Origin of the sequence: Streptomyces sp. S4.7, from assembly GCF_010384365.1 — a bacterium.
Taxonomy (GTDB): Bacteria; Actinomycetota; Actinomycetes; order Streptomycetales; family Streptomycetaceae; genus Streptomyces.
Window position 1 is genome coordinate 6229632 of sequence record NZ_CP048397.1, and the last position, 226516, is coordinate 6456147.

A 226516-nucleotide genomic window follows, 5' to 3' on the forward strand; every position below is an offset into this window, starting at 1 on the left:
TGCGACGGGTCCTGCGGGTGCCGATGGCGCTGACGGTGTCGACGGTGCGACCGGTGCGACCGGTGCGACGGGTCCTGCGGGTGCCGATGGCGCTGACGGTGTCGACGGTGCGACCGGTGCGACCGGTGCGACGGGTCCTGCGGGTGCCGATGGCGCTGACGGTGTCGACGGTGCGACCGGTGCGACCGGTGCGACCGGTGCGACCGGTCCGACGGGTCCTGCGGGTGCCGACGGCGCTGACGGTGTCGACGGTGCGACCGGTGCGACCGGTGCGACGGGTCCTGCGGGTGCCGACGGCGCTGACGGTGTCGACGGTGCGACCGGTGCGACCGGTGCGACCGGTCCGACGGGTCCTGCGGGTGCCGACGGCGCTGACGGTGTCGACGGTGCGACCGGTGCGACGGGTCCGACGGGTCCTGCGGGTGCCGACGGCGCTGACGGTGTCGACGGTGCGACCGGTGCGACGGGTCCTGCGGGTGCCGATGGCGCTGACGGTGCGACCGGTCCGACGGGTCCTGCGGGTGCCGATGGCGCTGACGGTGCGACCGGTGCGACCGGTCCGACGGGTCCGGCCGGTCCCGTCAGCACCACCGAAGCGGTCGGCAATACGGTGGCGATTCCGCTCGTAGGAAGCGTTACTTCAGTCGCCACATGCCCCGCTGGTTCGGTTCTCACCGGAGGCGGTTTCCGCCTTACCGGTCCTGCGGTCGTCAGTTTCACTGAGAACGCGCGGGCCGCCGCCCCGGCGGAATCATGGAGCGTAACAGTCGAGGGCGCGAGTATCCTCGGTGTCAGTGTCACGGCGGTTGCTGAGTGCGCGTGACGGTGATTCCGATCTAGCCGTTCGGCAATCCCTTGGATATCGAGGAGGCGCATGTCGCGCCTCCTCGACATCTCAAATGCTTCGATGATGTCAGCCCCCGAATGCGGTTGGCCGCGTGTACCTGCCGTGCGGTGAATCCGACCCCGGCCATTCTCGTTGTAGTCGAATTGAGTGAGGAATGCAAAGGTGTCCACAATCTGCTTGTGCATGATCGTCAAAAATGAGTCGCGAGTGATCGGGCGTTGCCTCGACTCCGTACGCGGTCTTATCGACTCGTGGATCATCTCGGACACCGGTTCGACCGATGGGACGCAGTCGCTCATCCGATCCGCGCTGGAGGGCATCCCGGGGGAGCTCCACCAGGATGATTGGGTGAACTTTGGGCACAATCGAACGCACAATATTCAGCACGCCTTCGGCAGGGCGGATTATCTGCTGCTGCTGGACGCGGATCACACCGTCCGACTGGAGAGCCCTCTTCCCGCGTTGACCGGCACTTCCTACATGCTGCGACATGAAGGGAATCTGGAGTATCGGGTGAAGCGGCTGGTCCGCGGCGACATCGACTGGAACTATGTGGGCGCAACCCACGAGTACCTGAACACTGAAGAAGAAGACAAGCAGGAACTGCTCGATGAGATTGTGATCTCGGATTTCGCCGACGGTGGCTCGCGGCATGACAAGTTCGAGAGAGATGCCGCATTGCTGGCAGACGAACTGGCTCGCAATCCGAAGAATGATCGTGCTGTCTTCTATCTGGCGCAGACGATGCGCGACATGGGGAACGGCGCAGAAGCCATTGAGCTCTACGAGCGGCGAGCAATGATGGGTGGATGGGGAGAAGAAGTCTATGTTGCACTCCTCGAGGCGGGGATCTTGCGCGCTGAACTTGGGGATTGGCCGGGGGGAATGGAGTGTCTGACCAAGGCATGGGAGTCTCGACCGCAGCGGCTTGAAGCCTGCTATCAACTCTCCTCGCGCTTGCGGAAGATGAGGCGGCATAATGCTGCTTACATCTTCGCCAAGGCCGGCATCGGTCGTCCGGTCCCCGCGGGGGATGTACTGTTCACGAACCCCTGGGTCTATCGATGGGGGCTTCTGTTTGAACTGTCCGTTAGCTCCTACTGGATCGGCGAATATGCCGAGTCGGTCTGGGCCTGCGATCAACTTCTAGGTTTGGCCGACCTGCCGGAGGTGTATCGGAGGCAAACTGTGATCAACCGCGGATTCTCAATCGGTCGCCTCGGTGCTCGACAGTGAGAAGTGGGCGGCCCGGTTCCGTGGCGGACTTTTCGGGCATTCCCTCGCTTGCGTCGCCAGGGCACGTGAGGCTGGGATCGTCGCGCACCGCGGAGGTTTCCAGGAGTGGACGAGATCGATTGCGGTAGGCGGAATTCGCAGGGTTCGCCGTCGCGATGAGCTGCGGTCTCCCTTGATCGTGGGCACCTGGGGAGCCGCCCTGCGGGGGGGGCTTCAAGCCGCCACATGCTGCGGAAGGTGACGCGCAGGGCCTTCCCCCTCCTGTGGAAGGTGTGGAGATTTCCAAGCCGCATGGCAAGGGAGTCCGTCTCCTCGGCGTGCCGACCGTGTCCAAGGGGATCGCCCGAACGGCGGTGGCCGCTCACATGGAGAAGCGGGTGGATCCCGTGTTCCACCCTGGCTCCTACGGCCACCGGCCCGGAAGGTCGGCCCTCGACGCGATGGCCCTTGCGTGAACCCGCGAAAACGCGATTTACCCGGCCTTGGGGAAACTGCACAGGCGCCATTGCGCCTGGACACTGATCACGTCCCGGCCGGAGTTCGCCTCTCATGCGTGTACGCCGTGGGACGAGATGATGAGCCGTGCTCCAATGATGCTTCCACGGACTCGGACCGAACGCCTGAGTTCAGCCTTCTTCGCAGTTCAGTGTGCTCTGCCAGCGACACCGGGTTCGGTGCCGCGTGCGGCGCGCACTCTGCGCGCCGCACCGGTGTCTTCCCGGTCAGCAGATACGCCTCGACGTGGTCGTTGACGCACTCGTTGGTGCCGCCCGCGATGCCGTGCGTGCCCGCGCCGCGCTCGGTCACCAGGACGGATCCGGCCAGGCGCCGCTGGAGCTCCAGTGCCCCCGCGTACGGCGTCGCCGCGTCCCGCTCGGCGGCCAGGATCAGCGTCGGTGGCAGCTCACCGGCGCTCGTGCGGACGTCCACCGGCCGCCGGCGCTGGGCCGGCCAGAACGCGCACGGCAGATTCATCCACGCGTTGTCCCACGTCTCGAACGGCGCGACCTCCGCGAGACCGGTGTTGTCGCGGTCCCACACCTTCCAGTCCGTCGGCCACGGCGCGTCGTTGCACTCCACGGCCGTGTAGACGGCGTTGCTGTTCTCGTTGCCCACGGCCGCCGCCGGCCGCGGCGCGGCCTGGTCGACGAGGGGCTTCGTGTTGCCCTTCAGGAACTCGGACAGGGCCGTGGCCCGAATCGCCCAGTAGTCGTCGTAGTAGCCCGCCCCGAGCATCGCCGCGTGGAGCTGGCCGGGGCCGACCTTGCCGCCCGCCGGCCGGTGCGCGACCTCCGCCCGTACCCGCTCGTAGTTGCGCTGGACCTCGGCGGGCGTGGTGCCCAGGTGGTACGTCGCGTCGTGCTTGGCGACCCAGGCGCGGAAGTCCGCCCAGCGCCGCTCGAAGGCGAAGGACTGGTCCATGTTGTTGCGGTACCAGATCTGCTCCGGGTCCGGATTGACGGCCGAGTCGAAGACCATCCGGCGTACGTGGGAGGGGAAGAGCGACGCGTACAGCGCGCCGAAGTACGTTCCGTAGGAGGCGCCCATGAAGGACAGCTTCTTCTCACCGAGTCCGGCCCGCAGGACGTCGAGGTCGCGGGCGTTGTTCAGCGACGTGTAGTGGCGCAGGGACGCTCCCGCGTTGCGCGCGCAGCCCTGGGCGTACGCCTTGGCGCGGGAGATCCGCTCCCTCTTGTACGACTCCGTGGGATACGTCGGCGAGAGCGTGGGGGCCTTCGCGAAGTCCCCGGCGTTCTGGCAGGAGAGCGGCGCGGAGCGGCCGACCCCGCGCGGGGCGTAGCCGACCAGGTCGTACGCCGCCGCGATCCGCTTCCACTCGGGCATCTTGGCCGCCAACGGGAAGGCCATGCCGGAGGAGCCGGGGCCGCCGGGGTTGTAGACCAGCGCGCCCTGGCGCCGGACGGTCTCCACGGCCTTGCCGTCGCCGCCCGCGGCGCCCGTCCTGCCCGACGCCTTCACCCGGCTGACGGTGAGTTTGATCCGCTCACCGTCCGGCCGGGCGTAGTCGAGCGGCACCTCGACCGTGCCGCAGGTGAGGGGGGCGGGCAGCATCTCGGCCTTGGGGCAGGCCCGGAAGGTGATCCCCGCGGCGGCGGCGCGCTTGGCGGCGACGACGGTGCCGCGCGCCTCGGACGAGGTGCCGGCGAAGTCCGCGCCGCCCGCCGGTGCGGCGGAGAGGGTGGACAGGACCAAGGATCCGAGGGTGGCCAGGGCCCCGTACTTCGCAACTGCTCTCATCGCTTTCCCTTCAGGCGTGCCGCGTTGGGGGGAAGGCGATCATCTCCGGAGCCCCGGAGATGTAAAGGATCTGTGAGCGGTGTCGGGGCCCATGACCCCGATGCGTCATACAGTCACTCAATGGGCCCGTACGGGGTGCGTGATCGGGTGCGCTGTGCTCCGTGCGCGGGGTGCGAGCGCGAGTGCCGACCGCCCCGTACGGCCGTACGGGGCGGGCGCCGGTCAGCCTCCGCCGCCACCACCTCCGCAGCCTCCGCCTCCGCCACAGCCGCCACCACCGCCTCCTCCTCCTCCGTCACCGGAGCCGCCGCCCCCACCGCACCCTCCGCCCGAACCGCCGCAGCCCGAACCGCCGGAGCCGCCGCAGCCGGACCCGCCCGAACCGCCGTCCCCGAAGTCCGCACTGGCGCACCACACCACCGCGGTGGCGGCCAGATGCGGCGCGGGCTGGAAGTCACGGCCGGGCCGCATGCCCCGCGCGGCGGTCAGCTGCTCCCGCAGCAGCGGGTCGTCCAGCGCCATGTGACCGTCCACGGCGATCTGGTGGTCGGGCGTCGTGATGTGCCGGTACGCCGTACGGAACTTCAGCCGAGCCCGCACACCGGCCGCGGTGAGCCGCCGCCTGGCCAGCGCGGCACAGGCGAAGCCCGAGATGATCCCGATCATTGCCAGCGGCAGCGTCGGGATGACCGCGGGCGAGGCGGTGCTGATGAGCCGGACGATGGTCAGCGGCACGGCGAGCAGGCACACGATCGCCTGTGCCAGCCCCCAGACCGCCCACACGCGGGTCTTCCTGGCCGGCACCAGCAGGCCGCGCGCCGCCAGGGAGTCCCCGATGTCCTGGACGGCACGGCCGCGCATCACTGCGAGACGCAGCGCGTGCAGGGCGCCGTGCGGCGCCCGGTTGTGCTCATCGATGACGGCACGTTCCACCGGGTTGCGGGCGACGTCGCTGTACAGGGCGACGATGCCGGGGCCGCCGATGCCCAGCCTGCCGTCCGCGTGCATCGCGACGACGGCGGTCTCGGCGACCCTGCCCGGTCCGCCGCCGAGGAAGGCCACGTCCATGAGGTCGTGGACCTCGGTCGTACCGCCGCTCGACCGCGCGGTGATCACTCCGACGATGAGCGTGACGAAGGACAGGGGTATGGCGATCTGGAGTGTGGTGATCAGTGTGTCCACGGCCGGTCACCGCCCCACGAGTACGGAGCGGGCGGCACGTACCATACGGGTCGCGCGGCGCGGCGGTCGCGCGCCGGAGCGGTCCCGCCACCACCGGGTCAGCTCGCGGCGGGCCGTCGCGTCCTCGGGCCGGTCGGCGATGAGCAGGTGCTCGGCGAAGTCGAGCGCGTCGCGCCGGTAACCGGCGCGCATGGGGCGGGACTTGGCATAGTTGAGGAACGCGGCGTGGTATTCGGCGCCGAGGATGCGGGGGATGTCGGGCGCCACCTTGGCGACGACCTCCGCCCGCTTGCCCGCGAGGGCCCGGCTCTGCACCGCGAGCCGCCGTGAGTCGAAGCCCTCCGGGGCGGGGGTCCCGGCGACCAGGGCGGACAGCAGTGCGGTCTGTGCGAGGGCGAGCCGCTCGCGGGCGGGGTCGGTCGGCGCGTCGGCCGGAGAGGCTTCGGGCGCCCTCGGCACGTTGGATGCCTCGGATGTCTCGGTTGCCTCAACGGCCCTGCCGGACAGCGTGGTTGACGTCCGCTCGGGCCCGGGGCCGGCCAGCGTCGCACGGATCGTGTCGAGTTCGGCGGCGAGTTCGGCGGTCGGCGGGAAGTTGTCGTCCCGCTCCAGCAGGACGCCGGGCGGTGAGACCCGCGAGCGCAGCTCCGCGAGTACGTCGAGCACCGGCGTGCTCACCGGGTGGGCGTGCGTGTCGTGCCAGACGCCGTCGCGTTCGACGCCGCCCGCGACATGGACGTACGCGATGGCCTCGACCGGCAGTTGGTCCAGTGCGGTCGCCGGGTCCTCCCCCCGGTTGACGTGGTTGGTGTGCAGGTTCGCGACGTCGATCAGCAGCCGTACGCCCGTACGCTCGACCAGCTCGGCCAGGAACTGACCCTCCGTCATCTCCTCGCCCGGCCAGTTGATCAGCGCGGCGATGTTCTCCACGGCGAGCGGCACGGGCAGGGAGTCCTGCGCGATGCGCACGTTCTCGCACAGCACCCGCAGGGCGTCCTTGGTGCGGGGGACGGGCAGCAGATGGCCGGCTTCGAGTGTGGGGGACGCGGTGAGCGGGCCACCGGCCCGGACGAAGGCGATGTGCTCGGTGACCAGCGGGGAGCCGAGGGCCTCGGCCCGCTCGGCGAGATCGGCGAGACGCTTGGCGTCGGGCCGCGCGGCGCCTCCCAGGCCGAGGGAGACGCCGTGCGGGATCACGGTGACGCCGCGTGCGCGGAGCCGGACGAGCGAGTCGGGGAGATGGCCCGCGCAGACGTTCTCGGCGACGGCCTCGACCCAGTCGATGCCGGGCAGCGCCTCCACCGCCTCCGCGATCTCGGGCCGCCAGCCGATACCGATACCCAGGGCCCTCAGGCCTCCCGGATACCTCGCGTTCCCGACTTCTCCCACGTTCACCACGTGTGTCGTGCGGCTCATGTCTCCCCCTTTTTCCGTGCCTCGGCGTGCGCCGGTTCAGGGGTAATGGCCCCGCCGGGCGCCGGTGAATCCAGAGGAGGGGACGTTCAGAGCATCATTTGAGGTTCCCGTGACGGCCGGTGATCCGGCCGATGACTCACGGGCTCGCCTCGACGCTCGGCGGCGCCGGACGGTTGGTGTTGACGGCCGTCGGAGCGCCCGGCTGGGTGGAGGGCCGGGAGGTGAAGGAGCTGTCACCGGTCGGTGAGGCGGCGGGCGGTGACGGCGGGAGACTGCCGTTCGGCGGCGGCGGACCGGTGGGGCTGGCGGTCTTGGTGCCCGCCGCCTCGCGCGCGATCTCGTCGAAGTCGATGAGCCCGGTGGCCTCCAGCATCGTGATGTGGTCCAGGACCGTCTGGTTGGCGTCGGTCGCGAGCTGCCGTATGAGGGTGTTGCGTGTCGTATGTCTGACTTCTGCTATCAGTGCGAAGACCTTGCCGTGGGCGTTGCGCAGGAGGTTGGCGAACTTCCTGTCGTACTCGGCGCCGGTGGCCGCCGACAGCTCCCTGAGCCAGCCCTGCTGCTGCTCGTTGGGCTGGTTCGGCAGCGCGACGCCGAGCTTCGCCGCCACGTCGCGCGCCCGGACGTCGAGGTCGGTGTGGCCGACGACGAGATGGTCGCCCGCGTCCTTGATGGCCTGGCTGGGGGCACGCTCGATCGCCTGCTGCCCCGCGGGCAGCTCCCACAGCCCCGCGAGCCGTACCTTCACGAGGAAGTCGCGGTCCGTCGCCGAGAGCGGACCCCACTGGGTGGCCACGCTCGACGCCGCGAGATTCGCCTCCCCCGTGCCGGAACGGTCGGCGTACGACCAGACAGGAAAGGCGAGCGCCCCGACCGTCGCGACGAGAGCCGCGATGATGAGTGCCGTGCCGTTGATACGTCGCAACAAAGTGTCTCCCGGGCCGATGTACAACCGCGTACCACTGCGGAATCAACCGCGCGCTGACCGGTCGTGCAACCTACTTAGCGGTATTGGGAGATACGAATCCTGGCACGGGAATGTTCAACGTCGCAGCGCGGGATGGTCAGCGACCACCGTGGACGACCCCGGCGCGATCTCCGTGAACCCGGCGTCACGGACCAACGGCAGCCCGCTGCGGGTCAGTTGACGCCAGCGCGCGGCGTCCGGAGTGCGTACGGAGAGCGGGAATCCGGCCTCCTGCCACGCCTTGCGGTCCGTCTCCGACAGCTCCCACCAGGCGAGTTGCGCGCCGTGGCCGGCCTGAGCCATCGCCTTGCCCGCCGACATGGCGATGCCGGGGCTGAGCCAGAGCACGGGAGCGGCGGGGTCGGCGGTGGCGGGCGGGTCCTCGGGGTCGTCCAGGTCGGTGCCGGAGACCTGGAGCTTCGCCAGCTCCTTCGGCCAGCCGTCCAGCGGGACGGGCGGGAAGACCCGTACCTCCGCGTACGGGGCGAAGCCGGGACCCTCGGCCGCCACAGGTTCCCGCGCCGCCGCGGCGTCCGGCCCCGGACCGCCCACCGTGATCCCCGGCAGCAGCGACGCCTTCCGCCACTCCGCGCCGCGCGCCCTGCGCACCACCTTGCGGATCCGGGCGTCCTGCCAGTCCCGCATCGCCCGCGCCCACTCGCCGTCACCCGTCGACCGCTCGTCGGCCAGGATGACCAGGACGGCGCGGGCGGCGGCCTCCAGCGCGTCGGTACGGGTCGGTGGCGCGGCCTTCTCGATCCGTACCACCAGCGGCAGCACGAACTGCGGGGCCTCGTCGCGCGCGGTCTGCTCGTGCCGGAACGGGCTGTCGGCCGGGTCCCCGGCGCGGTCGTCCGCCGGGCCGGCCGCCCCGGCGGCGGTGTCGTCGATGCTCACGGGGCCAGTGTGCCAGCACCGACCGGCCGGATTGTTGGCGGAATGGGCGCCTCCGGGTGACCATGCTCGGCATGAAGAGCGATCTCTTTTCCAGCGAGAACATGGCGCAGCAGGCGACGACCCCCGGGATGAGCCTCCAGAACGCCAAATCCGTCAAGTACGCCGTCAACGGCGAAATGCACGCGCGTCAGGGATCGATGATCGCCTTCCGCGGCAATCTGCAGTTCGAACGCAAGGGCCAGGGCATCGGCGGCATGCTCAAGCGCGCCGTCACCGGCGAGGGCCTGCCGCTGATGGCGGTGAAGGGCCAGGGCGAGGCCTGGTTCGCGCACGAGGCGGCCAACTGTTTCATCGTCGACATCGACCAGGGCGACACGCTCACCGTCAACGGCCGCAACGTCCTGTGTTTCGACTCGACACTCTCCTACGAGATCAAGACGGTGAAGGGCGCCGGCATGACCGGTGGCGGTCTCTTCAACAGCCTGTTCAGCGGTTACGGGAAGCTCGCCATCATCTGTGAGGGCAACCCCATCGTCATCCCGGTCAGCCCGCAGGCGCCGGTGTACGTCGACACCGACGCCGTCGTCGGCTGGAGCGCCCAGCTGAGCACCTCGCTGCACCGCTCGCAGTCCGTCGGCTCGATGATCCGCGGCGGTTCCGGCGAGGCCGTCCAACTGATGCTCCAGGGCGAGGGATTCGTCATCGTCCGCCCGAGCGAGGTCACGTCGCAGGCCGCCGGAAGCTGACTCCCGCCATGGAACTGCGAGGAGTGGGCCGCCGGTACGGTGTCGGCGGCCCTGGGTGCTGCGGGGCGTCGACCTCTCGCTGCCGCCGTACAGCCTGATCCGCCTCGAAGGCACCAACGGCAGCGGCAAGTCGACCCTGCTGCGCCTGCTCGCCGGGATCGACTCGCCCACCGAGGGCTGCGTCACCGGCCGCCCCGGCCGTACGGCGTACGTCCCCGAACGCTTCCCGGTCGCCCTGCCGTTCACCGCCGCCGGGTATCTCACGCACATGGGCCGGATCCACGGACTGCGCGGGGCCGCCGCGAAGGCGCGCGCCGCCGAGTGGCTTGAGCGCTTCGGGGCCGGGGGCCACGCCCGTACGGCGCTCTCCGAGCTGTCCAAGGGCACCAGCCAAAAGGTCGCCGTGGCGCAGGCGCTGCTCGCCGGGCCCGAGTTGCTGGTACTCGACGAGGCCTGGACGGGGCTCGACTCCGCGGCCCGTACGCAACTCGATCTGGCGGTCACCGAACGCGTCGCGGACGGCGGCACGGTGGTCTTCGTGGACCACGATCCACGACGCCTGGCGGGGGCGGCCGACGCTGTGTACACGGTGGCGGGCAACGCGCTCGCACGCGGTACGGCGCCGGGCTCCCCGGCCGAACAGGGGCCGCGGGTAAGGGTCATGGTCGTCGGACCGCCGGGTGCGGCGCCGCCGGACGGACTGCCCGGCGCACCCACGCACGAGCGGGGGCCCGAGGACGGGACCGTCCTGCTGAGTGTCGCCGTCGCGCACTCCGACGCCCTGCTGCGCGCGCTGCTCGCGGCGCGCCCGCCCTGGCACATCCGGGAAGTACGTGCGCCGGCCGAGGCCGAGACAGAGGCGATGAGCACCGCACGCACCACGAGCACGACGGGGCATGCCACTTCATGACCGCACTGTTCCGCTACCACACCGCCATGCTGCTGCGCTCGCAGCGCTGGCTCCCGCCGGTCCTGCTCTGTGCGATCTTCCTCGCCGTCGGTGTCCGGAGCGGCGAGCCGGTGCTCGACTCGCTCGGTGTCGCCGCCGCCGCGCTGCTGCCGGTCGCCGCGTGGCTGGTGCGGATCTGCGTCACGCAGGAACCGGACGCGGCCCGCGTCGTCACGGCAGCCGCGTCGGGCTGCTCGCCGCGACGGCCTGTGCGGGCGCGCTCGGTGTCGTCGGCACGGCGGTCGTCACGGCCATCAGCGACCCGAGGAGCGCCGACCACCTGGTGACCGTGGCTCCGCTGCCGGCCGGGACGGCGGGGCTGCTCGCGGCCCAGGTCTGTCTGCTGACCGGTGCCACGGTCGGCGCGCTGTTCTCCCGGCCGCTGCTGCGCGGCCGTGGCTGGTCGCTCGCGGCGATCTCGCTCTTCGCGCTGCTCGCGCTGGTGACCACCGGGTCTCCGGTGAAGGCCGCGGTGACCGGCCTGGTGACCGGTTCGCGTACGGGCGTGATCCACACGCCGGGACGGTCGCTGGCCGCCGCCGCGCTGGTGGCGGCCGTGGCGGCGGCGCTGGTCTGTGTCCTCGGGGTACGGCGCGGCTGAGGGCGCGGCGTTCAGTACGCTCGGCGGTATGGGAGACGACGCCAACCGTGCCGAGATCGTCGTGTACGCGGACTGTGTGCACTGCGGAGAGCCGAGCGAGTACCCGGAATCGGTGAAGGGCATCACGCTGTGCCCCGTCTGCGAATGGCACGAGGCGCAGCGGACGGCCTGTTCCGGCTGAGGATCCGCTCCGGCCGGCGGTCGGCCGGGTCAGCCCTTGATCAGCTCCGACACCTTGACGAAGCGGTAGCCGCGCTCGCGCAGTACGGGCACGATCTTGCGCACCGCCTCGTCCGTCACCGGCGCCGCGCTCATGGTGCAGTGCATGACCACCACCGAGCCGGGCCGTACGTCGGCGAGCACCTGCTCGGCCACCGTGTCGGCGTCCGTGGCGAAGGCGTCGCCGCTGACGACGTCCCACTGGACCGCCGTCAGACCGGCCGGTGCCAGGGTCCGCAGAGTCGACCGGTCGTAACAGCCGCCGGGGAAGCGGAAGTACGGCACCACCTGGCGGACCCCGGCCTTGCGGAAGGCGCCGAAGGCCCGCTCCACATCGGCCGCCATGTCCTTCTCGCCGAGTGCCTTGAGCCCGTGGCAGTCGGCCGTGAAGGAGTGGTGGCTGTACGAGTGGTTCGCGACCTCGAACAGGGGGTCGGAGCCGATCTCCCTCGCCTGGAAGGGGTACTCCTCCACCCACCGTCCCGTCATGAAGATCGTCGAGGGGACTTCGAGGCGGCGCAGCGAGGAGATCAGGGTCGGGTTGTCGAAGCGCTCGCCACGGGCGGCGCGCGGTCCCTGGTCGGCGGTCATGTCGGCGTCGAAGGTGAGCGCGACGGTCTTGGCCGCCGTCACGGCCCCTGTCGTGCCCGTGGGGTCCGCGCCACGGAGGAAGACGGGGGTCACGGCGGGGCGCTCGGGCCCGGCCGGCTGCCGTGACGCGGGTCCGGGCGAGGGGCCGGCGGTCGGGCGCGCGTCGGTGTCGGCGCCGCATCCGGCGAGGGCGGCACCCAGCGTGGCCAGGGCGATGACTCGCAGCAGATATTTAGGCATATGGGAAAAATATAGGACTAAATGTTCATCTGGCGGTTGCGGCGCTCGAAGATTGCCGGAACACGGCACTGCGCAGCCGTGACGGACCGTGAGAAAATCTCCTCCCATTCAAGGGTGCATCAGGGGGACCGGCGGGAGCCGGGGGAGGGACGACCCATGGATGTGTTCCTCGGCCTCGGTATCGCGGGCGTGGTCCTGCTCGCCGTCGCGCTGATCTTCGACGGCATCTTCGAGGGCCTGTTCGGCGGAGTGCTCGACGGCCTGTTCGCGGGCCTGCTGTCGCTGCCCGTCGTGGCGGGATTCGTCGCGATGCTGGGCTTCGGCGGCGCGATCGTGCTCGGCACGACCGACCTCGGAGCCGGCCCGGCCGTCGCCGCGGGCGCCGTCGCCGGTGCCGTCACCGGCTGGCTGGCCTGGAAACTCAGCCGCGTGCTGATGCGCGATCAGACGGACGCCACGCCACGGGGAGCGGATCTCCTCGGTACGCCGGGGTCCGTGATCACCGCCATCCCCGCCGACGGATACGGCGAGGTGATGCTCCGGGTGGCGGGCCAGCCGGTGAAGTTCGCCGCGAAGAGCGCGGTGCCCCTGGCGCGCGGCGCCGAGGTCTGGGTGGAGTCGACGCTGTCGTCCACCTCGGTCGGGGTCCGGCCCGTCGAGCGCTGAGCCGGCCACCGGCCGGCCGGTCCACCGAGTGACCACCCCGCAGGCCCGTCGAACCGGCCATCCGCCGAACCGTCGCGCGGCAGCCGGCGTCCCACAGTCCGGCGTCCACAGCAGCCCGTACGTCAACAGGGGGAGTTCCAAATGAGTCCAGTGATCATCGCGGTGGCGGGAGTCGTCGTACTTCTCGTCCTGCTCGCCCTCGTCGTCATCACCCGCTACAAGGTCGCGGGCCCCAGCGAGGCATTCATCATCACCGGCCGCCGAGGCGAGTCGTCCACCGATCCGGTCACCGGCCGGGTCAGCACCGACAACAGCGGTCAGAAGGTCGTGGTCGGCGGCGGCGTCTTCGTCGTCCCGTTCGTCCAGCAGAAGTTCACGCTCGACCTGTCCAGCCGGCACATCCCGGTCGCGGTCCGGGGCGCCGTGACCCTGCGGGGCGTCAAGGCGCATCTGGAAGGTGTCGCGATCGTCAAGGTCGGCGGCAACGAGGACGCCATCCGAGCCGCCGCACAGCGGTTCCTGCGGCAGCAGAAGGGCATCGTCGGCTTCACCCAGGAGGTGCTCTCCGGCGCGCTGCGCGCCATCGTCGGCCGGATGGCCGTCGAGGACATCATCCGCGACCGCGCCGCCTTCGCCGGACAGGTCGCCGAGGAGGCCGAGGCGAGCCTGTCCGGCCAGGGCCTGATCCTGGACGCCTTCCAGATCCAGGACATCACCACCGAGGGCTCCTACCTGGAGGACCTGGGCCGGCCCGAGGCCGCCCGCGCCAGGCAGGAGGCGGACATCGCCGAGGCGATCGCCAAGCGGGCCTCCGAGCAGGCCAGGCTCAAGGCCGCGGAGGAGATCGCGGTGGCGGAGCGGACGTTCTATCTGAAGCAGGCCGAGATCAAGGTCGAGACCGAGGCGGCCAAGGCCAAGGCCAACGCGGCCGGACCGCTCGCCGAGGCCGCGCGCCAGCAGGAAGTCCTCGGCGAGCAGGAGAAGGTGGCGCAGCGTCAGGCGGCACTGACCGACCGTCAGCTCGACACCCAGGTACGCAAGCCGGCCGACGCCGCCCGCTACCAGGCCGAGCAGGAGGCCGAGGCCCGCAGGATCGCGCAGGTCAAGGAGGCCGAGGCGGACGCGGAGCGGTCGCGGCTGACCGGTGAGGGCGAGAAGCTGCGCCGTGCGGCGCTCGCCGAGGCCGTACGGATCGAGGGTGAGGCGGAGGCCGACGCCATCACGGCGCGCGGCAGTGCCGAGGCCGGGGCGATGCGGAAGAAGGCCGACGCGTTCGCACAGTACGGCGACGCGGCCGTGCTCCAGATGCTCGTCGAGGTGCTCCCCGCCGTCGTCGCCAAGGCGTCGGAGCCGCTGAGCGCCGTCGACAAGCTGACGGTCATCTCCACGGACGGTGCGAGCCAGCTCTCGCGCACGGTGACCGACAATGTCGCGCAGGGCATGGAACTGCTGTCGTCGACCACCGGGGTGGACCTCGCGGAGCTGCTCAAGGGGCTTACGCGGCGGGCGGGTTCGACGGTGCCGGCCAAGGCCGCCGGGGCCGGGACGGCGAAGGCGCCCGAGAGCAACAAGAAGATCGAGATCAGCGGCTGACGAGCCGTTCGCCGACCGGCCGGGAGGAGTCGGGCGGCAGAGGCCGGCCGGACAGCTGTCCGGCCGGCCTCCGTCGTGTCGGCGGCCGGCCCGCTGAACGCAACTCCCGCGTCGCCCGTATCAAGGGGTCACTCCGTAATCCCCACAGGAGGCGACGAGTTGAGTCACAGGCGGATATCCAAGAGCAAGGCCATTCTCGCGGGAGCCGGGGCGGTGGGTGTCGCGGCAGCGGCCATCCTGCTGCCGAACGCCAACGCGTCACAGTCCGGCACGGACGACGGCGCGGGCGACGGCGCCCGGCAGAACGCGAAGACGGTCAGCGCCGCGTCGGCGCCGGAACTCGTCGCGCGGCTGTCCTCACAGCTCGGTGAGGAGTACGCGGGGGCGTACTACGACGCGCAGAAGAAGCAGGTCGTGGTGAACGTCGCCGACGGCGACGACGGTGAGTCGACCGCACGGGTGCGCGACGCCGGCGCCGTGGCGAGAAGCGTCCAGAACAGCATGGGCGAACTCCGGTCCGCCACCGGTACGTTGAGCCGCGACGCCACCATCCCCGGCACCGCGTGGGCCGTCGACCCCCGGACCAACCAGATCCTCGTCACCGCCGACACCACCGTCACCGGTGAACGCTGGGACACCCTGGAGTCGACCGTGCGCTCACTGGGCGACGGTGTGGCCCGCATCCAGAAGTCGGCGGGCGAGTTCAAGCCGTTCCTGGAGGGCGGCGACGCCATCTTCGGCGGCGGCGCCCGCTGTTCGCTCGGCTTCAACGTCACCACACAGGACGGCACACCCGGATTCCTCACCGCCGGACACTGCGGTGTCGCGGCCGAGCAGTGGTCCGAGGACCAGAACGGCGCGCCCGTCGGTACGGTCCAGGCCGCGACGTTCCCCGGCGACGGCGACTTCGCGCTCCTCACGTACGACGACCCGGCCACCCAGGCACCCAGCGAGGTGGACGTCGGCAACGGACAGACCGTGCCGATCAGCCAGGCGGGTGAAGCCGCCGTGGGCCTCGAAGTGATCCGGATGGGCAGTACCACCGGGCTGGCGGACGGTACGGTCACCGGGCTCGGCGCCACGGTGAACTACGCGGAGGGCTCCGTCAGCGGGCTCATCCAGACCAACGTCTGCGCGGAGCCGGGCGACAGCGGAGGCCCGCTGTTCACGGCGGACGGCACCGCGATCGGTCTGACGTCGGGCGGCAGCGGTGACTGCACGTCGGGCGGCGAGACGTTCTTCCAGCCGGTGACGACGACGCTGGCCGCGGTGGGAGCGGAGATCGGCGCGGGCGGCGCGGACGCGGGTGGCGGCGAAGAGGGTGTGGAGGCCGGGTCCGGCCACTGACCGTGGGTCCCCGATCGCCGGACCGGCGATCGAGGACGACCCGGCCACCGGGGCGGACCCGGCAACCGAACCGGTCACCGCGCCGGAACCAGGGCGTGTCCGGAACGTAGCGCCGTCCGCCCACGGGGCGGGGCCTGCGGCGGCGACGCGGCGAGGTGCCGTGCCGCGCGTCGCGGGCCGGGCGGGACTTTCCGGACGAGCCCTAGCGCCAAGGCCCCGTGATCGCGAACGTCTTGCCCGGTGTGTAGGAGTTCAGGTACATCGTGTCGCCGTCCGGTGCGAACGTGACACCCGCGAACTCACCCCACTCCGGCTCCTCGGGTGTCCCGATGTCCTCCGCCGCACGCGCCATCTCGTACAGCTCGCCGTGCCGCGTCAGCCCGTACACGTGCTGCGCGCCACCGCCGTCCTCGCACACCATCAGACCGCCGCTGGGCGCGAGGCAGATGTTGTCGGGGGACTCGCCGGGCATCTGGATGTCGGTGTCCGGGCCGAAGGCGATCACCAGCGTGAGCCGGCGCCGCTGCGGTTCGTACTTCCACACCTGCCCGTAGTGGTCGGCCGCCGAGCCCTCGGCGCTCTTCGCGAAGCTCGACACGAAGTAGACGGCCCGGTCGCCCCAGTAGCAGCCCTCCAGCTTCTGGGCGTGCGTGATGCCCTTCTTGCCGAAGTCCTGGAGCCGGATGGGCGTCTCCTTCGCCTGCGAGTCGGGCACGGGCACCCACTCGACACGGTCGAAGCTGGCGCCCGTCTCCTGGACGACCGACAGATCGGGTACGCCGGGGACGCGCATGGCCTCCAGCGTGCCGCCCGCGCGCAGCGACCCCAGGCCGCCCAGCGGCTTCTCGGGCAGGAAGCGGTAGAAGAGCCCGAAGGGCCTCTCGAACGCGTCCTCCGTCTCGTACACCACACCCGTACGCGGGTCGATCGCGATCGCCTCGTGCTGGAAGCGGCCCATCGCCTTCAGCGGTACAGCGCCGGTGCGGTGCGGATCGGCGCCGTCGACCTCGAAGATGAAGCCGTGGTCCTTGGTGTAGCCGTTGGTGCCGGCCTTGTCCTCGGTCTCCTCGCAGGTGAGCCAGGTGCCCCAAGGGGAGGGCCCGCCCGCGCAGTTGACGGCGGTGCCGGCGATGGCGACGCGCTCGCCGAGTACGTTGCCCTGCCCGTCGAGTTCGAGCGCCGTACAGCCGCCCTTGCCCATCGGGTCGTACGTCAGACCCTCGACGGTCGGGACGCCGATCTTGCCGTCGGCCCTGTTCTCGTGGTTGCGGACCAGATGCACGCGTCCGCGCCGGCCGGCGAAGGCGGCCATGCCGTCGGGATTGCTGGGGACTTCGCCCTCGCCCGAACGCAGCTCGTCGCCCGTTCTGGACAGGACGCGGTAACGGAAACCTTTCGGCAGGTCGAGCAGGCCGTCCGGATCGGGGACGAGCGGGCCGTAGCCGCTGCGCCCCATCTCTTGTGCGACGGCGGTGCCGGCGAAGAGCTCCGACACCGCTCCGGTGAACGCGATTCCGGCGACCGATGCTCCGGTGGCCAGGACCTGACGTCGTGTTGCGGACATGAGGCAACTCCCTGTTGGCGGACAGGAGACGTGACCCGCACGTGTGTATCACGGGTGTCGTGCACACGTGAACTGTGCGGGCCACTGAGCCTGATGTGTCCTGAGAGATCAGCGGTTCAGCGGATTGGCAAATCCCAGGGTCCGCGGACCGTGTTTCAGGCGAGCGAGGCGGTGAGCGTGATGCTCGTGCCCGCGAGCGCCTGGCTCACGGGGCAGTTCGCCTTGGCGTCCTCGGCGGCCTTGACGAACGCCGCCTCGTCCAGGCCCTCGACCTCACCCTGAACGGTGATGTGGACGCCGGTGATCCCGGTGCCGGGCACCAGCGTCACCTCGGCCTGGGTGGTCAGCTTGGTCGGCGGAGTGCCGGCCTTGGCGAGACCGTTGGACAGGGCCATCGAGAAGCAGCTGGAGTGAGCGGCGGCGATCAGCTCCTCCGGGCTGGTCTTGCCGTTCGCCTGCTCGGCGCGGGAGGCCCAGGAAACCGGCTGCTCGGCGATGCCGGAGGAGTCGAAGGTGACGACGCCACTGCCCTTGAGGAGGTCGCCTTCCCAGACGGTGTGTGCCTGGCGCGTGGTAGCCATGGTGATGGGAACCCTTCTGTATCGGGCACGCGGGAGCTGATCGAACGCACCTCGCGCGCCGCACATCGTTACGGGACCGAACTTACTCGGCGAGCAGGCCCTTTGCGTCGCGTGCCAGGGCGGTGAGACGGGAGATCGCACGGAAGTACTTCTTCCGGTAGCCGCCGTTCAGCATCTCTTCGCCGAACAGCCGGTCGAAGGGCAGCCCGGAGGCGAGGACCGGTATCTCCCGGTCGTACAGCCGGTCGGCGAGTACGACCAGCCGCAGCGCCGTCGACTGGTCGGGCACGGGGCCCACATCGGTGAAGCAGGCGGCCCGCAGACCCTCCGTCAGCGCGCCGTACCGGCTGGGGTGGACGGTGGCGAGATGGGCGAGGAGGGACGGGAAGTCGTCCAGGCTCGCGGCCCCGGTCGCGTGCGCGGCGCGCGTCACCTGCTCGGTCGTGAGCGGGGCGGGGGCCTCGGGGAGTCCCCGGTGCCGGTAGTCCTCGCCATCGATGCGCAGCGGGCGGAAGCGCGCGGAGAGCCCCTGGATCTCGCGCATGAAGTCGGCGGCGGCGAAGCGGCCCTCGCCGAGCTTGCCGGGCAGCGTGTTGGAGGTCGCGGCGAGCGCCACGCCCGCCTCCACGAGCCGGCTCAGCAGGCTCGATACGAGGACGGTGTCGCCGGGGTCGTCCAGCTCGAACTCGTCGATGCAGAGCAGCCGGTGGCCGCCGAGGGTCTTTACGGTCTGCTGGAAACCGAGCGCGCCGACGAGGTTCGTCAGCTCGACGAAGGTGCCGAAGGCCTTCTGCTCGGGGGCGGCGGGGGTGGCGTGCCAGAGGGAGGCCAGCAGATGGGTCTTGCCGACGCCGTAGCCGCCGTCGAGGTACACGCCACGGGGGCCGGCGGTGTGGGCGGTGCCGGCGGACTTCCGGCCGAACCAGCGCCGCTTGCCCTGCGTGGTGTCCGCGGTGCCGCCGAGACCGGCGGCGAAGGTGCTCAGTACGGTGACGGCCTCGGTCTGGCTGGGCTGATTCGGGTCGGGGACGTACGTGTCGAAGCGTACGGAGTCGAATCGCGGCGGCGGCACCATCTCGCCGACCAGCCGCTCTGCGGCGACCCGGGGTGTGCGGGCGCAGAGCGATACGGGGCGGGAGGCGGGGAGGGCGGGGGAGGCGGACACGGTGCCCAACTCTAGAGCGTGCGGGTTCGTCTGCCTGCGGGTGCCTTGTCCTCAATCGCCGGACGGGCTGGTGGTGGAGCGGGTCGGATCCGGCCCGACCGCCCGTCGTGGGGTGTCCTCAATCGCCGGACGGGCTTGAAATGCGCGCCTGGGCCGGGCTCGCAAGTTCCGGATGCCGACGGGGAACGGCCCGCCCCGGCCTCTGTCGCCGAGGCCGGGCACAGTCAGCCCGTCCGGCGATCGAGGACACACCCCCGTCCGGGAGAACGTTCCACGTCCGGGCCCGGCCACCCATGAACCGGTCCGGCGCTTGAGGACAGGACCGCCCCGCAGGGCACCCGCTGCGGCCACCCACCAGCCCGTCCGGCGCTTGAGGACGAGGCCGCCCACCCGGCCCGAGGTCACCGCGCGTGTCAGACTGCGCGCATGCGACGCCTGTATCCCGTGCCGTCCGAGCCGACGCCAGACCACGAGTGGGCCCTGGACGGCCTCGCCGAGGCGTACGCGTATCCCGAGCCCCGCGAAGACCGGTCCTGGCTGCGCGCCAACATGGTCTCCACGCTCGACGGCGCCGCCCACCACGACGGCCGTTCGCAGGCCATCTCCTCCGACGCGGACATGCGGATCTTCGGCACCCTGCGCGCGCTCGCGGATGTCGTCCTCGTCGGTGCTGAGACGGTTCGCCTGGAGGGCTACCGGCCCGCCCGCGCCCGCGAAGCCTTCGCCGAGCGGCGCGCCGCCGCCGGGCAGGCGCCCGCGCCCGCGATCGCCGTCGTGAGCGCGAGCCTGAACCTGGACTTCTCGCTTCCGCTTTTCGTCTCGCCCCTCGTCCAGACGCTGATCCTGACCGGCGCCGCCGCGTCCCCCGACCGGATCCGCGCCGCCGAGCAGGCGGGCGCCCGGGTGCTCGTCGCCGGGGACGGGCCGGGCGTCGAGCCGCCCCGCGTGATCGCCGCCCTGGCGGAGATGGGCCTGAAGCGCCAGCTCACCGAGGGCGGCCCCCGGCTGCTCGGCCAGTTCGTGGCGGCCGGCGCACTGGACGAACTCTGTCTGACGGTCTCTCCTCTCCTCGCCGCCGGCGGCGCGCAGCGCATCACGGGCGGCCCGGACCTCGCCGACCCCGAGCGCTTCGCCCTGGCGGCGGTACTGGAAGAGGGCGGGTTCCTTTTCACCCGATACCGCCGGATCTGACATTGGGCGGAATTTCTCGTTCCGGTTAGCTTCCGCTGGGCACACTTACCCAGGCAGACCCCGTGCGGACGCGGGGAAGGATGGTTTCCGCAGCGGGCCTCACCGGCCCCTGAACGTTGAAGGGCGCCTGCCGTGTTCACAAGCGTATTGATGATCGAGAAGCCCCTGTCGTCCGTGGACGTCGACTTCGTGACCACGCTCCACGGCGAGGAGAACGTCACCTTCATCGTGCTCATGCAGCCCCGCGGCGACCAGGCGGACGCGCTGCTGCGCGCCATCGACGACGTCGCGTTCGGCGAGCTGCGGGAGGCCGGCCGCGAGGGCGAGGAGCCCGAGGGCGCCGCCGCCCGCGGCCCCGCCGAGCTGGCCCTCGCCCACTCCCTGGCCGCCCTGAAGGCGGCCGGCCGGGAGGCCACCGGCCTGGTGGTCGAGAACCACCCGCTGGACCACCTCGAGTCCGTCGTCGAGCAGTCGGCCGCCGACGAGGTGATCGTCCTCACCGAACCCCACTACGTGGAGGAGTTCTTCCACCGGGACTGGGCCTCGCGCGCCCGCCACAAGGTCGGCGTCCCGGTGCTCAAGCTGTTCGCGCACGGCGCGGAGGACGGCAACGCCGAAGGGTGGGCCAGGGGGGCGGGCGGAGCCGGCCGGAGCGAATAGGCTGGGGGACCGCCGGCGGCGTGGTTACGGCCGGCAGCACCGCACCCCCGCCGCGCGGACCGCACCGCACCGCACCGACCGCACCACCCTGGGAGAACACGTATGGCACCCGGTATCCCCACCGCCATGGAACGGCCGCACTTCATCGGCATCGGCGGCGCCGGAATGTCTGGTATCGCCAAGATCCTCACCCAGCGGGGCGCCAAGGTCGCGGGCAGCGACGCCAAGGAGTCCGGCACGGCCGAGGCCCTGCGCGCCCTCGGCGCCACGGTCCACATCGGCCACGCGGCGGAGCACCTCGCCGACGACGCCTCCTGCGTGGTCGTCTCCAGCGCGATCCGGGCGGACAACCCGGAGCTGGTACGGGCCGCCGAGCTGTCCGTCCCCGTCGTCCACCGCTCCGACGCGCTCGCCGCGCTGATGGGCGGCGGGCTGCGGTCCATCGCCGTCGCCGGCACGCACGGCAAGACGACGACGACCTCCATGCTGGCCGTCGCCCTCACGGAGCTGGGCCTCGACCCGTCGTACGCCATCGGCGGCGACCTGGACGGACCCGGCACCAACGCCAGCCACGGCGACGGGGAGATCTTCGTCGCCGAGGCGGACGAAAGCGACCGCAGCTTCCAGAAGTACGACCCCGAGGTAGCGATCGTCCTCAACGTCGAACTGGACCACCACGCCAACTACGCCTCCATGGACGAGATCTACGAGTCCTTCGAGACGTTCGTCGGCAAGATCGTCCCCGGCGGCACGCTGGTGATCGCGGCCGACCAGCCCGGCGCTGTCGAGCTGACCGCGAAGGTCGGCGACCTGTCGACGGTCAAGGTCGTGACGTACGGCGAGGCGGCGGACGCCGACGTACGCGTCCACAAGGTCACCGCGCGCGGTCTGACCAGCGAGGTCACGGTCGTCCTCGCCGGCCGCTTCCTCACCTTCACGGTCTCCGTCCCCGGCCGCCACTACGCCCACAACGCGGTGGCCGCCCTCGCGGCGGGTGTCGCGCTCGGCATCCCGGCGCACAACCTCGCCTCCGCGCTCGGCAAGTACACCGGCGTCAAGCGCCGCCTCCAGCTCAAGGGCGAGGCGAACGGTGTGCAGGTCATCGACTCCTACGCGCACCACCCCACCGAGATGACCGCCGACCTGGAGGCGATGCGCGCCGCCGCCGCCCCCGGCTCCCGGCTCCTCGTCGTCTTCCAGCCGCACCTCTTCTCGCGCACGCAGGAGCTGGGTACGGAGATGGGTCAGGCCCTCGCCCTCGCCGACGCGTCGGTGGTGCTGGACATCTATCCGGCCCGCGAGGACCCGATCCCCGGTATCACCAGCGCGCTGATCATCGAGGCGGCCACGGCGGCGGGCGCGGACGTACGCTCCGTACACGACAAGGGCGCGGTGCCCGAGGCCGTGGCGGGAATGGCGAAGCCCGGTGATCTCGTTCTCACCATGGGGGCCGGCGACGTCACGGACCTGGGTCCGGAGATCCTTGCCCGGCTGTCCCACTGAGGCGCACCACCCGAGGCCCGAGAGAGGAAGTCATGGCGTACGACATCGACAAGCCCGACGAGCAGTGGCGCGAGGAGCTGTCACCGGCCGAGTACGCGGTGCTGCGCCAGGCCGGTACCGAGCCCGCCTTCGTCGGTGAGTACACGGACACCAAGACGGCCGGTGTCTACTCCTGTCGCGCGTGCGGCGCGGAGCTGTTCCGCTCCGACACGAAGTTCGAGTCGCACTGCGGCTGGCCGTCGTTCTACGACCCGAAGGACAGCGACGCGGTCGAGCTGATCGAGGACCGCACGATGGGCATGGTCCGCATCGAGGTCCGCTGCTCACGCTGCGGCTCGCACCTGGGCCACGTCTTCGAGGGCGAGGGCTACCCGACCCCGACCGACCAGCGGTACTGCATCAACTCGATCTCACTGCGGCTGACGCCCGACGAGGCCTGACGACCGACCGCCCTGCCCGACTCTTCTAGGGGTCGGGCAGGGCGCACGTCAGGCTTCGGCCGCCGCGTACGTGACGAAGCTCGTCCAGGCGCCGGGGGCGAGGGCGAGTTGGGGGCCCTCGGTGACCTTGGAGTCGCGGACGTGGATGGTGGTGGGGCAGGCGGCGACCTCGACGCAGGAGTCGCCGTCGCCGGTGCTGTAGGTGGACTTGTGCCAGGAGAGGGCGACTTCGACGCAGTCGTCTCCGGAGCCGCTGCTGTAGCTGCTCTTGAACCAGGCCAATTCTGTGGTGCTCATAGCGCTCCTCGCATCTGCCGTAGCAGGCTCAGGGAGTCCTCCAGGGGGAGAGCCTGTGAACGCATCCTGGCATATCGCATCTGGAGCGTGCTGACCACTTTCGGGTCAGTGATGAGCTGGCCGCTTTCCTGACCCTCGCAGTAGGCGAGCCAGCGGTTGTCCGGGGTCTCCAGCAGTCGCATCGGACCGTGCAGCCCCGCATGGTCCTCCTTCACCTGCGGCATGAGCTGGATCTCGATGTTCCTCCGCTCGCCGAGGGTGAGGATGTGGTCGATCAGCTCCCGAGTCACGTCGTCACCACCCGTATTGCGTAGGAACAGGTGCTCTTCGAGGATGAAGCTGTACGACGTGTTCGGGCGCTCCCGGAGCAATCGTTGGCGCTCCGTCCGAGCCGCCATTTGTGTCTCGATCTGGTCGTCCCCGAGCGGCGGAAGCTGGTTGACGAACAACTTCCGCGCATACGCCTCCGTCTGCAACAGCCCCGGAATCAAACGGCATTCGTACGTGTAGAGGCTCAGCGCCTCCGCCTCCAGCTTCGCCCACTGGCGGAACCACCGTGCCAGCCCCGGCTGTCGGGCGAGATGTCTCGCCGCACCCCGCAACGCGCCGAACGCGTCGAGGACTTCCTCCGCGCGCTCCACGAACTCCAGCGTCGGGAACCGGCGGCCCTGTTCGATGGAGGCCACCGTCGGTACCGAATACCGCACCCGGGGCGCGAACTCCTCCTGCGTCAGCCTCGCCCGTTTCCGGAACGCCTTGACCACCGCGCCGAACGCCTTCAGGCTGTCCGACGTCTCCGGTTCCTCGCCACCCGTCACTCCTCCGCCCGTACCGCCCACACCGTCAGTCATACGGCTGCCTCCCGTGCGCACCTGTCCCTGGCCGGTCACCCACAACGCGGCAATGCTCACGGACAGTGACCCACACTGTCTACCCTCCGTACCCGTACGCTGACGTGTTGTACGGGTTCGCGAGCTGGCTCGATCACCCCGCTGACCTCGACGTTGGTGCCATGAACGCACCCGTCACCCCCCAACAATCGGGCACCGTACGTCTGTTCACGCAGCGTTTCAGTTCCACGCCCCTCGGCGCCCGGCTCGCCCGCCACCTTGCTGTCCACCAACTGCACGCCTGGAACATCCCCTACGGCTCCGAGGTCTCGGAGGCCGCCGCGCTCGTCGTCGCCGAGCTGGCGGCCAACGCCGCGACCCACGGCCGAGTACCCGGCCGGGACTTCGAGTTGGGGCTCCGGCTCGCGACCGCGCCGGACGTCCTGCGGATCGAGGTGTCCGACACCCGTGGTGAGCGCCGGCCGCCGGGTCCGGGGCGGCTGCCGCCCACCCCGCCGGTCGACGCGCGCAGCGGGCGTGGGCTGTTGATCGTGGAGGCGCTGGCCAGCCGGTGGGAGGTGGTGGACCGGGTGCCGGTGGGCAAGACCGTACGCGCGGAACTGGACCTTCCGCACTGAACGGGCGTTCGGTCGCGGGGGCCTTGTGCGGTGTTGGCGTGTCCATGACGATGAAGCGCCGGTTCATCGTTTCGGAAGGGATTTTCCATGCCCGAGAAGTCCGCTGGAATGCCGCGCAGAAGAACCGTTCTCGCCTCGGCCGCCGTGACGGCCGCCGGGGTACCCCTGATCGTGTCCGCCGGGCAGGCGGTCGCCTCCGGTCGCGGCCGGGAGCACGGCGGCGCCGCCGCCACCGCGCAGGCGCCCGACCGGGAGTTGCGCAAGCTGCTGGGGGAGATCGACGCGGACCGTATCGAGGCGACCGTACGGCGGCTCGCCGCGTTCGGGACCCGGCACACGCTGTCCGTCCAGGACGACCCCGAGCGGGGAATCGGCGCCGCGCGCGACTGGATCCTGGCCGAGATGAAGAAGTACGCGGCGGTCTCCGGCGGCCGGATGACGGCCGAGTTGCAGTCGTACATCCAGGAGCCCGCGTCCCGTATCCCGGTGGCAACGAAGATCACCAACGTCGTTGCCACGCTGCGTGGTTCCGTCGACCCCGACCGCGTGTACGTCGTCGCCGGGCACTACGACTCGCGGGTCACCGACGTCATGGACGCGACCAGCGACGCGCCGGGCGCGGATGACGACGCGTCCGGTGTCGCGCTCGTGATGGAGCTGGCTCGGGTGCTGGCGAAGCGCCGTCCGGCCGCGACGATCGTGTTGGTCGCGGTCGCCGGCGAGGAGCAGGGCCTGTACGGATCGGGTTACGCCGCCGAGCAGTTCAAGGCCCGGGGCGCCGATGTCCAGGGCATGTTCACCAACGACATCATCGGCAGCTCGCGCGCCGACGACGGCACCCGCGACCCGTACACGGTAAGGCTCTTCGCGGAGGGCGTACCGACGTCCGAGACCCCGGAACAGGCCAACACCCGCCGCTCGGTGGGTGGCGAGAACGACTCGGCGACCCGGCAGCTCGCCCGTTTCGTCAGCGACGTCGGGGACAACGACGCGACGGGGATGAACGTCCGCGTGGTCTACCGGCGCGACCGCTATCTGCGGGGCGGCGACCACATCCCGTTCCTCGAACAGGGCTATCCGGCGGCCCGGTTCACCGAACCGGCCGAGGACTTCGCGCACCAGCACCAGGACGTACGGGTGGAGGACGGCAAGCAGTACGGCGACCTGCCCGAGTTCTGCGACTTCGACTACATCGCCCGTGTGACCCGCGTGAACGGCGCGGTGCTCTGGACCCTGGCGCAGGCGCCCGGCACACCGCGCGACGCGCGGATCGTCACGAGCAACCTCACCAACGACACCGAGCTGAAGTGGACGCGTGGCACGGAGCCGGACCTGGCGGGCTACGAGGTGGTGTGGCGCGAGACGGCCGAGCCGGAGTGGACCCATGTGATCAAGGTCGGCCTCACGACCACTCACACCGTGGACCTCTCCAAGGACAACGTCTTCTTCGGCGTCCGCGCGGTCAACCGCGACGGCAAGCGCAGCCCGGTGGCGTTCCCGATGCCGGGGAACTGACGGTCAGTCGGTTCGGTTACCGGTCGCGGAGGTCCGGCCCGGGGGCCCGCCCGCCGCTCATGAGGCGGCGGGCGTGGTCACCCTGAAGGTGGAGGGGTGCTTCATGGCGAACTCCGAGCCCTCCGGCACCAGGCCCTCGGGTGGCCGCCACGTGAACCCCTGGCCCGTCACGCCGTAGACCAGCGCGTTGTCGTGCCGGATCCGCGCGCTCTGCCGGCCGGGCGGCAACGCGAACAGCAGCTCCTCGGCGATACGCATCTCCGGGCTCCGGGCTCCGGTCCACCGGATCGTCGTGGAGGAAGTGCACGACAGAGTCCCCGGGCGGGTCGATGACCATCCGCATCGTGTTCCAGCCGTGGTCCGTCACCTCCAGCAGGTCCACGAGCAGCGGGTTGATCTGCGGGTCGGGCGTCCCCCGCCACATGGTGCCGTCGTCCGTCACCACCGACAGGACATGTGCGCAGTCCACGCCGACGCGCAGGTCCATGCGCCGCCACCCGTCCGGCGCGTCGGGCGGCACGAAGGCACCGATTCGTCGGATCAACTCGTCCTGCCGGTCCCCGCTCACCGCTGCTCAACCCCCAGGTCCTACGGCCTCGTCGGTCGTGCCGGCCGGTCGGACGACCGTAGCTCAGGCCGCGGTCGCAGGCTGGAGGAGATCCCAGCGGTTGCCGTACAGGTCCTCGAAGACCGCGACCGAGCCGTAGGGCTCGTGCCGGGGTTCCTCCAGGAAACGCACCCCCGCCGCCGTCATCCGGGCATGATCCCCCGCGAAGTCGTCCGTGTGGAGGAAGAAGCCGACCCTGCCGCCCGTCTGCGCGCCGACGCGTGCCCGCTGGGCGTCGTCGGCCGCGCGGGCCAGCAGGAGCGCACCGGCGCCGCCGTGCGGCCGCACGACGACCCAGCGGGAGCCGTCGCCGCGGTCGGTGTCCTCGACCAGCTCGAAGTCGAGGGGGCCGGTGTAGAAGGCGATGGCCTCGTCGTAGTCGCGGACGACGAGGGTGACGAGGGCGATGTGTGGCATGCGTTTACGTTATACGTATGACCGGTTTGCGGGCAAGATGGGCCCGGGCCCGCCCGGTGGCCGGTTCGTCCTCAATCGCCGGACGGGCTGAGTTCGTGGCGCCCGGCCCGTGTCCTCAAGCGCCCGCTGGGCTTGGTGGTGCCGGTTCCGTGTCGTCGAGCGCCGGACGGGCCGAGTTGGTGGTGCCGGGCCCGTGTTCTCAAGCGTCGGGCGGACTTGATTCCTGCCGGGCCGGGGGAAATCAAGCCCGTCCGGCGAATGAGGACAAACCCCGGGCCGGGGGACGGGCCACCTCCAGCGACCCGGATGGAACAATGCGCGCATGGACGCGCGGCAGTTCGACGTACTCACCCGCCGTGCCCGGCAGCTCGCCGCCCCCGGTCAACGCCGGATCCTCGGCATCGCGGGCGCGCCCGGCGCGGGGAAGTCCACGCTCGCCGACGACCTCGTCGCGGCGCTCGGCGGCAGCGCCGTACTCGTCCCCATGGACGGCTTCCACCTCGCCCAGGCCGAGCTGCGCAGGCTCGGCCGCGCCGATCGCAAGGGCGCGCCCGACACCTTCGACGCCGTCGGGTACGCCGCGCTGCTCGCCCGGCTGCGGGCACCCGCGCCGGGGGTCGTCGTCTACGCGCCCGCGTTCGACCGGGCGCTGGAGGAGGCCGTCGCGGGCAGCATCCCGGTCGGCCCGGACGTCCCCCTCGTCGTCACCGAGGGCAACTACCTCCTGCACGACGGCGGCGACTGGGCACCGGTCCGCGCGCTCGTCGACGAGGCGTGGTTCCTGGAGCTCGACCCCGTCGTGCGCGTGCGGCGCCTGGTCGACCGCCATGTGCGCTTCGGTAAGGAGCGGCCCCACGCGGAGCGCTGGGTCAGGGACTCCGACGAGACCAACGCGCGACTGGTGGCACAGGGCCGGCACCGCGCGGACCTGGTGGTACAGGTCACCGCCGGGCCGGGCCCACCGACCCCGTGAGCCCCCTACCGGACATCAGGCTTCCGCCAGGGCCTACCATCGAACGTTCGACGCACATCGACGATCACAGCGGTACGGGCAAACGGGGAACGGGGACCGACGGGGGACCCGGACCAGGGGCCGGGGCACGAAACCGAGCGCGATCATGGGGAGGCGGACGACGTGGGGTTGTTCAGACGTGGGCCGAAACGGCACGGGCGCGAGATGCCGCGCGATCCCGAGTTCTCCTTCTTCTCGACCGGCGAGGCAGCCCTCTTCCGCAGCCAGGTCCGTGAGGCGTTCGCCGAGCGCGGCCTGGAGGTCACCGTCTACTCGGACCTGGTGACCGACAGCGCGGGCCGCCAGTTCGGGCTCGCCAACCTCGCCGCCGTCTGCCACAACGACGAGCGGGGCGCCCGCGTCTGGGGCGAACTCGTGCGCCAGCACGCCGGGATGGTGCTGCGGACCATGGACGGCCCGTCGGCCCTCGACACCCTGTCGCCCGCACAGATCCGCGCCCAGCTCTACCCACGGGTGATCAGCGGCGACACCCTCGACGCGCAGTCGTTCGCGTACGCGCGCTCCGTCGCCCCCGGACTGTACGAGATCCTCGCCCTCGACCTCCCGGAGAGCGTCATGATGCTCACCGACGAGGCGCTGGAACCGCTCGGCCCGCTGCCCGAGCTGCGCGCGCAGGCGCTCGGCAATCTGCGTCAACTGCCCGTCGAGGGACGGGAGACGGTCGAGGACGCCGAGGGGATGCGGTTCGAGGTCGTCATGGGCGACTCGTTCTACACCGCCAGCCGCGTCCTGGCGCTGGACAGCCTCGTGCAGCAGGTCACCGGGCGGCGGCTCGGCACGGACGGCGCGCTGGTGGCGTTCCCGTTCCGCCACCAGGTCGCGTTCCATGTCATACGCGACGCCACCGTCATCCCCTCACTGAACGCGATGGCGTCGTTCGCCGCGTCCGGCTTCGAGGACACGCCGGGCGCGATCAGCCCGTACGTCTACTGGTGGCGCAACGGCACGCTGACCCAGCTCAGCGACAAGGACGAGGGGAACGACGAGGCGGGCGGGCTGCGCATCGTGGTAGGTGAGGACTTCCAGGAGCTGCTGGAACGCCTGGTGGCGCCGTCGCGACCGGCGGACGAGGACTGACCGCCCCCGTTCAAGCACCCTGCGGCGGACCCCAGTTGTCGGCGCGCGGGCGCGCGGGCGTGCGCGGGTTCCGGCGGACGGCATGACGAAGGCGAGGAGAACTCTCTCCTCGCCACTCTCAACGTATAGCGCACTGGGGGGCTTGCGGCAAGACCCGGGTAGTGGCGGAAAATCCTCGGCCGAGACCACAACCTGCGGGAATTTGGGGGCACGACGTGTGTGTGTTGTCGACGTACGGGGGACGCCGTTCGGGGCGCGGGGACACGGCCGGCTCGGAGGTGTCGCGATGACCGAGCGGTACGTACTGGATCTTCAAGAGGTCGACCGGACGCAGGTATCGGTCGTCGGGGGCAAGGGCGCGCACCTGGGCGGGCTGTCGCGCATCGAGGGCATTCGCGTGCCGGAAGGTTTCTGTGTGACGACGGACGCCTTCCGGCGGATCATGGCGGAAGCGCCGTCGATCGACGATCGGCTCGATGAGCTGTCCCGTCTGGACCCGGACGACCGCGAGGCGCTCAGCACGCTCAGCGCGGGGATCCGCCGGACCATCGAGGCCGTCGCCGTCCCGGACGATCTCGTGGCGGCGATCACCCGCTCGCTCGCCCGGCTCGGCGACCGGGCCGCCTGCGCCGTCCGGTCCAGCGCGACGGCCGAGGACCTGCCGACGGCGTCCTTCGCCGGCCAGCAGGACACCTACCTGAACGTCATGGGGCCGGAGGCGGTCCTCCGGCACATCAGCCGGTGCTGGGCCTCGCTGTTCACCGAGCGCGCCGTGACCTATCGCCGCCGCAACGGCATCGACCACCGTACGGTCCACATGGCCGTGGTCGTGCAGCGGATGGTCTTCCCGGGGGCGTCCGGCATCCTGTTCACGGCCGACCCCGTCACGGGCAACCGGAAGGTCGCCACCGTGGACGCCGGCTTCGGCCTCGGCGAGGCGCTGGTCTCCGGCCTGGTGAACCCCGACGTCTTCAAGGTGCGGGACGGCGAGGTCGTCGGCAGGACGATCGCCGTCAAACAGCGGGCCGTACACGCCCTGCCCGACGGCGGTACGCGGGAAGTCGCGATCGACTCCCGGCGGCAGGAGCAGCCCGCGCTGACGGATGCTCAGGTCGTCCGGCTCGTGGGGCTCGGGCGGCGGATCGAGGCGCACTTCGGCTGCCCGCAGGACATCGAATGGTGCCTGGCCGACGACGACTTCCGGATCGTGCAGAGCAGGCCCATCACGACGCTGTTCCCCGTTCCCGAGGCCGGTGACGGGGAGAATCACGTCTATCTCTCCGTCGGTCATCAGCAGATGATGACCGACGCCATGAAGCCCCTGGGGCTCTCACTCTGGCAGCTGACGGCGATGGCGCCGATGTGCGAGGCCGGCGGGAGGCTGTTCGTCGACGCCACCCCGCGCCTGGCCTCGCCCGCGAGCCGTGCCGGCCTGCTGGACGTCGTGGGGAGAGGTGATCCGCTGATCAGGGACGCGCTGGAGACCGTCCTCGACCGCGACGATTTCGTCCGATCGCTCCCGGACGCCGGTCCCGGCGGGCCCCCGGCCGCTGCCTCCGGCGCGCCCGCTCCGGTCGAGACCGATCCGGCCGTCGTCACCGAGCTGATCGAGCACAGCCGGACGTCCGTCGCCGCCCTGAGGAACGACATCCGGACGAAGACCGGACCGGCGCTGTTCGACTTCCTCCTGGAGGCCTTCGAGGAGCACAGACGAGTCCTCGGTGATCCGCGGAGCATTCAGGTGATCATGGCGGGAATGGAGGCCACCTGGTGGCTCGACGACAAGCTGGGGGAGTGGCTGGGCGAGAAGAACGCGGCTGACACGCTCACGCTCTCCGCCCCCGGCAACGTCACGTCGGAGATGGGTCTGGCGCTGCTCGACGTCGCGGACGTGATCCGTCCCCGGCCGGAGGTGGTGGCGTTCCTGCGGGGCGTCGGGGACGAGGCTTTCCTGGACGAGCTGGCGAAGCTCCCGGGCGGGACCGAGGCGCGCGACGCCGTCGGGTCCTACCTCGACCGGTACGGCATGCGCTGCGTCGGCGAGATCGACATCACGAGGCCGCGCTGGAGCGAGCGCCCCGGCACGCTCGTACCCGCGATCCTCGACAACGTCAGGAACTTCGAGCCGGGCGCGGCCGGGCGGCGCTTCGAGGAGGGCCGGCAGAAGGCGCGGGAGAAGGAACAGGACGTGCTGTCGCGCTTGCGGGCCCTGCCGGACGGGGACCGGAAGGCCGGCGAGGCCAAGCGGATGATCGACCGGGTCCGCACCTTCATCGGATACCGGGAGTACCCCAAGTACGCCATCATCAGCCGCTATTTCGTCTACAAGCAGGCTCTGCTGGAGGAGGCCGAGCGCCTCGTGCGGGCCGGTGTGCTTCCTGAGAAGGAGGACGTCTTCCACCTCACGTTCCAGGAATTCCGCGACGTCGTGCGCTCGAAGCAGGTGGACGGCCGGCTGGTCCAACGGCGCAAGGAGGCGTTCCGCTCGTACCAGGCGCTCACACCGCCCAGGGTCCTCACATCGGACGGCGAGGCCGTCACCGGGGCGTACCGGCGTGACGACGCGCCGGCCGGTGCCCTGATCGGTCTCCCGGTCTCCGCCGGGACCGTCGAGGGGAGGGCCCGCGTCATCCTCGACATCGCGCGGGCCGATCTCGATCCGGGCGACATCCTGGTCACGGCCTTCACGGACCCCAGCTGGTCCCCGCTGTTCGTCGGAATCGCGGGCCTGGTGACGGAGGTGGGGGGTCTGATGACGCACGGCGCGGTGATCGCCCGCGAGTACGGTCTGCCGGCGGTCGTGGGCGTGGAGGGGGCCACCCGGCTGATCCGGGACGGCGAGCGGATCCGTGTCCACGGAACCGACGGTTACGTCGAGATCCTGCCCTGACGGTTCCGCACCGGGGAGGTACCTCTTGCGCCACGGCGCGGCGGGGCCCGACGTCCGTATCGGGCCGCCTCGCACGGGCCCCGGCCGCACGGGCGTCCCCGGGGGTGATCGTCGCCGGATCGATCCGCTCGACGGCTTCGACGACGATCACCCCCGCGACGGACAGGAACGTGCTGCCGCGGGAGACGCTGCTGGTCGCCCAGCGGCGGAACGCGAGCGTGACCTCGCCACCGGGCGACGCCCTCGGCGACGGCCGCGTGAGCATCATGACGGCCGTCGTTCCGGTCGGTCGGGGCCGTCGGCGGGGAGGTCGTCGTCGTACTCCCGGGACCGGTGGGCAGGCCGGCCGTCCTGCCCCAGGCATACGGCATCCGCTCCCCGGCCCCTCGGCGGGACCGGTCTCAGACGAAGCGCGACAACACGCTGTACGGATACGGCAGGGGCCGCGCGCTGGCCTCGTCCAGACGCGTCGTCTGAGCCTCCGTCAGCTCCCAGCCCACCGCGCCCAGATTGTCCGTCAGCTGGTCGTGCGTGCGCGCGCCGATGATCGGTGCCGTGACACCCGGCCGGCCCAGCAGCCAGCGCAGCGCCACCTGCGAGGGGGTGCGCCCCGTCTCGTCGGCGATCGCCTGTACGGTCTCGACGACCCGCCAGGTCTCGTCGTTGTCCCGGCCACGCCAGCTCTCGCCGTCACCGTGCGACTCGCGGCTGCCGGGCGGGACCGACGTCATGCCGCGCTGGTACTTGCCGGTCAGCCAGCCGCCCTGGAGAGGGCTGTACGGGATGACGCCGATGCCCGCCGCCTCGCTCTGCGGCAGCAGCTCCCACTCCACCTCGCGCGCCAGCAGGTTGTAGATCGGCTGGAGGCAGACGTACGGCGCCCAGCCCCGCCGGTCGGCCACGTCCAGCGCCCGCTGGAGCTGGCCGGGCGAGACGTTGCTCGCGCCGAGATAGCGGACCTTGCCCGCCTTCACGAGGGTGTCGAGCGTGCCGAGTGTCTCCTCGATCGGGGTCCTGAAGTCCCAGACATGCGTCTGGTAGAGGTCGATGTAGTCGGTGCCGAGCCGACGCAGGCTCGCCTCCACCGACGCGATGATGTGCTTGCGGCTCAGGCCCGCGTCGTTGGGGCCCTCGCCCATCGGGAGGGCCACCTTCGTCGCGACGACGAGCCCGTCGCGGTCGCGCCCTTTCAGCCAGCCGCCGATCACCTCTTCCGAGACGCCCTGCCCGTACGCGTCCGCCGTGTCCAGGAAGGTGCCGCCGGCCTCCGTGAAGGTGTCGAGGATGCGGTGCGCGCCCGCCTCGTCGCCCTTCACGAAGGTCATCGTGCCGAGACAGAGTTCACTGACACGGAGTCCTGTCCTACCGAGAGTTCGCTGCTTCATGGCGTAGACGCTAGATGTTCGAGCGCACACCAGGGCAGTCGATTTCCCTTGCGGCGGAATCCCGCTGCGGCGCCGGCGGATCCTCCACCGGTTCGCCCTTCGCCGGTTCAGTGGCCCGACAGCACCGCGCAGGACTCGGGCGGCAGCCGCAGCACGCCGTCGGGACCGGGCGGCTCAACGGGCTCCCAGGTCACCAGCACCTGGCCGCTCCGGCCGCCCAGGGGGATCTCGGCCGGCTGCGCGGACAGGTTCAGGGCGACGCGCAGATCGCCGCGCCGGTACGCGAGCCAGCGCGCGCCCTCGTCGTACGCCACCTTCACCGTCGCCAGGTCCGGGTCCGACAGATCGGGGTGGCTGTGGCGCAGGGCGATCAGATCGCGGTGCCAGGTCAGCAGCCGCGTGTGCGGCTCGCGTGTCGGCTCCGTCCGGTCCAGGCACGAGCGGTCGCGCGTCGCCGGGTCCTGCGGGTCGGGGATGGACTCGGCCGCCCAGCCGTGCGCCGCGAACTCCCGCCGTCTGCCGTTGCGTACGGCCTCCGCCAGGTCCGCGTCCTGGTGGTCGGTGAAGAACTGCCACGGCGTACGGGCGCCCCACTCCTCGCCCATGAAGAGCATCGGTGTGAACGGGCCGGTCAGCACCAGCGCGGCCGCGCACGCCAGCAGACCGGGCGGGAGCGTCGCCGACAGCCGGTCGCCGAGCGCGCGGTTGCCGATCTGGTCGTGCGTCTGCGCGTAGCCGAGGAAGCGGTGGGAGGAGGTCCTGGCGGGGTCGACGGGGCGACCGTGCGTCCGGCCGCGGAAACTCGAATACGTACCGTCGTGGAAGAAGGCGCGGGTCAGGGTCTTGGCCACCGCGGCGATCGGCTCGGCCGCGAAGTCGGCGTAGTAGCCCTGGGATTCGCCGGTGAGCGCGGCGTGCACGGCGTGGTGGAAGTCGTCGTTCCACTGGGCGTGCAGACCGAGCCCGCCCTGCTGACGCGGCGTGGTCGTCCGGGGATCGCCCAGATCGGACTCGGCGATCAGGAACAGCGGGCGTCCCAGCTCCGCCGAGAGCGCGTCGACGGCCGTGGACAGCTCTTCCAGGAAGGTCAGCGCGCGCGTGTCGGCGAGGGCGTGCACCGCGTCGAGGCGGAGCCCGTCGAACCGGTAGTCACGCAGCCAGGCGAGCGCGCTCTCCAGCAGATACGCGCGGACCTCGTCCGAGCCGGGGGCGTCGAGGTTGACGGCGGAGCCCCAGGGCGTGTGGTGCGTGTCGGTGAAGTACGGGCCGAACAGGGGCAGGTAGTTGCCGGACGGGCCCAGGTGGTTGTGCACGACGTCGAGTACGACGCCCAGACCCAGCCCGTGTGCCGTGTCGACAAAGCGCTTCAGCGCCTCCGGTCCGCCGTAGGGCTCGTGGACCGCCCACAGCGACACTCCCTCGTACCCCCAGCCGTGCGTTCCCGGGAAGGGACACACCGGCATCAGCTCGACGTGCGTGATGCCCAGCGCGGCCAGCGGGGCGAGGTTGGCCGCGGCGGCGTCCAGGGTGCCCTCGTCGGTGAACGTGCCGATGTGCAGCTCGTACAGGACCGCGCCCGGCAGCGGACGTCCGCGCCAGGGATCGGCCCACTCGTACGCCCTCTGGTCGACGACCGCGCTGAGCCCGTCCGGTCCGTCCGGCTGGCGGCGCGACCGGGGATCGGGCAGCACGGCACCGTCGTCCAGCGCGAAGCCGTAACGGGCGCCGTCGGACGCGGGTACGTCGGCGGTCCACCAGCCCTCGCGGAGCGGATCGCGGATCATGGGGTGGTCGGTGGCGTCGCCCAGACGGAGCGTCACCCGGTCCTGCGCTTTCGGTGCCCAGACCTCGAACAGCACGAATGATCCCCCTCGGTCGCCTCTGCCGTCGGCACTCTTGTCGCCATATGGTGACAAGAGTGCAGGCCGGAGGCTCGATGATCGCGTCGATTCGCCGGACACGACCGGAACCGGTCAGACCAGATTGATCCGTTCCTGGACCACGGGGTAGCCCGCGCGCGTGAAATGCGCGGCCATCGGGAAGTTCCCCTGGTCCGTCCCGCCCGCGATGAACTCCGCCCCGTTCTCCGCCAGCACGTTCGTGCACTCGACGAGCAGGTCGTACGCGTACCCGTGGCCACGCTGCTCCGGTACGACCCCGATGAAGCCGACGCACGGCCCCGACGGATTGTGCGCGGGCACGTGGATGCCGACCAGCTCGCCGGCCGGGTCGTACGCCAACTGCCACCACCCGCGCGGGGACGGGCACCAGCGGAAGAAGTCCAGCTCCTCCTGGGCGGCCCGGTCCAGACCCTCCTCGTCGGTCGCGCGCGACGCGTGCGCGTCGAGCGTCGCCGAGTGGACGCGGCGCAGCACGTCGAAGATCACGTCGTCGTCGGGCTCGGGGCGGAACTCCAGCCTGCCCGGCCGCTCCGGCAGGCCCAGATCGGGCGTCCACCGGTACTGGAAGCGCTCCACCAGCGGTTTCATCCCCGCCGCCCGCGCGGCATCCGTCCGGGACCCGACGGCCGCACGCAGCGCGGGGTCGTCGCGCCAGCCGGCGGGCGCGATCAGTTCGTACTCGACGTTCCACGGTGCGCGGCGCAGCAGTTCGGCGCCCGCCTCGTCCTCGCCGTCCGCGACGTCGAACCAGTTCAGGAGCAGCGGCTCCCGGTCGTCGGGCCCGCCCCACCAGGCGGCGCGCGCCACGACGACGCCGTCGCGCAGCGCCACCCAGCTCCACGCGGGGCGGTAGTCGCCGCCCTCGGCGACCGTGCGGTACTCGACCCCGGTGATCGCGCGGCCGACGAGGCCCGCGTCGGGCAACGAACGGAAGAAGGGGGCCTCGGAGTCGGTGAGCTGACGGAAGACCGGTGCGGTGGGGTCTGCCGGGGTGGACGCGACGGGCGGTACGGTCATGAAAGAAGAGCCTCCAGAAAGGGGCGCTCACCGTAAACGACCGGTCCGTGGCCGGGCGAACGTTTTTTCGCCGACGGATCGGGCCCTTCTGGACACGTCACGGACTCGGCCCGACAATCAGTCATGTGACGTCCTCGTTCGAGTTCCACACGTATCCCGCGCGGCTGTCCGACGCCGAGCGCGACCGTGTGCTCGCGGTGCTCAGAGAAGGGGCGGCACAGGGCAAACTGTCGCACGACACCTTCATCCGCCGGATGGATCTGGCGCTGGCCGCGCGCAGGTCCGAAGAGCTGGCGGTGCTCACGGCCGACCTGGACACCGACGGCCGCTGGGCGCGCCGGCTGTTCGGCGCTGTGGGCCGGGCGTCGGCGTTCTCCGCACGGCTGCGCAGGGCCTGGCAGATCGAGCGGCTGCCGAAACTCCTGCTGCCGGATCCGGGGCCCGCTCCGCTGCGGATAGGCCGGGATCCGATGAACGGGCTGCGCCTGAGCGACGACACCGTCTCCCGGCTGCACGCCGAGCTGATGATGCGGGGCGGGCGGTGGATCCTGCGGGATCTCGGATCGACGAACGGGACGGCGGTCAACGGCCGTCGGGTGACGGGGACCGTGGTGGTGCGGGACGGGGACATGGTGAGCTTCGGCCGGCTGAGCTTCCGCCTGGCGGCGCACTGAGTGTGCGGCGGGGCGGGCGGTGTCCTCAAACGCCGGACGGGCTCGACTTGTGCGCGGGCGTGCGGCCGGGTGGAAGGTGTCCTCAAACGCCGGACGGGCTGGAATTGACTGCGGGTCGGCTCGTGCCCGCGGGCCGGTGGTCGGGTGTCCTCGATCGCCGGACGGGCTTGAGGTGCGTGCGGGCGGCTTGGGCCGTGAAGCTCGGGACCCGACAACCAAGCCGTCCGGCGATTGAGGACATCACTGCCCGCGGGCGCAAACCGAGCCGCGCACACCCCAAGCCCGTCCGGCGATTGAGGACAGGGCATGCGGCCCGTCCGGCGATGAGGGCAACCTCCGGGCGGCACGGCTACTCGCGGCGCGACAGGAGGGCCACCGGGCTCGTTGAGAAGAGTTCCGTCAGGGAGACCGGGCCGCCGGGGAACTCGCGGTCCGGGGACAGCGCGTCCGTCCAGCGGCCCGCCGGCAGCTCCAGCACCGTCCCCGACCAGCCGCCCGACGCCGTCAGGCGCAGCGACAGGCGCGTGACCGCCGAGATGACCTCGCCCGAGCGGGAGAACGCCGTGCAGTGGTCCGCCGCCGGCCCCGTCGCCGTCAGCGGGGTGTACGTCGCCGACTCCGCGAAGGCGTGCGGGCGTTCGCGGCGCAGGCCCAGCGCCGCGACCGTGAGCACCGTCTTCTCGTCCGGCGGGCCGGTACGGAAACGTTCACGGTTGTCCGGGTCGACCAGGGCCAGATACTCCCGCTCGGTCCGCTGGTAGATGTCCGGCACACCCGGCATCGTCAGATGCAGCAGCGCCGCGCCGAGCGCGTTCGCCCGTACGTGCGGGGCGAGTTCGCGGACCAGGCGGACCACCGCCTCGCGCGGTCGGCCCGCCGGACCCGCCGCGGCGAAGTCCCGTACCGCCTGCTCGTACACCGGGTCCTGCTCCGTCCAGCTGGTGTGCAGCCCCGCCTCCCGTACCGACTTGAGCAGCGTCGGCTCCATCCGGGCGCCGTCCGGCGGCGCCTCCGCCGGGGTGAAGCCGACGGCCGTCTGCCAGGCCTGCCAGGCCAGTTGGGCGTCCGGCGCGGCGACCCCCGCCAACTGGCGCAGGAGCGCGTCCCACCGGTCGGGGCACTGGGACAGGACCGCGATCCTGGCCCGTACGTCCGCGCTGCGCTTGGTGTCGTGGGTGGTCAGTACGGTGCCGGTGGCCGGCCAGTCGCGGGCCAGCCGCGCGCAGTAGTCGTGGAAGCGCTCGGGGCTCACCGCGGGCCGCCCCGGATCGCCGCCGACCTCGTTCGCCGACAGCAGCGGAACGTGGCGGTAGAACGCCGTGTCCTCCACGGCCTTGGCGCGCAGCGCGGACGACGTCTGGGCGAAGCGCGCGCAGAACGCCGTCCGGTCGGGGCCGCCGCCGAGCCTGCCGAGCGCCAGCTCCCGTACGACGTCGACGGCCGCCGCCTCCTCAGGCACGGCGAACGCCGCCTTCGCCTGCCGCGCTGCCTCCTGCGACACCGCGACCTCGTCGGACTTCCGGCACGGCCCGCCCGCGACCGTGTACGGCCGGTAGACGGGCACCCGGACGAGCAGCTCCCGGATCGCCGTCCGCAGGGCCCACGGCGCGTGGTCGCGCAGCGCGACGTCTGCCGCGCAGATCCGTTCCGCGACGCGGGCCAGCGCGTTGGTCTCGGCGGCCAGTTCGTCGATGACGACCTTGTACATCGCGCGCCGCACGGTCGCTTCCCAGTAGCCGCCCCGGTCGCCCGCCGGTCCGGCGAAGTCCCGGAACCGGTGGGCCAGTTCGACGGCGCCGGCCGGGTCGGTGAACAGCCCGTCGATGTGGTGCAGCGCGTCGTAGCCCGTCGTCCCGGCCACCGGCCAGCTCGCGGGCAGCGGTTCGTCACCGGTGAGGATCTTCTCCACGACCGTCCAGCAGGTGCCGCCCGTCGCCTCGTTGAGCCGCCGCAGATACTCCTCGGGGTCGGCCAGACCGTCCGGGTGGTCGACGCGCAGACCGTCGACGACGCCGTCCCGCACGAGTTCGAGGATCTTGGCATGGGTCGCCATGAAGACCTCGGGATCCTCCACCCGTACCCCGATCAGCTCCGAAATGGTGAAGAAGCGGCGGTAGTTGAGCTCGGTACGGCCCAGCCGCCACCAGGCGGGCCGGTAGTGCTGGGCGTCCAGGAGCGCGGGCAGCGGCAGCGCCTCCGTGCCGGCGGCGAGCGGGAATCGCTGTTCGCCGTGGTGCAGCATGCCGTCCTCGACCCGGAGCGCGGCCAGTTCACCGCCCACCGGCCCCGGCAGCACGGGCAGCAGCAGCTTCCCGCCGCCCGCCTCCCAGTCGATGTCGAACCACCGCGCGTACGGGGACGCCGGGCCCTCCCGCAGCACCTCCCACAGGGCCCCGTTGTGCCGGGGCGCGGTCGCCATGTGGTTGGGGACGATGTCGAGGACGATCCCGAGCCCGTACTCGTGCGCCCGGTGGGCGAGCTGCCGCAGCCCCTCCTCGCCGCCCAGTTCGGCGCGTACGCGCGAATGGTCGACGACGTCGTAGCCGTGGGTCGAGCCCGGCACGGCCTCCAGCACCGGTGACAGGTGCAGATGCGATACCCCGAGCGCGGCCACGTACGGCACGGCCTTGGCGGCGGCGGCGAACGGGAAGTCCGGCTGGAGCTGGAGTCGGTAGGTGGCAGAGGGGGTCATGCGAACGTACGTACCCCGCTGAGCGGCATGTGTGTCATCCGCTCATGCATTCGGCACCCCGTACGCGATCAAGCGCGAACAGACACCACGACATGCCACCACACACCACGACACGCCGTGACAGGCGACGGCGGGGCCGACCGGGGCGGGGGTACGCGCTCCGTCCCCCGCCCCGGTCGCTCTCGCACCGATCCCGGCCTACACCGACCGCATCAGTACGGTCAGGCTGCGGCCGATCATCGTGATCCGCTCGCCCGCGTCCACCTTCGGACCGTCGCCCGGTGGCACGCCCTCCGGGCGGGCCGTGTCCACGACGATCCGCCACTGGCTGCCGTGATCCACGGGCACGGCGAATTCCAGCTCCTCCGCGCTCGCGTTGAACATCAGCAGGAACGAGTCGTCGGAGATCCGCTCGCCACGCGGTCCCGGCTCCGAGATGGCCTGCCCGTTCAGGAAGACCGTCATGGCCTTCGCGTCGGTCGCCTGCCAGTCGCCCTGGATCATCTCTTCACCCTCAGGGGTGAACCAGGAGATGTCCGACAGCTCGTCGTGCGTCCCCTCCACCGGACGGCCGTGGAAGAACCGGCGCCGCCGGAACACCGGATGGTCGCGCCGCAGCCAGACCATGGTCTGGGTGAAGGCCAGCAGGCCCTTGTTCTTCTCGTCGCCCTTCTCGGGCCAGTGCACCCAGGCGATCTCGTTGTCCTGGCAGTAGGCGTTGTTGTTGCCGCCCTGCGTACGGCCGAACTCGTCGCCGTGACTGAGCATCGGCACGCCCTGGGACAGCATGAGCGTCGCGATGAAGTTGCGCACCTGACGGTCGCGCAGCTCCAGCACCTGCGGATCGTCGGTCTCACCCTCCACTCCGCAGTTCCACGAACGGTTGTGGCTCTCGCCGTCCCTGTTGCCCTCCCCGTTCGCCTCGTTGTGCTTGTCGTTGTAGGCGACGAGGTCGTGCAGGGTGAAGCCGTCGTGGCAGGTGGTGAAGTTGATGGACGCCAGCGGGCGCCGTCCGTCGTCCTGGTACAGATCGGACGACCCGGTGAGCCGGGAGGCGAACTCCGCCAGGGTGCGCGGCTCGCCCCGCCACAGATCGCGGACCGTGTCGCGGTACTTGCCGTTCCACTCGGTCCACAGCGGCGGGAAGTTCCCCACCTGGTAGCCGCCCTCGCCCACGTCCCACGGCTCGGCGATCAGTTTCACCTGACTGACCACCGGGTCCTGCTGGACCAGGTCGAAGAACGACGACAGCCGGTCCACCTCGTGGAACTGGCGGGCCAGTGTCGCGGCGAGGTCGAAGCGGAAGCCGTCGACATGCATCTCCTCCACCCAGTACCGCAGCGAGTCCATGATCAGCTGGAGCACGTGCGGACTGCGCATCAGGAGCGAGTTCCCGGTGCCGGTGGTGTCCGTGTAGTAGCGCGGGTTGTCCGCGCCGAGGCGGTAGTAGGAGGCGTTGTCGAGACCCCTGAAGGAGAGCGTCGGGCCCAGATGATTGCCCTCGGCCGTGTGGTTGTAGACGACGTCGAGGATCACCTCGATGCCCGCCTCGTGCAGCGCCTTCACCGCCTGCTTGAACTCCAGCACCTGCTCGCCCCGGTCTCCCCAGGAGGCGTAGGTGTTGTGCGGGGCGAAGAAGCCGATGGTGTTGTAGCCCCAGTAGTTGTTCAGGCCGGCGTCCACCAGCCGGTGGTCGTTGACGAACTGGTGCACCGGCATTATTTCCAGCGCGGTGACGCCCAGCTCGGTCAGGTGCTCGATGACCGCCGGATGGGCGAGCCCCGCGTACGTGCCGCGCAGCTCCTCCGGCAGATCCGGGTGCAGCATCGTCAGGCCCTTCACATGGGCCTCGTAGATGACGGTGCGGTGGTAGTCGGTACGCGGGCGGCGGTCGTCGCCCCAGTCGAAGTACGGGTTGACCACGACGGCCGTCATCGTGTGCGGCGCCGAGTCCATGTCGTTGCGCGAGTCCGGCTTGCCGAAGTGGTAGCCGTACACCGACTCGTTCCAGTCGATGCTGCCGCTGATCGCGCGGGCGTACGGGTCCAGGAGCAGCTTCGCCGAGTTGCAGCGCTGCCCGCTGGAGGGCTCGTACGGCCCGTGGACGCGGAAGCCGTACCGCTGGCCGGGCATGATGCCCGGCAGGTAGGCGTGCCGGACGAAGGCGTCCGCCTCGCGGAGTTCCACCGCCGTTTCTGAACCGTCGTCGTGCAGTAGGCACAACTCGATCCGGTGCGCGGCCTCTGAGTAGACCGCGAAGTTGGTACCGGCGCCGTCGTACGTGGCGCCGAGGGGATACGTCTGTCCCGGCCAGACCTGCATAGATTGACTCTTCCACTTCTGATCCGGGTGCTGGGGCTCTCTTCGATCAGATACTCCCCGAAAGAGGCGCAACCTCCTAGGAGGCCCGTGCGAAAGCCGGGCCGGAAGCGGTCGTTCGGGCCGGGCGGGTCAACTTCGGGTTCTCGACGGGTCACCCCGTTGCCGGACCGTGTCCCACGTCGCATATGGCCGGATTCAGACCATACGACGCCCCTTGGCCGACCATCCGTCACCAGGCCCAATCCCTATGAATCATCCCACTCCGGCCGAGATCGGCACACAGAACGCCCGCCCGCGTCAAAGGAGTTGAGAAACCAGCCTGTGCATCCGGCTGCACCTCCTCCCCGATGCGCAGTACCCTTCCTTGATCGTTGAAAGGGGAGGGAAGGCGGTGCGCGGGTGAGCTCGGGAGGGCTGGAGCTACCCCCAGGTGACCCAGGTCACGAGGGGGTTTCCGGCGACATCCCGCCCGGAGCGGTCTCCCTCGCACGGCCGATGGAGATCGGGGCGGAGCTGGACTGGGGTCCGGAGGCCTGGACCGAGGTGCGTACGCGCGCCCAGCGGGCCGGCCGCGCCTATATCTGGCTGAATCTGGTCGAACAACGGCTCCGTGCCGTCGTCTCGGCGGTCCTCAAACCCATCTACGAACCGGTGCACGGCGACGAATGGGTGGTGGCCGCCGCCGGACCGGCGGGGCAGGAGTGGGTCCAGCGCGCCGTCGCCGTCCGCGAGGTCTCCCGCCGCAAGGGCTATCTGCTCGACCCGGCGGACGACAACGTCCTGAGCTTCCTGACGCTCCCGCAGCTGCGGGAGCTGATGATCCAGCACTGGCCGGGCTTCCAGCCGTACTTCGACGACCGCCGCGACGTCGAGCTGGCCCTGGACGAGCTGGAGGTGGCCCGTAACGTCGTCTCCCGCAACCGGGCCCTGTCCGAGGCCGTCCTGGCGCAGGCCGAGCGGGCCTCGGCGCGGCTGCTGGAGATCCTGGGCAGCGGGACGGCGGTGCCGTCCGCCGACCGGCTCAGGGTGGACGCCGTGGAGGACCTGGTAGGCGACCGGTACGCGGACGTGGTCTCCGTCCACCCCGACCGGGTGCGGCTCCAGCGGCAGATCCCCGCCGAGGACCTCTTCGGCGGCGCCCGCCGCCTCGACGCGGTCGGGATAGGCCTGAACCTCCTCGTGCAGAACTTCTCCGGCCGGCGCCTCGTGAGGCTCGCCGAGTCCGGCTGCCGGATACGGCTGCTCTTCCTGAATCCGGCCAGCAGCTCGGTCAAGCGCCGCGAGCGCGAACTGGGTCTCAAGAAGGGCGAGCTGAGCCGCTCCGTGGAGATGAACATCCTTCACATGCGCCGGGTCCGCTCCCGCCTCCGTGACCCGGGCGCCTTCGAGATCCATGTCTTCGACGAGACCCCCCGCTTCACCGCGTACCTGGTCGACGGGGACGGCGCGGACGGGCTCGCGGTCGTGCAGTCCTATCTGAGACGGGCGCGCGGTATGGAGGCGCCGGTGCTGGTGCTGCGGGGTGCGGGGCGCGACGTGGTGCGGGTCGGCCAGGACACGGAGCACGGCCTGTTCCAGACCTACCGGGAGGAGTTCGAGTCGGTGTGGACCGACTCGCGCCCCGTCTCCTGACGGTGTGGGAGCGCGCTGACGTGCTGAAGGCGCGTCAAGGCTCCACCCGGCGTTGTCAGTGCCGCGTGCGAAGGTGAATGTCGAACGGGGAGAAGCGTGAGGGAGGACCGGGATGGGCTGGCACGGGGAGCCGTTGGTCGGATTCGATCTGGAGACGACCGGTACGGAGCCGCTGGAGGCGCGCATCGTGACGGCCGCGGTGATCGCGGTGCGGGACGGCGCGGTGGAGGAGCGGCGGGACTGGCTGGCCGATCCGGGCATCCGGATCCCGGAGCAGGCGTCGGCGATCCACGGGGTCACCAGCGAGCGGGCGTCGGCCGAGGGGCGGCCCGCGCGTGAGGTGGCCGACGAGATCGCGACCGCCCTGGCCGAGTACTGGACGCGGGGCGTGCCGGTGGTGGCGTACAACGCGTCGTTCGATCTGACGCTGCTCGCGGCGGAGTTGGCGCGGCACCGGCTGCCGTCGCTGAACGACCGGGTGGGCGGCGGGCCGATCGGCCCGGTGATCGATCCGTACACGATCGATCGCGCCGTCGACAAGTACCGGCGTGGCAAGCGGAATCTGGAGGCCGTCTGCACCGAGTACGGGGTGGTGCTGGACAGCGCGCACAACGCGGGCGCGGACGCGCTGGCCGCCGTGCGGGTGGCGACGGCGATAGCGGGCCGCCACCGCCAGGTCGGCGCTCTCACGGCGGCGGCGCTGCACGAGCGGCAGATCGCCTGGTACGCGGAGTGGGCGGCGGACTTCCAGAGCTTCCTGCGCCGCAAGGGCAACACGGACGCGGTGGTCGACGCGGAGTGGCCACTGCGCGAACTGGTCCCGGCGGCGGGCTGAATCCGAGCCCGCCCGGCGATCAGGGGACGAACCCCGACCGCCGGCCGGTCCGTCAGAAGGGGTACCAGCGCACCTCGGGGTCACCGTCGCGCAGCGACGCGACGCGGCGGCGGAATTCCGTGAGCGCCTTCGGGTTCGTCGGGGCGTGCTGCGCCACCCACGCGCAGCTCGCCGTCTCGCGGGCGCCGCGCAGCACGGCGCAGCCGGACCAGTCCCGTACGTCCCAGCCGTAGGTGTCCGTGAAGGTGCCGTACGCCTCCGGGGCCATGCCGTACCGGTCGCGGGAGAGCGCCATCACCACCAGGTCGTGCTCGCGCAGATCGGTGGAGAAGGTCTCCAGATCGACCAGGACCGGTCCGTCCGGGCCGACATGGACGTTACGGGGCAGCGCGTCGCCGTGGATCGGGCCGGGCGCCAGGTGCGGGGTGAGCGCCGCCGCGGCCGTGGCGAAGCCGTCCCTGCGCTCGCGCAGGTAGCCGGCGTCGGCCGGGTCGATCGTGTCGCCCGCGATCCGCAGCCACCGCTCCACGCCGCCGAGCAGCTGCCTGCGGGGCAGCTCGAACGGCGGCGCGGGCAGCGCGTGGACGAGCCGCAGCAGGGCGGCCAGGTCGGCCGGGCCCGCGGGACGTGCGGCGTCGGGCAGCCGCCGCCAGAGCGTCACCGGGTGGCCGCCCACCGTACGGGCCTTGGGCTCGGCCGCCCGGACCGCCGGGACACCGCTCGCCGCGAGCCAGTCGGCGACGGCCAGTTCACGCTCGGCGCGCTCCAGCAGCTCCGGCGAGGCGGCGAGGCTCCGGCCGACCTTGACGACCAGGTCGCCCGTCGCGAACACCGCGTTCTCGCCCAGCGCCAGCAGCTCGGCGCCGTGCGAAGGCCCGTGCGCCACTCCTGCGGCGTCGAGTACGGCGCGCGCCTGTGTCTCGTCCATCGAACTCTCCCGTGAGTCTCCCGCGGACCGCCGGCCATCGCCGGTCGTGCGAACCGGGCTCCGCCACACCCCGAACGGTCGCCGGATCGGGCTGCCCGTGGATCGCGTCCGTCCGGCGACTGAGGACGAACCGACCACCGGGCGGACATGGTGACCGGTCCGGTCACGGTCCCAAGTCTCGCATCCGTGCAGGTTGGCTTGACGAACCCGGCACTCGTCAGCACGATGACGGAGGCCGCCGGGGCGGTCATCCCCACAAGCCGCCCGAAGGAGCCGAATCCGTGACACTGGCGACCGCGAAGACGCGGTCCGGCAAGAAGCCGCGGTCCGGCGAAGGCGCGTCAGGAGGCGGGCCGCGGCGGGAGAGGGTGATCGACCGCGGCGCCTGGTTCCTGGTGCTGCCGGCCCTGATACCTATCCTGGTGCTCAGCGTCGGCCCCCTGCTCTACGGCGTCGTCCTCGCCTTCACCGACGCGCAGTCCGGCCGCACCGAGCCCACCGAGTGGATCGGCACGCTGAACTTCCAGGACCTGTATCACGACACACTCTTCTGGGAGTCCTTCCGGATCGGCCTGCTGTGGGCGGTCGGTGTGACCGTCCCGCAGTTCGTGCTCGCCCTCGGCCTCGCCCTGCTGCTGAACCAGCGGCTGCGTCTGCGCTGGCTCGCGCGGGCCCTGGCGATCGTCCCCTGGGCCATGCCCGAGGTGGTCGTCGGCATCATGTGGCGCCTCGTCTACAACGCCGACGCCGGAATCCTCAACGAGACGATCCGCGACTTCGGCCTCGGTGACGGCCGCGACTGGCTCACCGGCCTGGCCACCGCACTGCCCGCCGTGATCGTCGTGGGGATCTGGGCGGGCATGCCGCAGACCACCGTCGCGCTCCTCGCCGGACTCCAGAACACCCCGGACGAGCTGCACGAGGCGGCGGCCCTGGACGGCGCGGGCGCCTGGCGCCGGTTCCGCACCGTCATCTGGCCCGCGCTCAAGCCGGTCGCGCTCGCCATCACCGCGCTCAATTTCATCTGGAACTTCAACTCCTTCGCCCTGGTCTACGTACTGACCAGCGGCGGCCCCGGCGGCCGGACCCGGCTCCCCATGCTCTTCGCCTACGAAGAGGCGTTCCGCTACGGGCAGTTCGGTTACGCCGCCGCCATGGGCTGCGTCATGGTCGCCGTGATCTCGGTCCTCCTCGCCTTCTACCTGGTGGGACGTCTCAAGTCGGGGGAGGAGAAATGAGTCTCCGCACCAGCAGGCCGGCGCGCGCAGGGCAGTACCTCGCGCTCCTCTGCTATCTGGTCTTCCTCGCCTTCCCGTTCCTGTGGCTGATCTCCACCGCCTTCAAACCGGCGCGTGAGCTGGGCAGTCTGCACCCCACCTGGATACCGGACAGCCCGACCCTGGAGAACTTCCGGCAGGCGTTCGACGAGCAGCCGCTCCTCCGGGCCGCCGGCAACAGCCTCACCGTCGCGCTCTCCGCCGCCCTGATCGCCGTCGTCATCGCGACGCCGATGGCCTATGTGATGGCCCGGCAGCGGAGCCGGCTCGCGACGGCGGCGACCGGATGGGTCGTGGTCAGCCAGGCGTTCCCGTTCGTCCTGGTGATCATCCCGCTCTTCCTGGTACTGAAGAACCTCCATCTGATCAACTCCCTGCTCGGGCTGATCATGGTGTACGTGGTGTGGTCCCTGCCGTTCGCGCTCTGGATGCTGGTCGGTTACGTACGGGCCGTCCCCGCCGAGCTGGAGGAGGCGGCGGCCGTCGACGGCGCGGGCCGGCTCCGTACGCTCGTCTCGGTCACTGCCCCGCTGCTGGCGCCGGGCATCGTCGCCACCGCGATGTTCGCCTTCATCACGGCGTGGAACGAGTTCTTCTTCGCGCTCGTCCTGCTCAAGTCCCCGGAGAAGCAGACGCTGCCGGTGATCCTCACCCACTTCCTCGGCGCCGAGGGCGTCGCCGACCTGGGGCCGCTCGCGGCGGCGGCGTTCCTCGCGACGATTCCCTCACTCGTCATCTTCGCGATCATCCAACGACGGATCACGGGCGGCATGCTCGCCGGGGCGGTGAAGACCTGATGCGTACGAGAAGCCTGACGGGTACGGGTACGGGCGCGCGTGCCCGGCTGGTGGCCGCTGCCGCCGCCCTCGGACTGCTGCTCACCGGCTGCTCGGGCGGCGACGGCGAGTCGTCGGACGGGCGGATCACCCTGCGCTTCCAGTCGCTGGCCTGGCAGGACGAGTCGGTCCAGGCCAACAAGGAGCTGGTGAAGGAGTGGAACGCCGCCCATCCCGACGTCCGGGTGGAGTACGTACAGGGAAGCTGGGACAGCGTCCACGACCAACTGCTCACCTCCTTCGAAGGCGGTGAGGCGCCCGACATCATCCATGACGCCTCGGACGACCTCGCCGACTTCGCGTACGGCGGCTATCTCGCCGACCTGGACGGGCTGCTGCCCGACCGGCTGAAGCGGGACATCCCGGAACGCAGCTGGGAGACCACGGAGTTCGGGGACGGGGTGTACGGCGTGCCGTTCCTCCAGGAGCCGCGCGTGCTGATCGCCAACAAGAAGATCCTGGAAGCCTCCGACGTGCGGATCCCGACGGTCGGGAAGCCGTGGACCTGGGCCGAGTTCAGGGCGGCCACGAAGGAACTCACAGCGGGGGAGGGGCGGAAGCCGGGGGCCGGGCAGGCGGAGTACGGGGTGGCCTGGCCGCTCAAGGACCCGGTCTCCGCGACGCTCAACCTCAGCCGGTCCACCGGCGGGCGGCTTTTCCACCGGGGCGCGGACGACAAGGTGACGATCCACTACACCGAGGCCGACGCCGAGGTCCCCGCCGTCATCCACGACCAGGTCAACAGCGACGGCAGCGCGTCGGGCGCCACGCTCGGCATGGGCGGTTCCGACACGCTGCCGGGGTTCTTCGGGGGGAAGTACGCGATGGTGCCGCTCGGCTTCTCGTACCGGCAGCAGATCATCCAGCAGGCGCCGAAGGGTTTCGAGTGGACGGTGCTGCCGGCCCCCGCCGGGGCCGACGGTGCGACGCAGGGGGTCAGCCCGCAGACCCTGTCGGTCTCCGAGGACACGCCTCACAAGAAGGAGGCGGTGGCTTTCATCGACTTCCTGCTCCAGCCCGAGAACATGGTCCGCCTCGCCCGGGGCGACTGGATGCTGCCCACCGGTACGGCGGCGCTCGCAGACCCGTCCCTGCACACCGCGAAGCACGGCTGGGGGACCGGTGCGGCGCTCGCCCGCGAACTGCTGCCGGCGCCCGCGCAGTCGGTGCGCGGCTACCCGGAGTGGAAGGACAAGGTCGCCACACCGGCGCTCCAGGAGTACTACAGCGGCGCGATCGACCGCGCCGAACTGAAGAAACGCCTGGAGAAGGACGGCAATCTGGTGCTGGCCCGCTACCAGCGCTAGGGCCTGTCCGGCGGATCTTGCCGGGCTCGCGGTCCCTGGCACGCGCCCTCCCGGCGTTGTCGTCGGTCCGTATGGCTCCGCCATGCCTCCCTCCTCCGCCTTGCGATCGCACGCACCAACGTGACATCAGCCGCTACCGCGGCGGGTCCGGGCCAATCCCCGAAGATCCGCCGGACAGGACCTGGGTCCTGTCTTCACACTGGCCTCTGGCTCACGACGCCCGGCACGCACGCCCGCCGCGTTGTCGGACTCGCCCGAGTACGCCCGGTACGGATGCGATCCTCCGTCTCGCGTTCGCACGCACCGGACGCCGTGAGCCCCGCCCTGCGGGCGGACGACCCCAGTTCGAGGACAGGACCTGGAGGACGCTCCTCCGGCTCTCCGGCTCTCCGGCTCTCCGGCTCCCCGGCTCCCCGGCTCCCCGGCTCCCCGGCTCCCCGGCTCCCCGGCTTCCTCCCCGGCGTTTCGGCGGGGGGAAAATCGGTTGCGCGAGACGAACCGGCCCGTCTAGCGTCCATGGGATGGGTAGCAACTTCATGGCGATCGTAGAGACCCGCTGCGTCCGGGGCTCCGTCGCCGCCTTTTCCCGGCTGCGGCGCGCCCCCGGCGCCCTGACCGGTCCGGGGATCTTCGACCGCTGACTCTCAGCGTCCCCCGCGCGCACCGATCCGCGATCCTGCACGGTCCTTCGTGATCCGTGATCCGTGATCCGTGATCCGTGATCCGTGCGCCGCTTCACCCTGCTCCGGTCAGGGCCTTCGTCTGCCCACGAAGCCCTTTCAGGAGACAGGACGCAGGCCATGGCCCGCAGCCCGCGGCACCGCCGATCCCGCACGCTCTCGCAGAACTTCCTCACCGACCGCGCCACCGCGGCCCGATTCGTGCGCTCCGCCCGCCCCGACCCCACCGGGCTGCTGCTCGAAGTCGGTCCCGGGAAAGGCGCGTTGACCACCGCTCTCGCACCGCACTGCCGCGAGCTGCGCGCGTACGAGATCGACTCCGGGCTCGTCCCGGAACTCCGCTCGACCCTCGCCGCCTCACCCCATGTGCGGGTGTACGAGCGGGACTTCGTCACCGTGCGCCCGCCACGCGAACCCTTCGCGGTCGTCGGCAACGTGCCCTTCTCGCGCACCGCCGGCATCGTCGACTGGTGCCTCGGCGCCTCCGCGCTGACCGACGCCACGCTCATCACCCAGCTCGAATACGCCCGCAAGCGCACCGGGGACTTCGGGTGCTGGTCGCTGCGGACGGTGGAGACCTGGCCGTGCGTCGAGTGGCGGCTGCTCGGCCGGATCGGGCGGCGGGAGTTCCGCCCGGTGCCGCGCGTGGACGCGGGCGTCCTGCGCGTCGAGCGGCGCCCGCGCCCGCTGCTGCCCGCGGCCCAGCTCGCCGACTACCGGCGGCTGGTCGCGGTGGGCTTCGCAGGGGTCGGCGGGTCGCTGTACGCGTCGCTGCACCGGTCCGGCCACCCGCGCCGCCGGCTCGACGCGGCGTTCGACGCGGCGCGTGTCGACCGCGCGGAGATCGTCGCGTTCGTGCCGCCGGGGGCATGGCTGACCCTGCACGCGGTGCTGAGCCGCAGCTGAGCCCCGTCCGGCGGCCCTGGTGTCGAACGAGAGCGAACGAGTAGAACGAGACGTCTCGTCTCGTTTGATGCTAGGCTGCGGGTATGACCTCACGACAGCGCGCCCATATCGCCATGTTCTCCATCGCCGCCCACGGGCACGTGAACCCGAGTCTCGAAGTCATCAGGGAGCTCGTCGCCCGGGGGCATCGCGTCAGCTACGCGATCCCGGCCTCCTTCGCCGGGAAGGTGGCCGCCACCGGCGCCGAGCCGGTGATCTACACCTCCACCCTGCCGACGGACGACGACCCCGACGCGTGGGGCACCGAGCTGGTCGACAATCTGGAGCCGTTTTTCGACGACGGGACGCAGGTGCTGCCCCAGCTGGCCGAGGCATTCGAGAACGACCGCCCGGACCTTGTCATCAGCGACATCACGTCGTACCCGGCGCCGGTCCTGGCCCATCGGTGGGGCGTCCCGTACGTCCAGCTCTCACCGAACATGGTCGCCTGGGAGGGGTACGACGAGGAGGTCGCCGCTCCCCAGAACGCCCAGCTCGCCGAGTCCGAGCGCGGCCGGGCCTACCTCGACCGCTTCCAGGCATGGCTCGACGAGAACGGCATGGACCTTCCCCTGGACCGGTTCGTCGTCCATCCCGATCGCGCGATCGTGCTGATTCCGAAAGCACTTCAGCTGTTCGCCGACCGGGTGGACGAGTCCGTCTACACCTTCGTGGGCGCCTGCCAGGGGGAGCGCGCCGACCAGGGGGAGTGGGAGCGGCCGGCCGGGGCGGAGAGGGTGCTGCTGGTCTCGCTCGGCTCGGCGAACACCAAACAGCCCGACTTCTACCGCGCCTGCGTCGAGGCGTTCGGCGCACTGCCCGGCTGGCATGTGGTGCTCCAGATCGGCAAGTTCGTCGACCCGGCCGAACTGGGCGAGCTCCCCGGCAACATCGAGGTGCACTCCTGGGTGCCTCAGCTCGCCATCCTCAAGAAGGCCGACGTGTTCATCACCCACGCGGGCGCCGGGGGCAGCCAGGAAGGACTCGCGACCGGTACGCCGATGGTCGCCGTACCGCTGCTCGCCGACCAGTTCGGCAACGCCGACACGCTCGTCTCGCTCGGTGTCGCCCGGCGGCTGTCCGTGGAGGAGGCGACGGCCGGGGCGCTGCGGGAGGCGGTCACCGGGCTGATGGCGGACCCCGAGGTCGCCCGCAGGGGCGAGGAGATCAAGCGGGACATGGCCAAGGAGGGCGGCGCACGGCAGGCGGCCGACATCATCGAGGCCGCGCTGCCGGTGCGTGGCGCCTGACATCGGTCGCCGGTCGCCGGTCGCCGGTTACGCCGCACGCCCGGCCGGTGGAGTCCGGTCGGGCGCGCGGCGCGTGCGGCGTACGGGGGAAGTCGGCGCCTCAGATCCGTACGGGATCGGGCTGATCGCCCGTCTTCCCGTACGCGTCGACCGTCGGCGCACCGTCGCCGCCGCGGGACTCCGCCTCCGAAGGTGTCCGCGCCGGCGCGACGACCGACTCGTCGTGCGTCAGGTCGGGCAGCCACCGCAGCCAGGAGGGGAAGTACCAGTTGCGCTCGTCGAGCAGCGCCATGACCGCCGGGAGCAGTACGCCCCGGATGATCGTCGCGTCTATCAGCACCGCGGCCGCCAGGCCGACGCCCATCTGCTTCATCGACTGCATCGACAGCGTCCCGAAGATGGCGAACACGGCGACCATGATCACTGCCGCGCTCGTCACCACGCCCGCCGTGGTCACCACTCCGTGGGTGATGGCCTCACGGGTGGTCAGACCCCGCATCCGCGCCTCCCGGATCCGGGACACCACGAAGACGTGGTAGTCCATCGACAGACCGAACAGGATCACGAAGAGGAACAGCGGCAGCCAGGAGATGATCGCCCCGACGCCCTCGGCGCCGACCAGTGACGCGCCCCAGCCGTACTGGAAGACGGCGGTCAGGATGCCGTAGGCGGCGCCGACCGACAGCAGGTTCAGCACGATCGACGTCACCGCGATCGTCAGCGACCTGAAGCAGAGCAGCATCAGTACGAAGGCGAAGATCACCACGAAGGCGAAGACGGGCGCCACGGCCCCGACGAGCTGGTCGTTGAAGTCCTTCGATCCGGCGACCTGGCCGGAGACCGGCGCTTCGACACCGTCGACCGTGCCGAGCGTGGCGGGCCGTACGGTGTCCCGCAGCAGCCCCAGACTCTTCTCCGCCCGGTCCTGGTCCGAGCCGCCGACCAGCGGCACCTCGATGATCGCGACGTTCTGCTCGTCGTGCGTGACGATCTCGACGGGCCCCTCCGAGGCGCCCGAACTGACCGCCTGCGCACGGAAGTCGGCGAGTGCCCGCCGTACGGGCGCCGCGTTGATGTCGTCCGCCCGCACCACGACCTCGGCCGGTTCCGCGCCTCCCGGAAAGGCTGCGTTGATCCGCTCGTACGTCTGGACGATGGGCAGCGAGTCGCCGAACTCCTGGTCCAGCGTGAAGTTCTGCGTCTGCATGCCGACCGCGGGCAGGGCGATCGCGACGAGCGCGCCCGCGGCCACGGCCAGCGCGGTCTTCGGCCCGCGCAGTACGCGACCGAGCACGGCACGCCAGAACCGGCTCTCACCGCTCCCGCCACCACTGCCCGCACGCTGCTTCTTCGACTGCTTGAGGCGGTTCAGGAAGGGCACCCGGCCCCGCTCCACACGATCACCGAGCAGCGACAGCAGGGCGGGCAGCACGGTCACCGAACCGACCATCGCCACCGCGACCACCATCAGCGACGCCAGCCCCATCGCCTTGAACTCGGCCAGCCCGGTGAAGAGCATGCCCGCCATGGCGACACAGACCGTGACACCGGAGACGACGACCGCCCGGCCGCTCGTCGCCGCGGCGATCCGCAGCGCGGTCTCGGCGTCCCGGCCGGCCTCGCGCTCCTCGCGCTCACGCCGCAGGTAGAACAGGCAGTAGTCGACGCCGACCGCCAGACCCACCAGCAGCATCACCGAGTTGGCCGTGTCGCTCATCGGCATGACATGGCTGACCACGGCCATGAGCCCCATCGTCGCCATGATGGCGGTCAGGGCGAGGACGACCGGCAGCAGCGCGGCGACCAGCGCGCCGAAGGCGATCAGCAAAATGCCCAGCGCCACCGGCACGGCGGAGATCTCCGCCTGCTTGAAGTCGTCCCCGAACGCCTCGTCGAAGGTCTTGTTCATGCTGGCGCCGCCGATCTCCGCGATCCGCAGCGTGCCCTCGTGCTCCTCCTGCACGCCCTCGACGGCCTTGAGCACCGTCTCCACGCGCTCACCCGAAGTCTCCGGATCACCGCGCATGTTGAACTGCACCAGCGCGCTGCGGCCGTCCTTGGAGATGGTCTTCGTGTCGTACGGAGAGGTCACGTCGGCGACTTCGCCCGTGCTCTCGACGGCCGTCAGGACCGCTTCGACCCCGGCGCGGAACTCCTTGTCCGTGGCGGACGTCGACGAGTCGACACCCTGGATGAGAACCGACTCGCCCACCGGCTCCTTCAGACCCGCGTCCTCGATGATCCGCTCGGCCTGGCTGATCTCGCCGGACATCTGCTCGCTGTCCTTGACGTCGACCTGGCCGGCCGCCGAGCCGAGTCCCATGGCGAGTACGACGAACAGCACCCAGACGGTGACCGCCGTCCACCGGTGCCGGGCGCTCCAGACCCCGGCACGCGCCGCGATTCCGCGCGGTGCGGGCGACGCCGCCGGGCCCCGTCCCGGCGGCGTCGCGTCTCCCCTTCTCCGTCCCCGTCCCCGTTGCCGTCTCTCTGTCGCCACCATCGCCGGTCCGTCCCCTCGGGCCCGAGAGCGGCCGTGTGCCGCGGTCTCCGACTCGAATTTATGGTCGGATTCAGGCCTTCTCCTCCTGCTCCCCGGTGACCTGGAGAGGGCCCGCTCTCCTTCTCACGGGGTGGTGACATCCCTGACAAGAGGGATGGAAGCCCCTTACAACTAACGTGCCACGGAGGGAGATCGCGGTCGCGGTCCGAGTTGGGCGCACATGGCCGATTTCGCATTAAGCAACTTTGTTTTCTAAGTCACAGCAGCCTGAAGGTCTTGATCTGAGCGCGACAATCAGCCAGGGTTTCGAATCAGCCCGCCGGAAGTTCTTTCGTCCGACGGGCCATCCCCCCACAAATGCTCACGAGGAGAACCCTCTTCATGACAACTCATAAGCGTGTCGTCCGGATGAGACTCACCGCGGCGATAACAGCAGTGGCGGCCGTCGCCGGTATCACCGCCTTCGCCCCCACGGCGGGCGCGGCCACCCCCCTCGGCACGGTGTACGGGGCCGACGCCAAGGGCGCGGTCGCGGGCAGCTACATCGTGATGCTGGACCAGAAGGCCAACAAGAAGGATCTCGCCGCGGAGTACGGCGGGAAGCTGAACCGCACCTACTCCTCCGCCATCAACGGCTTCTCGGCCAACGGCCTTTCGGCCACCGAGGCCAAGCGGCTCGCCGCCGACCCGGCCGTCTCCAAGGTCGTCCAGAACAAGAAGTTCTCGATCGACGCCACCCAGGACAACCCGCCGTCCTGGGGTCTCGACCGGATCGACCAGACCGCGACCGCCGGTGACAACGCCTACACCTACCCGGACGCCGCGGGCGAGGGCGTCACGGCGTACATCATCGACACCGGAGTCCGCGTCACGCACGCCGACTTCGAGGGACGCGCGTCGTCGGGCTTCGACGCGATCGACAACGACGACAACGCCGACGACGGCAACGGCCACGGCACGCACGTCGCCGGCACCGTCGCGGGCGCCTCGCACGGTGTCGCCAAGAAGGCGAAGATCGTCGCGGTCCGGGTCCTCGACGACGCGGGCAGCGGCACCACCGAGCAGGTCGTCGCCGGCATCGACTGGGTCACCGCGAACCACAGCGGCCCGTCCGTCGCCAACATGAGCCTCGGCGGCGGCGCCGACCCCGCCCTCGACGAGGCCGTCCGCAAGGCCATCGCCTCCGGCGTCACCTTCGGCGTCGCGGCGGGCAACGACAGCAGTGACGCGGGCACGACCTCCCCGGCCCGCGTCGAGGAAGCCATCACGGTCGCCTCGTCCACCGTGGACGACCAGCAGTCGTCCTTCTCCAACTACGGCCCGGTCGTGGACATCTACGCCCCGGGCAGCGACATCACGTCGACGTGGAACGACAGCGACACCGGCACCAACACCATCTCCGGTACGTCGATGGCGACACCCCACGTCGTCGGCGCCGCCGCGGTGTACCTCGGCGGGCACCCCGACGCCGCGCCGGCCGACGTCGCCACGGCCCTGACCGGCGGGGCCACGCCCGACGTCATCAGCGACGCCGACCCCGGCACCGCGAACAAGTTGCTGAAGGTCGTCGAGTGACCGGGACACTCTGACGTCCCAGGACAGCCCAGGACCGGCGGCCGTCGCGCTCTCCCCCACGGGGCGCGGCGGCCGCCTTCCGCATGCCGCAGCGGTCCCGGGCGACCGCCCACCTATCGTGGACCCATGACGACGACCAGGTACGCGGCGCTGCTGCGCGGAATCAATGTCGGCGGCAGCCGGAAGGTCCCGATGGCCGCGCTGCGCGACGTGCTCACCGCTCTCGGCCACGGCGACGTCGCCACGTATCTCCAGAGCGGCAACGCCGTCTTCACCGACACCACCGGCGCCGACGAGTCGGCGCTCGCCGCCGCTCTCGGTGACGCCCTCCAGGAGGAGTTCGGCTTCGCCGTCGACTGTCTGGTGCGCGACGCCGCCTATCTGAAGGCCGTCGCAGACGACTGCCCCTTCCCCGCCGCGTCGCTCCAGGGCAAGCAGCTCCATGTCACCTACTTCTCCGAGCCGGTGGGCCCCGAACGCTTCGCCGCCGTCGACCAGCAGTCGTACCTCCCCGAGGAGTTCCGGCTCGGCGACCGGGCGCTGTACCTGTACGCCCCCGACGGCCTCGGCCGCTCCAGACTCGCCGAGGCGCTGTCCAGACCCCGTCTGTACCCCGGCACCGTCGCCACCAGCCGGAACTGGAACACCGTGGTGAAACTGGTGGAGCTGACCCATGGCTGAGTCACCCGCGGTCGTCGCCGCCGTCGAGGCCGAACTGCGCCTCCTCGACCCGGCCGTCCGCTCGTCGGCGGAGCTGATCGGGGAGCTTCTCCACCCGGACTTCACCGAGTTCGGCTCGTCCGGCCGGCGCTGGGACCGCGGGTCGGTCATCGCGGAACTCACCGCGCACGACGCGCCCGCCGCCCACCCCGTCACCACGTCCGGGATGCGGGGCGTCGAACTCGCGCCGCACCTGGTGCTGCTGACGTTCGACACCGAGCACAACGGTCGCCTGGCGCACCGGAGTTCGCTGTGGATGCTGACCGGCGGCCGCTGGCTCCTCTACTTCCACCAGGGCACGGTCTTCACGCCGTAGCGTCCCGGACGCTCTCACGCCGTGGAGCCCCGGGCGCCGACCATTCGGGTGGGATCCGTACCGCCGCACCCGAAACGCGGCTCACGCACCGCTATAAAGGGGCCCGTCACGTTGATCGACTGATGGGTGCTCACCATGCTGAAGGCCGCACTGCGGGTCCTCGCCACCGCCACACTCACCACCGCCGCACTCGCCCCGACCGCCGCTTCCGCGTCCACCACCGCCCCGATCCCGGCCCCGGCGTCCGCCCCGGCCCTCGAGCCCGCCCTCGACACGGGCCCCTGCGGTCCGGTCACCCGGTACCGCTCCTGGGACTGGTGGCGTACGACCACCAACCCGCTCATCGCGGACACCGTCAGGGAGAAGTCGGTGTCGGAGCGGTGGCAGTGGCGGAACGACGACAACACGCTGTGGCGCGGCGACACCCGAGACAACGTGCAAGACCTGTTCGACGAGGGCTTCACCCCGCGCGGCGACACGATGGTTCCGCTGGCCGAGTACATCGTCAAGGGCGGCGGACAGAACAGCGCGCACGTCAGCACCACCTGTGAGGAGTGGGTGGCGCAGAAGTTCGCCACCTACGGCACCGCCAAGACCGGCTGGGTGTACGAGATCGACGCCCCCGGCGGCATCGACGTCAACGCCACGGCCGCCGTCAACCGCTACGAGTCGCCGTACCTGTGGAACAAGGAGATCGACTTCCCGGGCGGGATCGAGGGCCGGTACATCAAGAAGGCCTGCAAGTACCACCTGGTCAAGACCGACCCGAAGACGAAGGTCAACACGTACGACAACCTCGGCTGCAAGACGAACAAGGGCTTCATGCCCCTGACCGCCGAGCCGGCGGCGCTCGCCGCCATGTAGGACCCCGCCCCGACCGCCGGACCGACCTCGTCGGCCCGTCCGGCGGTCGAGGCGGCATTGTCGTGGACGGGGGTACGGAGTTGACGTGACGGCATGTACTCCCGGCGTCATATCGACCTGCTGCGCGTCGTCTCGGCCGACGTCGTCGTCGCCGAGGACGAGGCCACCGCGCGCGAACTGGCCACCGGCTACGGCCTGTGGGTGCGAAGCATCCGCAGCGGCGAGGGCGCGATCCCGTTCCCCACGCCCGACGAGGCCCGCGCGCACCACTGGAGCGCGGCGGACCGGGAACTGGTCGCGGACAGGACACAGACGCAGTTCGTCGGCTCACCCGCGGGCGTCGCGGACCAGTTGGAGGTCCTGCGGGACGCCACGGGGGCCGACGAACTGCTGATCACCACGATCACCCACGACCACGCGGACCGGGTCCGCAGCTACGAACTGCTGGCCGAGGAGTGGGCGCGACGGTGACCGGCCGGCGGCCGTCCTCAGCCGACGGACGGGCCCGGTTCGCTCTCGACGCCCAGCTCCTCCAGCAGCCGCTCGCGCAGCGCCGCGTACCCGGCGCTGGCGTGGCCGCGGGGCGCGGGCAGATCGACGGGGATGCCGGCGCCGATGCGTCCCTCGGCGAGGACGACCACGCGGTCCGCGAGGACGATCGCCTCGTCCACGTCGTGCGTCACGAGCAGGACCGCCGGCCGGTGCCTGGCGCACGACCGGCGCAGCAGTACATGCATCCGGATGCGCGTCAGCGCGTCCGGCGCGCCGAACGGCTCGTCGGCGAGCAGCAGTCCCGGCTCGCGTACGAGCGACCGGACGAGCGACACGCGCTGCTGCTCACCGCCGGACAGTTCGACGGGCCATGCCTTCTCCCGTCCGGCCAGGCCGACTTCGGCGAGCGCGGCCCGGCCGCGCCCGATCGCGTCCGGGCCGTCGAGACCGAGGACGACGTTGTCGAGCACGTGCTTCCAGGGCAGCAGACGCGCGTCCTGGAAGACGACGGGGACCGGCTCGGGGGAGCTGAGTTCGCCCGAGCCCGTCACATCGTGGTCGAGACCGGCGAGCGCGCGCAGGAGTGTGCTCTTGCCGGAGCCGCTGCGCCCGAGCAGGGCCACGAACTCCCCGGCTCCCACGGTGAGATCGAGCCCGTCGAGCACGTTCCGGTCGCCGAAGGAGCGGACCAGGTCCGTGATCCGTACGGTGCCGGGGCCGGTGCCGGCCGGGTGTTCGGCGGTCAGCCCGCCAGTGTGCGTCGCCATGACAGCGTCCTTTGTTCGACGAGACGTACCAGGGCGTCCGAGAGCAGCCCGAGGAGCCCGTACACGACCAGGCCGACGATGATGACGTCGGTCTGTCCGTACGTCCTCGCCAGCTCCATCATGTAGCCGATCCCGCTCGTGGCGTTGACCTGCTCGACCACGACCAGGGCCAGCCAGGCGCCGGTCACGGCGAACCGCATGCCCAGCAGGAATCCGGGCAGCGCGCCGGGCAGGGCAGGACGACATGGCGCAGGAAGGCCGTACGGCTCAGCCGCACCGTCTCGGCCAGCTCCACATAGCGGTTGTCGATGGTGCGCAGCCCGTTGTGCGCGGGAATGTAGACGGGCACGAAGACGCCCAGGGCGATCGTGATGACCTTCATGGACTCGCCGATGCCGAATTACAGGATCAGCAGCGGGATCAGGGCGAGGGACGGGATGGCCCGCTTGATCTGCACGGGTCCGTCGATCACCCCTTCGGCGATCCGGCTGAGCGCGGAGACGAGCGCCAGCAGCAGACCTCCCACGACACCGAACAGCGGCCCGAGCGCGGCGCGTTCGTCAGCGACAACAACAGCGGCGCGGCGAGAGGCGCGACATGACAGCCACGCGGGAATCCTAGGACACCAACCGGCGCCACGTCAGGCGGTGTTCGTCCTGTCGGGCGGATCGGGCGGCACGCGGGCACCGCCGAGCCCGCGATCGGGCGGCGGCGGTGCGGGGCTCACTCGGCCTGCCCGGTGGCGCACCGCCGGAGGGTGACCATGGCGACGTCGTCATCGAGGAGGGCGTGCCGCCGCAGATCGGTCTGGATGGTGTCGAGCAGCGTCTTCGGGGACTGGTCGGCCCAGTGGCCGACGCGTTCGGCGAGCGGGTAGAACTCGCCGGACCCGTCGCGGGCCTCGGCGAGGCCGTCGGTGTAGAGCAACAGGGTGTCGCCCGGTTCCATACGGTGACTCTCGACGTGTACGGGGGTGGTGTCGAGGCCGAGCAGTCCGATCGGCAGCGAGGGCTTCGGAGCCGGCAGTTCCCGCGCCGTCCCGGCGTGCAGAAGGAGCGGCGTCGGGTGACCGCAGTTGACCAGCCGCACCTCGTCGCCCTCCCCGACGACCTCGACCACGACGGCGGTCACGAAGGACTCCTGGATCCGGCGTTTCATCTCGGGTTGCTGCGTGACGTCGCCACCCCGCTGTGCCAAGTCCCAGGCGAGTGTCAGTTCGCGGCGCACCGCGTCGTCGAGGAAGCCCGGCAGATCGTGCAGGGCGACACCCTGCCGGGCAGCCCTGCGGAAGGCGTTCAGCACGAACAGCACCACTTCCAGGGTCGCCAGACCCTTGCCCTGGACGTCCCCCACGATCACCCACGGCCGCCCGTCGACCATCGCGCACGCGTACAGATCGCCCCCTATCGTGGACTCCGCGTCGGACGCCAGATACGACGACGAGATCTCCATCGGGCCCAGCCGGGGTGGCAGCGGCCGCAGCAGCGTCTGCTGCGTCTGGGCGGTCACCCGGCGTGACTGCGCGAGCTGGCGTGCCCGTCTCTCCCGCACCGTGGCCGCGCCCACCGCGGCCGCGCTGATGACCACCGCCGTCGCGATGGCGACCGGCGCGTCGGCCAAGGTCAGACGGTTGTTCTCGGCGAGGGTCACGACGTAGGCGGGCATCATCACCCCGGTGATCACCGCCACCGCGCGGGGGCCGGTGAACACCGCCGCCAGAGCGGGCAGGGCCAGCATGATGCCGCCCAGCCGGATCCTGTACCCGCCGAGCACGTCGACGACCAGGACCAGCACGAGGATGACGACCGCGAGGGCCACGACGGCCCCCGGCCCGCGCCACAACTCCTCGGACTCGCGCCTCTGCGCGTCGACGGGCGGCATGTTTTCACGGTACAGCGACCAGCGGATCCTGCCCTGTGAGCGGCACGGGCCGATCACCCCGGGACGGCCGCCCCGACGCCCTCCCGAGCGGGATCTATGCTCGGCACGAATCGAACCCGCGGTCGAACGGAACGGAGTCGGGATGCGCTACATCATCATCGGGGCGGGCGCCGTCGGCGGCAGTGTCGGCGGCCGGCTCGCGGAGTCGGGGCACGACGTCGTCCTCGTGGCCCGCGGCGCGCACCACCTGGCCCTGCGCGATCACGGTCTGAGACTGACCACGCCCGACGGCACCCGCGTGCACCGCCCGCCCGTCGTCGAACGGCCCGACGAGATCGACCTGCGCCCGGACGACGTCCTGCTGCTGTCGGTGAAGACCCAGGACAGCACGGCGGCCCTGGACACCTGGGCCGCGCGGCCGGTCGCCGGCGGCGGGACCGCCGGGGAGACGCTCCCGCTGGTCTGCGCGCAGAACGGGGTGGAGAGCGAACGCCTCGCCCTGCGCCGCTTCCGGCACGTGTACGCCATGTGTGTCTGGCTGCCCGCCACCCATGTCGAGCCGGGCGTCGTCTCGGCCGGGGGCACCCCGTACACCGGCACCCTGCATCTCGGCCGCTACCCGTCCGGCACCGACGAGACCGCCGCCCGGATCGCCGCCGATCTGGAGAAGTCCCGGATACTGGCCCCGGTCGTACCGGACGCGATGCGGTGGAAGTACGGCAAGCTGATCGCCAACCTCGCCAACGCCGTGGAGGCGGTCACCGGCCGGATCCTCGGCGACGAGGCCCGTGACCTCGCCGCCCGTACGCTCGCCGAGGGCCGCGCCGTCCTCGACGCCGCCGGTGTCGGATACGTGAGCGCCCGGGAGCAGGAAGAGGTCCGGAGCAGGATGAGCTTCGACCCGTACGCCGTACCGGAGGGTGGCGGCGGCTCGTCCTGGCAGAGTCTCAGCCGGGGCACCGGCACGATCGAGTCGGACTACCTCAACGGCGAGATAGTCCTGCTGGGGCGGTCGCACGGCGTCCCGACGCCGATCAACGAGACCCTTCAGCGCGTCGCCAACACCTTCGCCCGCGAGCGCAGGCCGGCGGGCTCACTGCCGGTCGCCGAACTGCTGAGGATCATCGACGCCGGTGCGTGAGATGCCTCGTGCCGTCGCCGTCCTCCGCGATGTCCCGCACACACGTGTATCCGAGCCGGACGAGCAGTGAGAGCGAGGGCGCGTTCCCCGCGTCGACGGTGGCATGGACCTCGGCAGGACCGAGGGTGTCGTGCCCGTACGCGGTGAGCGCCACGGCCGGTTCACGGCCGAGCCCCCGGCCCTGGCCGTCCGGCGCCGGCGCGTAGGCCGGCTCGTGGCCGTCCGGCCAGGGCTCCGGCGACGGCTTGATCTCGGCGTGACCCGCGCAGCGGCCGGCGTGCCGTACGGCCCACACGTCGAAGCGCGGAGGCCATGAGGGGCGTCGCGCGGGCCGCAACCGGGTTGCGACCTGTCGCCTTTCTTCAAGACCGGCGCCCGGAGCCGCTCCTAGCGTGGGCCGCATGAACAGCGACACGAGCAGTGACACGAGCGGCGGTACCGGCGGGGGCACGAGTGACCCGCTCGACACCGTGTATCCCGCGATGCGGGAGTGCGCCGCCGAGGCCGCCCGGATCGCGGGCCGCGTGCCCGCCGGCCGGCTCCCGGACCGTACCCCCAGCGCGGAGTGGGACGTCCGGGCCCTGGCCAACCATCTGGTGCTGTACACCTCGCACGGGCTGGAGCACCGGGCCCGGCGCACCGAGATGCCCGCGGCGCTGACCGGGCGCGACTTCACGGCCGACGCCGACTGGCCCGGCCGGTACCGGGCCGCGCTCGACCGCGCGGTCACCGCGTGGGCGGATCCCGCCGTGTGGGAGGGCGACATCGGCGAGGGAGCAGGAGCGACACCGGCGGTCTCCGTCGGCACCCTGATGACCCTGGAAATGGCGCTGCACGGCTGGGAGCTGGCGCGGGCCACCGGACAGGAGTTCCGCCTCTCCGAGGAGACCGCCGCGTTCGTGCTCGGTGTCGTCGACGAGTACGCCGAGATGTACCGGAAGTACGACGGCTTCGCCGATCCCGTGCCGCTTCCCGCGACGGCCGGGACCTTCGACCGGGCGCTCGCGGCGAGTGGGCGCGACCCGGGGTGGCGGGCCGCACGCGGCCCGTCCCGCGATTGAGGACGAGCGCGCGCCACGCCGAAGTGGCCCACCCGATCGCCGTACGAATGGCCCGAAGAACAGGGCCATCACCCGGCTGGCCTCGGTGACATGAGCGATCAGGAACACCGCACCACCGTCGACTTCTACTCCGATCCCGCCTGCCCCTTCGCGTGGATCACCTCACGCTGGATGCTGGAGGTCGAGCGGGAGCGACCGCTCGACCTGCGCTTCCATGTGATGAGCCTCTACCTGCACAACGCCGGCAACGAACTGCCCGGCTGGTACCGCGATCTGGTGGACCGGTCCATCGGGCCGGTCCGGGTCGCCGTGGCCGCGGCCCAGCAGCGCGGTGACGGGGTTCTGCGCGACCTCTGCACCGCGCTCGGCACCCGGATCCTCGAGCGGGGGGACAAGGACTTCGACGCGGTCGTCGCCGAGGCGCTGGCCGAGCTGGAGCTGCCCGCCGGCCTCGCGGACGCCGCCCACGACCCGTCGTACGACGACGCCGTACGCCGCGGCCACGACGCGGGCAGGGACCCGGCCGCCGACGCGTACGTCGGCACGCCGACGATCCATGTCGACACAACGGTCTGGTTCGGCCCGGTCCTGCGGGCGATCCCGCGCGGCGAGGAGGCGGCGCGGCTCTTCGACAGCTTCCGGGTGCTCGCCAACCACCCCGACTTCTTCGAGCTGAAGCGCACCCGCACCGGCGGCCTCGACTTCGGCTGAACTCGCCGGACGGAACCCGCGCACCCGGGCCGTCAGGCGGACAGCGCCGCGATCTCCCTGGCGGCCCTCGCCGCGTCGTACCGCCGCAGCAGCAGCCGCGCCAACTCCGGTGCGGGGCCCAGCACATCGGCCAGTACGTCCGCCCCCGACGCGTGCGCGCCGCGCGCGATGCGGTCGGGCAGGCGGCCGGGCGCGATCACGTACGGGGCCACGGCCACCCGCCGTACCCCGTCCGCGCGCAGCTCACGCACCGCGTCCTCGGTGCGCGGCAGGGAGGCGGAGGCGAACGCGGGCCGCACGGCACACCAGCCGGTGCGCCGCCACTCCCGCGCGACATGAGCGATCACCGCGATCGCCTCCGGGTCGGACGAGCCCGCCGAGGCCAGTACGACCCCGGTCGAGCCCTTGTCGCCGGGCCGGAGCCCGGCCTCGTACAGCCGGCGCTCCAGCGCCCCGGTCAGCAGCGACGACGGGCCGAGGACATCGGCCTGCCGTACGGAGAGCCGGGGCAGCCGCGCCCGTGCCTCGTGCAGCACGGCCGGGATGTCGGACTTCGCGTGGAAGGCGCGGGTCAGCAGCAGCGGCAGCGCCACCGTGTCCCGTACGCCCTCCGCGTCCAGCCGCTCCAGCACGCGCGGGACCGACGGGGTGTTGAAGTCCAGGAAGCCCGCCTCGACCCGCAGCCCCGGCCGCAGCGCGCGCACCCGGCGCAGCAGCGCGTGCACGGTCGCGGCGTGCCGGGGGTCGCGGCTGCCGTGCGCGACGACCACGAGCACCGGGCGGCCGGGGGCCGGTCCGGCGGGGTTGCGGAACATGGGGATCAGCTCCTGACCAGGAGACCGCGGCTGCGCAGGACGCGGCGCTCCAGGGGCGAGAAGAACAGCAGGTCGATGCCGATGCCGACGATCAGGATGAGGATGATCGTGGCCAGCACACCGGACATGTCGCTGTAGGTGCGGAAGTTCTCCATGAGCTGGCCGAGTCCCGTACCGAGGTCGGGCGAGCTGGCGATCAGCTCGGCGGCCATCAGCGAACGCCAGGAGAACGCCCAGCCCTGCTTCAAGCCTGCCAGATAGCCGGGCAGCGCGGCGGGGAGCAGGACGTGCCTGATGCTGTTGACGCCGGTGGCGCCGATGGTCCGCCCGGCCCGCAGGTACAGCGGCGGGATCTGGTCGACACCCGCCACCAGACCGTTGGCGATGGACGGTACGGCGCCCAGCAGCACCACCGCGTAGATGGTGGCGTCGGTCAGACCGAACCAGATGATCGCCGCGGGCACCCAGGCCACGGACGGCAGGGACTGGAGGCCGGACAGGATCGGTCCGATCGCGGCCCGTACCACCTTGACCCGTGCGACCAGCAGCCCCAGCGGGGTGCCGATGGCGACGGAGACGGCGAAGCCCAGCGCGCCCCGCGAGATACTGGTCCAGATGTAGCCGAGCAGCGTGCCGTCCAGCCACATCTTCTCGATGGAGCGCCAGACGTCGAGCGGCCCCGGCAGTACGTAGTCGGGCTTGAGGTCGGAGGCGGCGGCGAGCTGCCAGACCGTGATCACCAGGACGACCGCCACCAGCGGCGGGACGATCTTGGAAAGCAGGACGCTGCCCAGGGACACCCGCTCGGCGGTCCTGGTCTCCAGCGCGTCCAGGCCGGCCTCCAGGCCCGCCAGGTCTTCCTTGGACGACTTCCGGCTCTTCGACGGCTTCGGGCCGGACGCCTCGCGCCCGGAAGCCGCCGGATTCCCGGAGGTCCCGGCGGCGTCGGAGGCCTCCGGTGCCCCGGAAACCCCGGTCTCAGTGCTGGCCATGTCGGCGGATCTCCCCCCGCAGTTCTTCGGTGATCTCCACGGACAGGTCGGCCACCGCGGCATCCTCGATCCGGCGCGGCTGCGGGATGTCGATACGCCACTGCCGCGCGATCCGCCCCGGCCGTGACGACATCAGCACCACGCGCTGAGCGAGCCGCACCGCCTCGCGGACGTTGTGCGTGACGAACAGGACCGACACGTTCGTCTCGGCCCAGATCCGGGTCAGCTCCTCGTGGAGCACATCCCGGGTGATGGCGTCGAGCGCGGCGAACGGTTCGTCCATCAGCAGCAGTTGGCTGTCCTGCGCCAGCGCACGGGCCAGCGCGACCCGCTGGCGCATACCGCCGGACAGTTCGTGCACCCGCTTGCCGTACGCGCCCTTCAGCCGTACCAGCTCAAGGAGCCGTTCGGCCTCACCGCGCCGCTCGGCCTTGGACATGCCCCGCATCTTCAGGGCGAGTTCGATGTTCTTGCCCGCGGTGAGCCACGGGAACAGCGCGTGCTCCTGGAACATCAGGGCGGGCCGGCCGCCGGGGACGTCGATGGACCCCGCCGACGGCAGGTCGAGCCCGGCGACCAGGTTGAGCAGGGTGGATTTTCCGCAGCCGGACGCCCCCAGCAGGGTCACGAACTCGCCGGGCGCCACGTCGATGCTGACGTCGTCCAGCACCAGCTGGCGGCCGCCGGGCCGGCCGAACGACTTGGACACATGGTCGAGACGGGTGGCGTACGGTTGTGTGTCGACCGTTGCGGCCGGCTTGACGAGTGCGGTGGCCATGAGTCACACCTCCTGGGGGCGATCCGGTTGCGGGTCGGGTCGGGCGACTGGTCGGCTGCTCGGGTCGCCCGGCTACTCGGCGCCGAGACCGGCGTCGTCGATCGCGGGCTTGCCGTCCGCCTTCAGCACCTTGTTGAGCAGCGACAGGTCGTAGATGCCGTCGAGCAGCGGGTCTTCGAGCAGGCCCGCCTTCACCGCGTGCTCGGACGACACGCTCAGCGTGGAGGCCAGCGGGTCGTCGGTGATGTCGACGTTCTTCCACGCCGGGTCGATCACCTCGGGCGGCAGCGCCGCCCCCGAGTCCGCCTTGAGCTTGGCGTTGGCCGCGGCCTTCGCCTCGTCCGGGTTCTCGTTGATCCAGGCGTTCGTCTTCACCGAGCCGCGCAGCACCGCCTCGACGACGTCCGGGTGCTCCTTGAGGAACTTCTGGGAGACGATCACGTTCGTGATGACGAACTCGCCGTCCTTCCACAGCTTCTTCTCGTCCAGCAGCACCGAACCGCCGCCCGCGACCAGCTTCGAAGCGGTCGGCTCGGGCACCCACGCGCCGTCCAGTGAACGGGACTCGAAGGACGCGGGGATCTGCTTGTTGTCCTGTCGGATGACGGTGACGTCGCCCTTGCCGGTGTTGGTGTCGACCTTCAGGCCCTTCTCCGACAGGTAGTTGAGCAGCGCCACATCCTGCGTGTTGCCGAGCTGCGGCGTCGCGATGCGCTTGCCCTTGAGGTCGTCGAGGGACTTGATCTTCTTGGGATTGACGACGAGCGAGACACCGCCGGAGGCCGAGCCCGAGATGATCCGGAGGTTCTGGCCCTTGGACTTCGTGAAGCCGTTGACCGAGGGGGAGGGACCGATCCAGCCGATGTCGATCGCGCCCGCGTTGAGCGCCTCGATCTCCGAGGGGCCCGCGTTGAAGACCTGCGGCTTGATCTTGGTGCCGCCCAACTCCTTCTGGATCAGGCCCTCCTGGAGGCCGACCAGCGCGGTGGCGTGCGTGATGTTGGCGAAGTAGCCGATCTTCACCTCGCCGAGGCCGCCTATCTTCTCGCCCTCGGCGGCGGGAGCGACCTTCTCGTCCTTCTCGCCCTCGGAACCGTAGCCACAGGCACCGAGTACCACGGCGAGGAGGGGCAGGGCCGCGACGGCGGCGATGGCACGTCGGCGGCGCCGGGCGGCGCGGGTGGCTGGCACGGGAGGTCTTCCTCTCGTCGGCCCGTGCTCACGTCCCTCGGTGGCGAGGCGGCGTGGCCGGGATGTCGGCAGGTCTTCGGCGGAACAGACGCGGCGGGCGTGACACGGCGGTCGCGCCGGTGCTCTGGGCGCGCGTGCGGTGCGCGTACGTCAGCACGCACATCGCGCCACCCCGCCGGTCCCCGCGCCGAGGGCGCCGCTGCCGACCCGGCCGCCCTCCTTCGCGAACGTCGCGAAGACATCCACCATCTCGACGGGCATCAGAAGTCCCAGCCCTCGTCGGCAGCTGCGTCCTGGGCGTCCGCCGGGACGGCCGGCGGTTCGGCGGCGAACGAGTCGCCCGCCATACCGGCCGACAGCGTGGTGCCGTCGGCCGGGTCGATCAGGATGAAGGAGCCCGTACGGCGCGAGTCGCGGTAGGCGTCGAGCGCCAGCGGTTCGGCGGTGCGGACCGTGACCCGGCCGATGTCGTTGGCGACGAGCTGCCCCGGCGCGGGATGCTGCGACAGGTCGTCCAGGGTGAGCCGGGACGGGATGTCCTTCACGATGGCCTTCACCGTGCGCGTCGTGTGCTTCAGCAGCACCCGCTGGCCGACGGTGAGCGGCCGGTCCGCGACATGGCAGACGGTCGCCTCGACGTCCTGCGTGCTCGCGGGGACACCGGAGCTGGGCGCGATCAGATCGCCGCGCGAGACGTCCACGTCGTCCCCCAGCCGGATCGTCACCGACTGCGGCGCCCACGCGATGTCGACGCTCTCACCGAGCGCGTCGATGCCCTCGATGGTGCTGGTGCGGCCCGACGGCAGCACGGTCACGGCCTCGCCGACGCGCAGCACGCCGGAGGCGATCTGGCCCGCGTAGCCGCGGTAGTCGGGGTGCTCGGCGCTCTGCGGCCGGATCACGTACTGGACGGGGAAGCGGGCCGGGCAGCCGGACAGATCGTGGCTGACGGCGACGGTCTCCAAGTGCTCCAGGACGGTCGGCCCGCCGTACCAGTCCATGTTTCCCGAGGGCTCCACCACGTTGTCCCCGGCCAGCGCCGAGATCGGGATCGCGGTGACCTCGGGGACGCCGAGCGAGGCGGCGTACGCGATGAACTCCTCGGCGATCGCGGCGAACACGGGCTCCGCGTACTCCACGAGATCCATCTTGTTGACGGCCAGCACCACGTGCGGGACCCGCAGCAGGGCCGCCACCGCCGCGTGCCTGCGGGTCTGTTCGACCACCCCGTTGCGCGCGTCGACCAGCACGACGGCCAGCTCGGCGGTGGAGGCGCCGGTCACCATGTTCCGGGTGTACTGCACGTGCCCGGGGGTGTCGGCGAGGATGAACCGGCGCCGGGGCGTGGCGAAGTAGCGGTAGGCGACATCGATGGTGATGCCCTGCTCGCGCTCGGCTCGCAGTCCGTCGGTCAGCAGCGCCAGGTCGGGGGTGTCCTGGCCGCGGCCGAGCGAGGCGCGCTCGACGGCCTCCAACTGGTCGGTGAGCACGGACTTCGAGTCGTGCAGCAGCCGCCCCACCAGAGTGGACTTGCCGTCGTCCACGGAACCGGCGGTGGCGAAGCGCAGCAGGGTGGTGGCCGACAACTGCTCGGCCAGCTGGTCGGCGGCGGCCGGGTGACCTGTGGTCATCGTTAGAAGTACCCTTCGCGCTTGCGGTCTTCCATGGCGGCCTCGGACATCTTGTCGTCGGCGCGGGAGGCGCCGCGCTCGGTGAGGCGGGAGGCGGTGATCTCCGTGATGACGGCGTCCAGCGTGGTGGCGTCGGAGTCGACGGCGCCCGTGCAGGACATGTCGCCGACGGTGCGGTAGCGCACGAGGCGGGTCTCGGTGGGCTCGCCGTCCTTGGGGCCGCCCCAGTCACCGGCCGTCAGCCACATGCCGTGGCGGTTGAAGACCTCGCGCTCGTGCGCGAAGTAGATCTCCGGCAGCTCGATGCCCTCGCGTGCGATGTACTGCCACACGTCCAGCTCGGTCCAGTTGGACAGCGGGAAGACCCGGACGTGCTCGCCCGGCGCGTGCCGCCCGTTGTAGAGCTGCCACAGCTCGGGGCGCTGGCGGCGGGGGTCCCACTGGGAGAACTCGTCGCGCAGGGAGAACACCCGCTCCTTCGCCCGCGCCTTCTCCTCGTCGCGGCGGCCGCCGCCGAAGACCGCGTCGAACCGCTCGGCCTGGATCTTCTCCGTCAGCGGCAGGGTCTGGAGCGGGTTACGGGTGCCGTCCGGGCGCTCGCGCAACGTCCCCGCGTCGATGTACTCCTGCACGGACGCGACGTGCAGGCGCAGCCCGTGCTCGGCCACCGTACGGTCGCGGTAGGCCAGCACCTCGGGGAAGTTGTGACCGGTGTCGACGTGCAGCAGGGTGAAGGGCACCGGCGCGGGCGCGAACGCCTTCAGCGCCAGATGCAGCATAACGATGGAGTCCTTGCCGCCGGAGAAGAGGATCACCGGCCGCTCGAACTCGCCCGCCACCTCACGGAAGATGTGCACACCCTCCGACTCCAGGGCGTCCAGATGACTCAGGGCGTACGGGGCCTCGCCGCCGCCGGTGGTCCCGGCACCCTCGCCTCGGTCGCTGCCATCGGTGCCGCCGGTGACGGATGCGACGGTGGTGGTCATCGGGCCAGACCCCTCTCGGTGAGCAGCGCGTGGAGCGCCGCCGCGGACTCCTGCACGGACTGCGTGTGCGACTCGATACGCAGATCGGGCTCCTCGGGGGCCTCGTAGGGGTCGTCGACACCGGTGAGACCGCTGATCTCGCCGGCCGCCTGCTTCGCGTACAGGCCCTTCACGTCCCGTACGGAGCACACCTCGACCGGAGTCGCGACATGTACCTCCAGATACGCGGTGCCCTCACTCTGGTGGCGCTTGCGTACGGCCTCGCGGCTGTCGGTGTACGGGGCGATCACCGGTACCAGCGCCTTGACGCCGTTCGACGCCAGCAGTTCGGCGACGAATCCGATGCGCTGCACGTTGGTGTGCCGGTCCTCGCGGCCGAAGCCGAGGCCCGCGGAGAGGAACTCGCGGATCTCGTCGCCGTCCAGGACCTCCACGCGGTGGCCCTCGGCGCGCAGCCGGCCGGCCAGTTCGACGGCGATGGTGGTCTTGCCCGCGCTGGGCAGTCCGGTGAGCCAGATCGTCGCGCCCTGCTCGGTAGGGCTCATCAGTGCAGCCCGCATTCGGTCTTGGAGTTGCCCGCCCAGCGGCCGGCGCGGGCGTCCTCGCCCTCCAGCACCCGGCGGGTGCAGGGCGCGCAGCCCACGGAGGCGTAGCCGTCCTGGAGCAGCGGGTTGGTGAGGACGCCGTGTTCGGCGACGTACGCCTCCACGTCCTCCTGGGTCCAGCGTGCGATCGGCGAGACCTTGACCTTGCGGCGCTTGTCGTCCCAGCCGACGACCGGGGTGGCGGCGCGGGTCGGCGACTCGTCGCGGCGCAGCCCCGTCGCCCAGGCGTCGTACGCGGTCAGGCCCTCTTCGAGGGGCTTGACCTTGCGCAGGGCGCAGCACAGGTCGGGGTCGCGGTCGTGCAGCCGCGGTCCGTGCTCGGCGTCCTGTTCGGCCACCGTCCGCAGGGGGGTGAGCGTGATGACGTTGACGTCCATCACGGCGGCGACGGCGTCACGGGTGCCGATCGTCTCGGGGAAGTGGTAGCCGGTGTCGAGGAAGACCACGTCGACGCCGGGCAGGGCGCGGGAGGCGAGATGGGCGACCACCGCGTCCTCCATGGAGGAGGTGACGCAGAAGCGCGTGCCGAAGGTGGTGGTGGCCCAGGTGAGGATCTCCAGGGCGGGGGCGTCCTCGAGTTCGCGGCCCGCGCGTTCGGCGGTTTCCCTCAGCTCGGCCGCCTTCCGGTCGGCGGCCGTCCGTGCGTCGGTCCCGGTGAGAGTCGTCATATCCGTTCCCCTCCGTCGTCCGTCGTCAGGCCACGGGTCAGCAGCCCGAGGAACTTCAGCTGGAAGGCCCGGTTGCAGGCCTCGCATTCCCAGGCGCCGTGGCCCTGTTCATTCGGGCGCAGGTCCTCGTCGCCGCAGTAGGGGCAGTGGAACGGGGCGGCGCGCTCGTTCACGACAGCGCCTCCTCGGACGCGCGGGCCGCCCAGGTGGCGAAGCGCTCGTCGCTCTCGCGCTCCTTCTGGAAGCGCGTCAGGACACGCTCGACGTAGTCGGGGAGTTCGGTGGCGGTGACCTTCAGACCCCGGACCTTGCGGCCGAACGAGGGCTCCAGACCGAGCGCGCCGCCGAGGTGCACCTGGTATCCCTCGACCTGGTTGCCGTCGTCGTCCAGCATCAACTGTCCCTTGAGACCGATGTCCGCGACCTGGATCCGGGCGCAGGCGTTGGGGCAGCCGTTGACGTTGATGGTGATCGGCTGGTCGAAGTCGGGGATACGGTCCTCCAGTTCGTCGATCAGCGAGGCGCCGCGCGCCTTGGTCTCGACGATCGCCAGCTTGCAGAACTCGATCCCGGTGCAGGCCATCGTGCCGCGCCGGAACGGTGACGGCTTGACCCGCAGGTCGAGCGATTCCAGGCCGGCGACGAGCGACTCGACCCGGTCCTCGGCCACGTCGAGCACGATCATCTTCTGCTCGACGGTGGTCCGCACCCGGCCGGAGCCGTGCTCCTCGGCGAGGTCCGCGATGTTCTTCAGGGTCGGGCCGTCCACCCGGCCGACACGCGGCGCGAAGCCGACGTAGAAGCGGCCGTCCTTCTGGCGGTGCACTCCGACGTGGTCGCGCCACTCCTCCACGGGCGTCGCGGGCGCGGGACCGTCGATGAGCGTCCGCTTCAGATACTCGTCCTGAAGGATCTGCCGGAACTTCTCCGCGCCCCAGTCGGCGAGGAGGAACTTCAGCCGGGCGCGGGTGCGCAGCCTGCGGTAGCCGTAGTCACGGAAGATCGCGATGACGCCGGCCCAGACGTCGGCCACCTCGTTCAGCGGGACCCAGGCGCCGAGCCGCTGACCGATCTTGGGGTTGGTCGACAGGCCGCCGCCGACCCACAGGTCGAAGCCGGGGCCGTGGTCGGGGTGCTCGACACCGACGAAGGCGATGTCGTTGATCTCGTGCGCGACATCGAGCAGCGGCGATCCTGAGACGGCCGTCTTGAATTTGCGCGGGAGGTTCGAGAACTCCTTGGTGCCGATGAAACGGGCGTTGATCTCGTCGATCGCCGGGGTGCCGTCGATGATCTCGTTCTCGGCCACGCCCGCGACCGGTGAGCCGAGGATCACGCGGGGCGTGTCACCGCAGGCCTCGGTGGTCGACAGGCCGACGTCCTCCAGCCGTCGCCAGATCCCGGGAACGTCCTCGATCCGGATCCAGTGCAGCTGGATGTTCTGCCGGTCGGTGATGTCGGCGGTGTCCCGGCCGAACTCGTGCGAGATCTGGCCGATGACCCGCAGCTGCTCGGTGGTCAGCCGGCCGCCGTCGATCCGGACCCGCAGCATGAAGTACTCGTCGTCCAGCTCCTCCGGCTCCAGGATCGCGGTCTTGCCGCCGTCGATGCCGGGCTTGCGCTGGGTGTACAGCCCCCACCAGCGCATCCGTCCCCGCAGGTCGGCGGGGTCGATGGAGTCGAATCCGGCCTTTGAGTAGATCGTCTCAATGCGTGTCCGCACATTGAGACCGTCGTCGTCCTTCTTGGCCTGCTCGTTGGCGTTGAGGGGAGTGAAGTGACCCACGGCCCACTGGCCCTCGCCGCGGTGACGGCTCACCTTGCGGCGGGGCGTGGCGGCAGCGGGCTTCTCAGGGGTGGCGGCCATGGCTGGATACGTCCTTCGGGACTACGGAGGGCGGCTCTGACCTGCACACAGGGCTGACGGCGCAGCGGTGCGCAGAGGGAGGGACGAGCGGGGGCGAGCGAGGGGGGCGACAGGAGCTGTGCTGGTCAGCTCGGTCGACAGATGGCGCTGGACATGCGGCCGAGATCGACGTGCCGCCGACTCACCAAGGCAATTCCAGCTGTAGACATGGGGGAAGCCTGGCACGCGGATCTGAGGGCAGTCCACTACGATCCACGATGTGGACGCGAGTGTCCCACTATCCGGGATGGGGTGTCGGATGGGCGCCGGCCCACGGACCCGGCGCCGTCACGTCCGGCTCCTCGGTCACCTTCGTGTCGAAGAGGGTGAAGCCACGCCGCAGATAGTTGTCCATCGCGTGCTCCCCGTCCTTGGAGCAGGTGTGCAGCCAGACCCGCTTCGTGGGCGTCCGCTCCGGCCTGCGCTCCGCCATGTCCCAGGCGCGCGCCACACCGTACGACAGCAGGTGCCCGCCGATACGGCGGCCCCGGAAGGCCGGGATGAGCCCGAAGTACACGATCTCGACCGTGCCGTCGTCCCTTGCCTCCAGCTCCACGTAACCCGCCGGAGTGCCCCTCTCGTACGCCACCCAGGTCTCGACGCCCGGCCGGGAGACGGCCTCGTGCCACTCCTCGTACGACAGGGAGAGCCGGTCGGTCCAGCGGATGTCACCGCCGACGGCGGTGTAGAGGAACCGGCTGAACTCCGCCGAGGGGACCTCGGACCGGACGATCCGCACGTCGCCGTCGGGCGCGGTGGCCGGCCGCAGATCGGCCGGTGAGGTCTGTTCCAGGGACCAGGTGGTCACAGTGATGCTCATGGGCGTCAGGGAACCACGCGGCCTTCCTCCGGCCAAACCGGCCGCGGCGGCTCATTTGCGGACCGTCCGTCCGTCACCGCCGGGGCCGTCGAGTGGGGGAGCAGGTCCGTCGGGTGGTCCGGCCGTAAGACCGACACCTCGACCTCCTCCTTGAAGCGGTACGGCCGGTGGGCGAGCACCCCCGCCAGATGACGCCGCACCCGCGACATCTCGGCCCGCACCGTCGCCGTGCGCGTCGGGTCCCCGAAGACGTCGGCCGCCAGCTCCGCCGCGCTCCGGCCGTCCCGGCGCACGGCCAGCACGTACAGCAGCTCGGCGTGGCGCGGGGTCAGCTCCTGCGCCCAGCTGCCCGCCGCCCCCGAGACCGTCACGGACCACCGCCGGGGCCGGCTCAGGTCCAGCACGACCTTGCTGGGCGCGTCCGGCGGCGGCTCCTCCTCCACCGTCAGCAGCCAGCCGCCGGGCAGCGGCTCGACGGTGCACATGCCGAGCGTTGGCAGCCAGAGCCGTCCCGGCCGCACCGACTTGGGCAGCGGCAGCCGGTCGACCGGCGCCATACCCGTCACGGCGGCCGTCCAGCCGTGTGTGTCGACGGCCGCGGCCCGCCCGCCCACCCGGCACAGGATCGGCGCCGCCACCGAGCGCAGCCGCTCCACGGCCCGCAGATGCCGCTCCCGCAGCTCGCTCTCGGCGAGTCTGGCGACGGCGGTCACCAGCGCCAGCGTCGCCGGATGGAAACTCGTCGCCGGGCCGCTCACGTCGACGACACCGAGCAGCCGTCCGTCGCGCGGATCGTGCACCGGCGCCGCCGCGCAGGTCCACCGCGTCAGGGTGTGCACGAAGTGCTCGGCCGAGTGGACCTGCACCGGAGCCCCGGCGGTGAGCGCCGTGCCGATCGCGTTGGTCCCCGTGGCCCCCTCGGCCCAGGACACGCCCTCCTCCAGGCTGATGCCGTCGGCCCGCCGCATCACCTTGGCGTTGCCCTCGCGCCACAGGACGCGGCCCTGTTCGTCGGAGACCACCAGGATCTGGAGCGAGGCGTCGACGAAGCCGCCGAGCCCGTCACAGACGCCGCGTATCACCTCACCGAGTGCCGATGTGCGACGCCGGTGTTCGAGTTCCTCCGGCGTCATCACCACCGGGCCGGTCTCCTGGTGGGGGCTCACGCCAAGGCGCCGCATCCGCTGCCACGACGCCTCGATGACGGGGCGGGGCGGCATCGGCGGCCGGTCACCGGCCAGCGACGCCTCCCGGATCTCCTGGAGCAGCCGTGTCGCCCGGCCGCCGTCCATCGCGGCCAGGCGGGACAGGTTGAGCGGTGTGTGCTTCATCGGGCCCCCGGCGGCGTACGGCGATGTATCGATTCCGCATTATGCGGAGCTGATCGCTCCGCTCGCTCCATCGTGCCGTTCCGGCCCGTTCACGGGCGGCGGTTCGGATATTTTCTGCAACCACTTGCAACCCTGGCGAACGGCCGCTGCCATGCGTGAAGGTGACAGCAAGTCGTGGGTGGTGCCGTGTCGGCGCAGCACCACCCACGGCCCTGAACAGGGGAACACCGCACCGGCCACGGCCGGGCGCCGGCGTCTCAGCCGACCGCCCGCGCGCGCGTCACCACCGACTCCAGGTCCAGACTGTGCGGCAGCGTGCCGAAGGCCGTACCCCAGTCCCCGCCGAGCCGTGACGCGCAGAACGCGTCCGCGACCGCCGGCGGCGCCCACCGCACCAGCAGCGACCCCTGGAGCACCAGCGCCATCCGCTCCACCAGCCGTCGCGCGCGGGCCTCGACACCGTCCAGATCGGCGAGTTCGGTCAGCAGGTCCTTGATCGCCCCGTCCAGCCGGTGGTCCGCGCCGCGCGCCCTGCCCACCTCCTGGAGGAACGCGTTCAGCGCCTCGGGCTCGCGCTGGAGCGCGCGCAGCACGTCGAGCGCCTGCACATTGCCCGAACCCTCCCAGATCGAGTTGAGCGGCGACTCGCGCAACAGCCGCGGCATCCCCGACTCCTCGACGTAACCGTTGCCGCCCAGACACTCCAGCGCCTCGGCCGCGACCGGTGTACACCGCTTCGTCACCCAGTACTTGGCCGTCGGCACCGCGAGCCGCAGAAACGCCCGCTCCGTCTCCGAGCCGGTGCTCTGCACCGCGTCCTGCGCCGCCGCCAGCCGCAGAGCCAGCGTCGTCGCGGCCTCCGACTCCAGCGCCAGATCGGCCAGTACGTTGCGCATCAGCGGCTTGTCGATCAACTCACCGCCGAACGCGCTGCGGTACGCGGCGTGATGGACCGCCTGCGCGACCGACTGCCGCATCAGCGCCGCCGATCCGAGCACACAGTCCACCCGCGTCGCCGCCACCATCTCGATGATGGTGCGCACCCCGCGCCCCTCCTCGCCGACCCGGCGGGCCCACGTGCCGTCGAACTCCACCTCGCTCGACGCGTTCGACCTGTTGCCCAGCTTCTCCTTCAGTCGCTGGATCAGGAACACGTTGCGCGTGCCGTCCGGCAGCACCCGGGGCACGAGGAAGCACGTCAGCCCGGCCGGCGCCTGAGCCAGCACCAGGAACCCGTCGCACATCGGCGCCGAACAGAACCACTTGTGTCCGGTGAGCAGATACTCGCCGTCGGCGTCGAGCGGCCTCGCGGCCGTCGTGTTGGCCCGTACGTCGCTGCCGCCCTGCTTCTCGGTCATGCCCATCCCGAACAGCGCCCCGGCCTTCTCGGCGGCGGGCCGCAGACCGGGTTCGTACCGGTGCGAGGTGAGCCGCGGCTCCCACTCGGCGGCCAGGGCCGGCTCCGTACGCAGCGCGGGCACCGCCGCGTGCGTCATGGACAGCGGACAGCCGTTCCCGGCCTCTGCCTGCGTCCACACGTAGAACCCGGCGGCCCGGCGCAGATGCCCGTCAGACCTGCCCCAGGCGTCCGTGAGCCCCGCCGACACCGCCCGGTCCAGGAGTTGGTGCCAGGCCGGATGGAACTCCACCTCGTCGATCCGGTTGCCGTACCGGTCGTGGGTACGCAGCTTCGGCGGATTCTCGTTGGCCAGGGTCCCCCACTCCTGGGTCCGCGCCGAACCGGCCTCCAGGCCGAGCGCGGACAGCTCCGACCGCGCCTCGTCGAGGACTTCGGGGGTGGAGTGCCGCTCCAGCCCTTCCGTGAGGACCCGGTCGCCGGTGAAGACGTCGTACCCCACCAGGGGCGGAACCTGGTTGGTCACTGTGTGAGTGCTGGCAGTCATGCCGCTACGGTAAGGAGGTGCAGGCAGCAAACGAAACACCCGAGCGGCCATCGGGCCGGCTCCGCCGGGTCCGTGCCCTCTACCGCAATGTCTCCAAGCGGAGGATGACCTGGCTGCTGCTGAAGGACACGGTCAACTCGTGCATCGAGTACCGGATTCTCGGTCTCGCCGCGGAGGCCGCGTTCTTCACGCTGCTCTCCCTGCCGCCGTTGATGATGGGTCTCCTCGGCCTGCTCGGGTACATAGACGACTGGACCAACACCACCACGGTGGCCTCGATCGAGGAGAACATCCTCACCGCGGTCGGCACGGTCCTCTCGGACCGCGGCGTCGACCAGATCGCGAGACCGCTGCTGGCGGACGTCACACACGGCGGACGCCCCGACCTCATCTCCATCGGTTTCGCCATCGCCCTCTGGTCGGGCTCCCGCGCGGTGAACGTCTTCATCGACACGATCACCGTGATGTACGGACTCGACGGGCGCCGCGGCATCGTCGCCACCCGGCTGCTCGCCTTCCTCCTCTACATCGTGGCGCTGCTCATCGGGGCCGTGGTGCTGCCCCTCGCGGTGGTCGGGCCCGACAGGGTCGTCGACATCATCCCGTGGGGCACGGAGGTCGCCAGCGTCCTGTACTGGCCGGTGGTGATCCTGCTCTCCGTCGCCTTCCTGACCACGCTCTACCACGTGTCGGTGCCCGCGCGTTCGCCGTGGATAGAGGACGTGCCGGGCGCGCTCGTCGCCCTCGCGATGTGGGTCTTCGGCAGCTTCCTGCTGAGGATCTACCTCACCAGCACGGTCGAGGGCCCCACCATCTACGGATCGCTCGCCGCCCCCATCGCGGTCCTGCTGTGGATCGGGATCTCGGCCTTCGCGGTCCTGGTCGGCGCGGCGGTCAACGCCGCCATCGACCGGGTCTGGCCGTCCGTCGCCACGGCGGCGGCCCGCGCGGCCAACGAGCGCCTGCGCGCCGCGCACGCGGCGGAGCAGGTGGCGAGGACCGAGGCGCTGTCGGGGGAGCCGGACGACGGCGAGTACGGCCCCGACCCGGACATGCCCTCCGAATTCCCCGAGAGATGGTCCCGCTTCCTGCCGCCGGACGATCTGAAGTCACGGTTCCACTCGGGCCGCGACAAGGAGCAGCGGCCGTGATCTCCGCCGGGGGGGCCACGGGGCGGCGCCGGTAACCTGGAGGTGTGTACAGCGAACGGGCGTCGCACGCCGAGGGCGTCGTCGTATGGGCGCGGACGGCGCCCGGGCGGGACGAGGGCCCCGTCTACCCCGTCCTGCCGGACGGCTGCATGGATCTTCTCTGGACCGGCGGCCGGCTGAGCGTCGCGGGACCCGACACGCACGCCTTCGCCCCGAAGCTGTCGGACGGCGGTGGCGGCTTCGCCGATGTCGTCGGGGTCCGCTTCGCGCCCGGCGTGGCGCCCGCGCTGCTGGGCGTACCGGCGCACGAGCTGCGCGATCAGCGCGTGGCACTCGCCGACCTGTGGCCGGGCCCTCAGGCACGCGAGATCGCCGAGCGCGTCGCCGCCGCCACCGACCCGGCCGCCGCCCTGGAAACGGTGGCACTGCGCCGGGTTGCCGTCACCGGACCGCCCGACCCGCTGCTGCGCGCCGTCGTCGACGGGCTGGAGGCCGGGCACACGGTCGCCTCCGTCGCGGACACCGTCGGACTCGGCACCCGCGGGCTGCACCGCCGCTCACTGGACGCCTTCGGCTACGGACCCAAGACCCTGGGCCGCGTCCTGCGGCTCCAGCGCGCGCTCACGCTCGTACGGGCCTCGGTGCCCTACGCGGAGGCGGCCGTCGCCGCCGGCTGCGCCGACCAGGCGCATCTCGCCAGGGAGACGCGCGATCTGACCGGGCTGACGCTCGGTGCCTACGAGGCGTTGGCGAAGAGCGAGACTCCGCAGCCGTCCGGGTCGAGCACGACCGCGTAGCGCTGGCCCCAGTCCGCGTTCCACGGCTTGAGGTGCCCGCGGTACCCGGCGCCGGTCAGCTCCGCGTAGACCGCGTCGACGTCGGCGGGACTGTCGCAGAGGAAGTTGAGGCCCAGCCGGTCGCCGGTCGACGGCGGGGTCCAGTCGGGGTCGAACGAGCGCACGACGTCCTCCGTGTCCCACGCCAGCCGCATTCCGCCGGGCAGGGCGGCCTCCACATGGGGAGCGGTGTCCGCGTCGGCCGGGATGTCCAGGCCGAGCCTGCGGTAGAAGGCGAGTGAGGCCGCCATGTCGGAGGTGACGATGCCGATCAGATCGAGTCGTGGAGTCATGCGCCCAAAGTAGGCGCGGTCCGTCGCGACGGTCTTGAACGAATCGGACAGGACGTCGACGCCCCCTCCACCGGCCCCCTTTCGCGGCGGGGGCGTTCGCGGCGGGGGCGGATCACATAGCCTCGAACGGTGCGGTGGTGGGGTGGGACGAGCAGCGATAGAGCCCGGGACGGCGGTACGGGCGCGCGGAGCGGTACGGGCGGTTGGACGGTGGTCGGCCCCGCCGTGCGCGACACCGCCCTGTGGCTCGCCCTGGCCGGGGTCGCGCTCGTCTGGTTCGTGGGCCACCCCGAGTCCTCCGTCGCGCTGGAACTGGTGCTGCCCCTGGCCGTTCTCGCCGTCGCGATCCCGGGCCGCCGCCGGTGGCCGGTGGCCGCCGTGTTCGCGGTCAACGCGCTGTGCGCGATCGGCCTCGCGCACCCGGTCACGCCGGCCAACGCGTACATCGTGGCGCTGGCCGTCTCGGCCTATCTCCTTGGCACCGGACCGACCACCACCCGCTCCGCGCTGCCGGCCTTCGGCGGCTGCCTGGCGCTCGACCTGGTGCTCTGCGCCGCGCTGGGCGGGGGAGCGGTGTGGTGGTACTACACGCTGACGGCCTTCCCCCTGGCGCTGCTGGTGCCCTGGCTCTTCGGCCGCTACTGGCAGGCACAGCTCGCTTTCGTACGCGGCGGCTGGCAGCGGGCGCAACTCCTGGAACGCCAGCAGCGGCTCGTCGCCGAACAGGCCCGGCTGCGGGAACGGACCCGGATCGCCGCCGACATGCACGACTCGCTCGGGCACGAGCTGAGCCTCATCGCGCTACGGGCCGGCGCCCTGGAACTCTCACCCACGCTGACCGGCCGGGACCGGGCGGATCTCGGCGAGTTGCGGGCCGCCGTGTCGGACGCGGTCGGTCATCTGCGGGACACCGTGGGGGTGTTGCGCGACGACGAGGGAGACCGGGCCGCCGCGCCGACGGACGAGTCCGTCGAGGAACTGGTCGACCGGGCGCGGGACTCCGGCGTCACGGTGGACCTGCGGCGCGACGGCGTACCGGCGCCCCCGGGCCTCTCCCCGCTCGTCGACCGCGCCGTCTACCGGGTGGTGCGTGAGTCGCTGACCAACGCGGCCAAGCACGCGCCCGGAGGCGCGGTACGGGTGCGGATCACGCACGAGGGAGGGCGGACGGACGTACGGGTGACCAACGCGGCCGGGGACGCGGGAAAGTCGCTCCCACCGTCGCGCCCGGTGTCGGGAGGGCACGGTCTGACGGGGCTGCGGGAGCGGGTAGGGGTGGTGGGCGGGACGCTGCGGGCCGCGCCGCGGGGGACCGGGTTCGAGGTCGCCGCGACGATGCCGGACCGGGTGGGCCAGGACCGGCCGCTGCGGCAGTCCGGGGCCGTTACCGATCCCGACACCGAGTCCTGCGCCGAGTCGGGGTCGGCATCGGAGTCGGGGTCGGAGTCGGTACGACAGCTCACCACCGCCCGGCGAAGGGCCAGGCTGCGCTTCGCCGCCGCGTTCGTGGTGCCCGGCGGATTCGGGCTGATCACCCTGGGTTCCGCCGCTTACGCCGCGTTCCAGCTCGCGACCTGTGTGCTGCGGCCCGCCGACTACGCCCAGCTCCAAGTGGGGGGTGACCGCGCCGAGTTCGCGAACGTCCTGCCGGCGCGGCAGTTCCCCTACGTCTCCGACTCCGTCAAGGCCCGTCCCCGCCCCGCCGGAACCACCTGCGCGTACTACCGGTCCAGCGGCAGCCTGCTCGACCAGGTGGACGTCTACCGCCTCTGCTACAGCGGGTCCCGGCTGGTCTCCAAGGACGTCGTGCCCGGGTCGGGCAGTGGGTGACGGCGTCGTGCCGCCGCCGGGCTACGCGTCGCGCCGCCGCAGCACCTCGCGTCCGATCAGATGCCCGGCGGCCGCCCACCCCGCCACGATCAGGAAGCCCACCACCCGCGGATACGGCGCGTCGTCGGCCAGCATGGCGTGCGTGCCCGCGCCGTGCGGCAGACGGTCGTTGACGGCTCGCAGCACATCGCCGCCCAGCCCCACCAGCACGGTCGGCACGCCGTAGAGCAGCAGGAAGAGCACCGTCAGCACCGCGGCCGGCGCCCGCAGGGCGAAGGACACCCCCACCGTCAGCGCCGCCACCAGCGCCAAGTAGCAGCCCAGCAGGAGCACTTGACCGAGCACCCCGGCGGCGTCGAACGTCGCCCGGCCCTCGAACGACGCCCACGCCACGGCCGTTCCCAGCACCCCGAACAGCACACCGGCCACGAACGCCACCGCCGCCGTGACCACCGCCTTGGCCAGCTCGACCCGGTGCCTGACCGGCACCCACAGCAGCGTCGCGCGCACGCCGGTCGTCGCGTACTCGCTCGTCACCGTGGTCATCGCCAGGACCACCACCACGAACTGCACCAGCACCGCCGCGGTCACCGGCGCGTTGCCGACCGGCTGGACGGGATGGTCGTTGACACGGGCGATGGCGCCGTAGTAGAAGGTGAACACCCCCATCAGCAGCGCGCCCGCGACCAGGCACGCATAGGCGGCCCGCACCGTCCACAACTTGGTCCACTCGGCGGCCACCGCCCCCGGGAACCCGCCCCCGCCCGGCGTGCTCCCGCCCGCCGGGCCGCCCCCGTCCCTCATGCCCCGGTCCCCGTCCCGGCCCCGTACTCCACGCTTCCGGCCGTCAGTTCCATGTATGCCTGCTCCAACGAGGCGGATACCGACCGCAGTTCGTGCAGCCGCACCCCCAACCCGTACGCCGCGTCCCCCACTTCCCCGGCGGTGCGGCCCGTCACGATCAGCTCCGTGTCACCGGCCGGCGCAACCTCCGCGCCCTCCCGGGCCAGTCGGCCCATCAGCGCGCGCCGGTCGTCGGCGCCCGGGACCCCGACCCGCACGGAGGCTTGCGAGCTGTCGGCCGGGAAATCCGCCATCGCCGTGTCCGCGAGGAGCTTTCCCCTCCCGATGACGACGAGTTGATCGGCCGTCAGCTGCATCTCGCTCATGAGATGGCTGGAGAGGAAGACGGTGCGCCCCTTCGGCGGCCAGCGAGCGCATCAGCTCGCGTACCCAGCGCACCCCGTCCGGGTCGAGACCGTTGACGGGCTCGTCGAAGACGAGGACGCGCGGGTCGCCGAGCAGGGCTCCCGCGATGCCGAGCCGCTGGTACATGCCGAGCGAGAACGCCCCGGCGCGCTTGCGGGCCACCGACGCGAGTCCCACCAGCTCCAGGACCTCGTCCACCCGGCCCACCGGAACACCGTTGCTGCGGGCCTGCGCCGTCAGATGCCCGCGTGCGGAGCGCGCCGGGTGCAGGGCCTTCGCGTCCAGCAGCGCGCCGACCTCGCGCACGGGACGGCGCAGCGCCGCGTACGGCCTGCCGTCGATGAGAGCCGTGCCGGCGGTCGGGTGGTCGAGTCCGAGGATCATGCGCATGGTGGTCGACTTGCCGGCCCCGTTCGGGCCGAGGAAACCGGTCACCCGGCCTTCCGCGATGTCCAGTGTCAGACCGTCCACGGCGACGGTGCCGCCGTAGCGTTTGGTCAGCCCTCTCAGGGTGATCACGTCTGTGCCCGTCCTTCTTCCGGTGATTCGTACCTGTCCTTCGGACGGTACGAATCACCGGTGCGCGCGCACATCCGGCGTTCGTCAGCGATCACACCCCCGACTTTCGTCGGGGACCCTGCGGTGACCCTGCTCGGTACACTCCGCCCGTGGTGAGAGTGCTGGTGGCGGACGACGAGGCGCTGGTCCGCGCGGGAGTGCGCGCGATCCTCGCGCGGGATCCGGGGATCGAGGTCGTCGCGGAGGCGGCCGACGGCCGGGACGCCGTCGACGCCGTACGCGAACACCGGCCGGACGTCGCCCTGTTGGACATCCAGATGCCGGTCCTCGACGGGATCCGCGCCGCGGAACGGATCCATCGGGAGCTGCCCGGTACGGCGGTGGTCATGCTGACGACCTTCGGCGAGGACGACTTCATCGCCCGCGCGCTGAGCGGCGGGGCCGACGGGTTCCTGCTCAAGGCGGACGACCCCGGGGAGCTGCTGGCGGGCGTGCACGCGGTGGCCGGGGGCGGCGCGTACCTCTCACCGAGGGTCGCGGCCCGGGTCGTCGCGGGGCTGCGGGCCGGCGGGTCGGGTGCCGCGGCGGTGAGACCGCTGGCCGAGCGGCTGACCGGGCGCGAGCACGATGTCCTGGCGCTGGTCGGCGCGGGGCTGTCCAACGCCGAGATCGGCGGACGCCTGCATCTGGTCGAGGGCACGGTGAAGGCCCATGTCAGCGCGATCCTGGCCAAGTTGGGCGTACGGAACCGGGTGGAGGCGGCGATCGCGGCGTACGAGGCGGGGCTGGTCGGCAGGGACCGCGACGACCGGTCCTGAGACCGGGCCGGACGCACGACGGCGGGCCGCGCCTGGGGCGCGGCCCGCCGGGGACAACTGTCCCTGCGTCGTTCAGGGCTTCAGGGGATCGTCATCCCCCGGGGCCCGGACGCCTCGGACGGTCAGATGATCGAGACGCCGTAGACGCTGAGGGCCTCGGTGACCGGCTGGTAGAACGTGGTGCCGCCGGAGGAGCAGTTGCCGCTGCCGCCGGAGGTCAGGCCGTGCGCCGTGCTGCCCGAGAAGAGCGCGCCGCCGCTGTCGCCGGGCTCGGCGCAGACGTTGGTCTGGATGAGGCCCGAGACGATGCCGTCGGCGCCGTAGTTCACGGTCGCGTTGAGGCCCGTGACCGTGCCGCTGTGGAGACCGGTCGTGCTGCCGCTACGGGTGACGCCCTGACCGACGACGGGGTCGGCCGCGCCGTCGATCTCCTGGTAGCTGCCGTTGTACAGGTAGACCCTGCCGTCGGCCGCACCCGGGTCGGCGTGCTGGATGATCCCGTAGTCGTCACCCGGGAAGCTGGAACCGGCGGTCGTGCCGATGGACCAGCTGCTGCCGATGTTGGTGCAGTGACCGGCGGTCAGCGCGTAGTTGGCGCTGCCGTTGGTGACGTTGAAGCCGAGGGAGCAGCGGGCGCCACCGGTGGTGATGGCCTCGCCGCCGGCGATCAGCTTGCTGAAGGTGCCGGGGGTGCGCTTGATCGTCACGCCGGCGTCGGTGCCGGCGACGGCCGACTTGACCTCGGCCAGCTCGGCCGCCGAGACGGTGCTGTCGGCGGTGACGACGATCTTGCCGGTGGCCTTGTCCGTGTACCAGGCGGTGCCGGCCACGTCCGCGCCGCGAACCGCGGAGCTGGCGTCGGCGAGCTGAGCCGCCGTCACCTTGGCCTCGGGGGCCGGTGCGGCCACCGCTGACGGGACGGCGAGCGCGACGGCGGCCACGAGACCGGTGGAAACGGCCAGGGCACGAGCGCGTCTGGACACGCCATTGCGGGGGGAGAAGCGCTTGAAGGTCACGAAATCCTCCATCGGTGGGGGGAAAGCACGGCCCCGTGGGGTGTGGGCCGTTGTTCGTGCGCCGGTCCGTGGCCGGTCTCTGCCGGTCGTGGACCTGTTGAGCCGCACGGATGGAATCGTTGACGGGCTGCGCCTCGTACACAAGGCCGACTTCCGGACCCCGGCCACGCGCGCCACGGTCCGGCCCGGGTAACGCTCCTGACGGAGCGTCATTTTTTCTTTGCACGCGCATGGGCTGCGGTTTGCTGCAAATTGAACCGGCGAGGCGTGCCGGTGGCGCGCTACGGGCGGAAACTCCCGGCGAGGCAGCGGATTTGAGTCTGAGTGCCGGAGGCTGCGACGGGTCACTTCACGAACACGCAGGGTTTGCGGGGTGGTTCGGTGTCCGATATCGGCCGTGTGCGCGACCGCGCGGGAGTCGGGTCAGGTGGGGCTCATCGAACGCCTCTCCTGTGGCCGGTGGAGCCTTATGTGTCGTACGTGCGAATTGCGCGCACTCGATCGATGGCTGAAAACCTTCATCCTGGCCCGAGTTGGAGATAAAGAGCCTGTCCGGAATCGGCCAAGGTCGCGCCCTTGCGGAGTGGCCCTCATCTGTGCATTGGCCATGAAGTGCCGTCGGGAGCCGCCGCATGGACGGGCCCGGCCGGGAAACCCGCAGTGCATGACGGACGACATGACAAGACCCGGCGGGACCGCGCCCAGGGGCCGTGACGAATCGCCAAAGGAGCGGGCCGACCGGCGCTGGGCAGAACTGCTCCAGGAGGTGCGCGTCGCACAGACCGGGGTGCAGATCCTGTTCGGATTCCTGCTCACCGTGGTCTTCCAGCCGCGCTTCGGCGATCTCTCCGACACCGACACCAACATCTACCTCGCGACGGTGGTGCTCGGAGCCGTCACCACCGGCGCGCTCATCGCGCCCGTCTCCTTCCACCGGATGGTCACGGGGCGGCGGCTGAAGCCCCAGATGGTCGAGTGGGCGTCCCGGCTCACCTTCGTCGGGCTGGTCTTCCTGCTGTGCACCATGGCGTCGGCCCTGCTGCTGATCCTGCGCGTGGCGCTCCACAACGCCATCGCGCTGTGGATCGTCGCGGGCCTGGTGCTGTGGTTCGTCCTCTGCTGGTTCGTCCTGCCGGCCTGGGCCCGCCGTGAGAGCGCCAGGGCCGCCACCGATTGACCGGCGCCGGGCCGCCCGTCACGCGCGACCGGCGCCGAACGGTCAGGCCGGGCGGTCCTGCAGTACGGAGAGGGTGTTGCCCGCCGGGTCGGTGAACCACGCGATGTACGGGCCGCCCAGCCGGAAGATCCCCTTCTCGTCCGTCTCCATGCCGGGATAGCGCTCGAAGCGCACACCCCGCCGGACCAGATCGTCCACGGCCGTCTCGACGTCGTCCACGGGGAAGTTGAGGATCGTGTACGTGGCGGGTACATGGTCCGGCTTCGGGTAGACGAGCACCTCCGCCCCGCCCGCGAGGCGCAGCCGCAGCATGCCGTTCGCCTCGGTGACGTCCAGGCCGAGCGTCTCGCCGTAGAAGAGACGGGCCCTCGGGATGTCGTCCACGGCGAAACCGCTGAACGCCTTGCTTCTGCCGAGCACGGCTGCTTCCTCTCGTCCGGCCGGAGCCCCTGGTTCCCGACCGTACAAGCAGGGCCGGGACCCGGCAGCCCGGCCGGTCCGGGCGGGTCCGCCGTGCGGACCGCCGCACCGGATGCGTAATACTCGGAGTATGACTCCGCGTACTACCGGCAAGGGCGGCCGGGCGGTCCGCCCCGCGGCCGACATGTCCGTCCGGCGGGCCACGGCGCGTGACGCCAAGCGGCTGACCGGGCTGGTCCGGTCGTCCAGCGCCTACGAGGGCCCGTACGCGCCCATGATCGCCGGCTACCGCGTGGGGCCCGACTACGTCGAGACCCACCGGGTCTTCCTCGCCGCGGCCCCGGACGGGCGGCTGCTCGGCTTCTACGCCCTGCTGCTCGCCCCGCCCGAACTGGACCTGATGTTCGTCGCCGACGCCGCGCAGGGCCTCGGGGTCGGGCGACGGCTGATCAACCATATGAAGGAGGAGGCGCGCGCGGCCGGCGTCCGCTCCGTACGCGTGGTGTCGCATCCGCCCGCCGAGGGTTTCTACCTCGGCGTCGGCGCGCAACGCCTCGGTACGGTGGCGGCGAACCCGCCCGCGGTGCTGTGGGACCGTCCCGAGCTGGTCATCCATCTCTCTCCCGCCGGTGACGCTCCGGCCCGAACGGTCGAACAGGCCCCCCACACGGGTAGTTGACGCGCACAGACCCCCCGATCCGCGTCGGGATGTGGTCGCATGAGATGCGGTCGGACCCATTGACCGCGCTCCACCAAGACGTAACGCTGTCGCACATGGCTGAACGCCGGACACTCATGTGAACGCGTGTTCGGTGGTCCCGTGCATCGTGCGTCATCGAGCAGTCACTCCTGCATCACTCCCTGATCCCCCACATCTCAGGAAGGCAGGCAACGGCTCATGAAGGACTCACAGGAAACGGCCCAGGAGCCCACGGAAGGCACGATCAACTGGCAGACCCCCGAGTTCGTGGTCGTCGAGACCGCGCTGGAGGTCACCGCCTACGCCCTCACCGACCGGTAGACCCCGCCGCCATGCTGCTGCAGGTGCTCGGCACCGCGGCGGGCGGCGGACTGCCCCAGTGGAACTGCGCGTGTCCCGGCTGCGCCGGGGCGCGCGCCCACCCGCACCGGCGCCGCCGCCACGCCTCACTCGCCCCGCGCGCCGACGAGGACCGCTGGTATCTCGTCAACGCGCCCCCCGACAGCGGCGACCAGATCGAGGACAGCCCCGCACTGCGTCCGGGGCCCGGAGCGCGTGACACACCGGTGGCCGGAGTGATCCTCACCGACGCCGAACTCGACCACACCCTGGGCACCGCGCCGCTGCGCGAGGCGAGTGGATTCGACGTCCTGGCCACCCGTCCCGTCCACGGCGCCCTGACCGGGCTGATGAGACTTCACGCCATCCTCGCCCCGTACACCCGTGTCGAATGGCGGGAGCTGGGCGGCGAGCCCGAGCCGCTCACCAAGGGCGGCGCCGTCGAGATCGACGCCGTACCCGTCTCGCCCGAACGCCCGCGCTACGCCGCCACCGCGGACGCGGCGAACGGAGCCGGCGGAGCGGACGGGACCGACGACGACCCCGCCTGGGTGGTCGCGCTGCGGCTGCGCGAGACCGCCACCGGCCGCAGCCTCCTCTACGCCCACGCCCTGGCCCGCTGGACCGACACCTTCCAGGACGCCGTCGAGGCCGCCGACTGCGTGATCCTCGACGGCACCTTCTGGGACGACGACGAACCCGTACGGACCGGTACCTCGGACCGCACCGCCACCGGCATGGGACATCTGCCGATCGCGGGACCGGGCGGCACCGCCCGCCGGCTCTCCGGACTGCGCGCCCGCTGCCTCTACACGCATCTCAACAACACGAACCCCCTCTGCGACCCGGACGCCCCGCAGCACACGCTCCTGGGGGAGTGGGGCCCGGAGGTCGCCGCCGACCGAACGGTGATCGAGTGTGAGCACAGCGCAACCGCGACGCGCTCCTGCCCGATCGCGCCCCGATCCACCGGGCCAGGCAGTCCGTCCGGCGGTGGCGGGAGCGCCTGTCAGGGCGGCTGGAGCTGGTGTGGGTCGTGCCGGACTACGTGGACGGGACGGCCAAACCCTGTATGGGCGGCTGGGGCGCCCTCTCGCTGACGGTCGCGCCGGACGGCACCGTGTACCCCTGCCCGGCCGCCGCCGCCCTGCCGGAGCTGGACGCGCCCAATGTCAAGGACCACTCCCTGGCGTGGATCTGGCACGAGTCGAGGGCCTTCAACCTCTACCGGGGCGAGGAGTGGATGAGCGCCCCGTGCCGTAGCTGCGAGCTGCGCGCCAGGGACTTCGGCGGCTGCCGCTGCCAGGCCCACGCGCTCACCGGCGACGCCGCGCGGACGGACCCGGCCTGCCACCTGTCGCCGGACCACGCGCTCGTGCGTGACCTGGTGGACACCCCGACGGCCCCCGAGCCGCTGCCGGCCGGGGCGGCACCCACGACGCCCTCGTACGTCCACCGAAACCACCCCGACGACCACCGAGCCGCACGCGGTCACCCCTAGAACTCCCTTTCGCGCGGCCCCCCATGGCCGCACCGCACCGCAGACCGCACCGCTCAGCACCGCGCACAGCACCTCCCATCCCCACCCCCCACTTCATCCGGAGGAATCCATGCACGGCAGCAAGCCGACGAGGACCCTCGTCGGGGCGGCGGCCACCGTCGCCGCCGCGGCACTCGTCGCCGGACTCGTCCAGAGCGCCGGCGCGAACGAGGCCGGCGCCACCGCCGCGGCCGGCGAACCGACCGACATCACCACCATCTCCACCGGCTACTCGATCCCGTGGGGCATCCACTGGCTGCCGGACAACTCCTCGTCGCTGGTCACCGAGCGCAACTCCTTCAAGGTCTTCAAGGTGACCCCGGCCGGGCAGCGGACGGAGATCGGCACCGTCCCCGAGTCCCAGACCACCGGAGGCGAGGGCGGTCTGATGGGCGTCGCCGTCGACCCGGACTGGGAGAGCAATCACTTCGTGTACTTCATGCACACCGCGTCCGAGGGCAACCGGATCGCCCGTATGACCTACGACGGCACCCGACTCACCGGCTACACCGCCCTGTTGAAGGGCATCGCGAAGAACAGGTACCACAACGGCGGCCGGCTCGCCTTCGGCCCGGACGGTCATCTCTACGCCTCGACCGGCGACGCGCGGAACACCGCCCTCGCCCAGGACAAGAACTCCCTCAACGGCAAGATCCTGCGGATGACGACGGACGGCGAGCCGGCGCCCGGCAACCCGTTCGACAACCACGTCTACAGCCTCGGCCACCGCAATCCGCAGGGCATCGCCTTCGACCCGCAGGGCCGGCTCTGGGAAGCGGAACTCGGCGAGAGCGCGCGGGACGAACTCAACCTCGTCAAGGCGGGCAACAACTACGGCTGGCCCGTCTGCGAAGGCAACTGCTCCCAGGCGGGGATGACCAACCCGAAGGCCACCTGGACCACCGCCGAGGCCTCACCCAGCGGTATAGCCGTCGTCGACGGCGCCGTCTACATGGCGTCGCTGCGCGGCGAACGGCTCTGGCGGATCCCGATCGACACCGCCGACGAGAACGTCGGAACGCCGCAGGCGCACTACGTCGGCACACGTACGGGCGGCTGCGCGGCGTGACCAAGGTGCCGGGCGCCGACGTCCTGTGGCTCTCCACGACGAACGTGGACAGCAACGGCGGTGAACCGGCCGGGTCGGACAAGATCTTCCGGGTGACGATCGGCTGAACCGGCGCGCTCACGACCGACCACCGGCCTCGTACGACCGGCCCCGACCGGCTTCGCGCGACCGGCGCGCGGCCCCGACGGCCGCTGTCCGGCGCGGAACTCCCCTTCCGAGCCGGACAGTCGGCCCGCCCGCCCCTCCCCGCCCCCCGGCAACCCCCAGCTCCGCTCAGCCCACCAGCGGCTTCAGCAGCATCGGCAGCGCGTGGTGCAACTCCCGCTCCCAGTAGGCCGGGGAGTGCGTGCCCGCGTAGAAGTGCGTCGTCACCGGCGCCCCGGCCTCCCGCAGCCGGTCCGCCACGGCCCGTGACTCCCGCTCCATCAGCGTCTCGGACGGCGAGATCACGTCGTCGCCGAAGGGATCCGCGGGATCCTCCAGCCCCGGGATCTCCTCGTCGGGCTCGACGTCCGGAGGATCCAGCACGCCGGCCGTCCCGTCGCCGGCGGACAGCCGCACGGGCACGCCCCGCAGCCGCTCGGCCAGGTAATACGGGTCGTGCGCCGCCCAGTTGGCGCGCTGCTCGACCGGGTCGCCCCAGAGCGCCTTCCAGTCGAGCCCCAGATGATCCATGCCCGCCCTGACGGCGTGCGGGTGCATCAGCGGATGCACGTACCCGCTGAAGCTCGCCGCCGCTCGGAACATCCCCGGCCGCCGCGCGGAGTACGAGAGTGCGCCGAACCCGCCCTGCGACTCGCCCGCCACCGTGCGCCGCGTACCGGCGCCGTACTCCCGCTCCAGGAGCGGCCGCACCTCGTCCAGATGGAAGCGCTCGACACCGGGCTGCCCTCCGGCGCCCCCGTTCCACCAGTTCGTGCAGAAGCCGAACAGCGGCATCTCGGGCATCACCACCAGCACGTTCCGCAGCTCGGGCAGATCCTGCACCCCGTAGTCGCGGGTCCAGCTCAGATGGTCGCCGTCCCCGCCCAGGAGCAGGTAGAGCACCGGCCGGCGGTCGCCGGGCCGGCGGTCGTCCCAGCCCTCCGGCGTCGCGAGCCGCACCGCCGCCCGGCGGCCCGGCGCCGGTGAGTCGACGGTCAGATCGACCAGGCCGGAAGGGCCCGCCCGCTCGTTCACGACGCGCGCGCCCGGCAACCGGTCGGCCGACGACGCCGGTCCCGCGGGAGGCAGCAGGGCCGCGACCGCGGCGAGAACGACCACTGCCCGTGCACGTCGAATCCCTACTCCCATACGAGTCCTCCGTGTCCGGCCGGAGGCGTTCCTCCGGTGCCGCCGACGCTACGGAGCGGCCCCCAACCGGTCATCCGGCAGCGGGAGTCGGCGGTACTCCCGCGGGCGTACGCCAACCGCGCACCCCGCCGTTGCGCGCCCACGGGGCGCTCACGGCGTACGACCATGGCGCTCACGGCGTGCGATACCGCGCGCCCACGGCGTGAGTTGTCCCCCTGTGGGGGTCTTCGCCGGAACGCTGCGCACACGAACCGTCGCTGTGTGTACTGTGCGGTTCTGCCTTCCGGGTCCATCCGGCCCGTCAGATTCCCCGATCCTCCCGAGGTCCGTCCGATGATCGAGCAAACGGTTCTGGCCGCAGGCGGCCTGGCCGGGACCCTGCTGGCGCTCGCCCTCGGAGGCGGGCTGCTCCGCTCCCGCCGCGACCGTTCCGGACTCCGCGAGGAGATCGCCGGGCTGCAGGACCAGCTGGACGACGCGCTGTCGAGGGCCGATCGCGTGTCCGGCGAGCTCACCGCCGAGATCGCGCACCTCACCGACAGGCGCGTCCCCGCGGTGGCGACCCGCGCCGCGCACCCGCACGTCCAGGTGCCCGGTCCGCTCAGCCCCGGCTTCGCCCGCAGCGGACCGGGCGCCGGTCTGGACGGGGTGCTCTACGCGCTGTCGAGCGCCATGACACAGGAGCGCAAGCGGGTCGACGCGGCGGCGCGCGCCGGTATGCGCGGCACCACCCGCGAGATCCAGGCAGGTCTCTACCGACTCCAGGACGTACTGAGAGGGCTTCAGCAGCAGTACGACGAACCCGAACTGGCCCAGACCCTGTACGAACTCGACCACGAGAACGAGCAGTCGCTCCGGCGCGCACAGGTCGCCGCCGTGGTGTGCGGTGCCTGGGTGGGCCTGGCCCGCCAGGAGTCGCACCTGGTGGACGCGGTGACCGGCGGCCAGTCACGGATCGTCGGCTACCACCGCGTCCGCGTCAACAACCATCTGGAGCCCGGCACCGCGCTCGTCTCCCACGCCGTCGAACCGGTCGCGATCATCGTCGCCGAGCTCCTCGACAACGCCCTGCGGCACTCCTCGCGCGACACCGACGTCACGGTGAGCCTCGAACGCGCCCACCACGGCGTCGCCGTCACCATCGACGACGCGGGTGTCGGCATGTCCGCCGACGAACGCGCCTACGCGCAGCGGATGGTGGCGAGCAGCGAGCCCATCCTGCTGTCCGACCTCGGCGACCCGCCCCGCATGGGGCTCGCCGCGATCGGCCAGCTCACCCGGCAGTTCGACCTGTCCGTCGATCTGTCGACACCGTCGCCGTACGGGGGAGTGCGCGCGGTGCTCCTCGTCAACGGCCATCTGCTCAGCCATGTCGACCCGGTCGTCCGGCCCCCGGCCGCCGCCGCGCCGCGCTCGACCCGCCCCGCCGGGACTCAGCAGCCCGTCCCGGCGGAGACGATCGGCGGACTGCCCATCAGGGCGAGCGCGTCCTCACGGGCCGTCCGGGCGACCGCCGGGTCTGCGCGCCCCGTCGTCCCCGACATCCCGATGCCCTACCGGGACCCCGCCGTCCCGGCCGTCGACCCACGGGTCCCCGCCGCCCACGACCACGACGACGGACGGGGAACCGACACCGCACCCGCCGACGACGCCCTGCCCCAGCGCAGACGGCGCCGTCCCGACACCGGGGCGGCGGTCCCGGCCGCCCGCCCCGTCCCCGAGCAGGCGCAACCGCCCGCCCGCACCCCCGAAGACTCCGCCGCGGCGCTCGGCGCGCTCCAGTCCGGCACCGCAGCGGCACGATCCACAGCCGACCCCGAAGGGAACGACCCGCGATGAAAAGCCGCGACGCCGGCGAAACGGCGTGGGTGCTCGATCCGATCCTGGAGATCCCGCATGTGCGGGCAGCCGTCCTGCTGACCAGAGACGGCCTCGTCTCCGGTTACACGGACGCGCTGAGCCAGGCGACCGCCGAACGCACGGCGGCGATCACCAGCACCGTGCAGGGCGCTTGCCGTACGGCCGCCGCCGCCTTCGCCGATCACGACGACGCCGAGATCCGCCAGATCGTCATCGAGTCCGATCACGGCTACATCCTGGTGGCGCCCACCTCGCACGGCACCTGTGTCGCCGCGTACGGGGGCCCCGAGGTACGGCTCGACCTGCTCGCCCACCGGGTGCACTCGCAGGTGACCAGACTCGGCGAGAAAACGATGACCGCCGCACCCCGCGGGGGTCAGGGCGGCACTGCGGTATGACCGGCCGCAGAAGCGGCCGTCCACTGGTTCCCGCCTATCTGTCCACCGGCGGTGTGGCTCGGCCGAGCCACACCGATCTGGAGCGGCTCTCGCTGCTCACCGGCCAGGCGGGGCCCGCTCCCGACGGACTCCCTGCCGCCCGGCACGCGCTCTTCGAGGTGCTCGACGGCGGAACGCTCACCCTCGTGGAGGCCGCAGCCCTGCTGGAGCTGCCGGTCTCCGCCGTACGCGTGCTCGCCGCCGAACTGGCGGACCAGGGACTGGTGAGCCTCCGCGCGCCGGTACCCGCAGCCGCCCTGCCCGCACCGGACCTGTTGAAGAGAGTCGCCGATGGCCTCCGCGCCCTCAAGCTGTAGCACCGGTGGCACCGGTGGCACCGGTGGCACCGGCGCCGACGGGCTCCACCTGCCCGACACCACCCGTGAGCTGGTGAAGATCCTGGTGGCGGGCCCGTTCGGGGTCGGCAAGACCACGCTGATCGACTCGGTGTCCGAGATCCGCCCGCTGCACACCGAGGAACACCTCTCCGAGGCGTCCGTCGCCGTGGACGACCTCGCCGGGGTACGGGACAAGACCACCACGACCGTCGCCATCGACTTCGGGCGGATCAGCCTGGAAGCCGGGATCGTGCTCTATCTGTTCGGCACCCCCGGCCAGGAGCGTTTCCGCTCGCTGTGGGCGGACATCTCCCACGGCGCCCTCGGCGCGCTCGTACTGATCGACAGCCGCCGCATCGACGACTCCTTCGACGTGCTCGGTCTGGTCGAGGAGTCGGGGCTGCCGTACGCGGTCGCCCTCAACACCTTTCCCGACGCGCGCACCTACACGGAGGAGCAGTTGCGGCGCTCGCTGGACCTGGAACCCGGCACGTCCATGGTGGTCTGCGACGCCCGTGACACCAACTCGTCCATCGACGCGCTGCTCGCGCTGGTGCAGCAATTGACAGCGGGCCACGCCGCCAAGGCGGCGCCCGCCGGTCCCGCCGACGCCACCGGCCCCATCCCGGAGACGTGGTGATCCCGTGACGTCCTACCCCGCACCCGCGGCGGCCTTCTCCCTCTCGGCGCCGGTCAGGCTCTGGGACGAGGGCTTCGCCGCCGATCCGCACGGCCGCTACGAGGCGCTCAGGGCGCAGGGGCCCGTGGGCTGGGGCGAACTGGCCCCCGGCGAGCCCGCGTACATCGTCACCGACCGCCGGGCCGCGCTCGACATCCTGCACGACCCCGGCACCTGGTCGCACGACTCCAGGGAGTGGGAGGCCACCGCCGCACCCGACTCGCCGATCCTCGGCATGCTGAAGTGGCGCCCGAATCCCCTGTTCACCGACGGCGCCGCGCACATGCGCTACCGCACCGCACTGGTCGACGGCTTCGACCTCGTCGAGCCGCACGACCTGCGCGAGCGCGTGCACCGCGTCGTGGACCTGCTGGTGGGCCGGTTCGGTCCGGCGGGCAGCGCCGACCTCGTCGACGACTTCGCCCGCCCCCTGATGACGCTGATCTTCAACAACCTCTTCGGCCTGCCCGACAGCGAGAGCGCCCGCCTGAACAACTCGCTCGGGCGGCTGATGGAGGGCGGCGACGACGCCGCCGCCGGAGAGGTGGAGTACGGCGAGTACGTCACCGAACTCGTCACCGCCAAGACCCTCGAACGCGGTGACGACCTGACCAGCCGGCTGATCGACCACCCGGCGGACCTCACGTACGAGGAGGTCGTCTGCCAGGTCTTCCTCACCATGGGCGCGGGCCACGAGCCCACCGCGAACCTCGTCGCCAACGCCCTGTCCCGGATGCTCGGAAACCCCGCCTACTACTCCACCCTCACCAGCGGCTCCCGGCCCGTGATGGACGCGGTCCTCGAAGTCCTGCGCCACGAGACGCCGTTGGCGAACTACGGCATCCTCTACGCCCGCGAGCCGCTGAGCTTCCACGGCGTCTGGGTGCGCACGGGAGTGCCCGTCGTCGTCTCGTACGGAGCACTGGGCTATCTCTCCGAGCAGGACGGCGCCGACGAGCCGCACCACCCGCACGACGCCTCCCACCTGTCCTGGGGAGCGGGAGCCCACAAATGCCCCGTCAAGCAGCACGCCCTGCTCATCGCCACCGAAGCCATCGAGCGGATCACGCAGTGGCTACCCGACCTGGAACCCGTCACACCGCGCGACCAACTCACCTGGCGGCCGGGCCCGTTCGTCCGGTCCCTGAAGTCGCTGCCCGTCCGGTTCACACCTCGTACGCCGGACACCACAGTCGTCGCACCGTGATCCCCCGGTAGCGGGTACCCTCCCGCGTGGCGTCCGGCCGGCAGGAGACACCGGAGCCGGCGCACGGGAAGTGACGAAAAGTTCGGGGAGCGGTGTGATCGACGGGCTGAGCCACGGACTCGGCGGCGGAGCGCTCGCGCTCCTCGCCGTCGTGGTCGGTGTCGCCGCGTTCGTCCAGGGCACGAGCGGCCTCGGCTTCGCCCTCGTCGTCGCGCCGGTCGTCGGCATGGTCGCCCCGGACCTGCTGCCGGTGTTCCTGCTGGCCTCGATGATCCCGCTGAATCTGTACGTGGCGTGGCGGGAGCGCGCCGCCCTCGACCTACGGGGCGCCCGCTGGATCTCGGCCGCCCGGCTGGCGGCCACCCCCGCGGGACTGGCGCTGCTGTGGGCGGTCCCCGCACGCCATCTCGGTGTGGTCGTCGGGGCCGCGACGGTGCTGGCCGCCGTGGTGAGTCTGGCGGCGCCCGCGTTCACCCCGGGCCGGGCGGCGTACCTGGGCGCCGGTGCGGTCACCGCTCTCACCGAGACGGCGACGGGCGTCGGGGGCCCACCGCTGGCGCTCGTCTACCAGCACCGGCCCCCGGCCGAACTGCGCTCGACGGTCGCCGTCTGCTTCCTCGTCGGCGAAGTCGCCTCCCTGGGGCTGCTGTTCGCCACCGGACAGGGCCGGCCGGACCAGGTGTGGCCCGCCCTGCTGCTCCTGCCGGTCCTGGTGCTCGGCGTCCGGCTCAGCCGTCTCACGCACCACCGCGTCGACGCGGCGAAGCTGCGGATCACGGTCCTGGTGTTCGCGGCGGTGTCCGGAACGGTGCTGCTCGTCGGGGTCTGAGGCCCGTACCGGGCCCCTCCGCAGGGCTACTTGAGATACGCGAGACCCGGGTGGACGTCCACGTAGCCGTCCACCAGCCGCCGTGCCACCGTGACCGAGTCCACGAGCGGGTGCAGCGCGAACGCCTTGACCGCCGCCGTACGCGAACCGCTCTCCGCCGCCGCCAGCACCTCACGCTCCACGGCCTTGACCGCGCAGACCAGACCGGTCGCGTGGCACGGCAGCGGCGCCACGGACACGGGATGGGCGCCGTTGACGTCGACGAGGCAGGGGACCTCGATGACGGCGTCGGCGTCCAGCACCGAGAGCGTCGTGCGGTTGCGGACGTTGAGGATGAGCGTCGCGCGGCTGTCGTGCGCGATGGCCCGCATCAGGGCGAGGGCGACGTTCTCGTAGCCGCCCGACTCCAGGTCCTCGGCGGCGCGTTCGCCCGCGCCCGCCGCCTCGCGGTTGTGCGCCATGTACGTGGCCTCGCGTTCGGCGCGGGTACGGTCCCAGGTCGCCAGCGCCGGAGTGCCGGGGCGTGCCATCTCTCCGTAGAAGCGGGCCTGTTGGTCCCGCAGGAAGGCGCCGCGGGTCGCCTCGGCCTCGCGGTACGCGCGTACCGTCTCGCGGTTGAAGTAGTAGTAGTGCAGGTACTCGTTGGGGATCGAGCCGAGGGACCGGAGCCACTCCGCGCCGAACAGCCTGCCCTCCTCGATCGAGTCCAGCAGCCCGGGATCGGCGAGCAGTCGTGGGAGCTGGTCGCGGCCGTCCACGCGCAGAGCGCGCAGCCAGCCGAGATGGTTGAGACCCACGTAGTCGATGAACGCCTCGTCGGGGTCACCGCCCAGGACGCGCGCGACGCGGCGGCCGAGTCCCACGGGGGAGTCGCAGATACCGATGACCCGGTCGCCGAGATGGCGCGCCATCGCCTCGGTCACCAGCCCCGCGGGATTGGTGAAGTTGATGACCCAGGCGTCGGGTGCGAGCCGGGCGACCCGGCGCGCGATGTCGACGGCGACGGGCACGGTGCGCAGCCCGTACGCGATACCGCCGGCCCCGACGGTCTCCTGCCCGAGCACCCCTTCGGCGAGTGCCACGCGCTCGTCGGCCGCGCGGCCTTCGAGACCGCCGACCCGGATCGCGGAGAAGACGAAGTCGGTGCCCCGGACCGCCTCGTCCAGGTCGGTGGTGACGGTGACGCGCGGCGCGTCGGCCACCCCTGCCGCCTGGTCGGCGAGCACCCGGGCGATCGCGGCCAGCCGGGCGGTGTCGACGTCGTGCAGCACGATGTCGGTGACCCGCCCGGCCGCGTGATCGCGGAGCAGCGCGCCGTACACCAGGGGGAGCCGGAAGCCCCCGCCGCCGAGGACCGTGAGCCTCATCCGACAACCACCTTCAACTCGCGCCGCGGCTTTCTGGCCGCCACCGACAGGACGGTCCCGTTATACGTCACCGATGCCAAAGATGTTCTCGGCGTTGGTACCGCCGCCTGTGGGGTCGGGCTGCCGGGCGGGCTCCGGCGACACGGCGAGCGTGAACGAGTGACCCGCCGGGTCGGAGTACGTCCGCACGTCGCGCGGCCCGCTGTTGTTCTTCGCTTCGACCGGCCTGGCACCGAGCCCGACCGCCTCGCGCTCGGCCTCGTCCATGTCACCCCGGTTCACGAGGATGCGCAGATGGGCCTGCTGGGAGTCGTCGGGCCGGGGCCAGCTCGGGGGCGCGTAGCCGTGGTCGCGGTGGATCGCCAGATGGACGCCGTTGTTGCCGACGACCTCGACGTAGTCGGGGTCGCCCCACGGGCGGATCTCCGCGTCGAGGAGCGCGGCGTAGAACTCGGCCAGTTCCATCGGTTCGGTGCAGTCCAGGACAAGGACACTCGTCTTCTCAACCATGCCCTCGCGTGTACCCGCCGCCGTCGGCGGCACGCGGTGCACAGGCGTACGCGGCGGCACCGGGCCCTAAAGCGCTGGCGGCCCCGGACACCGTCCCGGCATGCTGGGGCCATGCTGATCAGGGAAGCCACCCCGCGGGACTGGGCCGCCATCTGGCCGTTCTTCCAGGGGATCGTCGCCGCGGGCGACACGTTCACGTATCCGACCGACCTCGAAGCGCACATCGCGCGGGACTGGTGGCTGCTGACCCCGCCGAACCGTACGGTCGTCGCCGTGGACGAGGCGGGTACGGTCATCGGCACCGCGAAGATGAACGCCAACCACATGGGCAACGCCGCGCACATCGCGAGCGCGAGCTACATGGTCGACCCGGCGCACACGGGCCGGGGCGTGGGCCGGGCGCTGTGCGAGTACAGCTTGGAGTGGGCGCGTACGGCCGGCTTCCGCGCGATGCAGTTCAACGCCGTCGTGGAGACCAACACGCACGCGGTGAAGCTGTACGAATCACTCGGCTTCACGGTGCTCGGCACGCTCCCGGAGGGCTTCCGCCATCCGGAGCGGGGCTACGTCGGACTGCACATCATGCACCGCGCGCTCTGACCTCCGGCCCCTGCCGGGGCCACCCGGCCCCGGCTGGGCGGGCAGGGTGTTCAGAGAATCCGGATGACGTGCTTGCCGCGTACGCCGCCGGCCTCCAACGCGCTGTGCGCGGCGGCGAGTTCGGCCAGCGGCCGGACGGTGTCCACCACGGGCCGGACGTCACCGGTCTCCGCCATCCGGGCCAGCTCGGCGAGCAGGCCGTGCCGGGGGTTGCCGCTGAAGAAGCGCACCCGGCCCGAGCCATGGACGGCCGACGCCAGGATGTAGGCGGTACTCGTGGCGATGTGCCCGGGATCGAAGGCTATGGCGACCATGCGGCCCCCGGGCGCCAACAGCTTCCGAAAGACGCGGTGTTGCGTGCCGACGGTGTCCAGGACGACGTCGAAGGAGCCGAGTTCGGAGGGGCGGGTGGTCCGGTGGTCCAGGACCTCGTCGGCGCCGAGGCCGTGCACGAAGTCCCGGTTGCGCGCGCCGGCGAGCGCGGTCACATGGGCCCCGTAGACCTTGCCGAGCTGAACGGCGACACTGCCGACGCCGCCGACGCCGCGCACCAGCAGGCGATCGCCGGGCCCCAGCCGGGCCTTGTCGCGCAGTGCGGTGATGCCGGTCGTCCCGCCGGCCAGGACGGAGACGGCCTCGACCGGTGTGAGGCCGGCGGGCGCGGCGGACAACTGCCGTGGGCGGACGGCCACGTACTCCGCCATGCTGCCCATCCGGCGCGGCAGGATGCCCCATACCGCCGTCCCCTTCCGCGGCTCCGTGACCGACGTCCCGACCTCGGCTGCCCGGAAGAACCGCGAACGCATCCTGCGGGCCGCCCGCGAGGCGTACGCCGGCGAGGGCCTCGACGTGCCGATGACGACGATCGCCCGCCGGGCGGGCGTCGGCCCCGCCACCCTCTACCGGCACTTCCCCAGCCGGGTGGAGCTGATCACCGCGGTCTTCGCCGGGCGGTTCGCCCAGTGCGTGGCGGCGTTCGAGGAGGCCTTCGAGGACCCCGACCCGTGGCACGGGCTCTGTTCCTTCCTCGACAAGGTGTGCGCCGAGCAGGCCGCCGACCGCGGCTTCGGTGCCGCCTTCCTCGGCCGGTTCCCCGGTGTGATCGACATCGAGAGCGAACGCGAGGGCGCCGAGGCGGGGTTGGCCCGACTCGTACGGCGCGCCAAGGACGCCGGGCAACTGCGCCAGGACTTCGACCCGAGCGACATCATCCTGCTGCTCCTGGCCAACGTGGGCCTCGCCGGGCAGCCCCCGCAGGTCTCCCCGGCGGCATCGCGGCGACTGGTCGCCTACCTGTTGCAGTCCTTCCGGGCCGGGCGGACCGACCCCCTGCCCCCACCGGCCCCTCTGACGCTGCGTCAGATCAAGCACGCGGGCATGCGCGGACCCGGCTGACCACGGGCGTGCGCGGACCCGGCTGACCGCGCCGGGCCGGCGGCACCACGTCGCGTACGCGAGGAGTCAGCGGCCGGTCGCGCCGTCGATCAGTTCACGGAGGACGTCCGCGTGGCCGGCGTGCCGGCCGGTCTCCTCGATCAGATGGGTGAGCGCCCAACGGACGCTGGGAGCAGGGCTGTTCGGCCGGGGGCGGGGCAGCGGCGCGCCGAGGTCGGTGCACCCGTCGAGTACGCCGTTCGCCCGCGCGACCGTCGCCCGGTACCGCGCGACGACATCGGCCACGCCGTCCTCGGGTGCGGCACGGAAGGTCCCCTGCCAGTCGGTGACCCGCTCCCCGAGGAACGTTGCCCGCTCGACGAACGTCAGGTGGTTGAGCAGGCCGAGCTTCGTGCCGGACGGCACTCCCGCGGTCCGGACCTCCGGTTCGGGAGCGCCCTCGACCTTCGAGCGGACCGACTCCCGGAGGTAGTCGAGGAAGCCGCGCAGCACCTCGGCCTCGCTGCCTGCCGTCCGTGGTGGCGGGGTGTCGCCGCGGCGTCCGCCGCCGGGGTCGCCGGTGCTCATGGTGCCTCCTCGCGGAAGCCGCCCCGCTTCAGGCGGCACGGCGGATGATCAGGACGTGGTCGGTGACCTCGGCGCTGTGCCCGTCCGGTCCGGTCGCGATCCGGCGGGGCGCGTCGGCCCGCTCGACCGTCCACGCCGCCCCGTCCAGGCCGATGTCATCGGCGACCTCCCGCGCCGTCGGATACCGGACACCGGGGTCCTGGTCCCACGACCACGGAGCGGTCGATCCGTGGTCGACGACCAGCAGCCGACCACCCGGGCGCAGCGCGTGCGCGGCGGCGCGCAGAACGGTCGCCCTGTCCAGGTCCAGTGGCGTGTGCAGATAGTGCGCGCTGACGAGGTCGAACGTGCCCCGCGGGAAGGACGCGCGCAGATCGTGCCGCTCGGCGTCGATCCGGCCGGCCAGGCCGTGCGCGAGAGCCAGGGCGGTCAGCCGCTCGACCGCCACGGCCGAGACGTCCACGGCGGTCACCCGCCACCCCCGGCGGGCGAGCCACAGCGCGTCGCCGCCCTGGCCGCATCCGAGATCGAGCACGTCGCCGGGCGGCAGATCCGTGACCGTCCCGGTGAGTCGTACGTTCGGCCGCGGATCGGTGGCCGCCGGCCGGGCCGCGTACACGCCGTCCCAGAACGTGACCGCGCTGGTGGTGCTCATCGGGGGCTCCTTCTGTCGCTGTCGGGGCACGCGGCTCAGTCTTGCCCGGCCCCGTACGAACTGGCACGGGATCTTGCGGTTCCGGCAAGATGGCCCGATGGACCGTGAATCGGACGACGTGCTCGCCCTCGTGGGGCCTCGGCTGCGCGCGCTGCGCCGCGAACGCGGTATCACCCTCGCCGACCTCGCGGCGGTGACCGGTGTGTCGGAGAGCACCCTGTCCCGGCTGGAGAGCGGTCTGCGCCGGGCGACCCTGGAGCTGCTGCTGCCGCTGGCCCGTACGTACAACGTTCCGTTGGACGACCTCGTGGGGGCCCCGCGCACGGGCGATCCCCGGATCCATCTGAAGCCGGTCAGGCGGTTCGGAATGATCTTCGTGCCGCTGTCCCGGCCCGGTGGTACGCAGGCGTTCAAGATGATCATCCCCGCCCGCCCGGAACCGCTGGAGCCGACCCCGCAGACCCACGAAGGCTTCGAATGGCTCTATGTGCTCAACGGGCGGCTGCGGCTGCTGCTGGGCGAGCGCGATGTGACGATGTCGCCGGGTGAGGCGGCCGAGTTCGACACGCACGTGCCGCACTGGCTCGGCAGCGCCGACGGCGGGGCGGTGGAGCTCCTCATCCTCTTCGGCCCCCAGGGAACACGCGCCCACCTGCGCACGGCGCCCGACGCTCCACCGAAAAACACCTAGGGCCTGTCCTGCGGGCGGCCCTGGAGGCGGGCGGCGCGGGCGCGTATCCGGGGGAGTTCCGCGTACAGGGCGCCGCCCGGACAGCGTGTGGAGTAGCCGTCGCGGTGTCCCGACACCGTCCGGAAGATCTGCCGGGTGCCCTTCTCGTAGCGGCTCGCGTCGTTCGTGGACACCAGGACCGCCGTGCCGCGCGGATCGACCCCGTACAGCCCGAGCTTCCACGCGATCAGCCGGGCGAGCGAGTCGACCATGGGCTCGGGCACCGGCGTGCCGTCGCTGAAGTCGCCTATCGCCGCGATGCCGACCGTGGCGATGTTGAAACCGACGGTGTGTGCGCCCACGACGGGGTTGGCGATGCCCCCGGCGCGTCCCTCGTAGATGATGCCGCCCCGGTCCACGAGGAAGTTGTAGCCGATGTCGTCCCACTGCCTGCTGTCGACGTGGTCGACGGCGAAGCTGCGGATGAGACCGGGGACCTCGGGGCGGGTGTAGTCGTTGGGGCCGCTGGTGTGGTGGATGAAGACGGCCTTGACCTCGTTCGCCGTACGCTCCGGCTTCCGCCGGGGCGGGGGACGCTCCTGCCAGAACGTACGGGGCTCGACGGCGGGCGCCGCGGCGGCCCACCGGAGCGGGCGCTCCGGGCGGGCCTGCGGACGCGGGCGGTCGACGGGCCCGCCGTCCTCGCCGGCCTCCCCGGCGGCGTCGGCCGCCAGGGTGAGGCCCGCACTCGCCGCGGCGGCCCATGCCATGCCGCGAAGCAGCACGCGCCGGTCGATGCTCATGGGGACGAGCGTATGGCGGGGTGCGGCAATCCGCCTCCCCTCGGCGCGGGCGGATCGGCTCTCGATCAAGGCGGTGGGACCGTGGGACACCGGACCCGGACCGAATGCGAACAGTCCGCCCGGACGGAGGTCCTACCCCGCCGGCGGACCGGCACCGGGCCGGTCCACGCGGCCCGGTCAGGACGTACGGCGCCGTACCGCGACGGCTGCACCGCCCGCCGCCAGCAGGGCCAAGGCGGCGCCCCCGGCGAGGAGCGTGTCCCCGCTCCCTGTCTCGGCCAGCTCGCCCAGCTGGGTGCCGGCGCCGCTCGTGGAGCCCGTAGCGCCGGTACCGTTCGTGGAGCCGGACGACCCCGCTCCGCCGTCCGTCCCGCCACTCGCCCCGCCACTCGCTCCGCCCGCGGCGGCCCCGCCGTCCGACGCGTTCACGGTGATCTCGGCCGTGTTGTTGGTGCGGTTCCTGTCGAACGGCAGCGTCCCCCAGTGGTGGTCGCCCTTGACGAACGCCACCGCGCCCGTGGCGTTCGCGACGACCTTGTCGATCCGCAGCCCGAAGACGTACGCGCGCTCGCTGTCCTCGTCGGCGTAGTTGTACGGCGTCGTGCAGCGGTAGGTGGCCGCCCCCGCCGGTTCGCAGAACTCCGGGACCTTGGTGACCGTCGTCCCCCTCGGGATCCCGACGTCGAAGACACCGATCGGCCCGTAGACGTCGTTCCTCGCCCAGGCCGGCCCCTTGTTGGCGAAGGTGACCTTCGCGTCCACCGTCCGGCCCCGCTCGCCCTTCACCTTCGAACCGGTCAGCGCGAAGTCCGCCGTGTTCTCGGCGGTGATGTCGGTGGCGAGTTCGCCGCCGTGGACCGTGCCCGGCGCCTCCGGCGCCGTCCGCGCGACCAGTCGCAGCACCGGGTCCGCGCCGCCGCCGTGCTGTGTCCCCTCGGGGAAAGTTCCCACCCCCGCGAGGATGTTGAGGTTGAGGCGCTCGTACAGGGCCCGGTCCAGGACATCGAGGCCGATGGGCTCGGCCGGTTCGTAGACGACCCCGGGCTCCAGCGTCTGCTCGATGTCGCACTCCGCGTCCACCTGCGCCGGGCCCTCGTCCTGGGCGGGCGCGTCCTCGTACACGCAGTTGGAGTACCTCTTGTCGTAGGCCAGCCCCTGCGAGCCCCTGAGGTAGAGCACCACCCGCGTGGCGGGCGCGTCCCCCTTGTTCTTCACCGCGAACGGCACGGCGACCGAGTCCCCCGGCCGCACCCCGTCGATCGGCCCGCTCTGCTCGAACACCAACTCCGGCCCGGAATCCGCCTGTTCGGCGGCGGCGGTACCGCCGGGGACCGCCGTCAGTGACCAGCCGACCGTGGCCGCGACGACCGCGCCGGCCGCGAGCCGCCGTGGTGTCCGTGCCTTTGACGTAGCTCTCATCTGCCCCTCCGAGGACGCGTGCACCGGCTGGCGAACCGGGTGTTGAACGCAAGACGCACGCGGACACCGGACGGTTGTACGACGAGGGGCCCGACATTGCTCAGTCGTGCGAGGGGCGTCCGTCGAGCTGGTGGTCGGCCAGGTTCAGCGCCTCGTCGATCACGCGCCGCAGATGCCCGTCGCGCAGGCTGTAGACGACCCGGCGGCCCTCCTTGCGGGTGACGACGAGACCGGCGAGCCGGAGCTTGGCGAGATGCTGGCTGACGGCGGGCCGTGCCGCGCCGCACACCTCGGTCAGCGTGGTCACGTCCGCCTCGCCGCGCGACAGCTCGTGCAGCAGGACCAGCCGCGTGCGGTCGGCGAGGACCGCGAAGACCTCGGCGGCGAGCGTGAACTGCTCCTCGCCCGGGATGGGCGGGTGCGCATCATGTGCAGGTGATAGTTGCATGCGTGCGTTCATATGCACATAATGGCGAACGGAGTACCCCGCTGTCCAGCCGCGCCCCGCACGGCCCCACTCTGCCCGAGCGTCGGAAGGTCATCCCCATGAACGACCCGCACGGACGCCCGCACGCACACCGGCACGACGGCCATGACGCACCCGGCCGCGGTCATGGCCACGGCCGCGAGGGGGGCGGACGCCGTCAAGGTGACGGACGCGGTCACGGTGACGGACGCGCCGGGCGCCTCGCCCGGCTGCGGCACAAGGCCGGTCATCTCCTCACGCCCCACTCCCACGAGACGGCCGACAAGATCGACACCGCCCTCGAATCGTCGGCGAAGGGCATGCGCGCGCTGTGGGTCTCGCTGGCCGTGCTCGGTGCGACGGCGCTCGCGCAGGTCGTGGTCGTCGTCCTGTCCGGCTCGGTGGCGCTGCTGGGCGACACCGTCCACAACGCCGCCGACGCGCTCACCGCGCTGCCGCTCGCCGTCGCGTTCGTCCTGGGGCGGCGGGCGGCCACCCGCCGGTTCACCTACGGGTACGGGCGGGCGGAGGACGTCGCCGGCATCGTCATCGTGCTGACCATCGCCGCCTCGGCGGTGTTCGCCGGGTGGACCGCCGTCGACCGGCTGCTCGACCCGCGGCCGATCCACTACCTGCCCGCCGTCGCCGCCGCGGCCGTCGTCGGCTTCCTCGGCAACGAGTGGGTCGCCCGCTACCGCATCCGCGTCGGCCGCGAGATCGGTTCGGCCGCCCTGGTCGCCGACGGACTGCACGCCCGTACCGACGGATTCACCTCGCTCGCCGTCCTGCTCGGCGCGGGCGGCGCCGCGATCGGCTGGCCGCTCGCCGACCCGATCGTCGGCCTCCTCATCACGGCCGCGATCGTGTTCGTCCTGCGTGACGCGGCCCGTGAGGTGTTCCGCCGGGTCATGGACGCCGTCGACCCGGTGCTCGTGGACACCGCCGAGGCGGCGCTGCTGGACGTCGAAGGGGTGCGTGCGGTGGGGGAGTTGCGGCTGCGCTGGATCGGGCACCGGCTGCGGGCCGAGGTCGCGGTCGTGGTGGACGGCGAGCTGACGGTACGTCAGGCGCACCAGGTCGCCGTCGAGGCCGAGCATGCCCTGCTGCACGCCGTACCGAGGCTGACGGCCGCGCTCGTCCATGCCGATCCCGCCGCCACCCCCTTCGGCGCCGACCCGCACGCGGCGCTGACCCACCACATCCACGGCCGGGCCCACGCCCACAGCCACGACCGCCGTCACGGCCGCGGCCGGGTTCCCGCCCACAACCACACCTGACCGGCGGGACGTCCGCGGGCGTCCGACGGTGGATCGGACCCCCTCCGGCTATCGAGATCTCTCCACTCCTGGGCCCTTGTTGGTTACATGACACGCTCACTAGCGTGTGCCGGGTTCCATCCCCCCACAGGAGGAGACCGGCATGACCGACCGAGCGAGATCTCCCTACCGACGGCGGGCCGCGGCGGCCCTGTCCCTGCTCGCCTGCGTGGGTGTGGCTGTCGCCACGCCATCCGCCGGGGCGGCCGACGGCCAAAAATCCACGCGCGTAGAGAACGCCCCCATCTCCTGGTCCGCGGATCCGACGCGCGTCACCCCGGACGACGTCAACGTGCGCTACGCGAAAGGCGCGTTGAGCGTACGGGACACCGCCTTCCGCCCGGCGTCGGCGGAGACCGGCCGCGGCTACGGCGCCCAAGTACTCGCCCCTGAAACGCTCGACGCCCCGGTCAACCGGGTCAGCGCCGAGCTCGTCGCCGACCTGTCCGGGGACGCCGACGTCGAGGTGGTCGTCGACGTGCGCGGCCGTTCGGCACAGGGCGCCTGGACGGAGTGGGTACCGGCGGGCGCCGCGGGGGGCGCGGCGGAGCAGGGCACGGCGGTCCTGCCCCGCGCGGTCACCACCGTGCAGGCCCGGATCACCCTCTGGGACACGGGGGGAGAGGCGCGCGTCCGGAGCCTGCGGCTGACCGCCGAGAAGGGCGCCGTCCCCCGTACCGAGGCGGGCGCGACCGCCTTCACCGCCCGGGTCTTCGCCACCCGTGAGGGACTCGTCGGCGGTACGACCGCCAACGGCCATGTCATCCAGCCCAACGACCACTTCGTCGCGCTGCCCTCGCGACGCGGTCTGTCGCCCAACGGCAGCGGCCAGTACTCCGTCCAGGTCTGCGGTCCCGCTCGCTGCGAGACCGCGCCGGTGTGGGACGTGGGGCCCTGGAACACCAAGGACGACTACTGGAACCCCTCCCCGACGCGCGAGATGTTCCAGGATCTGGCCCAGGGCATGCCCGAGGCCCAGGCCGCCTACGAGACCGGCTACAACGGGGGGAAGGACGGCTCCGGCCGTACCGTTCTCAACCCGGCCGGTATCGATCTCGCCGACGGCACCTTCTACAACGTCGGTCTGAACGACAACGGCTGGGTGACCGTCACCTACCTGTGGACCGGTGACCAGACGGGCAAGTCCTTCCCGACGTGGGGCACGGACGTGCGGATACGTCAGCAGGCGACCACCGCCTCCCCCGAGGTGGCGCGTCTGGCGGGCCCCACCACGGTCAACGTCACCTGCCAGGTCCACGGCCAGCAGATCACCGTGGACGGCATCACCAATGACGGCTGGTCCTACCTGCCGTCCTTCGGCGGCTACATCTCCAACATCTTCATCGACGTGGCGGAGTCCTGGCTGCCGGGCGTACCGAACTGCTGAACCGGTCGGGGCACCGGGACCGTGCGTGGTCCGTTCCCGGTGCCCCGGCACGCGGGCACGGTTCAGCCCGTCGCCGGCGCGGCGGCCGACGTCGCTCCGGGTGCCGCGCCGTCGTGCGTGGCGGGCGCCGCGAGCCGGCCGGTGCGGTGCAGTGCGGCGAGCGCCGCCGCACAGCTCACCCCGAGCGCGAACAGGGTGACGGGGTGGCCGTGGACCATGCCGGCGAGGGCGAGCCCCGGCCCAGGGTGCCGCTGGTCGATTCGATGATCCTGCCGCCGGGCGCCAACTCACCCCGAGTTCGGGCCCGTTCGACCATGTGGAGCGCGGGGACGGTCCTTGATGCCGCCGGGGTTGAACCCTTCCGGCTTGGCCCGGAAGCCGCGCCCCGCCGGCGCGAAGGCCTCGTGGACACGCAGGAGCGGGGTGTTGCCCGCCAGCCCGGACGGGCTGTTGACGGCGGCCGGGACGTCGTTCCGCGAGGTGGTGACGGCGCGGGGCGGGGCGATGGGGATGTTGTGGCGCACGGATTCGCTTTCGTCGAAGTACGGGAACGCGGAGGCCCGTCGCGGCGCACGCGAAATCAACGGGGCGCGTGAATGTGATCGCGGTCTGCCGGCATGTGGAAGGCGGCCGGACCGTCCGAACGACGGGGTGGGCGACGGAAAGCGGATCGATCACGCGTCCCGTGTTCGGAAAACGCGCGTTCGGAATCCGCTATGGACGTTCGGAAATCGCGCGTTCGAAAAGGGGAGGGGTTGATCCGGCAGGATGTTCTACACTCGCGGAATTCCCGGATCTCGCTGTTCCGCGCACGACATCGGGAACGTGCCGACCGTCGTCATTGACGCGGAGACGTGAATTCGCGTCAATTGCGTGACGCACACTGGTGTGCTGCCAGGAGCGGGCAGATCGGCGCGGCGCTGCGGCTGACCGGAAGCGCAACTCTCCGACCCGTGCTCCGCCTCGTCCCCGTCGTGGTGACAGGGAGCGGTGTCGTGATTACCGAACTCGGTCGACGCCGCCGCGGTACCGCGACGACCGGGGGCGCGTGGGTGTCGGCGTTGTGGTCGTTGACGCCGCGCGTATGGAGCGGCGCCAGAAGAAGAACGGCCGGCCGCAATGCCCGCGACGGGCCCGCCAATTCGTGGGCCCGTCGCGGGTATGAAATCCGGAAGGCCGAGAACATACCGTGATCGCGGCGTCACTTCGTGTGTGGTGCGCGAGTGACGCCATTGCGGACTTCGATCGTGAAAACGGCCGGACAATTCAGTCGGCGGCTCCGTCAGCCGACGACGGCCAGCCCCCGGTCGGTGGCGTTGAGCCGCCGGCCACCCGTTTCGGTGACCGTCACGATGTCCTCGATCCGCACACCGAAGCGTCCCGGCAGATAGACGCCCGGTTCCACGGAGAAGCACATGCCCGGGACGAGCGGCAACTCCTCGCCCTCGACCATGTAGGGCGGTTCGTGGGTGGTGACGCCGATTCCGTGGCCGGTGCGGTGGATGAAGTACCCACCGTACCCGCCCTCGTCGATCACCGCGCGGGCCACCCGGTCCACCTCCTGGCAGGCGATGCCGGGCCGCACCGCGTCGCAGGCGGCCTCCTGCGCCGCGCGGACCAGGTCGTGGACGCGCCGCTCCTCCTCGGTGGGCTCGCCGACGTGCACGGTGCGGGAGGTGTCGGAGCCGTAGCCCTGGCACAGCCCGCCGAAGTCGAGCACGACCATGTCCCCCTCGGCGATGACCCGTTCACCGGCCTCGTGGTGGGGATTGGCGCCGTTGGGGCCGGAGCCGACGACGGTGAAGTCGACCTGGGAGTGGCCGAAGCCGCGCAGCAGATCGGCGAGGTCCGCGGCGACGTCGGTCTCCCTGCGGCCCGCGAAGGGCACCTTCCTGATCTCCTCGTAGGTGGCGTCGGCCGCGGCGCCCGCCAGCGCGAGCCGCTCCACCTCGCGGGCGTCCTTGACGGCGCGCAGCATCGGCAGCGCGTTCGTCAACGGGGTGTAGGAGGTGCCGGGCAGGGTCTCCTGGAGGCCGATGAGGTGCAGGGCCCAGGTGTTGTCGCTGATGCCGTAGCGGCCGTCGGCGACGAGCGAGGGCGCGGTCACGCCGTACGGGTCGACGCCGTCGGTCCAGTCGCGCAGGGTCAGCGCGGGCGCGCCGACCGCCTTCTCCGCGTCGGGCGCCTCCAGTTTGGGCACGACGAGGACGGGACCGGCGTCGGGGGTGAGCACCAGCAGGGTCAGCCGCTCGGTGTCGGCGGGCGGCTGGTAGCCGGTGAGCCAGACCATGTCGGGACCGGGCGCCACCAGCACGCCGGCCAGCCCGGCGGCGGTGGCGTCCCGCACGGCGCGGTCCATGCGCGCGCGGTAGTCGTCTGCGGTGAAGGGGGCCGGGGCCGCGGGGGCCCCGGCGGTCGGGTGCGCGGAAGTCGCGTCGCTGCCAGTCATGCGTCCATCCTGCCGCCGTCGCGGGCCGTTTCGGCACCCGGCGGCGGCAGGGCTCCGGCGACGCGGCAGGACGGCCCGTGGGAGGGCAGGACCCCCTTACGGCTTCGGCTGGGTGAAGCGGATGTTGTTGCCGAAGGGGTCGCGCAGTCCGCAGTCGATGCCGTACGGGCGCTCGGTGGGCTCGTCCGTGAACTCGACGCCACGGGCCCGCAGCGTCTCGTAGGTCCCCCGGCAGTCATCCGTGCTGAAGATGAGCGTGCCGCCCGTCGCGCCCTTGGTCAGCAGTTCGCGGACCTCCCGCGCCGTCTCCTCGGACAGCGCCGGAGGGCCGGGCTTCTCCAGCAGGATCTGCCGGTCCGGGTGGCCGGGGACGTTGACGGTCAGCCAGCGCATGAAGCCCAGGTCGGCGTCGGTGTTGACCTCCAGGCCGAGTGTGCCGACGTAGAAGTCGAGCGCCGCGTCCTGGTCCAGGACGTAAATCTGTGAGTGTGTGATCGCGGTGAACATGCGTTTCACGTTACGGGGCACGCCGGGCGAAAACTTGTCCAGAACTGCTCGGTCGGCGTGTGGCCACCGCACCGGGGAGCGGGGACGGGGGCGGGGAGGGGCCGGCGGTCAGGTGCTCGGTCGCGTCCACGCCTTGGTGAAGCACGTCGGTACGGCGCCGGCCGCGCGCGGCGTCTCCTTGCGGTACGTCCTCGGCGGCCGGCCCACGATCTCGTGGAACGTGCGGCTGAAGGTCGCCGGACTGCCGAAGCCGACCTCGTAACAGATGTCCGTCACGCTGCGGTCGGTCTCCCGCAGCAGGAACATCGCCCGCTCGACCCGGCGCCGCTGCAGATACCGGTGCGGCGTCTCGCCGAACGTGGCCCGGAAGGTCCGGGTGAAGTGCGCCTGCGACACGTGCGCGATCCTGGCCAGGGCCGGGACGTCGAGCGGCCGCGCGTAGTCACGGTCCATCGCGTCCCGCACCCGGAGCATGCGGCGGTTGCTCTCTTCCACGTCACGGCCCACGCACCCATCAGACCACGGGACGCCCACCGGCCCCGGAGCGGTGTGCCGGCGTCTTTGGGGGCGGACGCCCGGCTGGCCGCCGCGACGGGGCGGTCCTAGCGTGGAGAGCCGGGGTCGAACGCGGTGCGACAGTGAGAAGGAGTACGGAGGCGGACTGACATCGCATGACTGACATCGCCGCGGCCGACTGGTGGGGCCTGCTGCCGGCCGGAGTCCGCGAACAGGTTGACGGGTACGTCCTCCAGGACGACCGCATGCGGGCGGTACGCGCCGTCTTCGAGGCCGGCCGGGCCCGTGGGATGGGGCTCGTGGAGGCCCAACTCGTCGTGCACGAGCGGTATCTCGTCCACGGCGACCGGATCGCCCGTACTCCCGAGAGCCCACTCGACCTGGAGTCGCCGGCCTCTTCCCCGCCCGCCTCCGCGTGCTCGTCGTGCGCCGCCGGCGGCTTCTCGGCCGCGTCGGGGTCGATGCTCGCGCCGACTCCGTACGCGGTGCCGAACGTCGCGACGATCGCGGCGGCGAAGGCGGTGATCCTGAGTCCCGTGTTCATCGGGGTCTCCTTCGTGAGGGGCCACGGCGGCCGACATCCTCTACATACCCTCCAGGGGTATGTAGTCAAGTCGGGGTCCTGTCTGCGTCGAATACCTGGGGCAGGTATGCGGGCCCGGTCCGCACGCCGGTCCGGCGGCGCCGCGACACGCGTCGTGCCGGCACCGCGACAATTGGCTGGCGCGCCCGGCGGGGGAGCGGCTAGATTCCCTCCTGTTCCCGACGGACCGATCGGGTCCTGTCAGCCGTGTGTGATCCAGGAGGTGTGTACCGATGACTGTCTCTGCGCTGGGCCCTGCCCGCGATCAGCTGATCGTTCATGTCACCTCCGTGGTCTCCGGCTGACCTTCCTTTTCTCCGCGCCCCGTCGGCGCGCGTGCCGGGACCGCCCTTGTGAAGGGTTTCCCGTTGTCTCTCTCCACCGCCTCTCCTGAGGCATCCTCCGCTTCGCATCCGCTCGCCCCGTACGGCTGGGACGAGGGCTGGGAGACGGAGTTCACCCCGTACGCCGCGCAGGGCCTGCTGCCGGGCCGCGTCGTCCGGGTCGACCGGGGGCTGTGCGATGTCGTCACGCCCGGCGGCACGGTACGGGCCGACACCGAGTTCGTCGTGCCGCGCGACCCGCTGAAGGTCGTGTGCACCGGGGACTGGGTCGCCGTCGACCCCGGCGGTGATCCGCGGTACGTGCGGACGCTGCTGCCGCGCCGCACCGCTTTCGTCCGCTCCACCTCGTCCAAGCGCTCCGAGGGGCAGATCCTCGCGGCCAACGTCGACCACGCGATCATCGCCGTCCCGCTCGCGGTCGAACTCGACCTCGGGCGCATCGAGCGGTTCCTCGCCCTGGCCTGGGAGAGCGGCGCGCAGCCGCTCGTGGTGCTCACCAAGTCCGACCTCGTACCGGACCCGACCGGACTGTCGTACCTCGTCGACGACGTCGAGACCACGGCGCCGGGCGTGCAGGTCCTCCCGGTCAGCGCGGCGACGGGGGAGGGCGTCGACGTGCTGACCGCCGTCGTCTGCGGGAGCACGAGCGTGCTGCTCGGCGTCTCGGGCGCCGGCAAGTCGACCCTCGCCAACGCCCTGCTCGGCGAGGACGTCATGGAGGTCCAAGCCACCCGTGACGTGGACGGCAAGGGCCGGCACACCACGACCACCCGCAATCTCCTCGTGCTGCCGGGCGGCGGCGTACTCATCGACACTCCCGGGCTCCGGGGCGTCGGGCTGTGGGACGCCGGGCAGGGCGTGGGGCAGGTCTTCGCCGAGATCGAGGAACTGGCCGAGGAGTGCAGGTTCCACGACTGCGCCCACGGCAGGGAGCCGGGCTGCGCCGTGCTCGCCGCGCTGGAGGACGGCTCGCTGTCCGAGCGGCGGCTGGAGAGCTACCGCAAGCTGCTGCGGGAGAACCAGCGCATCGTCGCCAAGACCGACGCCCGGCTGCGTGCCGAGATCCGCCGGGACTGGCGGCTCAAGGGCGCGGAGGGCCGCGCGGCGATGGAGGCCAAGCGGGGGCGTATCCGGTAGACGCGGCCGGCAGGCGCGTCCGCGAGGGCCGGGCTTCGAGCGGGAGGCCCGGCCCTCCACCTCCATGTCCGAATCCCGCGAGTGCCGTACTCGGGGGGCGGCGCACACTGGAGGCTGTGATGGACGAAGAGACCAGGTACGAGGCGGTGGCCAGCCGCGACGCGCGGTTCGACGGCGCGTTCTTCTTCGCCGTCGAGACCACCGGCATCTACTGCCGGCCGAGTTGTCCGGCGGTCACCCCGAAGCGCGAGAACGTCCGCTTCTACCCCACCGCCGCCGCGGCCCAGGGCAACGGCTTCCGCGCCTGCCGCCGGTGCCGGCCCGACGCCGTGCCCGGATCGGCGGAGTGGAACGTACGGGCCGACGTCGTCGGCCGCGCCATGCGCATGATCGGCGACGGAGTCGTGGACCGCGAGGGCGTCCCCGGCCTCGCCGGGCGGCTCGGCTACAGCGCCAGGCAGGTCCAGCGCCAGCTCACCGCCGAACTCGGCGCCGGCCCCGTCGCCCTCGCCCGCGCGCAGCGCGCGCACACCGCGCGGACACTGCTCCAGACCACCGTCCTGCCGGTCACCGAGATCGCCTTCGCCGCCGGGTTCGCGAGCGTGCGGCAGTTCAACGACACGATCCGGCGGATCTACGCCCGCACCCCGAGCGGCCTGCGCGCCGAGTCCGGCACCGGAGGCGCACCGGCGACCCCCGCCGCGCCCGCACTCGCCGGCATCCCGCTGCGGCTCGCGTACCGGGGCGCCTACGCGGCGCGCGCCATGTTCGACCAGCTCGCCGACGAGGCCCTGACCTCCGTCGAGGAGGTGATCGGCCGACCGGGCGCCCGTACCTACCGGCGTACGCTGCGCCTGCCGCACGGCCCCGGAGTCGTCTCGGTGGACGAAGCGCCGCCGTCCACCGGCGCCCCGCGCCCCGGCTGGCTGGAGGCCCGGATCCACCTCACGGACCTGCGTGACCTCACCACCGCCGTACAACGGCTGCGGCGCCTGCTCGACCTTGACGCCGATCCGTACGCCGTGGACGAACGCCTCGGTGCCGACCCGCTCCTCGCGCCCCTCGTCGCGGCCCGCCCCGGGCTTCGGGCGCCGGGCACCGCCGACCCGGCGGAGTACGCGCTCCGCGTGCACCTGGGAGGGGCCGAGGCGCGGCGGCTCGTCGCGGCGTTCGGGGACCCGGTCGAGCGCCCGTGCGGCACCCTCACCCGCCTCTTCCCCGCACCGGCGGCCCTGGTGGACGACCCGGTGGCCGGTCCGCTCGCCACCGCCCTCGCCGACGGCACCGTACGGCTCGACAGCGGGGCGAGCCGCGAGGAGGCCGAACGGGCGCTGCTCACCGTGCCCGGCGTGAGCGCCCGGACGGCGGCGCTGATCCGGATGCGCGGCCTGGGTGATCCCGACGTGGCACCGGACGGCGGGTCCGGTGACGCGGCGTGGCGGCCGTGGCGTTCGTACGCGGTACGGCACCTGCTCCTGGGGCTGCCCGCCCCCGCGATCAGCCGGTCTCCTCCAGCCCCCAACTGTGAATCTTCCGTGGATGGATCCGGATCAGTTCTTCACTGAAGTGCGGACCCAACTCGTGCGGACCGGTGAGGAGTTCGGCCTCGCCCCGGATGTCCACACCCCGCACCTTCCACGGCTTGAGGCTGACGATGTCGTCCACCACCAGTGCCACCCGCGGGTTCGACCGCAGGTTCCGCCACTTCTTGGTGGTGCCCAGCGCGTACCCGCCGACCAGGATCGTGCCGTCCGCCTGCGGGAAGAAACCCACCGGGTTGGCCTGCGGCTGACCCTTCGGGTCGACGGTGGCCAGCCGGCCCAGCCGCTGGGAGGAGAGGTACGAGCGCTCGGCCTCGCTGAATTCGGTCATGACTCCAGCCTCACACGCCCTGGGTGCTCCCGCCGCTCCCGGTCTTCCGCACGCGCTCGCGTCTCAAGCGGAGGGCCGGGCGACGGAGTCCGGCCGGAGAGCGGAATGGAATCGGCCGGTGGTGCAGCGGTTGCTCCCCACCTGGCCCTATTTCTTCCCCCATGATCATCACGGCCTCCTGATTCGCGCTGTGGGCAGTAGGCCAACTCCCCTAAACTGGCCAAGCTTTGGCATGATCCTTCACCTGGATGCGGCAGCACTTGATGTGCGGAAGTCCACCGGTGTACCCGCCCGTGCCCCCTCGAACCCCTAGGACCCTTTTTCCGTGACCTCTCCCTCAGAACCCGCCCTTGCGCTCGGCGCCGTGACCGTGGTCATGGCTGTCGTCGCACTGCTGCTGGCGCTCTCCCGTCGCAAACAGACGCGACGGTGCAGAGAAATGGACGCGGCGCTGAAGAGCGCCGAATCCCGCACGCGGGAAGCCGAAACCCGCACGCGCTTCGCCGAATCCCATACGCGGGACGCCGAGGCCCGTGAGGAGCGGTTCCGCGCCGAGGTGACCCACCTCGTCTCCGCCCGGCTTCCGGCCGTCCCGCTCCATCTGATCAGCTCTCACCACCCCGTACCCGGGCTGCTCAACGCAGGGGAGGCGGGACCCGAGGACGCGGAACTCCTCGACTCCGTACTCACCCGCGTCTCGGAGATGGTCCTGAAGGAGCGTCGTCGCGTGGACGCCGCCGCCAGGGCCGCCCTGCGCGGCGCGAGCCAGGACTCGCAGGCCCTGTCGTACCGGCTGCAGTCGGAACTCGACGCCCTGCAGAGGGAGTTCACCGGGTCACGGCATCTGACGCACAGGATGCTCGCCGCCGACCACCTCAACGAGCAGAACCTGCGCCTCATCCAGCGCACCGCCATCGTGTGCGGCGCGTGGCCGGGGCACGTCCGCAAGGACACCTACGTCGCCGAGATCGTCACGGGCGCCTCTTCCCGGCTCCGCGGCTTCGACCGGATCAAGATCAACTCGCGGATAGCCTCCAACGTCGGGATCGTCGGCCGTGCCGCCGAGCCCGTCGCCGTGGCCTGCGCCGAGCTGATGGCCAATGCCCTGGAGCACTCCCGTGACGACCTCGCGGTGGACGTCGGCCTGATCCAGAGCGGAAACGGCAACGTCTGCATCACGGTTGACGACGCGGGCAAGGGGATGACCGCGGAGGCGGCCACCCGCGGTGCGCGCCTGGTGTCGGCCGACACGCACGATGTCATGCTGACCGAGCTCGGCGACCCGCCGTCCCAGGGTTTCGCCGCCATCGGCCGTCTCGTCGCCGACTACGGCTTCCATGTCTCCATCGACCATTCGTCTCCCTATGGCGGGGTGCGCGCTGTGGTGACCATTCCCCCGAACCTGCTCGCCTCGATCGACGAGGAAGCCGAGCCCCCTTCTGCCATGGCTCCCCAGGCGGCCGTCGCACCGAAGGCGGAGAGGCGGCCCACTTCCGTCCCCGAGACCCCGGTGGACGACGAGAAGCCGCGAACTCCCGTACCGGACAGTGCGGACGGTCTGCCGCAGCGTCGCCGCCGTGGCCCCGCGGCCCCCGGCGCAGGACTAGCCGCTCCCACGTACCGCGCCCCGGATCCGGAGCGGTCCCTCAGAGCCTGGAGTGAATTCCAGGACGGCCTTGAAAGCGGCCGAACCGGTACTGATTTGGAGGAAACGCAGTGACCATGCCCCACGGCGAAAACGAGACCTGGTACCTGGCCCCCATCACCGAGATCCCAGGTGTCCACCACGCCTTGCTGATGACCCTCGACGGGATGGTCCAGGCCAGGTCCGAGAACCTCTCGGCCGACGACGCGGACGGCGTGGCCGCGATGACCTCCGCACTGCACGCCGCCTCCCGTGCCGCCGTGATCCCGGCGCTGGGGGCCGCGGCGGACACCCCCATCGAGACCGTCACGGTGAAGGTGGCCGAGGGCACCTACATGGTCATGCCGGCCGGTGCCAACACGCTGATCGCCGCCGCGGGCGACGATTCGATGCACATGGGTGTGGTCGTCCACATGATGGCGCGTCAGGCGAAGAAGCTGGGTGAGCAGCACATGTCCGTCTCGGCGCGCACCCATGACGGCGCGTCATGAGCCGCGGTCAGCATCAACGGCGGCTGCTTCCGGCGTATCTGGCGACCGGAGGCGGCGGCGGTGCCCCGTTACCCACCACCCTCGACACGCTGACGGCGCTGCGGGCCAGTGGCCATCCGTTCTCCTCGTACCACACGTCGGTGCACCGCCGTGTGGTCGAGCTGGTGACGGACGGTTCCCTCACCGCCGTCGAGATAGCCGCGTATCTCGCGCTGCCGGCCAGTGTCGGTCTGATGCTCGCCGAACAGCTCGTCAGTGACGGCTTGTTAAACGCCAGCGTGCCGATACCGGAAGCTCTCGCCCCCTCGCGCGCCGGACGGCCGTCGATGCAACTCATGGAAGAGGTGCTGAGTGGACTCCAATCGCTCCGTGTCGCCTAACCCGCGTCCCGTGTACCTCCCCGAGGGGGAGCACCAGAGGGTCAAGATCCTTGTCGCGGGTCCCCTCGGCGTCGGCAAGACGACCGCGATCAAGACGCTTTCACAGATTCCCACGCTGCACACCGACGAAGTCATGACGGACGCGGCGGCCGACGCCGACGACGTCAGCCTCGTCGGTCTGCGGGACAAGAAGACCACCACGGTGGCCATCGACTTCGGTCGAATGACCCTGCCGGGCGACCGGATCGTCCTGTACCTGTACGGAACTCCGGGGCAGCGCAGGTTCCTTCCGCTGTGGGAGGGCATCGCCTTCGGCGCCCTCGGCGCGCTCGTCCTGGTGGACACCCGGCGTCTCGACGAGTCCTTCGAAGTGATGGATCTTATCGAGGAGCGCGGTTTGCCGTACGCCGTGGCAGTCAATACCTTCCCTGACTCACCCGATTACGATCTGGAGATCGTCCGCAAGAAGCTGGACCTCGCCCCGGACACCCCGCTCGTCACCTGTGATGCCCGCGAGATGAACAGCAGTCTCAGCGCACTCATCGCACTGACCGCCCATTCCATATCCTCGGCCGGAGTCGGAGCCTCGTGAGTATCACACCACTGGACGTCACCGCTGTGCCCCTGCACGGGCCGGAACACGCGGCCGATCCCCAGCGCAGCTATGAACTGCTGCGCCGCCAGGGGCCGGTCGGCGTCGCCGAGATCTCCCCCGGTGTCCTCGTCCACCTCGTCACCGACTACCAGGCGGCGCTCGGGCTCCTGCAGGACACGGAGACCTGGTCCAAGGACACCCGTAAGTGGCTGCCGCAGGTTCCGGAGAGCAGCCCGATCCGGCCGATGGTGGAGTGGCGGCCCAGTCTCTTCTTCGCCGACGGTGAGGAGCACGCGCACCTGCGCAAGGTGATCACGGACAGTTTCGCCCTCCTGGACCCCAACGACGTACGGGTTCTGACGTTCCGTTTCGCCGACCGGCTCCTGCAGGACTTCGCGGACGCCGGGACCGTCGACCTCGTCAGCCAGTACGCGCAGCAGTTGCCGTTGATGGTGTTCAACGCCCTGTTCGGCATGGAGGACGAACACGGTCCCCGGCTCGTGGGGGCGCTCGCGGCGATGATGGACACCGACCCCGAACGCAAGGCGTCCGGCGCCCAGTTGTTCGGCGGCTATCTGCAGACCCTCTATCAGGCCAAGGCCGAGAAGCGCGGCCACGACCTGACCTCCTGGTTCATCGACCACCCCAACGGGCTGAACCAGGAAGAGGTGATGAACCAGATCATCATCATCTTCGGTGCGGGGAACGAGCCGACGGCCAACCTCATCGCGAACACCTGCGTCCGGATGCTGAGCGACGACCGGTACTTCGGCACGCTCACCACCGGAAGCCTGCCCGTCCAGCACGCCATCGACGAGGCGCTGTGGCACGACTCGCCGCTCGCCAACTACAGCTTCCACTTCCCCAAGGAGGACGTCACCTTCCACGGCACGCGCATCCCCGCCCACTCCCCGGTCATGGTCTCGTACGCCGCCGCCAACACCTGCCCCCACTCGGGGGTTCCGGCCGACGGCTACCGCTCGGGAACCAAGGCACACCTGGCGTTCGCCGCCGGGCCGCACGCCTGCCCGGCACGTGATCTCGCCCTGCTGATCGCGACGGCCGCGATCGAACGACTCGCCAGCTACCTGCCGGACATCGAACTGGCCGTAGCGCCCGATCAGTTGACATACCGCGACGGGCCCGTCCACCGGACGCTCACGTCGCTCCCCGCCCGGTTCACTCCGCTGACTCCCGACGCCAAGGGCATCACCCCTTGGAGCCGCAGCTCCGCCGGCCCGCGGACAGTCACCGGGGCGTCCTCGACAGCAGGCGACCGTATGTCGGTGACAACTTCCTGACCTGCCCTCCCATGCCGTGTCGCGGTGGTGCCGTCGGCCAAGGACCCGCACCACCGTGACACCCGCGGGAAAGCCGGTGTCCTGGCCGCGTCCTCTGCCCGAACGGAACCACCATGACGGTTCTCGACCGAAAGGGGATCAACCACCGATGGCAACCACATGTCCCGCCGCCAGTCCACCGGACCTGATGTCCGTACGGCACCAGGTGAGCGCGGCCCTGACCACATTCCTCGACGCCAAGGAGGAGGCGGCGCCGGGGACCGAACTGCTCTATCTGACCTCCACCTTGCGCGCGTTCCTCACCGGCGGGAAACGGCTGCGATCCGTGCTGTGCGTCTACGGGTGGCACGCCGCCGGCGGGGACGGAGAGATGACGGCCGCCATCCGCGCGGCCGCGAGCCTCGAACTCTTCCAGGTCTTCGCCCTCGTGCACGACGACGTGATGGATGACAGCGATGTCCGACGCGGCCGGCCCTCCGCGCACCGCGCGCTGGCCGCCGCGTACACCGACAACGGCGGTCCCCACGGGCGTGCCGCCGCGCACGGGCTGGGCGCCGCCGTCCTCCTCGGAGACCTGGCACTCGTGTGGTCCGACGAATTCCTCCATACGGCGGGCCTCGACCCGAGCAGGCTCGCCCAAGTGCTGCCGCTGGTGGCCGAGATGCGCAGCGAAGTGATGTACGGCCAGCTCCTGGACCTGCAGACCACCGGCCGGCTGACCGGCGATGTCGAAACGGCGCTGCACGTCATCCGGTACAAGACCGCCAAGTACACCGTGGAACGCCCTCTTCACATAGGAGCGGCGGTGGCCGGAGCCCCGCCGGCCGTGCTCGACGCCTGCACCGCGTTCGGCGTCCCACTGGGAGAAGCGTTTCAGCTGCGGGACGACCTGCTCGGAGTGTTCGGCGATCCCGCGGAGACCGGCAAGCCGGTACTGGACGACCTGCGCGAGGGGAAGGCCACCGTACTGATGGCCCTCGCCGTCCAGCGAGCCTCCGCCACCGAGCGCGGGACCCTGCGCGGCCTCGTCGGCCGGAGCGACCTCGACGAGGACCAGGCCGCCGAGATACGGACCATCCTCGACTCCACCGGCGCCCGGCAGAGCGTGGAAGAGAAGATCACCGCCCGCCGCGACGAGGCCCTCGCCGCACTGGACGAGGCGCCCTTCCCGGAAGAGACCACCGGCCGGTTGCGCGAGATCGCCCTGGCCGCCACGGAGCGGCGGACATGACCGCCCGCCCGTCCACCGTCACCGCAACCGTGAGGTCGAACGAACCCGTGAACGACACGGTCGCGAACGCGACCTACCCCGAACAGGCCGCCCGACTGGTGGCCGGCATCGACCAGGACCCGTGGGGCAGCGTCCGCCCCTCCCTGTACGAGACCGCGCGGGTCGTCTCGGCGGCCCCCTGGCTGTCCGGCGAACAGCGCCGGATCGCGTATCTGCTCAACGCGCAGGCACCCGATGGGAGTTGGGGTGAAGGGCCGGAGCGCTACCGGCTGCTGCCGACCCTCAGCGCCGTGGAAGCCGCACTGGCGCTCCTGGGACGGGGAGGCATGTCCGAGGAGACGACCCGGCGCCTCACCACCGCGGTCGACAGCGGTCTCGCCGCGCTGCGCGCGCTGCCCTCGGCAGGACCCTGGCCCGACACCGCCGCGGCCGAGATCCTCGTCCCCGGCCTCGTCGCGAAGATCCACGAGCGGCTCACCCACGTCGGAGACGACCGGACACCGGTCGTCGGCGACTGGCGTCCGGGGCCGGCGCCCGCGCTTCCCGGAGGCTACGACCAGTCCGTGCCCGGGTACCTGGCCAGGCGGTACGCCTCGGCGGGCAGCCTCCCCGTCAAGCTGCACCACACCTTCGAAGGCGTGGCCGGGTACATACCAGGGGCGCTCATACCCGACGGGCCGGACCTGCTGGGCAGTTCACCGGCCGCCACCGCCGCCCGGGCCGCGGTCTCGCACGAGCCCTCCGCCGGGACCGTCGCGGCCCTCGAAGCCGTGGCGGAACGCTACTCGGGCCTCTTCCCCGAGGCGGCCCCGATCCTTGTCTTCGAGCGCCTGTGGGTCGCCGCCGCGCTGGCCGGTGTCGATCTGCCCCCCACCAGTGTGCCCACCGTCCGCGCCTGGGCCACCGACCTCTACGACCCCCGGGGAGTGCGCGGCGCACCCGGACTCATGACGGACGCCGACGACACCGCCATGGCCGTGCTGGTGTCCTCACTGGTCGGCCTGGACCACACCCCCGAGCCGCTCGACCTGTTCCACAACGGCAGTCACTACGACTGCTACATAGGCGAGGACACCGGATCGGTCACCGCCAACGCCCACGCGCTCCACGCGCTCGGCAGCTATCTGCGCCACCACCCCGAGGCACAGCACACCTACGGTCCCCGGGCGGACAAGCTGAGCGACTGGCTCGTCGGGCAGCAGCGGCCCGAAGGACCGTGGCCCGACAAATGGCACGCCTCGCCCTACTACGCCACCGCGCGGTGTGTGGCCGCGCTCTCGCGCCACGGCGGAGACCGGGCGGCCACCGCCGTCGGGACAGCCGTGGCCTGGACCCTCGACACCCAGCGCGACGACGGCTCCTGGGGGATCTGGGGCGGCACCACGGAGGAGACCGCGTACGCCGCGCGGATCCTGCTGGCGACAGCCGATCCGCGGCCCCGGCACCTGCGCGCCCTGGACCTCGCCGAGACGTATCTGAACGAAGGGGCCGGCTCCGGCGAGCACCCCGCTCTGTGGCACGACAAGACCCTTTACGCGCCCGGCGCCATGATCGAGGCCGAAGTCCTCGCCGTGCGGGAACTGTTGCGCACACGGCACGGCACTGCCTGGCCGGGCGCCGGACGACCGCATCCAACGACGCGGGAAGGTAGGACAGACACGTGACGACCAGCAGATACGTTCCGCCGATCGCGCCGGGGAAGCTGCCGCTCATCGGACACGCCGTACCCCTGATCAAGGACCGCCTCGCCTTCATCCAGAGTCTGCGCGCGCACGGCCCCATCGTCCGCATCACCGTCGGCCCGAAGACGATGACGGTGGTCAACTCGACCGAGCTGATCCACAAGATGCTCACCAGCCAGTCCGACGAGTTCACCAAGGGACTGCTCTTCGAGAAGCTCAAACTCTTCGGCAAGGACGCCCTGCCCGTCGCCGAGGGCAAGCCCCATCTGCGCCGCCGCCGCATGATGCAGCCGGCCTTCCACCGCGAGCAGATCGCCGGTTACGTCAACACCATGCGGGAGACCGTGCAGCCGTACATCGCGGGCTGGGACGGCGGAACCCCGATCGACATGAAGACCGAGATGCAGCTCATGACACAGGGCGTCGTCATGTCCGCCCTGTTCTCCGCGGCGCCCCGGCGCGAACCCGCCCACACGATCCTCAACAGCGTCGACACGGTCTTCAGGACCGCGCTCCAGCGCGCCCTGTTGCCCATCTCCGCCCTCGAACGGCTGCCCACCCGGCGCAACCGGAAGGCGCGGGACGCCGGCAGCGCGCTGCGTACCGCGGTCGCCGAGATCATCGCGGAACACCGCGCCAACCCCGGGGCGTACGACGACGTCGTCTCGCTGCTTTTGACCGCGAGGGACGAGACCGGCGCGGCGCTGCCCGACGACGAGATCCTCTCGGAGGTCACCGGACTGCTCGCCGCGGGCTCCGAGACCACCGCGGTCGTCCTCGCCTGGCTCTTCCACGAGCTGGGCCGCAACCCGGACCTGGAACGCCGGCTCCACGAGGAGGTCGACCCCGTCCTCGCCGAAGGCCCGATCACCGCCGACCGCGTCCCCCGGCTCGCCTTCACCCGCAGGCTCGTCAGCGAGACCCTGCGGCTGTACAGCCCCGCGTGGCTCGTGACCCGGCAGGCCATCTCGGACGTGCGACTGGGCGAGTTCAGCCTGCCGGCCGGCACGGACGTGATCTGGAGCGCCTACGCGCTGCACCGGGACCCCGACATCTACCCCGACCCGCTGCGCTTCGACCCCGACCGCTGGCTCCCGGAGCGTCCCCAGCCGCCGAAGGGCGCCTTCATTCCCTTCGGTTCCGGCAAACGCATGTGCATGGGGGACGCGTTCGCCTGGACGGAGGCGACCATCATCACGGCGATGGTCGCCTCCCGCTGGCGGCTCCGGCCGACACCGGGCACCGTACGTCCGGTCGGCGCGATCACCACGCACCCGTCGTCGCTTCACATGGTCCCCGAACTCAGGCACCACGCCGTCACGGGGAGGGCCCGGTGAACGACTCGACGCGCACGAAGGCGCCCGCCCTTCCGATGCCCGACCTGCGGGACTCCTTCCCCGGTCCCTTCCCGGCGAGCGCGCACGCCGACGACATCGAGCGCCACGCCACCGAGTGGCTCGGGACGTACCCGCTCGTCGCCTCGGAGCGCAAACTGGGCGCCCTGGCCAACATCACCGGCCAGGGGATGGCCCGCACCTTCCCGGCCGCCGGGCGGACCGACCTCTTTCTCTGCGCCGACCTCTTCCTGTGGCTCACCGCGTTCGACGACGCGCACGGCGAAGCAGCGGGAGCCCGCGATCCGGCGCGTCTGGTCCGCACGACCGGTGAGTACGTCCACCTCCTCGCCGGCCACGACGAACCGCCGGGCAGTCCGGGTCCCTTCGGCGCCGCGCTGGGCGACCTGCTGGCCCGGTTCGCGCAACGGGCCACTCCCACGCAGTACTTGCGGCTCACCGCACATCTGCGGGACAACCTCCTGGGCATCCTCTGGGAGGCGCACCACATCGACAGCCCGGCCCACGTCACCCTGTCCGACTACCTGGCGATGCGTCCGCACACCGTCTTCGTGCGGACCCTCATGGTCACGGCGGAGATCGCACTCGGCCACGAACTGACCGAACGGGACCGGTCCTCGGAGTCGGCCCGGGAACTCCGGACGGCTGTCGCGGACCTCGCCGGCTGGATCAACGACCTCGCCTCGTACGCGAAGGAGACCGCCCACGACGGACCGACCACCCTCAACCTGCCGTCGCTGCTGATGCGAGAGCACGGGTGCGACCTCGAAGAGGCGTTCCGGCTGGCCTCCCGCATGTGCGAACAGCAGGCCGCCGTCGCGTCCGCCCGGATCGCCGAACTGACCGTCGTCGAAGGCCCGTTGTCCGCGCACGCAGGAGCCCTCAAGTCCATCGCGTCCTCCTACGTCTGGCACATCGACCACTCCCGGTACCAGATCTAGGTCCTGTCCGGCCGGACCGGGCCGTGCTCGACAGCGATCAAGGCGCGACCCGGTCCCGCTACACTCCGCCCTGAACGCACAGGCTTTCCGGGGGAGCCCAACATGCTGCGAGTCGATCTCCGTGGACGGGAGCTGGCCCGGCTGCGCGTGGCGGACGGAGCCGACGCTCTGTGGGAGGCCGCGCTCAGCCTCCACCTGCTCCAGAACCAGCACGTCCCGCCGGCCTTCGCTCCCTGGCGGCGCGAGGTCCGCTCGGCCCTGGAACGCGCCGGACTGGCCTCCGCTGTAAGGGAATTGATGCTGCTGTGCCCGTCGGCCGAGTACTTCCCCGACTTCCTGACGCCCGGCCGCGGCGAGCTGGAAATCGATGTCGGTGTGGACCGGCTGCTGTCGACTCCCCGCCGCCGCCTGGTCGCCGATCTCGCACGACTCTACGCGCGCAGACGTGGACCGGTCCCGGCCACCGTACGGCGGCTGTCCGAGGGTGAAACGGAGGCGCTGCGCCGGCTCGGGACTACGCTGCGGCGGTACTACTCGCTCGCCGTGGCGCCGTACCTGCCCGCCATCCGCGCGCAGGCCGCGGCCGACCGGTCCCGCCGCGCGGAGGCGGCGCTGACCGGGGGAGCGGAGGGACTGGTGGCCAGCTACGAGGAGATGCCCGGCTGGCGCTGCGAGGAGGGCATCCTGCGCACGCCGTATCCGGTCAGCCGCGAACTCCGGCTGTACGGGCAGACGTTGACGCTGATTCCGGGTTTCTTCTGCGTCGGTACACCGCTGGCTCTCGTCGACGACGAGCTTCCCCCGGTGCTGGTCCACCCGCTGTCCCCCGCGCCCGGCTGGCTGTTCCGCCATCGGCAAGGTGAGGTGACGCCACCCGTCGCCCAGCTGATCGGCACCTCGCGCGCCCGGCTGCTCGAACTGCTCGACCGGCCGATGACGACGACGGGTCTGGCGGGGGCGCTGCGGATGGCCCCCTCGACGGCGAGCCGGCATGCCTCCGTACTCCGCGAGGCGGGCCTGCTCACCTCGCACCGGCACGGCAACCGGATGATGCACCACCGCACCCAGCTGGGCACCGCCCTGCTGGACGGCCCCGCCCCCTGAGGCGGTGGTGCATCAACTACGGCTGGGAGATCAGCAGTTGGGCACGCCCGGCAGCCACGCGTCCGAGACGTCGATGAAGATGTTCGAGATGTAGCCGCCGTAGTCCGGCAGATACGACCAGGCGTCGTTGCTGTACCCCTGGTAGTTGACCAGCTCGCCACGCTTCTGGCACTGGACCTTGACCGTTGTCGGTCCCGCCAGACTGGCCACCTGCGCCGAGGTGGTCGTCGCCGCCTGACGGATGCTCACGCCGGTGCCCCACGTCGGGAACGAGGTGCCGGGGCCCGGGTCACCGCCGCCGCCGTTGACCAGCGACATGTAGTAGGTCCAGTTCCAGTTGGCGCCGGGGTCGGTGTGGTCGTTGCCCGGTACCTCGCTGTGGCCGACGATGCCCGCGCGGGTGCGCGGAATGCCGTACTTCGCGGTGAGGTGACGGGTCAGCGCGGCCGACGAGCGGTACATCGAGTCGGTGAACCAGGACGGGTCGGCGACGAAGCCCTCGTGCTCGATGCCGATGGAGCTGGCGTTCGCGGAACGCGCGTGCCAGGCCGTGTTGGCGTCCCGGACCATCTGGGTGACCTGGCCGTCCGAGGAGCGGATCACATAGTGCGCGCTGACCTGCGCGGACGGGTTCTGGAACCAGCTGATGGAGCCGGCGTACGACCCCTGGGTGACATGGACGACGACCTGGTTGATCGCCGCCGTACGGCCGGTCTGGTAGTTCGACGTGCTCGCCGGGACCCAGAGCGCGGGCCCGTAGTCGTCGCTCAGCACGCCGAAGTCCGAGGCGATGCTCGCGTACTTGCCGCGGTCGGGCGTCACCTTGCGCGCCTCGACGAGGATCTGCTCGTTGCCGGCGGCCTGGGCGCGCAGGCCCTTGTTCAGCAGGTCGTACGCGGTGTCCGCGTACAGCCGCGCCGTCCGGTCGTTCGCCGCCGCGCCGTACTCGGCGGCGACGGGGTACCACTCGGCGAGCGAGTCGCGGTCGGTGGCGTCCAGACCCTGTTCGTCGGCGACGGCGCGCAGGACGGCGGCGCCACCGCGGATGTTGGCCGCCGTGTCCTTCTTGAGGTCCGCCACGGACTCACCGGTGAGCTTCGCGGCCCGCTCCAGCGTCTTGTGCTTCGGCTGGCTGACCAGGTGCATCACACCGTAGCCGTTCGCCTGACTCGGTCTGCCGCCGTGGCCGTCGAGGTGCGTCTCGCCGTATCCGACGGCGACGAGCAGGTCACGGGGCACGTCGAACTCGGTGGCGGCCTTCTCGAACGCGGTGTTCATCGCGCCGGAGCCGGCTTCGGTGCCGGCGCCACCGGGGTACGGCGCGGCCGTCGCCGGCTGGCCGGCGAGGGCCAGCGACGCGGCGACCACGCTGCCGAGGAGCGCGGCCCGGCCGCGCTTCCAGCCTGTCTTGCCTGTCATCAAGGTCATCGATCTGCTCTCCGCTCAGTGGTGCGCGGGTCCGGGACCTGTGCGCACAAGTGGGGGCAAGGCGGGGTGAGGAGCTGTCAACTCCTGGGGTATACAGGTGACTTGAGGAGTGGTGCCGGGTGGGGGCTGTGGGGGTGGGGCAGGCGGGACGTACTCTGCCGCACCGGCGGCACCGACGCCATGATGGAGCGCCGACTTGTCAGGAGCAAGACATTTCATCTCCGACGAAACGCGCTGTCCAGTCGTTGTGGGACGGTGCGCCCGTCGCTACTTTTGCCGGGTCTCGCAGCGGTCGCCGGCCCGCCCGCCGATCGGCTGCTTCCCCCACACCCGGGAGCATTCGTGACCCGTCTCAGACGCCTATCGACCACATTCGCCGGTGTGCTCCTCGTACTAGTCGGGATGCTGACGGTACCCGCTGCGGCGGCCGAAGCGGCCGAAGCGGGCACCTCCGACACGGCCGCCGAGGCGGCGGGCCCCAACTTCAAGGCGCCCTACCCGTGCGGGCAGCGGTGGACCTACAGCCACCACTCCGCCGAGGTCCGCCGTGCGCTCGACTTCGTACGGGCCGACGGCGGCACCACCAACGGCACTCCGGCCCTCGCGTCGGCCGCCGGTACGGCGACCCGGCACAGCCAGCCGAGCGGCGCGGGCAACTACATCTCCATCGACCACGGCGGCGGCTGGAAGACGTACTACTTCCACCTCGGCTCCTTCTCGGTGGCCAGCGGACAGTTCGTCAACCAGGGCCAGCAGATCGGCACCACGGGCTCCAGCGGCAACTCCTCGGGCCCCCACCTGCACTACGAGCAGCTGCTCAACGGCGTCGGACAGAACATCGTCATCAACGGTGGCGGCCTGCCCTACCCCGGCAGCTACAACCAGCACTTCCTCACCAGCGACAACGGCTGCGGCGGCGGAGGCGGCGGTACCCCCTTCACCACCTGGGGCACCGATGTCAGCGTCCGCGCCGACGCCCGGCTGAACGCGGCCGTCGTGACCCGGCTGGCAGGCCCCACGAACGTCCACGTCGTGTGCCAGAAGCAGGGCGACACCGTGAACGCCGAGGGTTACACCAACAACTGGTGGAGCAAGCTGCGCGACCAGGGCGGCTTCATGTCGAACATCTACATCGACCATCCGGCCGCCCAACTCCCCGGCGTGCCGCTCTGCTGACAGGTACATCCGCGCACGGGCGCGACCGGCGGCTCAGGAGGGCGGCGCCCACCGAGCCGCCGGACCGCTCGCCCCCGACCGCCCGGACCCGCAGGACCGGCCGGTCGCCGGGTACTTCACGGACGCGGCGCCCCGTTCAGCCCCAGACCAGCACGCCCAGCCACGTACCCGCCACGAGCAGGCAGCAGAACAGTTCGACCAGTACCGGAACGCCCGCCGAGCGCATCACCGCGCGCGTCGAGGCCCAGCCGTCGCGGTGGCTGCCCAGCCGTACCCGTTCGACCGCGTAGATCCCCCCGACGAACGCCGGCGCCGTGCCCACCACCGGCACCACGAAGAAGCCCACGATCCCGGCCAGCCCGCCCGCCAGCAGAGTGCGCCGGCGGGTGCCGGTCTCGCGTGTGCGGCGGGACGGCAGCAGGGGTCTGAGCGCCTGGTTGAGCAGCAGCAGCGCCGTGGCGGCGATCAGTAGCGCCCAGGCCGTCACCGAGGTGTCGCTCAGCGCCCACCAGACCACGGCGGCCCAGACGATGGCGGGCCCCGGCACCCCCGGAATCAGCACACCGAGGACGCCCAGCAGCATGACCAGACCCACCAGCACGAGCTGCCACACGTCCATCTGCCAAGAGTGCAGGATCCCGCCCGGAGTGGCACGCGGACGATTCGCCCCCCGTGTCCTCACTCCCGCAGGTCGCGGGCCACCCAGCCCTTCTCGTACGCGTGCCAGCCCAGCTGGAGCCGCGTCGTCACGCCCGCCAGCTCCATCAGGGCCTTCACCCGGCGCTGCACGGTCCGCAGCCCCAGATCGAGCTGCTTGGCGACGCTCGCGTCCGTCATCCCCGCGAGCAGCAGGGACAGCACCTCCAGATCGGTCTCGCCCGGCCCCTCGGCCGCGTCCTCCACGACCGCCGCCCCGTCCCCGCCGGGGACCAGCCGCAGCGGCAGCGCGTCGCGCCACACCGCCTCGAAGAGCCCCGACAGTGACTCCAGCAGCCCGCTCGAGTGGACGACCAGGGCCGCGGGCTCCGCGTCGCCCCCCGTCAACGGCACCATCGCCAGGGCGCGGTCGGCGATCACCAGCTTGGTCGGTACCCGGTCGACCACCCGTACCTGCTCGTCACGGCCGAGCGCCGCCGACAGCTCGGTGATCCCGTCCGGCAGCGACAGCACCTCGCGCTCGATCACCACGCGGTAGCGGACACCGCGCGTCACCACCCGCTCCTCGGACTCGTTGTCGACACCCGTCACCACCACGGGCCTGCCGGTGACCAGCGCCCGTATCTCCTCCGTCGCCCCCAGCTGGAGCTGGTGGAAACGGTGCGCCACCGCGCTGGCGCCCGTCACCACCTCGACCAGATCGTGCACGGCGGGACCCGCCGACTCGGCGCGGTACTCCTCCGCGAGCAGTACGGCGGCCAGCTCGGCCCGCTCCAGCTCGTGGCGCTGCTGGGTGAGCAGCGCGCCCAGCGCCACGGCGGGCGGCGCGGCCACCCAGCGCCCGGTGCGGGCCGACGACTGCGCGGCCAGTCCGTGCTGCTCCAGCCGGCGCAGCGCGCGCTCGGTGTCCTGCTCGGGCATCGCGAGCCGATGCGCCAGATCGGCCGCGTCGGCGGCGCCGAGCGCCACCAGCGCGCGGTACGCCGATTCCTGTCTCTCGTCGAGACCTATCGCTCCCAGCACCCCTGCACCCCTCCCCGGACGGACGTTCAAACCCGGCGGGGCGTGGCGGATACCGGCCACGGCGTAAACCCGCCGCGCACATCATCCCCGTACCACGCGTCACTCTGCCAATGTGGCGACATTGCGGGATCGGCAGACGTCAGGGATATGCCCGGGTCGCGTCGGTGCGTGTCCGCCCCCCGTACGGCGGATCCTCGTATGCCGGATAAGCTGACTACCCGGACGTTCCCGTCGAACCCCGACGAGTCGCTACGATTCGAATCGGCGTACGGTTGACACCGAGGCCGGTCTCCGGCCCCGAATCCTGGTCGGCGCACCTGGTGCGTTCCGGCCTGCCGAACGTCCGCCGGGCGTCCTTCCCGTGGGGGGTGGGGTCGCCCGGCGGACTTGGGCCGCGCGGTCGTGACGTCATCGCGCCACGCCTCCTACTTTTTCGGGGTGTCCCGTTTTCTGACGCCTCGTGCGGTCGACAATAGGAGCATGAGCCAGCAGGGGGACCGGCCCGCCACCACCGACGACTGGTGGGGCCGGCTGTACGACGAGTCCGCACCCGACACCGGTCCGGCCGAGGCGCCGGACGACACGATCGAGGACCGTTTCGACTCGGCGGCGGACACGCTCGGCGCCGAGGGCGCCGCGGACGCGACCACACGGGCGGGGTACGGGCGGGCGGTCGACGCGATCGGTGTGGACGACGAGGAGGACGCGGGCGACGAGGACGAGGACATGGACGTGGGAGCCGCCGCCGGCGGCGGGCCCGTCTCGCGGCCGATGGCCTGGTGGGAGGCGCGCGGCGCCTACCCGGTGATCCAGGCGCCCGCGCCCGGACCGGCGTCACCGCCCACGACCGTCGACAGGCCGGGGGCGGCCCCCGCGCCCCCGCCCGCGCAGGCTCCGGCGCCCGGCCCCGTCGCGCCGGCCCCTCTCACACCCCGGCCACGGGCACCGTGGGAGCCGCCGCCCGCCGCGTTCGATCCCGGCCCCGCCGGACCGCTGCCGGACGCCGCCGATCCGGCGCCGCCGCCGGTCACCACCCCGGTCCGGACCCCGGCCCCGGATCCGCGCGCCGCCGCCCCCGAGCCGCCGGTTCCTCCCCGGCCCGCGCCCAAGCCCGCCCCCGCTCCCGCCGCCCCTGTCACCCACGTCGGCGACGGGCCGCCCACCTACGACGACGAACCCACCGCGCTGCCCGCCGCCGAAGCCGAGGAACTCGGCCAACTCGTCGCCGACACCGTGCTCGACGGTGCCCGGTACGGCACGTACACCCTGCGCGCCGCCTCCATGCGCGGCGATTCGGCGCGCTACCGGGGCGAGCCCCGCAGGGACGCGCTGCTCACCGCCCGCTTCGGCGCCGGCGCGAGCGCCCTCGTCCTGGTCGCCGTTGCCACCGGCGCGCGCGCCACCGAGGGCGCCCACCTGTCCGCCGCCGACGCCTGCCGCTGGATCGGCGGCGCGGTCGGCCGCAGTTGCGACCGGCTCGCCGAGGACATAAGAGCGGGCCGCCGCGGCGACCTGAAATCCGGACTGCACCGGCTCACCGACCGTACGTACGGCAAGCTGCGCGCCCGCGCGGCCGAGTTGGGACGCGAACCGGAGGACTACACCGCGAGCCTGCGCTGTCTGCTGCTCTCCGCCGACCCCGAGTGCCGGACCCGCGTCTTCTTCGGCGTCGGCGGCGGCGGGCTCTTCCGGCTCAGGGACGGCGCCTGGCAGGACCTGGAGCCGCTCCTCCCCGAACCGGCCGACATCAGGGGCGAGCCGGTCCTCGGTTTCGGCTCCCCCCGGTCCGACGCCGAAGAACAGACGCCCGAGGGTGACCGCCTCACGATGGATCTGGAGATCACCAAGCCTCCGGGACCGGTTGTCGAGGATCCCGTTCCGCCGCCTCCGGAGCCGTTCCGCTTCCGGGCCTCGGTCGCCCGTCCGGGCGACACACTGCTGCTGACCAGCGTCGGGCTCGCCGAGCCGCTGCGCGGTGAACCGGCCCTGGGCGACGAGCTGGCCGCGCGCTGGGCGTCCGCCGAGCCGCCGGGGCTCGCCGAGTACCTGTCGGACGTCCGGCTGCGGGTGAAGGGTTACGCCGACGACCGTACGGCCGTGGCGGTCTGGGAGGCGTAACCGCGCGGGGCGTGGGTTGATGGACACCGGGTCTCGGAGGGGACCCCGGTCCGCGTCCCGCCGGCCCGGCATCCCCCGACAGCAGAAGGGCGCTTCCATGGCCAGGCAGAACGTGGCGGAGCAGTTCGTCGACATCCTCGCCCGCGCGGGCGTGCGGCGCCTGTACGGAGTCGTCGGCGACAGCCTCAACCCCGTCGTCGACGCCATCCGGCGCAACGCCGCCATCGACTGGGTGCAGGTCAGGCACGAGGAGGCGGCGGCCTTCGCGGCGGGCGCCGAGGCCCAGATCACCGGCAAGCTCGCCGCCTGCGCCGGCTCCTGCGGGCCCGGCAATCTGCACCTGATCAACGGGCTGTACGACGCGCACCGCTCGATGGCCCCGGTCCTGGCGCTCGCCTCGCACATCCCCACCGCGGAGATCGGCCTCGGATACTTCCAGGAGACGCACCCCGAGCGATTGTTCGAGGAGTGCAGCCACTACAACGAGATGATCTCCAGTCCCGAGCAGATGCCCCGGCTCGTCCAGACGGCCATCCAGCACGCGGTCGGCCGGGGTGGTGTGAGCGTGGTGACGCTGCCCGGCGACATCGCGTCGCGGCCGGCCCCGACGAAGGCGATCGAGCACGCCCTGGTGACGTCCCGGCCGACGGTGCGACCCGGGGACCTGGAGATCGACAAGCTGGTCGACATGATCGACGACGCGGACCGGGTCACGCTCTTCTGCGGCAGCGGTACGGCGGGGGCGCACGCGGAGGTCATGGAGTTCGCCGAGCGGATCAAGTCCCCGATCGGCCACGCCCTGCGCGGCAAGGAGTGGATCCAGTACGACAACAGGTTCGACGTCGGTATGAGCGGACTGCTCGGTTACGGCGCCGCCTACGAGGCCACCCACGAGTGCGATCTGCTCATCCTGCTCGGCACCGACTTCCCGTACAACGCCTTCCTGCCCGACGGCACCGACGTCAAGATCGTCCAGGTCGACGTCCGGCCCGAACGCCTCGGCCGCCGCTCCCAGCTGGACCTCGCCGTCTGGGGCGACGTACGCGAGACGCTGCGCTGTCTGACGCCCCGGGTGCGGATGAAGAGCGACCGCCGGTTCCTGGACAAGATGCTCAAGAAGCACGCCGACGCGCTCGAAGGCGTCGTCAAGGCGTACACCCGCAAGGTCGACAAGCACGTCCCGATCCACCCCGAGTACGTCGCGTCCGTGCTGGACGAAGTGGCCGACGACGACGCGGTGTTCACCGTGGACACCGGCATGTGCAACGTCTGGGCGGCCCGCTATCTGTCGCCCAACGGCCGCCGCCGGGTGATCGGTTCGTTCAGCCACGGGTCGATGGCCAACGCCATGGTGCAGGCCGTCGGCGCGCAGTTCGTGGACCGGGAGCGCCAGGTCGTCTCGATGTCCGGCGACGGCGGATTCACCATGCTGATGGGTGACTTCCTCACTCTCGTGCAGTACGAACTCCCCGTGAAGATCGTCCTGTTCAACAACTCCGCGCTCGGCATGGTCGAGCTGGAGATGCTGGTGGCCGGTCTGCCCTCGTACGGCACCACCAACCGCAACCCCGACTTCGCCGCCGTCGCCCGCGCCGCCGGGGCGTTCGGGGTCAGGGTGGAGAAGCCCAAGCAACTCGCGGGCGCGCTCAAGGACGCCTTCAAGCACAAGGGCCCGGCCCTGGTGGACGTGGTCACCGACCCGAACGCCCTGTCCATGCCGCCGAAGATCAGCGCCGACATGGTCCAGGGCTTCGCGCTCTCGGCCGGGAAGATCGTGCTGGACGGAGGGGTGGGCCGCATGGTCCAGATGGCGCGCTCCAACCTGCGCAACCTGCCGCGGCCCTGACCCCTCCCACCGCTGTTCCTACGCGGGCGTGAACCGCAGTGTGAGAATCTGGAACGGGCGCAGTGACACCCGCAGGCCCTCCGCACCCGTTCCCGCCTCGTGCAGCGGTCGCTCCAGCAGGTCGGTGACCTGGGCCTGTACGACGGGGAAACCGGTTCGCAGCAGGGCCGACGCGCGGTTGCCCGCCGACTCGTAGAGCCGGACCACCACATCGCCGCTACGGTCCTCGGCGAGCTTCACCGACTCCACCGTGACCGCCGGGTGGTCGACGGAGACCAGCGGCGCCGACGCGGGAGCGGCGGCGACCCGCAGCGGCAGGTTGAGCGCCAGCCCCTCCCGTACCGCGTCCGTCACCTCGGCGCCCGGCGCCAGCGCGTAGCTGAACCGGTGCGTGCCCAGGTCCGTCTCCGGGTCCGGGCTGTGCGGCGCCCGCAGCAGCGTCAGCCGCACCGTCGTGCCCAGCCCCTCGTCGTGCTCGGTGCGGGTCACGTCGTGGCCGTACGTCGAGTCGTTGACCACCGCCACGCCGTAGCCGGGCTCGGCGACCCGCAGCCAGCGGTGCGCGCAGATCTCGAACCGGGCCGCGTCCCAACTGGTGTTGGCGTGCGTGGCACGGTGCACATGACCGAACTGGATCTCGGCGGTGGACCGTTCGGCGTGCACGTCCAGCGCGAACGCCGCCTTGAGGACCTTCTCCGACTCCTGCCAGTCGACCTCGGTGACGACGTCCACCCGCCGGCCGCCGGCCGCGAGCCGGATCTCCTGCACGATCCACGACGAACCGAACGTACGGACCACCCGGACCGTCGCCCGCAGCGGTCCCTGCTCCACCAGCTGCACGGACTCCGCCGTCGTGAGATCGGTGTGCCGGTGCCGGTAGTGCCGGTCGATGTCCCAGGCGTCCCACTGATTGGGGTGGTCGGGGTGCAGCTGGAGCAGATTGCCCCGGCTGCCCGGCGCCAGGACCTCACGGTCCGCCGTCAGATCGCGTACGGAGGTGAGCAGGCCCTCGCGGTCGACGGTGACCCGCAGCAGCCCGTTGTCGAGGGTGATCACGTCGGAGCCCTCGGCGCGCGTCGTCACGCCCGCGATCTCGCCCGCCGTCTCGGCGGCGGTCAGCGCCGTCGCGCCCAGTCCGGGCACGCGTACGGCGACCGCGGACCGGCCGTGGCTGTTCAGCGCCTGCACCGCGCTGCCCTCGGGAACGTCGGCCGTGTCGGCCTCGACGACCTCGGTCCGCTCGTACGGCGAGGTGTTGAGCACCGCCGCCGCACCCCCACCGCCGCTGCCGCCGAGGGCCGCGACGGCCGCCGCCGTGATCTCCGTCAGCTCCTCCCGCACCCGCGCGTAGGTGTCCCTCGCCTCCCGGTGCACCCACGCGATGGACGAGCCCGGCAGGATGTCGTGGAACTGGTGCAGCAGCACCGTCTTCCACAGCCGGTCCAGTTCCTCGTACGGATACGCGTACGACGGCGTCCGCAGCGCGGCGGCCGTCGCCCACAACTCGGCCTCCCGCAACAGGTGTTCACTGTGCCGGTTGCCCTGCTTGGTCTTCGCCTGCGTCGTGTACGTCGCCCGGTGCAGCTCCAGATACAGCTCGCCCGACCAGACCGGCGCCTTCTGCGCGTACTCCTCCTCGGCGGCGGCGAAGAACGCGGCCGGCTTCTCGATCTCGACGCGCGGCGAGCCCTCCAGGGACTTCAGCCGGCGCGCCTTCTCCAGCATCTCGCGGGTGGGACCGCCACCGCCGTCACCCCAGCCGAACGGGACCAGTGAGCGCGACGCCCGGCCCTTGTCGGCGAAGTTCCGCTCGGCATGGGCCAGTTCGGACGCGTGGAACTGCGCGTTGTAGGTGTCGACCGGCGGGAAGTGGGTGAAGACCCGGGTGCCGTCGATGCCCTCCCACCAGAACGTGTGGTGCGGCATCTTGTTCGTCTGATTCCACGACAGCTTCTGCGTGAGGAACCACTTCACGCCCGCCAGTTTGGCCAGTTGGGGGAACGCGGCCGTGTAGCCGAAGGAGTCGGGCAGCCAGATCTCCTGCGTCTCGACCCCCAACTCCTCCTGGAAGAAACGCATTCCGTGCACGAGCTGCCTGGCCAGCGCCTCGCCGCCCGGCATGTTGGCGTCCGACTCCACCCACATCGAGCCCACGGGAGACCAATTGCCGTCGGCCACGGCCTTCTTGATGCGCTCCCAGATGTGCGGCTGGTGCTCCTTGACCCACGCGTACTGCTGCGCCTGCGAACAGGCGAAGACCAGCTCCGGGTACTCCCCGGCGAGCGCGGTGACATTGGCGAACGTCCGGGACGCCTTGCGTACGGTCTCGCGCAGCGGCCACAGCCACGCCGAGTCGATGTGCGCGTGCCCGGCCGCCGAGACGCGGTGGGCGCTCGGCGCCGCCGGGCTGGCCAGGACGCCGGCCAGTTCGGCACGGGCCGCCACCGCCGTACCCGCCACGTCGTGCAGATCGAGCACGTCCAGCATGTTCTCCAGGGCGCGCAGGATCTCGTGCCGCCGCGACCGGTCTGCGGGCAGCTCCGCCATCAGCTCGGACAGCACCTCGATGTCGAGCACCAGATGCCACACGTTCTCGTCCAGCACGGCGATGTCGGCGGCGGCGAAGGTGTACAGCGGGGTGTCACCGGCCGTCTTCACGTCCCCGAGGCGCGTCGGCAGGAAGTGGGCGGGCATCGACGGGTTCGCCGCGGCTTCGAGGAGCAGATGGACCACCTCGCCGCCCTCGGCGGGTGCGCCGACCGGGACATGGCGGTTGCGCGGGTGGACGCCCTTGATGGGCACGCCGGCCGCGTCGTACACCATCCCCTCGGCCTGGAAGCCGGGCCCCTCGTCGGTGAAGCCCGGGTCGATCACGACCTCCACGCGCAGCCCGGCGTATTCGTCCGGCACGACGCCCTCCAGCCGGAACCAGCTGGTCGACCAGGGCGGGCCCCACGGTGTGCCGGTGTGGAACGGCTCGTACGTCGCCTGGAGTGCCTGCTCCACGGGCACCGGCTCGCCCGGCACATCCCAGACCGAGAGGACGAGCGGCGTCCTGGCCGCGTACTGGGCGGGGCGGATGAACTGGCGAAGGGCGCGTTCGAGCCGGCCCTCCACCAGGGTGCGGTCGTCGTGCATCAAGGCTCCTCAGGTCTACGGCTCAGCCTTCCGGAACGGCAGACTCCAGGTGTCCGGCCGATCTCGCAACCCCTCACTTCCCACCAGAAGCACCAGGCACTCACCGGCACACCGTCCCGCATCGCCATGAGTGGCCGGTGGCCAGTGGGGAATGCATCTGGGGAGAGCGTTCAAGAGAGGAAGCTCGCACGGACAACGGGGGCATGGGGGAGATGGGGGACATGAGAGGCACGGGGGAGCAGACGCGACTGCTGCGCAAGCAGTTGCTCCGCAGAGTGGAGAGCGCCGATCTCACGGCGGTTCCCGAGGTGCGCCACGCGCTGCGCGAGCTGCTGAGTCACTGGCGGGAGCGCGAGTCGGCCGAGGTCGCGGAGCTGCTCACGAGCGAGCTGGTGACCAACGCGCTGGTGCACACCGAACACGGAGCGGTGGTCAAGGCCACGGTCGCCGACTCCCGGCTGCGGGTGGAGGTGCGTGACTTCATCGACGCCCCGCCGACGCCGAACGCGCCGACGCAGGACGACGGGACGCACGGGCGGGGGCTGGTCCTGGTCGACGGACTCGCCGACGCCTGGGGGGTGCTGACCCAGGGCCTGGGCAAGATGGTCTGGTTCGAGCTGAACGGCGAGACGGCCTGAGACGGCGAGACGGCGAGACGGCGAGACGGCCTCGGCCGAGCCGGGGCGGCCACCGCCGCACGGGGCGTACGCCAACGACGGACCGGCGCGACGGTCTCCCGCCACGCCGGTCGTCCGTCATGTGCCCACTCGTCGACGAGCCGTCTCTCCGAGTACGGCGCTCAGCCGAACTGCTGCTCCAGATGCCTGAGTTTGCGCTCCAGCGAGTCGAGCCGGGGCAGCGCCTGGGTGTCGTCCTCCGCGGTCAGGTCGACGGTACGCGCGTCGTACCCTTTCACCGGCTGGAGAGGGGGCTGGGGCCGCCCGAGCGACGTGTCGGCCTCGCGCAGTTCGCCTATGACGGGCTCCGGGGAGGCGGCTCCGACGGCCGGCGGTGAACCGCTCCCGCCGGTCACGGCCGGTACGGGCGCCGCTCCCGGCAGCTCGACCTGGCGGCCACGGCCGCGCCCCCAGGCCCGGTGCTGCCGGTTGAGGGCCTTGATCCTCGCCCGGCCCAACTTCTCCTGCTCGCGCCGCCGGTGCTTGTTCTGTTCCTTCTGCCTGCGGTCCTCGCGTACCTCGTCGACCGCCTCGTCCAGTGTGCGTACGCCTTCGAGGAGCATCAGCGACCAGGCGCCGAACGTCTCACGGGGCGCCCGCAGCCACCGGACGATCCGGATCTGCGGCAACGGACGGGGCACCAGGCCCTGTTCACGCAGGGCCGCCCGGCGGGTCTGCTTCAGCGCCCGGTCGAACAGCACGGCGGCCGAGAGCGACATGCCGGCGAAGAACTGCGGCGCTCCCGCGTGCTCCATGCCGCGCGGCGCGTGCACCCAGTTGAACCAGGCGGCGGCGCCGGCGAACGTCCACACCAACAGCCGTGAGCCGAGTGCGGCATCGCCGTGACTGGCCTCGCGCACCGCCAGCACGGAGCAGAACATCGCCGCCCCGTCGAGACCGAACGGTACGAGATACTCCCAGCCGCCCGTGAGGTTGAGGTTTTGCCGGCCGAAGCCGACGAGGCCGTGGAAGGAGAGCGCGGCGGCCACCGCGGCGCAGCAGAACAGCAGCAGATAGGAGGCGCTTCCGTAGATCGCTTCCTTCCGTCTGCGGCGCTCCTCGCTGCGCTCCCAGGAGTCCTCGGCCGCGGTCTTGGCGCCTGCGCGTTTTCCGCGCGCGATCAAAGCCACCGCTACCAGGACTCCGATAAGCATCACGCCGCTCGGAAGCAGCCAGTTGAGCGGTGGGTCGGTCAGTCGCATGCGGTGTCTGTCCCTTGCATCGCAGTGGGGCGTTTCGGGCGCCATATTGGCCGAACCACCGCTGCGCGCAGGAGTGTTTCGGGACAAGAGAACGCCAACGAGGCGCAAGGATACGCGAATAGGAGGAGTCCCCTCGAACGAACGGGCGAGGGGCCCGAGTTGCATTCGAATCTGACCCGCCCTCATGCAACCCGGAAGAGTGGCATGGTCCAACGAAGGCCGTAGGAAGGTCAGTTGCTGCTTGCGCTCAGGCGCCGGACCCGGTCGGCGTCGCACGTGCGCGGGCAGGTCACGCACGTGTCCTCGGGACGCAGCGTGTAGAAGAAGCAGCAGCTCGCCCGGTCCCTGGTGGGCAGCGATTCGCCGCCGGTGCCCCGCAGTTCACGGAAGCCCGCCGTACCGACGTACGGCTTCGTCGTTCCCGGCAGCAGCAGTTCGAGCTCCGCCATCGCGCGCCGCTCCTCGCCCAGCAGCTGCGAGACGTACCAGAGCCCCTCGACGATCTCGTCCGTCGCCATGCCCCACAGGGCGTGGTTGCGACGGCGCATACGGGGCCCGAACGCGGCCAGTACCGGGCCGAGATGCTCCGCCACCGCCGAACGCACCTCCGCGCGCAGCGCCTCCTCGTCCGGTACCACCCTGGCGCCCGGCAGCTCGGCGGCGGGGTCACCCGGCAGACAGGCGAACTCGTCGATCCGGACGGCGATGCGGCCCCGCGCCCGCTGGAAGGAGACGTGTTCCACCGGGATGCGCGGCACCCGACGGCTCACGAACCACGGCACGGTGATCAACAGGCAGACGGGCCAGGCGTATCGGTGGAGTCCGAAGGTCGCGACGACGTCCGGGCGGGCCCGTTGGCCGTAGTCGCGCACCACCTGCGCCTCGTCCCAGGCGAGAAACGTGTCGACGGCGGATCCGCCCGCCGTGAGATCGGTCGCGCCGACCCAGCCGTCGCCCGCCGCCGGACGCTCACCGTCCGTCAGCTCGTCGATGCCCAGCGAGGGGAAGACCTCGGTCAGTCGCCGGTAGGCATCGGCGACCGGTGAGGAGAACCGGCCGGACAGCAGGGTGTGCGCAGACATTCCTGGGGACCACCGAATCGCGATCGTTTGAAGGTGAGGCTTACCTTACCCGACACGAATCATGTTTGAACTGTCACCCTGTCCGCCTATGGTGCTTCGGGGGCCCGGTTCGCGCGAGCCGGGACGACCTGGAGGACGTGACAGCCGGAGGAGGACGCGCGATGGAGCTGGGCAGCGCGCACGACGGTGCGACCGCCCCCCGGCAGGCGTCGGGCCGTACGCGGGCCGAGGACGCCCCGCGAGTCCCGGACCAGGCGCGCGGCGAGCACACCCACGACGCGCTCCGCGCCGTGCCCGCCACCTCGCCCGAGCCCGGCGTACGCCGTACCGTGCGGCGGTACTCCGTACGCGGCCAGGTCCTCGACGCGCTCCGTACCGCCCTCGTCAGCGGCGAGCTGGTGCCCGGCGAGGTCTACTCAGGGCCCGCGCTCGGCGAGCGCTTCGGAGTGTCGGCCACCCCCGTGCGCGAGGCCATGCAGCAGCTCGTACTCGAAGGCGCCGTCGAGGTCGTCCCCAACCGGGGCTTCCGGGTCGCCGAGCGCACCGCCCGCGATCTGTCCGAGCTGGCCGAGGTACGGGCGCTGATCGAGGTCCCGGTGATGCTGAGGCTGGCGCGGACCGTCGCGGCCGATCGCTGGGCGCAGCTGCGCCCACTGGCCGAGGTGACCGCCACGGCGGCGGCGCACGGCGATCTCGCCGCCTACGCGGACCACGACCGCGCCTTCCACGGCGCGCTCCTCGGCCTCTCCGGCAACCGGCAGCTGGTCCTGGTCGCCGACGACCTCCACCGCCGCGCGCAGTGGCCGCTCGTCGGCGCGCCGAGGACGGTCAGGGCCGAGCTCGTCGCGGACGCCGCCGAGCACTCCGCCCTGCTCGACGCGTTGATCGCCGGCGATCTGCCGGTCGTACGCTCGCTCGTACGACAGCACTTCACCGGCGGCGCGGGCTGACCACTCCCGGCGCCGCCGCGAGGTACGCACCGGGCTTCGGTACCGTGCGCGTGCGGGTGGCGTCCCCCGCTTCCGGCGACGTCCGGCCGGGGAGTGACCTCAGGGCTCCCTCGCCCGGCGCCGTGTCGGATCAGGCCGCCGTGGGTGGCGCGAGTTGTGCCGCCAGCCAGGTCGGGACGCCGTCCAGCAGGCGGAACAGCCGGCCCGCCTCCGCACGCAGTCGTGTCGCCTCCGGCTCCGGTTCGGCGTCGGCCAGGGCGGCGAGTGCCGGGGCCGTACCGACCAGATAGCCCAGCTCCTCACGGATCCGCAGCGACTCGCCGAAGCCGTGCCGCGCCTCCGCCAGCTCGCCCTCGCGCAGCGCGAGCCCGGCCAGATGGCGCCAGGTGAAGGAGAGCAGCAGCGACTGCCCGTGCGCGGTGGCGCCCGCGTGGGCGCGCCGGTACGCGGCGAGGGCCGACTGCGGGGAGTCCGAGAGGTGTTCGGCGATCAGGCCCCGCCGGAAGTCGAGCAGCGGACGGCCGGGCGCCGTCGGGGCGAGCAGCGCGGCGGCCCGCCCGAGCGCGGCACGCGCCTCGTCGGCGCGGTCGCGCACCCCGAGGACGGTGGACGCGTAGGCGAGATGGCCGCGCTCGCACGCCGCGCCGCCCCGTTCGTCGTCCTCGCGCGCCGTGGCCTCCGCGACCCGGAGCGCGTCCTCGGCCTCCGGCCAGCCCTCACCGGTGAACAGGCAGCGCTCCACCAGCAGTGACGCCCGCTGGAGAGAGGGCGCGGCTCCCGGATGGGGCGCGAGCAGGGCGGCGGCGTCGGTCCAACAGCCGCGCGAGCGCAACCGCCATACCGCGGTCTGGAGTGGGTCGTCACCGGTAGTGAATCCGGAACCAGACATGGCGGTATCCGCCACATTGCCCTCCCCGAGCGCGCCATTGTGCTGTTGAGTTCTCACGCATCTCAGCACGGATCGGCACGCCGGGCCAATAGTTCAGGTGAAAAAATTCACAATGCCTTGGTCAACAAGGGGTCGACAGGGGGATGCCCGACGCTCCGTCAGGACGGCCGCGAGCACCGTCCGGCAGGGTCCTCACGTATCTCGTCGGCCGGGCTGACCAGGGAGATCCGCCCGCCGCCGGGCGGTGGGGAGTTCACCGCGAGGGCGGCCACGGGCCGCTCCCCGTCACACGGTCGGGTCCTGCCCGTGACCGCAACGGGTGACGGCGGTCAACCTGGCACCGGGTGACGCGTGTTGGGCCCGGTCAGCTCATCCGGAGCGCCAGGAAGAAGTCGAGCTTGTCCTCCAGACGGGACAGGTCGCGGCCCGTCAGCTGCTCGATGCGCCCCACCCGGTACCGCAACGTGTTCACGTGCAGATGCAGCCGGGCGGCGCAACGGGTCCAGGAGCCGTCGCAGTCGAGGAACGCCTGAAGCGTCGGGACGAGTTCGGCGCGGTGGCGGCGGTCGTACTCGCGCAGCGGATCGAGCAGCCGCGCGGTGAACGCGCGCCGGACGTCGTCCGGGACGAACGGCAACAGCAGTACGTGCGAGGCCAGCTCGTGATGGCCCGCCGCGCACACCCGGCCGGGCCGGGCCGCGGCCACCCGGCGGGCGTGTCTGGCCTCCTCCAGCGCGCCGCGCAGGCCCTCGGCCGAGTGGACGGCCGCGCTGACACCCAGGGTCAGCCGGCCGTCGTCGGCGAGTCCGGCGGCCAGTGGCCGGCGTACGGCGGCGAGCAGGACGTCGGCGCGCAGACCCGCGTCCGCGGGCTCCGCGTGGCCCTCGCCGCCAACCGGCGCCGTACCGTCCCGGTCCCCGTACCCGCCTTCGCTCTCGTCCCCGGCGTCGGAAGGTACCGCCAGCGGCACCAGCGCGATCGCCTCGCCGCCCGTGTGGGCCACCGCGATCCGATCGCCCGACTCCATGCCCGCCGCCGTCGGATCGACCAGGATCTCCTCCAGCACCGACTGGGCGACCGGACCCGTGTCGGCCGAGTCGCCCTCGGCCTCGCCGTCCCAGTCGACACGCGCCACGACCAGCTGCCAGTGCGGGGCCGCTCCGTCGCCGGGCAGCAGCACCGGCGCCGCGACCCTCAGCCGGGCCGCGATGTCGGCGGGCGGGGCACCGCTCTGCACGAGTTCCAGGATCTCCTGGGCGAGCCGGCGCCGTACCGTGCGCGCCGCGTCCCGCCGGTCCCGTTCGACCGCGATCAGCTGGGTGACGCCCTGGAGCAGATCCAGCCGGGGGGCCGCCCACTCACCGGCGTCCGCCTCCACGGCCAGCAGCCAGTCGGACAGGACGCTCTCGCGCACGTCCGGGCCCGGACCGCCGCCAGGACCGCCCGGACTTCCGGCACCGCCCGCTCCCGCCGCGCCGCGCCCCCCGGCACGCACCGGGAACAGCGAGTACGTCCTGCCGTCCACGGCCACCCGGTGCGGTGCCCGCCGCCCCGTCCGCGTCGCCGCCAGATGCTCCGCCGCCAGAGCCGCGCCCGCCGCGCCGGACAGCGGCTCGCCCGCCCCGGCGATCCGCCGCCCGGTGGGCGAGAGCACCCAGGCCCGCAGATCGAGGTCCGATCCCAGCAGGTCAAGGACGACCTCCGGCCCTCCGCCGGCCGGGCCGGACGTCATCAGCCTGCGGTGCCGGTCGACGACGGCGGCCAGGTCCCCCGCTCGCTCCCCGGACACCTGCCGCACCACGTACTCGGTGATCGTCGCGAACGCGACGGACTCGTTCACCGCGAAGAGCGGCAGCCGGTGCCGCAGACACGCCCCGACCAGGTCGTCCGGGACGGCACCCAGCTCCGCCTCACCGGCGGCCAGCCCCGCCACCCCGGCACCGGCGAGGAGCCGTACGAACGGCTCGGAGTCCTGGGGCGTCCGCCGCCAGGCCAGCCCGGTCAGGACCAGTTCGCCGCCCGACAGATAGCGGCTGGGGTCCCGCAGATCGGTGGTCATCACACCGCGTACGGTCCGGTCGAGCTCGTCCCGGCCACCGAGCAGCCGCAGGCCCAGCGCATCGGTTTCCAGCAGTGCGCGCAGCCGCATCTCGTCGCCGCCGATCTCTTCTCTCGTCCCGGATGAGCCGTGCTCGGCGAGCGTCCGCCGCCTCGCCATTTGTTCGAATCTACAAGACCCGGAAGCCGCCCAGCCAACTCCTTCATGGTTTCGGTGACTGCACCGGACGGAGCACGGCCGGTGTACTTGGGCCACACAGCGTTAACACCTGGTGAATATCCGTATGAGACAACCGGACCGAAACCGGACCGACAGTCGAGACTCCGGCCGTCCCCCGGGCTCCAGTGAACGACCGATCGCGAATGAACGACCGATCACGAATGAAGAGAGCCACTCATGGACTTCCTTCGCCCCGCCGGCTGGGAGGAGGCGCTCGCCGCCAAGGCTGAGCACCCCACCGCCGTACCCATCGCGGGTGGTACCGATGTCATGGTCGAGATCAACTTCGACCACCGGCGGCCCGAGTACCTCATGGACCTGAACCGCATCGGCGAACTGAGCGAATGGACGGTCGGCGAGGAGCACGTCCGCCTGGGCGCCTCCGTCCCGTACACCCGGATCATGGACCACCTGCGGACCGAGCTGCCCGGACTCGCCCTCGCCTCGCACACCGTCGGCTCGCCCCAGATCCGCAACCGCGGCTCCGTCGGGGGCAACCTCGGCGCCGCCTCGCCCGCCGGCGACTCGCACCCCGCGCTGCTCGCCGCGGGCGCCGAGGTGGAGGTGGAGTCCGTACGCGGCGTCCGCCACATTCCCGTCGAGGAGTTCTACACGGGCGTGAAGCGCAACGCGCTGGCCCCGGACGAGCTGATCAGGTCCGTCCTCATCAAGAAGGCGTCCGGACCGCAGCAGTTCTCCAAGGTCGGTACGCGCAACGCGATGGTCATCGCGGTCTGCGCGTTCGGCATCGCCCTGCACCCCGACACCCGCACCGTGAAGACCGGCATCGGCTCCGCCGCGCCCACCCCGCTGCGGGCCCGTGCCGCCGAGGACTTCCTCAACGCGGCGCTGGAGGAGGGCGGGTTCTGGGAGAACGGCAAGGTCATCACCCCGTCGGTCGTCAAGCAGTTCGCGGACCTCGCGTCCGGCGCCTGCAACCCGATCGACGACGTGCGCGGCACCGCGAAGTACCGCCGCCACGCGGTGGGCATCATGGCCCGCCGCACGCTCGGCTGGACCTGGGAGCAGTACCGGGCCACCGGCACCACGCTGGAAGGAGCTGCATAGCGATGCGCGTGAACTTCACCGTCAACGGCCGTCCCCAGGAGGCCGACGACGTCTGGGAGGGCGAGTCCCTCCTCTACGTCCTGCGCGAGCGCATGGGCCTGCCCGGCTCGAAGAACGCCTGCGAGCAGGGCGAGTGCGGCTCCTGTACGGTCCGCCTCGACGGTCTGCCCGTCTGCGCCTGCCTCGTCGCGGCCGGCCAGGTCGAGGGCCGTGACGTGGTCACCGTCGAGGGCCTGGCGGACTTCGCCGAGCAGCGTGCGGAGCGCGGCGGTTGCGGCGCCGATGGCTCGGAGGGCTCCGCGCCCGCCGACGGCACCGCAGGCTCCGCCACCTGCGGTACGAGTCTGCAGAGGGCTCAGCGGTGGCAGGCCGGGGGCACCGACTCCCGGACCGGCGAAGGCGGTGACCTCTCCCCGATCCAGCAGGCGTTCATCGACGCGGGCGCCGTGCAGTGCGGCTTCTGCACCCCCGGTCTGCTGGTCACCGCCGACGAGATGCTGGAGCGCAACCCCTCGCCGTCGGACGCGGACATCCGCGAGGCCCTCTCCGGCAACCTGTGCCGCTGCACCGGCTACGAGAAGATCCTCGACGCGGTCCGCCTCGCGGCCGCCCGGCAGTCCGAGGCGGTCTGACCATGGCGACCACGGGCACACCCACCGACATCACACAGGGCTCCAGGACCAGGGGCGGCATCGGCGAGTCCACACTCCGCCCCGACGGCATCCTCAAGGTCACCGGCGAGTTCGCGTACTCCTCCGACATGTGGCACGAGGACATGCTGTGGGGTCACACCCTGCGCAGCACCGTCGCGCACGCCGAGATCCGCTCCATCGACACGGCCGAGGCGCTGGCCACCCCCGGCGTGTACGCGGTCCTCACCTACGACGACCTGCCGGCCGAGGTGAAGCGCTACGGCCTGGAGTTCCAGGACACCCCCGTCCTCGCCCACGGCAAGGTCCGCCACCACGGCGAGCCCGTCGCGATCGTCGCGGCCGACCACCCCGAGACCGCGCGCCGGGCCGCCGCCAAGATCCGGATCGACTACGCCGACCTGCCGGTCGTCACCGACGAGGCGTCCGCGACGGCCGAGGGCGCGCCGCTGGTCCACGAGCACCGCGACGACCACCACGCGGAGCACGTGCCGCACCCGAACATCGTCCACCGCCAGCCCATCGTGCGCGGTGACGCGGCCGGGGCCGCCGCGCGGGCCGACGTCGTCGTCTCCGGCGAGTACGTCTTCGGCATGCAGGACCAGGCGTTCCTCGGCCCGGAGTCCGGCCTCGCCGTACCGGGTGAGGACGGCGGCGTCGACCTGTACGTCGCCACGCAGTGGCTGCACTCCGACCTCCGCCAGATCGCGCCCGTCCTCGGCCTGCCCGAGGACAAGGTCCGGATGACGCTCTCCGGCGTCGGCGGCGCCTTCGGCGGCCGTGAGGACCTGTCGATGCAGATCCACGCGTGCCTGCTGGCCCTGCGTACCGGGAAACCGGTCAAGATCGTCTACAACCGGTTCGAGTCGTTCTTCGGGCATGTCCACCGCCATCCGGCGAAGCTCTGGTACGAGCACGGGGCCACCAGGGAAGGCAAGCTCACGCACATGAAGTGCCGGATCGTGCTGGACGGCGGCGCGTACGCCTCCGCGTCCCCGGCCGTCGTCGGCAACGCCTCCTCGCTCTCCGTGGGCCCCTACGCCGTCGAGGACGTCGACATCGAGGCACTGGCGCTCTACACCAACAACCCGCCCTGCGGCGCGATGCGCGGCTTCGGAGCCGTACAGGCGTGCTTCGCGTACGAGGCGCAGATGGACAAGCTCGCCGCCGGACTCGACATGGACCCCGTGGAGTTCCGCCGTCTCAACGCCATGGAGCAGGGCACGCTCCTGCCCACCGGGCAGCGCGTCGACTCGCCCGCGCCCGTCGCCGAACTGCTGCGCCGCGTCAAGGCGCGCCCGATGCCGCCCGAGAGGCAGTGGCTCGCGGCGGGCGAGGCGGCCGACGTACGGGCCCTGCCCGGCGGGCTGTCCAACACCACGCACGGCGAAGGCGTCGTACGGGGCGTGGGCTACGCGGTCGGCCTCAAGAACGTCGGCTTCTCCGAGGGCTTCGACGACTACTCCACTGCCCGCGTGCGGATGGAGGTCATCAACGGCGAGCCGGTCGCCACCGTGCACACCGCGATGGCGGAGGTCGGCCAGGGCGGTGTCACCGTCCACGCGCAGATCGCCCGCACCGAACTGGGCGTCGCCCAGGTGACGATCCAGCCGGCCGACACCCGGGTGGGATCCGCCGGTTCGACCTCCGCGTCCCGTCAGACGTACGTCACGGGCGGTGCGATCAAGAACACCTGCGAGCACGTCCGCGAGAAGGTCCTGGAGATCGGCCGGGCCAGGTTCGGCACGTACCACCCCGCCTGGGCCACGGCCGAACTGCTGCTGGAGAGCGGCAAGGTCGTCACCGACGGCGGGGAGGTCCTGGCCGATCTGGTGGACGTCCTGGAGGGCGAGTCGGTCGACCTCGAACTGGAATGGCGCCACCGGCCCACGCAGGCGTTCGACCTGCGTACGGGGCAGGGGAACGGCCATGTCCAGTACTCGTTCGCCGCGCACCGCGCGGTGGTCGAGGTCGACACGGAACTGGGCCTGGTCAAGGTGGTCGAGCTGGCCGTGGCGCAGGACGTCGGCAAGGCGCTCAACCCGCTGTCCGTCCTCGGCCAGATCCAGGGTGGCACCACCCAGGGTCTGGGCGTGGCGGTCATGGAGGAGATCATCGTCGACCCGAAGACCGCGAAGGTGCGCAACCCGTCCTTCACGGACTATCTGATCCCCACCATCCTCGACACGCCGACGATCCCGGTCGATGTGCTCGAACTGGCCGACGAACACGCGCCGTACGGGCTGCGTGGCATCGGCGAGGCCCCGACCCTGTCGTCGACCCCCGCCGTGCTCGCGGCGATCCGCAACGCGACGGGTCTGGAGCTGAACAGGACCCCGGTACGGCCGGAGCACCTGACCGGCACCTGACGGGCACCTGCCCGGACGCTCCGGGCGGCGCCCATCGGTGCCGCCCGGAGCCCCGGCCGCCGCCGCACCGCTCGCGGCGGCACAGCGGTACCGCGGTACCGCGACACCCTCGTAAGACAACCCAGTTCGCCTCGGGCCGTCCCCCGGGTCGTGCAGCCCACGCACCATCCCAAATCCCGCATCTGAGAAGTCCCACCGCGGGTGCCCCTGTGAACCTTGGGAGTAGGCATCATGACCCAGCAGTCCGTGGAGCCCGTGACACCCGCCGAGGACGCCGGCCCAGGCTCGCGTCCCCCGGCCGGAAGGTCCTGGCTCGACCGGTATTTCCACATATCCCAGCGGGGATCCACCGTCGCGCGCGAAGTGCGCGGCGGCGTCACGACCTTCATGGCCATGGCGTACATCCTGCTGCTCAACCCGCTCATCCTGGGCGGGAAGGACGTCGCGGGCAATGTGCTCGGCCAGCCCGCGCTGATCACCGCCACCGTCGTCGCCGCGGCCGTCACCACGCTGCTGATGGGCTTCGTCGGCAAGGTGCCGCTGGCCCTCGCCGCCGGTCTCTCCGTCTCCGGCGTCATCTCCACGCAGGTCGCCCCCAACATGACCTGGCCGCAGGCCATGGGCATGTGCGTGATGTACGGCGTCGTGATCATGCTGCTGGTCGTCACCGGCCTGCGCGAGATGATCATGAACGCGATCCCGCTCGCGCTCAAGCACGCCATCACGATGGGCATCGGCACCTTCATCGCATTGATCGGCCTGGTCAAGGCGGGGTTCGTACACGCCTCCGAGGGCGGCGGACCCGTCACCCTGGGCCCGGCCGGCGAACTCGCCGGCTGGCCGGTCCTGATCTTCGCCGTCACGCTGCTGCTGATCTTCATGCTCCAGGCGCGCGAGGTGCCCGGCGCGATCCTGATCGGCATCGTCGTCGGTACGATCGTCGCCGCCGTGCTCAACGCGGCCGGTGTCATCGGCGCCAGGGCGTGGGCGGGCGGACCGCCCGAACTGGCCGGCGGCGCCGTCTCCATGCCGGACTTCTCGCTCTTCGGGGACGTCGAGTTCGGCGGCTGGGGCGAGGTCGGCGCGATGACCGTCGGCATGATCGTCTTCACGCTCGTGCTCGCCGGCTTCTTCGACGCCATGGCCACCATCATCGGCGTCGGTACGGAGGCCGGGCTCGCCGACGACAAGGGCCGTATGCCGGGTCTGTCGAAGGCGCTGTTCATCGACGGCGCGGGCGGTGTCGTCGGCGGTGTGGCGGGCGGTTCGGGACAGACCGTGTTCGTGGAGTCCGCGACCGGGGTCGGCGAGGGGGCCCGTACGGGCTTCGCCTCCGTCGTCACCGGCCTCTTCTTCGCCGCCTGTCTGTTCTTCAGCCCGATCACCCAGATCGTCCCCGGCGAGGTCGCGGCGGCGGCCCTGGTGGTCATCGGGGCGATGATGATGCAGAACGCCAAGCACGTCGACTGGAACGACCGCGCCGTCGCCGTCCCGGTCTTCCTGACCGTCGTGATCATGCCGTTCACCTACCAGATCACCGCCGGAGTCGCCGCCGGCGTCATCTCCTACGTCGCCATCAAGGTCGCCCAGGGCAAGGTCCGGGAGATCGGCGCCTTCATGTGGGGGCTGACCGTGATCTTCCTCGTCTTCTTCGCGCTCCACCCGATCGAGGGCTGGCTCGGCGTGAACTGACGCCACCGCGTCCCGACGGCGCCGACGCGCCGCGTCCCCCCGTACATCCGATACTGAGAGACCAGAGGAGGCGGACATGCTGGACATCGCCGACGAACTGAACCGGTGGGTCGAGCAGGGACGGGACTTCGCCGTGGCCACCGTGGTGGCCGTCGGCGGCAGCGCGCCCCGGCAGCCGGGCGCCGCCCTCGCCGTCGACAGCGAGGGCAGAGCGATCGGCTCCGTCTCGGGCGGATGTGTGGAGGGCGCGGTCTACGACCTGTGCCGGCAGTCCCTGGACGACGGCGAGACCGTCCTCCAGACGTTCGGCTACAGCGACGAGGACGCCTTCGCCGTGGGACTGACCTGCGGCGGCGTCATCGACATCCTCGTCACCCCGGTACGCGCGGACTCCCCCGGCAGGGACGTGTTCGCCGCCGCGCTGTCCGCCGCCGCCGGAGGTCGGGCGGCGGCCGTCGCGCGGGTCACCGACGGCCCCCCGGAACTGCGCGGCCGAGCCCTCCTCGTACGCCCCGGGGGAGCGTACGAGGGGACGCTGGGCGGCCACCCGGCGCTGGACGGCACGGCGGCGGACGAGGCCCGCGCCCTGCTGGACGCGGGACACACCGGCACCGTCACAATCGGCGAGGACGGCTCGCGCTGCGGACGGCCCCTGACACTCCTCGTCGAGTCGAGCGTGCCGGCCCCGCGCATGATCGTCTTCGGTGCCATCGACTTCGCGTCCGCGCTGGTCAGGGTCGGGAAGTTCCTCGGCTACCACGTCACGGTGTGCGACGCCCGCCCCGTCTTCGCCACCCGCGCCCGCTTCCCGGACGCCGAAGAGATCGTGGTGGACTGGCCGCACCGCTATCTGGAGTCGACGCGGACCGACGGCCGTACGGTGCTCTGCGTGCTGACCCACGACGCCAAGTTCGACGTCCCCCTGCTGCGACTCGCCCTCAGACTGCCCGTCGCCTACGTCGGTGCCATGGGCTCCCGGCGCACACACCTCGACCGCAACGAGCGGCTGCGCGGCGTCGGCGTCAGCGAACTGGAGCTGACGAGGCTGCGCAGCCCCATCGGCCTGGACCTCGGGGCACGTACGCCGGAGGAGACCGCGCTGTCGATCGCGGCGGAGATCGTCGCGAACCGGCGCGGCGGCACCGGCGTCTCACTGACCGGCGCCCACACCCCGATCCACCACGACGGGAACCGGGCCCCCACGGGCCGTATCGGCTCCGTCGCCTGAGATTGCGGGCCCGTCGCCGGCCGGCCGCCGTCCCCGGAGTACCGCACGGGCCAGGTGGCCACCCCGTGAGGCGATCACCGCGGCCGACGCCAGCGCCGCCGCCGCGACACACACCACCAGAGCGGGCCACACGTACACCACCTGGGCGAACGTGCCCTCCCGTCGCATCAGCAGGCCCACCAGATCGGCGAGCCACACCAGACAGCCGACCGGCAGCGCGTACGGCAGGGTCCGCAGCCCCGCACGCCACAGCGGGCGTCCGGCCGCGCGCCGCGCCCAGCCCCGCGCCCGTACGGCGCCGAGGGTGCCGAGCCCCAGTGCGAGCAGCGTCAGCGCGGCGAGGACATGGTCGGCGGTCATGGTGAACGGCTCCCTGATCTCCGCCGGGCGGCCCTCGGCCAGATCCCGCAGCCCGTCCGCGATGCCCGCGCTGTCGTCGCCGGAGATCATGCCGGTGTTGCTGACGACGGCGATGCCGATCCTCCGGTCCGGCAGAAGGAGCTGGATGGCGTTCTGGGTCAGCAGCTCACCGGTGTGCTGGAGCGGCGGCGACTCCTTCTCCCCGTCCTTTCCCCCTTCGCTCCCGCCGCTCCTGTCGTGCTGTTCGCCGAGCGACCAGCCCATGGCGTAGTTCTCGCCCCCGGGCGGTGTGTGCATGGTGGCCACGCTCCGCGCGGAGACGACCCGCCTGCCGTCCGCGCCGACGCCGCCGTTGTTCTGTGCGATCAGCCAGTGGGCCAGGTCGTCGGCGGTGGTGACGACACCGTGGCCGCCCGCCGTGAACCAGCGCGGGTGCGCGCGCTCCACCACCCGGCCGTAGGCCCGTACGTATCCCCGCGCGTTCTCGGGCATGTCGGTGGTGGCGTCGACGGAACGCGAGTCCGTCATCCGCAGGGGTGCGAAGACATGGCCGCGGAGGCGGTCGGCGAACGGCTCGCCGGTGACCACCTCGACCAGCCGGGCCGCGACGAAGTAGTTGGGGTTGTGGTAGCTCCACCGGGTCCCCGGCTCGGCGGCCAGACGGGCCCCGCGCATCCGGGCCACCGCCCCCTTCAAGGTGTGCGCCTGCGGCAGTGCCAGATCGGGGAAGGCCGAATCGGCCATGCCGGACGTCTGGTCGAGCAGCTGCCGGACGGTGATCCGCGCGGCCCGCTCGTCGGCCATGGTGAACTCCGGCAGATAGCCCCGTACGGGCCGGTCGAGTTCGACCTTCCCCTCGTCGACGAGCTGCATGACGGCGAGCGCGGTCATGGACTTGGAGAGCGAGGCCACCGGGACCGGCGTCCGCCCCGTCATGGCCGTCCCGCCGGCCGTGCGCCCGTACCCGCCGGTGTGGACGACCTCCCCGCCCCTGGTCACCGCCACCACGGCGCCGGGCAGCCCGGTCTCCGTCAAATAGCTGTTCACGAAGCGGTCTATCGCGGCGGGGGTCAGGGTGGCGGGCACGGGGGCCGGTCCGGCGAGCGCGGTCGGGACGGGGCCCGCGAGGGCGACGGCCGTGACACCGAGCGCGGCGACGAGCCGCCCCGCCGTGCGCCGGCCGGGCGCGAAGCGGCCGTGACGGCCGGTTCGCCGGCCGCTTCCCCAGGGCCCGTCCGCCCGCCGGCCGCTCGTCCGCGGGGCCCTCGTCCGGGGCCCGTTCCCGCCGGGCGCGTTCGTACCGAGTCTGTTCGTGCTGATCCACATGCCCCGTATCCCACCGCCCGCCGGGTATCCGGCGCATTGGCGTGGACGGGAGTCCGAAGGTAGTACTGGTCCTACTGTCCGGACCGCGGCCCGCGGCTACGGTCGACGGGTGCACCACTCGACAGCCTGGCGGGCCGTGGGCCGGAGCCCGTGGAAGTTCCTCACCTCCTCCTGGCCCTGGCGTTCCCTCCTCTACCTCCTGACCGGCGGTCTCTTCGGCGCGCTCGTCCTGACGGTCCTCGCGGCGCTGACGCTCGCCGGTGTCCTCTCCCTGGTCGCCGGCGTCGGAGCCGTACTGCTCCTCGGCGTCGCCCTGTCCGGCATCGTCGTCAGCCGCGTCGAGCGCCGGCGGCTGCGTCTGATGGACCCCGACCCGCTCCCCGACCCGCACCGCCCGCCGGCCGCACCCGGGGTGCGCGGCTGGCTGGCCACCCGGCTGCGGGAGCCCGCCACCTGGCGTGAACTGGGCTTCACCGCCGCGTCGTTGGCCGCGATGTGGTGGATGGACGTGCTGGTGCTGGGGGTCTCGCTCGCCGTCCCGGTGCTCCTGGCCACCTCACCCGTCGGTGATCCGGACGCCTGGCCGCTGACGGTCCTCGCGCTGTGCCTGGTGCCGGTCGCGCCGTACACCATCACCGTCTGGGCCGGTGCGCGCGCCGCCATGACCCGCGCGATCCTCGCCCCCCGCGACGGGGAACTCGGCCGGCAGCTGACCGAGGTACGGGCCTCCCGGGCCCGGCTGGTCGGCTCCTTCGACGCGGAGCGCCGCAGGATCGAACGGGACCTGCACGACGGGGCCCAGCAGCGGCTCGTCTCGCTCAACGTCCTGCTGGGCATGGCCCGGCTGGACGCGGAGCCCGGCTCGTCCGTCGCCCGGCAGCTCGGCACCGCGCAGGAACAGGTCACCCTGGCCGTCGACGAGTTGCGCGAGCTGAGCCGGGGCGTGCACCCCAAGGCACTGACGGACCACGGACTGCCCGAGGCCGTCGGCAATCTCACCGCCCGCTCCGTCCTGCCGGTCACCGTCGACATCCGGCTGCCGCACCGCCCGCCGGCCGCCGTGGAGACGGCCGCGTACTTCGTCGTCGCCGAAGCCCTCGCCAACGCGACCAAGCACAGCGCGGCCACCCGCGCCGAGGTGCACGCGCGGCTGCACGCCGACGTACTGACGCTCAGCATCAGCGACAACGGTGTGGGCGGCGCCGATCCGGCGGCCGGTACCGGGCTGGTCGGCCTCGCCGACCGGGTCGCCGCCGCCGATGGCAGACTGCGGATCTCCAGCCCGGCCGGTGGCCCCACCCTGCTGCACGCGGAGATCCCATGTCGCTGACCGTCGTCCTCGCCGAGGACTCCCCGCTGATGCGCGACGGCCTGGTCGGTGTCCTGACCCGGTTCGGCCACCGGCCCGTCGCCGAGGTCGGCGACGCGGACAGCCTGATCACCGCGGTCCGCGCGCACCGGCCCGACATCGTCGTCACCGACATCCGCATGCCGCCGGACCACTCGGACGACGGCCTGCGCGCCGCCGTCGCCCTGCGCCGCGAACACCCCGCGCTGCCGGTCCTGGTGCTCAGCCAGTACGTGGAGCAGTCCTACGCCGCACGCCTGCTCGACCTCGGCAGCGACGGCGGTGTGGGCTATCTGCTCAAGGACCGGGTCAGCGCGGTGACGGAGTTCGTCGACGCGGTGGTCCGGGTCGCCGCGGGCGAGACGGTGGTGGACCCGGAGGTCGTACGCCAACTCCTGCACCGGCAGCAGGATCCGCTCCGGCGGCTCACCCCCAGGGAGCGCGAGGTGCTCTCCCTGATGGCGGAGGGGCGGGCGAACGCGGAGATCGCGCGGCAGCTGTACGTGACGGAGGCGGCGGTCAACAAGCACGTCAGCGCCATCCTGCAGAAGCTGGACCTGCGCGTGGACGGTGAGGGCCACCGGCGCGTGCTGGCCGTCCTCGCGTATCTGCGCGCCTGACCGGGGTGTCGGGCAACCGAGTCCGAGGCCACCGACCTCTCCCGGATGCGCGAGAGCCTGAGCCCCGTCGCCGACTCGCTCGTCGCCACCCAGCGCGGCGAGGGGTATCCGGCGCTGATCTCCGGCGCCACGCCCTACCCGTGGGGCTCCAACTCCGCCGTCGTCAACCGGATGGTGCTGCTCGGCACCGCGTACGACCTGACCCGCGACCGCGCCCATCTGAAGGCGATGCACCGGGCCATGGACTATCTCCTCGGCCCCTCACCCCCACCGGCCGCCCCGCCGCCAAGTCCTACGCCGGGCCCGGCACGGCGCCAGGCGCGTGGAGTTCGAAGGAGAACACCATCAACTGGAACGCGCCGCTCGTCTGGGTCGCGGCCTACCTCAAGTCGACCGCCCCGGACCTGACTTCACGCTGAGCCCGCCGCCCGTCCCGAGATCTCCGGGGTCTTCAGGACGATACGCGCCGCACCAACTCGGTGGGCAGGACGGCGTGTTGGTGCGGTGTCGCGGGGTTGTTGATGCCCTCCAGCAGCACCCGCGCCATCGCCTGCCCCATCTCCTCCACCGGCTGCCGTACGGAGGTGAGCTGGGGATCGGTGTGCCCGGCGATGGGGGAGTCGTCGAAGCCGACGACGGCCACGTCCTCGGGCACCCGGCGGCCCGCCGCCCGCAGGGAGTGCAGGGCGCCCGCCGCCATCACGTCGGACGCGGCGAACACCGCGTCCAGGTCCGGGTGGCGCGCCAGCAGCTCCGTCATCGCCCGCCGCCCGCTCTCCTCGGTGAAGTCCCCGTGCGCCGTCCAGGACGGATCCGGATCGCCGCCCGAGGCGGCCACGGCCTCCTGGTAGCCGCCGAGCCTGCACTGCGCCACGTACATGTCCAGCGGTCCGGTGACCGTCGCGATCCGCCGCCGCCCGGTCTCCACGAGATGGCGCACGGCGGACCGGGCGCCGCCGACGTTGTCGGAGTCGACGTAGCTCACGGGCTCGTCCGCCGAGCGGCGGCCGCTCAGCACGGTCGGCAGGCCCATCTCCGCGAGCAGGTCGGGCAGCGGGTCGTCGCCGTGCACGGACACCAGCAGTACGCCGTCGACCCGGCCGGCGCGCGCGTACTGGAGGAAGCGCCGGCGCTCGTTCTCGTTCCGTACGAGCGTGAGCAGCAACTGCATCTCGGTGTCGGCGAGACCGGTGCCGACACCGTGGAGCACGTCGGAGAAGTAGGGCTCGGCGAAGAACCGCTTCTCGGTCTCGGGGATCACCAGCGCCACCGCGTCGGTGCGGCTCCCGGCGAGCGCGCGGGCCGCCCGGTTGGGTACGTAGCCCAGCTCGGCTATCGCCTCCTGGACGAGCTGCCTGGTGGAGTCACGCACACGGGGCGAGTTGTTGATGACGCGGGAGACGGTGCCGCGCCCGACGCCGGCGAGCGCCGCCACCTCTTCGAGCGTGGGCTGGCTGGGCCGGCTCGTGCGTCCATTTGCCACCATCGTGCGACCTCCGTCCACGCTCCGTCGGGGATCGTCATCCAACCACTGGGAGCGCTCCCACAATAAGTGGTTGATCATATCGCGGACAGTCTCCATCCGCCGCGCTGCATGACCTTCAAATACATTCAAAGGTGTCTGCCGTGCACGTAAGGGCACTAGCCTTCCGGTGCGGTCGTACCGGATCGCGGTCGAGTCGCGGTCGCGTCGCAAGAGAACGGAGCGGAATGCCGAAAGCACAGGGAGTCGCCGGAGCGCCATGCTGGGTGAGCCTGCTGGCACGTGAACTGCCGGGTGCCCAGGACTTCTACGGCAAGGTCCTCGGCTGGACCTACCGGCGGGCCGGGCTCGGTGACGACTTCTCCGTGGCGCTCATCGACGGCCTGCCGGTCGCCGGCATCGGAGCACTCGCCTCCTCGCTCCAGGTGGCCGTCTCCTGGACGCCGTACTTCAACGTCACGGACGTGGACGAGGCGGCGGCCCGGATCAGGGAGCGCGGCGGCACGGTCGGCGTCGGCCCGCTGGCCTTCCACACCGGCCGCGCGGCGCTCGCCGTCGACCCGGACGGCGCCGTCTTCGGGATCTGGGAAGGCTCGGTGCGCTCCGACTGGTCCATGGGGCGCGGCAGCGGCTCCGCCTCGCTGGAGCTGCGGACCAGGGACGCGGTCACCGCGGGGCGCTTCTACTCGCTCACCCTCGGCTGGGAGCCGGAGGGCGAGGGGAAGCTGCGCCTGGTGCGCGAGGAGGAGCTGTCGCTGCTCCTCGACGGCGACGAGGAGCTGGCCCGGATCAGCGGCGGCGCAGTACAGGCCGCGCCCGACCCGCAGATCCGGCCGCGCTGGCACGTGCGCTTCAACGTGAAGGACGTGGGGGCGGCGGTCGAGACGGCGCTGGCCTCCGGCGGCTCGCTCGTGCCGGGCCCGGACGCGTCGGTCGAGGTGGACGGGGCGACGCTCCGCGACCCGGACGGGGCGCTGTTCACGGTCACGGCCGCGAGCTGACCGCTCGGGTCACCTCCGATCGCCGGACGGGCCGCATTGGCGGCCCGTCCGGCGGTTGAGGACAGAAGGTGTCCGCAAGTCTGGGTAACGTGCGGAGCATGGCCTCGAAGACGACGGACCCGCTCCCGCACCCCGTGCTCACCGCCCGCGCGCTCAACCGCGCCACCCTGGCCCGGCAGCTCCTGCTGCGGCGCGCGGCCATGTCGGCCAAGGACGCCGTGACACACCTGGTCGGACTCCAGGCGCAGAACGTGAAGCCGCCGTACGTCCAACTCGCCGCCAGGCTGGACGCGTTCGACCCCGAGGGGCTCTCCGGACTGATGGCCTCCCGCGAGGTCGGCCGGATGGTCACGCTCCGCTCCACCATCCACACCCACACCGCCGAGGACTGCCTCGCGCTGCGCCCGTTCGTCCAGCCCCTGATCGAGCGGGAGTTGCGTATCTTCCGCGACGGTCTCGTCGGTGTGGAGCTGGACCGGCTCGCCGCCGTCAGCAGGGAACTGGTCGAGGAACAGCCGCTGCCGCTCAAGGAGTTGAAGGCGTCACTGGTCCAACGGTGGCCCGACGCCGACCCGCTCGCCCTGTCCGTCGCCGCGCGGTGCCTGCTGCCGCTCGTACAGGTCACGCCGCGCGGACTGTGGGGCCGCGGTGGTCAGGTCACGCTCACGACGGCGCGGAAGTGGTTCGGGGCGGAGAAGGCCGGCGACCCCGACGCCGCGCCGTCGCCGGGCATCGCGCCGGAGGCCGCCGTCCTGCGCTACCTCGCCGCCTTCGGACCCGCCTCGGTCAAGGACATGCAGACCTGGTGCCGGCTGACGCGGCTCGGCCCGGTCTTCGAGCGGCTGCGGGACCGACTCGTCACCTTCCAGGACGAGTCCGGCGTCGAACTCTTCGACCTCCCCGACGCGCCCCGGCCCGACGGGGACACCCCGGCGCCGCCCCGCTTCCTCCCCGAGTACGACAACCTGCTGCTCTCGCACGCCGACCGCACCCGCGTCGTCCCCATCGAATACCGCAAGCTCACCTGGAACGGCAACCAGGGGTACCGCACCTTCCTCGTCGACGGATTCCTCGCCGGGATCTGGCGGTTGGAGGACGGCACGGAGGGCGACGGACACGGAACGCTGACCGTGCAGGCCTTCGGCACGCTCACCCGCGCACAGCGCGACGCGGTTGCCGAGGAGGGCGTCCGCACGCTCGGATCCCTCTCCTCGGCCGCCTCCCCCTCGTACACCGTGCGCTTCGCGGACTTCTCCACGCCGGCCGCCGAGTAGCGCCGGGCCGGTCTACGGCAGCAGCCCCGACCGGCGGGCCGCCACCACCGCCTCCAGACGGTTGTGGGCGCCCAGCTTGCGCATCGCGGCCCGCAGGTACCCCTTCACCGTCTCCGGCCGCAGCCCCAGGCGCTCGGCCGCCGCCGCGTTCGTCGAGCCCGCCGCCACGCACGCCAGCACGTCCACCTCGCGCGGGGCCAGCGCCACGGCCCGCCGCTCGCGGTGCCCGCCCGGGTCGCGCCAGTCCTGCGGGGCGCCGCCCGCGCCCGCCAACCGGCCGCAGACGGCGTGCAGTTCGCCCCGCAGCCCGGCGTCCACGATGCGCGGCGCGAGTGCCCGCAGTTCGCTGTGCGCCTCGCGGACCTCCTCCCACGCCTCGGGCCGCCCCCGCACCGGCTCGCGGGTCAGGGCGAGCAGCCGCTGCACCTCGTCCCGCACGACCAGCGACTGCTCCACGTCACGGGCGGCGGCGACGGCGGCGTCGAAGATCCGCTCGCCCATCGGCAGCGGATCGCGCAGCGCGCCGTACAGCACGCCGCGCACCCGGCGCCGCACGATCACGGGAACGGCGACCACGGCGCGCAGCCCCTCGGCGGCCACCGCCGCGTCGTACTCGTGGCTGATGTGGCGCGCCTGCCGGTAGTCGGTCACCGCGCACGGCCGCAGCAGCGCGATCGACTTGCCGCCCAGCCCGTTCCCGACGGAGATCCCCAGCCCGCGCAGCGCACCGGTCGCCGTGCCGTTCAGCTCCGAGATGCGCACCTGGCGGGCATCGTGCAACAGGCCGCCGAACGCCACGGGCAGCCCGGTCGTACGGCGCAGCGTCAGCAGCGCGGTGCGCATCTCGACCGCTTCGACCGCCTCAGTCACAGCGTCTTCCTTCTCTTCGGCTCGCTCCGCCGGTACAACGAGTTCGGTTCACCCCCGTCAGGGGGTGGTGAGACGTACGTCACCGGTTACACGATGCTAGTGAACGGGCGAGTGATGAGGAGGGCACATGAGCGCAGTCGACGCGACCGAGCAGTTCCGCGCCGCGAGGGATTTCCTGCTGCGACACCGGGAGGACTACTCCGCGGCGTACGAAGGCTTCGTCTGGCCCCGGCCCGCTCTGTTCAACTGGGCGCTGGACTGGTTCGACGTGATCGCCGAGGGCAACGACCGGCCCGCGCTGCACATCGTCGAGGAGGACGGCACCGAGTGCGTCACCTCGTTCGCCGAGATGTCCGGGCGTTCCGCCCAGGTGGCCAACTGGCTGCGCGCCCAGGGCGTGGCGGCCGGTGACCGCGTTCTCGTCATGCTCGGCAACCAGACCGAGCTGTGGGAGACGGCGCTCGCCGCGATGAAACTCCGGGCGGTCGTCATCCCGGCGACGCCGCTGCTCGGCCCCCCGGACCTGCGGGACCGGATCGAGCGCGGCCGGGTGCGGCAGGTGATCGTCCGGGCCGGTGACACCGCGAAGTTCGCCGACGTGCCGGGGGAGTACACCCGGATCGTGGTGGGTGGCGACGGTGCCCAAGTTGACGCCGTGGGCCCGAACGGCGGCTCGCGCCCCGACGGGACCGGTTGGCGGTCGTACGAGGCGTCCCACCAGGAGTCCACGGTCTTCGAGCCCGACGGCCCCACCCGCGCCGACGATCCCCTGATGCTCTACTTCACCTCCGGCACCACCGCCCGCCCCAAGCTGGTCGAGCACACTCATGTCTCGTATCCGATCGGCCACCTCGCGACGATGTACTGGATCGGGCTGGGGCCCGGCGACGTGCATCTGAACATCTCCTCACCCGGCTGGGCCAAGCACGCCTGGTCCAATCTCTTCGCACCCTGGAACGCCGAGGCGACCGTCTTCATCCACAACTACACGCGCTTCGACCCGGTCCGGCTGATGGCGGAGATGGACCGCGCCGGGGTCACCAGCTTCTGCGCGCCGCCCACCGTGTGGCGGATGCTGATCCAGGCCGATCTCAAGCTGCTGCGCAACCGCCCCCGCGAGGTCGTGGCCGCCGGTGAACCGCTCAACCCCGAGGTCATCGAGACCGTCCGCAGGGAGTGGGGCGCGACGATCAGGGACGGCTTCGGCCAGACCGAGACGGCCGTCCAGGTCGCCAACTCACCGGGGCAGCTGCTGAAGGCAGGATCGATGGGCCGGCCGACCCCCGGCTTCGTCGTGGAGCTGCTCGACCCGGTCACCGGCGCGCCCGGCGCGGACGAGGGCGAGATCGCGCTGGACCTCGCCAACGCCCCGGTCGGGCTGATGACCGGCTACCACGGCGACCCGCAGCGCACGGCCGAGTCCATGGCGGACGGCTTCTATCGCACCGGCGACATCGGCTCACGCGACGTCGACGGCTACATCACGTACATCGGCCGCGGCGACGACGTCTTCAAGGCGTCCGACTACAAGATCTCGCCGTTCGAGCTGGAGAGCGTGCTGCTGGAGCACGAGGCCGTGGCCGAGGCCGCCGTCGTCCCGGCGCCCGACGCGCTGCGGCTCAACGTGCCGAAGGCGTACGTCGTCCTGGCGGACGGCTGGGAGCCGGGACCCGACACGGCGAAGCTGCTCTTCGAGCACTCGCGCGCGGTCCTCGCCCCGTACAAGCGCCTGCGCCGCATCGAGTTCGCGGAACTGCCCAAGACGGTCTCGGGCAAGATCCGCCGTATCGAGCTGCGAGAGCGGACGGCCGAGGGCTCGGGCGCGGAGTACGAGGAGGGCGACGGGCGCTGACGTCGGGGTGCCCGACGGTCAACTCGCCGTCGTGGCACGGCGCATGCAGACACGGGGCCAGTGGTCGAGTCCGTGCGCGGCTTCGGCGCTTCTGATCTCCCGCAGCCCGTCGGTGAGTTCGTTCTCCGCGAGGGTGCGGAAGCCGAGCCGGGTGTAGTACGGCGCGTTCCACGGCACGTCCGCGAACGTCGTCAGGGTGAGCCCGGCCAGCCCGGCGCTCTCCGCCCGTCCGGCCAGATGCTCGATGAGGGCGCGGCCGACCCCGCGCCCCGCCGCCGTGGGATGGACGGAGACCTGCTCGATATGGGCGGCGCCGTCGACCTCGTCGTAGATGAGATACGCGACCGGGTGGCCCGTGGCGTCCTCCGTCACCCAGGCGTGGCCCGCGCGGAGATAGCGGTCGAGCAGATCGATGGCCGGGGGTTCGTCGTCGGCGATCGCGGCCATGCCGACGGCGCGGAACGGTTCACCGGCGGCCCTCTCGATGTCCTGGAGGAGGGGGAGATCGGCGGGGACCGCGGGGCGGATTCGCATGGAGAGAGTATGCCCGCGCGGTGCGGGCGCGGTTCGCGGTTCCGCTCATGCGTGTGAGCGATCCAGCTCGGCCGCGGGGCCGTTGACCGGTCGCGGGACGCCCGTCGGGTCCAGGAGGAAGAGCGGCACCCCGAGGCTGTCGGCGTTCTCGCGCGCCTCGTCCTCGTAACCGGCCAGGGAGAAGAACGCGCTCACCGCCGACTCGGTCAGCGCGCTCAGCCACAGACACTCGACGGCGCGTGAGTCGGCGGGACGCGCGCCCGGGTCGACCCGGGCGACCATCCCCGGCCCGCGCAGATCCACGCCGGTCTCCGGCCACTCGCCGGACCGCAGGACGTCCGGGAAGCCGATCTCGCGCAGATAGAGCGCGGCGGCGTTCACGGCGTCGCTCCTCGCCCCGGCCGTCACCGGCCTGACCGGTATCCGCAGCAGCGCCCCGCACGGGCAGCCGAGCTCCGGCTGCGGCCACTGGTCCTGCCGTCCGCACCCGGTGCAGCTGACGGTCACCCACTCCTCGTCCCAGGTCCGGCGCACTATGAGGGTCGGGGGCGCGCCCACGACCAGGGGCGCCGAGACGGCCGATCCGCAGGGGCAGGGGTAGGCGGACGCCGTGAACACATGGCTGTCCCCGCAGTCGGGACAGCTGACAGGAACGCTCTCCGCCACTGCCCGTACCCCCTTGTCCCGCCTTCGCGCACCGCGCCCGCTCGCCCATCGTCCATCACCGGCGGGGCCTTGGGGAGGGTCTTCCGCCATCCCTTGACGCCAGGTGGCGGGCACTTTAGATTGATTCCACATAGCAGAACAAGCTTTCCGCATTGCGGAAAGAGTGGAATCGACGGAATCGACGCTCTCAGGTGGCGCGACAGAGCCCGAGTCCACCAGCCGAAGCAGGAGCACTCCATGCCTCGTATGACCGCTGCCCGAGCGGCAGTTGAGATCCTCAAGCGCGAAGGCGTCACCGACGCGTTCGGTGTGCCGGGCGCGGCGATCAACCCCTTCTACAAGGCCCTCGAAGAGGCCGGTGGCATCGACCACACGCTCGCCCGCCACGTGGAGGGCGCCTCCCACATGGCCGAGGGCTACACCCGTACCAACCCCGGCAACATCGGCGTCTGCATCGGTACTTCGGGCCCGGCCGGCACCGACATGATCACCGGTCTTTACTCCGCGATCGGTGACTCGATCCCGATCCTGTGCATCACCGGCCAGGCGCCGACCGCGGTGATCCACAAGGAGGACTTCCAGGCCGTCGACATCGCGTCGATCGCACGTCCCGTCAGCAAGGCGGCCACCACCGTCCTGGAGGCCGCGCAGGTCCCCGGCGTCCTCCAGCAGGCGTTCCATCTGATGCGCTCGGGCCGGCCGGGCCCCGTCCTGGTCGACCTGCCGATCGATGTGCAGCTGACCGAGATCGAGTTCGACCCGGCGACGTACGAACCCCTGCCGGTCTACAAGCCGTCCGCGAGCCGCGCGCAGATCGCGAAGGCGCTCACCATGCTGGTGGCGTCCGAGCGCCCGTTGATCGTCGCCGGCGGCGGTGTCATCAACGCCGACGCGTCCGGCCTCCTCGTGGAGTTCGCCGAGCTGACCGGCACACCGGTCGTCCCGACGCTGATGGGCTGGGGCACCATCGCCGACGACCACGACCTGAACGCGGGCATGGTGGGCATCCAGACCTCGCACCGCTACGGCAACGAGACGTTCCTGGCCTCGGACTTCGTCCTCGGCATCGGCAACCGCTGGGCCAACCGGCACACGGGCGCGCTCGACGTCTACACGGCGGGACGCACCTTCGTCCACGTCGACATCGAGCCCACCCAGATCGGCAAGATCTTCGCGCCGGACTACGGGATCGCCTCGGACGCCGGGGACGCGCTGAGGCTCTTCGTCGAGGTGGCGAAGGAGCTGAAGGCGGCGGGCGAACTGCCCGACCGCACCGAGTGGATCGCGTCCGTGCTGGAGCGCAAGGGCAGCCTGCACCGCAGGACGCACTTCGACAACGTGCCGCTGAAACCGCAGCGTGTGTACGAGGAGATGAACCGCGCCTTCGGTCCCGACACCCGGTACGTCACCACCATCGGTCTCTCGCAGATCGCGGGCGCGCAGATGCTGCACGTCTACAAGCCCCGGCACTGGATCAACTGCGGCCAGGCGGGCCCGCTCGGCTGGACGATCCCGGCCGCGCTCGGTGTCGCGAAGGCCGACCCGGACACCACAGTTGTCGCGCTCTCCGGCGACTACGACTTCCAGTTCATGCTCGAGGAGCTGGCCGTCGGCGCGCAGCACCGGATCGGTTACGTTCATGTGCTGGTGAACAACGCCTACTTGGGGCTGATCCGGCAGGCGCAGCGCAATCTCGACATCAATTTCCAGGTCAACCTGGAGTTCGAGAACATCAACTCACCGGAGCTGGGCGTCTACGGGGTCGACCATGTGAAGGTCGTCGAGGGCCTGGGCTGCAAGGCGATCCGCGTCACCGAGCCCGACCAGCTGCTGCCCGCCTTCGAGCAGGCGAAGAAGCTGGCCGCCGAGTACCGGGTGCCGGTGGTGGTCGAGGCGATCCTGGAGCGGATCACCAATATCTCGATGGGTGTGCGGATCGACCAGGTGAACGAGTGGGAGGACCTGGCCACCGAGCCCGGCCACGCGCCGACCGAGATCAGGCCGCTGGTCCGGCACGACATCTGATTTCCGGATACGCGGGGGTGTCAGCCGCCGCAGCCGCAGCCGCCACACCCTCCGCAGCCGCCGTCCCCGCCACCACCGTCCCCACTGCCGCCCGCGTCCGCCGTGTCGCCGGCGTGCGCATGCCCGTCGGCCCACCAACTGGGCGCGAGGGCGGCCCCGGTGGCGCCGGCGGCGGCTCCCGCCGCGGCGGCGCCGGTGGACGGCCGCCGTACCGTCCTCGGGGCCTTGCCCGCCGGGGACCACGGGACACCCATGAGCAGAAGGACCGCGAGCGGCGACAGCAGCCAGGACCAGTCCTTCGAGACGACGGCGACGGCGATACCCACGGCGGACAGGACCAGGAACACGGCAAGGCGCATCCTCCCAGTGTGCGCACCCGGTGACGGCGCACAAGAGCCCGGCCGAAGAATCGGCCGGGCTCTTGTGCGTTGCGGGCCAGGGGAGTTGAGGACCGTCCGGCGGTGCGAGGCCGGCGCGACGGGACACTCGCACCACCGGACGGCGTCTGACGGAGCCTCGGAAAAGGCTGCGGGGATCCGCTCGTACCTGCTGGTACTCGCTGGTGCTGATCTGCCGGGACCGTGGCGGCGGCGACGGGGAGCGCCGGCGGCCTTCCTTCGGGTCTGGAAGAGCGCCGTCGTTCTCCCTCACCACCGCACTGGCTCGCACACCGCCACGGTCCCGGGGATGTCCCTTCCACGGCCACCCCTCACGAGGGCCGCTGGAAGGGACGGCTGTTGGCCGCTCGCCACCGGGGCGGTCCTCGCCCCGGGGCGCGCGCGGGTGGTTCCCGGGCTGCGGCGGCGCCTGGGCGCGACAGGACAGTTGTCAGCGCCGCCACAGCCCGGAGTTGGGTGGGGTGTCAGACCTGTTGGCCGGACAGCCGCTCGACGGCGCGCAGCAGCGCCGAGTGGTCGAGGCCGCCGTCGCCCTGCGCGCGCAGGGAGGCGACCAGTTGCGCGACGACCGCGCCGACCGGCAGCGCGGCACCGACATTGCGGGCGGCGTCGGTGACGATGCCCATGTCCTTGTGGTGCAGGTCGATCCGGAAGCCCGGAGCGAAGTCGCGGCTGACGAAGTTGTCCTTCTTGCGGGTCAGGACGGTCGAGCCGGCCAGACCGCCGTTCAGCACGTCCAGCGCCGCGCCGAGGTCCACGCCCGACTTCTCCAGGAAGACCACGGCCTCGGCGCACGCCTGGATGTTGACGGCCACGATCAGTTGGTTGGCCGCCTTCACCGTCTGGCCGGCGCCGTGCGGACCGCACAGGACGATCGTCCTGCCCAGCGCCTCGAAGAGAGGCCTGGCCCGGTCGAAGTCGGCCTGCTCGCCGCCGACCATGATGGACAGAACCGCCTCGACGGCTCCCGCCTCACCGCCGGACACCGGTGCGTCGAGGACGCGGACGCCCTTCTCCCGGCCCGCCTCGGCGAGATCGATCGACGTCTGCGGGGTGATCGACGACATGTCGATCAGGAGGGCGCCCTTCCCGGCGTTCTCCAGGATGCCGTCCGCTCCGTAGGCGATGGCCTCGACCTGCGGGGAGGCGGGCACCATCGTGATGATGACATCGGCGCCCTCGACGGCCTCGGCGATCGACGGCGCGACGGTGCCACCGTTGGCCGCGAGCCGGTCCAGCTTCTCCCGCTCCAGCGTGAAGCCGGTGACGGAGTATCCGGCCTTGATCAGATTCTCGGCCATGGGGGACCCCATGATGCCGAGGCCGATCCAGGCCACCTTGGGAAGAGTGCTCATCGGGGGTGCCTCTCTCGCATACGTGTGTGCGTCGTCTCCGCGTGGTGCCCGCGGCGGGTGTGGACGTGGGCCCTAGCGCGCGGCCCGCGCGTCGGCCGGGAGCCACTCGAAGGACTCCGCGCTCGGGCGGTCGCCGGGCTTGTACTCCAGGCCGACCCACCCCTCGTAACCAGCCTTGCGCAGCCGGTCGAGCAGGTCCTGGAGCGGCAGTGTGCCGGTGCCGGGCGCGCCCCGGCCGGGGTTGTCGGCGATCTGTACGTGACCGGTCCGGTCGGCGTACCTGTCGACGACCCCGGTCAGCGCCTCGGCGTCCAGACCGTTCATCGACAGGTGGTAGACGTCCAGGAGGAACGCGGCGTTGCCCAGCCCCGTGGCCTCGTTGACCCGGTCCACCACATCGATGGCGGCCTCGGCGCTCACCAGCGGATAGTGCGGGGACTCCGGCCTGTTGAGCGCCTCGATCAGCAGGGTCGCCCCGATCCGGTCGGCCGCGCGGGCGGCGAGGACCAGATTCTCCAGGGCGAGCGTGTCCTGCGTCCGCGCGTCGACGCCTTCGACGCGGTTCCCGTACAGCGCGTTGAGCGCCTTGCAGCCGACCGACGCGGCGAAGTCGGCCGCCACGTCGATGTTCGCGCGGAAGCGGTCCGACTCCTCGCCGGGCAGCGACAGCGCGCCGCGGTCGGGGCCGGGCAGCCGGCCGCCGTAGAAGTTGAGTCCCACGAGCTGGGTGTCCGCGTCGTCGAGGGCCTGCTTCAGGGCGTCCAGCTCGGCCCGCGGCGGGGTGGGGGTCTCGATCCAGGGCCACCACAGCTCCACCGCGGTGAAGCCCGCCGCGGCGGCTGCCGCGGGACGCTCCAAAAGCGGGAGTTCGGTGAAGAGGATCGACAGATTCACATCGAAGCGCTGCTCGGAGCCGGGCTTGTTCGTGAAGGGAGCCATGAGGGGTTCTGCGCTCCTTCCGTATTGCGGAAGTTAGTTTCTGCTTAATGGAAGATTGCCTGGGATTTGGGAGGGCTGTCAAGAGGGCGGCCCTGATTCGGCCCCTCGCGCAGTAGGTTGTGCGCGTGCGACTGAGAGTGGAATTCACGACCGAGCCGTTCGACCTGGACGAGGCCCCCGGCCATGCCGTGGTGGCCCGCGAGGTCATCCAGGCGGCCGAACTGGACGCCGTGGACGTCGGGCCGTTCGGCAACACCGCCGAGGGCGGCGCCGACGCCGTCATCTCGGCCGTCGACGCCCTGCTCCGCCGCTCCCTGGAGGCCGGCGCCACCCGCGTCTCGCTCCAGGTGAACGTCATCGCGGAGGACGAGCGGTGACCGGGCCGTCCGACCACCCGCTCCTCGCGGCGGTGAAGCCGCTCGTCGACGCCATGGGGGCCGAGACCGTACCGCCCGCCCTGGCCGGGCCCGACGACGTCGTGCTGAGCTGGGAGGGGGAGGAGGTCGTCGCCGTCCGCCTCCCGCAGCTCTCCGAATCGCTCGACCACATCCTCGTCGCGCTGGAGCGCCGGCACGGTATGCCCCTGTCGGAGCTGGACCGCAAGGCCAAGCAGTCGGTGGTGCGGTCGCTGGAGGCACGCGGGGCCTTCTCCGTACGGCACGGCGTGGAGACCGTCGCGAGCGCTCTCGGGGTCAGCCGGTTCACCGTCTACAACTATCTGAACCGGTCCGAGACGGGCTGACGTGGCCGGGCCGGGGTCGCGAGCCCCGGGCCCGGGGTCGCGGCGGGCCTGCCGGACAAAAAATTCAACAAAGTGTTGACGTGATGTTCGTGAAGGCGTTAGCTGTCCCGCAGCCCGTCAAGCACAGCCACGGAGGCTCCCGTGACGACCGACCCGCCGCCGGGCCTCACCCGGTTCAACACATCCTCCGACAGCGCGGCGCTGACCGCACTGCACGAGGTGTGCGCCAGTACGGCATGGGGGAGCGCACTGCTCGCCCACCGGCCGTACGCCACCGCCGAAGCCCTCTTCGCGGCCAGTGACACCGCGACGGCCGAACTGGCCGCCGACGATCTGGCGCAGGCGATGGCGGCGCACCCGCCCATCGGCCGCCCGAAGCCGGGCGACCCGGTCTCGGCCCGCGAACAGCGGGGTATGGCCGGAGCGTCCGGTGAACTCAGGGCGGAGTTGCTCGAACTGAATCTGGCCTACCAGGACAGGTTCGGCCACGTCTTCCTGATCTGTGCCACCGGCAGGACCGGTGAGCAGATGCGGGACGCGGTCCGCACCCGGATCGGCAACTCGCCCGAACAGGAGCGGGACGTCGTTCGCACCGAACTGGGCAAGATCAACCGCATCCGGCTGACCCGCCTCGTAGAAGCAGCAGAAGCAGGGGAGTGAACCCGTGAGCACGGAATCCACCGCATCGGTGTCCACGCACATCCTGGACACCAGCGTCGGACGCCCGGCCGCCTCCGTCGCCGTCTCGCTCGCCGCCCGCGGCGGCGCCCGGGAGCGGTGGGTGGTGCTGGGCCGGTCGGCGACCGACGCGGACGGGCGGTGCAGAGACCTGCCGGCGCTGCCGGCGGGAACCACCCACGTACGTCTCGACTTCGAGACCGAGGCGTACTTCCACAGCCAGAGCCACAGCCAGAGCCAGAATCAGCCACAGAGCCAGAACCGAGCCGAGGCACAGCAGGACGCCCCCGCGCCACGGGACAGCGGTGCGTTCTTTCCGGAAGTGGCGATCACGTTCGCCGTCACGCCCGGCGAGCACTATCACGTACCGCTGCTGCTCAACCCGTTCGGCTACTCCGTATACCGAGGGAGCTAGCAGATGCCGACCATTCTCGGCCAGAACCAGTACGGCAAAGCGGAGAACCGCGTCGTCAAGATCGTGCGCGACGGCGACACCCACCACATCAAGGACCTGAACGTCTCCGTCGCCCTCTCCGGCGACATGGAGGAGGTCCACTACTCCGGCTCCAACGCCAACGTCCTGCCGACCGACACCACCAAGAACACGGTGTACGCGTTCGCCAAGGAGCACGGCATCGAGTCCGCCGAACAGTTCGGCATCCATCTCGCCCGGCACTTCGTCACCAGCCAGGAGCCGATACACCGGGCGCGGATCCGGATCGAGGAGTACGCCTGGGAGCGCATCGCGGCCCCGGACGCCGACTCCGGGTCGGTCGGCGCCGACAGGACCAAGCACTCCTTCGTACGCAAGGGGCAGGAGACCCGCGTTTCGCAGATCACCTTCGACGGCGAGAAGTGGGAGATCATCTCCGGCCTCAAGGACCTGACGGTGCTGAACTCGACCAACTCCGAGTTCTGGGGCTACGTCAAGGACGAGTACACGACGCTCCGCGAGGCGTACGACCGCATACTCGCCACCGACGTCTCCGCGAGGTGGCGCTACAACTGGACCGACGACACCGCGCCGATGCCCGACTGGGAGGACTCCTACGAGCAGGCGCGCACGCACCTCCTCGGCGCCTTCGCGCAGACGTACTCCCTCTCGCTCCAGCAGACGCTCTACCAGATGGGCTCGCGGATCATCGACAGCCGAGGCGAGATCGACGAGATCCGCTTCTCACTGCCGAACAACCACCACTTCCTCGTCGACCTCGAACCGTTCGGGGTGAAGAACGAAACCCCCGACGGAGCCGTCTACTTCGCCGCCGACCGCCCGTACGGCCTCATCGAGGCCACCGTGCTGCGTGACGGCGTCGAACCGCGAATCCCGCTCGACATGACCAACCTGTAGCCGCCCCGGCGTACCCCCGACGCCCGCGCCGGCGTCAAGTCCCCGAAGAAGAGGGCGATATGGGGGAAGAGCGGGGGCATCTGCGCACCGACACCACCGAGGATCCGTCTCTCACCCCGCTCGACCCCCGGATCCGTCCACCCCACATGGGAAGAACGAGGACCCGCCATGGCGGTTTCGCGCATCGTCATCGAGAACTGTGCCATCGCGACAGTGGACGCGAACGACACCGAGTACGCCTCCGGGCACGTCGTCGTCGCGGACAACCTCATCGAATCCGTGGGCGCCGGCCGTGCCCCCGCCGGGCTGGAGAACGTCGTACGGCGGGTCGACGGCACCGGCCATCTCCTCACCCCCGGCCTGGTCAACACCCACCACCACTTCTACCAGTGGATCACCCGCGGACTGGCCACCGACCACAACCTGTTCGACTGGCTGGTGGCGCTCTACCCGACGTGGGCGCGCATCGACGAGTCCATGGCGCGCGCCGCGGCGCAGGGCTCACTGGCGATGATGGCGCGCGGCGGGGTCACCACCGCGATGGACCACCACTACGTGTACCCGCGCGGCGCCGGCGACCTGTCCGGCGCCATCATCGGGGCCGCTTCGGAGACGGGCGTACGGTTCACCCTCGCCCGCGGCTCCATGGACCGCGGCGAGTCGGACGGCGGCCTGCCGCCGGACTTCGCCGTCGAGTCCCTGGAGGGCGCGCTCGCCGCCACCGAGGCGACCGTCGACAAGTACCACGACCCGTCGTTCGGCGCGATGACCCGGATCGCCGTCGCGCCGTGCTCGCCGTTCTCCGTCTCCACCGAACTGATGCGCCAGGGGGCGGAGTTGGCACGCCGCAAGGGCGTACGGCTGCACACCCACGGCAGCGAGACGGTCGAGGAGGAGCAGTTCTGCAAGGAGCTGTTCGGGATGGGCCCCACCGACTACTTCGAGTCGACGGGCTGGCTCGGTTCCGACGTATGGATGGCCCACTGCGTCCATATGAACGACTCGGACATCGCCGCCTTCGGCCGCACCGGCACGGGCGTCGCGCACTGCCCGTCCTCCAACGCCCGCCTCGCGGCCGGTATCGCGCGCGTACCCGACATGCTGAGGGCCGGCGTTCCCGTCGGCCTCGGCGTGGACGGCACCGCGTCCAACGAATCGGGCGAACTGCACACCGAGTTGCGCAACGCGCTGCTCATCAACCGCCTCGGTGCCCACCGCGAGTCCGCCCTGACCGCCCGTCAGGCGCTGCGGCTCGGCACATACGGTGGCGCCCAAGTCCTCGGCCGTGCCGACCAGATCGGCTCGGTGGAGACCGGGAAACTCGCCGACCTGGTGCTGTGGAAGCTGGACACCCTGGCTCACTCCTCCATCGCCGACCCGGTGATCGCCCTCGTTCTCGGGGCCGCCGCGCCCGTCACGCTCTCCCTCGTCAACGGCCACACCGTCGTCGAGGACAACCACCTGACCACGGTGGACGAAGACGCCGTCGCCCGCTCCACGCGGGCCGAGGCGCGGCGCCTGGCGCGGATCGCGGCGGCGGGCTGACACCGGGTCACGACGCCCGGTCGATACGGGCCCGGTCGCGACGACGGGCCGGCGCGCTTCACAGGTCTCACGTGTCCACGGGCCCGACCGGTCCGGCCGTGGATCTTCTCAGGAGTCCGGTCGAGGGGGACGGCCCTCGACCGGCGGCCACGGGGCCCGAGCGGGGTCCCTGGCAGCCGCGTCCGGGTGGTGGCGTACCGCACAGCGGTGCCCCACCACCCGGGACGGTGACTCGTGTACGCAACCGACCTCCCGCACCTCCCTGACACCCGCGTCGCCGCCGACGCGTAACCGACCGGAGGAACACCCCGTGGCAGCCGAGCCCAGGCTTCGCAAAGACGTACCCGCTCCCGACGAGATACCCGACCAGGACGGCAAGCACCCGGTGGACCGGACCCTGCCGCCCTTCAAGACGTTCACCAGCGGTCTTCAGCACGTGGCCGCCATGTACGCGGGCGTGGTGGCGCCCCCGATGATCGTCGGGCCCGCCGTCGGCCTGAACGCCCGGGACACCGCGTTCCTGATGGGCGCCAGTCTCTTCACCGCCGGGATAGCCACCCTGCTCCAGACCCTCGGCTTCTGGAAGGTCGGCGCACGGCTCCCGTTCGTCAACGGCGTCTCCTTCGCGGGCGTCACGCCGATGGTCGCGATCGGCCGCGAACGCGGCGCGGAGGGCATCACCGTCATCTTCGGCGCGATCATCGTCGCCAGCGTGCTCGGGTTCGTCCTCACGCCGTACTTCTCGAAACTGGTGCGGTTCTTCCCGCCCGTCGTGACCGGCACCGTCATCACCCTGATCGGTGTCTCACTGCTCCCGGTCGCCTTCAACTGGTCCCAGGGCGGCGATCCCACGGCCGACGGCTACGGCTCCATGAAGAACATCGGCATGGCCGGTCTCACCCTGCTGATCGTGCTCGTCCTGCGGAAGGTGCTGCGCGGCTTCCTCCAGCAGATCGCGATCCTGCTGGGGCTGGTCGTCGGCACCCTCGTCGCCGTCCCGATGAACATGACCGACTTCGACGCGATCCGGGACGCCGGCCTCGTCGGCTTCCCGACGCCGTTCCACTTCGGCGCACCGCAGTTCGAGATCGCCGCGATCATCTCCATGTGCATCGTGATGCTCGTCTGCATGACGGAGTCCACGGCCGACATGCTGGCGCTCGGCAGGATCGTGGACCGGCCGGCGGACGAGCGCGTCATCGAGGGCGGACTGCGCGCCGACACGCTGGGCAGCGCCATCAGCCCGCTGTTCAACGGCTTCATGTGCAGCGCCTTCGCACAGAACATCGGCCTTGTCGCCATGACCAAGGTCCGCAGCCGCTACGTCGTCGCGGCCGGCGGCGGCATCCTCGTCCTGCTCGGCCTGTGCCCCGTGCTGGCCTCGGTGATCGCGCTCGTACCCCTGCCGGTCCTCGGCGGCGCCGGGATCGTGCTCTTCGGATCGGTCGCGGCCAGCGGCATCCAGACGCTGGCCACCGCCGCTCTGGAGAAGGGCGAGAACGCGCTGATAGTGGCCGCCGCCGTCGGCATCGGGCTGATACCGATCGCGGCGCCGGAGTTCTACCACGCGTTCCCGAAGGACCTGCTGGTGGTGCTCGACTCCGGGATCAGTACGGGCTGTGTGGTGGCGATCGTGTTGAACCTGGCCTTCAACCACTGGGGCCAGAAGGGCGGTTCGGGCGCCGGGGGCGCTTTCGAGGCGGAAGGGGCGGCTGCCGCGGAGACCGGACGGTCACTGCCGGCCCCCGCGGCACCGCACTGAGCAGGGCGGGGCGTGGGTGTGGGTGGCGGCCCGGCTCCGGGCCGCCACCCACACCGATGCCGGTGCGGGGGGAGCGGTCAGCCGATGTGGAAGTCCTCTCCGTACACCTTCCAGTCGAGCGGCGGGTCCAGGCTCAGATTGCCCGCGTCGAGGAAGACGCGCTGCGCGGTGTCCACCCGGCTGGTGTCCTCGTGCGCCTCCTCCTGTTTCATCGCCCAGACCCGGGCGTCGAGGAAGGCGTTCAGATACGCGGTCTCGTCCCCGCCCTCCGACGGCGGCCGGGCCTCGTTCAGCGCGCGCTCGCGGATCCCGCTGAAGCTGGTGTCGGAGTTCCCGTCACCGTGCATGACGATGGCGTCGTAGTACGCGAACTGCCCGAGCGTTCCGACGCCGTCCTCCTTGCCGCGGCTGACGGCAGGGTTGAAGTAGACGCGGTCGCGCTCGTCGTTCTGCGCGGTGCGGAACGCCGGATCCGCAGCGGCCCGGCGCCACGCGTCGGGGTAGCCCGGGTCGAGCCCCTCGTGCGAGTCCGTGCCGTCGACCGCACGCAGCGCGGGAAGGTAGGAGGCGAGGGGGTTGTCCGGCTCGCGCTCGGTGTAGAGCTCGACCAGGTCCAGCATGTCGCCGGTGCCGGAGCAGAAGCCGATGATGCCGGCGGTGTAGCCGCGGCCGTCGCCGATGTCCTCGATGTAGCCGTACTGGCCCTGCCAGTCGAGCGAGGAGTTCTCGGCGCTGGAGACCAGTTGCATCGCGATCTCCTTCTTCGCCGGGTCGTCCAGACCGGGGGCGGCCCGGACGGCCGCCGTGGCGCCCGACCGGTCCGCTCCCGGCGCCGCGTGCGCGACGGCCGTGACGGGTCCGGCGACGAGGACGAGACCGAGCAGGACGCGGGGAACGAGTCCGAATGTGCGGGTGCCCGCGTGGGGGGTTGGCACCGGACCTCCATGGGGGGAGTGGATCGAAGCCGATCGGTTCGGTTTCTGTTAGGAAGCTTTCCTACCGAAGGTTGAGGGTGGCGTACACCCATGACCTGTCAAAGAAATCGATGATGCGCGGGGAACGGGCCGGGCGCATAATGCCCGGATGCCCGTGACCCTGCATCACATCGTCGTCGACACGCACGATCTGCCCGGCCTCGCCCGCTTCTGGGCGGCGGCGCTGCGCTGGCGCGTGCTCTCCGAGCGCGAACGGGAGGTGGTCATCGGTCCCGACGAGTCCGCCCCGGTCGGCATGTGCTTCATGCCGGTGCCCGCGACGGAGCGCAAGACCGTCAAGAACCGCCTCCATCTCGATCTGACGACGAGCGCGGAGGACCGCGAGGCCGAGATCGACCGGCTGATCGCGCTCGGCGCGCGCCGGGTCGACGTCGGCCAGAGCGGCGAGGAGTCGTGGACGGTGCTCGCGGACCCGGAGGGGAACGAGTTCTGCGTGGTGCGGCCGAAGGCGACGCTGATCGGATAGCCGGTGGGCTGGGCCGCGCGCCGTCTCAGCCGCCCGTCGGCGCGGTAACTGTCCCCGTACACCTGCCGCTTGAGCAGGGGGTTCCCGACTGAATCATGGGGACCGCGGGGAGTGCGTTGTCAGAGGCTCGTGCCAGGATTCCCGTCATGGATCTCGCACAGATTTTCGCTGACCTCGACACGCAGCCATGGGCGGAGTGGGAGCACGCCTACGGAAGCGCCGACGATGTCCCGGGCCAACTGCGGGCGTTGGCGAGCGACGACGCCGAGGAGGCGGAAGAGGCGCTGTACGAGCTCTACGGAAACATCGTCCACCAGGGGTCGGTGTACGAGGCGACGGCGTACGCCGTGCCGTATCCCGCCCGGCTGGCGGCGGCGGGGATCAGACCGGCCGACATGCTTCTGCTGCTCGGCTGCATCGCGGAGAGCGAGGACGAGCGGAGTGACACGCCAGGTGTGTGCCGGGTGGCCGTGACCGCCCAACTTCCCCTGATACTGCCGCTGATCGAGGCGAGCGACACCGACGTCCGGCAGGCGGCGGTATGGGCGGCGGCCAGGACGGGCGCGGCCGAGCAGGTGCTTCCGGCGCTGCGGCGTTGCTGGGAGAGCGAGTTGGACCCGCTGGTACGGGCGGAGGTGCTCGCGGGGACGGCGTGGCTCGAACCGGCGGCCGCGGAAGAGTTCGAGAAGACCGTGCTGGGTGAGACGGCCGGGGGCGCAGGCGCGGGCGGCGGTGCGGGCGAAGCCGGACACGGGGCGGAGGCCGCGCCGGTACGGCTGGCCGCGCTGCTGGCCTGTGTGGACGCGGACCTGTCGTGGACCCCGGTCCGTCACGACGCGTTCATCTCCCTGCTGCCGGCCGGCCCGCTGGTCGCGGACCGGTTCGACCAGGAGCAGACCGAGCCGTTCCGGTACGTGGTCGAGGGACTGCTGGAGCGGGACACGGACGAAGCGCGGGAGGCCGCGTTCACCCTGATCGAGGCCGGGCTGCGGCACACGGACGCCGACGCGCGCGACGAGGCCCTCTCGGCGGCCGAGCACGCCTGCGAGGCCTCCCGCGCCGCGACGACGCGCCTCGCCGGGCCGTTGACCGCGCTGCTCGACGATCCGTCGTCGGCGAGCGCCGCCCTCTCGGTCGTCCACCAGCTCGGTCGCCGGGCGGCCGGCGCCGGCCCCGCGCTCGCGGCCATCGCCACCGAAGGCGGCGAGTCGGCCGACCGCGCGTTGGCCGCGCTGGTCGTGACCGCCCCGGAGCAGGCCGCCCCGCTGCTGGCCTCGGACCTGGCCCGGCGGCCCAGGGCACTCGACGCCGCGGCGAAACTGAGCCCCTGGTCGAGGACCGGGGACGCCCGCGCGGGGGACCCCGACCCGTTCCCGTACACACCGGAACTGCTGGACGCCGTACGGGCCCGGCTCGCGGAGGACGACATCGACTGGAACGGGTCGATCCACCTCGGCCTGCTCCTGGCCGGCTGGGGGCACCGCGCGGCGGCGGCCGTGCCCGATCTGCTCGCCGCGCTGGACCGGTATCCCTTTGTCGTTCTGCGCACCCTGCCCGCCGTCTGCCCACCGGAGGAACGGGCCCGCGCGGTCGCGGCGCTGCGCGACGCGGACCTCACCGGGCAGAACCCGGTCGACGTCGGCTGGGCGCTGCACCGGCTCTCGGGCGGTACGGACGAGGCGGGCGACGCGGGAGACACCGGGGCGGTCATGTCGGCCGTCGTCGAGGCGCTGGCCTCCGGCGGCCGGGACATGACCGAGGCGGCGAAACTCGCGGGAGAGCTGGGTGGTTCGCCGACAGCGGCCTCGCTGCTGCCGCACCTGCGCGCCGCGCTGAGCGAGACCGCCCGCGCGACGACCGACCAGGCGTCCGACTCCTCGGGAGCGGGGCGCACCAACCCCGACCTCGACAGCGACACGGAGATCGCCCGCGCGCTGTGGCGGCTCACGGGAAGCGCCGACGAGGCCGTGCCGATCATCGCCGGTGTGCTGGAGGAGGCCGACGGAGACTGGCACCGCTGGCAGAACGTACGCGCGGCGCGCGCCGCCGCCGCGCTCGGCGAGCCGGGCCGGCCGCTCGCCCCGCTCCTGGAGCGCAAACTCGCCCATCGCGACCACGCCGCGGCAGCCGCGCTGGCCCTCCTGGCCGTCGACCCGGCCGGCCAGGACCGCGTACGACTGGCGGACGCGGCCCTGGCATCGGCGGAGGCCGACGCGGACCCGCTCACCGCCCTGGACGTCCTACGGGCGTTCGGCACAAGTAACTTGACGGATGATCAGCACCGTCGGCTGACCGGGCTGGCGGAGCGGGACGCGCACGTCTTCATACCCGGCTTCCCGCACGCCCCGGCGACGGCGGACGCCCGCTTCCGGGAGGAGGCGAGGGCGCTGCTGCGCACGGATCCGCGGAGCGGCCCGACCCGTCCGGCCTGACGAGGGCCGCCCTTCGCACCCTGCGGGGCAGGGACCCGCCGCCTCGCGGTGGCGCGCCCCGACGTGACGCACGGCCGCTTCCTACTCCCCGGGCCGCCAGTCCGGGCGGCGGCCGCTCAAGCCGATCACCCGGTCGAGCAGCGGCGCGTCGGCCGGTACGGGGACCGGGCGGCCGAACAGGCCCTCCGGTCCCTCGCCCGACTCCGCGCTCGCCGCCGCCGGTTCGAGGAAGGGGAACACCGCCTCCAGGCTCGCCGCGTCGACCTCGTAGGCCTGCCCCGTGCTGCGCGCCAGGTCCCAGCCGTGCACCACCAGCTCGTTCAGCGCCACGAGGCCCGCCACCTCGGCCGGCAGATCCACCCCGCCGGCCCGGGTGAAGCCCTGCCACGCGTCGGACGAACGCCAGGCCTCGGCGAGTTCGTCGAGCTGACCGGGGAGCGCGGTCCGCCAGCCGTCCTCCAACGGGGGCAGCCCGTCGGTGGGCGGGGTGTCGGTCGTCGGCCCCAGCGTCTTCTTTCCCGCGTCGCGGAAGGCGACGGTCAGCCCGACCAGATGCGCGAGCAGCTCCCGCACGGTGTAGTCCGGGCACGGCGTCGGCCCCGCGAGGTGCTTCTCCTCGATGCCGTCGATCAGTCCGGCCACGCTGCGGGAGACGGGGCCGTGGTCGGGGCGTGGCGTATCGGTATTGGTGTCCATACGGGGTAGACCCCCTCGACCACCGGAACTCATCGGCGGGCGCTCGTCGACCCCACCTCACCGGCCGACCGGTCGCTCATGGACACCGTATCCGGCTCCGCACACGGTGACCCGTGTCACACCCGCGGGCTGTCAGCAATCCGGGCACCGTCTCGTTCAAGGGGCACGCGAACGAGACAGGAGCAAAGCCATGAAGCACCGCATCGTCGTGCTCGGCGCCGGATACGCCGGGGCCTTCGCCGCAGGAAACCTGGCCCGCCGCCTCTCCTCCGCCGACACCGAGATCACCGTCGTCAACGCCGTGCCCGACTTCGTCGAGCGGATGCGGCTCCATCAGCTCGCGATCGGCCAGGACCTCGCGTTCCGCAAGCTCGCCGACGTGTTCGCGGGCACCGGGGTGCGGCTGCGCCTGGCGCGCGTCAGCGGCGTCGACCCCGAGCGCAGGACCGTCACCGTGACGGGAGAGGACGGCGTCGGCGAGCTCGTGTACGACACGCTTCTCTACGCGCTCGGCAGCTCCGTCGCCCACCACGGTGTCCCGGGCGTCGCCGAGAACGCCTTCGATGTGACCGGCCGGTCCTCGGCGCTGCGTCTGAGGGAGCGCCTGGCCACCCTTGGCGAGGGCGGCACGGTGCTGGTCGTCGGTGAGGGGCTGACCGGCATCGAGACCGCCACCGAGTTCGCCGAGTCCCGGCCCGACCTCTCGGTCGCTCTCGCCGCACGCGGCGAGTTGGGCGCCTGGCTCTCCCCGAAGGCCCGCCGTCACCTGCGCCGGGCCTTCGACCGGCTCGGCATCACCGTCCACGAGCGAACCCGCATCGAAGCCGTGGAGCCGACACGGGCGATCACCGCCGACGGTAAGTCCGTCCCGGCCGACGTGACCGTGTGGTCGGCGGGGTTCGCCGTGCACTCCATCGCGGCCGCCGGCGGCCTGGACGTCGCCGAGACCGGCCAGATCATCGTCGACCGCACCATGCGCTCGGTCTCGCACCCGGACGTCTACGCCGCCGGTGACAGCGCCTACGCGATCGGCGAGAACGGCCGGCCGCTGCCGATGTCGTGCGCGTCGGCCGGCTTCACCAATATGCAGGCGACCGCCGCGATCATCGCGCGCCTGACGGGCAGCGAGGTCCCGGCCACCGGGCTGAAGTACCACGGCAACCACATCAGCCTCGGGCGGCGGGACGCGATCTTCCAGATGGTGGACGGCGACGTCCGGTCCAAGTCCTGGTACCTGGGCGGCCGGACCGCCGCGCGGCTCAAGTCGGGCGTGCTCAAGGGGGCCGGGTGGAGCATCGCCCACCCGACCTTCGGCATGCCGAAGCGCAGGCGCCGCCTGGTCACCACATCTGACCAGGCCGGTGTGAGAGTTGCCTCGTAGGCTGTTTTGCATGGACAGCGCGGCCATCGACCGGTTCGAGGCCAGCCGGGGCCGGCTGGCCTCGCTGGCGTACCGTCTGCTCGGCTCGGCCGCCGACGCCGAGGACGCCGTTCAGGACACGTTCATCCGCTGGCAGGCCGCGGACCGCGAACGGGTCCAGGTGCCGGAAGCGTGGCTGACCAAGGTCGTCACCAATATCTGCCTCGACCGCCTCCGTTCGGCGCGTGCGCGCCACGAGCGGGCGGCCGGTGCCTGGCTGCCCGAGCCGCTCCTTGAGGGCGATCCGATGCTCGGCCCGGCCGACACCTTCGAGCAGCGCGAATCGGTGTCCTTGGCCGTGCTGACCCTCTTGGAGCGCCTCTCGCCGGTCGAACGGGCCGTCTATGTACTGCGGGAGGCCTTCTCGTACAGCCACTCCGAGATCGCCGGGATCCTCGACATCACCGAGTCGGCGAGCCAGCAGCATGTCCACCGGGCCCGGATCCGGGTCGCCGCCGAGCGCCACGGCGGCGGGGAGGCCGACCCCGCGTCCGCGCGCAGGGTCGTCGAGGAGTTCCTCGCCGCCGCCGCGTCGGGACGCACGGAACGGCTGGTGGCGCTCCTCACCGACGACGTGACGGTGGTCTCGGACGGCGCCGGACTGGCCAAGCATCTGCTCAGGCGCAAGACGCGTGAGCGGGTCGCCTCCTTCGTGCGGGCCGGCTTCAAGCCCACACCGGCGAAGCGGCGGCTGGCCGGCGGCTCGCCCGCGTTCCATATCGCGCGGGTCAACGGTGCCACGGCCGTCCTCGCCGTGGTCGACGGCCGGGTCATGGGAGCCGTGGCGGTCGAAGTCAGCGACGGAAAGGTCGCGTCCCTCTGCGGCATCGCCGCAGCGGACCGGCTCGCGCGCCTCAACGAGCAATGGCGGCAGCACGAGCCCGGAGTGCCGGTGGCCCATGCCTGGTGACGGGGGCCTGCGGGAGTGATCCGCGCGGCGGTTGTTCGGCGGCCGTGTCCCGGCGCCTGGCGCCCGGCGCCGACGGCTCGCGGCCACGCCGCTCGCGAGAGCGCCACGAACCCGGTCGCGGTGACAGGCCGGGGCGTGTCCGGAATGCAGCGCCGTCCGCCCGCGGGGCGGGGCCCGCGGCGGCCGGTGAGGTGCATCGCAAGGCGGAGGACCGGTGTGGTGGATGGACCGGCCGTACTCGGACGACTCCGACAACGCGAGGGGGCACCTCCCGGGCTCCCTCGGGGGCTACGGGGGAGAGGCGTCGTGCCAGGCGTCGCGAGCCGGGCGGGACTTTCCGGACCCGGCCCAGAGCTAGAGGGAGAAGACGTGGCGGGAGCGCGTGAAGCCGCGGGGTCAGCGTCTCGTGCCGCGCCCCAGATATGTGACGTCGTCCTCCGCGCCCGGCACGGCGATCTCGTGGAAGCCGACACGGTCGTAGAAGGCCCGTGCTCCGGTGTTCGCGGTCAGCATCGACAGATGCACGGCTCCCACGCCCTTGGCGCGCAGCGCGTCGAAGAGCGTGTGGATCAGCGACCGGCCGTGTCCCCGCCCCTGCCACCCCGGCAGCAGATCGATGTGCAGATGCGCGGGATACGCCGTGAGTTCGGCCAGCACCATCCGCTCCGGGGCGTGCAGCAGACCGGCCATGACCTCGCTCGGTGTCCGCTCCCCGTCCCCTTCCGGCGCGGGGTACCTGCCGCCGACGGCCGGCAGCCACTTCTCGCGGAACGCCGTCACGAACCGCCCGGTGTCCGCGACCCCGAGGACGTATCCGACGGGCCGCCCCTCCCCGTCGTCGAGCACGAACGCCAGGTCGGGCTCCAACTCGACGTAGGGGCCCGCGAAGACGCTGGGCACCAGTTCGCTGTCGGGATACAGGTGCCGTGAGTCCCCGCCGGCGTCGGCGGTCCGCACACAGATGTCGTACACGGCGTCACGGTCGCCGGGACGGTAGGAGCGTATGAAGGCCATGCCCCGAGTCTGGCGTGCCTGAGAGCGCTCTCGCAACGGTCTTCCCGGCGGTCGGCCGCTCGTCGGCCCGGCGGCCGGCCGTCAGCCCATGCTCGCCGCGACCTCGCTGCGCAGTTGCGGCAGCTTGTCGTGGATGACGCCCGGGCAGAGCGTCGTGCCGTAGTCCTTGTGCCCGTAGATCCGGCTCGGAGCGATGCCGTACTGCCCGCACACGTACGCGCAGAGCGTGACGAGGACGTCCCACTGCGCCGCCGGCGGCTGCGCGCCGTCGTGGTACGCGCCCTCGTTGGCGATCCCGATGGACTGCTCGTTCTGCCCCGACGTGTGCGAGGCGAGTACGAAGCCGCTGCCGTCGCGCAGAGTGCTGAGGCTGCGGTGCCGCCCCTCGGTGATCCAGCCGCCCCGGCTGACGACGAAGTGGTAGCCGCTGTCCAGCCACCCGTTGTCGTCCATGTGCAGGTCCTGGACCCAGTGGGCGTGCGCGTGGGCCTGCGCCCTGGAGAAGACGGCCGTGTTCGCGCTCACGGTGTGATGGACGACGATCCTGGCCGGACGCTTGTTCAGCACGCTCACGGGGCTTCGGGGCGGCCGGGCGTTCCACTGCGCGGTGGTGTCGATGTCCGGTTCGACGCCACGCACGGCGCGGGTGGCGGCCCGCGCGGTGGCGGGCAGCGCGGCTGCGAGCAGTCCGCCGGAGCCGGCGAGCAGGATGTGACGTCGGCCGGGCTTGCGAGAGCTCATGGTGGTGCCTCCTGGTCCGCGGTGTCACCGGGTGTTCGGGGGCGGCGCCACCCGGTGCCGGGAAGTCGAGCCGTGGGGGCTTCCGGGCACCGGGCGGCATCGTGCGGAGGTGGCCCGGCTATGTGTTGTTGGCGAGGGCCACGAGCCGTTCCATGGAGCCGTTGAACTTGTTGCGGTCCACATCACCCGAGACACCGCTGACCCGGCCGGTGGCCGTGTACTGCCACATCGTCCAGGTGGGGAAGCCGGCCGGGATGTTGGGGCTGGTCGTGCCCCAATGGGCCACCCACAGGGGCGACTTGGCGGCCATACCGGTCCAGTTGCCGGTGCAGCTGTTCCACCAGCTGGCCGTCGTGTAGATGACGACGTCGCGGCCCGTGCGGGCCTTGTAGGTGTTGTAGAAGTCGTTCACCCAGGTACGCATCTGGGTGGTGGACAGGCCGTAGCAGGAGGCGCCGGACGGGTTGTGCTCGATGTCGAGCACGCCCGGCAGCGTCTTGCCGTCCTTGGACCAGGCGCCGCCGTTGCTCGCGAAGTAGTTGGCCTGGGTGGCCCCGTTGGAGGAGTTGGGGCGGGCGAAGTGGTACGCCCCGCGGATCAGGCCCGCGTTGTAGGAGCCCGTGTAGTTCGCGCTGAAGCGGGAGTCCTTGAAGTTCGTGCCCTCGGTCGCCTTCATGTAGGCGAAGTCGATGCCCGCGGCCTTCACCGAGCCCCAGTTGATCGCGCCCTGCCAGTGGGACACGTCGATACCCTGCACACCGCTGGTGTCCAGCGGGGCCGGGTTGGGCGTCGGGCCCTGTTCGAGACGGGTTCCCGCGCCCATCCACGCCTGGCCCGGCCGCACGGTCTCCTCGGGGCCGGGAGGTGCGGCGGACGCCGGTCCGGCGCCGGTCATGAGAAGCGCCGCGACGGTGCCGAGAACGCCTGGGACGAGGACGCCCCTGGATCTGATGAGTCGTCGGTACGCAGAGCTGTGCACGGACATGGCTGCCTCCGGGACGTGGTGGGGGTGTGGGTGCCCGGCTTCCGTCTCTCCGGAATGCCATGGACATGTCATGAGTAACGCACGCGTCAACTACGCGCGTAAAGGGGGTACGGGAAGGGCCCGTGGTGTAGTCCAGTGACGCCACGCATGAGCTGCGCCGACGCACCGAAGTGTCAATAACTTTCACTCCTGAAGCCCCTCGGACCACCCGCCGGGAACACGCCGCACCCCCCGGCGCCGTGGAGCGGTGCCGGGGGGTGCGGGAGTGGTGCGCGCCGAGGTGAACTCGCCTGTTCAGCCCCGCAGTTGTTCGTAGGCGGGGAGGGTCAGGAACTCCTCGTAGGTCTCGTCCAGCGCCACCGTCAGCAGCAGGTCGTGGGCCTGCTGCCACTTGCCGCTCGTGAACGCCTCCTCGCCGATCTCCCGGCGGATCGCGGCCAGTTCCTCTGACGCGATCTTGCGGGCCAGGTCGGCGGTCGCCGTCTCGCCGTTCTCGAAGACGACACCCGCGTTGATCCACTGCCAGATCTGGGAACGGGAGATCTCGGCCGTCGCCGCGTCCTCCATCAGGTTGAAGATGGCGACCGCGCCGAGACCGCGGAGCCAGGCCTCGATGTAGCGGATGCCGACCTGGACCGCGCCGATCAGGCCCTGGTAGGTGGGCCTGGCGTCGAGGGAGTCGACCGCGATCAGCTCGGCGGCCGTCACCGAGACGTCCTCGCGGAGGCGGTCCTTCTGGTTGGGGCGATCGCCGAGGACGGCGTCGAAGGAGGCCAGCGCGATCGGGACCAGGTCGGGGTGGGCGACCCAGGAGCCGTCGAAGCCGTCCGCCGCCTCCCGGTCCTTGTCGTCCTTGACCTTCGCGAAGGCCACCTTGTTGACCTCGGGGTCGCGCCGGGAGGGGATGAAGGCCGCCATGCCGCCGATCGCGTGCGCGCCGCGCTTGTGGCAGGTGCGGACGAGGAGTTCGGTGTACGCGCGCATGAACGGGGCCGTCATCGTCACCGCGTTGCGGTCCGGCAGTACGAACTTGGCGCCGCCGTCACGGAAGTTCTTGACGATCGAGAACAGGTAGTCCCAGCGGCCGGCGTTCAACCCGGAGGCGTGTTCGCGGAGTTCGTAGAGGATCTCGTCCATCTCGTACGCCGCGGTGATCGTCTCGATCAGCACGGTCGCGCGGACGGTGCCCCGGGCGATGCCCACGTACTCCTGCGCGAAGACGAACACGTCGTTCCACAGCCGCGCTTCGAGGTGCGACTCGGTCTTCGGCAGATAGAAGTACGGGCCCTTGCCCAGCTCGATGAGCCGCTGGGCGTTGTGGAAGAAGTAGAGACCGAAGTCGACCAGTGCGCCGGGGACCGCGCGGCCCTCGAACTGGAGGTGACGCTCGTCCAGGTGCCAGCCGCGCGGGCGGGTGACGACGGTCGCGAGTTCGTCGGCGGCCTTGAGCGCGTACGACTTGCCGGACACCGGGTCGGTGTAGTCGACCTTCCGGGCGTAGGCGTCCATCAGGTTGAGCTGGCCGTTGATGACGTTCTCCCAGGTGGGAGCGGAGGCGTCCTCGAAGTCGGCGAGCCAGATCTTCGCGCCGGAGTTCAGCGCGTTGATCGTCATCTTGCGGTCGGTGGGCCCGGTGATCTCCACCCGGCGGTCGTTCAGCGCGGGCGGGGACGGCGCGACCCGCCAGGAGTCGTCCTCGCGTACGGCCGCGGTCTCCGGCAGGAAGTCCAGGGTCGACGTACGGGCGATCTCCGCGCGGCGCTCGTGCCTGCGGATCAGGAGTTCGTCACGCCGGGGGGTGAACCGCCGGTGCAGTTCGGCCACGAAGGCGAGAGCCCCGGGGCTGAGGACCTCGTCCTGCCGGGGCAGGGTGTCGGCGTCGACGACGGCCAGCGGGGACGGCGCTGGTGCGGACATGAGCTGTCACTCCTTACGAGCGGGCCGACGACCGCGGGGTCACCGTCGGCGGCACTGGGTGCCGCGGCTCCGGACCGCGGTCGCGGGCGCCTTCCGGTGGATCGGGCGCTTCTGACCTGTGGATAGTAGTTTTCTCATGGTGGAACTTCAATGGTTTGTTGATGTCGAGAATCTCAGAGTCGACAGACCGCGGCGCTCAGTGCCAGGGCTCCACTCACTCAAGGTGCGACAGATCCTCCTCCGTGTCGATGTCGTACCCCTCCGCGACGTCCCCGCACTCGACAAGGGCGATGTTTCGCGCATGCGATCTCAAGTAACCGCGTGCCCCCTGATCGCCCGTCGCATCCGCCGCGACCGGGGCCCAGTGACGCGCGCCGAACAGCACCGGATGGCCGCGCTCGCCTCCGTAGGAGGCCGCGGCGAGCGTGCCGGGGGAGCCGTACGCGGCCAGCACCCGCGCCACCGCCGCCGGGCCGATTCCCGGCTGGTCCACCAGCATCACCAGGGCCGCGGAGCGGACGGAGGCGGCCGTCAGCGAGGCCAGCCCCGCCCGTAGCGACGAGCCCATGCCACTCGCCCACTCCGGGTTGCCGACCAGCACACAGCCCGGCAGTACGGCGCGGGCCCGCACCTCGTCGGCCGCGGCGCCGAGCACCACATGGATCCGCTCGCAGCCGCCCTCCCGCAGCGACCGCACGGCGTGCTCCACCAGCGGGCGCCCCCGGTACGGCAGCAGCGCCTTCGGCCGGCCCCCCAGCCGGCGTCCGCCGCCCGCCGCGAGCAGCAGTCCCGCCACCGGCGACTCTCCGTGATCGTTCTCGTCCATGCTTCTCCCTACCTCACAGGCCCCCTCGCGCGCCCGCGCGCCCCGCCCGCGCGCCGTCCATCGGACGGCCCGCCAGATCGTTGTGCGACCCCGACCTGGCGATACGTCAGTTGGACAAGTTGAATAATGTCCATCTGGTGGCGCACGGCCGCTCGGGTGGCGTTTACTGTCCCGCGTCTCGCGGCGCCCTGCGTGTGGGAGGAGAGGCGCCGGAGGGGCGGGCACCATGCCGAAGGCACATGCACCATGGCGTGCGAGGGGGAGAACTTTGTTGCGGAGCGTGGGGCATACGCGAGTGACAGAGAAGGTGGAAGATCCAGGACTGACCGGCCTGCGGTTCGCCGTGGCCCGGCTCAGACGGGAACTCGCCTCGTATCCGAGCGAGTTCAGGGACAGGGGCATCGCGGAAGAAGAACTGTCCGCGCTGGCCGCGATGGTGGCGGGAGGCGATCCGGAGATTCGGCGGATGCGTCGCTCGCTGCTGCTGATCGTGGGCTCGATCGGGTCGGTGAGCGCGTTGGCGCCCACCCTGATGGATGTCAGGAGGGCGGTCGACCTCTTCGGAGAGTCAGGGCACTGAGCAGGACCAGGGCCGGGCGTCAGTCGCCCGGCGGGCGCCGCCAGCCCGGTCTTTCAGGTACCGGGTACCGGAGCCGATCGGCCCGGGCGCCGTACGTCCCAGGGGATTGGGACGTACGGCGCCCGGAGCGCGAGTACCGGGGGGTGGAGCTGGCCGCGAGCGCCCCTCTCACCCGTGCTGATGCGCCGCCGCCGTGCTGGCCAGTGCCTCGGACAGATCCCGGGCCACTTCCTGGAGTATCGGCACGATCCGCTCGGTGGCCTTCTCCGTGACCCGTCCGGCCGGGCCCGAGATCGAAATCGCCGCCGGGGTGGGGGAGTTGGGAACGGGAACCGCCAGGCAGCGGACCCCCATCTCCTGCTCGTTGTCGTCCACCGCGTAACCGGCGCCGCGCACCAGCTCCAGCGCTTCGAGGAAGCCGTCGGGCGTCGTGAGCGTCTTCTCCGTGGCCGCCGGCATACCCGTACGCGCGAGCAGCGCCCGCACCTCGTCGGCCGGCGCGTCCGCGAGGAGGGCCTTGCCCACGCCGGTGGAGTGCGGGAGCACCCGTCGGCCGACCTCGGTGAACATCCGCATCGAGTGTTTGGACGGCACCTGCGCGACGTACACGACCTCGTCGCCGTCGAGCAGCGCCATGTTCGCCGTCTCGCCGGTCTCCTCGACCAGCCGCGCCAGATAGGGGCGAGCCCACGTACCGAGCAGCCGCGACGCCGACTCCCCGAGCCGGATGAGGCGCGGGCCGAGCGCGTAACGGCGGTTCGACTGCTGGCGTACGTAACCGCAGGCGACGAGCGTCCGCATCAGCCGGTGGATGGTGGGCAGTGGCAGACCGCTGCTGGCCGAGAGTTCGCTCAGGCCGACCTCGCCGCCCGCGTCCGCCATCCGCTCCAACAGATCGAACGCGCGCTCAAGGGACTGGACGCCGCCACTCGCGGATGCGGGCTTGGCGGCGTCGGTGGCGCTGGCGCTGGCGGCGCTGGACGTCGGCACAACAACGGTCCTTTCGGGGCGTAGGGATGACAGGCGGGCGAGTCAGCAGTTTACCGGGCGGTCCGTGCGGCGCCCGGCGGTCGGACCGGCGGGTCCGTGCCACGTTTTCGCCGGTCAGGGGGTGTCTGTCCGGGTGTCGCCCGTCACCCGCCGTGATCGGTCCCTAGGGTGGACGAGTGAGTTGGCTTCTGTCCTGTGAAAGTACATTTTCGCTCTGTGGAAATGCCTCAGTGTAGTGCAGCGTGCCCGTGCCGGGCGGAGCGGCCTTGACGGACCCCGGTCCGGCATGAAGACTCCTTCAACAGTTCGTTGAATTTTTGCCGCGGACCTGGCGACGGAGACGACGGAAGTGAGGGCTGTCCGGTGACCGACCTGGACCCGTACCCGGGCATGGACCGCACCGTGGATCTGGTGCTGCGCTCGACGCGCGTCGTCACCCCCGAGGGCGCCCGACCCGCCTCGGTCGCCGTCGCGGACGGCACGATCGCGGCGGTGCTCCCGTACGAAGGGCCCCACGGACGCGCCCACGGCTTTGAACCACCGCCGGGCGCCCGGCTGGTGGACGTCGGCGACGATGTCGTCCTCCCCGGCCTCGTCGACACCCATGTGCATGTGAACGACCCCGGCCGCGCCGAGTGGGAGGGCTTCTGGACCGCGACGCGCGCAGCGGCGTCCGGCGGTATCACCACGCTGATCGACATGCCGCTCAACTCCCTGCCGCCGACCACCACGACGGCCCATCTGCGGATCAAGCGGGAGGTCGCGAGCCGCAAGGCACACATCGACGTCGGCTTCTGGGGCGGCGCGCTCCCCGACAACGTCGAGGACCTCAAGTCCCTCCACGACGCGGGGGTGTTCGGCTTCAAGGCGTTCCTGTCGCCGTCCGGCGTGGAGGAGTTCCCCGAACTCGCCGCCGCGCAGCTCGACCGGTCGCTCCGCGAGATCACCGGCTTCGGCGGGCTGCTCATCGTGCACGCCGAGGACCCGCGTGAGCTGGCCGCCGCACCGCAGCGCGCGGGGGCCAGGTACGCCGACTTCCTCGCCTCCCGGCCCCGCGGCGCCGAGAACGCGGCGATCGAGGGCCTGATCGCGGCCGCCCGCCGACTGGACGCCCGCGTCCACGTCCTGCATCTGTCGTCCGCCGACGCGCTGCCGCTGATCGCCGCCGCCAAGCGGGAGGGCGTACGGCTGACGGTCGAGTCCTGCCCGCACTTCCTCACCCTCACCGCCGAGGAAGTCCCCGACGGCGCGACCGAGTTCAAGTGCTGTCCGCCCATCCGCGAGGCCGCGAACCAGGACGCGCTCTGGCGGGGACTGGCCGACGGGACGATCGACTGCGTCGTCTCCGACCACTCGCCGTCCACCACCGACCTCAAGACCTCGGACTTCGCCACCGCGTGGGGCGGCATCTCCTCCCTCCAGCTCGGCCTGCCCGCCGTCTGGACAGAGGCCCGCCGACGCGGTCACTCACTGGAGGACGTGGCGCGCTGGATGTCGGCGGCCCCCGCCGCGCTGGCCGGGCTCGACAGGAAGGGCGCCATCGAAGCCGGCCGTGACGCCGACTTCGCCGTCCTCGCGCCCGACGACTCGTTCACCGTCGACCCGGCCGCGCTCCAGCACCGCAACCGCGTCACCGCGTACGCGGGCAGGACGCTGTACGGCGTCGTCAGGTCCACCTGGCTGCGCGGCCGGCGGATCGTCGCCGACGGAGCCATCGCCGAGCCCTCCGGCCGACTGCTCGAAAGGAACAACTGACCGTGCCCACAGACCCCTTGTCCGCGACCGCAGCCACCTCCGCCGCACCCGAGGCGCCCCTCTCCGCCCCGCCCTCCTTCACCGGTGACGCGAGCCCGTACGCGGGCGGCGACCCCTACCGCGACTACCGCTTCGCCGACCTCCCCTTCACCCACCTCGTCGACCTCGCCGACCGCAGGCTCGGCGCCGGGGTGATCGCCGCCAACGACGAGTTCTTCGCCGAGCGCGAGAACCTGCTGAAGCCGGGCCCCGCCGAGTTCGACCCGGAGCGCTTCGGACACAAGGGCAAGATCATGGACGGCTGGGAGACCCGCCGCAGGCGCGGCGCCTCCGCCGCCCGGCCGCACCCCACCGACGACGACCACGACTGGGCTCTCGTACGGCTCGGCGCCCCCGGCGTCGTACGCGGAATCGTGGTCGACACCGCCCACTTCCGGGGCAACTACCCGCAGGCCGTGTCCGTCGAGGCGACTTCCCTACCCGGCTCCCCGTCCCCGGACGACCTGCTCGCCGATGACGTCAAGTGGACAACTCTCGTGCCCCGTACGGCCGTTGGCGGTCACGCGGCCAACGGGTTCACCGTCGGCGCCGAGAAGCGCTTCACTCATCTGCGGGTCAACCAGCATCCCGACGGCGGGATCGCGCGCCTGCGGGTGTACGGCGACGTCGCGCCCGACCCCGGATGGCTGGCCGCGCTCGGTACGTTCGACCTGCTCGCCCTGGAGAACGGCGGCCGGGTCGAGGACGCGTCCGACCGCTTCTACTCACCCGCCACCAACACCATCCAGCCGGGCCGCTCACACAAGATGGACGACGGCTGGGAGACGCGCCGTCGCCGTGACAAGGGCAACGACTGGATCCGATACGAACTGGCCGAGCAGGCCGAGATCCGGGCCGTCGAGATCGACACGGCGTATCTGAAGGGCAACTCGGCGGGCTGGGCGGCGCTCTCCGTACGGGACGGGGAGCCCGGAGCCGGGGCGCGGGAGGCGGGCTGGACCGAGGCCGTCCCCCGCACCCGTCTCCAGCCCGACACCAACCACCGCTTCGTCCTCGACAGCCCCGTGACCGCCCGTCAGGTCCGGATCGACATCTTCCCCGACGGCGGCGTCTCCCGGCTGCGTCTCTTCGGTTCGCTCACCGACGAGGGGGCGGCCCGACTGGCCCTGCGCCACCGGGAGTTGGGCGGCTGACGGCGAGCGGAGCAGGTCGCTCCCTACGCCGCGTGCCCGCCGTCCACCGAGAACTCGGCGCCCGTCACGTACGCCGCCTCGTCGCTCGACAGGAACGCCACCATCGACGCCACCTCGTCGGCGGCCCCGAACCGGCCGAGCGCCGTCATCGCGCTCTGACCCGCCGCGTACGGGCCGTCGGCCGGGTTCATGTCCGTGTCGATGGGACCCGGGTGGACGATGTTCGCCGTGATCCCCCGCTCACCCAGTTCCCGGGCCAGCGCCTTGGTCAGCCCGATGAGGGCGGCCTTGCTCGTCGCGTAGAGCGTCCCGCCGGGGCCGGGCACCCGCTGGGCCATGCAGCTGCCGATGGTGACGATCCGGCCGCCGCGTGCCAGCTTCGTGGCGGCGGCCTGGGTGGTGAGGAAGACGCCCTGGACGTTCACGGCCAGTAGTTGGCCGACATCGGCCACCGGGAAGGAGTTCAGCGGGCCGAGCAGCCCGATACCGGCGTTGTTCACGAGGACGTCGAGCCGCCCGCCGAGACCGGTCACGGCTCGCTCGACCACGCCCGCCGCCTCGACGGGGTCCGCCGAGTCGGCGCGCAGCGCGAGGCCGCGCCGTCCGGTCGCCTCGATCTTCCGCACGACGTCCCGGGCGGCGTCCTCGTTCGACACGTAGGTGATCGCGACATCGGCGCCCTCCTGGGCGAGCCGCAGGGCGATCGCCGCCCCGATGCCCCGGCTGCCGCCGGTGACCAGCGCGGTGCGGCCGGCCGGCGCGGAACTCGTTACAGACATGTGGTGCGTCCTTCGGTCGGTCGCCCGCGACGGCGGGCGACGAGTGGGTGCGGATGTCCTCGATCAAACCGGCGGAGCGCCGGTGCCACCGGCGGGAATCGGACGACGACCACGGGCAGGGGTTGCCCTCGATCCCAGGACGTGGCGGAACGCATCGAGCCCGTCCGGCGGACGTCTCAAGCCCGTCCGGTGATCGGGGACGGCACATGAGCCCGTCCGGCCATCGAGGACAAACCCTCCGGCAGGTGACCCAGGGTCTGTCGTTCGGATCTTGCCGGGCTCGCGGTCCCCTGCACGCACGCCCGCCGCGTTGTCGTCGGTCGGCGTGGCTCCGCCATGCCTCCCTCCTCCGCCTTGCGACGCACCCCACCACGTGACACCAGCCGCTCCGCGGCGGGCCCGGGCTGATGTCCGAAGATCCGCCGGACAGGACCCAGGTCGATGACCCCGTGACTTTGGTAGGCGTCGTCGCCGCCGGGGCGCCGTTCCACCCGCCACCTGCATAGATTGGTCCGTATGACCCGTACGGAATACCCCTGGCTGCTGCCGTCGGCGATGGCGGCACCCGACGACCCCGGGCCCGCCGGGAAGCGGGGCGGACGGCGCCGGCCGCGGCGTACCGTGCGCGACTGGGTCGTGGACCTGCTCGCCTTCCTCTTCGCCGTCTTCATCGGCATGGTCGCGCTGGACGCCGCCGACCAGGCGGGCAACAGCGAGGGCCTGCTCATGGCCGACATGCTGGTCGGCCTGGCGGCCTGCTGCGCCCTCTGGGCGCGGCGCCGCCGGCCGTTCGCACTGGCCATCGGCCTCAGCGTCGTGCAGGTCGTGTCGCCGCTGGCGGGCGGCGCCGCCCTGGTGGCGCTCTTCAGCCTCGCCGTCCACCGGCCGTTCAGGCCCGTCGCCATCGCCGGGGCCGTGGGCCTGGCGGGCATGGTCGGCCAGGCGTATCTGCGCCCGGACCCGACCATGTCGCAGCTGATGGCGATCATCCTCGGAGCGCTGGTCGTCCTGCTCTTCACGGCGGCGGGCATGCTCGTACGGGCACGCCGGCAGCTCGTCGTGGCGCTGCGCGAGCGCGCCGTACGAGCGGAGAACGAGGCCGCGCTCCGGGCCGAACAGGCCCAGCGCCTGGCCCGCGAGGCCATCGCACGCGAGATGCACGACGTGCTGGCCCACCGCCTCACCCTGCTCAGCGTCCACGCGGGCGCGCTGGAGTTCAGACCCGACGCGCCCCCTGCCGAGGTGGCCCGTGCGGCCGGTGTGATCCGCGACAGCGCGCACGAGGCGCTCCAGGACCTGCGCATGATCATCGGCGTGCTGCGCGCGCCCGGCGACGAGGGCGAGCGCCCCCAGCCCACCCTCGTCACCCTGGACGCCCTGGTCGCCGAGTCCCGTGACGCCGGGATGAAGGTCACCCTCGACAGTGGCGTCGAGGACCCGGCGGCCGTACCGTCCACCACCGGCCGCACCGCCTACCGCATCGCGCAGGAGGGGCTGACCAACGCCCGCAAGCACGCGCCGGGCACCGGCACGACGGTCCTGGTGAGCGGCGGCCCGGGGGACGGTCTCACCGTCGAGGTACGCAACGAGGCGCCCGTCGGCCCGGTCCCGAACGTGCCCGGATCCGGCCAGGGACTGATCGGACTGACCGAGCGCGCCACCCTGGCCGGTGGCCGCTTCGAGCACGGTCCGACGGGAGACGGCGGATTCGCCGTCCGGGCGTGGCTACCGTGGTCCCCATGACCACCACGATCATCCGGCTGCTCATCGTCGACGACGACCCGCTCGTACGGGCGGGACTGACCTTCATGCTGGGTGGTGCGGACGACATCGAGATCGTGGGGGAGGCGTCCGACGGCTCCGAGGTCGACGCGCTCGTCCGCGAACGCACGCCCGACGTCGTCCTCATGGACATCCGGATGCCGGTCATGGACGGCCTCACCGCCACCGAACAGCTGCGGGCCCGGCCCCAGGCGCCCGAAGTCCTCGTCCTGACCACGTTCCACGCCGACGAACAGGTGCTGCGGGCGATGCGGGCGGGCGCCGCCGGATTCGTCCTGAAGGACACAGCGCCGGCCGAGATCGTCGCCGCGGTACGGCAGGTGGCCGCGGGCGAACCCGTGCTCTCCCCGGCCGTCACCCGCCAGTTGATGCACCACGTCGCGGGGGCGCCGACCGGCGTGCGCAAGGACACCGCGAGCAGCAGGCTCGCCCGGCTCGCGGAGCGCGAACGGGAGGTGGCGCTCGGTGTGGGACGCGGCAGCTCCAACGCGGAGATCGCGGCGGAGCTGTTCATGAGCGTCCCCACCGTCAAGGCGCACGTGTCGCGCATCCTGGCCAAGCTCGACCTCAACAACCGGGTACAGATCGCCCTGTTGGTGCACGACGCGGATCTGGTGACGGACGCCGACTGAAGGGCGGGCCCGGCCACCGCGGTGGGTGGCGCACGCCCGAGCGACGTAATCTGACGTGATGACCGTTGTCGATCTGGGCGCGTACGGGCCCGACTTCACCGCCGATCCGTATCCGTACTTCGCGAAACTGCGCGAGTCGGGCCCGGTTCACGAGGTGCGCACGCCGCACGGGGAACGGCTCTGGCTGGTCGTCGGTCACCGGGAGGCGCGCGCCGCGCTGGCCGATCCCCGGTTCGCCAAGTCACCCGCCACGGTGGGCACCACCATGCTCGACGAGCAGGTCATCGGACCGAATCTGCTGCTCGTCGACCCGCCGGACCACACCCGGCTGCGCAAGCTCGTCGCCCGCGAGTTCACCGCCCACCGGGCGGCCGGACTGCGGGAGCGGATCCAGCACATCACCGACGGGCTGATCGACGCCATGCTCCCCGCGGGCCGCGGCGACCTGGTCGAGTCGCTGTCGTATCCGCTGCCCATCACCGTCATCTGCGAACTGCTCGGTGTGCCCGCCGCCGACCGTGCGGTCTTCCGCGCCTGGTCGACGGAGATCGTCGCCCCCGCCGAACCCGGCGGTGAGTACACCGCCGTACACGAACTCGGCGCGTACTTCGACGAGTTGATCGAGGACAAGCGCTGCGCCGGCCCCTCCGGCGATCTGCTCTCCGCGCTGCTGCGCACCCGCGCCGAGGACGGCGACCGGCTCTCCGCCCCCGAACTGCGCTCCATGGCCTACCTGTTGCTGATCGCCGGTCATGAGACGACGGTCAATCTCATCACCAACGGCGTCCGCGCCCTGCTCTCCCACCCCGATCAACTGGCCGCCCTGCGCGACGACTTCGGCCTCCTCGACGGTGCCGTCGAGGAGATGCTGCGCTACGAGGGCCCGGTCCTGAACAGCACCATCCGCTTCACCGGCGAGCCCGTGACCTTCGGCGACACGGTCATCCCCGCGTACGAGGCGGTACTGGTCGGTCTCGGCGCGGCGGGCCGAGACCCCGCGCGCTACCCGGAGCCGGACCGCTTCGACATCCGGCGTACGGCGACGGCCACGGCGACCGGCGCCAAGGGCCGCAACCACGGACACCTCGCCTTCGGACACGGCATCCACCACTGCCTCGGCGCGCCGCTCGCGCGCCTGGAGGCCCGGATCGCGGTCCGTACCCTCCTCGAACGCTGCCCCGGCCTGACCCTCGACCCGGACACGGGGCCGCTCGACTGGCTGCCCGGAATGCTGATCCGCGGGGTGCGGGGTCTGCCGGTTCGGTGGTAGGGATGGCAGACAGCCGCGCGGGCACGTTCCGGAGGAGTTCGACCATGCAGGAGTTCGACATCGTCCTGGCGCGGAAGGTGCTGGCCGGCCAGCCCTTCAGCAGCCTGCTCGGCACCCGGGTCATGGTCTTCGGTGACGGCGAGGCGGAGCTGGAGCTGGACATCCGGGAGGACCTCAAGCAGCAGAACGGCTATCTGCACGGGGGAGTGCTGGCGTACGCGGCGGACAACAGCATCACATTCGCTGCCGGCTCGGTGCTCGGTCCCGCCGTACTGACGGCGGGCTTCTCCATCCAGTACATGCGCCCCGGCACCGGCCGCACGCTGCTCGCCCGCGCGTCCGTCGTCCACGCGGGCCGGCGGCAGGCGACGGTGCGCTGCGATCTGTTCACGGTGGCCGACGACGGTACGCAGACGCTCTGCGCGGTGGCGCAGGGCACGGTGCTTCCGGTGCCGAAGCCCGCCTGACCGGTCGCCCCGACCGCAGGGCGGGCCCGTTCAGCCGCCCGGGATCTCGTCGAGCCGTACGGGCCGGTGCTCCAGCCGGGACAGCTCGCAGGCCTCGGCGATCCGCAGCGCGTGCAGCGCCTCGTGGCCGTCGCACGGATTCTCCAGTTCGCCGCCCACGACCCGGATGAAGGCGTCCAGCTCCGCCTCGTACGCCGGGGCGAAGCGCTCCAGGAAGCCCGGCCACGGGTTGTCGCAGCGCGGCGGGCCCTTCGGCTCGGTCGAGGTGATCGGCGTACGGTCGTCGAGACCGACCGCGAACTGGTCGAGTTCGCCGGCGAGTTCCATTCGCACGTCGTACCCCGCGCCGTTGCAGCGGGTCGCCGTGGCGGTGGCGAGCGTCCCGTCGTCCAGGGTGAGGACGGCGGCGGCCGTGTCGATGTCCCCGGCCGCGCGGAACATCGGCGGCCCGGCGTCCGAACCGGTCGCGTACACTTCCACCACCTCGCGCCCGGTGACCCAGCGCATGATGTCGAAGTCGTGGACCAGACAGTCCCGGTAGAGTCCGCCGGACAGCGGCAGATACTCGGCGGCCGGCGGCGCCGGGTCGGAGGTGATCGCCCGGACGGTGTGCAGTCTGCCCAGCGCGCCGGACCGTACGAGATCGCGGGCCGCGCCGTAACCGGCGTCGAAGCGGCGCATGAAGCCCAGTTGCACAACGGTGCCCGCGGAGTCGACCTCCTTCAGGGCGCTCAGCGTGCCCTTGAGGTCCAGCGCGATCGGCTTCTCGCAGAAGGCGGGCAGCCCCGCCCGCGCGGCGCGGCTGATCAGATCGGCGTGTGCGGAGGTGGCCGAGGCGATGACGACGGCGTCCACACCCCAGGAGAAGATCTCGTCCACCGAGGGGGCCGCCGTCGATCCCGTACGGTCGGCGACATGTGCGGCGCGGGCCGCGTCAGTGTCGGCGACGACCAGGGAGCCGACCTCACGGTGACGGCTCAGCGCCGCCGCGTGGAAGGTGCCGATACGGCCCGTGCCGATGAGTCCGATGCGCATGGCCCCCAAGGTGGCCTTCGCCTCGTCGCCATGTCAAGCGTTTGTCCTGACATCTAGACCTGTCGATGATCTCCGCCCGGACGGTGTCGGTCTGCGACTGTCCGCTTCACTTGTCCTGACAACCGAACTTCAGGACTTTCCGTCAACATCTCACGGGGCTACGCTCGCCCACGTGTCCAAGCAGCCGGAGCGGGAGCAGCCGAGCGGGCAGGCCCACCGGGCCGCCGCGCTCCAGCTCGGTGTGGACCGCACCAGCCCCGTCCCGCTCTACTTCCAGCTGTCGCAGCAGCTGGAGGCCGCCATCGAGCGGGGCGGACTCGCGCCGGGCAGCCTTCTCGGCAACGAGATCGAGCTGGCGGGCCGGCTCGGACTCTCCCGGCCCACCGTCCGCCAGGCCATCCAGTCGCTCGTCGACAAGGGCCTGCTGGTACGCCGCAGGGGTGTCGGCACCCAGGTCCTGCACAGTCAGGTCAGACGCCCCCTGGAGCTCAGCAGCCTCTACGACGACCTGGAGGCGGCCGGCCAGCGCCCCGCCACCCGCGTCCTGCGCAACACCGTCGAACCGGCCACCGCCCAGGTCGCCGCCGCCCTCGGTGTCGCGGAGGGGGCGGACGTACGCCTCGTCGAGCGCCTCCGGTACGCCCACGACCAACCGATGGCCCGGCTGCGCAACCACCTCCCGCTCCAGCTCCTCGACTGCGAGACCGCCCAGCTCGAATCCACCGGCCTCTACCGGATGATGCGCGCGGTCGGCATCACGCTGCACAGCGCCCGCCAGTCGGTCGGCGCGCGTGCCGCCGACGCCGGCGAGGCGCGGCTGCTCGACGAGGCCACGGGCGCCCCGCTGCTCACGATGGAGCGCACCACCTTCGACGACACGGGCCGTGCCGTCGAGTTCGGCGTGCACATCTACCGGGCCTCGCGCTACGTCTTCGAGTTCCAGCTCCTCGTCCGCCCGTAGCGCCGCCGCGCGGCTCCCGCACGGCTCCTGGCGGTCCAATTCTTCGTAAGAATGTTCGGACAAAGTATTGACGGGGCCGCGCGCACGCCGCTAGAACACCCCCAGCCGCAACGGGGCGGCCGGGAGAGAAGGCGGAACCACCATGCGTACCAACCGAAAGGCGGCGGGCCGCACGGCGGCGGCGCTGCTCCTCGCATGCGCGCTCGCCCTCGTCGCCGGATGCAGCGGCTCCGGAGGCAAGGACTCCGAGGACAAGGCCGACGACGGCGGGGGCGGTACGGCGGCCAAGACCCCGCGCATGAAGATCGCCATGGTCACGCACTCCGGCGAGGGCGACACCTTCTGGGACATCGTCCAGAGCGGCGCCAAGGTCGCGGCGGCCAAGGACAACGTGCAGTTCCTCTACGCGGCCAACAAGGAGGGCAAGGAGCAGGCCCAGCTGATCCAGAGCTACATCGACCAGGACGTCGACGGACTCGTGGTCAGCCTCGCCAAGCCCGAGGCGGTCAAGGCCGTGCTCGCCAAGGCCGCGGCCGCCGGTATCCCCGTCGTCACGATCAACTCCGGCGCCGAGTTCTCCGAGCCGTTCGGCGCGCTCGGCCATATCGGCCAGGACGAGGCCATCGCCGGTGAGGCGGTCGGCGAGGAGCTGAACAAGCGCGGCAAGAAGAAGGCGCTCTGCGTCATCCACGAGCAGGGCAACGTCTCGCTCGAGGGCCGCTGCGCGGGAGTCAAGAAGACCTTCGAGGGAACGGTGGAGAATCTGAACGTCGAGGGCACCAACATGCCCGCGACGACCTCGTCGATCGAGGCAAAGCTCCAGAGCGGCGAAGGCGCCGACGAATTCGACGCGGTCGTGACGCTCGGCGCGCCCTTCGCCGCCGCGTCCGTGAAGGCCAAGGAGAGCGCCGGGTCCGGCGCCGAGATCAACACCTTCGACCTCAACGAGGACGTGGTCAAGCAGCTCAAGGCCAAGGAGATCGGCTTCGCCGTCGACCAGCAGCCCTACCTCCAGGGCTATCTCGCCGTCGACGAGCTGTGGCTCAACAAGAACAACGGGAATGTCATCGGCGGCGGGAAGCCCGTACTCACCGGACCCGCCCTCGTCACGGAGAAGGACGTCCCCGCGCTGGAGAAGTTCACCGCACGCGGCACCCGATGACGGACAGCCGTCACCGCCCGATGACATGCACGTGTCCGTACCCGATGAACAGGCCCCGAACAGCCATGACCGATACTTGGGCGGCCGGGCCGGGTCCCACCGTGCCCGGCGGTATCGGGAAGTACGGCAAGAAGGGCACCGCGTCGTGGCAAGGGGTCGGACAGGGGTACGTCGGTCAGGGGTGCGCGCGACGGGCGCGGTGCTGGCGGCGGTTCTCGGGGCGGCGTCCCTGGCGGGATGCAGCAGCACGGGCGGCAAGCGCGCCGAGGAGCGGGCCGCGGCGGCCGAGGCGCAGGGGCGGGCCGCGGTGAACACGCCGAAGTGGACCTTCGCCATGGTCACCCACTCGGGAGACGGCGACACCTTCTGGGACATCGTCCAGAAGGGCGCCGAGCAGGCCGCGGTCAAGGACAACATCAACTTCCTCTACGCGCACAGCGACGAGGGCCAGCAGCAGGCCCAGCTCGTCCAGTCGTACATCGACAAGGGTGTCGACGGGCTGATCGTCACACTCGCCAAGCCCGACGCGATGAAGGCCGTCGTCGCCAAGGCCGCCAAGGCCGGCATCCCGGTCATCACCGTCAACTCGGGCTCCGAGCAGTCGAAACAGTTCGGCGCGCTCACCCACATCGGCCAGGACGAGTCGATCGCCGGTGAGGCCGTCGGCGACGAACTGGACGAGCGAGGCCGCAAGAAGGCCCTCTGCGTGCTGCACGAACAGGGCAACGTCGGCCACGAGCAGCGCTGCGCGGGCGCGAAGAAGACCTTCGACGGCACGATGCAGAACCTGTACGTCGACGGCACCAACATGCCCGACGTACAGGCGTCCATCGAGGCGAAGCTCCAGGCCGACAAGACCATCGACGCGGTCGTGACGCTCGGCGCCCCCTTCGCGGACACCGCCGTCAAGGCGAAGGAGACCGCGGGCAGCAAGGCCGAGATCGACACGTTCGACCTCAACGAGGCCGTCGCGGGCTCGCTCAAGGCGGGCCGGCTCGGCTTCGCCGTCGACCAGCAGCCCTACCTCCAGGGGTACGAGGCCGTCGATCTGCTCTGGCTCTACCGGTACAACGCCGATGTACTCGGCGGCGGGCTCCCGGTGCTCACCGGCCCGCAGGTCATCAGCAAGCAGGACGCGGCCGAGCTGGAGAAATACGCGGAGCGAGGGACCCGATGACCACAACCGCACCACCCGTGAAGGACCGGCCGGGCGACGGCGGGCACGGCGCCCCGGCCGTGGACGAGCGGCTGCTCGGTGACTCGACGCTGCGCAAGCTGCTCGGCAGGCCCGAACTGGGCGCCGTCGTCGGCGCCCTGGCGGTCTTCCTCTTCTTCGCCGTCGTCGCCGACTCGTTCCTCAAGGCATCCAGCTTCGGCACCGTCCTGTACGCGGCGTCGACGATCGGGATCATGGCGGTGCCGGTGGCGCTGCTGATGATCGGCGGCGAGTTCGACCTGTCCGCCGGTGTGCTGGTGACCAGCTCGGCGCTGATCTCCTCGATGTTCAGCTACCAGATGACGGCCAACATCTGGGTCGGCGTCTTCGTGTCCCTGCTGGTCACCCTGGCCATCGGGGTCTTCAACGGCTTCATGCTGACGCGCACGAAACTGCCGAGCTTCATCATCACCCTCGGCACGTTCCTGATGCTCACCGGTCTCAACCTCGGTCTGACCAAGCTGATCAGCGGCACCGTCTCGACCAAGAGCATCGGCGACATGGAGGGCTTCGAGTCGGCCCGTAAACTCTTCGCCTCCGAACTGACCCTCGGCGATGTCGAGTTGAAGGTCACCATCCTCTGGTGGGCGGTCCTGGTCGCCCTGGCGACATGGATCCTGCTCCGGACCCGCTTCGGCAACTGGATCTTCGCGGTCGGCGGCAACGCCGAGGCCGCCCGCGCCGTCGGCGTCCCGGTCCGGCTGACGAAGATCGGCCTCTACATGGGCGTCGGCTTCTGCGCCTGGGTCTCCGGCCAGCACCTGCTCTTCTCGTTCGACGTCGTCCAGTCGGGCGAGGGCGTCGGCAACGAGCTGATCTACATCATCGCCGCGGTCATCGGCGGCTGTCTGATCACCGGCGGCTACGGCTCGGCGATCGGCTCCGCGGTCGGTGCCTTCATCTTCGGCATGACCAGCAAGGGCATCGTGTACGCGGAGTGGAACCCGGACTGGTTCAAGTTCTTCCTCGGAGCGATGCTCCTTCTGGCCACCCTGCTCAACGCATGGGTCCGCAAGCGCGCGGAGGCAACCCGATGACCGGCACGCCCACGACACCCCTGGTCGAACTGGACGACGTCAGTAAGTACTACGGCAACATCCGCGCCCTCGAAGGCGTCTCGCTGGAGGTGCACGCGGGCGAGATCACCTGCGTGCTGGGTGACAACGGCGCGGGCAAGTCCACCCTCATCAAGATCGTCGCGGGTCTGCACCGCCACGACGCGGGCGAATTCCTCATCGAGGGCACGAGGACCACGCTCGGCTCGCCGCGCGAGGCGCTGGACCTGGGCATCGCCACCGTCTACCAGGACCTCGCCGTCGTACCGCTCATGCCCGTCTGGCGGAACTTCTTCCTCGGCTCCGAGCCGACGAAGGGCGCCGGCCCCTTCAAGCGCCTCGACGTCGAACAGATGCGCCGCACCACCCGCGAGGAGCTGCTGCGGATGGGCATCGACCTGCGCGACGTCGACCAGCCCATCGGCACCCTGTCCGGTGGCGAACGGCAGTGCGTGGCGATCGCGCGCGCCGTCCACTTCGGCGCCAAGGTCCTCGTCCTGGACGAGCCGACCGCCGCGCTCGGCGTGAAACAGTCCGGAGTCGTACTGAAGTACGTGGCCGCCGCGCGTGACGCGGGACTCGGCGTGGTCCTGATCACCCACAACCCGCACCACGCCTATCTCGTCGGCAATCGGTTCGTCCTGCTCAAGCGCGGTGTGATGGCCGGCAGCCACACCAGGGAATCAATCACCCTGGACGAGCTGACGCGCCAGATGGCGGGCGGCTCGGAGCTCGAGGAGCTCAGCCACGAGCTGGCCAAGGCCCCCGCCCCGGCCCATGTCGGTGGCCGCCCGGTGGACGGCGGAGGGCATCTTGTCGACCAGGACGAGAAGGGCGAGCCTTCCGGCGGCACCGCCAAGCCCTGACCGACCTCCGTACCGCCCGGATGGCAGAATCGGCGGTGGTGGGCAACCGTCCACCGCCGCCGTCCCGGACACCCGGTTCGGTGCGCCCCCGATCCGCAGGGACGACACGACACGTGCGAGCACCCAGGCCGCGTTCCGGTAGCAGCGCCGACCGTCCGGCCGGCGGCCCCGGGACCCGACGGACCCACCCCGGGGCGTGTCGTCACAGCCCCCGCCCCGGCTCGACGGACCCCCGGCGTACGGCGGCTCCCCGGCACCCGAGGGGGCCGGTCCGATGAGTACCTACCGTGATCTCACCCACCGCGGCTCCGCGCGCGCCACCGTCCTGCGGACCGTCGGCACCCGCGAACGCCGCTCGCACGCCTCCGCGCCCCGCGTGCCCACCGTCGGGATCGACATCGGCGGGACGAAGGTGATGGCCGGCGTCGTCGACCCGGACGGCAACATCCTGGAGAAGATCCGCACCGAGACGCCGGACAAGTCCAAGAGCCCGAAGGTCGTCGAGGACACCATCGTCGAGCTGGTGCTCGACCTCTCCGACCGGCACGACGTGCACGCCGTCGGCATCGGCGCGGCCGGCTGGGTCGACGCCGACCGCGCGAAGGTCCTCTTCGCCCCGCACCTCGCCTGGCGCGACGAGCCGCTCAGGGACTCGATCTCCTCCCGGCTCGCCGTCCCGGTGATGGTCGACAACGACGCGAACACCGCCGCCTGGGCGGAGTGGCGCTTCGGCGCCGGACGCGGCGAGGACCACCTCGTCATGATCACGCTCGGTACCGGTATCGGCGGCGCCATACTGGAGGACGGCCGGGTCAAGCGCGGCAAGTACGGCGTGGCCGGCGAGTTCGGCCATATGCAGGTGGTGCCCGCCGGACACCGCTGCCCGTGCGGCAACCGGGGCTGCTGGGAGCAGTACAGCTCGGGCAACGCGCTCGTCAGGGAGGCCAGGGAGCTGGCCGCCGCCGACTCCCCGGTGGCGTACAACCTCATCGAACGCGTCAAGGGCCACATCCCCGACATCACCGGACCGCTGATCACCGAGCTGGCCCGCGAGGGCGACGCCATGTGCGTCGAACTGCTCCAGGAGATCGGCCAGTGGCTCGGCGTCGGCATCGCGAATCTGGCGGCGGCGCTCGACCCGTCCTGCTTCGTCATCGGCGGCGGTGTCAGCGCGGCGGACGATCTGCTGATCGGCCCCGCCAGGGAGGCCTTCCGCCGCCAGCTCACCGGGCGCGGCTACCGGCCCGAGGCCCGGATCGCCAAGGCGCAGCTCGGCCCCGAGGCGGGCATGGTCGGCGCGGCCGACCTCTCGCGGCTCGTCGCCCGCCGCTTCCGCCGGGCCAACCGGCGCAGGCTTGAGCGGTACGAGAAGTACGAGCTGTACGCGGAGGCGATCCGCACCGGCCGGATGCCGCAGGAACTGCGAGAGGAGCAGGAGCTGCGCGAGGCCGAGGAGTCCCGCGCCGCGGCGGTGCGGGAACGCCAGGAGTCCGCCGAGGCGGCCCGGCCGAAGCCGGAGGCGCCAAAAACGGCGCCGGAGCCCGAGCCGGGAACGCGGGCGCCCGGCGCGCCGGAGCCGTCCGACCCGCCGCGAGAACACCGTACGAGTCCCAGCCGAGCCCCCCGCACCAGCCAGGAACCTCCCTCATGACCGTGCCCCGACAGTCGACGCCCTCCGACGACGTCCCGAAGCCGCCGGAGAACCACGGTCATATGGTCCGCCGCCGGTGGGTGACGGCGATAGTGATCGTGCTGCTCATCGGCATCCCCGCCGGCTATCTGGTGATCTCGGCGGGCCAGAGCAGGCGCAGCGGACTCGACAAGGAGCTGGAGTCCTCGGCGACCGGCCTCACGGACGCGGTGCCGTCCCGGATGAAGCAGCGGGTCTTCGAGGTGCCGATCCCGGCACGCGCCACGAACGTGCGCTACTACGAGACGAGCAACTGGAAGTCCAGCCGTCTGTATGTGCAGTTCAACGTGACGTCCGGGCGGCTGGACACCTTCCTCACCGAACTGGGCTCGCACCGCTCGGAGTTGAAGGAGGGCAACGTCACGATCGCGCCCCGCGATTCGCGCACCGTCGGCTGGGACTTCGTCCCCACCCGGGTCTGGTCGGGCACCACGCACAAGCAGAAGGACCCACGCCCGACGCAGGACATCACCGTCGACCTGAGTGATCCGGCGATGCCCCACGTGTACGTGGTCTCCACGACGACCCCCTGACCGCGGCGGCAACTCCGCGACCACGGCCGCCCGTCGACCGGTACCGGCGTCCGGGACGTCCACTCGGGCCGCTCACACGCGCCGGGACACCGACGCGTGCCGCTGCTCCGGCCGGGCCGGGACGCGCCGCCAAGTGGGCGCCAACTCGCCGCGTAGCCCCGGCCAATTCCTCCCGCCGAAGCTGTGGCCAGGCTGCGGTTCGGGCCGTCACCTCATGTCATGGAAGGCCGATGATGGAAGCAGTCGAGGTTCCGGTTCTGATAGTGGGCGGCGGAGGGTGCGGGCTGTCCGCTTCCGTCTTCCTCTCCGACCACGGTGTCGACCACCTGCTGGTGGAACGGCACCCCGACACGTCGATACTGCCGAGGGCCCACTACCTCAATCAGCGCACGATGGAGATCTTCCGCCAGCACGGGCTCGACGGCGAAGTGGCCGAACAGGGTGCGCCGCTGGAGAAGTTCGGCAAGGTGCGCTGGCAGACCACGCTCACCGGCGACGGGCCGCTGGACGCGCGGGTGATCCATGAGATGGACGCCTTCGGCGGCGGTGCGCTCAGTGAGACGTACGCGGCGGCGGGCCCCGTTTCGACCACCAAACTGCCGCAGCTCCGGCTGGAGCCCGTCCTGCGCCGTCACGCCGAGGAGCGCAACCCCGGGCGCGTCCTGTTCGGCCACGAGCTGACCACGTTCGCCGACGACGGTGACCGCGTCCTCGCCGAGATCCGGGACACCGCGACCGGCGAGATCACCAAGGTGGCGGCACGCTACATGATCGCGGCCGACGGAGGTCGTACGGTCGGTGCCGCTCTCGGTGTGGAGCTGCGGGGCACGCCCAGGATGGTCGATGTCACGACCGCGTACTTCTCCGCCGACCTGTCGGCCTGGTGGCACGACGGCACGATCATCACCTGGTTCGTGAACCCCTACCGCGCCGACCTCTCCAGCACGCTGCTGGAGATGGGCCCCACCTGGGGACGGAACTGCGAGGAGTGGGGCCTGCACTTCGCCCTCGGCGACACCGACCGCTCCGACGGGCGCGCGGTCGCCGCCCGGATGCGTGAGGTGCTCGGCCTGCCCGAACTGGACCTGACCCTGCACAAGTTGACGCAGTGGACCGTCGAGGGCGTGCTCGCCGACCGCTACCGGGACGGCCGGGTCCTGCTGGCCGGCGACGCCGCCCACCGCCAGCCGCCCACCACCGGGCTCGGCCTCAACGGCGGCATCCAGGACGTGCACAACCTCGCGTGGAAGCTGGCCGCGGTGCTCACCGGTCGCGCCGACGACAGCCTGCTCGACACCTACGAGGCGGAGCGGCGGCCGGTCGGCGGACAGAACGTCGACTGGGGACTGTCCACGTGGTTCCACCACCGGGTCATGACCGACGCCGCCATCGGCCTCGGTGCGCACATCCCGCCGGAGCACCGGGCGTCGGCGTTCGCCACGTTCTTCGACCCGTCGCCGGTCGGCACCGCCGTACGGGCACGGGGTGCGGAGATCTTCGGTACGCACCGCGCCGAGTGCCAGGCGCACGACCTGGAGATCGGCTTCGTGTACGAGGAGGGAGCGGTCGTCGGCGACGGCAGTCAGCCGCCACCGCGCGCGCCCATGGGCGACGTGCACCACCCGACGACCCGCCCCGGCCATCTGCTGCCGCATGCCTGGATCGAGCACGCCGGGCGCCGTCTGTCGACCCACGACCTGACCGGCGCCGCGACCGGCTTCGCGCTGCTCACCGGCCCGGCGGGCACGCCGTGGTGCGAGGCGGCCGAGCGGATCGCGGAGCAGTTCTCGATCCCGATCACCGTGGCCCGCATCGGGAGCGGCGCGGAATTCACCGACGGCGACGGGGGATGGGCGGCGGTCCGGCAGATCACCGACGAGGGGGCCGTACTCGTGCGCCCCGACAACCACGTGGCATGGCGCAGTACCGCCGGCAGCGAGGATCCGGCGGGCGTCCTGGGGGACGCGGTCTCCCGCGTCCTGGCCCGCGACGCGGAAGACCGCGTCTGACGTCACCGGCGGAGCGGCCCCGGACGGCAGCCGCGGGTGGTGCCCACCTCCCGCGGACTCGCGAGCCGGTCCGGCCGAACCCGCTCGGCCGGCCATGTCACATTCCGCCGCCGAGGCCGCTCTAAGGGTGGTGCCAAGGTCCCACCGATGCGACAAGGAGAGATGATCGTGGCAACACAGAACGCGGATCTTGCGGGCGAACGGGACCCGGCAGCGGCCGGGACGACGGGCGGGGAACCGAAGCGGTGGCTGATCCTCGGCGTCATCTGCGTCGCCCAGCTCATGGTGGTGCTCGACGTGACGGTGATGAACCTCGCGCTGCCCTCGGCGCAGGAGGACCTGGACATCGCCGACGCCGACCGGCAGTGGATCGTCACCGCGTACTCACTGGCGTTCGGCAGCCTGCTGCTGTTCTGCGGGCGGCTGGTCGACCTGATCGGCCGTAAGGCGACCTTCCTCGTCGGGGCGGGCGGCTTCGCGGTCGCCTCGGCCGTCGGCGGGGCCGCGGTCAACTTCGAGATGCTGGTGACGGCCCGCGCCTGCCAGGGTGCCTTCGGCGCGCTGCTGGCACCGGCCGCCCTGGCCCTGCTGACCACGACCTTCACCGACCCGAAGGAACGGGGCAAGGCGTTCGGCGCCTTCGGCGCCGTCGCGGCCAGCGGCGCGGGCCTGGGACTGATCCTCGGCGGTTCGCTGACCTCTTCCCTGTCCTGGCGCTGGTGCATGTACATCAACCTGCTCTTCGCCGGAGTCGTGATGCTCGGAGCCTCGCTGCCGATGGCCAAGGGGGTCGGGAAGCCGGGATCCCGGCTGGACATCCCGGGCGTGGTGGCGGTGTCGGCCAGCATGTTCTGCCTGGTCTACGGCTTCTCCAACGCGGCGTCGCACAGCTGGGGCACGCCCTCGACATGGGGCTTCCTGGCCGCGGGCGGCGTCCTGCTGCTCGTGTTCGTCCTCTGGCAGGCGCGCGCCGCGCAGCCGCTGCTTCCGCCGTGGCTCGTCCTGGACCGCAACCGGGGCGGCGCCTATCTGACGATGCTGGTCGTCGGCGCCTGTATGTTCGGCCTCTTCCTGTTCCTCGTCTACTACATGCAGACCACCCTGGACTACTCGGCGATCACCTCGGGCGTCGCCCTGCTGCCGATGGTGGTGCTCACCGCGGTCGGGGCCAACGTGGGCAACATCGTGGTGATGCCGCGCTTCGGCCCGAGGCCCCTGGTCATCGCCGGTCTGCTGCTCAACGCGACCGGGATGGCCCTGCTGACCGGGATCGGTGTGGACTCGGGCTACGCGTCCGCCCTGCTCGGGCCGACCATGGTCTCCGGTCTCGGCATGGGCTTCATCTTCGCCTCCGTGCTGCGCACCGGCACCTCCGGAGTGGCGCCGCAGGACGCGGGCATCGCCTCGGCGAGCATCAGCACCGGTCAGCAGCTCGGCGGCGCCATCGGCACCGCGCTGCTGAACTCGATCGCGGCCGGCGCCACCACCGCGTACCTGGACAGCCATGTGCGGGGGCGGCCGACGCCCGCGCAGTTCCACCTCGCGGCGATCGACGGCTACACCACGGTGTTCTGGTGGTGCAGCGCCATCTTCGCGGCGGGCGCCGTCATCTGCGGCACGCTGCTGCGCAGCGGCCCGCTGCCGTCGCCGGTGGGCACTGCGGGCCCGGTGCCGGCCAAGCTGCCCGAGACAGCGGGACCCTGACGCAACTCCCCGTCAGCGCCGCACGGGTACGCGCCGTCGAACGACGGCGCGTACCCGTGCGGCGCTGATCTCCGTCGGGGCGGCGGGTCGCCAAGCCGGTGCCAACTCGTGGGGCACTCCGGGCCAAGCCCGCTCCGGGAAGCTGTGGACAGGGCGTATCGCTTGCCGGGAATTGAAGCTGGTCTGGATGGGGGCCTCATGAGCCATGATTCGATCCACAAACGCGGCCTGTACCTGGGAGTCGTACCGGAAAGGGCGGCGGCGGCCGGGGGTGGTACGACGCCGCTCACCCTCGATCACGACCTCGACGCCCTGCCGGAGGTGGGACGGCGTCTGACGGTCTCCGAACTCGCCGGTCATGTATCGGACCTGGCGGGCCGGATCCGGGCGGCCGGAGTGCTGCCCGGAGAGCGCGTCGTCATCCACAAGGGGGCCAACTTCGACATCTGGCTGCTGGCCACCGCGGTGGCGCGTGCCGGTGCGATTCCGGTGATGCTGTCGCACGCGCTGGACGGCGCGACCATCGCGGCCCTGCTGGGGCGGCTCGACCAGCCGCACCTGCTGACCGACGGGGCCAAGCTCAAGTCCCTGGCCGAGGTGCCGCTGGCCGGGCTCACCAAGGGCCTGATCAGTGTGGACGGCTCCGGGCCGGGCGTGACCTCCCTCGCCGGCCTCGCGGGATCCCCGTCGGTGCGGCCGGTGCTCCAGGGGCTGGACGAGCCGGCGCTGATCACACACACCTCCGGCACCACCGGGCTCCCCAAGCTGGTGGTGCACACGCCGCGTACGATGCGCTCCCGGCTCCGGCCGCAGCTGTTCCTGCTGGCGCTGATGCGCAGGCGCGAGACCGTCGCGATCCATATCGCCTTCGGGCATTCGCGGATGTTCGCGGCGATGTCCCTGTGCCTCTTCCGGTCGATGCCCGTGCTCCTGGTGAACGAGGGCGCTCCCGACGACGTCGCCGACTTCTTCGCCGAGCACCGGCCGGGGCTGATCGAGGCGCTGCCCAACTCGTTCCTGGCGTGGGAGAGCCTGGCCGACGACCCGCGCAAGCCGTTCGCGTCGGTCAAGTACTTCAGCAGTACGTTCGACGCGCTCCACCCCAGAACGGTCCGCCGGCTGCTGGGGTCCTCCGAGCGCCGGACACCGCAGTTCTTCCAGATATACGGCCAGAGCGAGGTCGGCCCGGCGGTCGGCCGGCCGTACTTCCGCAGGTCCATGCGCCGGATGGACGGGCGCTGCGTGGGCTATCCGCTGCCGGGCAGCGCGCGGGTGAGGCTGGTGAGCCAGAACGGCAAACGGCCCTCGGCGCGGAACCCCGGCTTCATCGAGGCCCGTTGGGACGGGATAGCGAAGACGTACTTCGGCGAGCAGGAGCGCTACGACGCCAACGTGCACGAGGGCTGGTGGCGCACCGGAGACGTCGGTTACCGCACCGGGTTCGGCTGCCTGCACATGCTCGACCGGGAGGTGGACGCGATCCCCGGTGTGGGCAGCAGCCTTGAGATAGAGGACCTCGTGCTGGACAGGCTGGAAGAGCTGATCGAACTCGTCGTGGTGCCGGGCCCGAGGTCCGAGGCGATCCCGGTCGTCTGCACCGACCGGGACAGGCCGCTCGACCTGGACCGCTGGCGCGCGGCCGTCGCCGAATACCCGCAGCTGGCCGATCCGGTCCAGATCCCGCTCGCCGAACTGCCGCGCACCGCAACGCTGAAGACCCGCCGGGTCGAGCTGTCCCGCCGCCTCCACGAACAGCTCCGGTGACGGAGACGCTCCACACACGAAAGGGCCCGGTCCCGGCATCAGATGCCGGGACCGGGCCCTTTCGTGTGCGGATCAGCGGATGCTCTGCGCGAACCGGAAGATGTTGTGCGGGTCGTAGCTCCTCTTGACCCGCTTCAGCCGCGGATAGTTCTCGGCGTAGTAGGAGCGCTGCCAGTCCGGCAGGCGGGAGTCGTAGAAGTTCTGGTACGTCTCACCGTTCGAATAGGGATCGAGCACGGCGAAACCGGCGTCGACGAATCGTCCGGCCGACTCCTTGGCCTCGTCCGGGACGGGCGCGACGGAGTTCGAGGTGAGGAAGCTCGCCGAGAAGAGACTGTCGCGATGTACGTACGCGGTGGAGGTTCGCGACACGGAGTTGACCGCCCCGCCGATGGCGACGACCTGCAACTGGCGCATCTGCCCGGCCTGCCGCTCCGTGCCGAGGACCGAGAGCGCCCTCGCCCATCCCTCCCGCGGCATCGCCCCCTCACCGAACAGGCGGCTGCGCCACAACCCGAACGCCGGCCGGGTGAGTTGACCGCCGGGGGAGGTGTCGGCGCGGTGGCACTGCTGCACCGTGAGGCCGCCGCACTGATAGAGGTCCATCAGGATGTCCTGGTAGGGCGCCGTGTGCGACTGCCGGAACGACGGCGCGTGGCCGATCAGGGAGACGAGCCGGTCGATCTCGCCCTCGAATCCGCCGCCGGTGTCCACGGAGCCCAGGAAGATGGTCGCCATCGGCGCCTTGCCGGGCGCGGCGTCCTCCAGGGTGACCAGGACCCCGCTGCCGACCGTGCGCGGCGCGTCGACCAGCCAGCGCGCCCAGCCGTCGAGCATGTCCAGCGCCTGGTCGAATCTCCAGGAGAGATTGCAGGCGGCGAGATCGGTGAGGGGCGTCGGGGCGACCTCGTACGAGGTCACGACACCGAAGTTGCCGCCACCGCCGCCGCGGACGGCCCAGTAGAGGTCGCTGTTGCGACGCGGTGAGGCGGTCACGACGCTGCCGTCGGCGAGGACGACCTCGGCCGACGTCACCTTGTCCGACGCCATGCCGATGCTCCGGGTGAACAGGCCCATGCCGCCACCCGCGAAGTAGCCGCCGGCCGCGACCGTCGGACAGTAGCCGCCGGAGATCGTCAGCCCCGCCGGCGCGAGCGTGTTCGTGATGTCGACGAGCTGCGCCCCGGGGCCGATCGTCGCCGTGTCGCGGCCGAGGGTGGTCGAGTTGATCCGGGACACGTCGATGACGAGCCCCTCCGACGTGGAGTATCCGCCCGCGCTGTGACCGCCGCTGCGCACGGCGATGGGCAGGGCGTGGTCCTGGGCGAAGCGCAGACACAGCGCCACGTCGGCGGCTGAGGCGCAGTAGGCGATGGCCCGGGGACGGCTGTGGTCGAACTGGATCAGATAGAGCTGCTTGGCTCTCCGGTAGTCCGGGTCCGACGGCAGCACCAGCCGTCCGCCGAGGTGGCGCCGCAACTGGCCCCACTTGCCGCCCGACGCGGTCCGCGCGGCGGAGGAGCCCTGGAACGCCGTGACCGCCAGCGCGGTCGCACCCGCGCCGACGAGGAAAGATCTTCTACTGGTCATGCGCTGCCTCTTTCGTCGAGGTGAGATCGCGGACCGGCGAAATCCACGGCTCATGGGTTCGTCCGGCGGAGCCCGCGGTGGTCGTCGTGGTCCGTGGCCGCTTCGGGCCCGTCTCCTCCGAAGGCCGCTCGCGGCGCAGGCTCGAACCTCAGGCTCGGCGAGAGGACTTGGGGGAGGCTGGTCCCCCCCGTTGGCGCCGGCTTGGCGGCGCCAACGGGGGCGGAACGGGGGCGGAACGGGGGCGGAACGGGGGCGGAACGGTCAGAACAGCCTGTACGAGCCGACGGGCGTCAGCCGCTCCACGACCAGCGGCTCCGAGATCCACTCGCTCTTCAGCGTGGCCATGACCTCCTTGAAGGCGGGCACGGCGAGCAGGGGGGTGTTGTCGTCGTTCTCGAACTCGACGACGAACACGTACGTCTCGCCGTCATCGAGCTTGGTCCAGGCGTAACGGACGCCCTCGGGCTGGGCGGCCGCGATGGCCGCGAACATCTTCTCGCCCGCCTCCTCCAACTCCGCGATCTTCGCGGGCTTGATCTTGGCGCGGAAGGTGTGAACGCTCATGTCGGGTCTCCTGTTTCGTATCTCGCTGACCTGTGACCTGTGGCCTGTGATTCCGTGAACTCGGTGCGGCCGGCGGCCGGGCCGGCGCCTCAGTCCAGGCTCGGAGCCTGGTGGAGAATCTCCCTCTCAAGATGCTGAAGCGCGGGGCTGGAATCGATTCCCAACTCCTCGGCCATCCGCTTCTGATGGGACCGCAGCACCGCCAGTGCGTCGGCCTGCCGTCCGGTCCGGTACAGCGCCACGCTCAACAGCTCACAGCCGTACTCGCGCAGCGGATGGGCCTGGGTGAAGGCCGCCAGCTCGGACACCGCTATCTCGTGCGCCCCGACCGCTATCAGCGTCGCGCAGCGCCCCTCGACCACCCACAGCCGCAACTCCTCCAGCCGCACGACTTCCGGCGCCACATGAGTGGCATCGGCCACCTCCGCGTACGCCTGACCACGCCACAGTGCCAACCCCGCCTCGAATTCGCGCAGAGCCCGTTGCGGGTCGCGCTGGTCGAGCGCCTGCCACCCGGCCTTCGCGCGTTCACCGAAGCGGTGGACGTCCACCTCCACGGCGCGGTTGTCGAGCAGATAGGCACGGCCGCGCGTGCGCAGCACCGTCGCGGGCTTCCGTGGCGCCCGATCCGGTTCCAGCACCCTTCTTAAATTGGCCACGTACGCGTGCAGCGAGGTGATCGCCGACGGTGGTGGCCGCCCCTCCCACAACTCCTCCAGCAGCAGGTCGACCGAGACCGGCTGACCCACCTGACTCACCAACAGCGCGAGCACCGCGCGCTGCTTCGGTGCTCCCAGATCGATCCGGCGGCCCCCGACAACCGCCTCCACCGGGCCGAGCACCCGGAACTCCACCTCGGCCGGCGGCCGGTCCGGTGACCGGTCCAGCGACGTGAGGGCAGGCGCCTCGGCCCTCCGGAGAGGGGCCGGGGCCGTACGGCGTGGGAACGCGACGGTGTTGGTGCCGCCGCGCTGCGCGGCGCTCCCGGTGGTCTCGAAGCCGGCGTCGGGCAGCGGGAATTCGAGGTTGAGTTCCAGGACCTTCGCCACGTACCGCTTGAGCGTCGCGTTCGCTCTCTGCAGATCCCGTACCTCGCGCTCCAGTTCGGCGATGCACCGGGCCTCGCCGATACCGCCTCCCGGCCGTTGCCTGAGAAGGACCTGCGTCCGCCGGGTGTCGGCGATCCTGAGGCCGGTGACACCCCTGTCGGTGTTCATCTCCTCGTTCATCATCTCTGAACTCCTGTGCATTTCGATCCTTAATTCGAGGGTGGGCGAGGGCCAAGTCGACACCAAGTCGGTGGCAAGCGAGCTGCGCGACATTGGGATGTACACGCTGTGGGACAGCGGAACTTTCTTAACCTCAGAGAGGCGGAAGTCGGCATGCCAACCCTATGCAAGCCGTCGGTGCATGTTCCGGAATACACGATCACGGCGGAAGAGACGATGGAATTCGCCGCGAAGGTACATGCGGGAAAGCCGCAGCTGCCGCTCGCGCTTCGATTGATAAAGAACACCGGAGTGCGCAAGCGTCATATCGTGCAGCCCATCGAAAAGACGCTCAGGCACCCGGGCTTCGAGGAGCGCAACCGCATCTACGAGCTGGAATCGAAGAAGCGGTGCCCGCCGGTCATAGAGGAGGCCCTGGCGAACGCGGACCTCGGGGCGCAGGACATCGACGCCATCATCTACGTGTCGTGCACCGGGTTCCTCATGCCCTCCCTCACCGCGTGGCTGATCAACACCATGGGGTTCAGGTACGACACGCGCCAGTTGCCGATCGCACAGCTCGGCTGCGCCGCCGGAGGGGCGGCGATCAACCGCGCCCACGACTTCTGCGCCGCCCACCCGGAGAGCAACGTCCTGATCGTCTCCTGCGAGCTGTGCTCGCTGTGCTACCAGCCCACCGACGACGACATCAGCGCGCTGCTGTCCGACGGCCTGTTCGGTGACGCGGTCGGCGCCGCCGTCGTACGGGGCAACGGCGGCACGGGCGTCAGTCTGGAGCGCAACGCCGCCTATCTCATTCCGAACACCGAGGACTGGATCTCGTACGCCGTGCGCGACACCGGCTTCCACTTCCAGCTCGACCGCCGGGTACCCGGAACGATGGAACCGCTCGCGCCGGTGCTGCGCGATTTCGCCGGGAGCCACGGCTGGGACGTCGGCAACCTCGACTTCTACATCATCCACGCCGGCGGTCCGCGGATCCTGGACGATCTGGCCAAGTTCCTCAATGTCGACCGCAAGGTGTTCCGTCACAGCTGGTCCACCCTGGCCGATTACGGAAACATTGCCAGCGCTGTCGTTCTTGAAGCGCTGCGCAGGCAATTCGAGGAGGACACGATACTGCCGTCGGCCGCCACGGGGATGATCGCCGGCTTCGGTCCCGGCATTACCGCCGAGATGGCACTGGGCCGTTGGACCGTGGAAACGCAAGGAAATCCGGCCGACGCGTCGGCGCCGTATGTGTATTCGGGGGGGACAATATGAACAGCGGTCGACCGACATCGGATCGGATCATGCGGCTCATCACCGGTTACTGGGCCACCGGTGTCCTCGGGACGGCGGCGAACCACTCCGTGTTCACCCACCTCGAGAACGGCGCGACCTCCGCGGGCCAGCTCTCCGAGCTCGCCGGGATCTCCCACCGCGGCGCGCAGACACTCCTCGACGGACTGGTCGGTATCGGTCTCGTCGAACTGGACGCCGGCCGGTACAGCAACACCGCCGAGGCGTCCGCCTTCCTGGTGGACGGGCTGCCCGCCTCGCTGACCGGCTTCGCCAAAGTCAAGATGGGACACATGGCCTCACTGGCGGACCTGCCCGACGTCGTACGGGCCGGGGGACCCCTGACGGACGCGGTGGTCGAGGTGGCCGACAACCCGCACTGGGAGAATCTGGTCCAGGCCCTCGCCGCGCAGTCTGCCCCCGTGGCGGCGATCGCCGCGGACACGCTGCGGCTGGCGGAGGCAGGGGAGGTCTCCATCCTCGACATCGGCGGCGGATCGGGCATCTACTCGGCCATCTGGCTCGCGCTCAACCCCGCCGCCCGCTCGACCCAGCTCGACTGGGCGCCGATCAACACGATCGCCCGTCGGCTGCTCGCCGAGCGGGGCGTGGCCGATCGCGTCAGCTACATCGACGGCGACTTCCACACCACCGACTTCGGCACCTCGGCCCACGACATCGTGACGTACTCCAACATCGCCCACCAGGAAGGACCGGAGGGCAACGTGGAGGTCTTCGCCAGGGTACGGAGCGCTCTGCGGCCGGGCGGCACACTGGTCATCTCCGACTACGTCGTGGACGACGACCGTTCCGGCCCCGCCTTCGCGCTGACCTTCGCGGGGGAGATGCTGCTCAAGAGCAGGCACGGGGGCACCTGGCGGCGGGAGGACTACCGGACCTGGCTCGGCAAGGCCGGCTTCGACGAGGTGTCCTTCCAGCGCACACCGTCGCCGACCACGTTGGTCTTCGCCCGTTAGCGGGTGTCTCGCGGCGCCCCCGCGGGTCAGAGGGTGCGGTGGCCGGCCTTGAGGGCCGCCGCCACGACGACGGCGCGCCGGGCCTGGTAGTGGGCGGAGTTCAGGACCGCTTCGCCGGGCGGGCCGTCGGCCGCCCAGTGGGAGGTGCCGTACGGATTGCCGACCCCGTTCCCGGCGGGGTCGGTGTAACCGGGGGGCACGATGACGCCGCCCCAGTGGTAGAACACGTTCCCCAGCGCCAGGATGGTCGACTCGTGTCCGCCGTGCGCGGAGCCGGTGGAGGTGAAGACCGAGTACACCTTGTCGGCGAGCCTGTTCTGCCGCCACAGACCGCCGGTGGTGTCGATGAACGCCTTGAGCTGCATGGACGGATTGCCGAAGCGGGTGGGGGTGCCGAACACCACCGCGTCGGCCCACTCCAGGTCCTCCAGGGCGGCCTCGGCGACATCGGCGGTGTCCTGTATGTGCTTGGCCCAGGCGGGTTTGGCGGCGATCGCCGCCCGCGGCGCCAGTTCGGGGACCTTGCGCAGCCGTACCTGCGCGCCGGCCTTCTCCGCGCCCTCCGCCGCGGCGCGCGCCATGCCGTGGACGGCGCCCGTCGCGCTGTAGTAGATGATCGCGGCGTTGACGGCTTCCATGAGGAGTCTCCCTCTCTCTGTGTGTATCGGTCGGGTGGCGCGGGCGACCGCGCCACCCGTGCCGGACGGGCCGAGTGCGCGGCCCGTCCGGCACCGAGGGCGTGGCCGTGAGCCTCAGGCGGCGCGGCCGTGCGCGCTGGACCGCAGTGCGGTCCGCAGCACTTCCACGACCCGTTCGACCTGGCCCATGGTGAGTTCGGCGTGCATCGGGACGGCGAGATTGCGCCGGAAGAGGTCCGCCGAGACGGGGCACGTCTGCTTGCTCCGGTACACCGGCTGCAGATGGGTCGCCCACGTGCCGTGCCCCGAGCCGATGCCCTGGGCGCGCAGCGCGGTGGCGACCTCGTCACGGTCCACGGCCCGGTCCAGCGTCACCATGTAGGACTGCCAGGCGTGGGTACGGTCCGCCGGCACGTGAGGCACCGCCAGGAGTTCCTCGTCCGCGAGCAGTTCCGCGTAGCGCGCCGCGACGGCGCTTCGGCGCTCCAGCAGTTCCCCGACCCGCTCCAGCTGCACCTGGAGGATCGCGGCGGCGATGTCGGACAGTTTGTAGTTGTAGCCGATGTCGGTGAACACCGGGATCGGCAGACCGACCGTCCGGGCCTGGTCGAAGATGCTTCCGATCCCGAAGGACGACCGCAGCCTCGCGTCCGCCGCCAGCGCGGGGTCGGCGGTGATCAGGGCCCCGCCCTCACCGCTGGTCGCTCCCTTGCGTCCGTGGAAGGACAGACAGGCCACCGGTGCCAGCGCACCCGCCTCCCGCCCCTGGTACGTCGCGCCCACCGCGCACGCGGCGTCCTCGACGACGAACAGTCCGTGGCGGTCCGCGATCGACGTCAGCTCCGCGTAGTCGGCGGGCAGGCCGACCGTGTCCACCGCGATCACACCCACGGTCCGGGGGCCGATCAGGTCGGCCACCGATTGCGGGTCCACGGTGCCGGTGTCGGCGCGTACGTCCGCGAAGACCGGGACCGCGTCGACGTACTTCACCGCGTGGGCGGGAGCCGGGAAGGTGTAGTCGGCGACGATCACCTCGTCGCCGGGCCCGACACCGAGCGCGAGCATGGCCAGGTGGAGCGCGGCGCCGCAGTTGCTCAGCGCGACCGCGTCACCGACCCCGTACCGCTCGGCCAGTTGGGCCTCCAGGGCCTTGCCTCTCGGTCCCTGGCCGGCGGGCCAGCCCGAGGAGAACACCTCGGCGACGGCCGCCAGTTCCTTCTCTCCCAGACTGGAGTGGACGAGGGGGATACGGTCCATCGTGGTCACCTCCCGTGTGCCGTCGTCGACCGGGCGTCCGGGAGCGTGGGCGGCTCGTAGCGCAGCGGTGTGATCTGGCGGACGTCGTAGCGCTCGCGCATCGCCTCCACGGCGCCGGCGTCCACGGAGTCGCCGGCCGAGAAGATCTCCACGATCTCCTCGAAGTACCTTTCGTGGTCGGGCGAGGGGTAGCTCTGGAACAGCATGCGTGCCGGTCCGTCGGTGGCGTTCCTGAACGCGTGCGGGCAACCGGACGGTACGAACATGCAGGCCCCGGCGCCCGCGCGGACGACCTGGTCACCGTCGGCGGACTTCCAGTCGTGCCAGTCGTCCCCGGTGCGTTCGGCCGGCTCGAAGGCCAGCAGCTCCAACTCCCCTTCCAGGACGTAGAAGAACTCCTGGGAGCGGGTGTGCGTGTGAGCCCCCACGTCGAAGCCGGGCGGTACGACCACCTCGAAGCACGATATGGAGGAGCCGTCCTCGGCGGTGACCTTGAAGGTGACCTCCTGTGCTCTGGTGATCAGCTTTCGCCCCTGACCGGGGGGAACTATCAGGCCGCTCATGTGACTCGCTTCCTCGTCGTCTGGCGATGGGGGACATCGAGTGTCGATGGCTCGCGCGAGGTCACCGCGACGGAGTCGGCGGTGACCGGGAGGCGCGGGTGGGCAGCGAGGGCTGCCGACGCTGCTGAAGGAGCGTCAAGAAAAAAGGCCCCGCCCGCGGAGAGGGGCTGGGCCGGATGCCGGCGGTGGTTTCGGGCCACCGCAGCACGAAGTCGCCCTGTGGAGGGTCCGGTTGACCGGAGAGGGGCGGACCCGGGGCGATAAGAATATTTATAGGTCCTTCGCTGCGGACCGTCAAGGGCCCGTGAACCGCGGCACCGCCCTCAGCCCCGTCCGGGGGCCGGAAAGCACGGGATCCGCCGCCGGACCCGGCGGCGGATCCAGCGGCGGCTCCGGTCGAGCGATCCGGGAGAGGGCCCCGTCAGGGTGACAAGGAGTCACCCTTGCCCTGATCCAGATGATCCAGGGTGGCCGTGACGTCGTCGGGATGGTAGTAGCAACGGCCGGCGTCGGTGTAGCGGCGCCATCGGTACTGGTGTGCGTATCGGTACACCGAGCCTTTGGAGACCCGCAGTAGGCCGACGATGTCATCCGCTGTCAGGCCCGCTGTCGCGGGCTCCCGATTCATATTCCTTCGCCCGGGTATTGAGGTGTGCTCAAAATTCCCCCTTCGCGCGTGGATCCACCCACAACCCCCCGGATGCGAAACGCTGGTGGACCCGCCTGAGGGAGAGGTTCACCGAGACGGGCGGCACCCGTCAAGGGTCCCGGCGAGGGGGTGAACCGGCCCGTCCAACCCCCTTCTCCACAACCGGAACAAAAGCACGTTCGCATGGATCAAGGTCCCTCACTCTGCCGCTGTCGCCGGTTTCGCGGCAACGACGAGTTCAACGAGCAGGACGGGTTCGGAGGGGGGCGCGGGTCCGGTGGGGCGACGGGGTCAATCGGAGGGACTTGGCGTGGACCGGTGAGCGAGTTGGTTTCCGCTTGGTGTCGAGCCGGGCCCGAGCCGCCCCCGAGCCGACACCGACCCGCGCGTCGGCGCCAAGCCGACACCAAGCGGGGGACACGACGATCTCGCCATATGCCCGAGCCGGCCCTGGGGGCACAAGCCGGTGGTCCGCATTCCCTTGGAGGCTTGAATGCCCGTAGCCACTCAATTGGAAGACCTGTACGCGGCGATCGAGGAAACGGCTCAGCTGGCGCGCGTGGCCTGCTCGCGAGAGAAGGTCTGGCCTGTCCTGGACGCATTCGGGGACGGGCTCGCGGACGCCCACGTCGTATTCAGCCTGGCGACCGGCGAACGGTACGCGGAAGAGCTCGCGTTCGATTTCACCGTGCCCCCGGATGCGGGCGATCCGTATGCCGTCGCCGTGTCGAACGGACTCGTCGAGAAGACGGACCATCCGGTCGGCACCCTGTTCCCGGAGATCCAGAGGCGCTGCCCCGTCGACAGCTTCGGTGTCGACTACGGAATCGTCGGCGGCTTCAAGAAGGCCTATGTGTCCTTCCCCCTCGGCGAACCGCAGCGACTGTCGACGCTCGCCGGTATCCCCTCCATGCCGCGAGGCCTGGCGGAGCACGCCGACTCCTTCGCCGCCTACGGCCTGGACGGCAAGGTGTCGGCCGTCGCGATCGACTACGCCCACAGAACGTGGAACGTGTACTTCAGCGGGCTCTCCGCCCAACAGCTCGAACCGGAGGCCGTCCTGTCGATGCTCCGCGCGAACGGACTGCCGGAGCCGAGCGGGCGGATGATGGATTTCATACGGACCACTTTCGCCATGTACCCCACCTTCGGCTGGGACTCCTCGAAGGCCGAGCGGCTGTCGTTCTCCGCGAGAAGTACGGACCCGGCGGCGCTTCCCGCCCGGTACGAGCCGCTGATCGGTGAATTCGCGGCCAACGTGCCGTACACGTACACCGGCGAGCGCGTAGTCGTCTATGCCGGCGCCCTGTCGGCGGGCGAGGAGTGCTACAAGATCGCGGCCTACCACCAGAAGACGGCGCAACTGTCCGACCGGGTGCGCCCCCCGACCCCGAAGTGACGCACGGCCGCACCTCGACAAGCACGCGACACACCTCGACCAGCAGGCGACACACCTCGACGAACAGGCACCACACCGAGACGGACCACATGAGCAGAAGGGGCAGAACAGCATGACCGGAGTCCATGAACTCGCGCGCCGCCGGGCGGAAGGCCCCGGGACCGGGGAAGCGGAGGAGGAGAAGCGATGACACCCGTGCTCATAGCAGGCGGCGGGATCGGCGGCCTCACGGCCGCGCTGAGCCTGCACACCGCCGGCATCGACGCGGTCGTGGTGGAGAGCGCCCGCAACATCGAGCCGCTCGGCGTCGGGATGAACCTCCTCAGCCACGGGGTCCGCGAGCTGACCGAGCTCGGCCTCGGTGACGACCTCGCCGCCCTCGGTGTGGCCACGGCCGAGCACGTCTACTGCGACAGCTCCGGCGACCAGCTCTTCGCCGAGCCCCGCGGCATCGACCAGGGCTACCTCTGGCCGCAGTACTCCATCCACCGCGGCGAGTTGCACCTGCTGCTCCTCGACTGGGTCCGTGAACGGCTCGGCCCCGACGCCGTGCGCACCGGCACGCGGCTGCTGGACTTCACCGAGAGCCCCGGCGCCGTCCATGTCCGGGTGGAGGACCGCGGGACCGGCGCCGTCGAGACGATCGACGCCACCGCGCTGATCGGAGCGGACGGGCTGCGCTCGGCCGTCCGCGCCCAACTCCACCCGGACGAGGGGCCGCCGGCCTGGTCGGGCCACCGGATGTGGCGTGGCGTCACGAAGGTGGACAGGCCGTTTTTGACCGGCACCTCCATGGCGATCGTCCGTGACGGCGACGCGTCGCTGGTGGCGTACCCGATCGGCCGGGACCGGATCAACTGGGTCTGTCTGGTACGCGTCGCCGAGCCGGGCCCCCTCCCCGATGGCGACACCGTGAACGCGGTCGACGACCACCGCACGGCCAGGCTGAAGGATGTCCTGCCCCACTACGAGAGCTGGTCGATGGGGTGGCTCGACGTGCCCGACCTGCTGGAGCGGAGCGACCACATCCTGGAGTACCCCATGGTCGACCGCGACCCGCTCCCCGCCTGGGGGCGCGGCCGCGTGACGCTGCTCGGCGACGCCGCCCACCCGATGTATCCCGCCGGGGCCAACGGCGCGTCGCAGGCCATAGTCGACGCGCGCGTCCTCGCCCACGAACTGGCGCGGGCGGACGGCGACACCCCGGCGGGGCTCGCCGCGTACGAGGGCGCCCGCCTGGCGGCGACCGCGGCCGTCGTCGAGGCGGGCCGTGCGATGGAGCGCGCCGGCACGGCCATTCCGTGGAACCGCGGCAGCCTCGCCCGCATGGCCGAGATGTACCGGCAGATGGCCGCCGACGAGATCGCCGCACTCAACGGCCGTCCCTCCCTGACACCGCCCGGCCGGCCGTAGGGCCGCGCGACGCCCGCGGGGCACCGGGGGCGCGCCCGCGAACCATGTCCCCGCCGACCCGTCACGGAGCCGGCGAGATCTCCTCGGCCGGGGCCGGGGCCGGAGGCGGCGGCGTGCGCGTCGCCCCGGGAACGAACGACGTGTAACAGCGCAACGACGTATCGGAGGTACCACGGGTGAGCCAGATCAGCAGTGCGAGCCGGAGCGAATCCCTCACCGGGTCGCTGGACTTCGTCTTCAAGGAGTACGACGACGCGCCGGCGGACCCGATCCCGGTGCTGCGTGACTGGCTGGCGTACGCGCAGGAGCGCGACGTCAGGGAGCCGAGGGCGATGGCCCTCGCCACCGCGAACGCCGCGGGCCGGGCATCGACCCGGATCGTCGTGCTCAACCGCGTGACGGACGACGGCTTCGTCTTCGAGACGCACGCCACCAGCCGGAAAGGGCGCGACATCGCGGAGACCGGATGGGTCTCCGGGGTGCTCTACTGGCGGGAGACCAGTCAGCAGATCACCGTCAGCGGGCCCGTCCGGCAGCTGTCCGACACCGAGTCCGACGCGCTCTGGCACGCGCGTCCCCCGGCCGCCCACCCGATGACCACCCTGTCGCGCCAGAGCGAGCCGCTCGGGGACGCGGCGGCCATGCTGGCCGAGGCCGGACGGCTCCACGACGAGCCGGGACCGCTGCCGCGTCCCGAGCGCTACCGCGGTTACCAAGTGGCCGCGGCCCGGATCGAGTTCTGGTACGCGCGGCACGACCGGCTGCACCAGCGGCTGAGTTACGAGCGAACCGCGGACGGCTGGTCGGCGACCCGGCTGCAGCCCTGAGCCCTCACCAGGAGACGCCATGACCTCGGCACGGTCCGTCCAACCCGGCACCGCCGCACCGGTGTTCACCGGCCAGCACGACTTACGGGCCCGCAACCGGCGGGCGGTGGAGCGGTACATGGAGACCGGTGTGGAGGCCCGGTCGCGCAGACACACCCTCTATACGGAGGACGGCACCGCCTCTCTCTTCAACACCGACATCGGCCGGCCCATCGTCGTCAGGGGCAGGGAGAGGCTGGAGCGGCACGGCGTCCTCTCACTGGAGGTGCTGCCCGACTGGCGGTGGATCGACGTGCGTATCTACGAGACGCAGGATCCGGCCGTCATCTGGGTCGAGTGCGACGGCGAGGGGACGATCCGCTTCCCCGGTTATCCCGAGGGGCGCTATCGCAACCACTTCATCCACGGCTTCACGCTGAGTGACGGGATGATCGCCGCCAGCCGCGAGTACACCAATCCCATCGAGCACATGCGTGCCCTCAGCATCGAGACACCGCACATCAAGCGTGACTGGATCCCGTCCTGACCTGCCCTTTGGCCCACCGGTCCGGTCGCGGCGGTCAAGCTTGTGACGTGGATCACATTTTTGGAATGGATGTCACACTCCGGCCGCCCGGACAGCTCTCAGGTCCGAACGCAACCGCGACGGGAGGCTTCATGACGCATCACCCCCCGCCAGGCTCACAGCCGGCCGTCTCCGACGACGGCCCCGGGCCGGCGGCTTCGGATCCGGTGGCGAACGCCGCGACACAGGTGTTCAACGAGCACCGCGAGCTGCTGTTCTCCCTCGTCTACAACATGCTCGGCGGCATCGCCGACACCGAGGACGTCCTGCAGGAGACCTGGCTGTCCTGGACGAACAGGAACCGGGCACCCGACGCGGAGCCGATCGACAGCCCGCGTGCCTACCTGGTGCGCATCGCGGTGAACCGGGCCCTCGCCCACCAGGCCGCGATCAGCCGCCGCCGTGAGACCTACACCGGCCCATGGCTGCCCGAACCGCTGGTCAGCTCCCTGCCCGACACTCCCGTCGCGGACGACGCCGCCGATGTGGCGCTGCGCGCCGAGTCGGTGTCGATGGCGCTGATGGTGATCCTGCAGACCCTCACCCCGCTGGAGCGCGGGGTGTTCGTCCTGCACGAGGTGTTCGGCTACGCCCACACCGAGATCGCGGAGATGCTCGGCCGCAACCCCGCCGCGGTCCGCCAGCTCGCCCACCGCGCCCGCGAGCACGTCCACGCCCGCCGCCCCCGCTACAAGCCCGCGCCGCATGTCCGGCAGCAGGTGACCGAACGCTTCCTGGCCGCCGCGCTCGGCGGCGACCTGGACGCACTCCTGGAGATCCTCGCGCCGGACGTGGTCATGTGGAGCGACGGCGGAGGCAAGGCCCAGGGTGCGGTCGGCCTCCGGCCGATCCGCGGCCGCGACTCCGTCGCCCGCCTGCTCGCCGTCGTCGCCCCCAGCTCCGGCAAGGCCCTCAGCATCGCCTTCCGCAGCGTCAACGGCGACCCGGCCGTCCTGCTGCTCGCCGGCGACGCCCCCTACGCCGTCGTCGTCGTGGATCTCACGCCGGAGGGCGACCAGGTGTGCGGCATCTACGCCATCGCCAATCCCGACAAACTCTCTTACGTCGACTGACAACCGAGGAACTCACATGTTGCGAAAACTGGCGTCCCTACCCAGTGGCAGGAGGGCGAAATGGGTTGTCCTCGCCCTCTGGGTCGTCTTGCTGATTCCCGCCGTCCTGCTGGCCGGGAAGCTCGGCGACGTGCAGGAGAACGACAACTCGGCCTGGCTGCCGGGTGACGCGGAGTCGACCGCCGTCGTCGAGCGGGCCGAGAAGTTCCAGCCCACCGACACCGTGCTGGCGCTCGTCATCTACGACCGGCAGGACGGCGTCACCGCCGCCGACATGGCCAAGGCCCAGGCCGACGTCGAAGCCTTCCAGGGCGTCGAGAAGGTGGTCGGCGAGCCCCAGGGTCCCTTGAAGTCCGAGGACGGCAAGGCCATCCAGACCGTCGTCCAGGTCCAGAAGGACAAGAGCGGCTGGGACGGGATCAACAAGGTCGTCAAAGACATGACCGACGTCGGCAAGGCGGACGCGGACGGGCTCGGGTTCCATGTCACCGGACCCGCCGGCTACGCCTCCGACTCGATCGACGCCTTCGGCGGCGGAGGTGGTCTGACAGCGATCACCGCGGCGGTCGTGGTCGTGATCCTGCTGCTCACCTACCGCAGCCCGATCCTGCCCCTGCTCCCCCTGCTGACCGCCGGCGGCGCCCTGATGACCTCGGAGGCGGTGATCTATCTACTGGCCAAGCACGCCGGACTCGTCGTCAACACGCAGACCAGCTTCATCCTGACCGTGCTGGTGTTCGGCGCCGCCACCGACTACGCGCTGCTGCTCACCTCCCGGTACCGGGAGGAACTGCGCAGGCACGAGGACCGGCACGAGGCGATGGCGGTGGCCCTGCACCGCTCCGGTCCCGCGATCGTCGCCAGCGCCGCGACCGTCGCGGTCAGCCTGATGCTGCTGATGCTGGCCACTCTCAACTCCACCCAGGGGCTCGGACCGGCCAGCGCCGTCGGCATCCTTGTCGGACTGCTCGCCATGGTCACCCTGATGCCGGCGCTGCTGGTCATCTGCGACCGGTGGGTCTTCTGGCCGGTGAAGCCGGTGTACGGATCCGCCGCGGCGACCAAGGAGGGCATCTGGACACGGGTCGGCAACGCCGTCTCCGGCCGGCCCCGCGTCGTGTGGATCGGCACCGCCCTCGCCCTCGGCGTCATGGCGATCGGGGCGTTCGGGCTCAAGTCCGACGGGCTCTCCAACAAGGACCAGTTCACGAACAAGCCGCAGATGGTGGTCGGCGAGGAGATCAAGAACAAGCACTTCCCCGCCGGAGCGGGCGACCCCGTCTATGTCGTGGCCAAGGCGTCGTCGGCCGGGCAGGTGAGCACCGCCCTGGCCGCCGTCCCAGGGGTCGCCGGCGTCTCGGAGCCGGTGGTCAAGGGCGACGAGGCAATGATTCTCGGGGAGCTGGAGGACTCTCCCACCAGCACGAGCGCCATGAATACCGTCGAGCGGGCCAGAAGCGCGGTCCACGACGTCGACGGCGCGGACGCCCAGGTCGGCGGCAACACGGCGATCATGCTCGACACCCGGGAAGCGGCCGCCCACGACTCCAAGCTGATCATCCCGATCGTGCTGGTCGTGGTGTTCCTGATCCTCGCGCTGCTGCTGCGGGCGATCGTCGCACCGCTGCTGCTCATGGCGACGGTGGTGCTGTCGTTCGCGGCCGCCATCGGGGTGAGCAACCTGGTGTTCGAGCACGTGTTCAACTTCGCCGGGACGGACGCCAACTTCCCGCTGCTGACCTTCGTGTTCCTGGTCGCACTCGGCATCGACTACAACATCTTCCTGGTCACCCGGGTACGCGAGGTGGCACTGGAGCAGGGCACCCGGCGCGGCGCGCTGATCGGTCTGTCCACCACCGGGGGTGTGATCACCTCGGCGGGTCTGGTGCTGGCCGGCACCTTCGCGGCGATGGCCTCGCTGCCGCTGGTGTTCGCGGCCGAACTCGGTTTCGCGGTGGCGTTCGGCGTACTGCTGGACACCATGATCGTCCGCTCGGTGCTGGTCACCGCGCTGACGCTGGACGCGGACCGCTGGATGTGGTGGCCCAGCGCGCTGTTCAGGCGTCAGGACGTCCCCCCGCCGCTGGACGAGGACAAGCGCGACCTCGAACCCGCCGTCGGGGGCAGGTGACCGACCCGGCTTACTGACGGTGGCCCCCACGCACGCGATCAGCCGTGCGTGGGGGGCCACCGTCCGTGTGTGGCCCGCCGGCCGTGGCGGACCGTACGGGTCCGGCTCCTCGCCAAGAGCTTCACAAGTCCACTGACACAGGGTGGAACGCAGCCGGGCCGGCCTCATGGGCCGGTCACCCGCACCGCTTTCCGACAAGCGGTTCGGCACGGCATCGGTCCCACCCCTCCAGCAGTGGAAAGTGAGGCGGCTCATGTCCGACGACACACAGGTACGCGAGCACAACCGCGCGGTCGTCGCGCGGTACATGAACACCCGTGGCCAGGATCGCCTCGAGCGTCACCAGCTGTTCACGGAGGACGGCACCGGCGGTCTGTGGACCACCGAGACCGGCGAACCCATCGTCATCAGTGGCCGGGACACCCTCGGCGAGCACGCCGTCTGGTCGCTGAAGTGCTTCCCGGACTGGAAGTGGATCAACGTCGAGATCTTCGACACGCAGGACCCCGACCGGTTCTGGGTGGAGTGCGACGGCGAGGGCCAGATCCTGTTCCCGGGCTATCC

Annotated in this window: 201 protein-coding genes and 9 pseudogenes (2 of these 210 only partly in view); 121 read left to right on the plus strand and 89 right to left on the minus strand. The window is 71.4% G+C overall.

Annotated features, from left to right (window positions below; genetic code table 11):
* Positions 1-629, plus strand: partial view of a hypothetical protein gene (locus SSPS47_RS27760; protein WP_239065080.1) — the 3' portion only. The gene continues 388 nt to the left of window position 1, outside the view; the window shows 629 of its 1017 coding nt (coding positions 389-1017); the start codon falls outside the window, past its left edge; the stop codon is at positions 627-629.
* A gap of 401 nt (positions 630-1030) precedes the next feature.
* Positions 1031-2083 (plus strand): glycosyltransferase, encoded by a 1053-nt coding sequence (locus tag SSPS47_RS27765; RefSeq protein WP_164253337.1) that lies wholly within the window; start codon positions 1031-1033, stop codon positions 2081-2083.
* 522 nt (positions 2084-2605) lie between these two features.
* Here SSPS47_RS27765 and SSPS47_RS27770 read toward each other — a convergent pair.
* The 5 genes from SSPS47_RS27770 to SSPS47_RS27790 all read right to left on the minus strand — a co-directional run bounded on the left by SSPS47_RS27770 (position 2606) and on the right by SSPS47_RS27790 (position 8798).
* Positions 2606-4342, minus strand: coding sequence for an alpha/beta hydrolase (locus SSPS47_RS27770; protein WP_164253338.1), 1737 nt, complete (start codon positions 4340-4342; stop codon positions 2606-2608).
* A 222-nt stretch (positions 4343-4564) separates the two neighbouring features.
* Positions 4565-5524, minus strand: coding sequence for a TIGR04222 domain-containing membrane protein (locus tag SSPS47_RS36060; RefSeq protein ID WP_203557936.1), 960 nt, complete (start codon positions 5522-5524; stop codon positions 4565-4567).
* 6 nt (positions 5525-5530) lie between these two features.
* The gene (locus SSPS47_RS27780; protein ID WP_164253339.1) at positions 5531-6940 is read right to left on the minus strand and encodes a DUF692 domain-containing protein; all 1410 of its coding nucleotides are present in this window, start codon (positions 6938-6940) and stop codon (positions 5531-5533) included.
* Between the two features lie 136 nt (positions 6941-7076).
* Complete coding sequence (locus tag SSPS47_RS27785) at positions 7077-7865, minus strand: DUF4142 domain-containing protein (RefSeq protein WP_203557937.1); 789 nt, start codon at positions 7863-7865, stop codon at positions 7077-7079.
* Between the two features lie 117 nt (positions 7866-7982).
* Positions 7983-8798: a peptidyl-tRNA hydrolase gene (locus tag SSPS47_RS27790; RefSeq protein ID WP_239065343.1), complete on the minus strand. Its 816-nt coding sequence runs from the start codon at positions 8796-8798 to the stop codon at positions 7983-7985.
* A 77-nt stretch (positions 8799-8875) separates the two neighbouring features.
* Between SSPS47_RS27790 and SSPS47_RS27795 the strand changes: the two genes are divergently transcribed.
* From SSPS47_RS27795 to SSPS47_RS34930, 4 genes and pseudogenes are all read left to right on the plus strand, one after another.
* A complete protein-coding gene (locus tag SSPS47_RS27795; protein WP_164253342.1) occupies positions 8876-9550 on the plus strand; it encodes an AIM24 family protein in 675 nt (224 codons plus the stop codon).
* A gap of 55 nt (positions 9551-9605) precedes the next feature.
* Complete coding sequence (locus tag SSPS47_RS27800; RefSeq protein ID WP_239065081.1) at positions 9606-10460, plus strand: ATP-binding cassette domain-containing protein; 855 nt, start codon at positions 9606-9608, stop codon at positions 10458-10460.
* Positions 10457-11100 (plus strand): annotated as a pseudogene (locus SSPS47_RS27805) (ABC transporter). The gene SSPS47_RS27800 and the pseudogene SSPS47_RS27805 overlap by 4 nt, the downstream one beginning before the upstream one ends.
* A gap of 28 nt (positions 11101-11128) precedes the next feature.
* Positions 11129-11281 (plus strand): hypothetical protein, encoded by a 153-nt coding sequence (locus SSPS47_RS34930; RefSeq protein WP_187280138.1) that lies wholly within the window; start codon positions 11129-11131, stop codon positions 11279-11281.
* 29 nt (positions 11282-11310) lie between these two features.
* Here the strand turns inward: SSPS47_RS34930 and SSPS47_RS27810 are convergent, their stop codons facing one another.
* A complete protein-coding gene (locus tag SSPS47_RS27810) occupies positions 11311-12150 on the minus strand; it encodes a polysaccharide deacetylase family protein (RefSeq protein WP_164253343.1) in 840 nt (279 codons plus the stop codon).
* A 156-nt stretch (positions 12151-12306) separates the two neighbouring features.
* On the opposite strand from SSPS47_RS27810, the gene SSPS47_RS27815 reads away from it, so the two are divergent.
* The 3 genes from SSPS47_RS27815 (at position 12307) to SSPS47_RS27825 (ending at position 15756) form a co-directional block, all read left to right on the plus strand.
* A complete protein-coding gene (locus tag SSPS47_RS27815) occupies positions 12307-12816 on the plus strand; it encodes a hypothetical protein (protein WP_147875127.1) in 510 nt (169 codons plus the stop codon).
* A 141-nt stretch (positions 12817-12957) separates the two neighbouring features.
* Entirely contained in the window at positions 12958-14409 is a 1452-nt protein-coding gene (locus SSPS47_RS27820) for a flotillin family protein (RefSeq protein WP_164253344.1), read from the plus strand.
* Between the two features lie 159 nt (positions 14410-14568).
* Positions 14569-15756 carry a S1 family peptidase gene (locus tag SSPS47_RS27825; RefSeq protein ID WP_164253345.1) on the plus strand — a complete coding sequence of 396 codons (1188 nt, stop codon included), beginning with the start codon at positions 14569-14571 and terminating at the stop codon, positions 15754-15756.
* 202 nt (positions 15757-15958) lie between these two features.
* On the opposite strand, the gene SSPS47_RS27830 is transcribed toward SSPS47_RS27825, so the two are convergent.
* The 3 genes from SSPS47_RS27830 to zapE all read right to left on the minus strand — a co-directional run bounded on the left by SSPS47_RS27830 (position 15959) and on the right by zapE (position 19066).
* A complete protein-coding gene (locus SSPS47_RS27830; RefSeq protein WP_164253346.1) occupies positions 15959-17320 on the minus strand; it encodes an alkaline phosphatase PhoX in 1362 nt (453 codons plus the stop codon).
* Between the two features lie 155 nt (positions 17321-17475).
* A complete protein-coding gene (locus SSPS47_RS27835) occupies positions 17476-17901 on the minus strand; it encodes an OsmC family protein (RefSeq protein WP_078074482.1) in 426 nt (141 codons plus the stop codon).
* Between the two features lie 82 nt (positions 17902-17983).
* Complete coding sequence (zapE, locus tag SSPS47_RS27840; protein ID WP_239065082.1) at positions 17984-19066, minus strand: cell division protein ZapE; 1083 nt, start codon at positions 19064-19066, stop codon at positions 17984-17986.
* A 426-nt stretch (positions 19067-19492) separates the two neighbouring features.
* Between zapE and SSPS47_RS27845 the strand changes: the two genes are divergently transcribed.
* The 4 genes from SSPS47_RS27845 (at position 19493) to msrB (ending at position 22860) form a co-directional block, all read left to right on the plus strand.
* The gene (locus SSPS47_RS27845; protein ID WP_164253348.1) at positions 19493-20257 is read left to right on the plus strand and encodes a pyrimidine reductase family protein; all 765 of its coding nucleotides are present in this window, start codon (positions 19493-19495) and stop codon (positions 20255-20257) included.
* Positions 20258-20389: 132 nt separating this feature from the next.
* Positions 20390-20917, plus strand: a complete 528-nt coding sequence (locus SSPS47_RS27850; protein ID WP_239065083.1) for an indole-3-glycerol phosphate synthase — start codon at positions 20390-20392, stop codon at positions 20915-20917.
* Positions 20918-21019: 102 nt separating this feature from the next.
* Positions 21020-22420 (plus strand): UDP-N-acetylmuramate--L-alanine ligase, encoded by a 1401-nt coding sequence (gene murC, locus SSPS47_RS27855; RefSeq protein WP_164253349.1) that lies wholly within the window; start codon positions 21020-21022, stop codon positions 22418-22420.
* A gap of 32 nt (positions 22421-22452) precedes the next feature.
* Positions 22453-22860, plus strand: a complete 408-nt coding sequence (msrB, locus tag SSPS47_RS27860; RefSeq protein WP_164253350.1) for a peptide-methionine (R)-S-oxide reductase MsrB — start codon at positions 22453-22455, stop codon at positions 22858-22860.
* Positions 22861-22908: 48 nt separating this feature from the next.
* Here msrB and SSPS47_RS27865 read toward each other — a convergent pair whose 3' ends face one another.
* Together SSPS47_RS27865 and SSPS47_RS27870 are read right to left on the minus strand one after the other, a co-directional pair.
* Entirely contained in the window at positions 22909-23157 is a 249-nt protein-coding gene (locus tag SSPS47_RS27865; RefSeq protein WP_164253351.1) for a DUF397 domain-containing protein, read from the minus strand.
* Entirely contained in the window at positions 23154-24008 is an 855-nt protein-coding gene (locus SSPS47_RS27870) for a helix-turn-helix transcriptional regulator (RefSeq protein ID WP_164253352.1), read from the minus strand. Before SSPS47_RS27870 ends, SSPS47_RS27865 begins: the two co-directional genes overlap by 4 nt.
* Positions 24009-24169: 161 nt before the next feature.
* Between SSPS47_RS27870 and SSPS47_RS27875 the strand changes: the two genes are divergently transcribed.
* Together SSPS47_RS27875 and SSPS47_RS27880 are read left to right on the plus strand one after the other, a co-directional pair.
* Positions 24170-24625 (plus strand): ATP-binding protein, encoded by a 456-nt coding sequence (locus tag SSPS47_RS27875; RefSeq protein ID WP_164253353.1) that lies wholly within the window; start codon positions 24170-24172, stop codon positions 24623-24625.
* Positions 24626-24712: 87 nt separating this feature from the next.
* A complete protein-coding gene (locus SSPS47_RS27880) occupies positions 24713-26140 on the plus strand; it encodes a M20/M25/M40 family metallo-hydrolase (protein ID WP_203557938.1) in 1428 nt (475 codons plus the stop codon).
* 57 nt (positions 26141-26197) lie between these two features.
* Here SSPS47_RS27880 and SSPS47_RS27885 read toward each other — a convergent pair whose 3' ends face one another.
* Together SSPS47_RS27885 and SSPS47_RS27890 are read right to left on the minus strand one after the other, a co-directional pair.
* A complete protein-coding gene (locus SSPS47_RS27885; RefSeq protein WP_164253354.1) occupies positions 26198-26398 on the minus strand; it encodes a hypothetical protein in 201 nt (66 codons plus the stop codon).
* 373 nt (positions 26399-26771) lie between these two features.
* The gene (locus SSPS47_RS27890) at positions 26772-27164 is read right to left on the minus strand and encodes a VOC family protein (RefSeq protein WP_164253355.1); all 393 of its coding nucleotides are present in this window, start codon (positions 27162-27164) and stop codon (positions 26772-26774) included.
* Between the two features lie 322 nt (positions 27165-27486).
* Here SSPS47_RS27890 and SSPS47_RS27895 point away from each other — a divergent pair, with 322 nt between their 5' ends.
* The 3 genes from SSPS47_RS27895 (at position 27487) to rph (ending at position 32164) form a co-directional block, all read left to right on the plus strand.
* Positions 27487-28137: a nucleoside/nucleotide kinase family protein gene (locus SSPS47_RS27895; protein ID WP_164253356.1), complete on the plus strand. Its 651-nt coding sequence runs from the start codon at positions 27487-27489 to the stop codon at positions 28135-28137.
* A 162-nt stretch (positions 28138-28299) separates the two neighbouring features.
* Positions 28300-29274 carry a hypothetical protein gene (locus SSPS47_RS27900; protein WP_164253357.1) on the plus strand — a complete coding sequence of 325 codons (975 nt, stop codon included), beginning with the start codon at positions 28300-28302 and terminating at the stop codon, positions 29272-29274.
* A 286-nt stretch (positions 29275-29560) separates the two neighbouring features.
* The gene (gene rph / locus SSPS47_RS27905) at positions 29561-32164 is read left to right on the plus strand and encodes a rifamycin-inactivating phosphotransferase (RefSeq protein ID WP_164253358.1); all 2604 of its coding nucleotides are present in this window, start codon (positions 29561-29563) and stop codon (positions 32162-32164) included.
* A 401-nt stretch (positions 32165-32565) separates the two neighbouring features.
* On the opposite strand, the gene SSPS47_RS27910 is transcribed toward rph, so the two are convergent.
* The 3 genes from SSPS47_RS27910 to SSPS47_RS27920 all read right to left on the minus strand — a co-directional run bounded on the left by SSPS47_RS27910 (position 32566) and on the right by SSPS47_RS27920 (position 36467).
* A complete protein-coding gene (locus tag SSPS47_RS27910) occupies positions 32566-33549 on the minus strand; it encodes an aldo/keto reductase (protein WP_164253359.1) in 984 nt (327 codons plus the stop codon).
* A 107-nt stretch (positions 33550-33656) separates the two neighbouring features.
* Positions 33657-35408 carry a malto-oligosyltrehalose trehalohydrolase gene (gene treZ / locus SSPS47_RS27915; RefSeq protein ID WP_164253360.1) on the minus strand — a complete coding sequence of 584 codons (1752 nt, stop codon included), beginning with the start codon at positions 35406-35408 and terminating at the stop codon, positions 33657-33659.
* A gap of 114 nt (positions 35409-35522) precedes the next feature.
* Positions 35523-36467 (minus strand): GNAT family N-acetyltransferase, encoded by a 945-nt coding sequence (locus tag SSPS47_RS27920; RefSeq protein ID WP_164253361.1) that lies wholly within the window; start codon positions 36465-36467, stop codon positions 35523-35525.
* Positions 36468-36592: 125 nt separating this feature from the next.
* Between SSPS47_RS27920 and SSPS47_RS27925 the strand changes: the two genes are divergently transcribed.
* Entirely contained in the window at positions 36593-37141 is a 549-nt protein-coding gene (locus tag SSPS47_RS27925; protein WP_164253362.1) for a DUF1707 and FHA domain-containing protein, read from the plus strand.
* A 349-nt stretch (positions 37142-37490) separates the two neighbouring features.
* Here the strand turns inward: SSPS47_RS27925 and treY are convergent, their stop codons facing one another.
* The gene (gene treY / locus SSPS47_RS27930) at positions 37491-39833 is read right to left on the minus strand and encodes a malto-oligosyltrehalose synthase (RefSeq protein ID WP_164253363.1); all 2343 of its coding nucleotides are present in this window, start codon (positions 39831-39833) and stop codon (positions 37491-37493) included.
* Between the two features lie 198 nt (positions 39834-40031).
* Positions 40032-42155 (minus strand): glycogen debranching protein GlgX, encoded by a 2124-nt coding sequence (glgX, locus tag SSPS47_RS27935; protein ID WP_164253364.1) that lies wholly within the window; start codon positions 42153-42155, stop codon positions 40032-40034.
* 399 nt (positions 42156-42554) lie between these two features.
* Between glgX and SSPS47_RS27940 the strand changes: the two genes are divergently transcribed.
* A complete protein-coding gene (locus SSPS47_RS27940) occupies positions 42555-43787 on the plus strand; it encodes an SAV2148 family HEPN domain-containing protein (RefSeq protein WP_164253365.1) in 1233 nt (410 codons plus the stop codon).
* A 112-nt stretch (positions 43788-43899) separates the two neighbouring features.
* On the plus strand, positions 43900-44622 hold the full coding sequence (locus SSPS47_RS27945; RefSeq protein WP_164253366.1) for a 3'-5' exonuclease: 723 nt from the start codon (positions 43900-43902) through the stop codon (positions 44620-44622).
* Positions 44623-44674: 52 nt separating this feature from the next.
* Here SSPS47_RS27945 and SSPS47_RS27950 read toward each other — a convergent pair whose 3' ends face one another.
* Positions 44675-45550: an aminoglycoside phosphotransferase family protein gene (locus tag SSPS47_RS27950; RefSeq protein ID WP_164253367.1), complete on the minus strand. Its 876-nt coding sequence runs from the start codon at positions 45548-45550 to the stop codon at positions 44675-44677.
* Between the two features lie 368 nt (positions 45551-45918).
* On the opposite strand from SSPS47_RS27950, the gene SSPS47_RS27955 reads away from it, so the two are divergent.
* From SSPS47_RS27955 to mgt, 5 genes are all read left to right on the plus strand, one after another.
* The gene (locus tag SSPS47_RS27955; protein ID WP_239065344.1) at positions 45919-46788 is read left to right on the plus strand and encodes a sugar ABC transporter permease; all 870 of its coding nucleotides are present in this window, start codon (positions 45919-45921) and stop codon (positions 46786-46788) included.
* Complete coding sequence (locus SSPS47_RS27960) at positions 46785-47624, plus strand: carbohydrate ABC transporter permease (RefSeq protein ID WP_164253369.1); 840 nt, start codon at positions 46785-46787, stop codon at positions 47622-47624. The genes SSPS47_RS27955 and SSPS47_RS27960 overlap by 4 nt, the downstream gene beginning before the upstream one ends.
* Positions 47624-48970, plus strand: coding sequence for a sugar ABC transporter substrate-binding protein (locus SSPS47_RS27965; RefSeq protein ID WP_164253370.1), 1347 nt, complete (start codon positions 47624-47626; stop codon positions 48968-48970). The genes SSPS47_RS27960 and SSPS47_RS27965 overlap by 1 nt, the downstream gene beginning before the upstream one ends.
* An 800-nt stretch (positions 48971-49770) precedes the next feature.
* Positions 49771-50556, plus strand: coding sequence for an ErmE/ErmH/ErmO/ErmR family 23S rRNA (adenine(2058)-N(6))-methyltransferase (gene erm / locus SSPS47_RS27970; RefSeq protein ID WP_164253371.1), 786 nt, complete (start codon positions 49771-49773; stop codon positions 50554-50556).
* Positions 50557-50639: 83 nt separating this feature from the next.
* Positions 50640-51845, plus strand: coding sequence for a macrolide-inactivating glycosyltransferase (gene mgt, locus SSPS47_RS27975; RefSeq protein ID WP_164253372.1), 1206 nt, complete (start codon positions 50640-50642; stop codon positions 51843-51845).
* A gap of 100 nt (positions 51846-51945) precedes the next feature.
* Here the strand turns inward: mgt and SSPS47_RS27980 are convergent, their stop codons facing one another.
* Positions 51946-54189, minus strand: coding sequence for an MMPL family transporter (locus SSPS47_RS27980; protein WP_239065084.1), 2244 nt, complete (start codon positions 54187-54189; stop codon positions 51946-51948).
* Positions 54190-54729: 540 nt separating this feature from the next.
* Between SSPS47_RS27980 and SSPS47_RS27985 the strand changes: the two genes are divergently transcribed.
* From SSPS47_RS27985 to SSPS47_RS28005, 5 genes and pseudogenes are all read left to right on the plus strand, one after another.
* A complete protein-coding gene (locus SSPS47_RS27985; protein ID WP_164253374.1) occupies positions 54730-55923 on the plus strand; it encodes a S8 family peptidase in 1194 nt (397 codons plus the stop codon).
* A 126-nt stretch (positions 55924-56049) separates the two neighbouring features.
* Positions 56050-56604: a DUF1697 domain-containing protein gene (locus SSPS47_RS27990; RefSeq protein ID WP_164253375.1), complete on the plus strand. Its 555-nt coding sequence runs from the start codon at positions 56050-56052 to the stop codon at positions 56602-56604.
* The gene (locus tag SSPS47_RS27995; protein ID WP_147875095.1) at positions 56597-56959 is read left to right on the plus strand and encodes a nuclear transport factor 2 family protein; all 363 of its coding nucleotides are present in this window, start codon (positions 56597-56599) and stop codon (positions 56957-56959) included. Before SSPS47_RS27990 ends, SSPS47_RS27995 begins: the two co-directional genes overlap by 8 nt.
* 135 nt (positions 56960-57094) lie before the next feature.
* The gene (locus tag SSPS47_RS28000; protein ID WP_164255091.1) at positions 57095-57823 is read left to right on the plus strand and encodes a hypothetical protein; all 729 of its coding nucleotides are present in this window, start codon (positions 57095-57097) and stop codon (positions 57821-57823) included.
* 129 nt (positions 57824-57952) lie between these two features.
* Positions 57953-58294: pseudogene (locus SSPS47_RS28005) on the plus strand (LLM class flavin-dependent oxidoreductase); the annotation flags it as partial.
* 17 nt (positions 58295-58311) lie between these two features.
* Here SSPS47_RS28005 and SSPS47_RS28010 read toward each other — a convergent pair.
* From SSPS47_RS28010 to SSPS47_RS28020, 3 genes and pseudogenes are all read right to left on the minus strand, one after another.
* Positions 58312-59082 (minus strand): ABC transporter ATP-binding protein, encoded by a 771-nt coding sequence (locus SSPS47_RS28010; protein ID WP_164253376.1) that lies wholly within the window; start codon positions 59080-59082, stop codon positions 58312-58314.
* Positions 59058-59656, minus strand: a pseudogene (locus SSPS47_RS28015) (ABC transporter permease subunit); the annotation flags it as partial. The gene SSPS47_RS28010 and the pseudogene SSPS47_RS28015, both read right to left, overlap by 25 nt.
* A 149-nt stretch (positions 59657-59805) precedes the next feature.
* The gene (locus SSPS47_RS28020) at positions 59806-60963 is read right to left on the minus strand and encodes a PP2C family protein-serine/threonine phosphatase (RefSeq protein WP_164253377.1); all 1158 of its coding nucleotides are present in this window, start codon (positions 60961-60963) and stop codon (positions 59806-59808) included.
* A gap of 142 nt (positions 60964-61105) precedes the next feature.
* Here SSPS47_RS28020 and SSPS47_RS28025 point away from each other — a divergent pair, with 142 nt between their 5' ends.
* Entirely contained in the window at positions 61106-62104 is a 999-nt protein-coding gene (locus SSPS47_RS28025; protein ID WP_164253378.1) for a ketopantoate reductase family protein, read from the plus strand.
* Here the strand turns inward: SSPS47_RS28025 and SSPS47_RS28030 are convergent.
* Entirely contained in the window at positions 62085-62441 is a 357-nt protein-coding gene (locus SSPS47_RS28030; protein ID WP_239065085.1) for a GNAT family N-acetyltransferase, read from the minus strand. The two genes, SSPS47_RS28025 and SSPS47_RS28030, sit on opposite strands and share 20 nt — an antisense overlap.
* 145 nt (positions 62442-62586) lie before the next feature.
* Here SSPS47_RS28030 and SSPS47_RS28035 point away from each other — a divergent pair, with 145 nt between their 5' ends.
* Together SSPS47_RS28035 and SSPS47_RS28040 are read left to right on the plus strand one after the other, a co-directional pair.
* On the plus strand, positions 62587-63165 hold the full coding sequence (locus SSPS47_RS28035; protein ID WP_164255093.1) for a TIGR03086 family metal-binding protein: 579 nt from the start codon (positions 62587-62589) through the stop codon (positions 63163-63165).
* A gap of 90 nt (positions 63166-63255) precedes the next feature.
* A complete protein-coding gene (locus SSPS47_RS28040) occupies positions 63256-63876 on the plus strand; it encodes a DsbA family protein (RefSeq protein WP_164253380.1) in 621 nt (206 codons plus the stop codon).
* 32 nt (positions 63877-63908) lie between these two features.
* Here the strand turns inward: SSPS47_RS28040 and SSPS47_RS28045 are convergent, their stop codons facing one another.
* From SSPS47_RS28045 to SSPS47_RS28100, 13 genes are all read right to left on the minus strand, one after another.
* Positions 63909-64691 (minus strand): sirohydrochlorin chelatase, encoded by a 783-nt coding sequence (locus tag SSPS47_RS28045; protein WP_164253381.1) that lies wholly within the window; start codon positions 64689-64691, stop codon positions 63909-63911.
* A 5-nt stretch (positions 64692-64696) separates the two neighbouring features.
* Positions 64697-65683 carry an ABC transporter permease gene (locus SSPS47_RS28050; RefSeq protein ID WP_164253382.1) on the minus strand — a complete coding sequence of 329 codons (987 nt, stop codon included), beginning with the start codon at positions 65681-65683 and terminating at the stop codon, positions 64697-64699.
* Complete coding sequence (locus tag SSPS47_RS28055; protein WP_164253383.1) at positions 65670-66461, minus strand: ABC transporter ATP-binding protein; 792 nt, start codon at positions 66459-66461, stop codon at positions 65670-65672. The genes SSPS47_RS28050 and SSPS47_RS28055 overlap by 14 nt, the downstream gene beginning before the upstream one ends.
* 72 nt (positions 66462-66533) lie before the next feature.
* Positions 66534-67652 carry an ABC transporter substrate-binding protein gene (locus SSPS47_RS28060; protein WP_164253384.1) on the minus strand — a complete coding sequence of 373 codons (1119 nt, stop codon included), beginning with the start codon at positions 67650-67652 and terminating at the stop codon, positions 66534-66536.
* 260 nt (positions 67653-67912) lie between these two features.
* Complete coding sequence (locus tag SSPS47_RS28065; protein WP_164253385.1) at positions 67913-69283, minus strand: GTP-binding protein; 1371 nt, start codon at positions 69281-69283, stop codon at positions 67913-67915.
* 2 nt (positions 69284-69285) lie between these two features.
* Positions 69286-70269 carry a sulfate adenylyltransferase subunit CysD gene (gene cysD, locus SSPS47_RS28070; protein WP_239065086.1) on the minus strand — a complete coding sequence of 328 codons (984 nt, stop codon included), beginning with the start codon at positions 70267-70269 and terminating at the stop codon, positions 69286-69288.
* Positions 70266-70814, minus strand: a complete 549-nt coding sequence (cysC, locus tag SSPS47_RS28075; RefSeq protein WP_164253386.1) for an adenylyl-sulfate kinase — start codon at positions 70812-70814, stop codon at positions 70266-70268. The genes cysD and cysC overlap by 4 nt, the downstream gene beginning before the upstream one ends.
* Entirely contained in the window at positions 70814-71542 is a 729-nt protein-coding gene (locus tag SSPS47_RS28080; protein ID WP_164253387.1) for a phosphoadenylyl-sulfate reductase, read from the minus strand. The genes cysC and SSPS47_RS28080 overlap by 1 nt, the downstream gene beginning before the upstream one ends.
* Positions 71539-71715, minus strand: coding sequence for a hypothetical protein (locus tag SSPS47_RS34935; RefSeq protein ID WP_203557939.1), 177 nt, complete (start codon positions 71713-71715; stop codon positions 71539-71541). Before SSPS47_RS34935 ends, SSPS47_RS28080 begins: the two co-directional genes overlap by 4 nt.
* Positions 71712-73409 carry a nitrite/sulfite reductase gene (locus tag SSPS47_RS28085; RefSeq protein WP_164253388.1) on the minus strand — a complete coding sequence of 566 codons (1698 nt, stop codon included), beginning with the start codon at positions 73407-73409 and terminating at the stop codon, positions 71712-71714. The genes SSPS47_RS34935 and SSPS47_RS28085 overlap by 4 nt, the downstream gene beginning before the upstream one ends.
* 277 nt (positions 73410-73686) lie before the next feature.
* Positions 73687-74268, minus strand: a complete 582-nt coding sequence (locus SSPS47_RS28090; RefSeq protein ID WP_164253389.1) for a GNAT family N-acetyltransferase — start codon at positions 74266-74268, stop codon at positions 73687-73689.
* A 5-nt stretch (positions 74269-74273) separates the two neighbouring features.
* The gene (locus tag SSPS47_RS28095) at positions 74274-75599 is read right to left on the minus strand and encodes a helix-turn-helix domain-containing protein (RefSeq protein WP_164253390.1); all 1326 of its coding nucleotides are present in this window, start codon (positions 75597-75599) and stop codon (positions 74274-74276) included.
* A 257-nt stretch (positions 75600-75856) separates the two neighbouring features.
* Positions 75857-77503 carry an acyl-CoA dehydrogenase family protein gene (locus SSPS47_RS28100; protein WP_164253391.1) on the minus strand — a complete coding sequence of 549 codons (1647 nt, stop codon included), beginning with the start codon at positions 77501-77503 and terminating at the stop codon, positions 75857-75859.
* A gap of 17 nt (positions 77504-77520) precedes the next feature.
* Between SSPS47_RS28100 and SSPS47_RS28105 the strand changes: the two genes are divergently transcribed.
* Both SSPS47_RS28105 and SSPS47_RS28110 read left to right on the plus strand, forming a co-directional pair.
* Positions 77521-78654 (plus strand): YihY/virulence factor BrkB family protein, encoded by a 1134-nt coding sequence (locus tag SSPS47_RS28105; RefSeq protein WP_147875073.1) that lies wholly within the window; start codon positions 77521-77523, stop codon positions 78652-78654.
* Positions 78655-78698: 44 nt separating this feature from the next.
* The gene (locus SSPS47_RS28110; RefSeq protein ID WP_164253392.1) at positions 78699-79451 is read left to right on the plus strand and encodes a DUF6597 domain-containing transcriptional factor; all 753 of its coding nucleotides are present in this window, start codon (positions 78699-78701) and stop codon (positions 79449-79451) included.
* On the opposite strand, the gene SSPS47_RS28115 is transcribed toward SSPS47_RS28110, so the two are convergent.
* Complete coding sequence (locus SSPS47_RS28115) at positions 79391-79783, minus strand: VOC family protein (RefSeq protein ID WP_203557940.1); 393 nt, start codon at positions 79781-79783, stop codon at positions 79391-79393. The two genes, SSPS47_RS28110 and SSPS47_RS28115, sit on opposite strands and share 61 nt — an antisense overlap.
* A gap of 225 nt (positions 79784-80008) precedes the next feature.
* Here SSPS47_RS28115 and SSPS47_RS28120 point away from each other — a divergent pair, with 225 nt between their 5' ends.
* Complete coding sequence (locus tag SSPS47_RS28120) at positions 80009-81613, plus strand: histidine kinase (protein WP_164253393.1); 1605 nt, start codon at positions 80009-80011, stop codon at positions 81611-81613.
* Positions 81614-81634: 21 nt separating this feature from the next.
* Here the strand turns inward: SSPS47_RS28120 and SSPS47_RS28125 are convergent, their stop codons facing one another.
* Both SSPS47_RS28125 and SSPS47_RS28130 read right to left on the minus strand, forming a co-directional pair.
* Positions 81635-82417: an ABC transporter permease gene (locus SSPS47_RS28125; RefSeq protein WP_164253394.1), complete on the minus strand. Its 783-nt coding sequence runs from the start codon at positions 82415-82417 to the stop codon at positions 81635-81637.
* A pseudogene (locus tag SSPS47_RS28130) lies at positions 82414-83341 on the minus strand (ATP-binding cassette domain-containing protein). The gene SSPS47_RS28125 and the pseudogene SSPS47_RS28130 overlap by 4 nt, the downstream one beginning before the upstream one ends.
* Positions 83342-83499: 158 nt before the next feature.
* Between SSPS47_RS28130 and SSPS47_RS28135 the strand changes: the two are divergent.
* The gene (locus SSPS47_RS28135; protein WP_275405196.1) at positions 83500-84159 is read left to right on the plus strand and encodes a response regulator transcription factor; all 660 of its coding nucleotides are present in this window, start codon (positions 83500-83502) and stop codon (positions 84157-84159) included.
* Between the two features lie 122 nt (positions 84160-84281).
* Here SSPS47_RS28135 and SSPS47_RS28140 read toward each other — a convergent pair whose 3' ends face one another.
* Positions 84282-85175: a S1 family peptidase gene (locus SSPS47_RS28140; RefSeq protein WP_239065087.1), complete on the minus strand. Its 894-nt coding sequence runs from the start codon at positions 85173-85175 to the stop codon at positions 84282-84284.
* A gap of 676 nt (positions 85176-85851) precedes the next feature.
* Here SSPS47_RS28140 and SSPS47_RS28145 point away from each other — a divergent pair.
* Positions 85852-86352 (plus strand): DUF6328 family protein, encoded by a 501-nt coding sequence (locus tag SSPS47_RS28145; RefSeq protein ID WP_203557941.1) that lies wholly within the window; start codon positions 85852-85854, stop codon positions 86350-86352.
* Between the two features lie 42 nt (positions 86353-86394).
* On the opposite strand, the gene SSPS47_RS28150 is transcribed toward SSPS47_RS28145, so the two are convergent.
* A complete protein-coding gene (locus SSPS47_RS28150; RefSeq protein ID WP_203557942.1) occupies positions 86395-86772 on the minus strand; it encodes a VOC family protein in 378 nt (125 codons plus the stop codon).
* Positions 86773-86902: 130 nt separating this feature from the next.
* Here SSPS47_RS28150 and SSPS47_RS28155 point away from each other — a divergent pair, with 130 nt between their 5' ends.
* The 5 genes and pseudogenes from SSPS47_RS28155 to SSPS47_RS28175 all read left to right on the plus strand — a co-directional run bounded on the left by SSPS47_RS28155 (position 86903) and on the right by SSPS47_RS28175 (position 90420).
* On the plus strand, positions 86903-87451 hold the full coding sequence (locus tag SSPS47_RS28155) for a GNAT family N-acetyltransferase (protein WP_164253399.1): 549 nt from the start codon (positions 86903-86905) through the stop codon (positions 87449-87451).
* Positions 87452-87670: 219 nt separating this feature from the next.
* Entirely contained in the window at positions 87671-87793 is a 123-nt protein-coding gene (pqqA, locus tag SSPS47_RS28160) for a pyrroloquinoline quinone precursor peptide PqqA (RefSeq protein WP_147875064.1), read from the plus strand.
* An 11-nt stretch (positions 87794-87804) separates the two neighbouring features.
* Positions 87805-88608, plus strand: a pseudogene (locus tag SSPS47_RS28165) (MBL fold metallo-hydrolase); the annotation flags it as partial.
* 125 nt (positions 88609-88733) lie between these two features.
* A pseudogene (locus tag SSPS47_RS28170) lies at positions 88734-89312 on the plus strand (SPASM domain-containing protein); the annotation flags it as partial.
* 109 nt (positions 89313-89421) lie between these two features.
* A complete protein-coding gene (locus SSPS47_RS28175; protein ID WP_239065088.1) occupies positions 89422-90420 on the plus strand; it encodes a PQQ-dependent sugar dehydrogenase in 999 nt (332 codons plus the stop codon).
* 273 nt (positions 90421-90693) lie between these two features.
* Here the strand turns inward: SSPS47_RS28175 and SSPS47_RS28180 are convergent, their stop codons facing one another.
* Positions 90694-91683: an alpha/beta hydrolase-fold protein gene (locus SSPS47_RS28180; RefSeq protein ID WP_239065089.1), complete on the minus strand. Its 990-nt coding sequence runs from the start codon at positions 91681-91683 to the stop codon at positions 90694-90696.
* A gap of 363 nt (positions 91684-92046) precedes the next feature.
* Here SSPS47_RS28180 and SSPS47_RS28185 point away from each other — a divergent pair, with 363 nt between their 5' ends.
* The 6 genes from SSPS47_RS28185 to SSPS47_RS28210 all read left to right on the plus strand — a co-directional run bounded on the left by SSPS47_RS28185 (position 92047) and on the right by SSPS47_RS28210 (position 97063).
* Positions 92047-93552, plus strand: coding sequence for an ATP-binding protein (locus SSPS47_RS28185; RefSeq protein ID WP_164253401.1), 1506 nt, complete (start codon positions 92047-92049; stop codon positions 93550-93552).
* Complete coding sequence (locus SSPS47_RS28190; protein WP_164253402.1) at positions 93549-93971, plus strand: roadblock/LC7 domain-containing protein; 423 nt, start codon at positions 93549-93551, stop codon at positions 93969-93971. The genes SSPS47_RS28185 and SSPS47_RS28190 overlap by 4 nt, the downstream gene beginning before the upstream one ends.
* Complete coding sequence (locus SSPS47_RS28195; RefSeq protein WP_147875060.1) at positions 93968-94327, plus strand: DUF742 domain-containing protein; 360 nt, start codon at positions 93968-93970, stop codon at positions 94325-94327. The genes SSPS47_RS28190 and SSPS47_RS28195 overlap by 4 nt, the downstream gene beginning before the upstream one ends.
* Positions 94302-94988 (plus strand): ATP/GTP-binding protein, encoded by a 687-nt coding sequence (locus SSPS47_RS28200; protein ID WP_164253403.1) that lies wholly within the window; start codon positions 94302-94304, stop codon positions 94986-94988. The genes SSPS47_RS28195 and SSPS47_RS28200 overlap by 26 nt, the downstream gene beginning before the upstream one ends.
* Positions 94989-94992: 4 nt before the next feature.
* Positions 94993-96234: a cytochrome P450 gene (locus tag SSPS47_RS28205; RefSeq protein WP_164253404.1), complete on the plus strand. Its 1242-nt coding sequence runs from the start codon at positions 94993-94995 to the stop codon at positions 96232-96234.
* Between the two features lie 94 nt (positions 96235-96328).
* Positions 96329-97063 (plus strand): sulfite exporter TauE/SafE family protein, encoded by a 735-nt coding sequence (locus SSPS47_RS28210; RefSeq protein ID WP_239065090.1) that lies wholly within the window; start codon positions 96329-96331, stop codon positions 97061-97063.
* Between the two features lie 26 nt (positions 97064-97089).
* On the opposite strand, the gene SSPS47_RS28215 is transcribed toward SSPS47_RS28210, so the two are convergent.
* The gene (locus tag SSPS47_RS28215) at positions 97090-98430 is read right to left on the minus strand and encodes a 6-phospho-beta-glucosidase (protein WP_164253405.1); all 1341 of its coding nucleotides are present in this window, start codon (positions 98428-98430) and stop codon (positions 97090-97092) included.
* A gap of 60 nt (positions 98431-98490) precedes the next feature.
* Positions 98491-98940, minus strand: coding sequence for a VOC family protein (locus SSPS47_RS28220; RefSeq protein ID WP_164253406.1), 450 nt, complete (start codon positions 98938-98940; stop codon positions 98491-98493).
* A gap of 111 nt (positions 98941-99051) precedes the next feature.
* Between SSPS47_RS28220 and SSPS47_RS28225 the strand changes: the two genes are divergently transcribed.
* Positions 99052-99540: a GNAT family N-acetyltransferase gene (locus SSPS47_RS28225; RefSeq protein WP_164253407.1), complete on the plus strand. Its 489-nt coding sequence runs from the start codon at positions 99052-99054 to the stop codon at positions 99538-99540.
* Between the two features lie 50 nt (positions 99541-99590).
* Here the strand turns inward: SSPS47_RS28225 and SSPS47_RS28230 are convergent.
* A pseudogene (locus SSPS47_RS28230) lies at positions 99591-100322 on the minus strand (NAD(P)-dependent alcohol dehydrogenase); the annotation flags it as partial.
* On the opposite strand from SSPS47_RS28230, the gene SSPS47_RS28235 reads away from it, so the two are divergent.
* Positions 100267-100935 (plus strand): TetR/AcrR family transcriptional regulator, encoded by a 669-nt coding sequence (locus SSPS47_RS28235; RefSeq protein ID WP_164253409.1) that lies wholly within the window; start codon positions 100267-100269, stop codon positions 100933-100935. The pseudogene SSPS47_RS28230 and the gene SSPS47_RS28235 sit on opposite strands and share 56 nt — an antisense overlap.
* Positions 100936-101001: 66 nt before the next feature.
* On the opposite strand, the gene SSPS47_RS28240 is transcribed toward SSPS47_RS28235, so the two are convergent.
* Together SSPS47_RS28240 and SSPS47_RS28245 are read right to left on the minus strand one after the other, a co-directional pair.
* Positions 101002-101502 carry a DinB family protein gene (locus tag SSPS47_RS28240; protein ID WP_164253410.1) on the minus strand — a complete coding sequence of 167 codons (501 nt, stop codon included), beginning with the start codon at positions 101500-101502 and terminating at the stop codon, positions 101002-101004.
* A 28-nt stretch (positions 101503-101530) separates the two neighbouring features.
* On the minus strand, positions 101531-102157 hold the full coding sequence (locus SSPS47_RS28245; RefSeq protein WP_164253411.1) for a class I SAM-dependent methyltransferase: 627 nt from the start codon (positions 102155-102157) through the stop codon (positions 101531-101533).
* 97 nt (positions 102158-102254) lie between these two features.
* Between SSPS47_RS28245 and SSPS47_RS28250 the strand changes: the two genes are divergently transcribed.
* Complete coding sequence (locus SSPS47_RS28250) at positions 102255-102848, plus strand: helix-turn-helix domain-containing protein (protein ID WP_164253412.1); 594 nt, start codon at positions 102255-102257, stop codon at positions 102846-102848.
* Here the strand turns inward: SSPS47_RS28250 and SSPS47_RS28255 are convergent.
* The 3 genes from SSPS47_RS28255 to SSPS47_RS28265 all read right to left on the minus strand — a co-directional run bounded on the left by SSPS47_RS28255 (position 102845) and on the right by SSPS47_RS28265 (position 105509).
* Positions 102845-103630, minus strand: coding sequence for a peptidoglycan recognition protein (locus SSPS47_RS28255; RefSeq protein WP_239065091.1), 786 nt, complete (start codon positions 103628-103630; stop codon positions 102845-102847). The two genes, SSPS47_RS28250 and SSPS47_RS28255, sit on opposite strands and share 4 nt — an antisense overlap.
* Before the next feature lie 177 nt (positions 103631-103807).
* Positions 103808-105049, minus strand: a complete 1242-nt coding sequence (locus SSPS47_RS28260) for a peptidase (protein WP_164253413.1) — start codon at positions 105047-105049, stop codon at positions 103808-103810.
* Between the two features lie 100 nt (positions 105050-105149).
* On the minus strand, positions 105150-105509 hold the full coding sequence (locus tag SSPS47_RS28265) for a metalloregulator ArsR/SmtB family transcription factor (protein ID WP_078074410.1): 360 nt from the start codon (positions 105507-105509) through the stop codon (positions 105150-105152).
* Between the two features lie 86 nt (positions 105510-105595).
* Between SSPS47_RS28265 and SSPS47_RS28270 the strand changes: the two genes are divergently transcribed.
* Together SSPS47_RS28270 and SSPS47_RS28275 are read left to right on the plus strand one after the other, a co-directional pair.
* On the plus strand, positions 105596-106792 hold the full coding sequence (locus tag SSPS47_RS28270) for a cation diffusion facilitator family transporter (RefSeq protein WP_164253414.1): 1197 nt from the start codon (positions 105596-105598) through the stop codon (positions 106790-106792).
* A 142-nt stretch (positions 106793-106934) separates the two neighbouring features.
* Positions 106935-108218, plus strand: coding sequence for a hypothetical protein (locus tag SSPS47_RS28275; RefSeq protein WP_164253415.1), 1284 nt, complete (start codon positions 106935-106937; stop codon positions 108216-108218).
* Between the two features lie 62 nt (positions 108219-108280).
* Here the strand turns inward: SSPS47_RS28275 and SSPS47_RS34940 are convergent, their stop codons facing one another.
* The 5 genes and pseudogenes from SSPS47_RS34940 to SSPS47_RS28295 all read right to left on the minus strand — a co-directional run bounded on the left by SSPS47_RS34940 (position 108281) and on the right by SSPS47_RS28295 (position 111681).
* Positions 108281-108436 carry a hypothetical protein gene (locus SSPS47_RS34940; RefSeq protein ID WP_203558144.1) on the minus strand — a complete coding sequence of 52 codons (156 nt, stop codon included), beginning with the start codon at positions 108434-108436 and terminating at the stop codon, positions 108281-108283.
* Positions 108410-108655 (minus strand): annotated as a pseudogene (locus SSPS47_RS28280) (pyridoxal-phosphate dependent enzyme); the annotation flags it as partial. The gene SSPS47_RS34940 and the pseudogene SSPS47_RS28280, both read right to left, overlap by 27 nt.
* An 845-nt stretch (positions 108656-109500) precedes the next feature.
* Positions 109501-110667: an aminopeptidase P family protein gene (locus SSPS47_RS28285; protein WP_164253416.1), complete on the minus strand. Its 1167-nt coding sequence runs from the start codon at positions 110665-110667 to the stop codon at positions 109501-109503.
* Between the two features lie 96 nt (positions 110668-110763).
* Positions 110764-111174 (minus strand): VOC family protein, encoded by a 411-nt coding sequence (locus tag SSPS47_RS28290; protein WP_147875035.1) that lies wholly within the window; start codon positions 111172-111174, stop codon positions 110764-110766.
* A 108-nt stretch (positions 111175-111282) separates the two neighbouring features.
* Positions 111283-111681: an AraC family transcriptional regulator gene (locus tag SSPS47_RS28295; RefSeq protein ID WP_187280128.1), complete on the minus strand. Its 399-nt coding sequence runs from the start codon at positions 111679-111681 to the stop codon at positions 111283-111285.
* A gap of 960 nt (positions 111682-112641) precedes the next feature.
* On the opposite strand from SSPS47_RS28295, the gene rsgA reads away from it, so the two are divergent.
* Positions 112642-113754 (plus strand): ribosome small subunit-dependent GTPase A, encoded by a 1113-nt coding sequence (rsgA, locus tag SSPS47_RS28300; RefSeq protein ID WP_164253417.1) that lies wholly within the window; start codon positions 112642-112644, stop codon positions 113752-113754.
* Between the two features lie 119 nt (positions 113755-113873).
* Complete coding sequence (locus SSPS47_RS28305) at positions 113874-115319, plus strand: AlkA N-terminal domain-containing protein (RefSeq protein ID WP_164253418.1); 1446 nt, start codon at positions 113874-113876, stop codon at positions 115317-115319.
* Here SSPS47_RS28305 and SSPS47_RS28310 read toward each other — a convergent pair.
* Entirely contained in the window at positions 115252-115626 is a 375-nt protein-coding gene (locus tag SSPS47_RS28310) for a PPOX class F420-dependent oxidoreductase (protein ID WP_164253419.1), read from the minus strand. The two genes, SSPS47_RS28305 and SSPS47_RS28310, sit on opposite strands and share 68 nt — an antisense overlap.
* Positions 115627-115951: 325 nt before the next feature.
* Between SSPS47_RS28310 and SSPS47_RS28315 the strand changes: the two genes are divergently transcribed.
* From SSPS47_RS28315 to SSPS47_RS28360, 10 genes are all read left to right on the plus strand, one after another.
* The gene (locus SSPS47_RS28315; RefSeq protein WP_164253420.1) at positions 115952-117346 is read left to right on the plus strand and encodes an ATP-binding protein; all 1395 of its coding nucleotides are present in this window, start codon (positions 115952-115954) and stop codon (positions 117344-117346) included.
* Positions 117347-117348: 2 nt separating this feature from the next.
* Entirely contained in the window at positions 117349-117762 is a 414-nt protein-coding gene (locus tag SSPS47_RS28320) for a roadblock/LC7 domain-containing protein (RefSeq protein ID WP_164253421.1), read from the plus strand.
* Entirely contained in the window at positions 117759-118142 is a 384-nt protein-coding gene (locus SSPS47_RS28325) for a DUF742 domain-containing protein (RefSeq protein ID WP_164253422.1), read from the plus strand. The genes SSPS47_RS28320 and SSPS47_RS28325 overlap by 4 nt, the downstream gene beginning before the upstream one ends.
* A gap of 10 nt (positions 118143-118152) precedes the next feature.
* A complete protein-coding gene (locus SSPS47_RS28330; protein ID WP_147875026.1) occupies positions 118153-118734 on the plus strand; it encodes an ATP/GTP-binding protein in 582 nt (193 codons plus the stop codon).
* On the plus strand, positions 118731-120038 hold the full coding sequence (locus SSPS47_RS28335; RefSeq protein ID WP_164253423.1) for a cytochrome P450: 1308 nt from the start codon (positions 118731-118733) through the stop codon (positions 120036-120038). Before SSPS47_RS28330 ends, SSPS47_RS28335 begins: the two co-directional genes overlap by 4 nt.
* Positions 120039-120186: 148 nt before the next feature.
* Positions 120187-121269 carry a polyprenyl synthetase family protein gene (locus SSPS47_RS28340; protein ID WP_164253424.1) on the plus strand — a complete coding sequence of 361 codons (1083 nt, stop codon included), beginning with the start codon at positions 120187-120189 and terminating at the stop codon, positions 121267-121269.
* Positions 121266-122933, plus strand: a complete 1668-nt coding sequence (locus tag SSPS47_RS36065; protein ID WP_164253425.1) for a prenyltransferase/squalene oxidase repeat-containing protein — start codon at positions 121266-121268, stop codon at positions 122931-122933. The genes SSPS47_RS28340 and SSPS47_RS36065 overlap by 4 nt, the downstream gene beginning before the upstream one ends.
* Complete coding sequence (locus SSPS47_RS28350; protein WP_164253426.1) at positions 122930-124288, plus strand: cytochrome P450; 1359 nt, start codon at positions 122930-122932, stop codon at positions 124286-124288. The genes SSPS47_RS36065 and SSPS47_RS28350 overlap by 4 nt, the downstream gene beginning before the upstream one ends.
* Positions 124285-125247, plus strand: a complete 963-nt coding sequence (locus tag SSPS47_RS28355; RefSeq protein WP_164253427.1) for a terpene synthase family protein — start codon at positions 124285-124287, stop codon at positions 125245-125247. The genes SSPS47_RS28350 and SSPS47_RS28355 overlap by 4 nt, the downstream gene beginning before the upstream one ends.
* A gap of 102 nt (positions 125248-125349) precedes the next feature.
* Positions 125350-126351, plus strand: coding sequence for a helix-turn-helix domain-containing protein (locus SSPS47_RS28360; protein WP_164253428.1), 1002 nt, complete (start codon positions 125350-125352; stop codon positions 126349-126351).
* A 30-nt stretch (positions 126352-126381) separates the two neighbouring features.
* Here the strand turns inward: SSPS47_RS28360 and SSPS47_RS28365 are convergent, their stop codons facing one another.
* Positions 126382-127770 (minus strand): N-acetylmuramoyl-L-alanine amidase, encoded by a 1389-nt coding sequence (locus SSPS47_RS28365; RefSeq protein WP_164253429.1) that lies wholly within the window; start codon positions 127768-127770, stop codon positions 126382-126384.
* 411 nt (positions 127771-128181) lie between these two features.
* Here SSPS47_RS28365 and SSPS47_RS28370 point away from each other — a divergent pair, with 411 nt between their 5' ends.
* Positions 128182-128955 carry a M23 family metallopeptidase gene (locus SSPS47_RS28370; RefSeq protein ID WP_164255104.1) on the plus strand — a complete coding sequence of 258 codons (774 nt, stop codon included), beginning with the start codon at positions 128182-128184 and terminating at the stop codon, positions 128953-128955.
* 136 nt (positions 128956-129091) lie between these two features.
* Here SSPS47_RS28370 and SSPS47_RS28375 read toward each other — a convergent pair whose 3' ends face one another.
* Together SSPS47_RS28375 and SSPS47_RS28380 are read right to left on the minus strand one after the other, a co-directional pair.
* Complete coding sequence (locus SSPS47_RS28375; protein WP_203557943.1) at positions 129092-129574, minus strand: DUF456 domain-containing protein; 483 nt, start codon at positions 129572-129574, stop codon at positions 129092-129094.
* 59 nt (positions 129575-129633) lie between these two features.
* Positions 129634-130635, minus strand: a complete 1002-nt coding sequence (locus SSPS47_RS28380; RefSeq protein ID WP_164253430.1) for a LuxR family transcriptional regulator — start codon at positions 130633-130635, stop codon at positions 129634-129636.
* Positions 130636-131115: 480 nt separating this feature from the next.
* Between SSPS47_RS28380 and SSPS47_RS28385 the strand changes: the two genes are divergently transcribed.
* Positions 131116-132753, plus strand: coding sequence for a protein phosphatase 2C domain-containing protein (locus tag SSPS47_RS28385; protein ID WP_164253431.1), 1638 nt, complete (start codon positions 131116-131118; stop codon positions 132751-132753).
* A gap of 97 nt (positions 132754-132850) precedes the next feature.
* Entirely contained in the window at positions 132851-134599 is a 1749-nt protein-coding gene (locus SSPS47_RS28390) for a pyruvate dehydrogenase (protein WP_147875015.1), read from the plus strand.
* Between the two features lie 18 nt (positions 134600-134617).
* Here the strand turns inward: SSPS47_RS28390 and SSPS47_RS28395 are convergent, their stop codons facing one another.
* Entirely contained in the window at positions 134618-137737 is a 3120-nt protein-coding gene (locus SSPS47_RS28395) for a glycoside hydrolase family 38 C-terminal domain-containing protein (protein WP_164253432.1), read from the minus strand.
* Positions 137738-137958: 221 nt separating this feature from the next.
* Here SSPS47_RS28395 and SSPS47_RS28400 point away from each other — a divergent pair, with 221 nt between their 5' ends.
* Positions 137959-138375 carry an ATP-binding protein gene (locus tag SSPS47_RS28400; protein ID WP_239065092.1) on the plus strand — a complete coding sequence of 139 codons (417 nt, stop codon included), beginning with the start codon at positions 137959-137961 and terminating at the stop codon, positions 138373-138375.
* Between the two features lie 161 nt (positions 138376-138536).
* Here the strand turns inward: SSPS47_RS28400 and SSPS47_RS28405 are convergent, their stop codons facing one another.
* Together SSPS47_RS28405 and SSPS47_RS28410 are read right to left on the minus strand one after the other, a co-directional pair.
* Positions 138537-139616: a DUF2637 domain-containing protein gene (locus tag SSPS47_RS28405; RefSeq protein WP_164253434.1), complete on the minus strand. Its 1080-nt coding sequence runs from the start codon at positions 139614-139616 to the stop codon at positions 138537-138539.
* 230 nt (positions 139617-139846) lie between these two features.
* Positions 139847-140698: a (2Fe-2S)-binding protein gene (locus SSPS47_RS28410; RefSeq protein ID WP_164253435.1), complete on the minus strand. Its 852-nt coding sequence runs from the start codon at positions 140696-140698 to the stop codon at positions 139847-139849.
* A gap of 161 nt (positions 140699-140859) precedes the next feature.
* On the opposite strand from SSPS47_RS28410, the gene SSPS47_RS28415 reads away from it, so the two are divergent.
* Entirely contained in the window at positions 140860-141648 is a 789-nt protein-coding gene (locus SSPS47_RS28415) for a GntR family transcriptional regulator (RefSeq protein ID WP_164253436.1), read from the plus strand.
* Between the two features lie 130 nt (positions 141649-141778).
* Here SSPS47_RS28415 and SSPS47_RS28420 read toward each other — a convergent pair whose 3' ends face one another.
* On the minus strand, positions 141779-142537 hold the full coding sequence (locus SSPS47_RS28420; RefSeq protein ID WP_203557944.1) for a hypothetical protein: 759 nt from the start codon (positions 142535-142537) through the stop codon (positions 141779-141781).
* A gap of 364 nt (positions 142538-142901) precedes the next feature.
* On the minus strand, positions 142902-144686 hold the full coding sequence (locus SSPS47_RS28425; RefSeq protein ID WP_164255108.1) for a PucR family transcriptional regulator ligand-binding domain-containing protein: 1785 nt from the start codon (positions 144684-144686) through the stop codon (positions 142902-142904).
* A 306-nt stretch (positions 144687-144992) separates the two neighbouring features.
* Here SSPS47_RS28425 and SSPS47_RS28430 point away from each other — a divergent pair, with 306 nt between their 5' ends.
* The 5 genes from SSPS47_RS28430 to SSPS47_RS28450 all read left to right on the plus strand — a co-directional run bounded on the left by SSPS47_RS28430 (position 144993) and on the right by SSPS47_RS28450 (position 151822).
* On the plus strand, positions 144993-145883 hold the full coding sequence (locus tag SSPS47_RS28430; protein WP_164253438.1) for a xanthine dehydrogenase family protein subunit M: 891 nt from the start codon (positions 144993-144995) through the stop codon (positions 145881-145883).
* Positions 145884-145885: 2 nt separating this feature from the next.
* Positions 145886-146515, plus strand: a complete 630-nt coding sequence (locus tag SSPS47_RS28435) for a (2Fe-2S)-binding protein (RefSeq protein WP_164253439.1) — start codon at positions 145886-145888, stop codon at positions 146513-146515.
* A 2-nt stretch (positions 146516-146517) separates the two neighbouring features.
* Positions 146518-148902 carry a molybdopterin cofactor-binding domain-containing protein gene (locus SSPS47_RS28440; protein WP_164253440.1) on the plus strand — a complete coding sequence of 795 codons (2385 nt, stop codon included), beginning with the start codon at positions 146518-146520 and terminating at the stop codon, positions 148900-148902.
* A 231-nt stretch (positions 148903-149133) separates the two neighbouring features.
* Positions 149134-150594, plus strand: coding sequence for an NCS2 family permease (locus SSPS47_RS28445; RefSeq protein WP_164253441.1), 1461 nt, complete (start codon positions 149134-149136; stop codon positions 150592-150594).
* Positions 150595-150670: 76 nt separating this feature from the next.
* Positions 150671-151822: an XdhC/CoxI family protein gene (locus SSPS47_RS28450; protein WP_164253442.1), complete on the plus strand. Its 1152-nt coding sequence runs from the start codon at positions 150671-150673 to the stop codon at positions 151820-151822.
* Here the strand turns inward: SSPS47_RS28450 and SSPS47_RS28455 are convergent.
* A complete protein-coding gene (locus SSPS47_RS28455; protein ID WP_164253443.1) occupies positions 151745-153508 on the minus strand; it encodes a serine hydrolase domain-containing protein in 1764 nt (587 codons plus the stop codon). The genes SSPS47_RS28450 and SSPS47_RS28455 overlap by 78 nt on opposite strands.
* Before the next feature lie 109 nt (positions 153509-153617).
* Here SSPS47_RS28455 and SSPS47_RS28460 point away from each other — a divergent pair, with 109 nt between their 5' ends.
* The 3 genes from SSPS47_RS28460 to SSPS47_RS28470 are packed head-to-tail and all read left to right on the plus strand — an operon-like array spanning position 153618 to position 155884.
* Positions 153618-154838 carry a sensor histidine kinase gene (locus SSPS47_RS28460; RefSeq protein ID WP_164253444.1) on the plus strand — a complete coding sequence of 407 codons (1221 nt, stop codon included), beginning with the start codon at positions 153618-153620 and terminating at the stop codon, positions 154836-154838.
* Positions 154829-155476 carry a response regulator transcription factor gene (locus SSPS47_RS28465; RefSeq protein ID WP_147875001.1) on the plus strand — a complete coding sequence of 216 codons (648 nt, stop codon included), beginning with the start codon at positions 154829-154831 and terminating at the stop codon, positions 155474-155476. The genes SSPS47_RS28460 and SSPS47_RS28465 overlap by 10 nt, the downstream gene beginning before the upstream one ends.
* A 45-nt stretch (positions 155477-155521) precedes the next feature.
* Positions 155522-155884, plus strand: a complete 363-nt coding sequence (locus SSPS47_RS28470; protein ID WP_203557945.1) for a glycoside hydrolase family 9 protein — start codon at positions 155522-155524, stop codon at positions 155882-155884.
* Positions 155885-155927: 43 nt separating this feature from the next.
* Here SSPS47_RS28470 and SSPS47_RS28475 read toward each other — a convergent pair whose 3' ends face one another.
* Positions 155928-156962: a LacI family DNA-binding transcriptional regulator gene (locus tag SSPS47_RS28475; RefSeq protein ID WP_164253445.1), complete on the minus strand. Its 1035-nt coding sequence runs from the start codon at positions 156960-156962 to the stop codon at positions 155928-155930.
* 224 nt (positions 156963-157186) lie between these two features.
* Here SSPS47_RS28475 and SSPS47_RS28480 point away from each other — a divergent pair, with 224 nt between their 5' ends.
* A complete protein-coding gene (locus tag SSPS47_RS28480; RefSeq protein ID WP_203557946.1) occupies positions 157187-157960 on the plus strand; it encodes a VOC family protein in 774 nt (257 codons plus the stop codon).
* A gap of 98 nt (positions 157961-158058) precedes the next feature.
* Positions 158059-159234, plus strand: coding sequence for a winged helix DNA-binding domain-containing protein (locus tag SSPS47_RS28485; RefSeq protein ID WP_164253446.1), 1176 nt, complete (start codon positions 158059-158061; stop codon positions 159232-159234).
* Positions 159235-159246: 12 nt separating this feature from the next.
* Here the strand turns inward: SSPS47_RS28485 and SSPS47_RS28490 are convergent, their stop codons facing one another.
* Positions 159247-160104, minus strand: a complete 858-nt coding sequence (locus SSPS47_RS28490) for a helix-turn-helix transcriptional regulator (protein ID WP_164253447.1) — start codon at positions 160102-160104, stop codon at positions 159247-159249.
* Between the two features lie 127 nt (positions 160105-160231).
* Between SSPS47_RS28490 and SSPS47_RS28495 the strand changes: the two genes are divergently transcribed.
* Positions 160232-161956 (plus strand): AMP-binding protein, encoded by a 1725-nt coding sequence (locus SSPS47_RS28495; protein ID WP_164253448.1) that lies wholly within the window; start codon positions 160232-160234, stop codon positions 161954-161956.
* A gap of 18 nt (positions 161957-161974) precedes the next feature.
* Here SSPS47_RS28495 and SSPS47_RS28500 read toward each other — a convergent pair whose 3' ends face one another.
* A complete protein-coding gene (locus SSPS47_RS28500; RefSeq protein ID WP_164253449.1) occupies positions 161975-162490 on the minus strand; it encodes a GNAT family N-acetyltransferase in 516 nt (171 codons plus the stop codon).
* 45 nt (positions 162491-162535) lie between these two features.
* Positions 162536-163156, minus strand: a complete 621-nt coding sequence (locus tag SSPS47_RS28505) for a hypothetical protein (protein WP_164253450.1) — start codon at positions 163154-163156, stop codon at positions 162536-162538.
* A 237-nt stretch (positions 163157-163393) separates the two neighbouring features.
* On the opposite strand from SSPS47_RS28505, the gene gcl reads away from it, so the two are divergent.
* Positions 163394-165181: a glyoxylate carboligase gene (gene gcl, locus SSPS47_RS28510; RefSeq protein ID WP_164253451.1), complete on the plus strand. Its 1788-nt coding sequence runs from the start codon at positions 163394-163396 to the stop codon at positions 165179-165181.
* A 20-nt stretch (positions 165182-165201) separates the two neighbouring features.
* Here the strand turns inward: gcl and SSPS47_RS34945 are convergent, their stop codons facing one another.
* The 3 genes from SSPS47_RS34945 to SSPS47_RS28525 all read right to left on the minus strand — a co-directional run bounded on the left by SSPS47_RS34945 (position 165202) and on the right by SSPS47_RS28525 (position 167873).
* The gene (locus tag SSPS47_RS34945) at positions 165202-165540 is read right to left on the minus strand and encodes a hypothetical protein (protein ID WP_203557947.1); all 339 of its coding nucleotides are present in this window, start codon (positions 165538-165540) and stop codon (positions 165202-165204) included.
* A 503-nt stretch (positions 165541-166043) separates the two neighbouring features.
* Positions 166044-166934 (minus strand): 2-hydroxy-3-oxopropionate reductase, encoded by an 891-nt coding sequence (locus tag SSPS47_RS28520; protein WP_164253452.1) that lies wholly within the window; start codon positions 166932-166934, stop codon positions 166044-166046.
* 72 nt (positions 166935-167006) lie between these two features.
* Positions 167007-167873 (minus strand): TIM barrel protein, encoded by an 867-nt coding sequence (locus SSPS47_RS28525; protein WP_164253453.1) that lies wholly within the window; start codon positions 167871-167873, stop codon positions 167007-167009.
* Positions 167874-167998: 125 nt separating this feature from the next.
* Between SSPS47_RS28525 and SSPS47_RS28530 the strand changes: the two genes are divergently transcribed.
* The 7 genes from SSPS47_RS28530 to SSPS47_RS28560 all read left to right on the plus strand — a co-directional run bounded on the left by SSPS47_RS28530 (position 167999) and on the right by SSPS47_RS28560 (position 173951).
* Positions 167999-168250 (plus strand): hypothetical protein, encoded by a 252-nt coding sequence (locus SSPS47_RS28530; protein WP_164253454.1) that lies wholly within the window; start codon positions 167999-168001, stop codon positions 168248-168250.
* On the plus strand, positions 168247-168615 hold the full coding sequence (locus tag SSPS47_RS28535; RefSeq protein ID WP_164253455.1) for a helix-turn-helix domain-containing protein: 369 nt from the start codon (positions 168247-168249) through the stop codon (positions 168613-168615). Before SSPS47_RS28530 ends, SSPS47_RS28535 begins: the two co-directional genes overlap by 4 nt.
* Before the next feature lie 141 nt (positions 168616-168756).
* Positions 168757-169275 carry a 2-oxo-4-hydroxy-4-carboxy-5-ureidoimidazoline decarboxylase gene (gene uraD / locus SSPS47_RS28540; RefSeq protein ID WP_164253456.1) on the plus strand — a complete coding sequence of 173 codons (519 nt, stop codon included), beginning with the start codon at positions 168757-168759 and terminating at the stop codon, positions 169273-169275.
* Positions 169276-169279: 4 nt separating this feature from the next.
* The gene (gene uraH / locus SSPS47_RS28545) at positions 169280-169708 is read left to right on the plus strand and encodes a hydroxyisourate hydrolase (RefSeq protein WP_164253457.1); all 429 of its coding nucleotides are present in this window, start codon (positions 169280-169282) and stop codon (positions 169706-169708) included.
* Positions 169709-169711: 3 nt separating this feature from the next.
* On the plus strand, positions 169712-170644 hold the full coding sequence (gene pucL, locus SSPS47_RS28550; RefSeq protein WP_164253458.1) for a factor-independent urate hydroxylase: 933 nt from the start codon (positions 169712-169714) through the stop codon (positions 170642-170644).
* 168 nt (positions 170645-170812) lie between these two features.
* Positions 170813-172189 (plus strand): 8-oxoguanine deaminase, encoded by a 1377-nt coding sequence (locus tag SSPS47_RS28555; protein ID WP_147874986.1) that lies wholly within the window; start codon positions 170813-170815, stop codon positions 172187-172189.
* Positions 172190-172547: 358 nt separating this feature from the next.
* On the plus strand, positions 172548-173951 hold the full coding sequence (locus SSPS47_RS28560) for a nucleobase:cation symporter-2 family protein (protein WP_239065346.1): 1404 nt from the start codon (positions 172548-172550) through the stop codon (positions 173949-173951).
* Between the two features lie 77 nt (positions 173952-174028).
* Here the strand turns inward: SSPS47_RS28560 and SSPS47_RS28565 are convergent, their stop codons facing one another.
* Positions 174029-174886, minus strand: coding sequence for a chitosanase (locus tag SSPS47_RS28565; RefSeq protein ID WP_239065093.1), 858 nt, complete (start codon positions 174884-174886; stop codon positions 174029-174031).
* Positions 174887-175034: 148 nt separating this feature from the next.
* Between SSPS47_RS28565 and SSPS47_RS28570 the strand changes: the two genes are divergently transcribed.
* On the plus strand, positions 175035-175412 hold the full coding sequence (locus SSPS47_RS28570) for a VOC family protein (RefSeq protein WP_164253460.1): 378 nt from the start codon (positions 175035-175037) through the stop codon (positions 175410-175412).
* 146 nt (positions 175413-175558) lie between these two features.
* A complete protein-coding gene (locus SSPS47_RS28575; RefSeq protein ID WP_164253461.1) occupies positions 175559-177844 on the plus strand; it encodes a HEAT repeat domain-containing protein in 2286 nt (761 codons plus the stop codon).
* Between the two features lie 81 nt (positions 177845-177925).
* On the opposite strand, the gene SSPS47_RS28580 is transcribed toward SSPS47_RS28575, so the two are convergent.
* Entirely contained in the window at positions 177926-178540 is a 615-nt protein-coding gene (locus SSPS47_RS28580; protein ID WP_164253462.1) for a TIGR03086 family metal-binding protein, read from the minus strand.
* A 190-nt stretch (positions 178541-178730) separates the two neighbouring features.
* Between SSPS47_RS28580 and SSPS47_RS28585 the strand changes: the two genes are divergently transcribed.
* Together SSPS47_RS28585 and SSPS47_RS28590 are read left to right on the plus strand one after the other, a co-directional pair.
* Positions 178731-179921, plus strand: a complete 1191-nt coding sequence (locus SSPS47_RS28585) for an FAD-dependent oxidoreductase (protein ID WP_164253463.1) — start codon at positions 178731-178733, stop codon at positions 179919-179921.
* 10 nt (positions 179922-179931) lie between these two features.
* Positions 179932-180870, plus strand: coding sequence for a sigma-70 family RNA polymerase sigma factor (locus SSPS47_RS28590; RefSeq protein WP_164253464.1), 939 nt, complete (start codon positions 179932-179934; stop codon positions 180868-180870).
* 396 nt (positions 180871-181266) lie between these two features.
* On the opposite strand, the gene SSPS47_RS28595 is transcribed toward SSPS47_RS28590, so the two are convergent.
* From SSPS47_RS28595 to SSPS47_RS28615, 5 genes are all read right to left on the minus strand, one after another.
* The gene (locus SSPS47_RS28595) at positions 181267-181884 is read right to left on the minus strand and encodes a GNAT family N-acetyltransferase (RefSeq protein ID WP_164253465.1); all 618 of its coding nucleotides are present in this window, start codon (positions 181882-181884) and stop codon (positions 181267-181269) included.
* Between the two features lie 81 nt (positions 181885-181965).
* Positions 181966-182625: a peptidoglycan recognition family protein gene (locus SSPS47_RS28600; protein WP_164253466.1), complete on the minus strand. Its 660-nt coding sequence runs from the start codon at positions 182623-182625 to the stop codon at positions 181966-181968.
* A 118-nt stretch (positions 182626-182743) separates the two neighbouring features.
* Positions 182744-183610: a lysozyme gene (locus SSPS47_RS28605; protein ID WP_164253467.1), complete on the minus strand. Its 867-nt coding sequence runs from the start codon at positions 183608-183610 to the stop codon at positions 182744-182746.
* Between the two features lie 294 nt (positions 183611-183904).
* Positions 183905-185527: a malate synthase A gene (aceB, locus tag SSPS47_RS28610; protein WP_164253468.1), complete on the minus strand. Its 1623-nt coding sequence runs from the start codon at positions 185525-185527 to the stop codon at positions 183905-183907.
* Between the two features lie 214 nt (positions 185528-185741).
* Positions 185742-186353 (minus strand): nucleotidyltransferase family protein, encoded by a 612-nt coding sequence (locus SSPS47_RS28615; protein ID WP_164253469.1) that lies wholly within the window; start codon positions 186351-186353, stop codon positions 185742-185744.
* A 268-nt stretch (positions 186354-186621) separates the two neighbouring features.
* On the opposite strand from SSPS47_RS28615, the gene SSPS47_RS28620 reads away from it, so the two are divergent.
* Positions 186622-186933: a DUF5955 family protein gene (locus SSPS47_RS28620; RefSeq protein ID WP_164253470.1), complete on the plus strand. Its 312-nt coding sequence runs from the start codon at positions 186622-186624 to the stop codon at positions 186931-186933.
* 168 nt (positions 186934-187101) lie between these two features.
* On the opposite strand, the gene SSPS47_RS28625 is transcribed toward SSPS47_RS28620, so the two are convergent.
* Complete coding sequence (locus SSPS47_RS28625; RefSeq protein ID WP_164253471.1) at positions 187102-187923, minus strand: IclR family transcriptional regulator; 822 nt, start codon at positions 187921-187923, stop codon at positions 187102-187104.
* 390 nt (positions 187924-188313) lie between these two features.
* Between SSPS47_RS28625 and allB the strand changes: the two genes are divergently transcribed.
* Positions 188314-189678 (plus strand): allantoinase AllB, encoded by a 1365-nt coding sequence (gene allB / locus SSPS47_RS28630; RefSeq protein WP_164255114.1) that lies wholly within the window; start codon positions 188314-188316, stop codon positions 189676-189678.
* Positions 189679-189695: 17 nt separating this feature from the next.
* On the plus strand, positions 189696-190871 hold the full coding sequence (alc, locus tag SSPS47_RS28635) for an allantoicase (RefSeq protein WP_164255116.1): 1176 nt from the start codon (positions 189696-189698) through the stop codon (positions 190869-190871).
* 23 nt (positions 190872-190894) lie between these two features.
* Here alc and SSPS47_RS28640 read toward each other — a convergent pair whose 3' ends face one another.
* Positions 190895-191650 (minus strand): SDR family oxidoreductase, encoded by a 756-nt coding sequence (locus tag SSPS47_RS28640; protein ID WP_147874974.1) that lies wholly within the window; start codon positions 191648-191650, stop codon positions 190895-190897.
* A gap of 516 nt (positions 191651-192166) precedes the next feature.
* Between SSPS47_RS28640 and SSPS47_RS28645 the strand changes: the two genes are divergently transcribed.
* The 4 genes from SSPS47_RS28645 to SSPS47_RS28660 are packed head-to-tail and all read left to right on the plus strand — an operon-like array spanning position 192167 to position 195801.
* Positions 192167-193393, plus strand: coding sequence for a histidine kinase (locus tag SSPS47_RS28645; protein ID WP_164253472.1), 1227 nt, complete (start codon positions 192167-192169; stop codon positions 193391-193393).
* A complete protein-coding gene (locus SSPS47_RS28650; RefSeq protein WP_164253473.1) occupies positions 193390-194064 on the plus strand; it encodes a response regulator transcription factor in 675 nt (224 codons plus the stop codon). The genes SSPS47_RS28645 and SSPS47_RS28650 overlap by 4 nt, the downstream gene beginning before the upstream one ends.
* 58 nt (positions 194065-194122) lie before the next feature.
* A complete protein-coding gene (locus tag SSPS47_RS28655; RefSeq protein ID WP_164253474.1) occupies positions 194123-195334 on the plus strand; it encodes a cytochrome P450 in 1212 nt (403 codons plus the stop codon).
* 44 nt (positions 195335-195378) lie between these two features.
* A complete protein-coding gene (locus SSPS47_RS28660; RefSeq protein WP_147874960.1) occupies positions 195379-195801 on the plus strand; it encodes a PaaI family thioesterase in 423 nt (140 codons plus the stop codon).
* A gap of 30 nt (positions 195802-195831) precedes the next feature.
* Here SSPS47_RS28660 and SSPS47_RS28665 read toward each other — a convergent pair whose 3' ends face one another.
* Positions 195832-196836, minus strand: a complete 1005-nt coding sequence (locus SSPS47_RS28665; protein ID WP_164253475.1) for a Gfo/Idh/MocA family oxidoreductase — start codon at positions 196834-196836, stop codon at positions 195832-195834.
* A 241-nt stretch (positions 196837-197077) separates the two neighbouring features.
* Here SSPS47_RS28665 and SSPS47_RS28670 point away from each other — a divergent pair, with 241 nt between their 5' ends.
* The 10 genes and pseudogenes from SSPS47_RS28670 to SSPS47_RS28715 all read left to right on the plus strand — a co-directional run bounded on the left by SSPS47_RS28670 (position 197078) and on the right by SSPS47_RS28715 (position 209796).
* The gene (locus tag SSPS47_RS28670; RefSeq protein WP_164255118.1) at positions 197078-197797 is read left to right on the plus strand and encodes a GntR family transcriptional regulator; all 720 of its coding nucleotides are present in this window, start codon (positions 197078-197080) and stop codon (positions 197795-197797) included.
* 142 nt (positions 197798-197939) lie between these two features.
* Positions 197940-198959 carry a substrate-binding domain-containing protein gene (locus SSPS47_RS28675; protein ID WP_164253476.1) on the plus strand — a complete coding sequence of 340 codons (1020 nt, stop codon included), beginning with the start codon at positions 197940-197942 and terminating at the stop codon, positions 198957-198959.
* 181 nt (positions 198960-199140) lie between these two features.
* Positions 199141-200136: a sugar ABC transporter substrate-binding protein gene (locus SSPS47_RS28680; protein ID WP_239065094.1), complete on the plus strand. Its 996-nt coding sequence runs from the start codon at positions 199141-199143 to the stop codon at positions 200134-200136.
* Entirely contained in the window at positions 200133-201212 is a 1080-nt protein-coding gene (locus tag SSPS47_RS28685; RefSeq protein WP_164253477.1) for an ABC transporter permease, read from the plus strand. Before SSPS47_RS28680 ends, SSPS47_RS28685 begins: the two co-directional genes overlap by 4 nt.
* Entirely contained in the window at positions 201209-202096 is an 888-nt protein-coding gene (locus tag SSPS47_RS28690; RefSeq protein ID WP_239065095.1) for an ATP-binding cassette domain-containing protein, read from the plus strand. Before SSPS47_RS28685 ends, SSPS47_RS28690 begins: the two co-directional genes overlap by 4 nt.
* 274 nt (positions 202097-202370) lie before the next feature.
* Positions 202371-203489, plus strand: a pseudogene (locus SSPS47_RS28695) (ROK family glucokinase); the annotation flags it as partial.
* A gap of 254 nt (positions 203490-203743) precedes the next feature.
* Entirely contained in the window at positions 203744-204319 is a 576-nt protein-coding gene (locus SSPS47_RS28700) for a hypothetical protein (protein WP_187280121.1), read from the plus strand.
* 230 nt (positions 204320-204549) lie between these two features.
* Positions 204550-206328: an FAD-dependent monooxygenase gene (locus tag SSPS47_RS28705; protein ID WP_239065096.1), complete on the plus strand. Its 1779-nt coding sequence runs from the start codon at positions 204550-204552 to the stop codon at positions 206326-206328.
* A 168-nt stretch (positions 206329-206496) separates the two neighbouring features.
* Positions 206497-208032 carry an MFS transporter gene (locus SSPS47_RS28710; RefSeq protein WP_239065097.1) on the plus strand — a complete coding sequence of 512 codons (1536 nt, stop codon included), beginning with the start codon at positions 206497-206499 and terminating at the stop codon, positions 208030-208032.
* A gap of 198 nt (positions 208033-208230) precedes the next feature.
* The gene (locus SSPS47_RS28715) at positions 208231-209796 is read left to right on the plus strand and encodes an AMP-binding protein (protein WP_164253478.1); all 1566 of its coding nucleotides are present in this window, start codon (positions 208231-208233) and stop codon (positions 209794-209796) included.
* A 72-nt stretch (positions 209797-209868) separates the two neighbouring features.
* Here SSPS47_RS28715 and SSPS47_RS28720 read toward each other — a convergent pair whose 3' ends face one another.
* The 3 genes from SSPS47_RS28720 to SSPS47_RS28730 form a co-directional block, all read right to left on the minus strand.
* A complete protein-coding gene (locus tag SSPS47_RS28720) occupies positions 209869-211386 on the minus strand; it encodes an FAD-binding oxidoreductase (protein ID WP_164253479.1) in 1518 nt (505 codons plus the stop codon).
* Positions 211387-211647: 261 nt separating this feature from the next.
* Entirely contained in the window at positions 211648-211950 is a 303-nt protein-coding gene (locus SSPS47_RS28725; RefSeq protein ID WP_164253480.1) for a hypothetical protein, read from the minus strand.
* Positions 211951-212039: 89 nt separating this feature from the next.
* Positions 212040-213182 carry an AfsR/SARP family transcriptional regulator gene (locus SSPS47_RS28730; protein ID WP_239065098.1) on the minus strand — a complete coding sequence of 381 codons (1143 nt, stop codon included), beginning with the start codon at positions 213180-213182 and terminating at the stop codon, positions 212040-212042.
* A gap of 150 nt (positions 213183-213332) precedes the next feature.
* On the opposite strand from SSPS47_RS28730, the gene SSPS47_RS28735 reads away from it, so the two are divergent.
* Both SSPS47_RS28735 and SSPS47_RS28740 read left to right on the plus strand, forming a co-directional pair.
* Complete coding sequence (locus SSPS47_RS28735) at positions 213333-214442, plus strand: type III polyketide synthase (protein WP_147874953.1); 1110 nt, start codon at positions 213333-213335, stop codon at positions 214440-214442.
* Positions 214443-214471: 29 nt separating this feature from the next.
* Positions 214472-215437 (plus strand): methyltransferase, encoded by a 966-nt coding sequence (locus tag SSPS47_RS28740; protein ID WP_203557949.1) that lies wholly within the window; start codon positions 214472-214474, stop codon positions 215435-215437.
* A 26-nt stretch (positions 215438-215463) separates the two neighbouring features.
* Here the strand turns inward: SSPS47_RS28740 and wrbA are convergent, their stop codons facing one another.
* The 3 genes from wrbA to SSPS47_RS28755 all read right to left on the minus strand — a co-directional run bounded on the left by wrbA (position 215464) and on the right by SSPS47_RS28755 (position 217895).
* Positions 215464-216075 (minus strand): NAD(P)H:quinone oxidoreductase, encoded by a 612-nt coding sequence (gene wrbA / locus SSPS47_RS28745; protein WP_147874951.1) that lies wholly within the window; start codon positions 216073-216075, stop codon positions 215464-215466.
* 114 nt (positions 216076-216189) lie between these two features.
* Positions 216190-217332: a DegT/DnrJ/EryC1/StrS aminotransferase family protein gene (locus SSPS47_RS28750; protein ID WP_164253482.1), complete on the minus strand. Its 1143-nt coding sequence runs from the start codon at positions 217330-217332 to the stop codon at positions 216190-216192.
* A gap of 5 nt (positions 217333-217337) precedes the next feature.
* The gene (locus SSPS47_RS28755) at positions 217338-217895 is read right to left on the minus strand and encodes a cupin domain-containing protein (RefSeq protein ID WP_164253483.1); all 558 of its coding nucleotides are present in this window, start codon (positions 217893-217895) and stop codon (positions 217338-217340) included.
* Between the two features lie 1142 nt (positions 217896-219037).
* Here SSPS47_RS28755 and SSPS47_RS28760 point away from each other — a divergent pair.
* The 7 genes from SSPS47_RS28760 to SSPS47_RS28790 all read left to right on the plus strand — a co-directional run.
* Complete coding sequence (locus SSPS47_RS28760) at positions 219038-219943, plus strand: aromatic prenyltransferase (protein WP_164253484.1); 906 nt, start codon at positions 219038-219040, stop codon at positions 219941-219943.
* A gap of 186 nt (positions 219944-220129) precedes the next feature.
* Positions 220130-221356: an FAD-dependent monooxygenase gene (locus SSPS47_RS28765; RefSeq protein WP_164253485.1), complete on the plus strand. Its 1227-nt coding sequence runs from the start codon at positions 220130-220132 to the stop codon at positions 221354-221356.
* A 176-nt stretch (positions 221357-221532) separates the two neighbouring features.
* Entirely contained in the window at positions 221533-222183 is a 651-nt protein-coding gene (gene phzG / locus SSPS47_RS28770) for a phenazine biosynthesis FMN-dependent oxidase PhzG (protein ID WP_164253486.1), read from the plus strand.
* Positions 222184-222202: 19 nt separating this feature from the next.
* Complete coding sequence (locus SSPS47_RS28775; RefSeq protein WP_164253487.1) at positions 222203-222709, plus strand: PhzA/PhzB family protein; 507 nt, start codon at positions 222203-222205, stop codon at positions 222707-222709.
* 131 nt (positions 222710-222840) lie between these two features.
* Complete coding sequence (gene sigJ, locus SSPS47_RS28780; protein WP_147874943.1) at positions 222841-223821, plus strand: RNA polymerase sigma factor SigJ; 981 nt, start codon at positions 222841-222843, stop codon at positions 223819-223821.
* 16 nt (positions 223822-223837) lie between these two features.
* Positions 223838-225952, plus strand: a complete 2115-nt coding sequence (locus tag SSPS47_RS28785) for an MMPL family transporter (RefSeq protein WP_164253488.1) — start codon at positions 223838-223840, stop codon at positions 225950-225952.
* 253 nt (positions 225953-226205) lie between these two features.
* Positions 226206-226516 carry the 5' portion of a PhzA/PhzB family protein gene (locus SSPS47_RS28790; protein ID WP_164253489.1) on the plus strand. It continues 151 nt past the right edge of the window, so 311 of the gene's 462 nt are visible here — the first part of the coding sequence; the start codon lies at positions 226206-226208; its stop codon lies off the right edge, out of view.

Coding starts and splice junctions, on each gene's coding strand:
- murC (WP_164253349.1), top strand. CDS start 21,020: ATGGCACCCGGTATCCCCACCGCCATGGAACGGCCGCACTTCATCGGC.
- SSPS47_RS28395 (WP_164253432.1), bottom strand. CDS start 137,737: ATGCACGACGACCGCACCCTGGTGGAGGGCCGGCTCGAACGCGCCCTT.
- SSPS47_RS27920 (WP_164253361.1), bottom strand. CDS start 36,467: ATGACCGTACCGCCCGTCGCGTCCACCCCGGCAGACCCCACCGCACCG.
- SSPS47_RS28390 (WP_147875015.1), top strand. CDS start 132,851: ATGGCCAGGCAGAACGTGGCGGAGCAGTTCGTCGACATCCTCGCCCGC.
- SSPS47_RS28000 (WP_164255091.1), top strand. CDS start 57,095: ATGCTGAAGGCCGCACTGCGGGTCCTCGCCACCGCCACACTCACCACC.
- SSPS47_RS28375 (WP_203557943.1), bottom strand. CDS start 129,574: ATGGACGTGTGGCAGCTCGTGCTGGTGGGTCTGGTCATGCTGCTGGGC.
- SSPS47_RS28245 (WP_164253411.1), bottom strand. CDS start 102,157: ATGAGCACCACCAGCGCGGTCACGTTCTGGGACGGCGTGTACGCGGCC.
- SSPS47_RS28310 (WP_164253419.1), bottom strand. CDS start 115,626: ATGACCGAATTCAGCGAGGCCGAGCGCTCGTACCTCTCCTCCCAGCGG.
- SSPS47_RS28725 (WP_164253480.1), bottom strand. CDS start 211,950: ATGAGCGTTCACACCTTCCGCGCCAAGATCAAGCCCGCGAAGATCGCG.
- SSPS47_RS28020 (WP_164253377.1), bottom strand. CDS start 60,963: ATGCCGCCCGTCGACGCGCAGAGGCGCGAGTCCGAGGAGTTGTGGCGC.
- SSPS47_RS28700 (WP_187280121.1), top strand. CDS start 203,744: ATGACCGTGCCCCGACAGTCGACGCCCTCCGACGACGTCCCGAAGCCG.
- SSPS47_RS28415 (WP_164253436.1), top strand. CDS start 140,860: ATGGAGCTGGGCAGCGCGCACGACGGTGCGACCGCCCCCCGGCAGGCG.
- msrB (WP_164253350.1), top strand. CDS start 22,453: ATGGCGTACGACATCGACAAGCCCGACGAGCAGTGGCGCGAGGAGCTG.
- SSPS47_RS28235 (WP_164253409.1), top strand. CDS start 100,267: ATGCCCCATACCGCCGTCCCCTTCCGCGGCTCCGTGACCGACGTCCCG.
- SSPS47_RS36065 (WP_164253425.1), top strand. CDS start 121,266: ATGACCGCCCGCCCGTCCACCGTCACCGCAACCGTGAGGTCGAACGAA.
- SSPS47_RS27820 (WP_164253344.1), top strand. CDS start 12,958: ATGAGTCCAGTGATCATCGCGGTGGCGGGAGTCGTCGTACTTCTCGTC.
- SSPS47_RS28595 (WP_164253465.1), bottom strand. CDS start 181,884: ATGGCCTTCATACGCTCCTACCGTCCCGGCGACCGTGACGCCGTGTAC.
- SSPS47_RS28290 (WP_147875035.1), bottom strand. CDS start 111,174: ATGTTCACCGCGATCACACACTCACAGATTTACGTCCTGGACCAGGAC.
- SSPS47_RS28125 (WP_164253394.1), bottom strand. CDS start 82,417: ATGAGGGACGGGGGCGGCCCGGCGGGCGGGAGCACGCCGGGCGGGGGC.
- SSPS47_RS28500 (WP_164253449.1), bottom strand. CDS start 162,490: ATGCGAATCCGCCCCGCGGTCCCCGCCGATCTCCCCCTCCTCCAGGAC.
- rph (WP_164253358.1), top strand. CDS start 29,561: ATGACCGAGCGGTACGTACTGGATCTTCAAGAGGTCGACCGGACGCAG.
- SSPS47_RS28480 (WP_203557946.1), top strand. CDS start 157,187: ATGCCGAAAGCACAGGGAGTCGCCGGAGCGCCATGCTGGGTGAGCCTG.
- SSPS47_RS28410 (WP_164253435.1), bottom strand. CDS start 140,698: ATGTCTGCGCACACCCTGCTGTCCGGCCGGTTCTCCTCACCGGTCGCC.
- aceB (WP_164253468.1), bottom strand. CDS start 185,527: ATGTCCGCACCAGCGCCGTCCCCGCTGGCCGTCGTCGACGCCGACACC.
- SSPS47_RS28465 (WP_147875001.1), top strand. CDS start 154,829: ATGTCGCTGACCGTCGTCCTCGCCGAGGACTCCCCGCTGATGCGCGAC.
- SSPS47_RS34945 (WP_203557947.1), bottom strand. CDS start 165,540: ATGCGCCTTGCCGTGTTCCTGGTCCTGTCCGCCGTGGGTATCGCCGTC.
- gcl (WP_164253451.1), top strand. CDS start 163,394: ATGCCTCGTATGACCGCTGCCCGAGCGGCAGTTGAGATCCTCAAGCGC.
- mgt (WP_164253372.1), top strand. CDS start 50,640: ATGACCTCACGACAGCGCGCCCATATCGCCATGTTCTCCATCGCCGCC.
- SSPS47_RS28435 (WP_164253439.1), top strand. CDS start 145,886: ATGCGCGTGAACTTCACCGTCAACGGCCGTCCCCAGGAGGCCGACGAC.
- SSPS47_RS28420 (WP_203557944.1), bottom strand. CDS start 142,537: ATGTCTGGTTCCGGATTCACTACCGGTGACGACCCACTCCAGACCGCG.
- glgX (WP_164253364.1), bottom strand. CDS start 42,155: ATGCAGGTCTGGCCGGGACAGACGTATCCCCTCGGCGCCACGTACGAC.
- SSPS47_RS28690 (WP_239065095.1), top strand. CDS start 201,209: ATGACCGGCACGCCCACGACACCCCTGGTCGAACTGGACGACGTCAGT.
- SSPS47_RS28115 (WP_203557940.1), bottom strand. CDS start 79,783: ATGACTCCACGACTCGATCTGATCGGCATCGTCACCTCCGACATGGCG.
- SSPS47_RS28765 (WP_164253485.1), top strand. CDS start 220,130: ATGACACCCGTGCTCATAGCAGGCGGCGGGATCGGCGGCCTCACGGCC.
- SSPS47_RS28055 (WP_164253383.1), bottom strand. CDS start 66,461: ATGGCCACCGCACTCGTCAAGCCGGCCGCAACGGTCGACACACAACCG.
- SSPS47_RS28025 (WP_164253378.1), top strand. CDS start 61,106: ATGCGCTACATCATCATCGGGGCGGGCGCCGTCGGCGGCAGTGTCGGC.
- SSPS47_RS28685 (WP_164253477.1), top strand. CDS start 200,133: ATGACCACAACCGCACCACCCGTGAAGGACCGGCCGGGCGACGGCGGG.
- SSPS47_RS28385 (WP_164253431.1), top strand. CDS start 131,116: ATGAGCCAGCAGGGGGACCGGCCCGCCACCACCGACGACTGGTGGGGC.
- cysC (WP_164253386.1), bottom strand. CDS start 70,814: ATGAGCCCTACCGAGCAGGGCGCGACGATCTGGCTCACCGGACTGCCC.
- SSPS47_RS28655 (WP_164253474.1), top strand. CDS start 194,123: ATGACCGTTGTCGATCTGGGCGCGTACGGGCCCGACTTCACCGCCGAT.
- treY (WP_164253363.1), bottom strand. CDS start 39,833: ATGACCCCCTCTGCCACCTACCGACTCCAGCTCCAGCCGGACTTCCCG.
- SSPS47_RS28190 (WP_164253402.1), top strand. CDS start 93,549: ATGAAAAGCCGCGACGCCGGCGAAACGGCGTGGGTGCTCGATCCGATC.
- SSPS47_RS27795 (WP_164253342.1), top strand. CDS start 8,876: ATGAAGAGCGATCTCTTTTCCAGCGAGAACATGGCGCAGCAGGCGACG.
- SSPS47_RS28605 (WP_164253467.1), bottom strand. CDS start 183,610: ATGTCCGTGCACAGCTCTGCGTACCGACGACTCATCAGATCCAGGGGC.
- SSPS47_RS27845 (WP_164253348.1), top strand. CDS start 19,493: ATGCGACGCCTGTATCCCGTGCCGTCCGAGCCGACGCCAGACCACGAG.
- SSPS47_RS28705 (WP_239065096.1), top strand. CDS start 204,550: ATGATGGAAGCAGTCGAGGTTCCGGTTCTGATAGTGGGCGGCGGAGGG.
- SSPS47_RS28400 (WP_239065092.1), top strand. CDS start 137,959: ATGAGAGGCACGGGGGAGCAGACGCGACTGCTGCGCAAGCAGTTGCTC.
- SSPS47_RS28720 (WP_164253479.1), bottom strand. CDS start 211,386: ATGACCAGTAGAAGATCTTTCCTCGTCGGCGCGGGTGCGACCGCGCTG.
- SSPS47_RS28675 (WP_164253476.1), top strand. CDS start 197,940: ATGCGTACCAACCGAAAGGCGGCGGGCCGCACGGCGGCGGCGCTGCTC.
- SSPS47_RS28740 (WP_203557949.1), top strand. CDS start 214,472: ATGCGGCTCATCACCGGTTACTGGGCCACCGGTGTCCTCGGGACGGCG.
- SSPS47_RS28320 (WP_164253421.1), top strand. CDS start 117,349: ATGCCCCACGGCGAAAACGAGACCTGGTACCTGGCCCCCATCACCGAG.
- SSPS47_RS34930 (WP_187280138.1), top strand. CDS start 11,129: ATGGGAGACGACGCCAACCGTGCCGAGATCGTCGTGTACGCGGACTGT.
- SSPS47_RS27950 (WP_164253367.1), bottom strand. CDS start 45,550: ATGGACGAGACACAGGCGCGCGCCGTACTCGACGCCGCAGGAGTGGCG.
- SSPS47_RS28035 (WP_164255093.1), top strand. CDS start 62,587: ATGCGGGAGTGCGCCGCCGAGGCCGCCCGGATCGCGGGCCGCGTGCCC.
- SSPS47_RS27780 (WP_164253339.1), bottom strand. CDS start 6,940: ATGAGCCGCACGACACACGTGGTGAACGTGGGAGAAGTCGGGAACGCG.
- SSPS47_RS28715 (WP_164253478.1), top strand. CDS start 208,231: ATGAGCCATGATTCGATCCACAAACGCGGCCTGTACCTGGGAGTCGTA.
- SSPS47_RS28525 (WP_164253453.1), bottom strand. CDS start 167,873: ATGGCTCCCTTCACGAACAAGCCCGGCTCCGAGCAGCGCTTCGATGTG.
- SSPS47_RS28085 (WP_164253388.1), bottom strand. CDS start 73,409: ATGGCCGCCACCCCTGAGAAGCCCGCTGCCGCCACGCCCCGCCGCAAG.
- SSPS47_RS28445 (WP_164253441.1), top strand. CDS start 149,134: ATGACCCAGCAGTCCGTGGAGCCCGTGACACCCGCCGAGGACGCCGGC.
- SSPS47_RS28215 (WP_164253405.1), bottom strand. CDS start 98,430: ATGAGGCTCACGGTCCTCGGCGGCGGGGGCTTCCGGCTCCCCCTGGTG.
- SSPS47_RS28645 (WP_164253472.1), top strand. CDS start 192,167: ATGACCCGTACGGAATACCCCTGGCTGCTGCCGTCGGCGATGGCGGCA.
- SSPS47_RS28775 (WP_164253487.1), top strand. CDS start 222,203: ATGACCTCGGCACGGTCCGTCCAACCCGGCACCGCCGCACCGGTGTTC.
- SSPS47_RS28590 (WP_164253464.1), top strand. CDS start 179,932: ATGGACAGCGCGGCCATCGACCGGTTCGAGGCCAGCCGGGGCCGGCTG.
- SSPS47_RS28050 (WP_164253382.1), bottom strand. CDS start 65,683: ATGGCCAGCACTGAGACCGGGGTTTCCGGGGCACCGGAGGCCTCCGAC.
- SSPS47_RS27880 (WP_203557938.1), top strand. CDS start 24,713: ATGCCCGAGAAGTCCGCTGGAATGCCGCGCAGAAGAACCGTTCTCGCC.
- SSPS47_RS28090 (WP_164253389.1), bottom strand. CDS start 74,268: ATGAGCATCACTGTGACCACCTGGTCCCTGGAACAGACCTCACCGGCC.
- SSPS47_RS27815 (WP_147875127.1), top strand. CDS start 12,307: ATGGATGTGTTCCTCGGCCTCGGTATCGCGGGCGTGGTCCTGCTCGCC.
- SSPS47_RS28240 (WP_164253410.1), bottom strand. CDS start 101,502: ATGAGCACCGGCGACCCCGGCGGCGGACGCCGCGGCGACACCCCGCCA.
- SSPS47_RS28250 (WP_164253412.1), top strand. CDS start 102,255: ATGGACCGTGAATCGGACGACGTGCTCGCCCTCGTGGGGCCTCGGCTG.
- SSPS47_RS27990 (WP_164253375.1), top strand. CDS start 56,050: ATGACGACGACCAGGTACGCGGCGCTGCTGCGCGGAATCAATGTCGGC.
- SSPS47_RS28260 (WP_164253413.1), bottom strand. CDS start 105,049: ATGAGAGCTACGTCAAAGGCACGGACACCACGGCGGCTCGCGGCCGGC.
- SSPS47_RS27910 (WP_164253359.1), bottom strand. CDS start 33,549: ATGAAGCAGCGAACTCTCGGTAGGACAGGACTCCGTGTCAGTGAACTC.
- SSPS47_RS28080 (WP_164253387.1), bottom strand. CDS start 71,542: ATGACGACTCTCACCGGGACCGACGCACGGACGGCCGCCGACCGGAAG.
- SSPS47_RS27885 (WP_164253354.1), bottom strand. CDS start 26,398: ATGCGTATCGCCGAGGAGCTGCTGTTCGCGTTGCCGCCCGGCCGGCAG.
- pucL (WP_164253458.1), top strand. CDS start 169,712: ATGCCGACCATTCTCGGCCAGAACCAGTACGGCAAAGCGGAGAACCGC.
- SSPS47_RS28485 (WP_164253446.1), top strand. CDS start 158,059: ATGGCCTCGAAGACGACGGACCCGCTCCCGCACCCCGTGCTCACCGCC.
- wrbA (WP_147874951.1), bottom strand. CDS start 216,075: ATGGAAGCCGTCAACGCCGCGATCATCTACTACAGCGCGACGGGCGCC.
- SSPS47_RS28010 (WP_164253376.1), bottom strand. CDS start 59,082: ATGGCGACGCACACTGGCGGGCTGACCGCCGAACACCCGGCCGGCACC.
- SSPS47_RS27960 (WP_164253369.1), top strand. CDS start 46,785: ATGAGTCTCCGCACCAGCAGGCCGGCGCGCGCAGGGCAGTACCTCGCG.
- SSPS47_RS28755 (WP_164253483.1), bottom strand. CDS start 217,895: ATGAGCGGCCTGATAGTTCCCCCCGGTCAGGGGCGAAAGCTGATCACC.
- SSPS47_RS28440 (WP_164253440.1), top strand. CDS start 146,518: ATGGCGACCACGGGCACACCCACCGACATCACACAGGGCTCCAGGACC.
- SSPS47_RS28665 (WP_164253475.1), bottom strand. CDS start 196,836: ATGCGCATCGGACTCATCGGCACGGGCCGTATCGGCACCTTCCACGCG.
- sigJ (WP_147874943.1), top strand. CDS start 222,841: ATGACGCATCACCCCCCGCCAGGCTCACAGCCGGCCGTCTCCGACGAC.
- SSPS47_RS27890 (WP_164253355.1), bottom strand. CDS start 27,164: ATGCCACACATCGCCCTCGTCACCCTCGTCGTCCGCGACTACGACGAG.
- SSPS47_RS28495 (WP_164253448.1), top strand. CDS start 160,232: ATGAGCGCAGTCGACGCGACCGAGCAGTTCCGCGCCGCGAGGGATTTC.
- SSPS47_RS28650 (WP_164253473.1), top strand. CDS start 193,390: ATGACCACCACGATCATCCGGCTGCTCATCGTCGACGACGACCCGCTC.
- SSPS47_RS28600 (WP_164253466.1), bottom strand. CDS start 182,625: ATGAGCTCTCGCAAGCCCGGCCGACGTCACATCCTGCTCGCCGGCTCC.
- SSPS47_RS28750 (WP_164253482.1), bottom strand. CDS start 217,332: ATGGACCGTATCCCCCTCGTCCACTCCAGTCTGGGAGAGAAGGAACTG.
- SSPS47_RS27875 (WP_164253353.1), top strand. CDS start 24,170: ATGAACGCACCCGTCACCCCCCAACAATCGGGCACCGTACGTCTGTTC.
- SSPS47_RS28785 (WP_164253488.1), top strand. CDS start 223,838: ATGTTGCGAAAACTGGCGTCCCTACCCAGTGGCAGGAGGGCGAAATGG.
- allB (WP_164255114.1), top strand. CDS start 188,314: ATGGACCGCACCGTGGATCTGGTGCTGCGCTCGACGCGCGTCGTCACC.
- SSPS47_RS27770 (WP_164253338.1), bottom strand. CDS start 4,342: ATGAGAGCAGTTGCGAAGTACGGGGCCCTGGCCACCCTCGGATCCTTG.
- SSPS47_RS28305 (WP_164253418.1), top strand. CDS start 113,874: ATGGACGAAGAGACCAGGTACGAGGCGGTGGCCAGCCGCGACGCGCGG.
- SSPS47_RS28660 (WP_147874960.1), top strand. CDS start 195,379: ATGCAGGAGTTCGACATCGTCCTGGCGCGGAAGGTGCTGGCCGGCCAG.
- SSPS47_RS27810 (WP_164253343.1), bottom strand. CDS start 12,150: ATGCCTAAATATCTGCTGCGAGTCATCGCCCTGGCCACGCTGGGTGCC.
- SSPS47_RS28045 (WP_164253381.1), bottom strand. CDS start 64,691: ATGTTCCGCAACCCCGCCGGACCGGCCCCCGGCCGCCCGGTGCTCGTG.
- SSPS47_RS28340 (WP_164253424.1), top strand. CDS start 120,187: ATGGCAACCACATGTCCCGCCGCCAGTCCACCGGACCTGATGTCCGTA.
- SSPS47_RS28175 (WP_239065088.1), top strand. CDS start 89,422: ATGCACGGCAGCAAGCCGACGAGGACCCTCGTCGGGGCGGCGGCCACC.
- SSPS47_RS28455 (WP_164253443.1), bottom strand. CDS start 153,508: ATGTGGATCAGCACGAACAGACTCGGTACGAACGCGCCCGGCGGGAAC.
- SSPS47_RS27835 (WP_078074482.1), bottom strand. CDS start 17,901: ATGGCTACCACGCGCCAGGCACACACCGTCTGGGAAGGCGACCTCCTC.
- SSPS47_RS28220 (WP_164253406.1), bottom strand. CDS start 98,940: ATGGTTGAGAAGACGAGTGTCCTTGTCCTGGACTGCACCGAACCGATG.
- SSPS47_RS28275 (WP_164253415.1), top strand. CDS start 106,935: ATGACCGACCGAGCGAGATCTCCCTACCGACGGCGGGCCGCGGCGGCC.
- SSPS47_RS28520 (WP_164253452.1), bottom strand. CDS start 166,934: ATGAGCACTCTTCCCAAGGTGGCCTGGATCGGCCTCGGCATCATGGGG.
- SSPS47_RS28450 (WP_164253442.1), top strand. CDS start 150,671: ATGCTGGACATCGCCGACGAACTGAACCGGTGGGTCGAGCAGGGACGG.
- SSPS47_RS28185 (WP_164253401.1), top strand. CDS start 92,047: ATGATCGAGCAAACGGTTCTGGCCGCAGGCGGCCTGGCCGGGACCCTG.
- SSPS47_RS27765 (WP_164253337.1), top strand. CDS start 1,031: ATGATCGTCAAAAATGAGTCGCGAGTGATCGGGCGTTGCCTCGACTCC.
- SSPS47_RS28195 (WP_147875060.1), top strand. CDS start 93,968: ATGACCGGCCGCAGAAGCGGCCGTCCACTGGTTCCCGCCTATCTGTCC.
- SSPS47_RS28555 (WP_147874986.1), top strand. CDS start 170,813: ATGGCGGTTTCGCGCATCGTCATCGAGAACTGTGCCATCGCGACAGTG.
- SSPS47_RS28405 (WP_164253434.1), bottom strand. CDS start 139,616: ATGCGACTGACCGACCCACCGCTCAACTGGCTGCTTCCGAGCGGCGTG.
- erm (WP_164253371.1), top strand. CDS start 49,771: ATGGCCCGCAGCCCGCGGCACCGCCGATCCCGCACGCTCTCGCAGAAC.
- SSPS47_RS28270 (WP_164253414.1), top strand. CDS start 105,596: ATGAACGACCCGCACGGACGCCCGCACGCACACCGGCACGACGGCCAT.
- SSPS47_RS27965 (WP_164253370.1), top strand. CDS start 47,624: ATGCGTACGAGAAGCCTGACGGGTACGGGTACGGGCGCGCGTGCCCGG.
- SSPS47_RS28040 (WP_164253380.1), top strand. CDS start 63,256: ATGAGCGATCAGGAACACCGCACCACCGTCGACTTCTACTCCGATCCC.
- SSPS47_RS28360 (WP_164253428.1), top strand. CDS start 125,350: ATGCTGCGAGTCGATCTCCGTGGACGGGAGCTGGCCCGGCTGCGCGTG.
- SSPS47_RS28145 (WP_203557941.1), top strand. CDS start 85,852: ATGACAAGACCCGGCGGGACCGCGCCCAGGGGCCGTGACGAATCGCCA.
- SSPS47_RS28370 (WP_164255104.1), top strand. CDS start 128,182: ATGCTGACGGTACCCGCTGCGGCGGCCGAAGCGGCCGAAGCGGGCACC.
- SSPS47_RS28095 (WP_164253390.1), bottom strand. CDS start 75,599: ATGAAGCACACACCGCTCAACCTGTCCCGCCTGGCCGCGATGGACGGC.
- SSPS47_RS28760 (WP_164253484.1), top strand. CDS start 219,038: ATGCCCGTAGCCACTCAATTGGAAGACCTGTACGCGGCGATCGAGGAA.
- SSPS47_RS28200 (WP_164253403.1), top strand. CDS start 94,302: ATGGCCTCCGCGCCCTCAAGCTGTAGCACCGGTGGCACCGGTGGCACC.
- SSPS47_RS28615 (WP_164253469.1), bottom strand. CDS start 186,353: ATGGACGAGAACGATCACGGAGAGTCGCCGGTGGCGGGACTGCTGCTC.
- SSPS47_RS27945 (WP_164253366.1), top strand. CDS start 43,900: ATGGGCTGGCACGGGGAGCCGTTGGTCGGATTCGATCTGGAGACGACC.
- SSPS47_RS28365 (WP_164253429.1), bottom strand. CDS start 127,770: ATGACAGGCAAGACAGGCTGGAAGCGCGGCCGGGCCGCGCTCCTCGGC.
- SSPS47_RS28575 (WP_164253461.1), top strand. CDS start 175,559: ATGGATCTCGCACAGATTTTCGCTGACCTCGACACGCAGCCATGGGCG.
- SSPS47_RS27870 (WP_164253352.1), bottom strand. CDS start 24,008: ATGACTGACGGTGTGGGCGGTACGGGCGGAGGAGTGACGGGTGGCGAG.
- pqqA (WP_147875064.1), top strand. CDS start 87,671: ATGAAGGACTCACAGGAAACGGCCCAGGAGCCCACGGAAGGCACGATC.
- cysD (WP_239065086.1), bottom strand. CDS start 70,269: ATGACCACCACCGTCGCATCCGTCACCGGCGGCACCGATGGCAGCGAC.
- SSPS47_RS28265 (WP_078074410.1), bottom strand. CDS start 105,509: ATGAACGCACGCATGCAACTATCACCTGCACATGATGCGCACCCGCCC.
- SSPS47_RS28475 (WP_164253445.1), bottom strand. CDS start 156,962: ATGGTGGCAAATGGACGCACGAGCCGGCCCAGCCAGCCCACGCTCGAA.
- SSPS47_RS28470 (WP_203557945.1), top strand. CDS start 155,522: ATGCGCGAGAGCCTGAGCCCCGTCGCCGACTCGCTCGTCGCCACCCAG.
- SSPS47_RS27830 (WP_164253346.1), bottom strand. CDS start 17,320: ATGTCCGCAACACGACGTCAGGTCCTGGCCACCGGAGCATCGGTCGCC.
- SSPS47_RS28325 (WP_164253422.1), top strand. CDS start 117,759: ATGAGCCGCGGTCAGCATCAACGGCGGCTGCTTCCGGCGTATCTGGCG.
- SSPS47_RS28430 (WP_164253438.1), top strand. CDS start 144,993: ATGGACTTCCTTCGCCCCGCCGGCTGGGAGGAGGCGCTCGCCGCCAAG.
- SSPS47_RS27865 (WP_164253351.1), bottom strand. CDS start 23,157: ATGAGCACCACAGAATTGGCCTGGTTCAAGAGCAGCTACAGCAGCGGC.
- SSPS47_RS27895 (WP_164253356.1), top strand. CDS start 27,487: ATGGACGCGCGGCAGTTCGACGTACTCACCCGCCGTGCCCGGCAGCTC.
- SSPS47_RS28225 (WP_164253407.1), top strand. CDS start 99,052: ATGCTGATCAGGGAAGCCACCCCGCGGGACTGGGCCGCCATCTGGCCG.
- SSPS47_RS27995 (WP_147875095.1), top strand. CDS start 56,597: ATGGCTGAGTCACCCGCGGTCGTCGCCGCCGTCGAGGCCGAACTGCGC.
- SSPS47_RS28640 (WP_147874974.1), bottom strand. CDS start 191,650: ATGTCTGTAACGAGTTCCGCGCCGGCCGGCCGCACCGCGCTGGTCACC.
- SSPS47_RS28425 (WP_164255108.1), bottom strand. CDS start 144,686: ATGCGGCTGCGCGCACTGCTGGAAACCGATGCGCTGGGCCTGCGGCTG.
- SSPS47_RS28155 (WP_164253399.1), top strand. CDS start 86,903: ATGACTCCGCGTACTACCGGCAAGGGCGGCCGGGCGGTCCGCCCCGCG.
- SSPS47_RS28580 (WP_164253462.1), bottom strand. CDS start 178,540: ATGGACACCAATACCGATACGCCACGCCCCGACCACGGCCCCGTCTCC.
- SSPS47_RS28285 (WP_164253416.1), bottom strand. CDS start 110,667: ATGACTGGCAGCGACGCGACTTCCGCGCACCCGACCGCCGGGGCCCCC.
- SSPS47_RS28585 (WP_164253463.1), top strand. CDS start 178,731: ATGAAGCACCGCATCGTCGTGCTCGGCGCCGGATACGCCGGGGCCTTC.
- SSPS47_RS28100 (WP_164253391.1), bottom strand. CDS start 77,503: ATGACTGCCAGCACTCACACAGTGACCAACCAGGTTCCGCCCCTGGTG.
- SSPS47_RS28570 (WP_164253460.1), top strand. CDS start 175,035: ATGCCCGTGACCCTGCATCACATCGTCGTCGACACGCACGATCTGCCC.
- SSPS47_RS28735 (WP_147874953.1), top strand. CDS start 213,333: ATGCCAACCCTATGCAAGCCGTCGGTGCATGTTCCGGAATACACGATC.
- SSPS47_RS34940 (WP_203558144.1), bottom strand. CDS start 108,436: ATGGTCCACGGCCACCCCGTCACCCTGTTCGCGCTCGGGGTGAGCTGT.
- SSPS47_RS28255 (WP_239065091.1), bottom strand. CDS start 103,630: ATGAGCATCGACCGGCGCGTGCTGCTTCGCGGCATGGCATGGGCCGCC.
- SSPS47_RS28065 (WP_164253385.1), bottom strand. CDS start 69,283: ATGACCACAGGTCACCCGGCCGCCGCCGACCAGCTGGCCGAGCAGTTG.
- SSPS47_RS28730 (WP_239065098.1), bottom strand. CDS start 213,182: ATGATGAACGAGGAGATGAACACCGACAGGGGTGTCACCGGCCTCAGG.
- SSPS47_RS27985 (WP_164253374.1), top strand. CDS start 54,730: ATGACAACTCATAAGCGTGTCGTCCGGATGAGACTCACCGCGGCGATA.